The following is a 230,686-nucleotide window of genomic DNA, read 5'->3' on the forward strand; positions in this document are numbered from 1 at the left end:
GTATCATCTTTTAAATCTACAACCAGCATGCCCTCTTTATTGATTTCAGCATAAAAAACATCTTGTATAGTTTGTATCCCTTTTGCCATCAATTGATGGTGTACCCATTCTTCAGTAAGATTCAGTTTTTCAAGGTTTGAATGTACCATTTTCCCATCACTGATGATCTCAGTTCCTATAGGAGGGACTGTGTGACTCTCTGGTGTAAGATTAAGATCTGATTTAACGACCTCCTTTTGAGCGTCCTTTTTTAATACAGACAATTCACCATTTGTTTCAAAGATGGCATAATTCACGTCCTGTAATGAAAAAACGTTCTTTTGCCTCAGTAAGGCCATCAAGGAATCTATATCAAGCCGCACAGCTTTTAGTTGATGTTCCATGATATTGCCATTTTTAATTAGAATTCTTGGTTCTCCATCAAGGAGGGTCCTCGCTTTTTTTGAATGAATATCAATGTATCCAAGAGTTACGGTTATAATGCTCCATCCAAGTAAAGCAAGCAGACCGTTCCGGATGGTCAGTGAAGGATTAAACACTAAATTGGCTCCGATGCTTCCGATTGTAATTCCAGAGATAAAGTCAAAAAATGTCATGTGACTGAGTAATTTTCTGCTCATCCACCTGGTCAGTAATAATAGAGTCGTGAAGGACATTAAAAGCCTAATGGCCAACTCCGATACACTCATCCTACATGCGCCTCTTTCCATCAATTTTGTATACCTTTTCCTAAAAAGGCGGTTTTTATAACATTCTTAAGAGCTTTGACTGAAGTGTTATGTATAGTTAAGGAATTCAGATCTTATATGTTTGGATATGTAATTAGTGTTAATATTTTTCTATACTTAATAGAAGAAAAAGGGAATCCCGTCATGCCGATTCAGGGGAAAAGATACTTGATCATCTTGCTTGCTGTTATGCCAATTGTTTTTTTACGACGTCTATTTCGGCCACTTCCTGGGCTTACCCATTCGTCGTTTGGAATGGATATAAATATGAAGTATTAGATGAACTTGTGGAAGGAGTCGATAGTGAAATCGGCGAAGTAACAAGTTATTCCGATATGAAGACTCTTTCGGGGAATTTCTCTAATGAATATATTGAAGGGACCAAATATTACTCGATAAAATGTGTTTCCACGAATGAAGCGATTGCTGTGAAGATAGGATCGCAATACAAAAAAGCAGTCAGAATAGGGGAATATAAGGCAGGAATTCGAGTAATGAAACATAACAATGTACTCAACCTCGTGGTTTTATCCGGAGTTATTGGGATAGCGATACTGGTGTTTGTTCTGAGGAAAATAAGGACTGAAGGGGAGAAACGGTAAAGTAAAAATGATATACCGCTCTTTTCATGCAGATAGTAAGTGATTGGATGATGTATTTAAAAATAAATAGAGCACCTATATTCAACTTATTATTCAAACAATTAAGATGAAAAATATGGTAAAGTTATTGCATGCTTAATGTTTCCGAAAATTTCAATATCAAGGGGGAGCAGATGAAAAGAAAATATGGTAATCACGCCTCCTGGAAAAGAATCATAAGAAGAGAGTATGCCCAGACTTACATAGATTCACCTATTTTCACAGGACATGTTACCTTGCTTAAAATAATAGAGGTGGAAGAGCCCTTGGTTGTAAGGTACCTTGGGAAGGAAATTTGTATAGCAGATAAAGATTATTTATGGCTTCAGCATTTTCCGGCTAATGAAAATTTCTCCGTTACAACAGTATTTCATCCAAATGGAGATATTGTTCAATGGTATATTGATATCTGTTTTCAAATCGGAGTGGACGATGAACTGTCTTGGATGGACGATTTGTATCTTGATATCGTCATCCTGCCAGGGGGAGATGTCATTCATCTGGACGAAGATGAGTTAGAGGAAGCAAGATCAATAGAAGCAATTACAAACGAACAATATCAATTAGCTTGGAACGTGTTTACCAGGATTAATCGTTTAATTGAAGATGATAACTTCCCTCTGTTTCGTGCAGCTTACGAGCATAAACGTTCATTAATACAGAATTTGAATAAACTCTAGAGTAATAGCAACCAATTCAGGAAAGAAAATCAAAGATCACACCTAAAGATTGGAGGGAATCGTAAATGAGGAGGAGAATATCATTCATACTGACTGGAGGAATAATTGTTTTTCTGGTTTTCATCAACTGGTCAAATCTTACAGGTGAAATGTACCGTTTTGACAATGCGGATTTGTCTGCCAAACTTGAGGTTCTCTCATTTGAATCAAAGGTGCTAGTTCTTGTCCCGTTTGAAGAAATGAAAATATTCGATACCGAATTGACGAGGGACGGTACCAAACAACATTACGAAATCACCTTGATGAATAAGGATAAGGACACCCTGGTATACAGTGTCTCAAATTATGAAGAAGAGATCCTCAGTGAAACGGATAGCGAGAAAGTGGAATTTAGAAGTGGTGTAGCAGGCAAGTATATACCAGATGATAACGGGAAACGCAGGCTCTATTGGAGACAGGGTGAAGTGAATTATGGTATTACTTATCACCCTAAAGTGACACCCAATGATTTGAGTAAGGGACGATTAATTGAGATGGCAGAATCGGTGGAGTAGTTTATTAAATTAGATAGTGCAGATTTCAAGTATCAGGAATAGACAGTAGTGAAAATGGGAGTGAATTTGCATTCGCTCATATATTATTACTCACACCGATAAATGGCATTTAATCATTGGTTTGCAAATACAAAACAGAAATTTTATTAAACAAATGGAAGTGACCAAAAGGATGAACAGAATCTTTCAGCAGCTGACCAGGAGAGAGCAAGAAGGAATGCAGCCGCTATATAACTATGTTAAGAGGGTTAAAAACCAAATTTCTGCATCTGCAAGTTCGGTTTACATCATTCAGGGAGATGAAGTAATCGGGGAATGGTATGAAGGAATAGACCCGGCATCTCATAGAATTATAGATGAAGAGACACGCTATAATGTCTTTTCCGTGCGAAAAAGTTACATAGGACTTGCTGCAGCAATTCTGATTCAAGAAGGAAAAATCGGAGGTTTAGATGATCTTGTTTCGACCTATTTGGGTGAAAATATGCTTTACAATGGGATCACGATCCGCCATCTTGTGACCCATACTCATGGTTTGAATGATGACCAGGTGGAATTTGTGAAGTCAGCTCCCGCAGGGACGGTTTGGGATTACAATGGAGCAGGTCTATCTTTATTGTATAAAATCATCTTGAAGGTATCAGGGTCAACGGTAAATGAAATCGTTACAGAGCGTGTGTTCAATCCGCTTAAATTTACTGAAACCGGATGGGAAACAGTACCGGGCAAATATCTCACTGCGGATGTAAATGAACGAAATGAGCCGAATATCAGGCTCGAGGATCATACCGGATTTGAAAGGAATTTATTCGTCAGTGCAAGAGAACTTGCTCATTGGGGATATGTTCATTTAAAAAAGGGGCGTGTCGGCAATGAACAATTTCTCCCGGAAGTTCTATTTGAAAGGACAACAGCGATTCAAACACCTGAACAATTAAAGAATACCCCGCAAAATGGATTCTTTTGGTTCCGAAACGAAAATCGATTTGAGGATAGTGAATTGGGTGAAGACCTGCCAGCTGGATCGTATCAAATTCTAGGTGCATCAGGCTGTACCTGCCTGGTTATACCCAAATATGATGCAGTCGCTGTGCGCATGTACAACAAAAGGGGAAATCCTCAGGGGTATGACTATCTAAGAGATATCAAAAATTTTGGTAATATGGTGAATTCAATTTTAGCGGATAGACTCCAGAAGCATTTTTAATAGACCTTTTTAAAAATAGTGGAAATAGTGAGGGGGAAACCATGAAAATTCCTGAACATCTGCTCTCTACAGAGCGACTGAGATTACGTGAAATGATTTATAGTGATTGGAAAGCGGTTCACGAATATGCTTCTTTGAAATCTGTGTGTCAATATCAGCCCTGGGGCCCCAATAAGATTGAGGATACGAAGTCATTCATAAAGGAAGTAGTGGCAGATACAGCAAAAGTCCCGAGAACGCGCTTTATGTTTGCAATTGTCATGAAAGATAAGAACCGACTGATTGGTGCAGTAGAATTGAATATTCGTGATTATCACCATAGAAGTGGTGAAATCGGGTATATCGTGCATCCGGATTTATGGGGTAAAGGCGTTGCGACGGAAGCCGCTAAATTACTGATTGAAGTGGGATTTAAGCACTTTCACTTACATCGGATTCAAGCAACATGTGATCCCAATAACATTGCTTCTTTCAAAGTGCTGGAGAAAATAGGGATGAAAAAAGAGGGAGTTCTGCGTGAAAACCTCTTGATTAATAGCGGCTGGCGGGATTCTGCCATTTATAGTGTACTTGAGAATGAAAGATAAGGGGGAAAAATCATGCCTGATGCGGTACTGCCAAAAGTAAGATTAAGAGAATTAATAATGGAAGATGTGGAAGACCGGTATCAGTGGTGTCTGGATCGTGAAGTTACAAAACATTTAAATATGCCGGACGTTTATCCGCCTTTTACAAGGGAAGAAACATCCAAATGGATTGAGTTGTGTATCAACCGGACCAATGGGTATGAGCAGAAAGCCATTCTTACCGAAGAAGGCGTCCATATCGGTTGGATAGACTTAAAAAATATCGACAGAGTCAATAAGCATGCGGAGCTGGGAATAGCGTTAGGCAATAAAGCTTATTGGGGAAAGGGATATGGACAAGCTGCCATGAAAGAAATGTTAAGGGTCGGTTTTACAGATTTCGGAATGAATAAAATATGGCTGCGTGTTGAAACGGATAACGAAAAGGCAATCAAGTCATACAAACAAATTGGATTCGTAGATGAAGGTATTATGCGGCAGGATAGACTTAGAAATGGCAAATACGTTGACCGTATCAGAATGAGCATACTAAAAAATGAGTTTTTCATTTATTGATTATTATTTTCTTTTAAAAAAGGAATAGAGCTTCTTTCCTATAATGACCCAAGCTATATGTTCATAAGCTGTTTTAAAGGGGGAGCATGCTTGTGAAACCCGAGAGGAATAGGAAGAATCGCTTTAAGATTCAGCATGAATACAGACAGAAATTAAGGAATAAGGAAAGAAACAAATCGTCATCTTTGGAAGTCATCATTGTTGCGATCATTTTATTTGCATTTATCATGTTTAAATAGATATTTTCATTACACTGAAGCAGTTCAATTTGGAGTTTTCAAATTGGGCTGGTTTTTTATTTGAAAATAATACAATAAATGAAACTTTTTGGAAATAAAATTGTAATTAATAAAAGATTACTCTGGTAAGGGGAAGTTTATCATTAGACGAATATTTGAGCGATGCCATCTAAAGGGCTGCCTCATTGGTCGATCTACAGAATAGGATTCAGTATCCTGCAAAGTTACTTGGAGGCGCATCCTGATGATGCCATAGAGGAATGGACTAAGCTTGATGCTGAGCAAAACCTTAAAAGAAGTGAGTATAAGCATTTAGTAGAATAAAAGACACGAACAAAAGAGCATTGAATGATGAAGATTCAACGCTCTCTTCCTTGTTCCTGCCACTCCCTGAAAATCAAATCAGAAGATACAGGTTTCTGATCAATTTCCCTCGCCCATACTGATAATTGTCCAACGTGATGTACTTCGTGGGTGATGATATGGAAGAGGACCTTTTGAAAAGGGAGTTCATACGTGCTGCCTCTTTTGGAGGTAATCGTCAATATTTTATCCTTCTGAAAAGGCTCAATGGAGTTTAAAAAACACCTGGTAATCGCTTTCGTTTCCTCTGAAAAGATCATTACCTCTTCAAGAGTTGTCGACTCATTAAATTCCTTTGTTGATACAGGCGATCCCTCCATCTGACTAATCCAGATCCGTTCGCAATTGATCACATGCAGCAAATTATGCAAGATACTGCCCATGCCACCGACCCGTTCTTTCATTATTTCTTGATCTGGTACTGTCTTGCACCATTCAAACCACTCATCCCTGACTTTCCAATTATATAAAAAAAGATTGATCATTGAGCTGCCCCCTTTCTTTACCTTTGGTAGTAAAACCTTTATTTTCCATATTTTATATACTATACTAATCTTACAATAAATCAATATCTCAAAGAATGAATAAGGAGGACACCAAGTATGATATATGTTGTCAGACATGGAGAAACCGATTTCAATAAAGAAGGAAGGCTGCAGGGAAGAAATGGACTGCCTTTAAATGAAGATGGACAGAAGCAAGCGGAGCGCTTAAGAGATCTATTCAAAGAAATCACTTTCGACTATGTGTTTTCTTCTCCCCAGAAAAGGGCCATGCAGACCGCTGAAATAATAACGGGCATGCAACCAATCATAGAGCCAAGGCTGGATGTTTTCGATTTAGGGGAGGCAGACGGATTGAAGAAGCATGAGATTCAATTGGACGGCATCCTCCCCGACAGAAACGTGTATAAGCGAATGGAAGACATTCAAGTCTTCATGAAGAGAGTATTCAGCTTTATGGGTGACCTGGAGCAGAAGAGCGGCGCTGAAGATGTGAATATCCTCTTATCGGGGCACAGATGTACGACTGGCAGCATAGGGGCTTATTTTGAAGGTGTCCCTGAAGATCGAAATATATTGAGATTTTCCTCGAACAACGGTGATTACAAAAAATATAAGTTTACCAGAAAACGTACAGAGGATGAAATCATTTCACAGTAAAAAGGAGGAAATAAAATGAATGATAAATTAATTAGAGTAGGAACTACCTATATCCCGGTAAGTGATGTGGACCGTGCTGCAGACTGGTATACAATAAACCTTGAGGCTGGTGTGAACTATCAAGACGATGAGAAAGCCATCCTTGATATAGCCACTCATAGTTTGTTTCTTGTGAAGGCAAAAGAGGGCCAAACGGCGAACTTTTATGACTATAAGGGTGAAGAACGATTTTCAATGACGTTCGAAGTGGATGGGTTGGAAGCATTAAACTCTCTTCACGACCGTTTTGTTGAGAAAGGAATCCAGGTCGGTGAAATAGAGAACAGAGGACATGCGGGTAGGAACTTCGTGTTTACCGATCCCGATGGAAATAAATTTGATGTCTGGAGTGAATTAAGTCCGGTTTTTAAAGAATTCCTAAAGTAGATGATTAGGGGGATACCAAATGCAAATGCCTACACATATCGTGGCAGTTGGCGGGATTGTTGAAGACAAAAAGGGAAATATTCTTCTGGTAAGAACCGTTCATAGAGGGTGGGAGACTCCAGGTGGACAAGTAGAAGCAGGAGAGAATTTGATGGATGCATTAATGAGAGAGATAAAAGAAGAGAGCGGAATCGATGTAGAAGTATCCCAAATGATTGGTGTATATTCAAACACCGGAACGTATATATGGCATGATGGTGAAACTGAAGTTCCTACCAAGGTGATGTTTGACTTTCTTTGTTATGAGAGAGGTGGAGAACTTGGTGTCTCTGAAGAAACCACCGATAGTCGGTGGGTGGAAAAAGATAAGGTGCTGGAATTTATTGAATCTCCTGCACTCCGCACCCGTTATCAAGCTTATTTGGACTTTAAAGGAAATATACATTATATGGAGTATGTGACTAAGCCTGAATTTGAGTTGAAAGTAAAAAGATCCGTGTAGGGTCAGATCGAAGTACCTGAGTAGTTTACTATCAGACTTATATTTTATGAAACACAGCAGGAAAGAAAATTGTAATAATTCAGACTGAATTTAGTGACTGAAAATGGAGTGGGCACATGATTATTAAAGAAATACATACTGAAGATGCTGATAAATTGTTAATGTTAATCAAGGAGGTTGAATCACATTCAGAATTCATGCTCATGGCACCCGGAGAACGCCAGACTTCCATTGAGCAGCAAAGAAAGATGATTGAACGAATTCAGAAGCAGAAAAACGCTGTGATCTTGACTGCAGAGGATGATGGCAGATTAATAGGATACCTGATGGCGATTGGCGGGACAGTAAAACGTACGAGGCATTCAGCTTATCTTGTCATTGGAATCTTGAAGGATTACAGAGGTCAGGGAGCAGGCACTGCGCTATTTAAAAAGGTGGAAGAATGGGCAAGAAGGTGTGGAATCTCACGGTTGGAACTCACTGCCGTCACAAGAAATATTCCTGGAATAGTACTTTATCAAAAGAGCGGATTTGAAATAGAAGGTACAAAGCGAAATTCGCTATCCATCAATGGTGAATTATATAACGAATACTATATGTCCAAATTACTTTAATCAGATAAAGGACAGGTCCTCGCCGATTCAACCTGGAAGGCAACGTAAAAGGAGCATGATTTATGAACGAATTCAGATGGATAGGGAATCAGAAGAGCTATGTTGACGAAATTCATGTAAAATCTCTTAAGAATGAAATGGTGATCGGTCTATTTGGGGGGAATTCATCAGAGGGACAGTATAAAAACGAAGATGGTTGTCTTGTATGGTACTCACCAGGTGAATGGGAGTTTGCCGTCATCATGGATGGTCATGACACAGCAGAAAGTGTCGAGCTGGTGCTCGAAGTGATCGGAAATAATAAAGAATTCATCCACGAAACCTTTAAAAAGCAAATCCATGAATCATTTCATTCTTTACAAGATTTTATAGTTGGAACGTTCAAGAGTGACAGTTTTAGAAAGAAAGCAAAAAAAGTCCAAGGGGAAACTGCCTGCTTATTTGTCCTTAGAAAAGAAAATTTTCTATGGTGGTTTTCTATTGGTGACTGCATTCTTCATATATTTCACCCAGAATTGTCTTCTTTGGGAGAATTTCAGCAGAATCACAGAAGTTTTTATGAATGGGTTGGAAATAACAGTAATTTCAATAAGCCCGTACCTAGTTACAGTTCTGGAATAAAAGAATTGAGAACAGGGGAGAATCATATATTTTTGACTACGGACGGACTGACAGAATGCCCTAATACCCATTATGTCAATCCTCGTGTCATCATGGATGAGTTTGGTGAAGGATCAGTTGAAGAAGGAGTACATAAACTTATCAACCAGATTAAATGCAATGGGGTTAAGGACAGCACTACAATCATTACCTGGAAGGTCATGAATAAACGGGAGGCAACGGTGCCCAGTGATATAAAATAGCTAGTTTCTATTATCATGATTACACAACTTCCATTAGTCCTATTGAAACAACTTCCACCTAAAGCAGTAAATTGTGTCAGAGGCTAAGGTATCGCATACATAATCTGAATATAAATATTTTGGAGAAGGCCTGTATATGTTTATCTGATATCCTGTAAGAGCTGGTAAAGACACATACTCTTCACGTTCTAAAGGAACCAATTTGTCACCCTTCCTGATTTCCGGTATCATCCAAAATATAAAATCGATTAGACTAGTGAGGAATATTCATGATGGACAATTTAAAACAAAAATCACTCGAAATGGCACAGCTCTACAAAAATAATCCTAAGGTGGAATCCATTCTTCTTGCTGGATCCGTATCCAGGAACTGGCAAGATGAACATTCGGATATTGAATTGCATATCTTTTGGGGCGAGCCGCCAACCGATGAAGACCGACTTGAACCTATAAAGAAAGTGAGTGGATCGATTCTTTCTTTTCATTCTTACGAAGAGGAAGAATGGTCAGAAGCCTATCTGACGAATGATGGTGTTAAGCTTGAAATCAGCAGCTTCCTAACCACCACTGTAGAACGGTTTATTGACGATGTGGTAAGGAGTTTTGAAACGAGTTACGATAAGCAATGCATCGCTTCCTCGATTCATTATGGAGAGTCACTGTACGGTGAAGTAAAAATTAAAGAATTGAAAAATAGCCTTCATAAATATCCGGTGGAACTATCAAAGGCAATGATCCTGGAAAACCTTCAATTTGGGAGCAGGTGGGACAACCGTCAGGCTTTATTAAATAGGAAGGACTGGCTCATGCTGTACAGTGTCATATGTGAGGTGCAGAGAAAACTGTTTGGTATATTATTCGGCCTAAACAATATGTTTGTTCATCATCCTTCTTTTAAATGGATGCATCATAGCATTGCGCTTATGAATGTGAAGCCAAATAAACTAGATGAAAGAATAACTGATATCTTATCAGGGAAGCCAGAGAACAATGTTAAAGAACTAACTCAATTAATTGAAGAAACGGTTTTTCTTGTAGAGGAGCGGTTTCCTGAATTGATCAGCAGTGAGCTGAGAAGAAAATTATCATATATGAAGTGAGAGAGGACTTTGATATAGAAAAAGGAGCCCGTCATGAAAAGAAAACTTATTGCAGCAGCCATCATCACATGCAGTTTGTTAACAACAGCAACAATTGCCAACTCAATTGCGTTCCATAACACAAAGAAGGCGTGTATCGAGAATCATAAAACTCCTATTGCTAAGAAGGACTTTTTAGCATTTAATTGGTCGGTAATCTGCCACTGAATGGTTTCTGAGCTCAAAAAAGGTACAAAAGCGATATTGCTTCTGATTCCACATTTTTTATGCAAATTCCTCAAACAGGATAATTGTCAGCTTGGAAGTTACTATGCTGTAATGAAACTAACTTGATTGATTCACCAACTATAAAAAAGGAGCTGTCAATATGGGTACATATCGCCAACACTTGAAACGAAGTGTAAAAGATTCCTGGTATGTAAAATATGAAGAAACCCAGTTTCCATCTATACAAAAAGGATGGGTCCTCCCAGTGGAAAGGTGGGCGGAATTCGATCCATTCATCTTAATGTCAGAGGATTGGTTCAAACGGGGAACCTTTTCGGATCATCCGCATAGAGGTTTCCAAACAATCACATATGTCATCGATGGAAGACTTGAACACATTGACAACGGAGGAAGCAGGGAGGTACTGGAACCAGGAGATATTCAATATATGAATGCAGGATGGGCGGCCCGTCATGCTGAGGAAGGTGTGGATGATGATATCGCCCATACCCTGCAATTGTGGTTGAATCTGCCGAAGCATCTGAAGAAGTCAGAGCCGTTTTATCAAAATGTTTACTCCGAAAAAGCTCCCCGAATGAAAATTGGAGGGGGTTCAGTGAAAGTGTTCGCAGGAGAAGTCGGCTCCTTAAAAGGACCTCTGGAATCACTCGTTCCGATCACATTGAGTGAAATTTCCCTCGTAGATGGAGCCATTTACTCTCATCTGCTTCCTGAAAATCACAATTCTTTTGTTTATATTGTTGCTGGAGAAGTTGAAATCGGTGAAAACCGTGTGAACCTTAAAAAGCATGGCGTCGCGACACTCACGTTTGACGAGGATGGAAGCGGAGAGAGGAAAAGTGAAATTCTTATAAAATCAAAACACCGCCGTTCAAAGCTTCTAATCTATTCAGGTGCTCCAATCAATGAAGAAATCGTCCCATATGGACCATTCGTCATGAACTCAATGGAAGAAATACGGGAAGCATTTAAAGATTTTCAAAATGGTAAATTCGGACCTGAAGCAAAATAAATAAAGATACTTTTTATAATAAAATCATATAAGTTAGAAAGAACATAAATTGAGGTGAAACAATGGATATATTCGAAGCTATACAATCACGAAGAAGCATGGGACTCGTGAAGGATGATCCGGTTCCTAAAGACGTCATTGAAAAAATTCTGGAAGCAGGGAATTGGGCTCCCAGTCATCATCGTACAGAGCCATGGCGCTTTTTTGTACTGACAGGCGAAGGGAGGAAACCGCTAGGGGAAGCACTAGTAAAAGCTGCACTGGAAAATATGGATGATCCCGAAGGAGAAGAAAGTAAGAAGAAGCTTGAAAAAACTGCTGCGAAGCCACTCAGGGCCCCGCTGATCATCGCAGTCGCCGTCGAACCAAGCGACAACCCGAAAGTCATTGAAATAGAAGAATACGGAGCCGCATATGCAGCCACTCAAAACATGCTGCTGGCAGCACATGCACTTGGGTTAGCGGGGATCTGGAGAACAGGGAAACCGTGCTATCACGTCTCGATGAATGAACTTTTCGGCTTGTCGGATAGAGGGAAAATGCTTGGATTCCTATACTTCGGTTATCCTAAGAGAGAATCGCCAGCAGGGAAACGAAAAGAAGTCAGCGGTTGTGTGAAATGGCTTGGTGATGAGATTGATTTTGATCAATTTAAGAAGAAGGAAGAGTTAAAGGAGTCTAATAGTTAGAATTGGTTCCGACATCGTATTTGCTCTGAACATAATCATTATGAAAAGAGTGGCAAGATGTGCATTGACACCTCCACACAATAAGTAGGAAAACTGGTGTTTTGATGACTCGGCAGAAGCAGAAGGTACAGAGAAAAGGAATGGGCATTCGTCCATAGAGTACGTGCAAAAAAAGAGAAAGGTTCAAGCGCTTTACTGAAACTGGGGAGTAATGCTATCAACAGATAGTTAATTGATAATTATTTGTAAACAGCCAATAGAAATGGTTGTTTTTTTTTGATCTTAAAATTACCAATCGTATCTTTTCATACCTATAGGCAGCAGAAAATAGATTTAATAGAGAGGAAGGATTTTCTCTCGCTTTAAGCGAATATGAAAAATATATCAATCATTTAAAGGGGAGTTTTTCTATGAATACCACTTTTGAAAACAAAGAAGATATATCACAATTTATAGTGGAAAACCGGAAAAATTTTCAGGAAAAATTACTTTCTGAAGCAATCAATGTGGGCAGTAAGATTAATGATATTTTGGAGAAAGGTAATATCGATCTTCTCAAGAACGCTGAGAGACTCGCGTTATATGTTGCTGAAAGTAAAGAAGAAGAACTAGTAGAGTTTGCTAAGGTGGAAGGTGTGGCTTGGGCAGAACATTCTCTTACACTTTCATTCAAATTGGAGTGGGTTCAGGCAATAAGGCGTACGTTATGGCATTTTCTTTATAAGTATGAACAGATTCGGGAAGCTGAACTAAACCGTGAAAGATTTTTTGAATTGGAAAAAAGAATTAACGATCACGTGGATCATTTTCTGAATAGTTTTTTCATCAGCTATTCAGACTATAAAGACGAGCAGTTGTCATCCCAAAGAAAGCTGGTTGAGCATTTGTCTGTGCCGATCATTCCAATCAGTTCCTCCATTGCCGTACTTCCGCTAATCGGAAAGATTGATTCGTATCGAATCCAGGCCATTGAAGAGAAAATATTAATGAACATCGCTTCCTTGAAGATTCAAACCTTGATCATCGATATGTCCGGTGTAGCAGATATGGAGATTGACGTCATTGTCCACCTGCAAAGGTTGCTGGGAGGCATTAATATGATGGGATGTGAAGCGGTCCTAACCGGTTTACGAGTAGATTTGGTCAGGAAAATGATTCATTCAGGGGTCAGCTTTGAACAGAACGCATTAACAAAAGGCACTCTTCAGCAGACGTTGAAGGAGTATTTGGTGCTGGAGCCGGGGGAGTAAGCTGATAGAAAATCACTGGAGTAAATATAAATAATATCATAATGTAAATCAACAATAGATAGTTTATTGACGTTATCTATTCTTATACAACGAGGTTAATACAAGGGGAAATCACGATGAAAGAAATAACATTTGATGATATATACACTGTTGGAGAAGTGATAGTTGAAAATGACCTATACAGTCACGTGCACTATCCGAAAATGCTCAAGAGATATGACAGCAATTTCTTAGAATTTAAAAGGATGCCTTCCACGGAAGAATTTAAATCAGCTGCAAAGTACCTAAAGTCATTCCATCATGAGAGAGGACAAAATCACGTGAAATTTTCCTTTCCGGCAATAATGGAAATTTCCGGGAATCTTATGGGCTACTTGAAACATGAGGGTTTTGACATTGGATTTATGGAGCTTTATTCTATTAAACCTTGCGAATTTCCAAAGAAAGGTTTAATGAAAGGGGTTGAAGTAAAGGAAGTCAAGGAAGATGATTTTGACAAATTCATTTCACTCCAATATGTTCAAGACCTTGAATATGGAAAAGAGTTCGCTGATCAAAAAGTCGAGCTTCACCAAAGACAATTCAAAGACCCGGCTATTATTCAGCTTCTTGCTTATTACAATGGGGAGCCCGCAGGTGCAGCCGATGTAATTATTAATGCAGGTACAGCTGAAATTGATGGATTCTTCGTTTTGGAAAGATGGCGCAGAAAAGGAATCGGCAGCTGTGTGCAACAATATGTGATGGACCGGTTCCATGACAAAATCATTATTCTGGTTGCAGACGGAGAAGATACACCAAGGGAAATGTATCAGAAACAACATTATCGTTACTTAGGCTTCCAATATCAGGTTCTAAAAGTGTTTGAAGAGAACTAGGGTTTTTTAGACATTTTCTATTTTTGTGCTGAGACCTTCTAATTTCAATTTCACAACCAAATAAATAAAAGTAACACCCCCCGTACATACTAAACATATGTTCGGGAGGTGTATTCATTGGAAAGTAAAGATTTTGAGCAGATCTATGCACAGTACAAGCAGGAAGGAGCCCATCATCTTCAACAGGAATTTTCCTCTTCCGTTGATACAGGTGCGGAGAAAATCGTCGCCATACGTAAAAACGGCGATGATGATATTATCGCATTTAAAACAGAAAGCGGACGTGAACTTGATTACCTGACTGCACTCGATGAAGCGAAGGCCGGGAAGCTCGCCCATGTCGATGTCTTTCACCGTTATGGAAGAGACATCATCCGCAGTGAACCAGATGGAATTGAAGAGAACAACCTAAATAATCTGCCACATTTTTAGGAAGTGAAAAGGAGCATGAAACTTCAATCGTTTCAGGCTCCTTTTTTTAAAATTACCAGGAAAATTAATTTCTTAAAACAGTAATAAAGCCCTCAAGGATATCATGGCTGACTGAAAACCCTTTTCGCTTGTAAAATTCGAGGGCATTGCTGTTTCCGTTTGAAACAAAGATGAAAATATCTTCAATATCATTATATTGCTTCAGCCAATCCATCGACATCATGAAGAGTTTTGAACCGATTCCGTACTTTCTATAACCTTCTTTGATGTAGAACTGAGAGAGGCACCCTACATTTGGTTTACTCACAGATGATAAATCAAAAAATGCAGCAAAATCATTAGAGTATGTTTCCTTCGGTGAAATATTGGAATATACGTAACCGATGATTTGATCTGCATCTTTAACCACTACCGTATAATTATGTATGGCTTTTTCAATGGATGGAACTAAACGTGTTTCAAAACTCATATCATCAAATAGTTCAGGACGGATCGAGGCAACTGACTGTTGGAATTCCATCAATTCATTACAGCTTTCACGGAGGCAATCTATTTCTTCTTCAGGCAGGATTTCAAAGGTAAAGTTCACGTATCTCCCTCCTAACTTATAAATGAAACGATTTATATAAATTAATTTTAAACTAGATTTTCACTAAGTGGAAGCATTAAAAAGCCTCATTCTCGCGTTAACTAAGACCTAGTATGATCAGGTAGTGACTTGAGTTATCCATCTACTATCCCTCTATAGGGTAAAGGCTGTTTCAAAGTCGTATGTAATGGGGGAGACAGTCTATTTTACATAGTTATAGATTAGTGAGTTGATCGATGAAACTATCTTATATTCTCTAATGCTTGTTTGACGTTAGTAAAGGAAGTGACGTCATCAAGTAAAGCCCCAATGTTTACTGCCGTCTGTGCAAGTCTAGGGGATATTCCGGTGAGAATAGTACGGATGCCCAGTAAACGCAGAACACTGCCTATTTGTTGAAAGTAGCTGGCGGTGGTTTCGTCAAAGGTTTGAACGCCTGAAAAATCCACGATTAGGTAACTGAGATTAAGCTGCGAAATTTCAGGTATCACTTTATCCATCAGATGGTCCATTCTGTAAGAATCAATGGTACCAACCAATGGAAGGACTGCGATCCCCTTTTTTAAAGGAACAACCGGGTTTGCGAGGCTGTCCAGCTCTTCTCGATAGTCTTCCTCCATTCGCTTGGTCAATTTTTCATATGCAAAAACCGTTTCGACTTCACTGACATCGAGCAAGGCATTCATTTTTTGTAAGACCTTGATGCTTTCAATATTAGTGAGAGAGAATTCCTGGGCCCATTGAGTGGTAAGGCTTGCAAATATCTCCCTCGTAACGGGATAACGAATGATGATCTCTGAGATATTTCGCCCGGATACGATCTGTCCTTCCGCATTTTTCTTGCTCCATTCAATCAATTGTGAAGGTAACTCTTGTTTCTCATGCAGCATAGAATCGCCGAGAAATTGAAAAAACGTTTCATACACACAGACAGCATGTTCCTTTTCCTTTTGAGGAAGGGCGATGTTCATTTTTTTAATTGCATGTTCGACAAGATTTGCTGCAATTGTTGAATAGTTATGTAATAAGTAATAAGCAAGTTTGGATTGTGATGACATGGTGGATTCATACCTCCTTATTACATTATTATACCAAGTTAGGAAAAAGCTTTGTAGACTGAATTTTCAGGTAATGTCGATTTTAATGAGGAATAGGAACTAACTTTAGATAAATTGAAATGTTAACTATGATTTTTCGAAATTTTATTATTGTTATCCAGAAGATGAGGCCGTATCGCAAATCGTTTCATCCGAATAAACGAAGCTTCTTTATATTCACGTAAGGTAAATGAGGTTATAAAGTTTCAATTGTTCAGAAATGTATTGAAAGTGGGAGGAATTTTCTTTATATTTAGTAAATCAAGTTTTACCAATGGTTGGGGGGCTTCTATGAACGAAATTAAACAGCTTTGTGAAACCTTTAGGAAAAGTCTATTAATGGAAGAAACGGGGATCCACCCTGGCAGAATCATCACATTACTTAGAATGAAATCCAGGATCACTCAAGAGAAGTTGGCATCCAAAGCAGGTGTTTGCACACAAACTATCAAGAGACTGGAAAGTGGAAGGGGTAGTGTTTCAGAAATTACGTGTTATAAGATTTTTGAAGCCTTAGGGGTGGACGTGCCGGTGTTGACAAAAGCACTGGAAAACAAATGACAATCCTAGGGATATATTTAATCCCTGCTCTATCTGGGTTCCTTTTTGGAGATTCGGCTGGAAACAGGCAGTCATTAACGTAATATTGAGGTGGTTCAATGTTAGACTTGCTACTAAGAAGACCCGAAACAGCTGATAAAGATGAAATACATCGTTTATTCAGGACCGTGATTACCGATACTTTCTGGAAAGAAGGGATTATTGATCAGGATAACGATCTGGAGGAAGAAATCAAAACGAAGCAATATTATTTAGAAGATGATTTTCAAAGCAGTGGTAAAGAGCGATTTTTCTTGATAGCTTTAGAAGCAGGTAAAATCATCGGAACCATCGAATATGGACCTGCAAGCCCCCTCATCATCAAATGTACGGACAATAACTTTCAACATTTACATGAGGTAGGTACCGTATTCATTCACCCTGACTACCAGCGAAAAGGGATAGGAAATATACTGCTGCAGGAAATCTACCATATTCTTCAAAGTAATGATATAAATGAATTTTGTCTCGATAGCGGGTATCGCCGTTCCCAAAAAATCTGGAAAAGGAAGTTTGGAGAACCTGATTATTTACTTAAGGACTATTGGGGAAAAGAATATCATCATATGATTTGGTATCTGAACGTCCATGAAATAATTAAGAATTCAAAGTCCCAGTCCAAATAAAAAGTCCATTTTTAAAGGCCCGTCCCTCACTAAAGTAAAGCGTTAATGGACCGAGGGACGGGCCTTTAAATAAGTGCAGTAAAAACTGGATAGATGTGGTATGATTAATGTGAATCTTTTCACATACAACTGCAATGAAGGAGTGATATGAATGGGAAAGAAAATCGTCATAGCAGGGGGAACCGGTTTCGTCGGTCAGTATTTAGAAAAACAATTCATCGAATCAGGTTTTGAAGTTATTCTTATTTCTCGGAACGGACCTCATATTACATGGGACGACAAAAAAGAAATCACTCAGGCACTTGAACATTCTGACCTTCTAATTAATCTTGCTGGCAAATCAGTAAACTGTAGATACAACAATAAAAACAAGAAAGAAATCCTTAAATCCAGGACAGACACAACGATCCTATTGGGTAAGGCTCTTCAAAAATGTATAAACCCTCCAAAGTTATGGATAAATGCAAGTACTGCTACAATTTATAGACACTCTGAAGACAGACCGATGACCGAAGAAGACGGGCAAATAGGTACAGGTTTCTCTGTGGAAGTAGCGAGAGAATGGGAGCGTTCGTTTTTCTCATTCCAATTTCCACATATAAGACAGGCAGCCCTTCGGATCGCAATCGTGCTGGGAAGGGATGGCGGGGTTATGATTCCTTACAAAAACCTGGTGCAGGCAGGTCTTGGCGGAGTGCAAGGCCCTGGAACACAAATGTTCAGCTGGATCCATTTAGAAGATTTATATAGAATCATTCTCTTCATTCAAGAACGTGAACAACTGTCAGGCATATTCAATTGCTCTTCCCCGGAGCCGATAACCAACCGTGAATTAATGGGTTCGCTTAGAGAAAAAATGAATAAAAAAATTGGTCTCCCTGCTCCAAAATGGATGCTTGAAATGGGTGCAATATTTATCCGGACAGAAACCGAACTGATCTTGAAAAGCAGATGGGTGATTCCTGAGAGATTAATAAATGAAGGTTTCAATTTTAAATACCCAACAATTCGAGAAACCCTGGAAGACATTCTATAAAGCGTTTTTCTCTAAATAACAGGAAGGTGGAGGATAGAGTACGCCGGGAGTGTATTTTAGTATATAACTATAGTGGGTAAATGAATTGTAAGAGAAGGAGGGTACGCCGGATGTTTACATCGGGAATTGTTCCCCCATGGTTCTACATCATGGTATTGATTGTATTTATTTTATTTGTTGGAATAGGGTACTGGGTGACAAGAAGTGAGAAAGGCTTGCAGACCGGCGGTGACGGAAAGCTGGCAACGAAAGCGATCTACTATGAAAATCGGTTTAGGGCATCCTCCAAACCTGCGGAAATCATCGATGTCAAAACCAACTATGTAGGTTATGTGAAACGGACCTTTCATAGCATCATCCATCAGTTGCTGACGTTTTTCCTGCCTCGCAGAAATATACAATTATCGGGTGAAAACCGGGATGAAAGTTTTCAAATCAAATTACATAATAGGAACGATCACAAAAAATTCCTCCATAGCAGCTGGGAGATGGAGATAACTTCAAATGGAAAGGTTGAAATGGTTACTATTGAAAGTAAGTCGGAGAAAAGGTCAAACATAATTCTGTCATTTCCTTATCTAAGGGAAATGGTCCATGTTTATATTAACCTTAAAGATAGTGAAATAAGGTTCCGAAAGAATGACTTAGACATTGCCGTCATAACATATCAGAGAAAACTCCCGCCCCGCAAGGTATTCATCGACTCAAAAGAAGGGGAACTCCCACTATTATTATTGGCTTGTATATTTGAGGTTGTAAAATACTATGATTAAGTAAAAAGGGAGCCCCGGAAAACCGGGACTCCCTTTCAATGTTCCAACTAATCCTGCAGAGCTTTCATTGCAATATGAAGACTTGAATAGATAGGGATATTGGAAATATCTATCCCCAGGTTAATCATTGTTTGAGCAATCTCTGGCCTGATTCCGGTTAAGGTGGCACTGATGCCTGAAAGACCAAGGGCATCGATCACTTTAAAGATGCGGTCAGCCACCATCGTATCGATGATTGGAACCCCTGATAAGTCTAAAATGATATGATCCAGCCCCAGCTGAGATCCTTTTATCAAAGCTTTATCCATTAATTCCTGGGCACGCTTTGTATCAATATCACCGACCAGCGGAAGAATCCCAATGGTATCCGTGACTTTGATGACAGGTACAGACAGTTCCAATGCGACTGATTCAGCTGCATGGATCCTTGAATAATATTTTTTACTGTATGAAATGCTAAGCCAGTGAACGGCACGATCGACAACAGAGTTGAATTGAGAAAGCACATTATAGAACTCTGTATACGAAAGCTTCTGCTTTTCAGCTTCGTCCCTGATAATTTCACCAATTTTATCTCTGTAATTCCTTATTTCTTCAATTGCTATATCCAGGGGCAGCTCTAAGTCTATTAGTAAATTCACTGCTTGCTCACCCCATACTCTTAAATTTTCATATGAGGTTTCAAGATTGTCCGTGATAGATTGAGCATATATCTCTATAAGGTTGTGCCGCCATATTTTTATATCTTTACTGATTGTGTTTGAGTAGTTATCTTGATTATCTACAACCCGTTGTTCTACCATTTTCTCTTTCAAGCTGAGAATGGCATCAGCGATGTCCTTCGTTTTTGTATTTTCCATATTTAACAAAAAGCATTCCTCCCGCCGGCTTTTTAAAAATATGGTAACACAAAAAGAAGAGTTCGTCTTTTATCGGCACTTTGAAAATAAAAACGTGCTGGCCTTCTGTGCCGGCTTTTCACTGATAGCCTTCATTCCATTTCTCCAATAATTTTTCAGAAACCCCATAATAAACCGTTTCTGTTCTATCCCTTACCGCATAACGGACAATACACGTATCGTCCATCCAATTCACTTCGATGGAATCCACTGCTGCCTTTCGTTTCAAACCGGCAATTTCGATCATCACTGTATCCTTCAGTTGATATGCAGTTTCAAATGAGAGTGTCTCCCTATAAATGGCAGAAGAAGATAAACAGTCTTCGACATTTACGTACTTCTTAAAACCTCCGTTAATATCATATGTGACAGACGAAGAATCTTTATAAATGCGATAACAAATTTTTTTTACTATTCCAGGCTTCAACCGGCTCGGCCAAATCTGATTTCCATATATATCATCATGGCCGATTAACTTTTCTAAAGGAATGACTTCAACGGTACCGAACATTAAGAGCACCTCCAGATATAAAGTGTCTACTATATACCTATTAGAAGGATTCTATCGATAGACCATGGTCCAATAGTTAAAAATTCATAAATGTGAAAAATAATCCAAACATCATATTGCGAACATCTGTTCCATTCGTTATGATAATAATGTAGTGGGTGATGGTATAAACTTGAATCGTTTTACGAGGTTATCTATGTGGAGGTTCAATAAGAACAATCATTCTTTTTAGGAGCTGATTTAAGATGACAGTACAAGTTTTTTCTTATTTAGTGATGGATGGAAACGCGCAGGAAGCAATGAATTTTTACAAGGAAGCTCTGGATGCAGAGATCCTTTACTCACAAACATTTGGTGAAAGCCCGGAAGATCCCGAATTTCAACTGCCGGAAGAAGCTAAGGACCGTATCATGCATGCAACGGTTAAAATAGGTGAAACTGAAATAATGTTCAGTGACACCTTCCCAGGGCAGCCCCACTCGACAGGAAGTCAAGTAACACTATGTATCACAACCAGTGATCCAGAAAAGTCTCAGAAACTATTTGATGGATTAAAGCAAGACGGGGAAGTAACGATGCCCTTACAGAAAACATTCTTCAGCCCGCTTTACGGCTGCGTAATAGATAAATTTGGAGTGACATTCCAGATCTATACTGGTGAAGGAAAGTAAATTTCTTTAAATCTATATCGTATTCGTCACCCATACAATCTTCAATTCTCCCAGAACTTTACATAATTGCTATAAGAGCCATTCCCCTCATTTCAATGAAGGCTGGCTCTTTTTTTACTTCGATGATTGTTTCTTGCTCCAATTAAAATGAACAGGACTTCGTACTCAAATATGATACAATCAACCTATCCATAACCTTTAGTAATAGCTAGAAGGAGAGAAACATGAAATTTAAGCTAACTCCTGCAATCATTCAAGATATGTGCGGGACTGTCTCCTTCAAGAGGGGAGAAACTTACGTCCGCACCAATAAAGTCACCATCACTGAGCATAGGCGAAAGCATTGTAGAGCTGTGGTAAACGGTGCCGAAAAGTTTGAGGTCACAGTCAAACTAGACGCTTCTGGCGATTTGCATACGGACTGCAGCTGCCCGAAACTTGCTTCATTTGATCTTTCTTGTCAGCATGTCGCTGCAGTATTGATTACCATTCAGCGTAAACAACAGACATCCGGACAAGATTTGACTGAAGACTTTTTCACTTTGTTCAATAATAAAGAAAGCCTTTCAAGTGGAGAACAGCGTCATTTTGAAAGAAGGGAAGCTGTCAACGCAGCTTTTATATGTCTGCCTGTCTCAATTGCCGATGGTCAGAACCTAATAGGTATTCGAATCTTCTTGAACAACCATCCGATAAGAGATATACGTGCCTTTTTAAAAACGTTGAACGAAGGAAGACCTTTCGAGGTAATTGAAGGCTTTACTTATACTCCAAGGAAATATTTTTTGGCAAGAGAAGTAGATGCTTTAGTGAGAGAATTGATGAAAGTACTTATCGATGAACGAATCTACATAGACGAACTGAACGGTGGAGTCCAAACAGCCAGAGATACATTGATTCTTTCACCGTCCTCATGGGAAGTCATTCTCCCTTTATTGGTAAAAGTTTCAGACGTTAAGGTGAAGTTAAAAGATAAACAATTCTACGATATCCAGCAATCAAAGAAAACGTTACCTTTAAAATTTGATTTTAACGTATCGGAAGGAAGCAAATATACCTTACGTATTCTAGGGCTATCCGGAATGGTCCTTTTAAAGCCATACAATTCCATCCTTTACGGCGGTAAACTGTTTGAACTTAATGAGACGGACTGCAGCCGGCTAGCCGAACTAAAAGCAATGCTTGATGAATCCAAAACAGATGAAATAGCCATTCCTAAAGATAAAATCAGCTTTTTTTTAGAAAAAGTGGCTCCTCATCTTAAGAAACTGGGTGAGGTGAGTATTTCAAAAACGTTATCTGATCAGTATATGAATACACCCTTGGTTGCAAAGCTTTACCTGGATCGAGTGAATAATAAGCTGCTTGCCGGACTGGAGTTTCAATATGACCATATTGTCATAAACCCATTGGAAGACCATGAAATGCCAACTGGCTCTTTGGTGATCAGGGATATCGAAAAGGAAGAACTCATCTTATCCCACATGGAGGGCAGTTCCTTTGCCCGGACTGAGGGTGGCTATTTTCTTCACAATGAAGAGTTGGAATTCGATTTTCTTTATTATCAATTGCCAAAGCTTGAAAAGATCGCTCGAATCTATGCCACTACGGCTGTAAGGAATCGAATATTCCGTGGGAACGCGAAGCCGCAAATCAGAGTCAAGGTAAAAAGAGAGAGGACCAACTGGCTCGAATTCAAGTTCGAGATGGACGGTATCGCGGAAAGAGACGTATATGAATTACTTTCAGCCCTAGAAGAAAAAAGGAAATATTACCGATTACCGAATGGTTCCCTGATGTCTTTAGAGACTAGGGAAGCCCATGAAATCGAGCGCTTTCTTCAGAGAGCGGAGGTTAATCCGACATCTCTGGCAAATGGACTGGAACTCCCTATGAATCAATGTCTCGAACTTCTTGATCATGTCGACGGAAGCCAAGGATTTAAGATTGAAAAATCATTCAGGGAGTTCCTCGCCACGCTCCGTAACCCAGACAGCCTGGAATTCAAGGTGCCAGTTAATCTTGCCGATACTCTAAGAGATTACCAAAAGAGAGGCTATCAATGGCTGAAGACGCTTGCTCATTACGGTTTCGGAGGCATTCTTGCAGATGACATGGGCCTGGGAAAAACTCTGCAGAGCATCGCATTCATTCAGTCGATTATGAATGAAATCAGAGGAGAGCAAGCACCGGCACTCATTGTTTGTCCTTCTTCATTAACATATAACTGGTTAAGTGAATTTACTAAATTCACACCGGGTATTGAAGCAATGGTCCTGGACGGAAACAAAACGAATAGGAAAAGACTGCAAGCAGATATTTCGAAGGTCGATGTCGTCATCACGTCTTATCCGATTGTCCGGCGGGATATTCATTGGATTGAAAACCAGAACTTTTCTGCAGTGTTTTACGATGAAGCGCAGGCTTTTAAGAATCCTGTAACTCAAACGGCTCGAGCAGTAAAAAAAATACAGGCCAGTCATCGATTCGCTCTGACTGGGACGCCGGTCGAAAATTCAATTGAGGAATTGTGGTCGATCTATCATGTTGTTTTCCCACAGCTATTCCTTGGCCTGAAGGAATACAGCCAGCTCACCCGTAAAACGATTAACCGCAGGATCCAGCCCTTCATGCTTCGAAGGGTGAAAGAAGACGTGCTTGATGAACTTCCGGAAAAAATTGAAACACGGGAAACAGTCGAATTGCTTCCGGATCAAAAGAAACTTTATGCTGCATACCTTGCTAAACTGCGTCACGACACACTGAAGCATCTGGACAAAGATACACTGCGAAAAAACAAAATCAAAATCCTGGCAGGTATCACAAGGTTGAGGCAATTATGCTGCCACCCGGCACTATTTGTAGACGGTTATAAAGGAGGCTCCGCCAAGATGGAGCATCTATTGGAGATCCTTCAAGAAGCCAATCACTCAGGCAGGAGAGTCTTGATTTTCTCACAATTCACCAGCATGCTTCAATTAATTGGAAGAGAGCTGGCACAGAAAAACGCCTCCTTTTTTTACCTGGACGGAGAAACACCTTCGGAAGAACGGCTGAACCTGTGTAATCGATACAATAAAGGGGAACGGGATATCTTCCTTATCTCGCTAAAAGCTGGTGGAACTGGTCTAAATCTTCATAGTGCAGACACGGTCATCCTGTATGATACTTGGTGGAATCCTGCAGTTGAAGAGCAGGCTGCTGACCGCGCTCATCGTATGGGACAGGAGAATGTAGTGCAGGTTATCAAACTTGTAGCCAAAGGAACGATAGAGGAAAAAATCAATGAACTTCAGGAGAAAAAGAGAAGTATGATCGAAGAGATCATTGATCCGGCTGAGGGAAAGGGAAATTACCTCAGCGAAAGAGATATCAAGGAGATATTAATGATTGAAGATGATGGATAATGTTAATATCATAGTATCTTAATTAAAAGTCTGGACTACTCAGGGTAATGAAAGCAGCGTTAAACAGTCAAAGTCCAGATATTATATAAATATGCAAAAAAGTTTTCAGGCAAATGTTTATAATAATGGTAAAATAATTAAAGGTTGAAAATGTTTAAATTATCCTGAAAAGGAAGGTACCCGATGTCTATAGAAATGGAAGAACAGAACATAACAAGATTGAGCCTGGATGGTAAAGAATACATACTGATCGGCACTGCCCACGTCTCAAAGAAGAGCGCAGAACAAGTTAAGGAAGTCATTGAAAGAGAACAGCCTGATTCCGTGTGTGTAGAGCTGGATGAACAAAGATACCAGTCCATCATGCAAGGGGACAAATGGAAGGAAACGGATATTTTCAAAGTGATAAAAGATCGTAAAGCGACATTCTTATTGATGAACTTAGCGATTTCTTCTTTTCAAAAAAGAATGGCGAAACAACTGGGCATTCAAGCTGGTCAGGAAATGATCCAAGGTATTGAGTCTGCAAAGGAAACAGGAGCGGAACTTGTCCTCGCTGATCGGAATATACAGGTGACGTTTTCCCGGATCTGGAGTAATGTAGGGTTTACTGGAAAAGCAAAATTACTTATGCAAATCATATACAGCATCTTTAGTAACGACAATATTTCAGAAGAAGAGCTTGAGAAGCTGAAATCGAAGGATATGCTTGAAGGGATGTTAAATGAATTTACAGAAACATTTCCTCGCTTGAAGAAACCATTGATTGATGAACGAGATCAATATCTTTCTCAAAAGATAAAAGAAGCTCCAGGAAAGAAAATTGTTGCTGTGCTGGGTGCGGCGCACGTTCCTGGAATTAAAGAGGAGATCAAGAAGGAACATAATCTTGATCAATTAAATGAACGCCCGCCAAAATCCCAACTTCCTAAAATCATAGGATGGGGGATCCCGGTTTTCATACTGGCACTCATTGCGTACACATTCATTTCCAACCCTGATGCAGGTATGCAGCAGTCAATCAGCTGGATTTTATGGAATGGAGGATTTTCTGCTCTGGGTGTGGCAATTGCATTCGGGCATCCATTGGCCATATTAACCGCGTTTATTGCAGCGCCTATCACTTCGCTCAATCCATTGCTGGCTGCGGGGTGGTTTGCCGGGGCCGTCCAGGCTTACTTTAAGCGTCCGAATGTTGCAGACTTCGACCGATTATCTGAAGATGTATTAAGTGTGAAGGGATTTTGGTCTAATAAGGTGACTCGTGTATTATTAATCGTAGTATTAGCCAACCTGGGCAGTTCATTGGGAACCTTTATCGGAGGAGCAGATGTCGTAAGATTATTCTTCGAAAACCTTTAATATTATTTAGGGGTGTAATAAAATGTTCAAATCATTAACCACCAATAGACTCCAATTGAGACCCTTCACGAAGAGCGACGCCCCGGATATACAAAAGCTCGCAAGCAATAAGGAGGTAGCGGGGATTATCGGCTTGCCTCAGCCGTATTTATTACAGCACGCCATTGATTGGATCGATATCCAGCCGGCTTTATTCGAAAATGGCACTGAATATCCATTGGCGATCACCCTGAAAGAAACCGATGAACTTATTGGAACCATTACGTTACGTGTCGATAAAAAAAACCAGAAGGGTGAGCTTGGGTATTGGATAGGGCAACCTTATTGGGGCAGGGGACTTGCCACTGAAGCAGTGAAGAAAATGATGAATTTCGGAATTGAAGATCTTGGTCTTAACAAGATCTTTGCCTCTGCCTTGTCGAAAAACACTGGTTCGATAGCCGTTCTTCAAAAAGCTGGATTAAAAAGAGAAGGCGTACTGAAAGAGGATCGTTTGTTTTCTGGTCATTTTGAAGATATTGATATCTATGGAATTGTGAAGAAAGACTATGAAAGTAATCATTAAAAGAACGAAGGGAGAAAGACGTAACCTCTTTCCCTTTTTAAATCAACGAAAAGAACCGGCCGAGGAGATTATCTCAACTGGTTCTTTTTTATTTCCATACTGGAAGTTGGTTGTAAGGTATATTTTTCTGATAGGTAACTAATGAGTTTGTAGAGGAAACGTACTCCAATAAATGATCCAAAGATTGAACCAAGACTGAAGAGCCAGTTCCAATTTCGTTTATAGTCGATCAGTTTCGTATTTCTTTCAAGAAAATGCTCTACAAGTGCCATAGGGAGGCTGAATGCTGTGCAAATTAAAAATATTGCTGGAAATCTTGAGTGTTTTGTCAATTGATTAAAATATACACAAGTTACCGGGAATAGCAGATAACTGAAAATGACGCTGATATCAAATGACTTAAAGAGAGTGACTGGATATTTAATATAGCCGTTTCGCACAACGATTGTATCAAGAAAAGTTGCAACATAGCTTTTCAGCAGGAAGACAATATTCCAGTCTTTCATAGGGGGCTTCCGAATCAATTGAAAGAAAGCCAAAAACCCAAATATCATCAAGCCGCGCAATACTTTGGTTTCTAATTTGCGTTTCATCTCTTCTTTCCTTTCTTGAAGTATTCTTATTAACTTTTCCTTATCGAGTGTATTTATTCAATCATGAACCTGTATCCAAGTAGTTCTTAAAGAGTAAACTTTCCCACTAATAAAGGTTTAACACTCAAGAGATAATAAGAGGGTAGCTGTCATTAAAAGGGGGATTTCAAATGAATAATTTTCAGTGGTTAACATCACTCATTAATACTAGGAATTTGATGCAGTTGACGGGATTCATGAGGAAAAGACGTAAAAACAGAGGGACATTACTATGGTCTCTAATTGGGGCAGCAGTGATGGGTGCTGTATTTGCCATTACAAGAGGAAGAATGTCTGCGAGCACGTTTGGACCGTTAAAAAGCTTTGCAAATAATATGCAACACAAGTTTCAACAGCCAAATCGGCCTTATGCTGCCGGAATGACAGAATTTGCAGATGAATTATTACCACAAGTTACTTCTAAGATGCATCCAACTAACGCAACAAGGGAACACGATCAAACGTCACCTCCCTTTAAAAGTGATCAGACGCTTGGTGAGTAATCACTTATACGTCCAAGAAGTGGCTGGGACAAATAAGTTTTAGCCTAAGTAATACCCGAACTTATTCGCCATCCAGCTGGCAAGTCAGTTCGGGTTTTTAGTTTACATGTTATTTTAGAAATTCAATAAAAAAGAGAGAGTCCTTTGAGCAATACGCTCATTCAAAGACTTCTCCCGTCATAACTGACATAAATCGGTTAAAAAACTTCCTGTAATCAAATCCGAATGCAATGCGGTGCTTTTTAGCATCTTCCTCAAACTTGATATACGGCCTGATATCTGTGATGCTTTGCCCTTGATTGATACGCCCTTCCGTTGTCTCAATATAAACGGGCAGTTCCCTGAAGGTGAACATATCTTCATAAAGAGGGGCCATAAGGGTAATCGCATCATGTACAGGGCTACCCTGAATATCTGGATTTCGTTCCTTATAGAAAGCATAATAGTAATCGAGCAGGGGTTTTAACAGCTCCGTACGTCCTTTGGAGTCTATATAGTCCACCATTTCAGGCGTTACGATTGCATAATCAGTGACATTCAGTGGAATGATTGTTAAGTTATCCGCATAGTTCATCACCAGTCTTGCCGCAACCGGATCTGAATAAAAGTTTGCTTCTGAGACCGCTGTTACATTTCCCGGAACCCAAAATGCGCCTCCCATCACATAAATTTCCTTCACTGTACCCATTAAGGCAGGGTACAGAATATACATGGTTGCGAGCGACGTTAACCTTCCTACACTCACTATGGTTAATTCTCCATCATATTGTTCAATGATTTTCACGATTTCGAAAAAGTTTTCAGTTGTGTTCCCTAATTTATCGGGAATGATTGGCCCCAAGCCGTACTCCCCATGGATTTCCGGGTAAAATATTGGTTCTTTGGCTGTCATGGGAATTTCTGCGCCCCCGATAATAGGAAACTTCTTTTCTTCCGGAACATATGTCATTAAGAAATTCGCTGTCTGGATTGCACGAACCCTTGGTACATTTCCATAATCCGCTACAACTCCGACAAGTTCTATCTCATCACTTAAGTATGCATAAATTAGCGCAATGGTGTCATCGATTCCGACATCAGCGAAAAGCAGAACCTTCTTTTTCACAAGGAAACACTCCTGCCCTGTTTTTTTCACATTATATGGGAACCGGATATTGTCCCGTGTCAAAATGGCCGGAATACTAGGATCATGCTCCATTCATAATAAATTTTATAAATTTCTACCCAAACTATTGAACTTAACGGTACCGTAAATGGTAAAATGAAAGTATCGGAATATTCTTAAAATAAAATGAGCAACGATATAGTTCAAGAGAAATTGAATCTATAGGTGAGAAATAAATGAATGTACCCGTTCAGGACTGCCGCCATGCTGCAGGAAAATAAGTAAAAGGAGAGAAGGTACATAATGAAGAAAATAGAAAACTTTTATCTTGAGGATCCTCACCTTCAGCAGCTTATGCGCCGCTATCTTAAAGGCGATTTTTATCAATGGGCGAATAAGGAACTGGCCGATTTCGGTGAAATGTGTGCTGTCAGTATCGATGAGCGGGCGGTTCACACCGACCGTGAAGGGCAGCCCCGGCTGATCAAATATAATCGCTTCGGTGAAGAAATTTCAGAGATCTGGGTGAATGAAGGTTATAAGAAAACAGTCGAGGAGACTTATGAAAAAGGAATTGTGGGTTATATACACAAAGAAATACCCGAACTGGGGTGCAAGGGAAATTATCTTTATTCCTATGCCCAAGGATATCTCTTGTCACAAACCGAGCCAGGGTTTTACTGTCCAGTCACATTAACAATGGCAACGGCACTGCTGCTGGAAAAATATGCACCATCGGAAGTGAAAGAAAAGTTCTTGAAGCATGTGTTGGCGACGGGAGAAGTCGAATTGTATGAAGGAGCTACTTTCCTGACCGAGAGACAGGGGGGCTCGGATGTAGGGGCGAATTCAGTGCGTGCGGTTGAGAAGGGCAATGGCTATGAACTCTTTGGAGAAAAGTATTTCGCCTCCAATTCCGGTATGTGCGGTGTCGCAATGGTCCTGGCACGGATCGACGGTGCTCGAGGAGGTACAAAAGGACTCAGTTTGTTCGCAGTGCCATGGAGAAAGGAGGACGGCAGATTGAATGGCATTCATATCCGCAGATTGAAGGATAAGCTTGGCGTTCGTGCTGTACCTTCTGCTGAAATCGAGTTTGATGGAGCGAAAGCATACCTTGTGGGTGAACCGAATAAAGGCATTTATTATATGATGGAAGCCTTGAACCTGTCGCGGATCTGCAATGCCGTTGCGTCGATCGGTATCATGCGCCGAGCCTATTTGGAAGCGAGAAATTATGCGTGTTTCCGTGAGGCGTTTGGTGAGAAGCTGACGCACTACCCCATGATCAGAGAAAGTCTCGTTCAGTTGGCTGCTAAACAAGAGGTCGAGACGAGTGCAGTCTTCAGTTTGGTGGAAAAGTTTGACCGCGCAGCAAATGATGATATCCCCACAACTGAAGATGAAGAGGCGCTCACCAGGCTGCTCATCGCCATTTTGAAGAAAGAGAGTGCAGAACAGGCCATTCATTTTTCACATGAAGCAATTGAAATTCATGGAGGCAACGGGTATATCGAGGACTTCGTTCTGCCCCGCCTGCTAAGGGATGCACAAGTACTTACCGTCTGGGAGGGGACCGCGAATATACTAGGTCTTGAAGTGCTCCGCTTGATGAAGAAACATGAGGTACATGAGTTGTTTATCAAGGAAATGAAGAAGGTGATTGCTGGACTTCCTGAGGATCTTAGTATGTTAACTACAACGGTTCGAGAAGGATTGACTATCCTGGAAACCGTATTGGATAAAGTAGCAAGTGCTCATGAAGACACCCAGACGTATCACAGTAAGCGTATAGCGGAGTTAATGGTAAGGGTTTATGAAAGTGTCGTCGCATTGAGTGATGCAGCATTATTTGGGGGCGAGCGCAAGCGAATGATCGCAGAAGTGTTCATTGAGAATGCTTGGAAAAAGAATGAGTGGCTGGATTCAGAAATGAAATCACTTAAATATTTTGATGAAATCGTAGCAGTGAACGTTAAAGTTTAGTAGTGGTGGATTCCCCAGGCATACAGGTGCCCGGGGATTTTTTATTTTTCACAGCAGCATGGACAATCACATTCTTTTTTTGTTTGGCATTTACATCGCTTACACGTGCAGTTTTTCTTGATCATGGGGTCACCTCCACCGCTGGGTTTATTAGTAACAAGGGTAACCAACTTTGATGTTTTCATACTACTTCAAAAATTTTCTTGTGTTCTAAGCAACACAGTATAGAAAAGAGCTTTATTAAAACAAATTATCACTAGTCATGGCATGTTTTCCTTCTCTACTGCACATATTATTCCCAACTCAAATGAAAGGAGATGCGTATATTGAAAGAAGAAAAACATAATAAAGATGTACCACTGAAGGAAAAGGGCGACATGCAAACCATAGAGAATATTTCAAACAGTGAGAACGTACAGTCCCAACCACAACCCCAGCCAAAAGATTATGATGAAATCGAATATTGAATCGGTTATCATTAACATAATGACAATGGCCCGTCCCTTATATGAAGCGTTAAGGGACGGGTCTTCACATAGGGGGATGCAGGATGGTTGAAGTGGTGGTCAGACAGGAAATAATGGATGATTTTGCATTAATAAAAGATGTAAACGATCTCGCTTTTAAGAAGGAAGATGAATCGATTCTTATTGAGAAAATCAGGGAGAGTGAGGCATATATTCCGGAGCTTTCTCTTGTCGCGGTGACAGATCGAAAATTCTTGGCTGGACATATTCTATTCAGTAAAATACATATAGAGAATCATACGGGAAAAATGATTCCCTCCGTCGCATTGGGCCCTATTGCGGTACACCCGGATTATCAAGGGACGGGTATCGGGACTTCCCTGATACAGGAAGGAATTGCACGTGCAAGGAAGCTGGGATATACTTCAATGATCGTGCTGGGTCATCCGGCATACTATCCCCGCTTTGGATTTAAACGGGCAAGTGAGTTTGAAATAAAAGCCCCAATTGACATAGGGGACGAATACTTTATGGCGATGGAATTAGAAAGAGGCGGACTTAAGGGAATCACCGGCACAGTTCGTTATTCTGATCCTTTTGGAATCTAATGAATATGATTGCTCTCTTGCAAGAAAAAAAAGATAAATTTAAAGATTGATTAATAAATATATGAAAAGATTTAAGAGGCTGGACAAAGTGTTGTGTCCCAGCCTTCTTCATTATCAATTTAATTCATTTCTGCAACAGTGGCAGCCTATGCTGATTGTCGAATTTCTGTCAGTTTTTTTGCCTAATGGGTTTTATAAACATGCTATGATAGTCTTATGCTTATTTTTATAAAATGGGGGAGAACGCATTGAGTACAAAGAAAGCATCACCAATGAAATACTTAGTTATCATTACTCTATTGGTTGCCGTACTATTAGCAGCGATAGTCATGCTGAATAATAAAGCGCAGCCTAAGGATGAAACTCTCGAGTCTCATCCATCGACGGATGGTCAGCCGATCCTCGGCGAAGAGGGTGCACCTGTCTCGATCGTTGAGTTCGGGGATTTCAAGTGTCCCGCATGCAAAGCATGGGGAGAACAGATTTATCCTAGAGTCAAGAGTGACTTTATTGATACGGGCAAAGCGAATTTAACGTATGTAAATGTTTTATTCCATGGAGAAGAATCGATCCTTGCAGCACAGGCTGCAGAATCAGTTTTTAAACATGATCCCGATTCTTATTGGGAGTTCCAGAAGGAATTATATAAAGAGCAGCCTCAAGGCGGAAATCATGATGCTGCCTGGGTGACAGTGGACAAGCTGGTTGAAGTGGCTGAAAAGACCACAGATATGGATGCTGAACAATTGAAAAAGGATATTGAAGGTGAAGCAGCCAAAGACCAGCTTAACATCGATACAAATCTGGTAGAAGAATTTAACATAGAGCAAACACCGACAATTATTATCAACGGAACAAAATTAGAAGATCCATATGATTATGAAAGAATTAAATCACTTATTGAAGAAGGTCAGGAGTAATGAACGGGGAAAAGATTGATAAAACCCAACTTTTCATGTATGGAGCCTGGCTGATTTCAATCACTGCCACTTTGGGAAGCTTATATTTCAGTGAAGTGAAAGGGTTTATTCCATGTGAACTATGCTGGTATCAGCGGATATTCATGTATCCGTTGACCCTGATACTCGGTGTAGCCACTTTCCAAAATGATTCAGGCTTAAAGAAAATCGTCCTTCCAATGTCCATATTTGGAGGCATCATTTCAGTTTTTCATTATCTGGAGCAGAAGGTGCCAGGATTTGGAGGCATCAAGCCATGTGCAAGCGGAGTTCCATGCAATGCAGAATATATCAATTGGTTAGGCTTCATCACGATTCCATTTTTGGCATTGACCGCATTTAGTCTGATCACTATCTTTACTTTCTTCTGGACGAAATCCAAATAATAAAGAAAAGCTGAAGTTGTCATGACTTCAGCTTTTCTCTATCTTGGTGCCCATAAAATAACGGACACACCAATCATACATATAGCAGCACCAATGAAATCATACATATCAGGTGTGTTTTTATCGACCCACCACCCCCACAGAATGGCAAGGATGATGAACACTCCACCGTAAGCAGCATACACCCTTCCGAAGGTCGGGAAGTTTTGCAGCGTTGGAATGATTCCGTACAACACCAGGATCAAGCTGCCGAATACCCCATACCATGGTGAAGCATTTTCTCTCAGCCAGAGCCAGATTAGGTAACCTCCGCCAATTTCCGCCAGCCCTGCAATGATAAATAAACCAATGGCTGTCAACATGTTAAACACTACCTTTCATAAAATAGAAGAGATTGGTACAAGTATATCAAAGGCGGCTGCCAGAACATATCCTCTACATATTATATTTGACAGCTCCACGAACTTTTTTTATCATAAAAATACAATACATGAACACATTGTCATATATTGAAGTAGAATAGGAGTGACACCATGGGAAAAAATAATAAAGAAGATAAATTAGTCGAGTTTAAAAATGCAGAGTCAGCCAGCAATCAGGAAAACTGTGTTGAAATCGATGAAGAAACACTTTTCATCGTTACGCAAACGTTCAAAGCATTATCTGAACCGACAAGGGTGAAAATATTGCATTTATTAGCTCAAAAGGAGCATTCAGTAAATGAAATTGCGGAAAGATTGTCACTCCTCCAAACGACAGTTTCACATCAATTACGGTTCTTGAAGAATCTTCGATTGGTCAAATACAGACGTGAAGGGACAACGCTTTATTATTCTGCTGATGATGATCATGTGATGAACATGCTTCAGCAGACGATGCATCATGCAAGACATCACTAACTATCACGGGGGAATATCCATGAATGAATATAAACTTCAGGGCCTTACATGCGGCAACTGTGCGAGGGAAATGGAGGAGAGAATTAATCAATTAGAAAACGGAGAGGGATCAAGAATCCTTTATAACAGCAGTAAGCTGGTGTTAAGTGATGGAGTCGACATGCATAAGGTTGAAAAAATTCTTTCATCGGACGGAGCGGCAATTATGAAAGAAAATCCTGATGCTCATTCTGACCAGGGTCACGCACATGACCATTCCCATACCAGCAGTGATAAAATGAAAATCCTGATCGGCTTGTCGGCGATCATTTTCTTTTCAGCTATATATGTAGACACTCAATTGAATAATATCGTGCCTGTAATCATGTACCTTACAGCCGCAGCCACAAGTGGTTATCCTACTTTTATCAAAGGTGCGAAAAATCTGCTCAATTTGAAATTCAATATAGATACATTGATGACTATTGCTTTAATAGGCGCTTTTTCCATTGGTGAATGGAAAGAAGGAACACTTGTTGCGATCCTATTTGGCATCAACGAACTGCTTGAAGGCTTAGGAATGGAAAAAGCAAGGAAGTCCATGGAAGAACTTCTCAAAGTGGCTCCGAAAGAAGCGATCCTGATTGAAAACGGACAAGAAAGCGTAGTACCGATCAGTTCCTTGAGTGTTGGGGATTTGGTGCTGGTGAAATCCGGTCAGAAGATTCCATCCGACGGGATTGTGGCTACCGGTAAAAGTTCTGTAAACGAAGCTGCCATTACAGGTGAGGCGATGCCTGTGGAAAAAGAAAAGGATGAAAAAGTATTCGGTGGAAGTATTACCAACGAAGGGGTCCTAAAAGTAACAATTACGAAAGAATATCAAGATTCATCTCTTGCAAAAATTCTTCATTTGGTAGAAGAAGCACAGGAAACCAAAACCCCGACCGAGCAATTTATTAATCGCTTTGCCAAATACTATACACCCATCATTATGGTGATATCTGCTCTTGTAATGATCATCCCTCCACTCCTATTAAGTGGAGAATGGGGATTCTGGTTTTACCAAGGACTGGCTGTTCTCATCGTGGGCTGTCCATGTGCACTGATCCTGTCCTCTCCGATTGCGATTGTTTCGGGGATTGCCCGGAATGCTAAAAATGGAATCCTTATCAAAGGCGGGGTATTCCTTGAACAGCTTGGAAAGATTGATACCGTAGCATTTGATAAAACTGGTACACTGACTAAGGGGCATCCTTATGTAGAGAAAATGGTTGTTTTTGATGAAGAAAACTTTCTCCATGTGGCGGGTTCAGTTGAAAAATCTTCATCACACCCAGTTGCAAAAGCAGTGATGGAAAAAGTGAACGGTCAAAAAATTTCTCTTGCAGAGCCTGAAGAAATCAGCACGATATCTGGTCAAGGAGTATCTGCAGTCATTGAAGGTAAATCATACAAGGTAGGAAATGAAAAAAGTATTGCCTTCACATTACCTTCTGATATTTCAGAACACATCAATGCTTTAAAAAGTGAAGGATATACACTGGTGATTGTTTCGAGTGAAGAAAAAGTGTTGGGCATCTTTGGCATCACTGATGAAATCAGGGATGAAAGTAAAGAAATTATAGATGAGCTTTATTCAGCCGGAATCAAACATACCGTGATGCTTACAGGTGATCACAATAAAACGGCTGAAAAAGTTGCAAAGCAAGTCGGGTTGACGAATTACTATGCAGGTCTGCTTCCAGATGAAAAGGTGGCAAAAGTGAAAGAACTGACTGCAAGCGGAAAGGTTGCCATGGTTGGTGACGGGATAAACGATGCACCAGCATTGGCAACTGCAGACCTGGGCATTGCCATGGGTAAAGGGACTGACAGTGCAATCGAAACGGCTGATATTGTCTTGATGCAGGATCATCTGGGAAAGCTGCCTTCAGCCATTAAAATATCAAAGAGAGTGAATAAAATCATCAAATTGAATATCTCACTTGCGCTCGGTCTGAAATTGATTGCCTTATTTCTGACAATCCCTGGCCTGCTGACACTCTGGATCGCCATATTGTCTGATATGGGAGCAACGATTTTAGTCACCTTGATCAGCTTAACTGTCATGGTGGGGGAGAAGAAGGAATCTCTCTAACGAGATAGCATGAGCTTCGCATAATGTTCACACGTTTCCATACAAAATACAAGTTGAAAGAGTTACAATAATGATAAACGTTCCAAGGAGGTTGAAGGCTATTTTAAATCTACTATTGGGATACATCATTTTATCCATACCTGCACTACTCGTTGTTTTATTTTTCAAGCGTAAATCGAAAAAAGAACTAGAGGACTTAGAGGAAAATGAGTATACCTCAAGACATTGAGTAGAAAAAATGTTCAATGCCAAAAAATGAACCCATCCAATATTGGATGGGTTTTTCCATTATCTGCCACAATTACATTTTTTTCCGTGATGTTCGCGGTGTTTATGACAATGACATTTATGATGTTTCATGCAGTCACAGCCACCATGATGATGTTCTTTCTTGCATCCGCACTTGCTGTGATCTTTTTTGCACCCGCATGTATCCCCATCATGATGATGATGATCTTTTCTGTGGCAATTGCAGGAATGAGAATCCTTGATTTTGAAACATTTTTGTTCAACGGCTTCACGTCTTCTGGAGTGCCTGCAGTGATCATGGTCGTAGTCGTCATCATAGTGCGAGCAGTGGATAAACATCAAGTTATCCCAGAAATTGCAGCGGTTGTGTCTTCTTCTTTTTCTGTTGCAGTCATGAAAATATGGAAACCACATATTATTTCCCCCTAACTCCGCGTATTTGCCAGAGGTAATACCTCGACTTAGTACATTCTATGTACCTTTGTCCATTTGGTATGGACGAGCGCCCGGATTACGGGAGATTTTTACACTTGATGGGGGTTTATGTCTTATATCAGAGCATTAAGTTGGAGCTCCTTTCGACTATTGTTTATATAGATTGAGATGATATAATTCTATACTTGGATAAGGTATAAGAGATTTATATATATATAAGTTTGAAAGAACACATTAAAACTATTGGAAGGGTATGATTGAAATGAATAGAAGAGTACTAGGCATTAGTATTATTCTGTTTCTGTTAATTGCATCTTTTTCCCTTTTTGCAAAAGGGAAATGGGTTGAAAATGATTCTAAGGCAGTTGTAAAAGTAGAGGAAAAAGAACTAAGTGATTTCCCAGGATTAAATCTGGAGACAAAGACCAAAGAGGGGGAGCTTTTTACATCTTCAATTGCTACACCATACACGAAAAGTGATGCACTTAATAGCCAAATCAATGCTTGGATCCAGAAAAAACAGAATGAGTTTATGAAAGATGTAAAAATGAATGAAGCATATCTCAGTAAAGATAAACGTGCACATTTGAACATACATATTGATACATCTAAGGTTAACGACAACATTTATAGTTTCAACTTGGAATCTTACCAATATACAGGGGGAGCAAATGGCAAGACAGAGATTCAGCCATTTACTATCAACTTAGAAACTGAAAAGGTTCTTACATTGCGGCATGTAGTTAAAGACAACACTGAGAGGAAGATTGCTTCTCTTGTTAAAAAAGAAATAATGGCAGATAGCAACATAGCCATGTATGTATTTGAGGATATTTTGAATGAAACTTTAAAAGACACCGGCAAATGGAAATGGTCGATAAATAAAGACGGATTCACTCTCTATTTTGATGAGTATGAAATTGCTGCGGGAGCCGCTGGTCCAGTCAACATCGAAATACCTATTGAAAAAATGGCACCCTATCTTAATGAAGAAATCCTGGAAGGGTTAAAAGAGAAGGCGGAAGATGAACTTCCTGAAGAATTCACTCCTGATATCGTTGATCTTGATGCGGATAAAAAAGTTGTAGCCTTAACTTTCGACGACGGGCCCCACCCAAAGGTAACACCTGCAATACTCTCCACTTTGGATAAATTTGATGCAAAAGCAACATTTTTTATGCTGGGTAACCAAGCAGGGTATTATCCTTCAGTTGCACAGGAAGTAGCGCAGCAAGGACATGAAATCGGTAATCATACGACGAGCCATATGGATCTCACCAATCTCAATAAAGAAGAAATAATTAAAGAAATCGAAGCCTCAAATGAACTGATCAAAATGGCCAGCGGTCAAACCCCGTCTGTTTTTCGACCTCCATATGGAGCATATAATCAGGACGTAAAAGACTATATAAAGGAAAATAAAACACCTTTAGTTTTATGGTCTGTTGATTCACTTGATTGGCAGTCACGTAATGCAAATGAGGTGAATAAAAAGGTGAAAGAAGAAGTTGTATCAGGGTCCATTATCTTATTGCATGACATTCACCCATCAACAGCCAAAGCACTGCCTGAGCTGCTCGAAAGCTTGGAAAGTGAAGGATACCAATTCATTACCGTCTCCCAGCTTTTGACACTTCAGGGGCAATCGGGAGCAGGCCCTCATTACGGTAAAATTAAATAGATTGAAGAAGGCGCATTTATCTATGAATGCGTCTTTTTTACGTAAGGGGGAAATTATTCCCTGACTTTGATTAAATATTCTTAATACTTGATAGATTAATATGATAGAATGACAACTGGTTATAGCTTCCAATACATACTCATCCTGATGGAAACTAATAGTAGCTCCAGGGAAAAAAGAAAGGGGGAGAACGGCCAGTGACAGAATGGACTCTCACCTCAGCATTTATGCTGTTAATATTTCTCATCGGTGATAGGATCGAAAAGAGGATTAAAAAAAATCAGCCTTCAACAGAAAAAAAGTCATTGCATCCTATACAAAAAGTGTGCGAAGGGATGCTGCTGGCTCTAATAGGGGGAGGTGCGTTCTACTTTGGTTTTACAAATGAAGACATTATAAGTTCTGAGCTTTACTTTCTTAGCGCAGCTGTTATATTTTTCAGCCTTAGTGCGTGGATGGAATGGAAGCTTGACCAGAAAAAGAAGATTCCGCTTCTCACACTTCTTCAGTTAGGCACCTCATTGTCCATACTGATTGTCGTATGCGTAATTGAGATTGCTGTTTGATGATTGTCCATAACGACTTAAAGTCGCCAATATATGAGGCGTAACGAATGGAGAGACATTCAAAGTAATAGGAATTCAGTAAATAGTTTTTATAGAAGCCCTTTTTCCAGGGCTTCTATAAAAATTTGATATTTTCTATCTTTTTCGTTTCCACTCGTCATGAAGCATTCCGTACACTACATGATCAACATAATGATCATAAAGCCATTCTGCCTGCCTGATAATGCCTTCTTCCACAAAACCAAGCCGCTCAGGTATGCTTCTGCTTTTCTTGTTCTCTTTAGCTGCCCTGATATCGACTTTATTTAGGTTATGATACTCAAAAGCGTAATCCGTCAATGCTTTTGCAACTCTCGTCATGATGCCGTTTCCTTGGTAGTCCTGATGGAGCCAATAACCGATATAGGCTGTTTTATTTGACCAATCAATTGAATTATATCCAGCTGTCCCGACCATTTTCCCTTTATATAGAATGACGGTATTCATGCTTTTGTTTTCAGCATAGCTCCTCATGCAGCTTTGAATGAATTGCTTAGTATCATCTTCTTTCTTTGTGTAATCCAACCAGCCCAGCCACTCTTTTAAATGGTTTCTGGCAGCATCCACCAGTTGAAACATCTCGTGTGTATCATTCAAGTCCACCAGTTTTAAAGATAATTCTTCATCAATCTTATGTAGAAACATGATCTACACCCCCATATAGTAATATTGTATAATTTTACTATATGAATAGAAAAAATTCTCGGATAATTTTAAAAATATGATCCAAGCCTTCACATAGGCATTAAAGAGTATTAAAACCACATTAAAAACGAGGGATGAAAATGGACATCTATGAATTAAGTGAGCGGAAGGATTTATTTGAAGAAGCAGTCAATGCTTTTTGGAAACAATGGGGAAGCGAAGAAAGCTACCATTTTTATAAGGATTGTATGCTGCGTTCGTGTGAAACGGATGAGGAGATACCCAGGTTTTATATAGCTGTAGAAAATGGGGGAGTCATTGGTACTTTTGCTATCTTACGCAATGATATTAACAGCCGTCAGGACCTGACTCCCTGGCTTGCTTGTTTATACGTAGACCCTGAATTCCGCGGCAAGGGGTTGGGTTCACAGTTTCTGCAGTATGCTTTAGATGAGACGGCTCGAAAAGGGTTTAAAAAACTTTATCTGGCAACAGATATTGACGGTTACTATGAAAAATATCAATGGAAACATACAACTGAAGCTTTCGGATTAGGAGGAAGTTCAATAAAGGTATATGAGAAATCAACAATGAATTGATACCTAAGGTTATTCCTTTATTATGTGGAGGTTATTCTATGAAGAATATACATTGGGGAGAACAAAAAGATTTAAATGAATTAGTACATATTGATAATGAAACAATCGGTAGTGATCATAGACGTGCAGAAATTGAAATAGCGATCAAACATCAGCAATGTTTAGTCTGCAAAATGGATGGAGAGGCTGCTGCCTTTCTTCTATTTAACAGGCATTTCTTTGATCAGGTTTTTATATCTTTGGTCGTTGTCCATCCCTTACATCGAAATAAAGGGCTGGCAAGAGCACTGATTTCAGCGTTTGAAGAAGAGTTCTCCGGAGAAAAGATTTTTTCTTCTACAAATCAATCAAACGACATCATGCATCACCTTTTCTATACTATGGGCTATAAGAAAAGCGGTTTTGTTGACAATCTTGATGAAGGAGATCCGGAAATCATCTATGTTAAAAAAGGATTAGGCAGGCACGGCTTATGATAAAACGGATCGACATCAACAAGGAATCGAGCGCAAAGGAAGTATTACATCTTCAATATTTATCTTATGCAATTGAAGCTAAGTTAATTGGATACGATGATTTGCCGCCATTAAAGGACACGCTGGCTTCAATACAGCAATCGGGAGAAACGTTCTTCGGCTATCATGATAATGAGGAATTATGGGGAGTCATTTCCTTTAAAATAGTCAACCATGTTATAGACATACACAGATTGATGGTCCATCCCAATCATTTCAGAAAAAAAGTTGCAGAAAAACTAATGTCATACCTCGAAGTGCAGGGTAAAGAGAATGACTCTATGGTTGTTTCTACTGGAACAGATAACACGCCTGCTCTTAATTTTTATATAAAATATGGGTTTGAAATCATGGGTGAAAAGGAAATGGAAGAAGGATTATGGATTACTACGTTCAGAAAAATACTTATGTAAACAAGGAGGAAAAGAGATGGACAGTATCATTTTTGATTTGGACGGGACGATATGGGATCCAAGAAAAACGGTAGTGTTTGCATGGAATAAGGTAATTGAAAAACACGACAAAATAAATAAGGAATTGACCTCTCAGCAGTTAAAAGAAACAATGGGGCTGAAGATGCACGAAATCGGAAGAAAACTGTTTCCTGAACTAGATGCAAAAGAGCGTGAGAAATTCCTGAACACTTGCTCGGAAGTGGAGAAGGAGCATCTCAGAGAAGAAGGCGGAAGCCTTTATGATAATGTGGAAAAAGTACTGGGAAATTTGGCGAAAAAGTACAAGCTCTTTATCGTGAGCAACTGCCAGCATGGATACATCGAAGCTTTTTATGAGTATCATAGATTGGAAAAGCACTTCATTGATTATGAAAACCCGGGGAGAACCGGTTTATCTAAAGGGGAAAATATTAAACTGATCATCGAACGTAATCATCTTAAGCAGCTGGTTTACGTGGGGGATACAGCAGGGGATCAAAAAGCGGCTCAGTCTGCCGGTATTCCCTTTGTTTATGCAAGTTATGGATTCGGTGAAGCAAAGAATTATGATTACATAATCAATTCTTTCGATGAACTGCTAGAATTGTTTTAGGAAAGGAGAGCCGGAAGATGGAGTATTTGCTGTGATTCAAGATGATTCTCCGCAGAACTACAATTCGCGGGCATTTACACATTCTCTTGCCTATTTATTTAAGTTTTCTTATTTTGGGTAAATACTAAGAATCAGACCAAAACGAGGAGGAAACGGATTGGAGAAATTATCAAATGAGTTTATGGAAGAAGTGGTGAAGGCATGCAGACCCTATACAGCACAAGGAGAAGTTATAGATCATATTCCGGGTTTGGATCAGTCACATGCAACCGATCTCGGTGTCACCATCATCACTCAAGAAGGTGAAGTTTATTCAGCAGGAGAAGATGACTACAGCTTTTCCCTTCAAAGTATTTCAAAAGTCATCATCTTATTGATTGCATTGGAAGACTTCGGAAAAGAAGTAGTCTTTCAAAAGGTCGGCATGGAGCCAACAGATGATTTCTTCAATTCAATATCCAATCTGGAAGACTATGAAGGACACCGGCCGTACAATCCACTCATTAATTCGGGAGCGATAGCGACTGCGAGCCTGGTCAACGGATCATCTGTAAATGAACGATTTAAACGGATCTTAACCTTTCTCCAAACCATTACAGGTGACGAGAGAGTAAAGTTTAACGAAGAAGTGTATCAATCCGAAATCAAAAATGGTGCCCGTAATCGCTCACTTGCTTATTTTATGGAAAGTACCGGTGTCCTTTCGAATAAAGAAGCTGAAGAAGCACTGGATCTATATTACCGGGTGAATTCCATCGACGTCACGTCCCTTGCACTGGCAAAACTTGGCTGTTTCCTGACCAACCACGGCAGGAGTGTCGAAACAGGTGAACAGCTGATCCAGGCCCGACACGTCCGTACTGTGAAAGCAATCATGCTTACATCAGGAATGTATAATGAATCCGGCACTTATGCCGTTGAAGTAGGTTTTCCGCTAAAGAGCGGTGTCTCGGGAAGCATAGTAGGAGCTGTGCCGGGAAGAATGGGAATCGGCATCATCGGTCCATCCATCAACAAAAAGGGAAACAGCGTGGCAGGCGGACAAGTATTGCGCATGCTGTCTGCGAAACTGAAATTGAATATATTTCATGATTGAATGATGAAGCAGCTTTCGGGCTGCTTATTTTTATAAGTAAGGATAGAAAGATCATTCAGTTAAAATATTCCAAATAAAAGGATATTCCCATGAATATGTTGAAAATAATACAAGGGCTCATCACGTCGATGTAGATAGTGAATTCCCCCTGAAATCAAATTAACATATTTATTTTAAGAAATATCAATATGAATGAGGTGTATAAATGAGTTGGGAGAGTGCATTACAAATTGTATGCAATACCTATGAAAATAGCGGCAAAACTTTCGATTGGATGATAGTCGGTTCAGTGGGTTCGGTGCTGCAAGGATGTGACATGAAGCCGGGAGACCTGGATATATATACAAAAAGTCGGGAAGGAGTGGAAGAATTCGCTCGCTTGATGTCTGAGTATGCCCAGCCAGCAAACGATGGTGCCGAGTCAGATTCTGAATGGCTCTCAACAAAGGAAGAACCGGTTCTTCATCAAACCTTTCCTTCAGGGTTTTCCTGGTCGAAAGCCCGATACAGGATCAATCATTATGAAGTGGAGATTGTACATATCGCTGATTCTGCAGGAATTCCTGACTCACTGACGGGAAGCGGGATTTGGGAAGGAGGCCAGTATATCTGGAACCTTGCAAGAACGACCAGATTTCGTGGAAACTCAATCAGGATGGTTCCTTTGGAAATTCAGCTGGAATCGAATCTCAGAAGAAAACGGGAAGATAGAGTCCAATCGATTCTGCAGACAATGCGGAAAAAGGGTTATGATGAAAACCTTATTAAGAAAGCGCTATCGAAGGATCACTATTCCATTATCAAAGACCAATTTTTATATGTAAAGGGGGAATGAATATGATCATCATGATAAACGGTGCATTCGGTTCAGGTAAAACAACCATTGCAACCGAGCTTTTACATAATATCAGTGACAGTATGATATTTGATCCAGAGATAGTCGGGTATATGATAAGAGAAATTCTGCCTGAAGATATCAAAAAGAAAGAATCAAAGAGCGGTGATTTCCAAAACTATGAGCTTTGGAGAGTTCTTACGATCGAAACTGCCAGAAAGCTTAAAGAAAAATATGGAAATCACCTTATCGTCCCCATGACGCTAAGGGTTCCTGAATACTTTACTTATATATTGAATGGATTCAAAGAAATAGATGAGGACACTCACCACTTTTGTCTGCAAGCCAGCAGGGAAACGATTTTTGACAGGCTCCTAAACAGAGGGGAAGAAGAGGGGAACTGGTGTTTCCAGCAGACGGATAAATGCCTCTATGCTTTTGAAAAGTATGATTTTGGTGAGTATATAGATACAGAGAATGTGGATGTGCACGCTGTAGTTACGGCCATTATGAATAAGTTGACGTCTTCAGAGTTGAATGAAAGTAAGTCTTAAATTCAAGAAAACGCCCACTTAGGGCGTTTTCTTTCATCTAAACTAGGAAACAACCGTTATCCAATCCTCATCCAAGCTTTCTACTCCCTTGTCAAATGTCAATTTTGTTTTAAAAAGATAACGTATACCCTTTTCATCTGATTGAAGTGTTTTCGGTATTCGATATACAAAATTAAGCTTATTTGTTTCATCAGGCTGGAGTTCTTCCGATTTTAATATTGTCGTAGAATCGATTGTTTTCTCTGTTGAATACTTGTCTACCATGACTAGATCACAGTCGATTCTCCTCAACTTCTGCTTCACAATACCTCCTTCCAAAAAGAAGTACCCATTAAGCAGCTCTCCAGGGTGAAAGGTCGTTTTGGGCAATACCAAATCAATCTTTGCAGATCCTACACCAAACATGGAAACGTACTTTCTTAATAACATTCAGGCATTCTCCTTCTCGAGTTTTGTATGCTTCCTATCTAATTTCTCTTCGATTCTTTCTAATTCTTCTTTGTCACGCAGAATTTGCTCTTTATTATTCTGAATTAATTGTTGTAAATTTTTTTTAATCAAGACCTTCTCATCCTTTCAAACCTAAGGCTGTATATACAAAAAGACCTTTACCGGTTTGGTAAAGGTCTATTTTACTGCATATATCAACCTTCACCAGCTGGTAAAGGTCTCGCTAACAACATGGTTGTCAATAAAGCCGAGAGTCGTTGACTCCGTAATGACGACTTTATTGTAAAAGCTACTCCCCTTTAGGAGAATATTAATTTATGAATTCATCTTATTCGATTCATCATACTATGTCAATTAAAATCACCTATGTACAGGATTAATTTTATAATATAGGCGGCAGCATAGATATGAACCCCTGGTGCCTGATAAAACTTTGTTGTATTCCAATTTTTTCAAGCATTAAACAGAGGGAGTCGGCCTGCAAAGGTCAATTGTATTTTACCTCGTGAAGGAAATATCATGTGGAAGGTCGAAGGTATAGACATAGCTGAATATTAAAGGGGTGGGGTTTTGTACGAGTTAAAAACCAAACAAAACGAAAACAGCGTGATAGAATTTATTGAGAGTACAAATAGTGAGAAAAAAAGGGAGGATGCCTACAGACTTTTGGATATCTTCACAGAAGAAACCGGCTTCCCAGCTAAAATGTGGGGGCCGAGCATAATCGGATTTGGCTCTTACCACTACAAATATAAAACTGGGCACGAAGGAGATTCATTCCTTGCTGGATTCTCTCCTCGTAAAGCAAAAATAAGCCTTTATTTTGCACCGGGGGATGAGACTAGGGAAGAAATCCTGAAGAAATTCGGGAAACATACTACTGGAAAGGCATGTGTATATATAAATAAAGTGGACGATATAGAGGTAGACGTATTAAGGGAATTGATTCAGGCTTCGATTACATTTTTAAAGAAAATGTATCCGGATGATACTGAAGAAACAAAAGAATAAGTGGTAATACTCGGGGTATGAGATCGTTGATTTTGTACTCTTTTTTTAAGTCTTTCAACGTGGTAAGATAGGGTATCATTGAAGCGCGAAGGTCATTTTCAGAGGTTGTGATGAACGTGAACAATACATGGAATAGAGGGATCTACAAATTATGGGCACCGGTGTATGATTCGATTTTCAACTCGGGGGCTTTTTTAGAAGCAAGGAAACATGTTTTTAAAGACTTGGAATTGACGGATAAGAATGTTCTGTTTGCTGGAGTCGGCACTGGGGCGGACCTTGAACTTGTGGAGCTATCGAATGTCGCCGTTACAGCCATCGACTTCTCACCTGTCATGCTTCAGAAGGCTAAAAAGAAATTCAAGCACACCAACATTGAGTTTATTGAAATGGATGCACAGCGAATGGACTTTGAAAAGGAACGCTTCGACATTGTATTCGCCAGCCTTATTCTTTCAGTAGTGCCTGATCCAATTCAAAGCCTGAATGAGATGGAAAGAGTGTTAAAGCCGTATGGGCAGCTTGTCATCTTTGATAAGTTTGCTAGTGAAGAAAAAAAACTTTCACAGAAAGTACTGCGCCCTCTTGTAAAAGTGTTGGGTACAGATATTGGGCTAGTCTTTGAGGATATTCATAAATCATACTCTACAACATTGAAAATAGAAGAAGATGTGGATTTGATGATGAATGGATTGTACAGAAAGATAGTGTTAAGAAAGATGGGATAATGTATAGAAATAATGAATTAAAGAGACTGCTGTGAGAAATATTAACCAACAAACAAACAGAAGAAACTAATTATTTTTTTGAACAGTTATTATCCTTTCACCGAAAAAACTGCTGAATTGTCAGCAGTTTTTTTGGGCTATCGTGATACCTCTTTAAATGATACCTGCTTCAATTCATCTGTTTTGGGATCAAACCTGATGTTGATCAGCACCCCGAATTCCTTATCTTTACCTTTTAACCATAGTTTAAATTTTTCTGTGCTGTAGTCAGCACCATCTTCCCGCCCGATATGAAGATAATCGATGATTTGAGCTTCAGGGTAGCGTTCTTTCGTTTTTTGCATGGCAATCCTCCCCCATTTTGCATAAGAAGGCACCGTCACTCCGATACTATCAAGATTTTGGGCTAGGGTGACCGGTTGCTGTATTCCGTTTATCAACAAAGGTGAGAGAAACAAACACAGGATTATTTTTTTCATTTGTATGGATCCTTCCCGGTTTTTTGTATTATCTTTTGTTAAATTTCAATTCCTATTCAGGATGAAGATTTCTGAATTCTTTGCAACTCCACATTCTGTTCTGTGCTAGTATTAAAGAAAAGATGGACATTGCAATATGAATACAGGTGTCGACTATGCTTAGAATGGTATGATTGCAAGTGGAATCCATTGTTCGAACAAATTTTACATACTGCATGAAAGCTTCATGCCCTGAATGGAAAGAAGGGAAAATCGTTGAATGATACACAGGATAAAAAGGTTGCTGTCTGCTGGAGCAGCGGAAAAGACAGCTGTCTGGCACTATACAGGCTTTTACAAGAAAACAAAGATGTCGTTTGCCTGGTATCGATGATATCAGCTAAGGATGCGCGCAGCCATGCGCATGGAATCAATCTGAAAATCCTTGAATGTCAAGCAGAAGCACTAGGCATCCGCATACAACTGGTCGACTCTGCCGGAGATTATGAACAATCATTGGTCGATGCACTTAAACAAATAAAAGAGGAGCTTGGCGTCGAGCAGGTGGCTTTTGGAAGTTTATATGCAGATGAAGACAGGAAATGGAATGAAAAAGTCTCAAATAAAGCAGGGATAGAACCATTATTTCCGACTTGGATCTCTCCTGAACAATCAAACGACCTCTTGGAAGATTTTTTGTCACTTGGCTTTACTGCAGTTATATGCCGTGCTTCTGAGAAACACTTTGAGCATACATGGCCGGGACGGATTCTGGATTCGCAATTTTACAAAGAAGTCCAGAAGAAAGGTATCTGTGTCATGGGTGAATATGGTGAGTACCATACCTTTGTTGTGGACGGTCCTATTTTCAAAAAGAAAGTGGAACTGACACAATCAGGAGTGGTATTGAATTCAGGACTAGGGGTAGAACCAGCGAAGCTGTCACCAACCGCAATAAGGAAAAAGTCAAAATTACATATACAATAAGTTTTTTAAGGTTAATATTTACAACACGCATACCCACCGACCAATTTTGGATTAGTACTGTGTGTTTGACTACATAGTAAGGTTTAAGAGGCTTCCGAATTGCAAAATCGTGTTGGATATATACTTGAATTATAAATGACTATATATGGGGAACGTCAGGAAAATGCGGATTTACAACGCTAAGCCCATATTTAACAATGTTAAGAGAGTATAAATGGGCTTAAAGAATTTAACGAGACCATTTTCTATGGTATTCTCCCAGCAAATTAATATGTTCCCAATCTAGAGGCGACATATGGTGCAATAATTCTTCTTGAAAACTACCAGACTCTCGGTAATTCTAATAATTATTTTAAAAATTAAAAAAATAGTATATTTGGAAGGATTTTAAATTAATTGGAAGAATTATAAGTATATAGAAAATTTTAGGAGGTATAAAAATGAAGATTTTAAACAAAAAATTTATTGTATCAGCGCTAATCGGGATAACCTTATTAGGAACTACTTCAGTAAATGCAGCTGAAAGAGTCACTTTCCCTCACTTAACTTGCTATGGGAGTTCACAAATTTTGTATAGTTCGTCTGTTGGCGTGTACGGTCAATCTACAACAAGTTGCGATACAGACATAATAAACCCTGCAAAGAAAATAACAGTAGATGGATTATTAAAAAGGAATGGTGCAGCATATGCATACGACAGTGAAACACAATATAATTCGTTATATGTCCGCGTTCAACAGATTAGCCCTTCTGAATATAAAACCGGCTATTTTGAATTGGATTCATACCATTTTGTACAAAGTTCTTATAATACAAGTGATATGACTTCATGGGAATCAAGATGGACAAAAACATATTAATCAAATATAACAAAAAAATTTTTATCATAGCTATTTTTATGGTTAGCATGCTGCTGATTTCATGCAATAGTCAAACGAACTCCACCATAAGTTCGTTTGACCCCCCATTTGAAAAAGGGGGAACCAGGTTCTTTTATGAAGGTGAAGGAAAAGTATCACCTACCTCAACAATAGAAAAAATTAATGGTTCTCAACCATACAAAGCAAAAGTAACGGTTGCAAATTATTACCCGTTTGAAAATGAATACAATTTGTTTGTATTTATTGATTATAATTTAGTCGATATATTTCATAGGAATAAATTGACCCCTTCTTTAGATATTGGCAAATTAAGTTCAGGAGAAACATCTGTAAATCAATTTTCAATTAAAAATATTGAGGAAGGAAAACATGAGTTATTAGTTTTACTCGTCAGAAAAAAAAATACACCTTAAAAAAACAAAGAATTTGTTACCTCAGTACATTACGCACAAAGGTACCAATTGATAGTGGGTGATTCTGATTCTCAAAAAATTGAAATCCCAGAAAAACTGACTACGTTTAAAGATGAACAACTTGAATTCGGGTTACCCTATATTACCTCATCACCTAATCAAAATCAGGAGAAGGCATTAACATTTCTAGAAAGCCCTGCTAACTCGCTAAATACATTTCTTTTATTTAATAATAAGAAGGAAAATCTGGACTATAAAGTCATTGCTCTAGAGAATGACACTCAATTAAAACTTGGATTAGATTATTTTTCAGTTGATAAAACTGGTACAGTAAAAATTGATTTACCATTAAAATTGAATAAGCAAAATAAAACCAATAATTTAATTATCGTCCTTATACCTGAACCTTATTCAAAACAAGAAAATCCAGCTCATAACGTAGAGCCTTTAAATAAAATTACTGTTGTTAAATAAAAGTCAGATTTGGCTTTTATTTTTTTTTATTTGAGGGATGCTAACATAAAGGAGTGATATATTTGAAGCCGAAAAATAAATCGCATTTACTTGTTAGCTTGTTGATAATTTCTATTTTAGCTTTTGTTCCCAAATATGCTTTTGCCTCCAATGCAGATCTTAAACTCATGTATAAAGACAATAGCGATAAAAAAATTGAAGCCCCAGATGCTAACCAATATTACCTTAAAAATAAAATTGGGAAATACCATGAACTGAAAAATGCTGATATTAACATTCGAGAAAAAACTCTCTATGCAAAGACTTTTAAAATTATAGAAAAAAAGTTAAAAAATCATGAATTCTTGGTTAGAAAATATAATCAAAATAAACTGTCACATGTGAGTCCGGATAGGCAAGTATATTTTTTCTATACTCTCAAAGTAGGGGGCGACTATAAAATCCAGTCTAAACTGGCCATTGTAGACGTAGAAACACAAGATATCCTTTTAGAAAAAGAAACCATTGCATATTAATGATACATTTTTTGGGGGAGTGGATTTAGATGCTTTAGAATGAGACCTCAGAAAAATTCTGAGGTTTTTTTGTGCAATTTAAAGAGATTACATCCCTTGCTTCTTTTTGTATCCTGATTTGCTGAACTACAAGGATAGTATCAGAGATCTTTTCATTTATACACTTTTAGAATAGAATGAAGCAAACTATTCAACATCTTAAAGTTTAACTTTAAACTTTCCCCCCACTCCAGCCATGAATATCATTGACTTTAGCTCTTTGACTCTAGGATAATACGATAATTTTCATGAGAAAGGGGTCAAGGTTGTAAAACGCGGAAAAAACATACGCTAAGCAAAATGCGACATAAAAAAGCCGAATTTCCTACTCTAAGGAATTCGGCTTTTTTAGATGGTTAGGTCGCAATGCTTTGATGTTTGTCGTTACATTGGCTGTAATCTTCGTTTATCAGCTTCTTATTAGAAACTATAAATATAAGTAACATAAATTTCTCCTATATATACTCCCGATGGTGATATTGTCGCACCAACGATAGCCACTAACTTATTATTAATAACTTTATATTTAATTACGGTTCCAAAAGCAATATTAGAAAAATAGATGGCTTGGTTCCTTGCCATACTTGTCGATAAATTTCAGTTTTTTATATTGCACGTCAATTATCGCTTCAGATTTAGAAAGAATGGTGGTTACATGCTACTGTTAACACTCCCTCCTTTTCTGATGCATTTAATTTGATATTTGCATCGGGTATACTATTTATAAGCTGTTTAGATGACTGATTTACTTGCATACTTCCTTCAAATGCGTATGAAGCCAAAGGAAAAAATATAAACATGGCAACTTGATTTCAAACTCCAAGTAGACAAAGATTATTTAATTTCCCTGATTGGGTCAACGTATCAAATCCATCTTATAGTCCCCATCTCTACTTCACAGACCTTTATCAGGATCAAAATAAGGAAATCATTGTTGTTTTAACTACAGATTACTGCAGTGAGGTAATAATTGTAGACGTCAAGTTGAATTTTACACTTTTTGCTCGTTTCCTTTTTACACTTCTGCTGAAAAAATGCTCTTTCGGTTTTTCATCCGATGGCTCTCCTCATTCTCTCCACCATGTATGACTTCCACTCGATGAAGTAAACGATCCAAAATAGCTGTCGTAATCCCTTGATCTCCAATTAGATTACCCCATTCATCTGGACTTTTATTTGAAGTAAGGATGATTGAACTTCGTTCATATAAGTGATTAATTAAATGAAAAAATAAGTTTGCTTCTCTCTGATCCATCGCCATGTACATTAAATCATCGATAATCACAAGATCGGCATTTCTAATTCGCTTGAGTTGAACTTTAGATTTATTCAGGTATTCTTCTGTCTTTAAAAGTTGTACTAGTTCACCCATTGTAGCGAAGTAAACATTGAATCCTTTATAAACGGCTTCAAGTCCCAGCCCAATTGCGATATATGTTTTTCCAATCCCAGGGGGACCTAAGAGAATCAAATTATACTGTTGCTCTAACCAGCTTAATTCTCTAAGTTGAGAAAGCTGGCGGGCTGTTAGAACGTTTTGACCTTTAAGTTCAAACTCATCTAATGACTTCACGAAAGGGAAGCGTGCCCATTTCATTCTTTTTTCAAGGCTCTTTGCTTCACGTTTTACTAATTCATATCGTGTGATAGATTCTAAGAACTCCAAGTAAGTCCAGGATGCTTTTTCAGCTTCGCGAAGAAGCTGTGGTAGCTCCTCCGCCGTCTCTGATAAACGTAACTGTCGAAATTGATCTTGTAATTCATGCACCGTCTTGTTCATCATCCTCGACCTCCCAAAATGCTAGTATACGCGTTTAAAGAACGGGTAGAAGCCTTAATAGGAGGATGTTTTGCTAGATTGGCATAAAAGGATTGTACCTCTTTAACTGGTTCATCACGCAAACTATCAAGGTGATGAGCGATATCCCGAAAGTCATTCGCATTGTATAGTTTTTCTGTAGTGCACTTGGCCAACACAGTATTAATTAATGATGGATACTGTTGAATCACCTTGTATATGATCGCAAATTGGTCTCGACGATACCTTGGGTATCTTTGACTGATCTCATCAAAATACACAGCTGCCTGAGTCTGATCTTCAAAGTAAGAGATAAGACGTTGTTTAAGCTCTTCAATCCCCTTTGAACGATCGCGAGTATGGTGACGGTTTTGAATGAGTTTTCCTTTTTCTGAACTAATAATATGTTCGGTGATGATTTCACCACTTGCTTCTTTGCGTACCACAAGAGTCTGTTGTTCTTTGTTTGTCACTTCAATCCATACTATATTTTCAGTCATTGTTTGATAAGTCCCTAGTGGAACAGAATAACGGTTAGACTTATAACGGATCGTGTTGTCCTTGCTTACAGTTCTTGTTATACTTTGTTTATTGGTACTTTCATATGAAAGTAACGAAGAGACTGGCTGTAAGTGTTGCTTTTCGAGGAGAAACACTTCTGCTGGTCTTTTTTTCGTTGTCTGGTGAACCTGATGGTTCCCTGTACGTTGAAGCCACTGTAATGCTCGATCATTCCAATCTTCTATGTCTCTAAAAACTCGACTGTCTGCGAAATTCCCTTTTATGTATTTCACTACATTTTCAATCATGCCTTTAGATTCCGGATCTGCTCTTCTGCACAAGTGAACTTTGAATTGACGCTCATTCACATAGTTTTGAAATTCTTCTGTTAAAAGTAGCTGACCTGCGTTTTCACTCACAGCGATTAAGTGGTCCTGATCGTAGACAATTTCATTTGTACGTCCACCGTAGAATTGGAATGCATTTTCATGACATCTGATCGCATCTCTTGTAGTAAACGGACGTGCCTGCCATTCCATATATTTATGTCTAGAATGAGCGAGTACAAAGGCTATAAAGTACAATTTGATTTCTTTGTTGTCTGTCGACTTCTGTTTTGTTTCACCCCAGTCTACCTGAAGTTGTTTGCCCATTGGTTGTTCAGGAACTGCTTCGTATTGACGGACAATAACCTTTTTCTCAATCTGATAGACTTCACGGATATTTCGAACATAAGTCCTCACAGTACTTCCCCCAACCGAAAGGTCGGGATACCTCTCCAAAAGCCAATCATGAATTTGAGCACTACTCAGGTGAGGATATTCTTCTAGCCAAGCAAGTATCCAGTCTTTATAGTGGTCTAACTTTTTCTTCTTCCCCAAGGGCTGTTCAGTGTATGCTCTTGCCTCATTAAATGTCATTTCTAAATACTTGTAGACAGTTGGCCTTGAAATCTTAAGCTCCTTAGCGATTTGTGCTACTTTAAATTTTCTTTTGCGTAGTTCATGAATCTTTACATATAACACTAACTTTTCCTCCAAAAATCCTAACCTCCAGTAAAATAACGTCACTATTTATTTTACTAAAGTAATAGGTTGATTGAGCAAAAGTGTAAAATCTTATCGAGCAAAAACTGTCAACTTTATTCTAGCGTTCACAATAATTCATAAGGTTCATATTTCTACAAAGATATCAATAAAAATAAGTTTACGGAAAAGCTTGTAGAAACCCATAAAAGTGATGTTCTCTACCTTACATATTTTTTATAATTGATCAATACGTGTCTTGCTTTTTATGCATTAATACTTCATTGAAAATAATTCATGAAATAAGGCATTTTTGGAAATGCTAAGGAATTAATCGTAAAAATCATTTCGTAACAATAATGAACATTTTTGTTACATGGTGAGAAAATAATATTTAGTTTGCCAATCTAGCATAAATAACGCAACAAAAATATGTAACAAAATATTTTGTAACAATATTAATTATCCCTTATTTTTGGTACAATTATACTGAAAGGAGAGGATAAAAATGGAATTTGGTTACATACGTGTTTCAACTATTGATCAAAATTTGGATCGCCAAAAAAGACAGCTTGAAGAATTTGGATGTGAACGCATCTTTTTTGAAAAAGTAACGGGAATGAAACGGGACCGTCCGGAACTAAACCGTATGCTGGAGTTTCTTCGTCCAGAAGACACCGTTGTTGTATCGGATTTAACTCGTTTATCCCGTTCCACGAAAGATCTGATTGAGATTACGGAACTCATCGCTCAAAAAGGAGCGCATTTAAAAAGTTTAAAGGAATCTTGGCTGGATACAACCACGGCACATGGGAAAATGTTGTTTACTATTTTTGCAGGCATTGCCCAATTTGAGCGAGATCTCACTTCTGAACGGACAAAGGAAGGCATTTTAGCTGCAAAAAAACGGGGAAAATATCCTGGAAGACCAAAAGCTGATGAAGAAAAGATAAACTATGCCCTATATCTTATAGACCAAGGGATGAGCCGGACAGATGCTGCCGAAAAGGCCGGTATTTCACGTATGACTCTATATCGTAAGCTACAAAGGGGCGAAAAACATTGAAAAGGAATTGGGAATTAGATGAGTTAATTGATCACTTTATACTTATGCCTGATGAACAAGAGCAGATTCAACTAAAAAGAGGAAATACGAAACTTGGGTTTGCTGTCATGTTTAAGTTTTTTCAATACGAAGCTAGGTTCCCTCATACCAAGAGTGAGATACCAAAGACAGTTATAGAGTACATTGCTAAACAGCTAAAGATAAGTCCCGATGTTTTTTCTGAATATGATTGGACCGGACGTACCATTACTTATCATCGTTCGGAAATCCGTACCTATTTTGGATTTCGCGAAACTACTCTGCAAGATGTAGATTTATTAACAGAATGGCTTTGTAAGCACGTGTTATTTCATAGTCATGAATTTAACTATGTTGAGGATAAGTTGTACCTACAATATAGAGAATTAAAGATTGTGCCTCCCACCCCGGATCGTGTAGAGCGTCTTATTCGCTCTGCTACCTACTCCTATGAAGATCAATTTTTCACTTCTATTTATCAAAGACTTTCTAACCAGACATGTGAAGGGTTGGATAGATTAATTTACCTTTTAGAAAAAGTTGAAGACACCTCAGAAGCAAAAGAATCATTATCATTTCATGAATTAAAGTCCGATCCTGGACGCATTGGTTTAGAAACAGTCTTCAAAGAACTTCAGAAACTTCAAACCATAAAAAAACTGCAATTACCCTATGATTTGTTTAACGATATTTCACCAAAAATTTTAAAGAAATACAGAAAGCGTACAGCAACAGAGGATATTCGTGAATTGCGCAGGCATCCACCTCAGATTCGCTACACACTTTTATCTTCATTCTTTTGGCTTCGAAGAGCAGAAATTACAGATGGTCTAATTGAACTACTTATACAAATTATTCATCGTATTAATGTTAGAGCCGAACGTAAAGTGGATAAAGAATTAATACATAATTTAAGGAAGGTAAATGGGAAAAACAATCTATTGTTCCAAATGGCTGAACAAGCGTTAGATAATCCCGATGGAATTATTCGGGATGTTCTTTATCCTGTTATCAGCGAAGAAACACTTAAAGATTTAGTAAAAGAATTTAAACATACAGGACCTGCCTACAAACAGAAGGTATATACGATTATTCGTTCATCGTACAGTTCTCATTACCGCAGGATGGTTCCCCGTATTTTGGATATGTTAGAGTTTTGTTCAAATAATGAGACTCATCATCCAATAATCGAAGCGTTAGAACTTATAAAAAAATATATAAATTCAAATGCTCACTTTTTTCCAAAGTCTGACCAGGTTCCATTAGATGGTGTAATCCGTCCCAGCTGGAGATACCTAGTCGTGGAACAGGAGACTTCAGGCGAAGAGAGAATCAATCGTATTAATTATGAGATTAGCACCTTGCAAGTCTTACGAGATAGGCTGCGATGCAAAGAAATATGGGTACCTGGTTCGGAACGATATCGTAATCCAGATGAAGATCTGCCGCAGGACTTTGAACAGCGTCGCGAAGAAAACTATAGAGCACTGAAAAAACCTATTAATCCCGATGATTTTATCACCAATTTAAAGGAAGAAATGAAAAAGGTATTAAATAAATTGGATCAAGGAATTCCTAAAAATAATAAGGTTCGTATTTTAACAAAAGGGAACGGTAATGGACGAATATCTATATCTCCTTTTGATCCGGTTCCTGAGCCGGTCAATCTATCACGCCTAAAAGCTGAAATTATGAAACGATGGCCAATGACGAGTTTACTAGATATCCTCAAGGAAGCTGATTTGCGTGTAAACTTTACGGACCTTTTTAAAACAGCTGCATCCAGAGAGGTCATTAGTAAAGATTTGCTACAGAAGAGGCTTATCTTATGTTTATACGGTTTGGGAACAAATGCAGGGCTAAAGCGAGTTTCAAATGGGGAACATGGCGAAAAGTATAAAGATTTATTATACATACGGCGAAAATACATTGATAAAGACAATCTACGTAACGTTATTGCTGAGATTGTAAATGCCATTTTGCGAAATAAAATGACAGATATATGGGGAGAAGGAACAACTTCCTGTGCTTCCGATTCCAAGAAATTTGGTGCGTGGGACCAAAATCTAATGACTGAATGGCATATTCGGTATCGGGGCAGAGGTGTAATGATTTACTGGCATGTAGCTAAACATTCAACCTGTATCTATTCTCAATTGAAATCATGTTCTTCTTCTGAGGTAGCGTCTATGATTGAAGGGGTTTTGAAACATTGTACAAGCATGGAGGTTGAAAAGAATTATGTAGACAGTCACGGTCAAAGCGAAGTAGCTTTTGCCTTTTGCCATCTCTTAGGTTTTAAGCTTATGCCACGATTAAAAGCTATTAATTCTCAAAAGTTGTATCGGCCAGATAGTGGCATGAGTGATGCTTTCCCTAATCTGCAACCGATTCTTACAAGACCTATTAACTGGGAATTGATTCGGCAGCAATATGATCAGATGATTAAGTATGCTACTGCCCTGCGTCTTGGAACTGCCGAAACAGAGGCTATCTTAAAACGTTTTACAAGAAGTAACCTAAAACATCCGACTTATCAGGCTCTATCTGAGCTGGGAAAAGTCATTAAAACCATATTTTTATGTGATTATTTAGGATCTGAAGACATTCGAAGAGAAATAAATGAAGGGCTCAATGTGGTAGAGAACTGGAATTCCGCCAATGGCTTTATTTTTTACGGAAAAGGTGGAGAAATTTCAACAAATAGACTAGAGGATCAGGAGATTGCAGTTCTTTCTCTGCACCTTTTACAAAACTGTCTCGTGTATATTAACACACTCATGATTCAATCCGTTTTATCAGAAAAGGAGTGGCAAGATATGATGACACCTGAAGACTTGAGAGCGTTAAGTCCACTTATATATAGTCATGTAAATCCTTATGGTATCTTTAAATTGGATATGATGGAGAGAATTCCAATCGAAGAAAGGGAATCAGAAATAGAAAACACTTTGCATATTTAACATTGTTCCTTATTGCGGGTAGTGACAGCTTCGCTGGTACTACCCCGACTATGGTCTTTGGATATTCAGAGCTGTCAATTAATAAGTAAATAACGCTTTGACTGAAACTGATAATGAATCATATTTTTTGCTAACTAATCATAATGAGGTTGGAATTGAAGTAAAGCGCTCAAATTTGAGCGCTTTTTGTATTTGTACATAGTTAGTTTTATAAAAAGGTTCTTTCGTGACTTACTCTAAAACCGATTCAGTGAGTTCATCTGTTGACACATGACACCGTGTCATCTATAGTAGGTAAGGTCTAGATCATGACACGGTGTCACATCGAAAGGGTGAAAGTCAGCATGCCAAAGCCGACGTTCTTCAATTTAAATGAAGAGAAAAGGCAGATATTAATAGAAGCTGCCAAAAAAGAATTTTCTCGTGTCTCCCTTTATGAAGCCTCGATTTCAAATATATTGAAAACTGCCGGAATTCCAAGAGGAAGTTTTTATCAATATTTTGAAGATAAAGAGGATGCATTTTTTTATTTACTGAATGAACATACTCAGGAAAGACATGAAAAATTCTTATATAACTTAAAGAAGTTCCAGGGAGATATATTTGAGGCGGTTACAGAAATTTTTTACCACACCTTAAAACGTTCCCATTCAGAAGGTCAGAACAATTTCATTAAAAATGTCCTCCTTAATATGAACTATAAAATTGAAAAAGCATTCACAAAATTTCTCAGTAAAGAAGAATTAAGCCAAAGATATGATGAAGTATTTCATTTAGTGGATTGGGAAAGCTTGAACGTCTCTAATGAACATGACCTTTATCATATTTTGCAAATATTATCAGCCGTTACATTTCATAATCTTGTACACAGCATTTCAAACGAATTGAGTATTGAGGAGGCCGTTTCTAAGTATAAGCTTGAAATCAAGCTGCTTAAGACCGGACTCTTAAAAAAATAACTTAATAATAGATGTTAAGGATAAAGAAAGAAGGGAGAATATGAAGGAACCATCACATGATGTATCCAAGTCAGCTGATACCTTCAAAAAATTTCCGTTATTATTCGTTTTAATTTCAGGGGCTTTCGCGGCCATTCTAAATCAGACGCTGCTTGCGACAGCACTCCCACATATTATGGAGGATCTGAATCTTGAAGCCAGCACAGCACAGTGGTTAACATCCATTTTCATGCTGGTGAACGGAGTGATGATCCCGATTACCGCATTCCTTATCGGACGTTTCACGACCCGCTCATTATTCCTGACAGCTCTGGGGCTTTTTGCAACAGGTACATTGATTTGTGCGGTTGCCCCAAATTTCGGCGTCTTAATGGCAGGTCGCATTGTACAAGCTTCAGGGGCAGGAATTATCATGCCCTTGATGCAGACGATTTTGTTTTTGATTTATCCAGTAGAAAAACGGGGGAGTGCAATGGGGATGTTCGGACTGGTTATTTCCTTTGCGCCAGCTATCGGACCCACTCTTTCAGGATGGCTTGTCGATCAGTTCCCGTGGAGAAGCTTATTCTATGTCATTTTGCCGATTGTCATCATCGATTTGATCGTGGCATACTTCATCCTGGTAAATGTTACGAAGCAGACATTCCCGAAAGTCGATATCTTATCAATCATCTTATCCTCACTTGGTTTCGGAGGATTGCTTTACGGGTTCAGTACCGCAGGAACTACGGGATGGGGGAGTACACAGGTGATCGTTGCGATGATCATTGGTTCAATTACGTTGACCTTCTTCATTTTAAGACAGTTTAAATTAGATCAGCCAATTCTTGAATTCCGTGTATTCAAGATAAAATTGTTTACGATCACAACCGCACTCGGCATGCTCGTCTTCATTGCCATGATTGGAGGGGCGACTGTTTTACCTATCCTGATGCAGAATATGCTTGGATTTTCTGCTTTTGAGTCAGGACTTATGCTGCTGCCTGGAGCACTTATAATGGGCTTTATGAATCCGATCACAGGAAGGATCTTTGACAAGTTCGGTGCCAAGTGGCTTGCTGTCACCGGGTTGATGCTGATCTCGGTGACAACGATTATGTTCACGAACCTCACCCCAGAGACAACGTTCATGTATCTGACTGTCGTCAACGCGTTTCGAATGCTGGGTGTCGCAATGGTGATGATGCCGGTCACCACCGCCGGTCTCAACCAGCTTCCTAATTCTCTGATTCCGCACGGAACCGCAATGAACAATACAATGCGGCAGGTATCAGGTGCTGTTGGAACCGCCTTGCTCGTAACGGTCATGACCACCGCTGCACAACCGGGCAGGGGAGTGGAGGGCCTCGTTCATGGGGTCAACGTTTCCTTTTTAGTCGCAGCTATTTCGGCGTTAATCGGACTGATCCTTGCCTTTTTCGTGAAAGATAAGAAACCTAAGACAGTGAAGACTACAGCCTGATTTTGTAAGCCAGTTTCTTACACATTGAAACTGGCTTTATTACTTTCATTGCAACTATCCATAGAATAAAGTCCACAAAAAAACCTCGTCATGACGGACGAGGTTTTTCCTGTTCTTACTCACCCGAAGATTCATCTACATCAGCGGCTACAGCTTTCTTAATGAAAAGTGAAATGATGACCGCTGTCAGTGCAAGGGCTAACGCGAACCAATAAGCGCGGTGAACACCAAATGTCATGGCATCATTCATTACATCCTGAGTAACAGTTCCGGTCCGGTCATCAAGATAGCTCTCACGACTTTGTGTCATGATGCTCACGAACACCGATACCCCTAAAGCCCCTGAAACGGGCTGAAGGGTATTCGAGATGGCTGTTCCATGAGGATAAAGGTTTTTAGGCAGCTCATTCAGTGCATTTGTTTGGGCAGGCATCATGATAGCAGATATTGACAGCATCAACAGTATGTAAACAATGATGAAAAACCAAATTGGGGTTGCCTGGCTGATATTGCTAAAAAATATAATGACTCCTGATAGCACGATCGTACCAGGAATGATCAACTTTCTCGGACCGTATTTATCAAATAAAGAGCCCATCACAGGAGACATTAATCCGTTTAACAGCGCCCCGGGTAATAGTAACAGTCCTGCAACCTTTGCCGAATATCCGAGCGGGCCCTGTAAATACATGGGCATAACGATTTCAGATGCGAACATTGCCATGATCACGATGATGAATAGAACGACCCCGCGGGCATAGCTTTTATATTTGAAAACCCGCACATCAAGCAGAGGTTCCTTCAATTTTAACTGCCTTAAAACAAACCACACAAGGCTGACTGCACTCACTATAATAATGGTGACGATTCTTAAAGATGTGAACCCTTCACCTGCTTCTCCTGCAGCACTGAAGCCATATACAATTCCAGCAATACCGACTGAAGATAGGACGATTGACCATACATCTACGCCCGGCCGTGTCACTTCCCCAACATTTTGCAAGTACTTCCATGCAAATAAAATAGAAAACATTGAAAAAGGTATGACCGTGATGAATAACCATCTCCAACCGAGAGTATCTACAATAACTCCGGATAAAGTCGGTCCGATCGCAGGTGCAAACATAATGACCAATCCAAATGTCCCCATGATTTTACCGCGGACTTCCGGTTTATAGATAAGCAGTATTGCATTCATAATGACCGGTATCAACAACCCTGTTCCGACAGCTTGAATCATTCGTCCAGTTAATAGCATCGGAAAATTCATTGCACTTGCTGCGATGGTCGTACCGATCAAGAATACCGTCATTACACCGATAAACATTTGTCTTGTTGTGAACCATTGGATCAATAATGCTGATATCGGCATCAATACCCCCATTACCAGCATGAAGCCGGTGGCAAGCCATTGAACCGTGGGTGCATTAACCCCAAACACTTCCATTAATTCAGTTAGTGCTATATTCAACAATGTTTCATTCAGAATAGCAAAAAAAGCGCCTATCATAAAGGTGATCAGTATCGCTTTTGAATTGATTTTTGATTCCATTTTACTCCTCCGGCTTTTAATATATTTTGACCTTAACTATAATCTACTATTTAATAGAAAGTGTCCAGAAATGAACCTTAAATTCCATAAATTTCATCATCTCCATATGATACAATAAAACAAAGGCAATAGGAATGGGGGATTCATAAGATGTGTACTGAGCAAGGTCTATCTCATCTTTATTCCAAACTCACTATCATTTCGGGTGAAAATTATCTTATCATTGAAAATACAAGCATTCTGACAGCTCGAGAAATCCGGCAGTTCATCCTGTATGTCATCAATCATCCGGCATATGAACATATCAATTCGATTGAATTTTTGATAGACAAAAGTCTTGAAAATGAACTGAATTCTTTTTTACATACATACGATTTTCATATGACCGATCAACTGGTAAGAGTTGAAAAAAGATTAGACGGTCAAGGTCGGTCCGTCAAGGATTCACCATATCAATATAAAAATCTTAAAGATCTCTCAGTACAGGGTTTTAAATATCTATGGAGTCTTTCGATGGAAGGATCCCCCAATCCACAGTCAAGCTTAAATATTGATGAACATTTCCAGAGTGTCAAAACAGAACTGGGAGAAAATTACGAACGTTCCTGCATGGCTGTATATGAGAATGAAAAACCAATCGGTGTTATCATACCGCATATCGAACCAGGTACTGCAGAAGAAGGCAGACTCTTTTATTTCGGACTCAGTCAAAGGGAACGAGGGAAAGGTAAAAGCGGGATCATTCACCAAGATGCTCTTGATATCCTCTATAAAGACTTCAGGGCTGCCTATTATATAGGAAGTACCAGTTACAATAACCAGCCTATGCTCAACACGTTCATCAAAAACGGCTGCAGAATAAAAGAAGAACTATTATGTTATTCTCTTACAAGATAAAAGCATCCTATTTTGACTCCAATCAGCGATGGTCAGCTTATCTATATAATAGTTATGAGGGAACAATGGTAAACTACAATCATGAAAAAAACTCTCGCTGTGAAAGGGTTGGATTGTTAAATGTCTGATTCCATTAAACATACATATGATCAATTGGCCGAAACCTATCAACGTGATATTGATAAAGCAAGTCCTTATAATGCTTACTACGAAAGACCCGCTATGCTAGCCGAGCTCCCTGAGGATTTGAAAGGAAAATCCATTTTGGATGCAGGTTGTGCAGCAGGCTGGTACACCGATTATTTTGCACGTCAAGAAGCGATTGTCACAGGGGTAGATCTGAGTCCGGGAATGATTAATGCCGCGAAAGAAAGAGTAGGGAACCGTGCGACAGTCATATGCCATGACCTTCAAAAGCCTTTGCCTTTTGAAGACGATTCGTTTGAATATATCGTCAGTTCTCTCACTCTTCACTACTTTGAAAATTGGGAGGATACCTTTAGGGAATTTCACCGTGTATTAAAACCGGGAGGTACTTTTCTCTTTTCCATCCATCATCCGTTCATGGACTTTTCACGAAACGATTGTGACGATTATTTTCGAACAGAGACCATCACTGAAACTTGGAAAAAACCTCATATTACAATCGATGTCACCTTTTACAGAAAACCTCTCGAACGAATTATGAACGACACAACCCGGCATTTCATTCTTGAAAGACTTGTAGAACCTAAACCAGTCGAAATGATGAAGTCAATAAAAGAAAAATCGTATCATTACCTCATGACCAACCCACATTTTTTAATCATAAAAGCTCAGTCAAAAAAGCCCATAGAATAGTAACGGGAGTGTTTTAAGGTACAAACCATAAAAAACATTGGAAAAGGGAAGCAAATCGTCATGATTTTGCAACCCTTTTTTTATTGGATATAACAAGCTTTTTAAGGAATTCGGATTCTAATCTGTATATTAACTTGTTACCAAAACTGCACTAAAATTGAAGCGTTACAGAACTTTTTATAACTCTTCTATTAGAATGTTATTTTATAATCTGGCTAACGTGTTAGTTTAGTCTCCAAAGTTGAAAGATGTGAAAAAACCAAAGAACAGATTGGTAATTTCTAAACCTTACCCTTTATAGAGTAACTAAAAATATAAATAGGGGGAAATTTTCCCGTTAATCAGTTGGAGCTCGCTTTGATAGGGGTAAATAAGCGGAAAATTTTCCTCTAATCTTGCCCAGATCCCCGATTTTAATGTTTTTCAAGTAAATAGAAGTAAAACTTCCCTTTATTTTAATTGTTTTCAAATCCATTTCTTCATTAACGGAAATATCTCCCCTTATTTAATAACCCAATATTACTGATGCTTTCATCTGACTCGGGGGGCCGCTTTTGTTCACTTTGTCGGGTAAGATTAGCTGTAAATGCATCTGCAATTACTACCACATTTTGCTGTGTAGATTGCAATTTTGTATTCCAAACTAGAACCCGTTAATAGAAAAGGGCATTTTTTTAAAAACCATTCCCACTATATTAACCCGAGCATATATCTTGAACAATACTTTTGAATGTCTTACAATAATCTCGAATTAAGAATATGTCTATTTGAGATAAAGGTTTTCTAACCCACTGGATATATTTCTTAAACAAATAGAGAGAGGCAGGTCATTCAAATGACTAAGGTATTGTACATCACAGCTCATCCTCATGATGACACCCAATCTTTCAGCATGGCAGCTGGAAGAGCATTCATTGATAAATATAAGGAAGTAAATCCAACACATGAGGTTGTGGCGGTAGATTTATATAGGGAACATATTCCACAAATTGATGCGGATGTATTCAGTGGATGGGGAAAGCTGCAGACCGGTAAAGGGTTTGAGGAACTATCCGACAGTGAAAAAGCCAAAGTAGGCCGTTTAACGGAACTCGTCGATCAATTTGTTGACGCGGATAAATATGTTTTTGTTACTCCATTCTGGAATTTCTCTTTCCCTCCTGTTATGAAAGCCTATATCGATTCCGTTTCAGTGGCAGGAAAAACATTTAAGTATACAGAGCACGGCCCAATTGGTTTGCTTACAGATAAGAAAGCTCTTCATATCCAGGCACGGGGAGGCATTTATTCTGAAGGCCCAGCGGCTCAAATGGAAATGGGACATCGATATCTGGACATCATGATGCAATTTTATGGAGTGCCTTCATTCGAAGGGTTATTCATCGAAGGACATGCAGCCATGCCGGATAAAGCACAAGAAATCAAAGAGGACGGCATTGCCCGTGCGAAGGATCTTGCACATACATTCTAAGCAAAAGAGCCAGCGATTTGCTGGCTCTTTTTTTAATCGATACATAAACTGTCATTTCATGGTAAGATAATTTTGAAAAGTACGAATTTAATTAATCACAAAGGAGCATGTACATGACTGAAAAGATGTGGCAAGAAGTTGATCACTATTTCATTACCAAATTGCATAAACAGGATGAAGTGATGGAGGCAGCAATAAAGGCAAATGATGAAGCGAACTTGCCTGCAATCGATGTAGCACCCAACCAAGGGAAGCTGCTTCATCTGTTAGCAAAGATGAAAGGTGCAAAAAATATTTTGGAAATCGGTACTCTCGGTGGGTATAGCAGTATATGGATGGCAAAAGCCTTGCCTGACGAGGGAACGCTTATTACTTTGGAATATAGTGAGAAACATGCCGAGGTTGCCCGTGAAAATATTAAACGTGCAGGTCTTGATAATAAAGTCAAGGTTCTTGTCGGTGCTGCTTTAGATACACTGCCTTCCTTAAAAGACCGTACATTTGATTTTATTTTTATCGATGCAGATAAAAAGAATAACCCTCATTATATCAAGTGGGCCATCGAGCTTTCCAACCCTGGCGCAGTCATTATTACAGATAATGTGGTCCGCGGGGGCAAAGTAACGGATACCGCCAGTGAAGACGAGAATATAAAAGGGATACGAGAATTTGTAGATATTCTGTCAGAAAATGAACGCATCGATTCTACAGCCATTCAAACGGTCGGAACGAAAGGTTATGATGGATTCGTCTTTAGTATTGTAAAGGAATGACCATAGAAAAAGCCTTGCAAAATCAGAATGTTTGTAAATTCTAAACAAACATGTCATCATTAAATCATACCATTTTAATCGGATAAGGAGATGAGGAACATGAAAGTAGCAGTGGTCGGTGCTAATGGACAAATCGGAAAGCATTTAATCAATCTATTACATAATAGCAAGGACTTCACTCCAAGAGCGATTGTCAGAAAAGAAGAACAGGCCAGCTCTTTCCAAAAAGAAGGCATCCAGTCGTCGTTAGTCGATTTAGAAGGGACGGTTGAGCAAATCGAAAAAGGATTGAATGGTACTGATGCGGTTGTATTCACCGCCGGATCAGGAGGCCATACAGGGTCTGATAAAACGTTGCTTATCGATTTAGACGGCGCTGTAAAAACAATGCAAGCTGCAAAGAAAGCCGGTATTGATCGATTCATCATTGTAAGTGCACTACAAGCACACAACCGGGAAAATTGGAACGAATCTTTAAAGCCTTATTATGCTGCAAAACATTTTGCAGATAAGGAACTGGAACGAAGCGGGCTGACTTATACCATTATCCGTCCAGGGGGCTTATTAAATGAAACTGGAAGCGGGAAAGTTTCTGCTGCCGTAAATTTATCAAGGGGCTCCATCCCTCGCGAAGATGTCGCCAAGACCATCTTCGCTTCTATAACAGAAGAGCACACGTATAATCGAGGGTTTGATCTCATTTCAGGAAATGATACAATTGATGCAGCTGTTAAAGGAATTTAATGGAAGAAAAGGCGTGATGATTCTATCATTACGCCTTTTTGTCATGATGAAGGTTTAATTGAAAGAATCGTACTATGTAACTCTTTCCTTGCTTACCCAAAGGGATACACTAGGAAAATAGGAATCATTATCAAGTTGTCTACCGAATTGTGTTACTATGAAAAGTATGAGGCAATATCATTGCTCTTCTGTTCAGAATCCCTATACTTAGTCCGGGCTTCCTGCAAGATAATTTTCTTACCGCGACACCCGATAGAGTTAGAGGTGCTCTTGAGAAGTACTTGTCAAAGATTAACAGGAGATTTAAAGGATATCATTGTACTCTTTTAAAAGGAATTCTTTTCCGATCTATAGAGAAAAAGAACATTATTTAATTAGGAGGGCTCTCGTGCAAACTCAAACGAATATTAAAGTAGAGGGAATTAATTTTGAATGGAATATGGAGAATGGACAATTTTTATACGAAGGAGAGGATGCAGTTTTATTCTGGATTTCCAGTGCGATGAAAATGTTCTTCGATACGATTGAAGAAGTGTCTGGAGAAGAGTCGGCTACATTAGTACTTGAAACCACGGGGTTCCGTCAGGGACTTTTAGTGGGAGAGTATTTTGAGAACTTGAAGCATGTCGGGGCAGAGGAAGCTGCGAAGTTGATTGGGCATACATATGCTTCTGCAGGATGGGGACAAATAAGTACGGATATTTTGAATACAGATACAAAGACTGCAACCATTCTATTAAAAGACAGCTGGGAACATAAAATTAACGTCGCTCAGGAAAAACGTGAGGGAGGAAAGTTTCTTCCTGCTCACTTTGCCGGCATTTTTACCGGTCTTTTTAAAACGAATATTTGGTACAATGTCATTGAGTATCAGTTAAATGGACATGAATACACTAAAGTTGAATATTTTCCCTCTGATATTACCGTCAATAACAATATCCATGAGCTAGCACGCAAAAGAGAAAACGAGCATATAAGACAACTGGAAGCTTTGGTGGAAGATAAAACGAGGGAACTCCAAGATCTGGTGAAAGCTTTATCCTCACCCATGATTCCAGTTTTAGAAGGTGTCGTCGTCGTGCCGCTTCTGGGGAAATATGACGGAGAACGCGCTGAGGATCTTGTCTTCAAAACTTTAAGCAATCTTCCATCACATAAGGCAAATTATTTAATCCTGGATTTAACGGCTCTGGATGAAGACATAGATACACATACTACCAGCCTGATTGACAAAATAGGAGCAGCTGCGTCATTGATAGGGACAAACACTATTCTGGTGGGTATTTCCGCTGAACTTGGTGTTCATATCGCACGTACAGAAATTGACTTTTCACGGTTCGAATGTTTTAAAACGCTACAACATGGAATTCATTATGCCCTTGCACAGGCAGGCCGCAGAATAATATAGATTTTTATCAAATATGTTAGAAAGGGACAAATCACTAATTCCGTGATTTGTCCCTTTTGAATACCTCCCTATTTTTATTGCGTGTTACCTTTTAATGAACATCTGAGTCCAATAATGACCGTACGATCCACCTTTAACATATCCCACACCGATCTCCGTATATGCCGGAGAGAGGATGTTTTTTCTGTGACCTTCGCTGTTCATCCATGCTTCGACTACTTCGGATGGCGTTCTTTGTCCGGCTGCAATGTTTTCGCCTGCAGCTTGATATGAAATTCCGAAGTCTTTCATCATCTGAAATGGAGATCCGTAAGTAGGGGATGTATGACTGAAATAGTTCCTGTCGATCATATCCTGTGATTTATAACGGGCGACTCTTGATAATTCCCAGTTTTCCTTAAGTGGTGCCAACCCAGCTTTTGCACGTTCTGCATTCACTAATTTAACCACTTCGTATGTATAATTCTGAGCTGTTTGATCTCCCCCGGGAATGGAGATGCTTTGTCCAGGATAAATGAGATCCGGGTTACTCAATTGCGGATTCGCACTAATAAGTTCAGAAACACCTACTTGATGTTTCACAGCAATCTTCCACATTGTGTCTCCATATTTCACAGTGTATGAACCTGCAGCAGAGACTTCCGAATCTTTCCCAAAACCAGTGACTAAAGTGACAGACAACAATAGAATAAATAATAATTTAATAGTTTTCATAATTTTATTTAAATATATTGATGTAAACGTTTAAACAGGTAGTTGTTACCATGACTAGAGAACCGTTTATTTATCAACATCTAGTAATATTTACTAGAATATAGATTGTCATCACAATGGAAAAACCAACCAATCCTTTGGGTATTGGTATACTAGAAGTAAATGTAATTCAAAAAGGGGGAAGTATGTTATGAAAGAAATATCATTTGAAAATTTTATCAAGGATATAGAAAAACACTTCTCAGGATGGGATTTTTCATACATTACAGACTCGGGCCGTTTGAATAAGGGTATGCTGAGCTGGTCATATGGCAGTATTGTCCTACCTTACATTCGTAAGTCAAAGGCGATGCTGGATATGGGAACCGGGGGAGGGGAGCTTCTCTCAAAGTTTCAGCCGCTTCCGACGTTCACCTGTGCAACTGAGGGCTATGCACCTAACTTTCCTGTCGCTAAAAACAGGCTTGATCCTTTGGGAGTCATGGTTAGAAAAGTCAAGAATGACAACCTTCTCCCATTTGAAGACGAAACCTTTGACCTCATAATCAATAAGCATGAGGAATATCTTCCAAGCGAAGTAAAAAGGGTCATGGCTTTAAAGGGATCATTCATCACTCAGCAGGTAGGGGGAAATGACTGTATTGAAATTAATCATGCCTTGGGTGCCCCTGTAAACGGTGAGTTTCTTCACTGGAATCTGGAATATGCACGCAACGAATTGGTTCAGGAAGGATTCGACGTCGTCGAATGGATGGAAGAAGAGCCTTATCAACGCTTTTATGATATCGGAGCGCTTGTTTATTACCTGAAAGCGATCCCTTGGCAAGTACCGGATTTTACAATTGAACGATATAAAGACTCTCTTTTTTCCATTCATGAGATGATCCAATCAAAGGGATTTTTTGAAGTGAAAACGAATCGATTTCTCTTAAAGGCCAACGTAAAGATGAAGTAATGAGGACAGCTGAATATTTACTGGAAAGATGGCTGCAAGAGAGTAAGAAAGATATTGAAGAGAGGAGGAACTTATCCTGTTCTCTCCACCTAAATTAATGCCTTTCATAAACCGAAATAGCTTCGACATTTTCAACCCATTCCCTTGCTTGTGTACCGTCAGGACTAGAAATCCAGACATCACGATGTTGAGCGGTAATAGATCTGCCTCTGTACCATATAAGTTTTTGATACGATGACAGATATTTTGGATTGTAGTCTCCAAAACCAACTGGTGGATCGGTAATGACCCTTCCCTTATCAGATTTCAATCCTATAAGATAAAGAACGGGAAGTGGGTGCTCTTTAAAGTCATTTGACCATTCCTTTTCTTTGACTCTCGAAGAAACGATGGCTTCATCATTTACCCAGGTAAAATCAAGCTCTGCATATGAATCAGGGGTCAATGATGCTGCAACGGGAAATTCTTTCGCTTTGAGTTCTTTATTGGTGAATCCATACACGATTCGTCCGCTTCCTGCGATGTAGGCAAGGATGTCTTTTTTCGGTGCCCACTTTGGTTCCCCGACACCAAAGATGATTTCGTCAAGGGCCACGAATGTTTCACCGTCAGCAGAGATGACACTAAGCATGTTGCTGTCCATCGCAAGGGAAGCAGTGGGTGATACCACAAATGATATCCATTTCTGACTCGGTGAGTAACGGAAATGTGAAGCACCAACCGCCATTACTTTGTTTTCTCCTTTCCCAACTTCCTTAGGAATGATAAACAGCGATTTGATATTTTTTGTTTCGGAAAGGTTATCCAAGGGATAAGATAATTTCTTGACGTAGATGATCGGGTTTGTCCAGCCATCAGGAAGAAAATAAGCTTGTGAAGATAGGATAAATCCGCTGCCGTCCGGAATCCAGGAGTACCCGTCTACACCCCCCGAGATATTATAAAAGCGATGCAGGTCGGAAATGTTCAAAATACCACGATGAAGAAAGGATATTTCGTTTTTATTTGGAGCCCATGCAGGTGCGTAGCCATCATAAAATATTTTCTTTCTTTCGTCTGACGTAAGGTTATACACCCAAAGTTCATTCTGTAAGCCTTGTTCAAACTCTGAAGGGGCTTCTTCTTGATAAAGCACCCAATTTCCATCATGGGACCATTGGGGGGATTCGGTCACTTTTCCGGATGTCGTGATTTGCTTTTCTTCTCCCTCAGCTAAAATCCAAAGATTATGTCCTCTGAGAAATGCCGCCTTCATTTGTGAATCAGCTTTACCTGTATTTTGAGGGAAAGAGATGCAAGCCAAAAGTAATATTAGAATGAATCGAATCAACTTGATCACCGCCTTACCCTTAGCTTGCACAAATATCTTGAATTTAGGAATTGAGTTGCTTTGAGATATAAGTTATAAATACAATCCACTACGACTTTGGAGGTGAGCTGCTTAGACAGCTAATACTGGAGGAAGGACTTTAACCCATTTTAAAAATAAAATAAACTGCAGAAAGGGATATTCATTTCCTTGCTGCGGTTTTCTTTATTTACTGATCTTTAATTTTTTCATGGAATTCATTTAATTTATTCTTCGTTTCTTCAGTCAGGGTCTTTAGATTATCGGCATCAGGTGAATCTTTTTTGGCTTCTTCTATCAATGGATACAGGCTTTTCTCGATGTTCTCATAATCTTCGGGGTAGTTTTCTTCTACCTGTTTCTCGATTTCGTCCCATTTTTCTTCAATCGTCTTTCCTTGATCATTTAATTTCTTTGAGTCGTCAGGAGCATTCGTCAGTGTCATTGCTAACTCTTCTACAGAATTTGTTGTTTCCTCGACTCCAGTTGCGAGATCTTGCTCTGTCTCATTATTTGATGAATCATTTTCCGTTTTTCCATCTCCTGTTGCAGGCTCCGATTCTTCAGCAGGGGTAACTTCTTTCACTTCTTCGGCATTATCGCTTCCGCCGCATCCTCCCAATAACATCCCGCCAATTAGTACACAGCTGAAAAGTTTTATATTTTTCATCTTGGGACCTCCTTTGTTGTTTACTTCCATTTTTCCCAATGAAGAAAAAAACAAACGAGGAATATTGGCTCAAAATGTAAAATAGAGAAAATATAACTATTCCGTAAGTCAATAAGCTATGATAGTCATATCTGGAATAATATGAGAGGAGTGGATATAGATGAATAATAGAATCGAACCATTAAAAGCAGCAAAAATGTTCACTGAGGAAAACTTTCCGGGTAGCTCAATCGTCTTATTAGGGGGAAGTGTTGTAAGAGGGGAAGCCACGTCCACTTCCGATTTGGATATTGTAGTGATTGATGAAAAAGAGAAAACGGCATACCGGGAATCACTAATTGCTTATGAATGGCCGATTGAGGTATTCGTCCACAATGAGGACAGTCTGATTGAATACTTTAAGAGCGATTGTGAGAGAGCCAGACCATCCCTCCCAAGAATGGTCGCTGAAGGAATCATCATTAAAGATAATGGTTTATGCAGCAAGTTGAAGCAAACAGCTGAGGCACTTTTAAAAGAGGGCCCCCCGGAATGGAATTCATCGGCTATACGCATGAAAAGATATTTCCTAACCGATTTGCTTGAGGATTTTTCCGGAAGCACCCAGCACGGAGAAACAATCTTCATTGCGGGGAGCCTTGCTGAATCACTGCATGAATTTGTATTAAGGACCAACAAAAAATGGATAGGTTCTTCCAAATGGATAGTGCGTGCTCTGAAAGAATATGATAGTGACTTTGCAAAGGAATTTGTAAACAGCTTTGAATACTTTTATAAAACAGGAGATAAACAGCTTGTCATATCCCTCGTGGATTCAGTGTTACGTCCTCATGGCGGGCGGCTGTTCGATGGGTTTTCACTAGGGAAGCATTACATCACAAGTGAGAAAAAGTAAATGGGATGTGAGGTGAATAAAGTGACCACTCTATTTGTCCTTTTGGGATGCATATTCAGTGTGCTTGCAGTAGGTTATTTAGAATAGGCAGCAATAGACGCTTATGTGAACTTTATGATGAAAAACGTTTTCACGGATTACATATTAAGAACCCGCTCATTTTTATGGTGAACAGGTTCTTTAGTAATAGATCAATATTTTTGTAATATTAATGAAATATTTGTAATGTAACTGCAGGCATTCAGTGGATTCACTCAAACTGAATGCCCTCAAAATGCATCATAAGGGGTTTAAGGGTGTTTATGCAGGAGAGTATGTAACCCTGGGTTCGACTGCCCATACAGGGAGAGGGACGTCTTCTCGCTTGTGATTTAGCACTGATTGAAATGGAAAACATTTCCCTAATTAACATATTTGTAAGATGGTGGTAACCCAATTTCTTGGCAGAAGAGATAAAATTGAGTTATACCAGGAAGGGGGAAGTGTATGAAAGAAACGATTAATAATGAAGAGGAATTATTTGAAATGCTCGACTCTTTTCTAAGAGAACCCGGCGATTTCTGGACAGATTTTTATCGAGATCGAGAAAAGAAAATTCCGTTTTTCAAAAATGTACCTGATGAAAATTTAGTTTCTTATCTAAGCAAAGGATCATTAACTTCGGGGAAGGCTTTGGAATTAGGCTGCGGTCCTGGAAGAAATGCCATTCATCTCGCCAGAAATGGATGGGAAGTGGATGCTGTGGATATTTCGGAAACGTCTCTTCAATGGGCAAAAGAACGTGCAGAAGGAAGCGGTGTTTCAATTAATTTCATACATAATAATATTTTCAGCTTAGACCTTGATGAAGGCGGGTATGATCTTGTCTACGATTCAGGATGTTTCCACCATATTGCTCCTCACCGCAGATTGAGCTATGTTCAATTGGTTAACAAGGCCTTGAAGCCGGGCGGTCATTTTGCCCTCACTACTTTTATAAAAGGGGGTAAACTGGGAGGATCTATCATTTCTGATTGGGAAGTGTACAGGACAGGATCCCTTCAAGGCGGATTAGGGTACGACAAGACTCGATTAGAAAATATTTTTTCGGACTTTGAATCTCTTGAAATAAGGAATATGAAAGATCAGGATGACTCCGGGGAGATGTTTGGAACATCCGAATTACTTGCAGCATTATTCAGAAAAAAATAGACACAAGAAAAACGTTCAGGACTGAACGTTTTTCTATGAACCTTGTATTTTAAACTGCTAAGCTATTATACGGAAATCATCATGGTCAACCCTGTTAATGCCATCATCAAAAACGAGTCGGGTGACGAGCTTATAAGAGATTGATTCACTGCTTGGAGGATATGAATCCGCTAATCTGCATGAAAAACTGATTTTTTTAAGTTCATTTGCCTTCATCGTCGAGGAACTTAAGATGGTATTGTGATGAAGGACAGATGACCGGTCTTTGTTGTAATCATATTGAAGAAGCTCCGTTTCAATACGCTTTAACTTCTGCTCGATTCGTCCCCCAATAATTTCGTATTCGCCTTGTATCACTTCACCAGGGCGGTAATCTTTTTTGTTTAAAACCAAATCAATTTTAGTAGATCCAATACCGAATCTGCACATCAGTTTACTAAACATAAAAGCAAATCAACCTCTCAATCATCTAGTTACCAATTCTGCTTGGAGAGTTTTGGTTTCATTTTTTAAAAGTTTCCACTCAAATTCAAATCTTATTGTAAGAGAAAGAACGTGTACTGTCCAGCCTCCATTGTCGACAAATTTTGCGGAAAGTGATGAATCGTATTAAACCCCTATTTAATAATTTACTTATCCTTACAACTATTTATAATCACAACCAATAATGGTAAAACAAGGTAGAAAAATGGCTCGATATTAGGTACAATGATGGCAGGGATTTATACAATTAACAGACTAGGGGAGTTTTATTATTGAAGGGGAAAAAACAGAATAAAAAAAAGAAAAATACACTTCCATTCAGAATGAATATCATGTTTTTTGCTGTATTCATGTTATTCACTCTGCTGATTTTGCGACTCGGAATCGTCCAAATCGTACACGGCAATGACTATTTGAAAGAGGTTCAGCGCACGGAGAATGTCAAAGCAAATAACGGCAGTCCTCCAAGGGGCAAAATTTATGACCGTTACCGTAATGTCATTGTTGATAATGTACCGTTGAATGCCATTACCTATACGAGGACACAATCCACAAAGCCAGACGAGATGCTGAAGGTTGCCCGAAAACTGGCTCAGCTGATAAAGATGGATCCTGATAAAATCACTGATCGTGACAGGAAGGATTTCTGGCTGCTCACTCATCCGGATGAAGCAGAAAAACTGGTCTCAAATGATGAGATTAAGAGACTGCAAGATAACAAAGACTTAACTAAGGATGATGTCAATAAAAAGGTCTATCAAATGCAGCTGGACCGCATCACTGAAGAAAACATCCACTCCTTCAACAAAGATGAGCTTGAAGTACTGGCTATATTCAGGGAATTCAATACCGGCTATGCATTATCCCCCCAAATCGTAAAAAATGAGGGTGTCACCACTGAAGAGATGGCAAGGGTTAATGAAAATCTGGCCAAAATGCCTGGAGTGAATGTCACAACCGACTGGAAGAGAAGATATGTCGGGGATGATACACTTCGTTCGATTCTTGGAAAAGTCTCATCTTCCAAAGAGGGCCTTCCAAGTGAACTAGTAAACTCTTATACAGCTAAAGGATACGCTTTGAACGACAGGGTGGGTACGAGCTATGTGGAAGCGCAGTATGAAGATGTTTTAAAGGGGCAGAAAGAAGAGATTGAATACGTCACGAAAAAAGGAAGTGTCTTGGAAGAACAGCTACTGAAAGAGGGTCAGAGCGGGAAAGATGTCGTACTGACCATTGATATGAAATTGCAGAAGGAAGTTGAGAAGATTGTTGAAGAGGAGTTAGGTAAGCAGGCCGCGAAATATTGGGAATCACCGTACTTAGACCGGGCATATGTAATTATGATGAACCCGCACACAGGCGAGATCCTTTCGATGGTAGGTAAGAAATACTCTAAGGATTCCGAGGGTAGAACAGTATTGCAAGATGATGCTTTAGGAACTTTCACTTCAGAATATGCAGTAGGCTCAGCGGTAAAAGGTGCTACTGTACTAACAGGATATATGACTGAGAAAATACGTGTGGGAGAAGTTATCCTAGATGAAGAAATCAAAATCAAGGACACTCCTCCTAAAAGGTCTTGGTTCAACTTATCAAGGGGTCCAATCTATTTAAATGATATTCAAGCTCTTGAAATATCATCAAACGCCTATATGTTTAAAATTGCTTTAAAGATCGCCAATGCACATTATGTTCGAAATCAACCATTAGACTATGATGTTAAAGCATTTGACACTTTAAGAAATCATTTTAATCAATTTGGGTTAGGGGTGAAGACTGGACTTGATCTTCCAGGTGAAGCAGATGGTTTTGAAGGTTCAGAAAAGATACCTGGAAAATTAATGGACTTTGCCATTGGTCAGTACGATTTATATACACCAATGCAATTAGTGCAATATGCCTCAGTTGTAGCTAATAAGGGTTACCGAATACAACCTCATATTATGAAAGAAATTCGTGAACCAAATCATAATAAAGGGACGATAGGGCCCATTGTGTATGAAAGGGAGCCAAAGATTTTAAATAGGATTGATGTATCTAGAGAAGAAATCAATCAAGTAAGAACAGGTTTTTACCGAGTTGCTCACGGTCATAACGGTACGGCAAGAGAATTTATTAATGCCCCGTATGATGCTGCAGCAAAATCAGGAACTGCAGAGGCGTTTTATTTCAATCCTGAAATAGGGAAAAGTGTTGAAACCTATAATACTACACTTATTGGATATGCACCTTATGATAATCCTGAGGTTGCTTTTTCTGTAGTTTTACCTTACTCACACCAAGACAAGGATCCATATGTAAACAAAATTATTGCCAAACGCGTAATGGACAAATATTTCGAACTTAAAATAGAGGCAGAAAAACAAGGATTATTAGATACATCTGTTGAAGGTGAAGTTCGAACTCTGGAAGACGCTGAAAGTGAACCAGAAGAAGAAACTCAAGAAACATCTGACGAATAAAAATATGAAGTTTCGGGCTGCTTTTTTTTATTCCCAAAAGTTTTTGCTGTATAAAAGGGCAAGATTATTTAATGAAATTTTTCTGCCACTAACACGTATATACTATAGAGAATACAATTCAGAAAACTTACTCGTTCAGAGGAGGGGATAACATGCTGTGGTTCATCATTGGAATAGCCATTTTTTTCGGTATAGTAAGCGCGATGTTGAAACGAAGAAGCTCAACCTTCCAGGATCCTGATGCAAATGAGCGACAAATACAAGAAGAAGAAAGAATCAAAGCCAGCAGCTGGTTTGGCGGCGGTCAGTAATATCCGGGGTGCATGAAAATTTATCATGCATCTTTTTTTGTACGCTGAATTCACAAAATTACTGTAAAAATGGAGCACTCTTAAGAATCTGACTTACATATATCCATCTTGAAAATAATGTTAAGTATTAGTAAATATGGGTAGAGTAATGTAACTGATTTATCAGTGTTATTTACGAATTATTACAATTCACTTAAGAAAGGATTGATTACATGAAGCCGCCTATTTTTATAATAATTTTTATGAGTATACTGCTTACCGCGTGCGGGGATGAAATTCCTGATGAACACGAGGAGTTTATAGAAGAGAACGGATGGAATATACAGTCTCAAGATGCAAAGGATACTTTAGTAGTTGATGATATAGAACCAATGAACGCCATGAATATGAGAAAGGCTGGCTTTGATATCAGTCTGTATGAAGGGAAGGAAATTACGGTCACTCACTATGATTTAAAGGAAAAATTCAATGGAGAGCATGATTTACAGGCAGCAATTTATGAACTCAATGGTGAAATCATAGGTGGAGTCGGGGTGGTGGAAGGTGCCACTCCAGGGATTGTTTCTCTTGATCAAGAGAAAGAGCAGTAAAGTGAAGGAGGAGACGCTTTTTGTTTAGGATGCTGCTTTCTTGAAAATATCAGGATACTATACGCTTTTCTAAAAAAAGTGTATAGTTACTGAGAGGATTTTTTCTCAGCCAAATGCCCACATCGGTTTTGGCATTTTTCAATTGCTGCGGTTTTTTCTGTTTGAATCTTCAAACAGTCTATATAGATAAACATCTTTAGGAGAGTGACGTTTTTTTGGACGATATACCACTGTATTCATTGATTTCATTGGGAGTGTTAATTCTGCTTTCTGCCTTTTTCTCATCGGCAGAGACTGCTTATTCAAGTGTGAATAAGATCAGGTTGAAGAACTTTGAAGGTGACGGGGTAAGAGGAAGTAAAAAAGCTGTCTATATAGCCGAAAACTTTGATAACGCCCTTTCAACCATACTAATCGGAAATAACATCGTTAATATTGCGGCAGCAAGCATTTCTGCCAGCATAGCCGCTAAACTGGTCGGAGGTAATACCGGCTTGGTCATCAGTACATTTGTTATGACCATCGTCATCCTGATCTTCGGGGAAATCCTTCCTAAATCATTGGCAAAAGAAAATGCAGAAGGCTGGGCTTTAACGATTTCCGGAATTCTTTATCTTTTGATCAAAATTCTTACACCGATTAATTTCCTGTTCCTTAAGCTGAAGGAACTGGTTTCCAAGCTGTTTTCTAAAGATGATGGGATGCCTTCTGTGACAGAGGAAGAATTAAAGGCAATGCTTGATATCAGCCAAGAAGAAGGCGTAATTGACAAAGAAGAAAGAGAATTAATTCATCGCTCGATGGATTTTGATGATATTATCGCATCTGAAGTTTTAACACCGCGAATTGATGTGATGGCAGTAGAAGTGAATCAATCAATAGAAGAAATTAAAGAAATGTTCTTTGAAGAAAGATTTTCCCGTATACCTGTTTACGAGGATCATATCGATAATATTATCGGAATCCTTTCAGAAAAAGAATTCTTCACTCATTTATTAAAATTCGGTGAAGTCAATATTCGGGAATTGATCCGGGAACCGATGTTTGTTTTCGAATCTGCGAAGATTTCATCATTGCTTTCAAAATTACAAAAAGACAAGGTCCATATGGCGATTGTAGTTGATGAATTCGGCGGAACCACAGGACTTATTACGCTTGAGGATATCCTGGAAGAAATAGTAGGGGAAATCTGGGATGAACAGGATGAAAAGATTCATTCAATGACAAAGGTCAATGAAAACCAGTATAAATTCGATTCGCAATTCCAACTTGATGATTTTACGGAATTATTGAATGTACCCGAACCCGAAAGTTCATATCACACTCTTGGCGGATGGGTAGTGGAAAGCTTTGAGGATATCCCTACTGAAGGTGAAAGCTTTGAATACGAACATTTGAAGATCACCGTGGACGAAGTAGATAACCGGAGGGTCCGGACGATCAAAGTTGATATCTTGGAACATGCTTCAGAAGACGCATTGCAATCATAGAATTGCTGACTAACTTTTATTATTTGCGAGAAAATAAACAGATAAAAAATAACAGGCATTCGACTGCCTGTTATTTTTTTGAATAGAAGAAGTAGGGAGAATATACATATGAATCTACAGGAAACGAAATCGTATCTGCTTCAAGAGCTTGAAGTCGTTACAAAGTGGGAGAAAGACCAGAAGGGACTGTGGTTTTGGGAGAAAATCGGAAGGGTGCCTTTCATGATTCTAGATCGCATCACCCCAAAAATGGTCCATAAAAAAGTGGGGCAGGCTCTCGATGAAATCGGAACCTTCATACAAAAAGGCGGGAGCTATCTTACAAGCGAAAAAGAAGTGTTGAGAAGAATAAAGAATCATACGGGTAATGAAGAAATGGTAATCGAGTCAGTAAAAGAGCTGCCATTGCCCGTAATGGATGACATCAGTGAAGCGATTGTCAACTCCAGGAAGAAATTGGCGATGACACAAGGTGCCACTACCGGCATCGGCGGCTTTCTCACGTTAAGTATCGATATTCCATTTATTTTAGGGATATCTCTTAAAACCCTGCAGGAAATTGCTTTAAGTTATGGGTATGATCCGAATGAGCAGAGTGAAAGGGTCTTCATTATTAAATGTCTTCAATTCGTTTCTTCAGATATCGTCGGCAAACAGGCCATCCTGCAGGAGCTCGCGGATTTTAATCAAGCATCTACTGACAAAAGAGACCAAACGATTTCTCAGCTCCAGGGATGGAGAGAGGTGATGGTCAGTTTCCGTGATAACTTTGGGTGGAAAAAATTATTTCAAATGATACCGATTGCAGAAATCCTTTTCGGCTCATATATCAACAAATCCATGATGCATGACATAGGAGAGGCCGGGCGGATGCTTTATAGAAAACGGCGAATTCTTGAAAAGCTGGGGGAGAAGGAATAACAAAACAAGGGACGGGCCTTTAGCATGCTAAAGGCCCGTCCCTCGACGCGTTAATGTGTTAAATTATTTAATCTTCTGCCTGGTCGTCTTTGTTAAACCAAAGAGGATCATCGTTATCGACTTCGCCGTTGTAATTGATGAGGAGTTCTTCTCCCGCTTTGATGTCCTTATAAGCGTAAAAATCAAACGTATGATTATCAAAGTTAATCTCATAAATCGTATTAGGGGTATATGAATGGTTGAACAGCATACCATAGCCCAATAAAAGGGCCGTGTGATTAATTCCATACTCAAAAACATAGTCTGCCAAAAATGTCTTTTCGATATGTTCGTGTTCTTCATTCGGGTAAGGGATTACAGGAGCTTCATGTACCAGTTCCCCCTTGGAGATATCCCTCTTGGCAAATACACCTCTATTTAAGTCACCGTCACTCAGTGAGGATAGCTTTACTTCAATCATCTTTTCACCTTCTTCATAAAATACTGACCTAGTAAGCTTGTCACTAATCGGTAAAGAAATCAACTGTTTTCATCTGAAAATGTAAAATCACCAATAGATACTGCAGCTTCATTACGTTGCTCGTAAACAGATGACAACAGTTAGACCATTCCGCCCAGCCATTAAAATAACTTTCCAAAAAACTCCCCGATATTTCGAGCACTTCTGACAAACCAGTTTGCTTTCTCTACTGAGGAGTCAGCGTATACATCAACCTTCGTTTCTTTTTCCAGTTCGTCTAAAATGTACTCATCCTTTTTTTTATTTACAAGAACGAGTTCACCGATCTTTTCGCCTTTTTCAATTGGAGCCTGAAGTTCTCCGTTTTTATTTAGTTTTCCCTTATCTACATTGAATCTCACGTTTACATTACTGATCTCATCTTTAGGGATACGAACTTTTAAAGGCTTATCAACAGCCATCTCTACTTCAAACTCTTTCCCGTCTTTTACGGGGAGTGTTTTTTTCTTTACAGCATCATCCAAGCTGAACTGAGCTGTTTGGACTTGTGTGAATCCATAATCCAGAAGCGCCCCTGTTTGAATGAAGCGTTCAGCACTGCTAGGCTGACCGTACTGATCTTTTGCATCAAGAATGACACTGATATACCTTACACCATCACGTTCAGCCGTCCCGGTAAATGTGGACCCTGCAAAGGGGGTCGTCCCTGTTTTAAGTCCATCTGCTCCTTCATAAAAGTGTGCACGGTCTTTCAGCATCGCATTCGTGTTTTTCATTAAATACTCTTCATCTGTGCCTTTTCTAAAGTATTTGTAGTTCGCACCAGATGTTTTCAAGACTTCAGGATAATCTTTTATTAAATAATAGGCCAACGTCGCCATGTCTTCTGCCGACACCATGTTTTCATCATTCACATCTGTTCCTTCCGGATGCATGCCGAGCATATCGTAGTTACTCAAACCACTGGAATTGACGAATTGGAAACGTTCCATTCCAAGATCCTTTGCCTTGGCATTCATCTGCTTAACAAATTCCCCTTCACTTCCCGCAACCACTTCCGATAGAGCGATAGCCGCACCGTTCCCTGACTTGATGACCATCGCCTCGTATAACTCTTTTATTGAATACTTTTCGTCTGCACGGAGCGGCACGTTGCTTAGGCCCGGTGCATTTGCCAATTGATATACTTTATCACTGACGGTGTAAGTATCACTCCATTTGATTTTCCCTTTATCAATTGCTTCAAGTACAAGGTATTCCGTCATCATTTTTGTCATGGAAGCAATGCCGAGCAATTCATCTTCATTATACTTGTCTACTATCTTGCCAGTATCTGCATTCACTAAGATAGCAGCATCAGCATTGATCTTTGCTTTTGACTCTCCGTGGACTACAGATCCAAAGGAGGATAACGCCATGAATGAAATAATCGTTATTGATAATTTCTGATGTAATCTTACTCTTTTCAAACCAGTACCTCCAAATGCATTTTTCACAACTAAACTATTTTAACATAGAAAATCACTATCACAGGAATGAATCTTCAAGTCACACAATTGTAAAAAACTATTGCTAATTAAAAGTAAAATGTTACCATTATTTAGTAGAGATAGCCGTTTGTAGAGAAAGGGGAGGGGACATGACAAAGAAATTACTCCTAATGGCTGGTGAAATCCTATTGATCATGACGGGAATCATTTTTGTAAGTTCCACTTCAGCACTATTAGAGAATCAGTCTCTTTCAATAGTGACTTATATAAGACAAGTAGGGGAAGTGTTCTCAGATCTGCTTTCGCCTTTAGACCTTGTATATATCAATCCCATATCAGATATAGAGAGAAATTTGTTTCCTATTTTGCTGCTGGCTTTTTGGAGCAGTGCGCGCATCTTTTTTATTTCATTAATTTTTGCATTGGCTGCTTCTATTATCCTGTTAATTTTTTATTTTTCTTTTAATAAAGTTTTTAAGAATGCAATAAAGATCATTTCGTTTTTAATTGGCTCCTTACCCGATATCTTTATTATTGTCCTTATTCAATTGTTGATCGTCTGGTTCTTTAAGAAAACCGGAATTCTCCTTATCGACCTTGCTTCAGTCGGGGAGAACCAGGTCATTCTATTGCCTGCCGTTACCTTGAGTGTTCTGCCTGCCTTTTTCTTTTTCAGTAATATGGTCCAATTTCTTAAGGAAGAGGAAGGGAAACCGTATGTGGAGCTGGCGAGAAGCAAGGGACTTCCCGGCTATATCATCTTGTTTATCCATATGATGAGGAATGTCCTCATCAGCCTCACCCATCACGGAAAGCAGATTGCTTGGATGATGATATCGAATCTATTGATTTTGGAATACCTTTTTAATGTATTTGGTGTCACTTCTTTCTTATTTACCTATAATACTCCATCAATCTTTGCAATAACCTCCATTCTTTTGTTTCTTCCTTTGTACATACTGCTGAAAATCTTGCAGCTTATCATATACAGGAAGACAGGAAAGGAGATGGGACTGTGACAATCCGTACATTTTATTGGGCAGGGACCATACTATTTTCAAGTTTGATCCTTCTCTTGATTATGTCGAGCCTGCTTTATAATACCGGAGCTGAAAAAGAAATTCCCCAAACCGTGCTGGATTATGATGAGAATGGAAAAATCAGCGGCAGTGCACCATTCCCCCCATCACTGCAAATCCCTTTTGGAACGGACCGGGACGGGTTTCATATGGGGTATAAACTTCTTGAAGGTGCCGGGGTCACACTGGGGGCAGCCATCCTGATTTCTCTTATAAGTTTTGGTCTTTCGTTTGGGATAGGGGTGTTCGGGGGATTTACCAAACTGAAAATAAAAGCTGTTTCCCATAAATTCTTTACATCGTTTTACTTTATTCCACAATCCATCATCGCTTACAACATCCTGTATCCCGTCATATGGGAACCAGTCGAAGGGTTTACTACAACGCTTCCTGAAAGAATGATCATTGAGATACTGGTGCTGGCTGTTATCGTTACCCCCACTACAGCCATTCTCATATCAAACGAAACGGAACAAATTCTTTCCGAAGAGTTCGTCACTTCAGCAAGAGTCCTGGGCGGTGGTTCTTTTTTTATTTTTTACAAGCATTTGATGCCACACTTAAAAATGCGGCTGTTTGTGATTTATCCTAAGATTGTCATCCAAATATTGCTCGTCATCGCCCATTTGGGATTCTTCACCCTTTATTTCGGAGGTACCGATGTTTGCTATGAACCATTCTGCGATCCCCCTAAACCGATCATTCAGGAATGGTCAGGTTTGATGGGAACAAGCTATAAGGAGCTGGGCCTCTCTTGGTGGATCTTCATGGGACCGATGCTGTGCTTTGCCGTTACGATTCTATTACTCAATGGTATCACCAAGTGTATTGAGGGATTAATGAATACTGAAGTTCATAGAATACGAAAAACCTCAAAAGAAGAGAATCAAGTTGAGTGCGCTGAGAATTCTTTTATTCCTGAGCAATTTGATTTCATTTCTAAGGACGAGCATAGCTAAGAAAGATGAAGCAGACTTGAATGGAAAAAAATTCTTTTTTCTAACCCATCAATCTGTTAAAATACTAAAAACAACCTGGGGGGTATGAATAAATGATCCATTATCCTTTCTTAAACAAGCATGCAAAAATAGGCGTTACGGCTCCGTCTTCAGGGGTGCCTTCGGGCCTTCATCACTTACTTAATCAATCTGCGGACCGCCTTAAAGACAAAGGTTTTGCTGTATCATTGGGTGATACTGCCTGGACTCAAGAGAAAGTACGGTCCGCGGGTGCGGAAATCAGAGCGGCCGAGTTCATGAAAATGATGACTGATGATTCCATAGAAATCATCATACCTCCGTGGGGAGGCGAGTTATTACTGGAAATTCTTCAGTTCCTTGATTTTGAAAAAATGAAGTGTAAATGGGTATTAGGTTATTCAGACATCAGTGCCCTATTATTCTCAATTACTCTGAATACAGGCATCGCCACTGCCCATGGCACGAACTTCGTCGATCTCAGGGGTGAATATTGGGATGACACGACTTCGATGTGGGAAAGAGTATTGGCTGTAAAACCTGGAGAGGCGGTAGTTCAAAGATCTTCAGAAAAGTACCAGGAAAAATGGAATCATGAGTACGCATCTCCCTGTGTATTTCATTTAACGGAGGAAACAGAATGGAAAACATTATTGAATAAGAGCGTAAAGCTTCAAGGCCGGTTGCTCGGTGGCTGCATCGATATCATCCACCATCTGGCAGGCACCCCGTATGGAGATGTAGCTGCCTTCCAAAAAAGATATTTAGGCAGCGAACCGATTTTATGGTATTTTGAAAACTGCGAATTAACTGCCACTGGACTCCGCCGCTCCCTCCTTCATATGAAACTGGCAGGATGGTTCGATCTCTGTTCGGGGATCATGTTCGGCAGAAGTGCTGCAAATACACCTATCAATGGGTACACTCCGGAAGATGTCTATAAAGAAATATCTGAAGAACTGGGTGTGCCGGTTATCTTTGATATTGATTGCGGGCATCAGCCGCCCCAGTTGACACTCATTAACGGTGCGTATGCGGAAGTAGAAGTTGCAGAAGGCAAGGGTGTTATAAAACAAATCTTTAAGTAGGACACTCCATTGGTTGACAAAGTGAACCATTGGCCATGCCGCAATGGACTGTCCTGCACTGCATTTTACTCCTTTTAACAACTTTTTTTAAAACAAAAAACGCTCAGTTGCATAACGGGTTCTGTTTTGGAGTACAAAATTGCAATCTTCAGCGCAAAATGTGGTAGTCATTGCAGATGCATTTACAGCTAATCTTACCCGAGGGACCCAATCGAGCCAAATGGAAGAACAGTAACATTTGTTGATTCCATAAGGGGAGAAACTTCCCTTAATAAAGAAATGGAACGGAAAGCAGTTAAAATAAAGGTAGAATGTACTTCTATTTATTTGAATAACATTAAAATTGGGGATCTGTGCAAGATTAGAAGGAAATTTTACCCTTAATTACCCCTATCCAAGCGAGCTTCAGCAAATTAACGGTAAAATTTCCCTTTATTTATATCTTTAGTCACTCTATAAAGGGTAACGCACCCTATGCATTCAAAAATTACAAACCTGTTTTAGTTTAATATAATTAATTTTCACATCTTTCACTTTAGAGATTAAACTAACACGTTAGACAGATTGAAAAAAACACTAAAATGAAGCGTAACAGAAAGTTCTGTAACGCTTCATTTTAGTGCAGTTTCGGTTAGAACCCGAATCTCTTAAAAAGCTTGTCATATCCAATAAAAAGGGTTTGCTTCCCTTTTTCCAATGTTTTTTATAGGAATGCCCCGTTATCAAAATCAGTTGCAGCGTTTTTCTTTTTGCCAAGGATTCAGAATCAATCACTAAACATAGATTTATATCCTTTTTCGTTGATCATCCACATCATTAGCCCCCAGATCAAGCCTCCTATCAATGAAGCAAGTATGATCCACACATAATTATTGCTGATTATGATAGACAGTATGATACTGAATAATACCCCCACGAGCAGCATCCCATACCCTGCTGAATAATACCATTTCCCTCTTACCCTGATTTTCCTCCAGCGTTTCCAATAATGGCTCTCAGCTTTTCTGCTGTAAATAAAATAAAGACATGCATTCATAAAGAAAATGATACTGATAAACAAATACCTGATCGACTTTGGATCAAGAATAAACACAAAGAAATTGATAATGGCTGTAAAGGAAAACAAGTAAAAAATGAACCTGTTTTGTTTGATTTTTTTCATTAACTAACCTCCAGACTCTCGTATTATATCAAAAATCTCTAATCTCCTGCCAGTGAGTTCCAATTTCATGAAGGATTCTTTATGTATTATCTAGAATGGTAGGAGAGGGATATTTTGACTGGATGTGGTTAGGTGCAAACTGACTTGAAGAAGATATGCGGGAAAGATAAGAAGATTAGTGCCAGGAAAATTCATATCATCGGCTCTGTCGGAAGCGGTAAATCCACCTTTGCAAGACAGATATCCCAAAATATGAAGATTCCATATTATGAACTTGATAATATCATGTGGGAGCGGAGAGAAAAAGGGGACCGGCGGAGGCCGGAAGAAGAGAGAATGGCCATGGTCCATGCTATTGTGAGAACCGATTCCTGGATTGTAGAAGGAGTCCACCATCAGGGATGGATGTTGGAAAGCCTTGTCCAATCGGACCTTATCATCTTTCTTGATACCCCTAAACCGAAACGCATATTCCGCATTATCAAGCGGTTCATCGAAGAAAAGACGGGTCTTAAAAAAGGGAACTACAAACAAACGCTTCCAATGTTGATGAAGATGTTTAAATGGAACCATCAATTTGAAATAAACGATAAAGAAAACATTTGCCGTCTTCTGAAACCCTATTACCAGAAAGTGAAGGTTATGAGGAACTGACGGTGAAATACAGACAAAGGGAGAAGGAAAAAATGAAAAGAGAAGGAAAGAACATCTATATAAGACCTTATACGCTTGCTGATGCGGAAGCGATGCTGGCATTCGAGCTTGAAAACAGAGAATTTTTCAAAGATTTCTCACCATTGATGAAGGATGATTTTTACACACTTCAATCTCAAAAAGACCGGGTGGAGCGTACAAAAAAGAGGATGGAAAACGATGAGTACTATGCTTTTGGGATATTTCATAACGATACAGACGAATTAATCGGTAACATTTCTCTTTCTGACGTGATAAGGGGACCCCTTCAGTGCTGCTATATAGGCTATTCTGTTTCAAAAAAGCAAAATGGGAAGGGGTATACAACAGAGGCTGTGCAGCTGGTTGTTGATTATGCTTTTAAAGAATTGAATCTTCACCGAGTGGAAGCGGGAGTCATGCTTCATAATATCGCTTCGATGAGGGTATTAGAGAAAGCCCGCTTTCATAAAGAAGGAATCTTCATCAAAAATGTAAAAATCAACGGAAAATGGGAAGATCATCAGCATTATGCCATAGTCAATCCTGAAGATTAATCTGATGTTATTAAAAGAACGAAGAACCCTGTTCATTCTTCGTTCTTTTTTTAACCTATAAAAATAGAACCATATATTCTTCGTCAATATATTCTCCCTTGTATTTAAGTGCTCTTTTTTCCAAACCGAAAGAAGTAAAACCCATTGATTGATATAGTCCTTTAGCTGAATCGTTTGCCGTTACGACGGTCAGATTTATCTGTTCAAGTTCTTCGAGCTCTCTGGCTTTACATATCGCTTTTTCCATCAGTCCCCTTGCAACCCCATTCCCCCTTTGTTCTGGAGTTACATACATCCCGAAAATAGAAGCCTTATGTTTCATTTTTTTTGCGGTTTCAGGTACTAAGACCAACATTCCGATCAGCTTATCATGAACAAACGCACCATATGTATAATTCTCCCGCTGATCGAGTCTCGCTGCTGTATGTTCTACTGGCTTCTTTCTGGAAATGGTCTCTTCGTAACTTGCCCCGAATGCCTCCGGGTTTGTTTGAAGTGCTTCCAGTCTCAATTGAAGATAGGCCTTTGCATGCGACCTGTCCAAGCGCAATACTTCCATTATTTACTACCCTTCTTTCCTTAAAATGTTATGATAGTAGAAACAATAGGTTTCTGAATACTATATATTCGATTAAAACTAAGAATATCCTTTAAGCACTGAGGAGGTAGAAAAATGAGCAATCACAGCTGCCTTGGCTGCCGGCTTGCCAATAAAGAGGAAAAGGTTTATCTGGTTCATGAAAATTCTCTTTTGAGCTGCATACTGGATCATGAACCATACAATACGGGGCACGTCATGATCCTGCCAAAACAACATGTTGAAGAAGGGGTGGAGTTCAATGAAGAGCTGAACTTGTCTGTCATGAAAGCCATCCAGATTATATCTAAGACCATACAGGCACTTTATAATCCTGATGGTATTACGATTTGCCAAAACGGAGGGATCTTTAGCGATCTGACTCATTATCATATGCATGTAATACCGAGATACAAAGGTCAGGATTTTGCTGAATTTTATCAAGAAGACGAGTCAATCTGGGAACCCGATGAACCATTCGAGGTGACAACCGAGAAGATGAAAGAGTATATTGAGAGATTAATGGAAAAGGAGTAATAAAATGAGTGTACATAAAGAATTTCAACATAAGCTTGATCAATATGCGGAGCTCGCCGTCAAAGTCGGTGTAAATGTTCAAGAGGGACAGGATTTATGGGTGGCTGCACCGCTTGGTACGGAAGAGCTCGTAAGAAAGATTGTAAGACAGCATATCTGGCTGGGGCTAAAAGCGTCCACGTCCAGTGGGAAGATGAAGAAATCATCCGGACCCATTATGAGCTGGCGCCGGATGAAACATTTCAGGAATTTCCTATATGGCTGTCTGATGCTCATGAATGGGTAGTCGACCGGAAAGGGGCATTTCTTCAAGTTGAGTCACATGATCCCGACTTATTGAAAGGAATAAATCCGGGTCGAATCCAAGACTTTGAAAAAGCGAAAGGATTGGCCCTTGATCGGTTCTTTGAAGCAATTGATACAGATTCAATCAGCTGGTCGATTATCGCGATGCCGTCACAAAAGTGGGCAGCCAAAGTTTTTCCACAGCTCGAGAAGGAAAAACAGATGGAAGCATTATGGGAGCGTATTTTTACAGCTGTCCGAATTGGCTGTGAAGATCCGGTAACAGAATGGCGAAATCATATCGTTACGTTGAAAAAGAAAGCCAGCGAACTTAATAAAATGAAATTAAAAGAGCTCCACTACAAAGCAGATGGGACAGACCTGACCATTGAGCTGCATGAAGATCACCTGTGGCTGACAGGGGCAAGTAAAACTCCGGGTGGAACCGATTTTATCGCCAATATGCCGACAGAAGAGGTTTATACCGTTCCTGTGAGAAAAGGCGTTAACGGCACTGTAAGGAGCACTAAGCCCCTTGCGTATAACGGCAATGTGATAGAGGATTTCTCCCTGACCTTTAAAGAAGGGAAAATTGTTGAACTGGATGCCGGAAAAGGGTTGGATGTACTAGAAAAAATGATCGAGACGGACGAAGGAGCCTCATACTTAGGTGAAGTCGCACTGGTACCTGATAAGTCACCAATTTCTGATACAGGCATTCTCTTCTTCAATACTTTATTTGATGAAAATGCCTCCAATCATTTAGCAATCGGTTCTGCCTACCCTACATGTATCAAAGATGGGAATATTCTATCGGATGAAGAAAAGGAAGAGAAGGGCTTGAATGAAAGTATTGTTCATGAAGACTTTATGATCGGTTCTTCTCATATGAATATAGATGGAATCCTTCGGGACGGCAGTAAAATAGCGATCTTCAGGAATGGCAACTGGGCGTTTTAATCCGTTGTCGATACATTATCAAATAAGAGAGAACGATGTGTGGCCACTTGGTTCTCTCATTTTCACATGATGGAAAGGAGCTTATAAATGATTTATGAAATGACTATTCAAGTACGTGTTCCAAATATGAAAGAAGGACAATCATGGTATGAAACGCTATTGAGCAGAGGACCTGACTTTGTGCCCCATGATGGATTTGCCGAGTGGGAACTGCTTCCGGGATGCTGGCTTCAGGTAGCAGAGGGCAGCCCTGCCCCGGGCAGCGGCCCCATCCGGTTAGGTGTAGCTGACCTGGAAGCAGAAAAAGAACGATTGATGGGATTGTTGGAGGTTGAGGACTTCTGTATTCACTCAAGAGAGGAGGTTCCCGTCAAGTGGGCGACTTTCAAGGATCCTTGGGGGAACGGTATCGGACTTTTCCAATACTTGGATCAACAAGAGATCCAGAACAGAATCGTGACGATTTTAGGGAGGCATATCCAATGAATAAACAATTATTATCACAACGATTTAAAACCTTTGCAGAACTGGAATGCCATCAATCGAGCCCTCTCTATGAGTACCTTTCCTGCCAGATAGCAAATGATGATGAGCTTCTCGAAATATGCACATTCTGCAGGGAAGGCCAGCCTGTTCCAAATCTGTTATTCGGCGGGGTGCATTTCATATTAATGAACGATCCATCCCATCCGTTACGAAACTACTATCCCAGCTTGGTGCAAGGACCCTTACCCATCACAGAATCCTTCTCACACTTCAAAGACTTCTGCCTGCAGTATAAAACTCAATTGACACACATATTGAAAACCAAACTTGTCCAAACCAACGAAGTAAGAAGATGCTCTTATCTGTATCCTGCATTCTGCTATATATATGAAAGAACAATGAAACCCCTGGCACTGATTGAAATAGGGACGAGTGCAGGATTGCAGCTGGCCTGGGACAGGTATCGCTACAAATATGGATCGGACGAAAAGCTGTACGGGTCATCAACATCGGATGTATTGATTGCTTCTGAAATAAAAGGAGACAACTTACCAAAACTTCAGTCTGCCCCGCCGCCTGTAGCCTCCAGAACAGGATTTGATTTGCATATAAATACCGAACAAGACCATCCATGGCTATTAGCCCTGATCTGGCCGGAACACTCTGAAAGAAGAGAATTGTTTACCTCTGCAGCTAAAATGACTAAAGAAGTCGAGATTGATTTTATCCAAGGAGACGGAGTCGAAAGTTTCCCTGATAAAATAAAAGAAATCCCTGATGACCATGCAGTATGTATTTTCCATACCCATGTCGCCAATCAAATCCCCGAGTCTTCCAAAAAAGAGCTACAAGCTAAAATTAAAGAAATAGGAAGTAACCGGGATGTATTTCATCTTTATAATAATATATGGGACAGGCAGCTCCACCTGGACTGTTACTTAAACGGAAGAGAAGAGCGCCATGTTGTCGGAGACACAGATGGACACGGCAATTGGTTTCAATGGAATTTGTCATAAGAAAATTCTTCCACTTACTCTTTTGATATGGTAAACTATTTCAAATTTCCATAAAAGGAGAGTACAGGATGGGTGAGAATGTGAGACTGGTAAAACCTACTGCTGAATTTAAAGAAGAGTACATGGATTTTTACCATGAATGGAAAACATCTGGTGAAGACATGGTTCCATGGGTCATCAAAAAAGACCCTTCAGACTTTAATGGAATGATTCAATCACTGCATCTTGCAGAAAAAGGTGAAAACCTGCCCGAAGGCTGGGTCCCTGATTCCACCTATTGGTTAGTCGGGAAAAATAATCGAGTGTTGGGTGTGGTCAACATTCGTCACGGTTTGACTGAAAACCTCTTAAATGCGGGAGGGCATATTGGATATGGCATAAGACCTTCTGAAAGAAGGAAAGGGTATGCTACGAAGCTGCTTTCTCTTTCTTTGGAAAAGACAATGGAACTTGGTATCAAAGAAACATTGGTCGTCTGTGATAAATGGAATGAGGCCTCTAAAAAGACCATCCTTAACAATGGCGGGATACCAGACCGTGATTTTATTGAAGAAGACGGAAACGTGATTCTTCGTTTCTGGATCAAGCCGGAGGGAGCCGATGAAAGAAAATAATGTTGGCAGACAGTTTGTAGAATTCATACCGTCGATAGAAGAGGACGTCACACGTTACCACCCGATAGCAGGTTCATATGCCATTGTCCAGAAGGGCAGCGACTACTTATTATGCTATAACATTTATAGAGATCAATGGGAACTGCCTGCAGGCAAAAGGGAGCATGGTGAAACACCTGAACAATGCGCATTGAGAGAATTGTATGAAGAAACAGGGCAGAGATTGGACTCCATGGTGTTCAAGGGATTGATGAAAGTGAGAACCGCTGAAGGAATGGTCCAATACAATCCCGTTTTTCACCAAACAGTGGAAGACATTCAGCCCTTCATAAATAATAATGAAACCAATGACATTATGCTATGGAATGAAGGAATCGTATTAAAGGAATATGATGAGATAGACCTTCATTTATTAAAGACATACTCATTTTCATAAATAGAAAAGGCTGCCTGATTTTATTTTGGCAGTTTTTTTGTAAAAACAAATAATAGGGAATAAAATCAAGTATTCGTTGACAGCCTCCTTTAACGGGAAATAATATGAATATAAAAGTCAAGCATACATGAATAAACGTGAACAAAGGAGGACTCTCATGTTTTCTGAAGAAAGAAGAGAAAAGATTTTAGAAAAAGTTGAAAAAATCGGCAGGGTATTAGCTAAAGATCTTGCAGAAGAATATAACGTATCAATTGACTCCATTCGCAGGGACTTATCGATAATGGAAGAAGATGGATTGCTAAAGCGGACACATGGCGGGGCGATCCCCAATCCAAAAGCCCGCAATAAACCACAAGCCCCTTCTATCCGGTACGGAGAGGGTAACCCCGCCCAGAATGCGATTGCAAAAGCAGCGGCAGAGTATATCAAAGAGGACGAAACCGTTTTTATAGGTGGATCCTCTATCCATTACTTAATGCTAAAATATATCCCCAGAACTATTGTATTCACCGTTGTTACCAACTCAGTGGAAATAGCCTATCATCTTAGGGACTTTTCTAATGTAGAAACCTATCTGATTGGTGGAAAGATGAAAGAGTCCGGCAATATTACGGATGGGTTGGCCAATGAGTTTGCAAAACAATTTACGATTGACGTGAATTTTGTAACTGCAGGAGGATTATCCACTCGGGGGCTAAGCACTTCAACGCCTGAAGTGGCAATCTTCCACAACACGATTCTTACCAATTCAAGAAAGAACATCGTATTGATGGAGAATCACAAATTAGGTATGGACATGTTCGCCGTAATGAAATCCCCCATGTCGAAATTGGCTCTCGTCATTACGGATGATGAAACAGGCGAAGAAAAGATAGGCATGATCCATTCTCACGGAGTGAATACACGTATAGTGGAAACAGAATAACAATAAGGAAGGTGAAATCATGAGCTTCGAAGGACAAAAAATACTCCCTGCGATCAGGTCAATGAAGGACTTTGATAAAATGCTGGAAACGTCTTTTAAATATGGCGTGTTCCTGGATCTTCACGTGGGCATGCTGAAAAGTGTGTTTCAATATGCAAAGCAGCAAAACCGGAACATGTTCCTGCATATCGACCTTATTCACGGACTTTCCAATGATGAATATGGAGCGGAATATATATGTCAGGAAGTCAAACCATACGGCATCATATCAACGAAGGGAAATGTGATAAAAAAAGCGCGGCAAAAAGGCGTCTACGCTACACAGAGAATGTTCGTGATCGACTCAAGTGCAATGAAACGGAGTATTGAATTGATACATAAAACCGAGCCTGATTACATTGAAGTGCTGCCGGGGGTTGTACCGAAAATCATAACTGAAATTCGAGAAAAGACAGGCAAGCCCATATTTGCTGGAGGTCTCATTGATACCATCGAGGAAGTGGAGGCGGCAATTGATGCCGGTGCCACTGCCATTACGACATCCGACCGAGCGTTATGGAAGCACTTTGATCAAAAATGAATCTGCCATGTTTCTGGTCCACCGAGGACATATTTCCTGTTGACAACGTTTTCATTGCATATTAGTATAGTAACCAAGTTAATACACTGTGTACAGAGACAAAGAGACACACGAATTTCATGCCTTGAAGGGGCCTGGTTTCGTGTGTCTCTTTTTATTTTTGAATTTTTGAGCTATACCTGTTTTCCATTGAAGTAAACAGGATATATACAGTTATAGCAAAAGGTTAATACCTACTTTTGAAAACGGTCTCTTCACAGAAATCCAAATTGAAATGAGGGGAAAGACATGACAGCATTTTTAGGAGAAGTGATTGGAACAGCCTTGCTCATTATCTTTGGTGCAGGAGTGTGTGCAAACGTTAATTTAAAGGAATCATTCGCCTATAACTCCGGCTGGATCGTCATCACTTTCGGCTGGGGGCTGGGAGTGGCGATGAGTGTGTATGCTGTCGGCCAATTCAGCGGGGCCCATATCAATCCCGCTGTGACTCTTGGGCTGGCTTTCAATGGCGACTTCCCATGGAGCCAGGTACCGCAGTATATTCTCGCACAAATGCTTGGAGCAATCATCGGAGCCATTATTACGTACTTGCATTTCTTGCCTCACTGGCACGCGACGAAAGATCCAGGAGTGAAATTGGGCGTATTCGCAACCGGTCCGGCCATTCCGCATGTATTCTCTAATTTGTTAAGTGAAATCATCGGAACTTTTGTATTAGTGGTAGGATTATTGTCAATTGGAGCGAATACATTTACAGATGGATTAAATCCATTCATTGTAGGATTTTTAATTATCGCCATTGGGATCTCGCTCGGAGGCACGACAGGGTATGCAATCAATCCAGCACGTGATCTTGGTCCGCGTATCGCACATTTCTTGCTGCCGATACCGGGAAAAGGACCTTCTAATTGGGGGTATTCGTGGATTCCGGTGTTAGGTCCGGTATTGGGCGGATCATTCGGAGGCCTATTCTATAAAGCTGTATTCACAGGACAAGTCACAACAAGCTTCTGGGTTGTCCTATTCATAACATTGTCTGTTCTGGGAGCAGCTTACTTAAGCGACAGAAAATTGACACTTTCACAAAAGGTAGAAAAATTATCAGCTGAAAACTAAGTTCACGGGAGGAATCATCATGGAAAAATTTATTTTATCATTAGACCAGGGTACGACAAGTTCAAGAGCCATCTTATTTAATAAAAAAGGAGAAATTGTTCATACCAGCCAAAAAGAATTCACACAGCATTTCCCTAAACCGGGCTGGGTAGAACACAATGCTAATGAAATTTGGGGTTCTATATTGTCCGTCATTGCAACCGTTTTATCAGAGTCCAACGTGAAGCCGGAGCAAGTCGAAGGGATCGGGATCACGAATCAGCGTGAAACGACGGTCGTCTGGGATAAAGAGACCGGTACTCCTATTTATCATGCAATTGTATGGCAGTCACGACAGACAGCAGGCATTTGCGAAGAATTGAAGGCACAGGGACACAATGACACCTTTCGGAACAAGACGGGTTTATTAATCGATGCTTACTTCTCAGGAACAAAAGTGAAGTGGATTCTTGACAATGTGGAAGGAGCAAGGGAAAAAGCGGAGAACGGTCAGCTTCTGTTTGGAACGATTGATACATGGCTGATTTGGAAAATGTCCGGAGGGAAGGCACATGTAACCGATTATTCAAATGCTTCAAGAACATTAATGTATAATATTCATGAACTAGAGTGGGACAGCGAACTCCTGGACATACTTGGCGTACCGGAGTCTATGCTTCCTGAAGTACGGCCTTCTTCAGATGTGTATGCGAAAACGATCCCCCATCATTTCTTTGGACAGGAGATTCCGATAGCAGGTGCAGCCGGCGATCAGCAGGCAGCTTTATTCGGACAGGCCTGCTTTGAGAAAGGTATGGGGAAAAACACGTATGGTACAGGCTGTTTCATGCTCATGAATACCGGGGATAATGCAGTGAAATCCGATAATGGATTACTGACCACCCTTGCTTGGGGAATCGACGGAAAAGTGGAATATGCATTGGAAGGAAGCATCTTCGTGGCGGGTTCTGCCATTCAATGGCTGCGTGATGGTCTTCGAATGTTGAAAGATGCCAAAGACAGTCAGGGATATGCTGAAAAGGTTGAATCCACCGAGGGCGTATATGTAGTCCCTGCATTTGTTGGACTTGGAACCCCATATTGGGACAGCGATGTCCGGGGGGCGGTATTCGGCCTGACCCGGGGGACATCGAAAGAGCATTTCGTACGTGCCACGTTGGAATCCCTGGCCTATCAAACCAAAGATGTATTGACAGCCATGGAAGCTGATTCAGGCATTGCACTGAAAAAGCTCCGTGTGGATGGCGGAGCGGTGAAAAATGACTTCCTGATGCAATTTCAGAGTGATATCCTAGATGTTCCAGTCGAAAGGTCTGTCATCAGTGAGACCACTGCACTGGGCGCCGCTTATCTCGCAGGGCTTGCAGTAGGGTATTGGAAAGACCGCGAAGAGATTTCTAAACAATGGAACAAGGAAAAGGAATTCGAACCGAAAATGGCTGAAGAAGATCGAAAAGAATTATATGGCGGCTGGAAAAAAGCTGTGAATGCCGCTATGGCTTTTAAATGATATTTATTTATGATATAATGATAACAAGTTAATAAATCGGTAAGAGATCCAGAGAGACCAAACTGCATTATGGACCTGCAAATCCATAATGTTAGTTTTGGTCTCTTTTTTTATGGATATACACTTACTAGAACATCAATATATAAACTGAAGTTGAATTTATTAATACGATTTACAATGTGTATACAGGAGGATGTATATTATGACCTTTTCAAGTACTGCAAGACAAGAAATCAAAAATCAATTAGCCTCCCAGGACTATGACCTAATCGTCATTGGAGGCGGTATTACCGGTGCAGGTATCGCCCTTGATGCTGCCAAGCGTGGAATAAAAGTGGCCTTGGTAGAGATGCAGGACTTTGCAGCGGGGACATCCAGCCGGTCAACGAAACTTGTTCATGGCGGCTTGCGATATTTGAAACAATTTGAAGTGAAGATGGTGGCTGAGGTAGGGAAAGAGCGTGAAATTGTGTATGAAAACGGTCCGCATGTGACGACCCCTGAATGGATGCTGCTTCCCCTCCACAAGGGCGGTACGTTCGGTAAATTCAGCACATCGATCGGTTTGAAAGTATATGATTTTCTTGCAGGGGTAAAGAAAAGTGAAAGGAGATCGATGCTTTCTGCTGCAGAGACCCTTTCAAAAGAGCCGCTTGTGAAAAAGGATGGCTTAAGAGGCGGAGGCTACTACGTGGAATACCGCACAGACGATGCCCGTCTAACGATTGAAGTGATGAAAGAAGCGATTGCACATGGAGCAACAGCCATTAATTATACAAAATCGCAGCGTTTTTTTTATGAAAATAAAAAAGCCGTCGGTATCGAAGCGGAAGATCTTTTAGATGGAGGAACTTTGCAAATCCGCGGTTCTAAAATCGTCAATGCCGCCGGCCCATGGGTTGATGAAGTACGCGGAAAGGATTACAGCACGAATAACAAGCAGCTCCGCCTGACAAAAGGAGTCCATATTGTCATCGATCAAAGTAAATTCCCTTTACGACAAGCTGTATATTTCGACACACCAGATGGCCGCATGGTCTTTGCGATTCCGAGGGACGGAAAAGCGTACGTCGGAACGACAGATACTTTTTATGATAAAAATAAAGCGACACCCCAAATGACTACAGAAGATAGAGATTACATTCTTGACGCCATTCACTATATGTTTCCTGAAGTAAAGGTAACGGAAGAGGATGTGGAATCAAGCTGGGCCGGTATCCGCCCACTCATTTTTGAAAAAGGGAAGGATCCTTCTGAAATTTCCCGTAAAGACGAAATCTGGGAAGGGGAGAGCGGGCTGATTACCATAGCAGGAGGAAAATTGACCGGCTATCGTAAAATGGCTGCGACGGTGGTGGATCTTGTATCTGCAAGATTGAAAGAGGAAACGAAAAAGAAATTTCCATCTTCTGAAACAAAGAACATGCCTATATCCGGCGGTCATGTAGGAGGATCCAAAAACTTACAGGCATTTATCGACCAAAAATCCAAAGAAGCCGTTCAATACGGTTTGACGGAAGAAGAAGGACAAAAGCTTGCACGTATGTACGGTTCCAACGTCGACCAATTGTTCAAGCTCGCTCATGCATACAGCGGCTCATCAGAAGAGCGCACGGTGCCCGTCACTCTCTATGCCCAGCTCATCTATGCTGTACAGGAAGAAATGGCTGCGACGCCGATTGACTTCTTTACCCGCAGAACTGGTGCCATGTTCTTTGACCGTGAATGGGTTGAGAAGTGGCACGAACCAGCAATAGATATCATGGCAAAGCTATTGAACTGGAAAGCAGAACAAAAAATAGAATACACGCTGGATTTAAAAAAAGAATTGAAAAATGCAGTGGTGCCGGTAGATCAACAGTAGAAATGGCGAATCAGCAGGGTAAGCCCCTGCTGATTTTTTTGTGTTTTTCCAAGTTGTCTTAAAAATCACTACAGGATTCATTACATTTGATATAATTGGAAAACAAGGAAAAAATGGGGGTAAGTACATGAATATTTATCAGACCAATGATTATGAGAAAATCGCCGTATTAAATGAAGCCGTTCAAAAAGTGCATGCGGAAGCTTATCCCGGCTATTTTAAAGACTATAGATACGAGGAAATCAAGGGATTCTTTAAAGAAATAATCTCTAAGCCTAACCACATCTTCCTTATACTTGAAGATGAAGTTGAGACCGTTGGATATGCATGGCTCGAAATTAAGCATTACCCCGAGAATCCATTTAAGAAAGCGTACAAGTCACTGCTGGTTCATCAAATTAGTATTGAAGAACATGTTCGGGGGAAAGGCTATGGCACGGTTTTCATGAATGAAATTTTCCGTCTCGCAGCTGATCATCATTTACCTAAAGTCGAACTGGACTATTGGCGTGACAATAAAATGGCAAGGGACTTTTATGAAAAGCTGGGATTTACAATCTTCAGGGAATACGTATATAAAGACATCGATTCAGGAGGAAAGCAGTGAAGAAGTTAAAGATGCCAAAGGTTTTGTTGATTATAATCGTTAGCACCGCCATTAGCACTCTTCTGATGAATATTATAGAAAAAAGAGACCTCCTTTCAACAAAAGACAACCTGGAGTCACATTTAGAAGAATTCAAGACAGTTAATAAAAATAAGGTCAGCGTTGTTCTAAAAAGAAAAATCGGAGATCAGTATGTTCTCTTGTATACTACAAAAAGCTTGGACGAAAAAATCGGGATTGCTTATTATATCAAAACAGATTCGTTTCCACTCTACGAATTGGTTAGAGACGAGGAAGCGAACCATGGTTTACTTGGCTCGAGCTACTTGAATAACCAACGATTTATCGTATACGGTAACGTTAGGGACAGCGGGGCAGATCACTTTCAGTATCGTAATCAGATAGACTTTAAGAAAGTTAAACTGGGGAAGGGTCCATATTTTATTCAAGTGGAAAATTACCAAAGACAACTCGCCGTTCCATTAGTAACATTTTATAACAATAAAGGAGAGGAACTCGCCACTGCCCCTGCAAAATAGGAGTTTCTACATTATGCCTGAAATTATATAAATATATGAATTCGTGCGGAAACCACCACACACTTTTGTCCATATAAGCAGAGAAGCAATGAAAGCTTTATAGCGCAGTTGAAAAATAGGTGATAGTTATCGTACACTTACAAGTGAAATTGACACCATATCCTCGACTTTGACGGCTTCAATGGGATGAAGCCGTCTTTTTTTATGTATATTTTCCATATTGCTATACTATTATTAGATAACTTGAACTAGGGGGAAGAACGGTGGATAGAAAAATTGCAATCGTGACAGGTGCTAATAGCGGTTTTGGATTACTTTCTTCAATTGAACTTGCAAGTCGGGAGTTTTATGTACTTGCAACGATGCGAGATATAAAAAAAGCAGATGAATTAAAAAAAATGGCCAAAACACGTGGTGTGGAATCTTACATAACAATCCTGCCTCTGGATGTTACCTCTGAAGAATCCATCGAAGGTTTTAAAGAAACACTGAACGAAAAGTATACTTCAGTGGATATTCTTTTGAATAATGCAGGATATGCACTTGGAGGATTTGCAGAAGAGGTGGGCATCAATGAATACAGGGAACAATTTGAAACAAATGTATTTGGGGTGATGGCAGTTACTCAAATCGTCTTGCCTTTTATGAGGGATCAAGGGAATGGAAAAATCATCAATATGAGCAGCATCAGCGGCCGTTTCGGCTTTCCGGGTTTAAGTCCATATGTATCTTCTAAACATGCACTTGAAGGATATAGCGAGAGTCTCCGGCTGGAGCTAAAACCGTTTGGCATTGATGTATTTTTAATTGAACCCGGTTCCTATCAAACAAACATTTGGACTTCAGGCAAAAAGGTGGCCTCCAGATCTCTTGAAAAAGAGTCACCCTATTATACCTACATGGAAAAAATTGAAACAGAATTGGAAAACGGCCAGGAAAAGTTAGGGAACCCTGAAGAGATCGCCGCTATCGTAGGTGATATTGCAGCCGGTAAAGTAACTGCATTTAGAATCCCTGCCGGCAGGGGAACCAAATTGACAATTCTGTTAAAAGCCATTCTGCCTTGGAATAGAGTGGAAAAAATGATACTGAAAAAACTCAGCATGTAGCCTTACTTGCGGATTAACGGGGATATTTCTTGAGGTTATCATCAATAATCTGAATAATAAGACTTCATTGCAGAAGAAGGAGAAATTTGTAAAAATATAGAATATCCTAATGTGAAGTGAATCTATTTTCATGAAAAGAAAGCAGAAATGACGATGACACCATGATTGCATGATCGAAAGGAGGACATCAATTGAATTGGAAAGGGGCTGCGGCTCTCTGCATTCAAAATGAGCGTTTACTCATGGTGTACCAAGGGAAAAAGGATGAAGAGAAACTCTGGTCCATACCTTCGGGAGGATTGGAACCGAATGAATCCATCGGAGAATGCTGTAAGAGGGAAGTTTGGGAAGAAACCGGATACGAAGTAGAAGTCGGTAAACAAGTATATACTAAATGGGGATCTGGTGGAGAAATTTCTATAGAAGTTCTTTATTTTGAGACGTCTGTCATCAGCGGGGCAGCAACTATCCAAGATCCTGATGGATTAATCCATGGAATTGAGTGGGTATCACTTGAAGAGTTGAGAAGCCTTCCGTTGGCATTTCCAGAGGATATCGGTATGTTGGAATCTTATATGAAAAAGAAAGTGACGAAACATACAACAGAGTGATATGTTTAGACGTTCAAGAAAATGTAAAGTTTGACTTAGCGAAGGAGAGGAAACGTATGGTTAAAAGAACTGGAGAAGTAGTAATGGGAATCATCGGAATCGTGTTATCCGCTTTGTTCTCCATCATCGGAATCGCAACGAATATGAGCATGGGTGATCCTGCAGTAATGAATGAAATGGAGAATATGATGGAGGGTGATCCCGCGATGACACCTGAGGATACTTCATTTATTTTGGGAATAGCAGAAACCATGGGATGGTATTTAATCGCTATCGGTATCATTGCCTCCATTCTTGGATTGATTGCTGTTCTCACAATTGTGAAAAACAAAAAACCAATCCTTTCAGGAATCATGTTCATTCTAGCTGCCCTTGTGATCGGGGTCGGTACCATAGGATTTGGATTCATTCCTGGTCTCTTATTCTTAATTGCCGGGATCATGGCATTCGTTCGAAAGCCTAAACCGAGTGAAACTGCATATTAATCAAACGTATGTCATAACGTAATATAGATATTAATCTGGAAAGGTTAATACCTTGATTTAATTAAAAATCTATACTATCTTAAAAGTAGAGCATAACTAATAACAAAGAGACACCGGTTGCAGCCGATGTCTCTCGCCACACAGCAACTGCAAGGAAAGCAGTGGCCCAATAGAGAAAGGAAATAACTCTGCCCTTCTAAGTTTAGGCGCTTAACGAGGGTGGGGTTATTTCTTATTGTCATTCGAAATAACAATGGCAATGATGGAGACGATCAAAGAGCTGAATGTAATCATTAGCGTCAATGCCTCATACGTTGTCACTATAGGCACCACCTCCTTTAGCCAGGAAGTGGCCACTCCCACCCTACATCTGCTGTGTATCCAAATTATATCATATTAGGTTCCAACTCTTTATAGGCAAGAGGTAGGAAAAGCATCACCCTGTCAAATAAACAACAGGGTGTTTTTTATGCCTGTTTTATTTTCTTGCTTCGTATTTCACGTAAAGACAAAAATATGTTAGCATAAATATGCTTATTTATACGATTCCATATATATAAGAGAATCAAGGAGGAACCAAGAATGAAACAGCGATTAGAAACCTTAAAACAATGGTTGAATGATGAGAACATTGGAGCGGCATTTATCAATTCAACCGAAAACGTATTTTATTTGACGAATTTTCACACAGATCCTCATGAACGGCTGATGGGTCTATTCGTATTCCCTGATGCAGATCCCTTTGTGGTAGTTCCGGGAATGGAAGCGCGGCAAGTCAAGGATGCAGGATGGCAATATGAAGTGATCGGTTATTCCGACCATGAAAATCCATGGAATTTTATACAGCAAGCAATAAAAGAGCGTGGAGTGAAAGGGAATAAACTGGCATTTGAAAAAGAAGTCTTAACATATGGGCGCAGTGAAGCGTTTCTATCCATTTTCAGCAATGCCGAGGTGGTAAATGCAGAAGACAAATTAAACGAAATGCGTGTAGTCAAAGATGAAAAAGAAATTGAAATCATGCGCCGGGCGGCTAAGATGGCAGATTTCGGAGTCGAAGTAGGGGTTAGTGCACTTCGGGAAGGCATCACTGAAATGGAAGTACTTGCGAAGATTGAATACGAGCTGAAGAAAAAAGGAATACGTGAAATGTCCTTCTCGACAATGGTATTGTTTGGTGAAAAGGCTGGAGACCCCCACGGAAATCCTGGAGACAGAAAGCTGCAGCCAGGAGACTTTGTGCTGTTTGATCTCGGAGTCGTCCTTGAAGGATACACATCAGATATCACACGGACATTTGCTTATAAATCAGTTTCTGATAAGCAAAGGGAAATCTACGATACTGTTCTTCATGCAGAGCTTGCATCACTTGAAGCAAGCAAGCCAGGCAACCGTATAGGAGACCTGGATCAAATCGCCCGTGATATCATCACTGAAGCAGGGTATGGAGATCACTTCCCTCACAGGATTGGTCACGGACTCGGAATCAATGTCCATGAATTCCCATCGATGAGTCATTTAAATGACGGCATTCTAAAAAAAGGGATGACCTATACGATCGAGCCGGGCATTTATGTTCCTGAAATCGGAGGAGTCAGAATAGAGGATGATGTACTCATTACGGAAAATGGGTATGAAACTTTGACAAAATTCCCAAAAGAACTTCAGATTATCGAGTAACATGTGGAGAGCTGATGCATAATCGGCTCTTCTTTTATTGGATTCGTTAAGTAAACATACTTAAGTGAACATCCCTTATGTCAAAGTTAAAATGAAACCTTTATGTTACTCCCATCGTATATAGTAGTATCAAGTGATGAAAAGGAGAGAAAACATGAAAAAATTCATCCTGTTACTGTTATCAGTATTCCTTCTTACCGGCTGCGGGTTGTTACAAGAAGCCAATAACAGCTTAACCTATGTAGAAGAAATGACGGATTACTTAAACGAAGCGGAACAATTTGCACATGATTTTCCAGCGTTAGTGGAGGAGGCGTCGGCAGATCAGGCTGCCATTCCCAGACTTCAAGAACGCCTGAATGAGATGAAAACAGAAATAGAGGAAATAAATGATCTGACCCCGCCATCTCTTGCAGAGGATATTCATACAAAAGTGGAGGGGTATAACAATAAAGCACTCAAGGGAATAGAAGAAGCGCAGGCTCAAATCGATAAAGGAGAAGTTCAATTGAGCGAGCTGCAAAATCTTGAAATTGTACAAACCTTTAATCAATTGCAGGAAATCAAAGGGAACCTGGAAAACTTGGGTCAATGATCATTTTCAAAGTGTTACAGTTAAGGAAAAACCTTCTTAGCTGTAACATTTTTTATTGAAAGTTAAGCAATAACTCATAATCGTTTTGGGGTAAAGGCAGTTGTTTAGCAGGGCGTAAGCTGAAGAACTCTGCGGGAAGTGAAAGATCCTCGAGATATTAGAATAGAATTTTATTTTTTTATTAGAACAAGGGTTCGGAAAATCGTGGTATAATGAAGAAATAATAACATGGACAGGAGACATTCGATGAAAGTTGTGATTGCCGAAAAACCTGATCAAGGTGCAACTTTAGCCAAACCGTTTCCTCATCGGAAAAAACAAGGTTACATAGAAGTACAGCCTAACGAACTTTTTCCAAAAGGGGCTTATATTACTTGGGCGGTCGGCCATCTCTTCGGGCTGCAAGCTCCAGAAAAGTATGATAGCAAATGGAAGAAGTGGAAGATTGATGACCTGCCGATCATTCCACTGCGATTTCAGTATGAGCTGTCAAGAGCGAAAGCTAAGCAGTTCACAGTCATAAAACAACTGCTGCACAACAATGAAGTAACTGAAATCATTCATGCCGGGGATGCAGGGCGGGAAGGGGAATTGATTATCCGGAACATCGTTTCAATGGCCCGTGTCCAAAAACCGATGAAAAGGCTGTGGATTTCATCGCTGACGGAAAAAGCGATCGTTAATGGCTTTCAAAGCTTGAAGGAAGAAGGAGAACTGCGAAATCTATACTATGAAGCATATTCCCGTGCATGCGCCGATTGGCTGGTGGGAATGAATGCTTCCCGGGCATATAGTATTCTACTGAAACAGCAGGGTATGTCGGATGTTTTTTCGGCCGGAAGGGTACAAACCCCAACGCTTGCACTGATTGTCAAGCGGGAGGATGAGATTGATAGATTCAAGAGTGAACCCTTTTGGGAAGTGAAGGCCGATTTTCAATTTCTTGATCACACGTATGAGGGTACATGGCAAAAAGACGGCGAGAGCCGTGTTCAAAATGAAGAACTTGCCAGGAAAATTGCTGCTTTCTGTGAGGATAAGCCTGCAGTCATAAAAGAGGTGAAAACAGAAAGAAAAGAGTTCTCCCCTCCGATGCTATTTAATCTTTCATCCTTGCAGGCGACAATCAATAAGATGTTTAAATTCTCACCAAAGAAAACACTGGATGTCCTCCAGAAGCTTTATCAAAAAGGAATCGTTTCTTATCCGCGATCGGATTCCCAATACGTAACCCGAGGTGAAGCAGAAACATTTCCCGAGATTCTTAACAAATTGAAGGAATACGGGCCTTACAGTCAATGGATACCCACTCCGCATGAGAGCTTGATGAATAATAAACGCTATGTAAACGACGCTAAAGTATCAGATCACTATGCAATCATTCCAACCGAACAGGTTACCGATCCGTCATCCCTTTCTCCGGATGAGAAAAAAATATATGATGTGATCATCAAGCGTTTCATTGCGGCACACCACGATAAATCCATCATAAATTATACGACCATTACGACTCTTGTGGATGACCGTGCAGAATTTATTTCAAAAGGAAAACAGGTTCTTCAAGAGGGCTGGAGAAAGATCATTGTTGAAAACGAGAAAGAAAAGGAACCGCTGCTTCCTCCTGTAAATGAGAAAGACCAAGGCAGTGTGAACAAAGTGAGCATCAAGGAAGGAAAAACCCAGCCTCCTAAAAGGTACACAGAAGGACAGTTGATCACTTTGATGAAGACCGCCGGAAAATATATTGATAATGATGAACTTGAAAAAGTGCTCAAACAGACGGAAGGATTGGGTACTGAAGCAACACGGGCAGGAATCATTACCATGCTTAAAGACCGTCAGTACATAAGCATTCAGAAAAATATTGTCCATCCGACCGATAAAGCTAAAGTGCTTATACGTGCAATTGGTGACAATGTACTGGCTTCAGCCGAAATGACAGCAAAATGGGAGCAGCGCCTTCAGCAGATTGGAAAAGGAAATGCATCCGCACCAGAATTTATGGAACAAGTAAAAAAATTGAGCCGTACACTCGTACAGAACGCCTTGAGTGAAGCGGAATCATGGAGTTTTGGTGACCTTGATACAGCCTCCATTCAGCGGACACCTGGAAAAAAGGGAAAGAGGGGCAGTAAAGTCAGCCTAGGCACCTGCTTAAAATGCGGCGGAAAAATCATAGACAAAGGAAAATTTTACGGCTGCGCCAATTACCAAAAGGCAAAATGCAGCTTTACCATCTCTAAAACAATCCTTTCAAAAAAAATAACAGCAACCGTTGTCAAGAAAGTGTTGAAAGAAGGAAAATCAGATCGCATCGATGGATTTAAAAAAGGGGACAAACAATTTTCAGCTTATCTGGGATGGGATCCCCAACAGAAGAAAGTCCAGTTTTTATTTGATGTAAAATAAGCAGCAAAAGAAGAAGGCGGTGAAATCATGCTGGCAGCCAGTCTTTTTAAAGAGGTGTTCTATCAATCAAGGATCCCCCAGCTAGTGATGACGGTGGATGAGTCGAAGGTAATGGTCAATCCTGCCTTCAAGGAGTTTATCGGTTATAAAGATGAAACCTGGAAGTGGAACTCTCTTGAAGAATTTTCACACCCGGAAGATTACGAGATTGATATGGGGTACTTACAGGAAGTGATAGAAGGGAAGCGCCGGGAATATCAAATGGAGAAGCGCTTTTTTACCCGGACGGGGGAGCTGAGAACAGGAGACTTACATGTATCTCTCATACAAGATCAGGGAGTTTCGTATGTGTTGGGTCAAGTAATCGATATTACCGAAAAGAAGGAAATAGAGGTCAAAAAACAAAAGAGCGATGAGAAATATCGTCTGCTTGCTGAAAATTCATCAGATATTATTAATCTTCACGAACCGGATGGTACCTATATCTATTTATCACCTTCTATTCATTCCATTGGGTTCTCGCCCAATGAGTTAGTGGGGACGCACCCATATGATATTATTCATCCAGAAGATCAGACTAAAATTGAAGAATTATTATCCTCACTAAATAAAGAGAACAATGTTATACAAGTAACGTATAGAGTAAAGAGTAATTCGGGAGAATACAGCTGGTTTGAAAGTGTCCTGAAAGCAATCTTCGATCCTGAGTCAGAGGAAATCATGCACGTTGTTTCTGTATCACGTAATATTGAAGAACGACTGATGGTGGAGGAACACATAAAAAAATCGGAAAAGCTAGCTGTAATCGGACAAATGGCAGCAGCAGTCGCTCACGAAATAAGAAACCCTCTCACTCCCATTAAAGGGTTTCTTCAGTTGTGTGACGATAAAAAACAGTATAATGAAGAATATCTGCAAATCGTAGTGAAAGAAATCAGCAGAATGGAAGAAATCATTACAGACTTTTTATACCTGGCAAAACCTCAGGTCATCTTAAAAAAATCACTGAATATGGAAGACATTCTGCATGAAGTCATAACGATTGCAGACACGGGAATCAAAAGCAAAAACGGGACAATAACCTTGCATGCAGGTGAACAGACCGGGAATGTCCTTGGCTGCTCCAACGGCTTGAAACAGGTATTTTTCAACATCATCCAAAATGCCATTGACGCCATTAACCTAAATGGAAGGATTGAAATTGAAACATCTTCAGAAGATGGGAAGTATATCATCATTGTTAAAGACAATGGAGAAGGCATCCCGAAAGAAGTGTTTCAACATCTGGGGGAACCCTTTTATTCAACAAAAGAAAAGGGAACTGGATTAGGACTTCTGATTTCACACAAAATCATTGAAAACAACAGTGGTAAGATCACGTATGAGTCCACCGAAGGGGTAGGAACAAAAGTAAAGATCAGTCTGCCAATCCAAAACAGCGATGCCCATTAGGGCACGCTGTTTTCTTTATACGATAAATTTGTCTTCAGAGGAACTAAACATCCACTTACACGTTTAATTCTCATCAGAAAGGATAAAACAACTATGTACACAAAAGATATTTGAAGATACTGGAGGGTATACATTGAAAAAAGTATTAATGGTCTTAACAAATGCAAGTAAAATTGATGATGAACATGAAACAGGGCTGTGGTTATCAGAGTTTGCAGAGCCATACTCCGAGTTTAAAAACCAAGGATTCGAAGTCGACGTAGCAAGCCTTCAAGGAGGAAGAATACCCCTTGACCCCAACAGTCTGGATGATGAAAATGTGGAAACCTGGAAAGGGATAACGAAAGAACTCGACCAAACATTGGTGCTTTCCCAACTAAATGTGAATGAGTACAGCGGCATCTTCCTTCCGGGCGGGCACGGCACGATGTTTGACCTGCCGGAAAGCCCTGACCTGCAGCAAGCACTAGCCCATTTTGCAGAGAATAATAAAGCCATTGGAGCCGTATGTCACGGCCCTGCAGGCTTCGTAGGTACAAAATTATCAAACGGAAAATGGCTGGTGGATGGCATCAGCTTGACAGGCTTCACTAATGAAGAAGAACAGCAGACAGGCCTTGATTCATTAATGCCGTTTTTGTTGGAAACTAAACTGCGTGAACAGGGTGCCCAATTCGAGAAGTCTGAAGCGTGGAGCGACCATGTCATAACGGACGGGAAATTTGTGACCGGCCAAAACCCTCAATCCAGTCAGTCGACAGCAGAAGCATTTGTGAAAGTACTTTAATCCACTTTTAAACCAAGGTAATGGAGAACAGATAAGTTTACCTTTTTTAATTAAAAGTGACCAAGAAGATATAAAAGATGATCTCTGTCATTAGTTCAGGGATCATCTTTTTTAAATTTCATAGTTAAATGGTTAAAAAATGAAAGGCTTTACAAAATTTTTGGTACCCATACCTTTTTTCATTTCCCTAATTACTCTGATATAATAAATTTCTATCTTCAACAGCTGCATTTAACATTATTCCAATGAAAATACATGACATCAACTATTTCAGCACCCCTATATTAAAATCATTTCAAAACATATTTGAAGGGAGCAAGCCACATGCTTCAAGTAATTATTCAGATATTCATACTGTGTATATTCTATGAAGCCGGCAAATGGATTGCTGGATTCTTTCATTTACCGATCCCAGGCAGCATCATTGGAATGCTTTTGCTGTTTCTTCTATTGGTCACGGGAACTATAAAAGAAAAATTATTGATGGAAGGAGCAAACTTCTTTTTAAAATATTTTTCATTTTATTTCTTACCTTTATCCGTGAGTGCGGTTGCTCTTGGACCTTATCTGCATCAATACGGGTGGAGGCTCGCCTTGATTCTGGTCATCAGCGTGGTGGGCGGATTTGCTGCAACCTCCCTGTCGGTTCAGGGATTCATTCAGATGAAGGAGAAAAAGTCTTATGATCGATCTAATTAACGGAATGGCAGCGATAGGAATAACAGTTCTTTACTTTATTCTTTCAATAAAGATCCATCGGCTCTGGTCCAGTCCGTTGACGATTCCCATTTTTCTCAGCTCGGCGGCTCTTATTCTTACATTATTCATTCTTGATATACCGTACGACAAGTATGCTGAAGGGACTGCAGTCATTACCTATTTACTCGGTCCGGCCACCGTTGCGCTGGCGTATCCCTTATATCAGTTCAGGAAACTTCTTGCTAAGCATTGGCAGCCAATCATATCTGGTATCATAACAGGAAGCGGAGTATCCATGGTTATCTCTTATTGTCTCATGGTCATCTTGGATATACCTGCAGAATTCAATAGATCGTTCCTTGTAAAAACAATTACGACCCCGGTAGCAGTGGAAATAGGGAAACTTATAGATGGAAAGATTGAAGTGATTCCGGCTGTAGTGATTCTTACAGGGATATTCGGAGCTATGTTCCTGCCGTATCTTCTCAAAGCGCTGAACATCTCTCACCCGATTGCAAAGGGACTTCCTTTCGGCGTCATCTCGCATGGAATTGGCACCGCCCAGGCGCTTAAAGAGGGAGAAGAGGAAGGAGCGATAAGCGGAGCCGCAATGGCGTTAACAGCAGTAATTCTGTCTTTTTTTATCCCGCTCATATTCCTGATCGTGTGATCTTGGAATTTTTACGGAGCCTTGCACAAAAATAGAGCTTTTTCTTTAAAAAAAGAGTGGGTTTAGGTATAGTAAGGGAAGACGAAATTCACAAAGAGAAGGAAGATAGTATGATAGTCAAAACAGATGAAGAATTGCAAGCTTTAAAAGTAATCGGCCGAATCGTCGCGCAAATACGGGATGAATTAAAGTCTCAAACCAAACCTGGTATAACGACGAAAGAGCTCGATGAGATAGCAGGAAGAATGTTTGAAGAAAACGGAGCTATTTCAGGGCCCAAAGGGGAATATGACTTTCCGGGCTTTACGTGCATCAGCGTGAACGAAGAAGTTGCCCACGGGATTCCTGGTGAAAGAGTCATTCAAGAGGGCGACCTTGTGAATATTGATGTGTCAGGATCAAAAGACGGTTACTATGCAGATACCGGTATTTCGTTCGTGGTTGGTGAGGGAGACCTGAAACTTACCGATTTGTGTGAGGCAGCTATGAAATCATTCGAAGCCGGCCTGCGTAAAGCCAAAGCTGGTTCAAAGCTGAACGGGATCGGGAAAGCCGTTCATAATGAAGCAAAGAAAAATGGGTACACCGTTATTAAAAACCTTACCGGACATGGTGTGGGTAAATCACTCCACGAAAAACCGGACCATATCCTGAATTATTTCGATCCCTGGGATAACGGGCTTTTGAAAGAGGGAATGGTCATCGCCTTTGAACCATTTATTTCAAGAAGGGCACAAAACGTAATTGAAAAAGGCGATGGCTGGACATACATCACGCCTGACAAAAGTCTCGTTGCCCAGATTGAACACACCATCATCATCACTAAAAACGAACCAATCATTTTAACAAAATAAAACAAAGAGGGACGGCCTACATAAGGTCCGTCCCTCTTTGTTAGTTAAACGATTTTTGTTTTACCGCATTCCTGGCACTTGCGATAGAATTTGCCGTCCAACACACGTGAATGAAAGACATTATTTCCGCATTCACATCTGCCGGCATGTTCATCGGGTTCATCTTTATAAAGTACGATCAACTCTTTTTGATTTTCCACCTGTTAAACCTCCCACGCTAGTTCACGTATCTATCTAAGTATAAATTGTAACCATTCAGTTGTTAAGAGAAAAAAGATTTCTACCGTCCTTCAATTAGAGTCACATTTATCTATATATAACCACTAAAACCAATATTATCTATATTTATTGGTTTTTTATTCCTCTACATGATAGTTTATACAGGAAAGCGCTTAATATTACAGGTGTGAAATATTTCTGACGCATGTTTATAATTTCCTTGTTATTGTATTGAGATTTTACTATGTTAGTATTTTCCCTGTTAGCAAAAATAAATAGGGCTAGCTACATAAGGAGGAATTTTTCTATGAAACTGAAAAAATCGATTATTTCTGTTGCTGCTTTCACTACTCTAGCAGTTGCCGGTGGTGCTAGCGCTTCAGCACAAGAAATCGAAGTCAAAAAGGGAGATACGCTTTGGGGATTGGCGAAGGAATATGGCACAACTGTAGATCAGCTTAAAACATGGAACAACTTAGGTACAGACCTTATTTTCCCTGACCAGGAACTGAAAGTATCATCAAAAGAATATTATACAGTAAAAAAAGGTGACACTCTTTGGGGTATTTCATCAAATTATGGCATTTCAGTAGACAGTCTGCAAGGATGGAACGCACTGGAAAGTGACCTTATCGTGCCTGGACAGGAATTGTTAATTAACCTGGATGATAAAGCAACTTCAACTCCTGTAAATACTTCTGAGCAAGAAGAGGCTGCCCCGGCACCTCAAGCCGAAGAAACACCAGAAGTAGCTCCAGAAGCTGAAGAACCGGCAGCAGAGACTGCAGAAGCTGCACCTCAAGAAGAACAAGATGCCGTAGCTAAGGAGCTTACTGTTGAAGCTACTGCTTATACAGCTGAATGTGAAGGCTGCTCAGGAATCACGGCTACAGGAGTAAACTTGAATGAAAACCCAGATGCAAAAGTAATTGCAGTAGATCCTAATGTCATTCCACTTGGATCTAAAGTTTATGTAGAAGGTTATGGATATGCAACTGCTGAAGATACTGGCGGTGCAATTAAAGGAAACCGTATCGACGTATTCATCCCTTCAAAAGATCAAGCGACTGATTGGGGAAGAAAAACTGTAAACGTAAAAGTTCTTGAAACAAAATAATTCATATAGATCGCCTCATTGGGATTTGATTCTCAATGAGGTTTTTTGTATGGGTAAAAATAATGGCTGCTTGATGTCCATAAAATTTCACCTTATCATCTGGTTTATTCTCCATGCGCAAACAAATGTTGGAACTGTTGGAATTCAAGAAGAATAAAAAGTCCCAACATTCCTAACTGTTACAGGGATGTCATCTAATTGTTATTCTTTTATAAACAGTTTGATATGTGGCTGATGCATGTCTATGTTACTATTTCTTTTGTTGGTTTTTACCACGAACCACAAAAGGAGGAATTTTACAATATGAAAAAAGTATTATTTTCCATTTTTTCCTTCACAGTCATTCTTTCAATCGGACTGCCTTCTGCAGCAGCAGAATCGGACGATAACACAGAAAAAGCACTAAACGATTATCATAATATAGAAAAAGGCGACATCCTCTGGGAGATTGCCAATCGTTATCATATTTCTATTGAAGAGGCAGTTACCCGTCAGGAACTGCTCGAAAAAGGTATAACTGTGAATGGACAAGAACCGCAAGAATCAGCTGTAAAGACTGCAGCTACAGAACAAAGTGATGCTGACAAAAACGACGATAATGTTGTAAAAGAAATAGATATGACGGCTACAGCATATACAGCTTACTGTGAAGGCTGTATCGGTATCACAAAGACCGGTGTTGATTTAATTGCCAATCCCGATGCAAGAGTCATTGCTGTTGACCCGGATGTCATTCCGTTGGGGTCAAAAGTGTATATTGAGGGCTACGGATATGCGAGGGCAGAAGATACAGGCGGAGCGATTAAAGGAAATCGTATTGATATTTACATGGAGCATGAAGAAGATGCGCTTCAATACGGTGTCCGGGATGTAAAAGTAAAAATTATTGAAGAGTAAATATCAAAAACGTTCTCTCAAGTTGGAGAACGTTTTTTTTTGTATTTTCACACCTGCCATAATGGTTAGCAGTAAGTAAAAACTCCTTTCATTTTAATTGAAATTAATTGGAATGAAAACGCTCCATTGGCAAACACTAGTCAAAATTAAAGGTTTTCGCTTGCATTTTCATCATTAGTTTTGCTAGGGTTATGAATGTTGGTTTCAAGGGCGTAAAAGAGGGAATATGGAAATGGGCCTATTTCTATGTTTTCTTCCCGCAAAGATATTGTACAAAGAAAGAAAAAAATGAAAGGAGATCTATTATGAAACGTATTTCAAATGTTTTCTGGATTACAGTTGCACTCGTAGCAGCAGCTGTAGCATATGGAGTGATTGCTCCAAAATCTTTTGAAACAGTAACTGCCAATATGCAGACATTCATTACATCTACATTCGGCTGGTATTATCTAATATTAGTAACCGTAATAGTGATATTCTGTGTCTTCCTGATCTTCAGCCCTATGGGGACGATTAGATTAGGTAAACCGGATGAAAAGCCTGAATACACTAAAGGGACTTGGTTCGCTATGTTATTCAGTGCTGGTATGGGGATTGGACTTGTATTCTGGGGGGCTGCAGAGCCGCTTTCGCACTTCATGGCACCGCCTCTCGCAGAAGGAGGCACCAATCAGGCAAACAAAGAAGCAATGCGCTATACATTCTTTCATTGGGGAATTCATGCTTGGGCAATTTATGCAATTGTTGCATTAGCTCTTGCATACTATAAGTTCCGAAAAGATGAACCAGGCTTGATTTCTGCAGCGCTCAGACCTATCTTCGGTGATAAAGTAAACGGTCCATTAGGAACTGTCATAGACGTACTTGCAGTCTTTGCTACGGTAGTGGGTGTCGCGACGACACTTGGATTTGGAGCTGCTCAAATCAATGGGGGGCTGTCTTATCTATTCGGAATTCCTAACAATTTCACCGTACAGTTCATCATTATCGCTATCGTTACAGTGCTGTTCATGATTTCTGCTTGGTCGGGATTGAGTAAAGGCATCAAGTATCTATCCAATACTAATATGGTATTGGCAATAGGATTATTCGTATTAGTATTCTTTATCGGTCCGACACTATTGATCCTGAATATGTTCACAGATACAATCGGGGCATATATCCAGAATATCGCAGCCATGAGCTTTAGGATCGCACCATTGAATGCAGAGCACCGTTCATGGATCAATGGATGGACCATCTTCTACTGGGCATGGTGGATTTCCTGGTCTCCATTCGTCGGTATCTTTATCGCCCGTGTTTCGCGAGGCAGAACGATTCGTGAATTCCTGATTGGAGTATTGCTGCTTCCGGCACTTGTCAGCTTCCTTTGGTTTGCTGCATTCGGTACTTCTGCAATCGAAGTCCAACAAGCCGGTACAGATTTAACTCAATTTGCTACAGAAGAAGTTCTATTTGCTGTATTCAACAACTTTGAATGGTCTACTATTTTATCCGTTGTAGCCATCACTCTGATCGGCACATTCTTTATTACTTCAGCCGATTCAGCAACATTCGTTCTTGGGATGCAAACGACATACGGCTCATTGACCCCTCCAAACTATGTAAAGTTAACTTGGGGAATTGCACAATCCACTGTTGCATTGATCCTATTATACAGTGGGGGATTACAGGCACTGCAAAATGCGCTCATTGTCGCCGCACTGCCATTCTCAGTCATCATGGCACTCATGATGGTTTCATTATACAAATCACTTAATCATGAGAAGAAGGAACTTGGTTTATACATCAAACCTAAACCAAGAAAGAAGACTGAACCTCATGAAAAAATATAATGAAGAATCCGCGTCCAGACATTGTCTGGGCGCTTTTATTTTATTATGAGCTATCTAATATCTATAGTTTCTTTTAAGAAAACTGGTCATTTTCATCATTTATTCTTTGGAGGGGGTCCTGTAAAACCTGTTACGACACGCTTTTTATTATCAGTTCCAAAGTCTTTTTATCATTTTGATTAACCTACAATTTGTCCCATACATACATTAATATCGTAGTTAGATAACTGGAGGTGACTGATTATGTATGGATACGGATACCCTGGATACGGATGCGGATACGGCGGAGTTGGCGGAGTTGGATACGCGGGAGGCTTCGCATTAATCGTAGTTCTATTCATTTTGTTAATTATCGTTGGAGCAGCGTTTTGCCACTAATAAAAAAATAAAAGTCGATGATCCGAAGAGTCCAAACGTGACTCAATCGGGTCATTTTTTTATTAATGGCTTTCCCCTGGAGTCTGGACAATCTACATTCCCGCCGAAGGTATTTCTTATTAAGACCATTCTAGGATTGTGTTAATCGGGTTCTCATATTAAAATACTAAAGGGAATCATTACTGAGGAAGGAGGCGTGACGGTATGGCCAAAAGACCAATAAAGAAAAAGACAACCTATAAAAAGAAGCACGCCTCTCCATTTAAGATACTTTTGATCCCATTTTTCATTCTGCTCATTTACTTTGCAGTTAACGACCTTCCCAATACCAATAAACTTTCTTTATTAGGTAGAGAAGAGGTACCGCCTGAATATATTCCGATATATAAAGCAGCCGAAAAAGAATATGGGGTCCCTTGGAACCTATTGGCCGCCCACCATCGGGTTGAAACGAAATTCTCCACTATGAAAACCCTCATCTCTCCTGTTGGTGCCGAGGGACATATGCAGTTTATGCCCTGCACATTTGTTGGATGGTCACACCCGACATGCGGTGACCTTGGAAAAGGGGACATTCCCGAGACTCAGAAAACCGATCCCGAAATCATTGAAAAATATGGGGGATACGGAGTTGATGGAAACGGAGATGGTGTTGCCGATCCGTTTCAAATTGAAGATGCCGTATTCAGTGCAGCGAATTATCTGGCACGTAATGGGGCAGCAAATGGTGAAATTGAACAAGCTGTATTTGCTTATAATCACAGTACGGAGTATGTAGAGGATGTACTGTATTTTGCTGAGAGGTATATTGAGAAGCCAAAAGAGAGTGAAAGACAAAAGTAATCCAAAAGTCCTTGATTGTTCAATATATTTTCAAAAAACACCCTGTCTTTCAGGGTGTTTTTTGATATAGTAAGAGATAGGTTTTTCCTATAGAGGATATATTATACAGACAAAAGAGGGGTTCTCGTGTTAATAAAGAGGAGAAAGAGTGTTCAAGTAAACAGACTTAATGAGTCAGAGTGGATCAGCGAGGTAAGTATCACAGTCCCATTGGAAATGGCAAAACAGCTGGAAATGATTCAGCTGACAGAAGATGATTTGGCTGTTCTTAAAGCATCCGGTAATATTGTAGAGGGCAACATCGAAGAAATCGTCGACGGCTTCTATTTCCCGATCGAACATAATCCAACACTTTCAGCGATCGTGAGTCAATATAGTTCCATCAATCGCTTAAAAGGGACACTCGCCATACATATAAAAGAAATGTTTAACGGAAATATCGATCATACATTTATCGACAAAAGAAGAAAAATCGCTAAGATGCATATTCAAATAGGATTGCCGACTAAGTGGTATATTGCTTCCTTCCAGAATCTGCAGATGACATTATTTCAAGTATTGTTCCGTACTTTTACACATGCAGATGATTATCATAAAGTAATCAAATCCGTTACAAAGATCTTGAACCTTGAACAGCAGCTGGTGCTGGAAGCATATGAAGATCAAAATGATCAAATGAGGGAGGAAGCACGCCTGCTTAAAGAAAATGTCACGATTCGAGTTCAAGAAGCTGCAAATGGCCTTGCAGCGATTTCTGAAGAATCAATGGCCTCCCTTGAAACGATCACTTCCCGCATGGATGAAGTAAGTACTCTAAGTTCAGAAGGAACAGCAGCGATTGAAAAGATCGGTGAGTTTTCAGTAGAAGGTAAAGATAAAATGGGGATGCAGAAAGACCATATGAGTAAAATCCTTTCCGATTTAGGTGAAATGCTTAAAGAAATCCAACAGCTGCAGCAGATATCCAATCAAATCTTTGACATTGTTTCCATCGTTCAAACCATTGCCGAACAAACAAATCTATTGTCCCTTAATGCGAGCATCGAGGCTGCCCGCGCAGGCGAGCACGGAAAGGGATTTGCTGTCGTTGCTGAAGAAGTTCGAAAACTGTCAGACCAAACGAAAAGTTCAGTAACGAATGTATCCGGTTTAATTTCAGGAACAAAAGAGCAGGTAGATAAAATATCAAGTTATATAACATCTGTAGAGGGACTTGCCAAAACTGGAATGAATTCTACTAATGAAGCCCATCTATTTTTTGATGAAATCGTTGACTCAATTGATCATAGTAAAGTAAAGAGTGAAAAAGTTGAAGGCGAAATGAAAGAAATTTCTCTGGCAGTAGAGGATATTTCACAGGCTATAGCACAATTAGCAGGATCTGCCGAAAAATTGAGCGATATGTCAACCGAATTATAAGAAAGTCACAAGAGAACCGTGGTATGTTTCGGTTCTCTTTTTCTATGAATGCAATGATGTGTATGCATCCATGTTTATTTGCCTTCACATTGAAATCAAATATTGTTATGATTATTCTTTGTTTGATTTTTGGGATCCTGCAGGTGATTTAAAATGAATATAACTAGTTTAATAGAAGAGTGGCAGAGAGCTCTTGAGATTGAAATTGGACATTTGAAAAGGCGAGAAACTACTGGGATTCATATAGAAGCGGGTAGATGCTTAAGGAAGGATGATACTGATACTGCTTACATTTATTGGTTTACTTTGGCATATTCCGCCTCCTTTCCCGAAGGAAGCACTGTCATCTTTAAAACGGGTGGAAGATTGCTGTCCGGAGCCGTTATCAGTTCAGAAGAGCGGGAATGCATTGTAGAGTTTGATCGGTATATTGGTGACCCCGTCACAGTCGGACAGCTCATTCACGAACCGTGGGAGCTGCTCGAGAAACTGATTGAAAGGCTGGAAGAAGCCAAAGAAAGACATGGTAAAGCACTTAGGATCAAAGATCTGATGCTTCCTCCGCAAAAAACGTTCCATAACGCAGCCGTTGTGAAAGATACTCTGCACGAAGCATATCTAAGAAGTAAACATAATCCTGTCACCTATCTCTGGGGACCGCCGGGAACCGGTAAAACATACACATTGGCCCGTGTAGCAGCCTATCATTATTCAGAAGGAAAGCGAGTGCTCCTCCTGTCTCATAGCAATGCAGCGGTCGATGTGTTAATAGAAGAAATGCACCATTTCCTTACGAAGCATAAACGCTGGAAATCAGGAGAGGTCATTCGTTATGGAATCAACCGAAAATCATATGGGGACGGGATTACTGATTTGAGCGTGATCCAGCTATTGGAGCAGCAGGACCCCAAGCTTGCTCAGGAAAAGAATAGAACGGAGACGTATCGAAGGAAACTGAAGAAAAAACTTTCTAAGTCTTTTTCAACCTACGATTACGAACGACTTTCACAGTTAGAGGTGCATTATCAAAAATTGAAGGAGCAGCTTAAAAGACGGGAAGGCGGACTCGTAGCTGATGCCAAGGTGATCGGGACTACATTAAGTAAATCTGCAATCGACCCCCTCATTTACGATGAGGAATTTGACCTTGTTATTGTGGATGAGGCGAGCATGGCGTATGCGCCGCAAGTGGCTTTTGCCGCATCGATAGGAAAAAAAATCATCATATGCGGAGATTTCAAGCAGCTTCCCCCTATCGCAGGAAGCTTTCATCCTTCAGTCTCGAAGTGGTTAAAAGAAGATATCTTCCACTTATCCAACGTGGCTGGCTCCGTAGAAAAAGGGAATGGGCATCCACAATTGCTGCTGCTCCCCGAACAAAGACGTATGCATCCGAGCATATCCGCTTTTACAAACCATTTTATCTATCACTCTAAAGTGGGCGATCATCCTGATGCGGCAAAGATGAGAGAAGAAATTTTGCTAAAGGAACCCTTTTCCAGGCAAGGGAGCATTCTATTATCCCTGCAGGAAGGATCAGAGTGGGGAGAAACCGATCGCGGCTCAAGATGGAATATCCTTTCAAGCTTCATCACAATGATGTTGGTTATAAAAGCACTGGAAGATGGAACCCGTTCAATCGGAATCGTTACACCATACCGGGCGCAAGCAAGATGGTACAACCTCCTGCTGCAAGAACTTATTGGGCCACTCTACCAGGGAGAAAAGCTAAGCCTTTACGCTGCTACGGTTCATGGATTTCAAGGTTCAGAAAATGATATGATCATTTTCGATGTCGTCGATGGGAACGCTCATGAAAAAGCTGGTGCCTTACTTACCCGCAAAGGAAGCGATAGGCTGATCAATGTGGCGGTTACACGGGCAAGAGGGAAATTCATTCTGGTTGCGGACGATCACTTTGTTAAAAGGAAGACTCATCCATTACAGCCAATTCATCAATTGATCGATTTTCTATATACAAAAGGTTTTGTTAAAACTGGGTCGGATTTTTCCAAAACGGTAATAAGCACTGCAAAAAAGTTGAAATGGTATTCTATTGATAATCATAAACGGATACTGAAAGATCTTCATGCATGCCAAGAAGAGATCATCGTGAATGTCAACTCAATGAACGACATACCTCCTGAAATAATGAAAGCATTAAAGAGGATTAACCCTATTGTAACCATAAAATTATTATGTAAACAGACTTATCAAAATACCTCTTCTTTTGAAGTAGGGGATTCGAAGACAAACATCCCTTTTATCAGCTTGGACAAGAAAGTATTATGGTTTAATTGTTTCTCAATAGAAGAAAACAATAGGTTCCCTTACCAAATACGAATCTTTTCAAAAAAGGTTCATCAGCATTTCTTTAAATTGATACAACAAAACGCCAGAAAAATGTAATCACACACTTTTCTGGCGTTTTTATTATTCGAGCCGTTCTGTATATCATAGGACTATTTTGACACATGGACCGTTTTGTCAGTTCTGTCAGTTACTTCTCCGATCAGCCATGCATCTATGGAATGTCCATGTAAATCATCGATATATTTCATGGCCTGATCTCTCGGCAGACTCACCAATAAACCACCGGAGGTAATCGCATCACAAAGAATCAGCTCATCCACTGTTGTAAGAGCTGAGTCATAAAAGACCTCATTCCTCAGCCATTGGTGGTTCGCTTTAGAGCCCCCGGGAATAATACCTGCACCAGCAAGTTCTTGTGTACCGGGCAGCTGCGGAATCGATGAGTAGCTTAGAGTAAGAGTTACATGACTTCCCTTCGCCATTTCAAAAGCATGGCCTAAAAGTCCAAACCCCGTAATGTCGGTGACGGCATTTACTTGGTAAGATTGCAAAGCTTCTGCGGCTTTCTTGTTCAATATACTCATTGAGGCAACCACTTCAGCTTCTTGCTCCGCTGTCACAGCTTGACGTTTGATACCCGTCGTTAAGATTCCTGTACCGATCGGTTTCGTCAACACCAGAACATCTCCCGTTTTGGCGCCTGTATTCGTCCAAAATTTTTCCGGGTGAACCACTCCTGTTACGCTCAATCCAAACTTCGGCTCACTATCATCAATTGAATGGCCACCCACAGTGATTGCACCAGCTTCCAATACTTTCTTCTGTGCACCTGCGAGTATCTGAGTAAGCATCTCACTGCCAAGCTTTTTAATCGGAAATCCGACTATATTCAATACTGTCTTCGGAGTGCCGCCCATGGCATATACATCACTCAATGCGTTGGCTGCTGCGATTTGTCCGAACAGAAAGGGATCATCGACGACAGGAGTAAAGTAATCGACTGTTTGAACAAGAGCAATATCATCTGTTAATTGATATATCCCCGCATCATCAGAGGATTCATTCCCAACTAACAATTCTTTATTTTCTGGTTGAGGAGGCAGCTGACGCAAAACTTGCGCCAAGTCACTTGGACTTAGTTTGCATCCTCAGCCGGCTTTAGAGGAAAGAGCCGTCAAACGGATGATCTCTTCTTTACTCATGGCTATCACTCCTTTACGTATAGATAGTTATATTGTACAGGAAATATAAGAGAACGGGCAAAATATTAAAGTGGGTACCAGATCTGATTTGCAACAGAAATAGCCCTGAACTAAAATGAAATAGAGGACTTTGAATAGAAAGGAGATTTCCACATGAACAATCGTAAAATCAAAATTGAATTCTGTTTAAGGTGAAACTACTCACCAAAAGCCGCGAGTTTCGCGGAACAGTTATTTACCCATTTCCGTTACGATATTGAAGAAGTTTTACTCATCCCATCATCAGGAGGAGCTTTTGAAATCACGGCAGGGGAGACCAGGATCTATTCCAAATTGGAAACAGGTGTATTTCCAGATGTAAATGATATCATCAACAAGATCGAAAAAATGTAAACACAAAAAAAGCCTGGGAATCCCAGGCTTTTTACCTTATCAGAGAGAATGGTGATCATCATCGCAAATTCCTTGGACACGAATGCTCAGCGACGTCTTCTCTGAGCATTCCTGTTTTGGCACTTTGATTTCGATCGTATGATGCTCTAAAGAATAGGTCAATTGCCGCTGACGCAGGCAAAAAGGAAATTCTATATTCCTGCTCCTTGTCTTCAATTCATTTTTTAATCTGATTGTGATAACCAGCCGGTGATCATTCTTTGTCAGAATCAATTCATCCGGACAAATATTTTCAGTTTCGACTTCCACGATAAATGCCTCTGTCGTATCAAGGAAGTCGATTCGGAATTCTTTTTCATCTAGCCGAACTGTATCAGGGTCCAATAACCAATCCTTCATTCTCTCTTCCCAGTTCTCTAAATAAAAATCCTCCTTGTCCTTACCCATTTACATCTGACCCCTAACTTTCTCTTTTACACATTCTATTCTTTCTCCTTTAAATGGTGAGAGTGTTATAATTGGAGAAAAGTAATTAAAGGAGGTAATCATGAAAGATCTGCTGAGACAAATACCCTCGATATATGAACTGCAGCATACAGAGGCCTTTGAACGCTTCATCTCCGGACAGAACCTTTCATTTGAAAAAGGGACGGAGCTTGTGAAAGAAAGTGTAGCGTTCATAAGAAAGTGCATCCTTGAAAACAATTGGGATGGCCCCCATCCTGACACCGCCCTTTTCATTGAGGAGATCTACAAACAGGCCGCACATATTAAAAAGAAAAGATTCTCTCTGTCTTTACATAAAATCATCAATGCAAGCGGAACGGTTTTACATACAAATCTAGGCAGAGCACGGCTTGGAGTGGAAACGATTGAACACGTGACCAAAGTGGCGGCTTCTTACACGAATCTTGAATACGATGTGGAAAATGGAATAAGAGGTTCGCGGCACACACATGCAGAGAAGTTCATATGTGAATTGACTGGTGCCGAGGCTGCGATGGTCGTCAATAACAATGCTGCCGCTGTGTTCATCATTCTTTCTGCACTTGCTAAAAACAAGGAAGTCATTGTGTCGAGAGGGGAGCTTGTTGAAATAGGGGGTTCCTTCAGGGTCTCATCCATCATGGAAGAGAGTGGAGCCAGGTTAGTGGAAGTCGGCACAACGAATAAAACTCATTTACACGATTATGAGGGACATATCGGAGAAGAAACAGCGATGATCATGAAAGTGCACCAAAGCAACTTTGTCATGAAAGGATTCACTTCTTCAGTTGGAACTGAAGACCTTGTAAACTTGTCCGGAAAGTATGATCACGTCATTTATTATGAAGATTTAGGCAGCGGTGCCCTTTTTGATTTTTCATTACATGGAATCGGGAAAGAGCCGCTGGTAAGACAAGTGATCGAAAAAGGCGCTGACCTTGTTTCATTCAGCGGGGACAAGTTATTGGGGGGACCCCAGGCCGGCATCATCGCGGGCAGGAAGGAAGTAGTGAACGTATTAAAAAAACATCCACTCGCCCGTGTTTTGCGGGTTGATAAAATGACACTTGCAGCACTTGAAATGACCTTGCTTCATTTTCTGAAAGAAGAGGAACTCAAGATTCCTGCCATTTACGGGATAACGCGGCCGAAGGAAGATATAAAGGATCAATCAATGAAGCTGATAGCCCAACTTAAGAAGCGAAATGTTTCATTTATTCTTGAGGTGGTTGAAGGTACCAGCAGAGTAGGCGGCGGGACCATGCCGGAAGTAGAACTTGAAACCTATCTTATTGCAATTGGGCACAACCATGTTACTTCCCATGAGCTCCACGAACGATTAAGATTCAATGAACCTGTCATCATTGGAAGGATTCAACAGGATCGCCTCCTGCTAGATTTAAGGACCGTTACAATCGAAGAACAGGAGGACATACTTGAAGCACTCGATAAAATGAGCAAGGCAATAGAGAGCGGTGATCCAATCTGAAAGAAAAACTCCGCCAATAATGAAGAGGCACCTCCCGTTTAACGGGATGTGCCTCTTTTGAGTTATTGCTGGCCATTGACTTCATTTACAATTGACTCAAGGTCTGTTTTGAATTTCTGCAGCTGTTCTTTTTGAGTATCTGAAGCTACTTCAAGTGCATTTTCAATTTGCTGATAGGCTTCGTTCACTTCATTTCTTAGATGTGAAAGTTGGGAACCGTAGCTGCCGCCATCCAGAACCAATTCATTCATACTGTTTTGTACGTCTGTGAATCCTTGCTGTGCAGCTTGAAATGCTTGCTGTTTATTTTTATGATAAGGCATGTTCATTCTCTCCTTCAAAAGTAAAATAGCCTTTATATTATAGGCATTCCATCACAATTCTATACGTATGCATAAACTCTATCCAACGAATCCATTCTAAAAAAGAGGAGGGATGGATGATGAACAAAAATGATGGCAAAGACATGAGAAAAAATGCACCTAAACAATCCGGGCAGCCTGAACCTTTAAGCGGCTCCCACAAAGTGAAAAACCAAAACCATACGCGTCAAAAGCATAACAGCAACCACGATATGTAAACTCAAAAAAACTCTGCAAGGGAATTTGCAGAGTTTTTTGTTTATTATTATTTGATTAGGGTATGTGAGAAAGGAGTCAATTACTGATTTGTCTTTCGCTTTTTATTGTTCTGTCTCTGAGCTTCCGTCAATGGCTCATTGGAGTACTCTTCGTTATAACCTGCGCCCATGCCCTGTGCTTTTGCAGCGTTCATACCGTTGATGACATGATTTGCTTTGCGTTTAGCCAATAGAAACACCTCCATGTGAATAGAATGCCACCGTGCCTGCCCCACTATTAGAGGAAAAGCCTAACAAAGAGGTAATTATTTTTCCGAAATAATATTTTTATGGTGCCGACACCATTTGACATGGACTTAAATGCCGTTATGTCAATATTTTGCTAGAAAATGAAAGGTGTTTACTTATTCAGATAAGTAAAACTTATCAAAAACAATAACTTTATTGTTATTTACTTATGTAATCGCTTGTATTAAGATTGTTAATGTGAGAAAAGTTCGTTAGTTTAGAACGAAGACTTTTCGACTTAATGTGTATATGTAGTTAGAGGGGGAATTGAAATGGCAAAGAACGATGTATTTAATGCACGATCTTCTTTCGAACTTGAAGGAAAACGTTATCATTACTATCGTTTAAAAGCACTTGAAGAAGCAGGCGTTTCAAACATCAACCGTTTACCATACAGTGTAAAGGTATTGCTTGAATCTGTACTGCGCCAATTTGACGGACGTGTAATCAATAAAGAGCATGTTGAAAACTTAGCAAACTGGGGAGCAGCAAGCAAGGATGCGGAGGTTCCATTCAAACCTTCCCGTGTTATCCTTCAAGACTTTACAGGAGTTCCTGCTGTCGTAGACTTAGCTTCATTGCGTAAAGCAATGGCTGACATCGGGGGAGATCCTCAGAAAATCAACCCTGAAATTCCGGTTGACCTTGTAATCGACCACTCTGTTCAAGTCGACAAATACGGAACAGCTGATGCATTAAAAGCAAACATGGATCTTGAATTCGAACGTAATGCCGAGCGTTACCAATTCCTAAGCTGGGCTCAAAAAGCATTTGAAAACTACCGTGCCGTTCCACCGGCTACAGGTATCGTTCACCAGGTCAACTTAGAATTTCTTGCAAACGTAGTCCACGCTGTTGAAACAACAGAAGGCGACTTTGAAGCGTTCCCGGACACACTTGTCGGAACTGACTCTCATACAACGATGATCAATGGTATCGGTGTACTTGGCTGGGGTGTAGGCGGAATCGAAGCAGAAGCGGGTATGCTTGGCCAGCCTTCATACTTCCCGATCCCTGAGGTAATCGGTGTTAAATTCACTGGCGAGCTTCCAAATGGAGCTACGGCTACTGACTTGGCACTTAAAGTAACTCAAGTACTTCGCCAAAAAGGTGTTGTAGGTAAATTCGTTGAATACTTTGGCCCAGGGGTTGCCACTCTGCCACTGGCAGACCGTGCAACCATTGCCAACATGGCTCCTGAATATGGTGCAACTTGCGGATTCTTCCCTGTTGACGCAGAATCACTTGACTACTTGCGTCTAACAGGCCGTGATGAGACACATATCAAAATGGTAGAAGAATATCTGAAGAAAAACGAAATGTTCTTCACACCTGAAAAAGAAGAACCAACTTACACTGACGTAGTGGAAATCGATCTTTCTGCTGTGGAAGCAAACCTGTCCGGACCAAAACGTCCACAAGATTTAATTCCACTTTCAGAAATGAAAGAAACGTTCCACAAGTCGATCACTGCAAAAGAAGGCGTTCAAGGCTTTGGTCTGGATGCATCTGAAATCAATAAGACAGCTAAGTATACAACTGAAGACGGCAAGGATGTAACGATGCCTACCGGTGCAATTGGAATAGCTGCGATCACATCTTGTACGAATACCTCCAACCCTTATGTAATGCTTGGAGCAGGTCTTGTAGCTAAAAAGGCTGTGGAACTTGGCATGAACGTCCCTGATTTCGTAAAGACATCATTGGCGCCTGGTTCAAAGGTTGTTACAGGCTACTTAAGAGATTCCGGATTGTTATCTTATATGGAAGAAATCGGATTCAACCTTGTTGGCTACGGTTGTACAACATGTATCGGTAACTCAGGTCCATTACGTCCTGAAATCGAAAAAGCTGTATCAGAAGCAGATCTTCTTTTAACATCTGTTCTTTCTGGTAACCGTAACTTCGAAGGGCGTATCCATCCATTAGTTAAAGCAAACTACCTTGCTTCACCACCGCTTGTAGTTGCTTATGCACTCGCAGGCACAGTCGATATCGACCTTCAAAATGATCCGATCGGTAAAGACAAAAACGGCAGCGATGTGTTCTTCAAGGATATCTGGCCATCTCAGGATGAAGTGAAGGATGTCGTGAAAGCTACTGTGACACCTGAACTATTCCGCAGAGAATATGAGCATGTATTCACAGAAAACGAACGCTGGAATGAAATTAAAACAAGCAATGAACCATTATACAGCTTTGATGAAAAGTCAACATACATCCAAAATCCTTCATTCTTCACAGGCCTGGCTCCAACACCTGAAGATATCCAAGGATTAAACGGCCTTCGAGTTGTTGGGAAATTTGGAGACTCAGTGACAACTGACCACATTTCTCCTGCAGGTGCGATTGGTAAAGATACACCAGCTGGTAAATACCTGCGTGCGAATGGGGTAGAACCACGCGACTTCAACTCATACGGTTCCCGCCGCGGTAACCACGAAGTTATGATGCGCGGAACGTTTGCGAATATCCGTATCCGCAATCAAATCGCTCCTGGTACAGAAGGCGGATTCACGACTTACTGGCCTGAAGATGAAGTGATGCCGATTTATGATGCATGCATGAAGTATCAAGAAGACAATACTGGCTTGGTTGTTCTGGCAGGAAAAGATTATGGTATGGGATCTTCCCGCGACTGGGCAGCTAAAGGTACAAATCTTCTTGGTATCAAAACAGTTATCGCAGAAAGCTACGAGCGTATTCACCGCTCAAATCTTGTGATGATGGGTGTTCTTCCACTTCAATTCAAGCAAGGCGAAAGCGCTGAGACTCTTGGCTTGACTGGAAGGGAAACGATCTCTGTTAACATCACAAACGATGTTAAACCTCGTGATATCCTGACTGTCACTGCAGTGGCTGAAGATGGAACGAAGACAGAATTTGATGTACTTGCACGCTTTGATTCAGAAGTTGAAGTAGACTACTACCGTCACGGCGGTATTCTGCAAATGGTTCTTCGCGGCAAGTTCCAATCATAATGAATAGTTAAAAAAAGCCCCTGAGATTTTTCCATTAATCTCGGGGGCTTTTTGGTGTATATTAAGTAAATGATAGGGGCTATTATCAGGATTGAAGGGAATAGATGGACTATTAATCCCAAAACAAGGTACTTAAAAAGACTAATCTAAGACAAGCTGACATAAGATGTTATTACCGACTAATCAGAAGAGGAGAGACGGACTGTTGAAATCTTTTTTTGGAGTATTGCTCACAGCACTGTTGGTATATACGTTTTATGTTGAAAATAAGTCCAGCCCTGATACTTTTACAAGGGATCAGTTTGAACAAGCTTCAGCTAATCAATCCTATGATCAGCTGATTGATATTGAAGAAGGTGAAGTGGCACAAGGTACGGAACCTGCAGAACATTTTCCAGGACCTAATGTAGGGGATAAGGCCATTGATTTCAAGCTTCCTGCATTGTCAGGGGATGACGTGACACTGTCCCAATTCAAAGGAAAAAAGGTAATCATTAATTTCTGGGCGACATGGTGTCCACCATGTAAGGAAGAAATGCCTGTCATGGAGGAATTTTATAAAAAGAATGGGGAGCAAATAGAAGTCCTAGCCATCAATATTGACCCTCAATACAACGTTAAGGAATATCAAGAATCAATAGGGCTTAGCTTTCCCATCCTCCTGGACAAAGATGATAAAATCAATAAAGCTTATGATATCCTTACCGTGCCTACAACCTATGTCATCAATGAACAAGGTATCATCACACATAAACAAATTGGTGCCATCACAAGCCTCGAAGCCTTCAATGCTTTAGTTAAGTGAGTGAAAGGCTGCTCTTTATGACCATTGTTTAAAATATCTGAAATTTGGATATACTATTTGTACAAGTCATTTAAGAGAGTGAGGTTTCCTATGCGCAGACCAAGAAAGAAATCATTCGCTGATCTGGTGAAAGAAAACAAAAAACAGTTACTTCTCGATGAGGATGCAATGAATGCAATTGAAGAAAGAATCGACGCACGATTTGAAGTCAAGCGTCCCCTTAATAAAGCCGAGTAACCATTTACGAGGCTTTATTTTTATTTTGAGTTACTCTGTTTTCTTACGTACTTTTATCGATTTAATCAAAAACAATTTGACATTATTGTTGCTGCGGAATCCCTCTTAAAGCTGCTCCTTATAAAACAAAAATACTTCCTGCCAATTATTACGCCTAAACTTCCTCATCAAAATGGAAATGATATGACTAAGGGGGGAAGTACAATGAGCAATCCTAAACGAAACAATAAACATTTCAATCCAAACCATATCGGTACACAATCCAGAGAAGCTGGCGGGAATAAAGGGAAGCAAATGCAGGATACATCAGGGAAACATGCACAGGTAATCCAGACAAAAGGTGAATAACATCTTTTCGTTTGATGAAAAATAATCGAGAGACCGACTAAGTTGGTCTTCAACACATCTTTAGGAGGAATGCAGGATGGCATGGAACAGTAAACCAAATCCGGATGATCGCAGTGATAACGTCGAGAAGCTTCAAGGTATGGTACAGCATACGATTGAAAATATGGAAAAAGCGGAAGAGTCCATGGCTTTCACTGATAGTGAAGAGCAGCTTCAGTCCATTAAGGCTAAAAATGAACGCCGCCGCGAGAGTCTCGAAGCATTCCGAAGTGAAATCAAAGATGAAGCCGGTCAAAATAATAACCGCTAATCCATATATTTGACTGGAAATCAAAGTATAAAAGCCGCGAATATGCATGAGTGATCGTGCATATTCGGGCTTTTTTCTTCCAACATATCCTAAGCGTATTGATTCAATGGAGATTATTTCTGTGATACTATTATTGATGTGCATTAAATAAAATCTAGAGGTGAATGAAGTGCATATCTCGGAAAATACAGTTCAAGTAAGGTACGCTGAGACTGATCAAATGGGAGTCGTCTATCACGCGAACTATCTCGTTTGGATGGAGCTCGGAAGAACAAAACTGATTGAAGATTTAGGGTTCAACTACGCAGAAATAGAGAAGGACGGTATTCTGTCTCCAGTTGTAGATTTGAATATCAGCTACAAAACACCTGTACGTTATGGCGAAAAAGCGCTTGTGAAAACATGGGTTGAAGATTATGACGGCATCCGCATTACATACGCGTATGAAATTTATAATGGAGAAGGTCTGTTAGCGATCAGCGGACAATCAAAGCACGTATGCGTCAAAAAAGAAAGCTTTCGCCCCATTTCGATCCGCAGGATGTTCCCGGATTGGCATGAGGCCTATGAGAAGGCAAAAAGAGAAAAGAATTAATACATAAACGTGACTGCAATTTGTCGACTGGAAAAGAGGAAGTCAAAATGGCATTCGGGGTGAGCAGAAAAGAATTGAAAGAGTGGAAAGAACGGGTCGGAAGAGGAGAAGTGGCTATTATCACACACTTCTGGGTAGATGATCGATTTCCAAACATACGGTCTGTTACAAAAGCAGGCTGCGCGGATATTCAGAAACTTTCTGAATGGGGAAAGAAATACGGATTAAAGAAGGAATGGATCCACATTCGGCACGACGGTTATCCTCATTATGACCTAATGGGGGAGCCGCAGCTGCGAGTTCTTAAAGAGGAAGGCCTTCAGGAGCATATCAAACGGTTCCTAGAGTAAATAGAAGCATGCTGAAGCCTCAAACCAGGCTTCAGCTCACACTTACTTTTTGTATTCATAAGTCGGTTCTTCAAGTTCATGATCAAATTCCACATATAAATCGTGACCGTCAAAGTACCACAGGTCTCTTTCTTCAACAAAAAATGTGCGGTTATCCATTTCGATTATCTTCCCTGCATCTATCGGTTCTTCCTTATTTACACCTAAAGAAAAACTGTCATGCAGAGGGCTGGAACCTCCATATCGTACATAAAAACGAACATATTCTCCTTCCTCCACGAGCATTTCGTTTTTAAACCAATTGAGGGCGTCTTTTGAAATATGTATGTTCACGCTTACAGCCTCCTTTCTCCACACTAATACTTACTGCCGGCCGTTTTTGGTCAAACGGAAGGCCGTTTTTATATTATAAACATAAAGAAACTGGAACATCTACTAATTCGCACAGGAGCTGATAAAGATGAAAACACAAGCACTATTATATTATATCGGAGCCTTTATATTTGGAGGACTTGGATTATTGACTATTCTTCAGCTGGAAAAAGCAAGCTACAAGATGGAAGCAGGAACTTTTATCATCGCAGCTGCCCTCATTTATTACGGGATGGTGACCCTCTATTATAAAAGCAGGAAATCAACGTTTTTAATGGTTAACTTGGTCCTGGCCGTCCTTGCCCTTGGAGGGATATTCTTTAATGGCGCATTGTTTGGGAGTCATTAATAATACTAAAAGAGCTGACGCCTTTATTAAAGGCATCAGCTCTTTTGTGATTGGGCTCTGTGAAAACAGGTCCTTGGCATACAGGCTGCTTCATCAGCAGGTTAAGACTATTGTGGAACTCCATCCATCATATGCGAAACCATTTCATCTTCCGTATATGTGATAAACCCATTTTTTTGAGCAAAATCAAGCGGGTATATTCGATAATTCTTATAATTATTTTCCGCTACAAATGTAGGGTGGAATTCGATTGATGGATAAGTAATGACAGCCCCGGCAGGATTTCGCTGTTTTTCAACCTGGACCTCCGCCACACCGCCAATGTCTTTGAAATCATCTTTTTGGCCAGATAGGAAATTCCCCAGTGAATAGATAACGACGGCGTCACGACCGTCACTTGTTTTATACGTCTGGATCGGCTGAAGTACGTGAGGATGATGGCCAAAAATGATATCAGCCCCGTTTTCAGTAAGTACTTTCGCTAATCTTTGCTGTTCTTCCGTTGGAAAACGTTGATACTCATTACCCCAATGCAGGCTCATGACCACCAGATCAATATCCATTGTCCTGGCTTTCTTGATCTCTGCTACCATTTTCTGTTCATCCAGAAGATTGACCAAGTAATCCTTTCCCTCAGGTACCGGAATTCCATTGGTGCCATACGTATAGGAAAGAAGTGCGAACTTGATTCCATTAACATTGAAGGTGCGGATTTTTTCTTTGTCTTCTGGACTTTTAAAAGCACCTACATACGGCATTGAAATCTCTTCATAATAATCGATTGCACTCAGCAGTCCTTCTTCTCCCTGATCCAGTGAATGATTATTTGCTGTAGTGACTGCATCAACCCCTACTTCCTGAAGAGACTTTACAATTTCTTTTGGGCTGTTGAAGAGAGGGTAGCTTGATAAACCGATTTCACTTCCTCCCGGGGTGGATTCCTGATTGGCAATCAAAAAGTCAGGTTCGGACAATATATCCCTCACCGGTGCAAACATGGGCAAGAAATCATATTGAGAGCCTGATTTTGCATCATTATAAACAGTATTATGAAGAAGTATGTCACCGATGGCTGCAATGCTGGCAGTAGACTTCATCGTTTTACCTTCTGCCTGGACTTCTCTTGTTGCATGAAGAAGGGACGTACCCTTTTCAGGCTGTTTATCTGAATTCCAGCTTTTATACTGATCCATCATTAGATATCCTGTAATAAGCATTAATGGAATCACTAGTATCAAACTCGTTACGTATAGCTTTCTGTTCATGTTCAAACCCCTTTGTCCTCTTTTCATATGTTTTTCTTACTATTTTACAGTAAAAAAATGAAAAGCGGGAGATGCAATTTTTTTACCATTATTGACGATACTTTATAGAATTAACCGCACTTTCAATTTACTCAGCACTGTTCGATATACGCAGTTTCTTTTCTTGGTCTGCAAACAAGTGGAGACGAGCTTTATACGTGTGAATCGGCGAATGCAAAAGCGGCTTAAAACCGTTCAATTCGCTGCCGTTTCTGGCGTGAAATGACTGGTTTTAAGCCGCTTTAAGTTAAAGCCATTTAATTTTAGGTTCGGTTCTGTTTTTGATTCGTACAATATTTGCTCGGTGTCTATAGATAACGAAGAAGGCTAGAACACCGACTACGGTCATCAAGGGAATATCCCCCGTGAATAAAGTATAAGTAAAAGCAATAATGGCAGCAAGCATAGATGATAATGATACGTATTTAGACACATACAGACCTAAAAAGAAAACGGCAAGTAATATCAGAAATAATAGCGGATCATATCCCAATAGGACACCGCCTGAGGTTGCAACGGCTTTGCCGCCCCTGAAGTTTGCAAAAAGAGGATACATGTGACCGATAACGGCAAAAATACCTGCCACCAGCATAAACATCTTTGGTTCAACACTGAAAAACAGAGGTAATAACGTAGCGGCCGTTCCTTTTAGGATGTCCATGATGGTTACGACCATGCCGGCCTTCACCCCAAGTGTTCTGAACGTGTTCGTACCGCCAAGGTTTCCGCTCCCATGCTCACGGATATCGATCCCATAGAATTTTTTTCCGATGATCAACCCTGAGGGGATGGAGCCCAGGATATAAGCTATAACAAGAATAAGGGCATAAATCATGATCACTGCTCCTTTAAATATGTAGTGATAAAGTATAAATTTACTCGTATGATTGTCCAGCTCCGGCGGCTAGAAGCTCGAGACATAAGTCATGCCATCCAAAAAGGCAAATTGCGCCTTTATGGATGCCCTGTCCTATGCTTGTCGCTTCTGAACGAGCCGCCTCCGCTTTTCGATTTGTCCAGCTCCGGCGGCTAGCCCCTCGAGGTCATAAGCTAAATGGTCCAAGAAGGCAAAAAGCGCCTTCCCGGCCCATTCATCTTATGCTTGTCGGGGCTGAGCAAGCCGCCTCCGCTTTTCGGGAGTGCGTTCTCTATTTTAACATGTTTTCCATTAAAACGGGAGAAAATCAGGATTTTTTTAGTACCTGTTCATAAAACTAGATGATATTTTATATAATAAGACGTTTTCACATGTTTCAACTCTTCTATATGATAAAATGAATACACTTAATTATTTGGCTATGTTAATCACCATACATTTGTATTGTAGCAGAGCCTATTTTATTGAATTGAAGGTGAATATATTTATGCATTTATTTTTATCAGCTTTTCAATGGGTGGCGTTCATGGTTGCTGGATCAATTGCCGCTCCCATTGCAATTGCTGATTTATTTCAGTTATCTCCAGCAGAGACCGCCGGATTCATACAGCGGACCATTTTCGTATTGGGAGCAGCCAGTCTCATCCAGGCACTGATCGGACATAAACTGCCAATCAACGAGGGACCTGCAGGCCTTTGGTGGGGTGTTTTTGCCATCTATGCAGGATTTTCAGGCACTCTATACAGCAGCCATGAAAAAGTATTAACTGTTTTACAAGGAGGCATGATTGTCAGCGGAATCATCTTTTTCCTTCTTAGTGCGACTGGGCTTTTAAGAAAATTGACTTCCTTATTTACTCCAACCATCACCTTTGTTTATCTGATGCTGTTGATATTGCAGCTGAGCGGTTCTTTTGTTAAAGGCATGTTCGGGCTGAGTGGGGAAGAGGGCACACTGCAGCCTGTCGTGCTGCTCGGAAGTGTGTTGACGATCCTTCTAGCCCTTTACTTCTCCAGTCATAAAGTAAAGTGGGTACAACAGTATTCCATCATCCTCGCCCTGATTGCAGGTTGGTTAATTTTTGCGGGGATGGGACTCGGAGGGCTGGTAACCGTTTCAAGTTCCTGGTTCGCTTTACCTGAAATATTCGTATTTGGTGCACCGGCATTTGATACCGGGGTAGTCATTACGTCAGTGTTCATCACCTTTCTGCTAACGACCAATATGATCGCGTCGATCAGAGTCATGGAGGAAGTGATGAAGTCACAAGGTGAGCCTGTGTATGAACGGTATAATTCAAGCGGCTTTGCTTCAGGTATTAACCAGCTGCTGGGAGGAGTATTTTCTGCCATCGGTTCTGTCCCGATATCCGGCTCTGCCGGCTTTGTGACTGCTACGAAAATGTATCGAATCCTTCCATTCATAGCGGGAAGCGCGATGATCATCGTTATCAGCCTGGTTCCCAAGGTGATGAATGTATTCGCAAGTTTACCCGCCCCGGTCGGGTACGCCGTCACAACAGTCATTTTTATAAAGATGGTCGGTCTTGCTTTGGGTGAATATCAAAAAGAAACGAACTTGGAGCGCACCCATTTTGTCGCTGGCATCTCCCTTATTGTCGGGGTGGGTGCCATGTTTGTACCCCCATCTGCGTTTAAAGATGTGCCTGTGGCAGCAGCCTCCATACTTAATAATGGGCTCATACTTGGTACCGTTACGGGAATAGTGGTGGAGCAGACAATCAAGTCAAGAACAGATAAATCCATGAAAAGCGAGTAAACTATTTGTTTACTTGCTTTTTTTCGTATAGCATTAGGATGGTGGAAGATTTTTCATCAAAGACTACCTATATGTTTACCTATTTGGTTCTGCGGGTATTCTTAATATGTTTAGATTAGATTTCAGGCAGGTGATTATATGATTGAATTCAAGAATGTCAAAAAAGTGTACGAAGACGGGACAGAAGCAATTAAAGGAATCGACTTGACGATTCCCGAGGGGAAACTTGTCGCGTTGATCGGTCCAAGCGGATGCGGTAAAACGACTACGATGAAAATGATCAATAAACTGATTGGGCTTACCAGCGGCACAATCACAATCAATGGCAGGGACATATCGGAAGAAGATGAAGTTGAACTGAGAAGGAATATCGGTTATGTCATTCAACGGATCGGACTCCTGCCTCATATGAGAATAGAAGAGAATATCAGTCTGATACCGAAACTAAAGGGATGGAAAAAGGAAAAATACGAAAGCAGGGTCGTTGAATTGATGAACCTGGTCGGACTCGAACCCGGCATTTACCGAAAAAAATATCCCCTTGAATTGAGCGGAGGACAGCAGCAGCGGGTCGGTGTCATACGTGCTCTTGCTGCGGAACCGCCAATTATTTTGATGGATGAACCCTTCAGTGCCCTCGACCCCATCAGCAGGGAGCAGCTGCAGGATGAACTGAAACATATCCAAAACTCCATACATAAAACAATCGTCTTTGTCACGCATGATATCGACGAAGCGTTGAAAATCGCCGATGAAATTGCCGTCATGCGGGACGGAAGAATCGAGCAAATCGCAACACCGGGCGAATTGATTACTTCACCCGCCAATGATTTTGTGCGTTCATTTATCGGGGAGCATCGGATTGATGAAGGCAAAAAGGAAATCGTAATGGCGGATATCATCGATGAAAATCCAATCTTCCTCCATTATGAAGAATCTGAATATGAGACGATTTCCCACGATGCCACACTCACTGAAGCCGCTGGTATTTTTGTTTCCAAAGAGCCTCATACATTGGTTGTGACGAAAGACGGGAAGCATATAGGAAGTGTATCCAGAAGTGATATCCTGAAGGCTGTCGCTTCAGAAAATAGAAGGGAGGCCCCATCACAATGATCCAAACCCTCTCATTTATCAATACGCTCACAACCCGCTCGGATGATATCATGACCGGACTGGTTGAACATCTTTATCTATCGTTCATCTCGATATTTATTGCGATTGTGATTTCACTGCCTCTTGGAATCTACATATCGAGGAAGAAGCAGATCGCAGAGTTCTATATAGGGATAACAGCTGTCTTCCAAACGATACCAAGTCTGGCCCTGTTTGGATTTTTGATTCCTTTGCTCGGTACGGGAAATACAACGGCGATCATCGCGCTTACTGTCTATGCACTGCTTCCAATCCTCAGAAATACGTTTACCGGGATCGCAGGAGTGGATGAAGGTGTCATAGAAGCGGGAAAAGGAATGGGAATGACCAATTCACAGCTATTATTCAAGATTGAACTCCCGCTTGCCCTGCCTTTCATCATGGCCGGAATACGCACGGCTACTGTGTTGACGGTAGGTGTTGCAACACTTGCGACATTCGTTGGAGCCGGAGGGCTTGGAGACCTGATATACCGCGGGCTTTCGACGTGGAATAATTCACTCGTTCTTGCCGGGGCAATTCCGGCCGCACTGTTGGCATTATTTTTTGATTTTCTGTTAAGACTTCTGGAAAAGGCAACAACCCCAAAAGGGTTGAAAGCCCGAAAATAAATCACACAAAAAAGGAGCATACATATGAAAAAGATACTTACCCCATTCATTATCCTGCTGGCAGCTTCGATCATCATTGCGGGCTGCGGCAATAACGGAGGGAAGGAAACGATTACAGTATCAGGTAAAATGTGGACAGAACAATTCATCCTGACACATATCATGGCTGAGCTATTGAAGGAAAAGACAGACCTTGATGTGAAAGTTGAAGAAGGCCTGGGTGAGGTATCGATCCTGACTCCCGCTCTTGAAAAAGGAGATATCGATGTGTATGTAGAGTATACCGGAACCGGACTGGAAGCGGTTCTTAAAGAACAGGCAGAGGAAGGGGCTTCAGGTGACGAGATACTGGATCAGGTCCGAAAAGGATATGAAGAAAAATTCAATGTGACCTGGCTTAAGCCTCTTGGATTCGAAAATACGTATACACTTGCCTACACAGAGGATCAGGATTTTAATGCAAAAACATTTTCTGACTTAGTGCCCCTTTCAAAGGACCTTAGCTTCGGAGCCCCTCACCAGTTCTATGAACGCGAGGGAGACGGCTACGATGCTTTCTCAAAAGAATACGGCTTCGAGTTTAAGAAAAAAGAAAGCTATGATCCTAATATTATGTATGAGGCTGTGAAAAACGGAGATGTGGATATCATCCCTGCCTTTACTACCGATGGAAGAATCGAACGATACAATCTAAAGTCAACAAAAGATGATAAAGGCTTCTTCCCTCCATACGATGCAGCACCGATCATCCGCCAGGAAGTATTGAAAGAACATCCTGAGGTGGAAAAAGCATTAAATGAATTAGCGGGTCAGATATCTGAAAAAGAAATGAGTGAAATGAACGCAAAAGTGGATATCGATAAAAAAGAACCAAAAGATGTGGCACGTGAATTCCTCATTTCAAAAGGTTTTATAAAAGAATAATCAAAAATAAAGTGAATCCTTTTAATCGGATTCACTTTATCTTTAAAGGAACATATTCATAAAATTTTGAAAAATAAAGGAAATTATGCTATAAAAATAGAATAGGACTTTAGAACGCATGAAATAGATATTCAAAAGGACGGTGCATTCTCATGATAGAAAATCCAACACGTGAAGAAATGGGACAAATATTGAAGAACTCGAAGCGGATTGCAGTCGTTGGATTAAGCGACAATCCGGATCGTACCTCCCATTCTGTGTCAAAGGCAATGCAGGACCAAGGCTACGAAATCATCCCGGTTAACCCTACAATCGATTCCGCTCTTGGGATAAAAGCGGTCTCTTCATTAGAGGAAATCGAAGGATCCGTTGATATTGTCAATGTGTTCAGGCGTTCGGAATTCCTTCCCGAAATTGCAAGAGAATTTGATAAAATAGATGCTAAGGTTTTCTGGGCTCAACTGGGTGTCATGAATGATGAGGCTTACTCTTTCCTCAAAGAACGCGGATATACAGTGATCATGGATCGATGCATTAAGGTTGAACATGCTTTAACCAAATAGTTCCCACTAGGTGCAAGCGGCGTCTACCGCTTGCTTTTTTTTCGGATAATTGAATCAATCGCTTTCACAACGGAATTCAAGCATCAAGGCCGGGGGTCATCCTCCAGGAGCACAGTATTAATCAGAAAATTAATTTGCGAAAATCAAATAAAACGCTACAATATAGCATAGTGGTTTACCTAAAATGACGAAAAACAGGTAAACGAACAAATGTTCTTATGTTATAGTAATAATAGAACATAGAAATCCGTATAGAAGTTTAGATACGGGCAGTGAAGTTTGAAAGGGGAATGTTCGTGGCCGACAAGACACAGTCCATGGCTTATAATGATGATGCAATACAGGTTTTAGAGGGCTTGGAAGCCGTTCGCAAAAGACCTGGTATGTACATTGGCTCTACTGACTCCAGAGGGCTGCATCATTTAGTATACGAAATCGTAGATAATGCAGTAGATGAAGCACTAGCAGGTTTCGGTAATGAAATCACCGTCACCATACATAAAGATAACAGCATCTCCGTTCAGGATAGAGGACGCGGGATGCCGACAGGGATGCATAAAATGGGTAAGCCTACCCCTGAAATCATCCTGACCGTCCTTCATGCCGGCGGTAAATTCGGGCAGGGCGGGTATAAGACAAGCGGCGGCCTGCATGGGGTCGGTGCCTCCGTCGTCAACGCTTTGTCAGAATGGCTCGTGGTTACGATCGAGAGAGACGGCATCAAGTATGAACAGCGTTTTGAAAAAGGCGGTAAACCCGAAACTACTCTTGAAAAGATCGGAAAGACCAAAAAATCGGGAACACTCATACATTTTAAACCGGATCCGGAAATATTCAGTTCGCTAACATATAATTATGACACACTTTGTGAACGTTTAAGAGAATCCGCCTTCCTTCTCAAAGGCTTGAAAATTGAAATCATAGATGAACGGCATGATCAAAAGGAAGTATTTTACTATGAAAGCGGGATACAGGCATTTGTTCAATACTTAAACGAAGAGAAGGACAGTCTCCACAATGTTGCCTTTTTCGAAGGCGTGAATCACAGCATTGAAGTGGAATTCGCATTTCAGTTCAATGACGGGTTTTCTGAAAACATCCTGTCTTTCGTCAACAACGTCCGTACGAAAGACGGCGGCACCCATGAAGCAGGCGCAAAGACAGCTATGACAAGGGTGTTCAATGAATATGCCCGTAAAGCAGGGATCCTTAAAGATCGTGATAAGAATCTGGAAGGGACGGATATCAGGGAAGGCCTTGCAGCGATTGTATCGGTCCGGATCCCTGAAGAGCTCCTGCAATTCGAAGGACAGACAAAAGGTAAGCTCGGTACAAGTGAAGCCCGCTCAGCGGTGGATTCCGTCGTTTCAGAGCACCTGCTTTATTTCCTGGAAGAAAATCCGGATACAAGCTCACTGCTGATCAAAAAATCGATCAAAGCGGCTCAAGCGCGCGAGGCTGCACGAAAAGCCCGGGAAGATGCACGCAACGGCAAAAAACGAAAACGTTCTGAAACCGTTCTCTCTGGAAAGCTGACTCCCGCCCAATCGAGAAATCCTCAGCGGAATGAACTATATCTGGTGGAGGGTGATTCTGCCGGAGGTTCTGCAAAACAGGGGCGTGACCGTAAGTTCCAGGCCATCCTGCCGCTGCGTGGTAAAGTCATCAACACAGAAAAGGCAAAGTTACAGGATATCTTCAAAAATGAAGAAATCAATACCATCATTCACGCCATTGGAGGCGGAGTCGGACCTGAGTTCAACGTCGACGACATCAATTACGATAAAATTGTGATCATGACCGATGCAGATACGGATGGAGCACATATTCAAGTCTTGCTGCTTACCTTCTTCTACCGCTATATGAAGCCGCTCGTTGAAGCCGGAAAAATATACATCGCCCTGCCTCCGCTTTATAAAGTGAGCAAGGGGACGGGAAAGAAAGAAAAAATAGAATATGCGTGGACAGATGAAGAGCTTCAAGGAGCCATGAAAAAAATCGGTAAAGGGTATATGATCCAACGATATAAAGGTCTGGGTGAAATGAATGCAGATCAATTATGGGAAACGACCATGGACCCTGAGACCAGAGCGCTGATCAGAGTAAGAATCGACGATGCTGCACGTGCGGAACGCCGTGTCACGACCCTGATGGGCGACAAAGTCGAACCACGCCGGAAATGGATCGAAAGTAATGTAGCATTCGGCTTGGAAGAAGACGGCAGCATCCTGGAAAATGAAAACATCACGGTCGCAGAGGAGGGGTAATACATGACAACAGTAGAAAGATATCAAGATCTGCCTTTAGAAGAGGTGCTTGGCGACCGGTTTGGACGATATAGTAAATACATTATTCAAGAACGTGCATTACCCGATGCCAGGGACGGACTCAAACCCGTTCAGCGACGGATTCTTTATGCCATGTATGTTGACGGTAATACCCAGGAAAAAGGGTTCCGTAAATCAGCTAAGACCGTCGGTAACGTAATCGGTAATTACCATCCTCATGGTGATACTTCCGTATACGATGCCATGGTCCGGATGAGTCAGACTTGGAAAGTACGGAACTACCTTGTAGAAATGCATGGTAATAACGGAAGCATCGATGGCGATCCCCCTGCTGCCATGCGTTATACAGAAGCAAGACTGTCAGCGATCTCAATGGAATTACTGCGTGATATCGACAAAAGTACGGTAGAGTTCATTCCAAACTTCGATGATACGTCAAGTGAACCTACTGTACTTCCTTCCCGATTTCCAAACCTGTTAGTGAATGGATCGACGGGTATATCTGCAGGTTATGCAACGGATATCCCGCCTCACCATTTAGGTGAAGTGATTGATGCTACAATCATGCGCATGGAAAAACCAGAAAGTACAGTCGATGATTTAATGACTGTCATGAAAGGGCCGGATTTCCCTACCGGAGGGATCATACAAGGGGTTGACGGCATCAAAAAAGCCTATGAAACCGGGAAAGGAAAAGTCGTTGTCCGCGGAAAAGCTGAAGTTGAAAATATCCGCGGAAGCAAGCAGCAAATCGTCATCACAGAGATCCCTTACGAAGTAAACAAGGCGAATCTCGTGAAAAAGATGGACGAATTCAAAGTGGACCGCAAAGTGGAGGGAATCGCAGAGGTTCGCGATGAGACAGACCGCGAAGGACTCCGCATTGTGATCGAACTGAAGAAAGATGCAGATGCGAACGGTGTGCTGAACTATCTTTACAAAAACAGCGACCTTCAGATTTCGTATAACTTCAATATGGTGGCCATACATAATAGACGTCCTAAGCTTATGGGGCTGCAAGGCTTGCTGGACGCCTATATTGAACACCAAAAAGAAGTGGTTACGAATCGTACCAAGCATGATTTGAAGAAAGCAAGCGACCGTCAGCATATCGTTGAAGGTTTAATGAAAGCATTATCGATCCTTGACGAAGTGATTGCTACCATCCGTGCATCAAAAGACAAAAAAGATGCAAAGCACAACCTGATTGATCAGTATCAATTCACTGAAGCTCAATCGGAAGCAATCGTCAGCCTTCAGTTATACCGTCTGACGAACACAGACATCACGGCACTTCGTAATGAAGCGGAAGAACTTCAGAAATTGATTGCAGAATTAACAGCGATCCTCGAAAGTGAGAGTAAGTTATATAGTGTCATCAAGAAAGAATTAAAAGCAATCAAGAAGCAATTTGCGGATGCAAGAAGAACACAAATTGAAGATAAAATTGAAGAAATCAAGATCAACCTCGAAGTATTGATAGCAAGTGAGGACGTTATGGTGACAGTCACCCGTGACGGATACATCAAACGCACGAGTCTTCGATCATATGCAGCATCAAACGGCCAGGATCTTGCTATGAAAGAAACGGACAGGCTGCTGGGCCAGTATGAAATGAATACCACGGATGTCCTTCTCGTGTTCACCAATAAGGGTAATTACATTTACTGCCCGGTACATGAGCTGCCCGACATCCGCTGGAAGGACCTCGGACAGCACGTAGGTAACATCGTTCCGATCGATCGAGATGAACAGGTATTGAAGGCGATCCCTATTAAAGAATTCAGTGAGGATCAGTACCTTCTGTTCATAACCAGGAACGGTATGACCAAGAAGTCTGAGCTTTCTCAATATAAGGCACAGCGATATTCACGTCCATTAGTCGCAGTCAACTTAAAAGGTGATGATACGCTGGTGGATGTACATTTAACAGATGGAAAACAGGAAGTATTCCTGGCAACTCACCTTAGCTATGGTTTGTGGTTTACGGAAGAAGAAATAAGCATCGTCGGCCCGAGAGCGGCTGGTGTAAAAGGTATCAATTTGAAGGACGATGACTTTGTTGTTTCAGGCAAGGTCATAACTGATCCTTCAAATGAATTTGTTTTCCTCGTAAGCCAACGCGGTGCAGTGAAGAAGATGAAACTGTCCGAATTCGAAAGAACCAGCCGTGCAAAGCGCGGGGTCATCATGCTCCGGGAATTGAAATCGAACCCGCATCGAGTAGTTCGAATTGAAGTGGTGAATGATACCAATAGGGTTGAACTGATAACCAAAAAAGGCAAGACTGAAGAGGTAAAAATAAAGGATCTCCGGGCTAATGATCGTTATTCCAATGGATCATTCGTGATCGATGAGGCTGAAAGCGGTCCAGTTATAGAAACTTGGTTAAAACCAACCGAAAATGATCAATAAATTCAAAACCGGCTAAGGATGCTTAGTCGGTTTTTTTGATCCTCTAATATATTTCAGCTTTCAGGAAAAAATATCAAGTTTTATAATTATATAATTGTATTTGATTGGAAACGGTTAATTTGATAGATTAAAAAGGTGTCGTCGGGGGTAAACATACATAGGTCGTACATTTTACATTTTATTACAACCAGGAGGGGATACATGTATGGAATTATTCAATACCATACTCGGTACGTTAAATGATTATATGTGGTCTTATATTCTTATTGCAGGTCTTGTAGGGCTTGGACTCTATTTTTCACTGCGTACCAAGTTTGTCCAGTTTCGCTATATTGTTGAAATGGGACGATTACTGACAGATAAAACGACGATTTCAGCAAAAGGAAGAAGGGGGATTTCCTCTTTCCAGGCATTCACCATCAGTACTGCATCCCGCGTCGGGACAGGAAATCTCGCTGGTGTTGCGACAGCGATTGCCGGCGGCGGTCCGGGTGCCGTTTTCTGGATGTGGCTGATTGCATTGCTGGGAGGAGCAACAAGCTTCATTGAAAGTACTCTGGCACAGATCTACAAAGTAAATGATGGTAAAGATGGATTTCGCGGCGGTCCCGCGTATTACATGGAAAAAGGATTGAACGCACGCTGGATGGGAATTCTTTTTGCCGTCATCATCACATTCTGTTTCGGTTTGGTCTTTAATTCTGTGCAATCGAATACCATTTCATTAGCGATGGAAGGCGCATACTCTTTTGACCGATTAACGACTGGTATTATATTAGCGGCACTCACGGCGGTCGTCATCTTCGGAGGAATCAAGCGAATTGCTCACGTGACACAAATCCTTGTACCCGTCATGGCCATTCTTTATATTTTACTTGCCCTTTATATTCTCATCACCAATATCACCATGCTCCCTGATATGTTCGTGTTGATTTATGAAAGTGCATTCGGGATCAGGGAAGTTGTAAGCGGTGGAGTCGGTGCAGCTATCATGATGGGGATCAAACGGGGCCTATTCTCGAATGAAGCCGGTATGGGTAGTGCGCCGAATGCTGCTGCGACTGCCGGGGTCACACACCCCGTTAAGCAAGGATTGATCCAGACTCTTGGGGTGTTTACCGACACATTGATCATTTGTACGGCGACTGCCTTCATGATCATCCTGTCAGATCAATACACGGCTGGCATTGACGGCATTCAGCTGACACAAGCAGCACTGAGTTTCCATGTCGGTGAATGGGCGAATACATTCGTAGCGGTAGCCATCTTCTTATTTGCCTTCAGTTCGGTTATCGGCAACTATTATTATGGTGAAACAAATATTGAGTTCATCAAGTACAGTCCTGCTGCACTGTTCATCTACAGGCTTGCAGTGATCGGGATGGTGATCTTTGGTGCAGTCGTGAAGCTGGATGTCGTTTGGGGGCTTGCAGATCTATTTATGGGTCTCATGGCCATCATCAACTTAATCGCGATTACATTGCTTACCAAGATTGCCCTGGCAGCATTAAAGGACTATCGTGCACAGAAGAAACAAGGGAAAGATCCAATTTTCTACTCTAACTCCATCGAAGGGTTGAAAGGAATTGAATGCTGGGATGAGAAACCGGCTGCTAAATCCCAGGATCTTTGATCACTAAAACCAACTCATGCGCTGAGTTGGTTTTTTTACATACTTTTTCCTTATTTGGTGAAGATAATAGAGAATTATCTTACCGAGGAGAGGACATTATGCGTAAAGAGTTATTGTTTGCTTTTGGTGCATTTTTCATTTTGTCTCTGCATGCAATCGCAGGAAACTATTCGGAAGTCACGAAAGAACAACCCAAGAACGATCAACTGACAATCAAGTCTTACTCTAAAGATGTCACAGGAGATGGGAAAAAGGATAAAATTAATTTGAACGCGATACCGTTTTCTCCTGATGCATTATTTTTAAAAGAGGTATGGGCGGACATCACAACTTCTAAAGGCAGTGAGATTCGTATTGATTATGAAGGAGGGTATGAGCCCGAAATCGAGTTTGTTGATTTGAACCATGACAAGGTAAAGGATATGCTGTATTCGGCTGCAACAGGAGGGAGCGGCGTACTATATAATATGGCTCTGCACACACTTGCAGAAAATAAATTACTTGACTTGGGACTGCCTGAAGGGCTGACGATCCAGGCTCAATTTCAGGACGACTATAAAGCGGTTATTTCTTTCACTGATACAAATCAATCCTATACGGTTGATTTAAGCGACCGGAAAGATGATTACGAGCGACTTGGTATCTATACGGACGGGAAGTTGAATGAACCCATGGAATTGATGATTCTTCCGACTGCCTTTTATGAACCTGCAAAGATAAAAGGAAAGCCAGGGAAAGGGTTAAAAGGATACCAGCAGATCAGCGGTGCATACAAAGCTGATGGCATCGGCACCGCTGTTTCTTACTGGTACTATGAAAAGGGAAAGTGGAACTTGATCGAAATAAATTGGCAGGAGGACTCCAGACAGAAGCACAGATAATAGGCGATTGACATACACTATTATAAGCCCAATTCCGAAGGAGGCTTATCGATGAGTGATTTCAATCCTGAGAAGTTATCTGTTACGTATTTGCCGCCTGCATCAATCTTTAATCCCATTGATAACAGAAAGTACACACTGACTCACTCTGATGCAACCGGGGATTTATTCTTAAGTGTCGGCTGTCACTACGATTTGAAGAAAATAAATGCACAAATGAGAGATGAAGTTCTCGGGGAGTGGCGCCGTGAACAAGGACAATACACATTGTGCGGGAAGGTATATGTGAGCGGAGGAGAATTTGATGCTAAGCTGTCGGAAGTCCGGTTCATGATTTTCAAAAAGGAACTTCCACTTGCACTGGCAGCAATCGTAAATGGGGACCAAGGGTTTTTCACGTACTTTCCATGGCTTCTTGATGCTCCAATTTATATGTTTTTCGAATCGGTATTTGATGAGTTTAATCAGGTTATTTATTTCGGTACACCCAGACAGTATTTAATAAAGTGAATCCTGCATAAAGAGCGGTGGCTCTTTATGCTTTTTTTGAGTGAATGAACCCTTTTTTTGCACGAATACGTATTAATAGTGGATAGGAGGGACTACTATGCGGTTTTATTCTAAAAAAGGAAAAGTGTTGTTCCCTGTACTTATAATGGTATTGATACTAATGGCGGGTTCATCGCTGACATCATACCTGGATTGGGACTTCGTTAAGCATATTCCGGGTATAGATGAATCCGATCGGGTCTCATTGTTCGTTACTGTACCTGTAATGGTTTTGATCCTGTGGTTGATTGCAGGAACATATTACGAAATTAATGGGGAAGTGCTTAAAGTCGCAGCAGGGCCGATAAGATACACCATTCATATTCACACGATCAGTGCCATTAAGGCTTCAAATAATCCGTTATCAAGCCCGGCATTATCATTGGACCGTCTTAAAATCACATACAACCATGGCAATACTGTGCTGATTTCACCGAAAGATAAGCAGGAATTTATCAATGAGATCTTGAAGGTAAATCCGAATATCAAGGTCAATTTAAAGAAAAAGTAAGTGAACTGCAATTATGTAAACTAGAAACAATATGGATGAGGAAGCTGGAACTAAGAAACTCAGCGGTATTCATCCATATTGTTTTTTATTGAAATAAAAATCAGACAGTGAAAATGATCAGTAAACCACTGCAAATCCGGTTAGTGATAAAATATTGAACAGAGCATTTAAATTTAGTTAAAATTACGCGATTAAATACCACATGATAAATAAAACGAAATTTTCATTACATCTCAATATTAATAGTATACTTATGATATGAGATGGAATTGATTATTTTTATTCAACTTCCTAGAATTTGTGTTATGTTAATTAGAAAAATAATATAGAAGGACATCTCCTTTATATTACCTTATTTAAAAACAGGCTTTCATAATCTCATGAAGGCCTGTTTCTCTAAAAATCTTTTATATTTTTCAACCAGATAAAGATCTTTATCTTTATAAATCCAATTAGCAAACAGTGAAATATTATCATGACCCGTGATATATATTCGGTAATACGTTTCAAATTCTTTTAACCTAGGTTTTAATTTATGTGACTCAAATATTTTATGCAAAGATCTACTAAAATCTATAGATCCACTCACTATACAAACACAGTTCCTGCTTTTGGATATGCTCCCATCTCCATCGAAATATCCTCTTACGAAGTGGTTCAAGTAAGGTTCTGGTATTGTTGGGAGTTGAATACTCAATGATTTATTTGGTTGAATTCCATGGAGTGTCATAAGATCATCTTTAAGGATTTTGCTATGTATTCCCAAAGCGTATACTCCTGTATTAGGATTTTGAACTAAAGGATGATTTGACTGCAATTCTATCTTGATTCTTTCCAGTATCTCTATGTTTTTTTGATAAAAACTAATTGATGAAAAATCCTTATTTACACTTCCATCAGCAGCAAAAAAAACCAGAATATAAGCCATATTATTCGTCCAAGTCTTAAAATAATGCTCATTCACGGTGTATTTCCGTTTCCAGCTGCCTTTTGCTCTCCTTTTTACATTATTCTTACGCAGTACATTGTTTACATAACGCGGTGAAACATTGCTCATCTCTGCTATTTCCACTGTCCTCATGCCTTCTTCGTATAACTTTACCATCTCTTGAGCTTCTAAGGTGCATTTCTTCTTTGCCATAACCAGTACCACCTTATTTATCACTAATTCCATTATACGAACATTTGTTCCTATATGCAATTTTTAGCACTTTCAGTGAAAATTTAAACGATTTAACATAAATTGCTATCAGTATTTTAGCTGCTTGTAGTTTATTTAACATCATATCTGGCTATTGAATAAATGAAATTATATTATTATAGAAATGAGGTTGTAAAAATGCGAGAAAATAAAGATCAAATAAAGGGAAAGCGTAAGCAAACTAAGGGAGATTTAAAGAAAACCTGGGGAAAACTTACGATGGATGATCAAAAAATTGCAGAAGGCGAACGCAGCAAGGATAAAGGTAAGATTCAAGAAAAGGTTGGCGATGTAAAAGAATCTTTAAAGAAAAGTTGGTAGCTTCAATATGGTGTTTGACCCGATGGCGTTAAACACCACTGTACATCAATAAAGGACGATTTCCTACTTCTAACAGCAGGAAATCGTCCTTTATTTTTTTGTAATCGAGTTTTAAAGATATGTTTTCAGTTGGAATTGTCGGGATGTATGCTTCCCCTATTAAGTCCTCCATCCTCCGATGTTGATGATCCTCTCGCTCCCTGCTCCTTTTTTTCTTCTTTCATTCAATCAGAACCGCTGCAAAAACGGTATGTTCCTTATACCGTAAAACTGCGCAGTCATGCTCAAAGTATGGCAGCTCACCCGTTTTAATTGCTACATAGATATGATCCAGATGATGGTGTCAAACATTTCATCTACTTCTGGCTAGACTTTTCTGCTTACTGCTTGAGGAGGTTCTTCAAACCATTTCTCCTTTATTGCTAACAGCAAACCCAGTCCGTAAAACTTCTTCATATCATCGGATATTTTGCCTAGTTTTAAAATAATATCTGTCCTTAAACTGGAGGTCATAGCTTGGTTCACCATGTTGAAACAGAATATCCCCAAACAAGTATTCACAAAAAACAGCATTAACTTATCAGAGAATGGAGAAATACCTATATTGGACATTTTATAGTCTCCTGATGCTGATACGGGAATATTTTCTTTATCCAGTATTTCTTGAAGCTGATGTAATACTTTATCGATCTGATCTCTGCCTTTACCAAAGTGTTTCTTTACCTCTTTTGCTTTGGCAAACTGACTAAAAGTGACAAATACCATTTTTGAAAACTGTGCTCTATGGATAATTCTTGACAAGTTGGCAATTTCAGCAGTGTTCAAAGATCTTGAGGCACCCAGAAAACCATTGAGATAAATCATGGAATCAGCAAATTCCACTTCACTGTCTATTTCTATTTGTGGAGGTCTTAAATATACTCCTTGTGATAGCATGATTTGTACAATTTCATTCTGGACTTCCACAGTGAACTCAATGTTTTTTTGGAAATGATCTCGTATCTTCTTTTTAGTGCAGTCTGATAAGGCAGATGGATATGTACTCATGGAAAGATGTGTTGTATCAAAACAGATATACAATATAAATGTGTCTGAAAACACTTTAGGTGCATTCACATTTACATCTTTATCGGTAAATCCAAGAGGAATGGTAAGATTCTCTTGGATAAAAACCTCCTCTAGTTCTTTTATATTAACTTGGGATTGATTTAACAGCTTTCCTATCACTTGTTTTATTTCGTCATTTTCCGTGCTTACATGCAAATACTCAAAGAGCCTTCGATCCATACTGTTCTTCAAATATGAAGACCAAAGGTTAGAAACCTCATTCACGGTCAAATCTCCAAAAGGCATGTTATTTATTGCATCACTCATGTTCACACACTCCTTTATATGTAGTTTTCCGTATATACAATTATTTATTTATAGAAAGTTTAAAGTAATTGGTATATCTTTCTGATTGGTTTTTCGTTTATTCTCTTTGACTCAAGGATATAGATTAATAAAACAAAAATACTAAAAGTGAGGTTGATAATATGAAGGAAAATAAAGATCAAATGAAAGGTAAGCGTAAGCAAACAGAGGGAGATTTAAAGAAAACCTGGGGAAAACTTACGATGGATGATCAAAAAGTCGGAGAAGGCGAGCGCGACAAGGATAAAGGTAAAATTCAAGAAAATTTCGGCGATGTGAAGGAATCCATCAAGAAAAGTTGGTAGCTGTACTTGACCTTATAAGCGTGGAAGCAACATCTCACATGCTCTTAAAAAGGAGGATTCACCTGTTTACGAAAAAACAGGTGAATCCTCCTTTTAGGAATGTTAATATTCTTAGACTTACCCAGTAAATCCCTCCATCATATATTCATTCAAATATTCCCCTATCCTCGCCAGCACTTCACTTCCTGTTCCATTATCCTTCAGTCCATCAATCAAAACCGCAGCATAGACTGTATGTTCCTTATGCCGTAAAATCGCGCAGTCATGCTCAACGCCCGGCAGCTCACCTGTTTTATTTGCTACATAGATATGTTCACGGTTTATCTTTGCCGGTAACTTTTGATTAAATTGCTGGTTATGAAGCATCTTCAGCATCGACTCACGGCTGTTTGCATGAAACATTCCATCCTTATCAATGGCCTTTAAGCAGGTAAGAGCATCCCTGGCAGACATCTGATTATCGACCCCTGATTGCAATGCATCTAAATCCATCAGTTTACGATTTAATTCTGTTTCTTTCAGTCCGAGTCGTTTGCACATTTCATTGACTGCAGTCATCCCTATTCGGTCGATCAGAAGGTTGGTTGCCGTGTTATCGGATACAATGATCATCAATGTGAGCAAATCATGGATTGTCACTTTTGAATGCTGTGACAAGTGGCTGAGGACCCCTGCCCCGCCCACTTTTTCAGGTTGGGGAACAGGAATGATCTCATCAGGATGAAGTTTACCATCTTGAATCTGAAAGAAGCCTTGGAGTAAGATCGGAAGTTTGATTAAGCTGGCTGCTGATAATTGCACTTCGCTATTATGCTTTATGGAGCATGTGGAAAGCTCGATGGCTAAACTGACACGGCCTTGACCTTCATCTATCACTCTTTGAATCTTTTCCTCCAACACTTTAGCTTTGAACACATCCATTATTTCGTCGCTGCCACTTCATCATGATCTTTTCGTATCGTCTTATCATACAGATGACAAGCTACATAGTGATTTTCCTCCACCTCATGCCATTTCGGCACAACCGACGCACAGGCCTCCATCGCGGCAGGGCACCTGGTGCGGAACACACAGCCGCTCGGGGGATTTATGGCACTCGGGATCTCCCCCTTCAGGATCATCCTTTCCCGCTCATCCTCTATATCCGGGTCCGGAATCGGAATCGCTGATAGCAAGGCTTGCGAATAAGGGTGCAGAGGCTTCTTATACAATTCATTGCTGTCAGTCAACTCGACGATGTGACCGAGATACATAACGCCGATCCTGTCGCTGATATGCTTCACCATGGAGAGGTCATGAGCGATGAAAAGGAAGGTCAATCCCTTTTCATCCTGAAGCTTTTTCAACAAATTGACGATTTGCGCCTGTACGGATACATCGAGTGCCGAAATGGGTTCATCTGCAATGATGAATTCGGGGTCCAGGGCCAGAGCACGGGCTATCCCTATCCGCTGTCTCTGTCCGCCGCTGAACTCATGAGGATACCGGTTCGCATGATCACGATTCAGTCCCACATCTTCAAGAAGCTGATAGATCCGCTCCAACCGTTCTTTTTTATCCTTGTATAACCCATGGGCATCCATTGGCTCCGAGATGATTTCACGTACGGTCGACCTGGGATTCAGCGAGGCGTACGGATCTTGGAAAATCATCTGCATCTTCCCGTAAAACGACCGCTTTTCCTTTTCCGTCAGGGTATGGACATTCTTCCCACTATACGATACTTCTCCATCTGTTGCGTCGTAGAGTCCGATGATGGTCCGACCGGTAGTGGACTTTCCACACCCGGATTCCCCGACGAGTCCAAAGGTTTCACCTTTATAAATGTCAAAAGAGACGTTGTCCACTGCCTTCAGCACTTTCCCTTTATCAAGGGTGAAATATTTCTTCAGATTATTGACTTCCAGTAGCTTTTGACTTTTCACGATGCATCCCCCGTCTCCTGCCAGTAGCGTCTTGCTGCACAAAGTTCCTTTTCATAATAGGTCCCTTTGAGTGTGATGATTTCAATCGTCTTACCAGTATTAGGCGAATGGATCATCTGGCCATCACCGTAATAAATGCCAACATGGTGAATGCTCCCCTTCCCTTCTTCATAAGCAAAGAAAAGAAGGTCACCCGGTTTTAAATCATCAAGCGGAATATCTTCCCCTTTCTTTGCCTGGTCGCCAGCGTCCCGGGGGATCAGATACCCATTTGCTTTGCACATTGAATAACTAAACCCTGAACAATCGAATCCGTAACTGCTCATGCCTCCCCACAAGTAAGGGAGATCAAGGAAGGCTTCTCCTGATTTTACGATATCCATTCCTTTGCCTTTTCCGTCCTTAACAGCTCCGCTGGAGACACTTACATTTTCACCCTCTAGATAATGTATCCCCAATGGTGTGCGCACCATAATCCGGTTTCCGTCTTCCCGCTCAATAGGAAGGGAGGTTAAGAAACTCAGTTCAAGTTCTTTTACCCCATCTACTGTGAACAAATCGGCGAATTTGCTTGTTACAATGGCAAACGGACCCGTTTCCGTCTGGGTATCCTGTTTGCTGAGCTGGACGGTGGGAACCCAGCCTGGATATCCCCTCTCGTCTTTTGAGGATGCCTGGTCCAGGACGATTACATGGGACCAGCCTTCTTTTTCTTCGAGCACCAATACCTCCTGACCGAATAATGCTTGCGACTGGATGCGGTTCTCATCACATAGGGCAAGTCTTGTTTCGTGTGTTAAGGAGTCGAGCCATCTTTCAATGTTTACAGGGTTGGATACAGCGTCTGCATCGACTCCGCGAGCTGAATCAGGTGATGTCCAAACCGTTGCTACCGGTACATTGACTGCGGTTTTATTTTTCATATGTATTCCTCCATTTACTTTAATGAATTTGTACTGATTTAACACCTAGACCAGGAGAGTCGGGAATGGTGATCGTTCTGCCTTTATATTGAATACCTCCTGCTACGATGTCTTCTGAAAGCATCAACGGGGCATCAAAGTCAAATCTTGTGATATTCTTTTTACTTGCTGCGAAATGAGCAGCCGCCGTTATACCAAGGCGGGTTTCGATCATACTTCCCACCATGCATTCCACCCCGCAGATTTCAGCCAGATTGTTGATTTTTTGTGCTTGATAGATTCCGCCTGCCTTCATCAATTTGATATTCATGAGATCTGCACTTCGTGTTTTCAAGACCTGAAATGCCTGCTGCGGGGAAAACACGCTTTCATCCGCCATGATGAGCGTATCGACATTGTCCGTTACTTTTTTCAATCCTTCTATGTCATGTGCCGGGACGGGCTGCTCCACCAACTCGATATTCAGGTGCAGGTCTTCCATTTTTCGAATGGCGCGCACAGCTGCTTTGGCTTCCCAACCCTGATTTGCATCGAGGCGGATCTTGATCGAGTCCCCGATAACCTGCCGGATCGCCTGAATGCGTTTGATGTCTGTCCCGATTTCATCTTTTCCCACCTTTATCTTCAGAACATTAAAGCCCCTCATGCTGTAAAGCAAGGCATCTTCAGCCATTTCCGAAGGACTGTTCACACTGACGGTATAGTCGGTTTCCAACGTATTGCGGTACCCGCCTAAATATTGATAGAGCGGGAGTCTGCTATGCTGGGCCAGGCAGTCATAGACGGCCATATCGACAGCAGCCTTTGCACTTTGATTTCCTACCAGGAGCTTATGCATATCCTGGAAAATAGATTCATGGTTTAATAGGCATCTTCCCACAAGGGCAGGCTTCAGGACGTCAAGGATGGCCGATTCGATACTTTTTAGGCTTTCACCTGTAATGACCAGGGTGGGAGGGGCTTCTCCCCAGCCTGTGATCCCGTTGTCACACACCATCCTGACACCGATTGCTTCAGCAGTATGCACGGTTCGCAGAGCCGTCTTGAATGGTGTATGCAATGGGACTGATACGCGGAACGTTTCAACCTGTACGATATTCATGACTCGTCAACCTCCCCTTTTATGCCGCTTTCGACTATGAGTGTTTTCTCTTTTGTATTCATTCTGCCAACCGAGCCGACCGGAATGGCGAGACAAGGAGAAGAGTGGCCGATGAGGAACCCTTTCATTGCCGGCTTATCCGCTGGCTTTATATGCTCTTCAAACAATTGATCCAAGGTAAGGGACTCTTTTCTCTTATCAGGTCCGCAGTTTTTGAAATCACCTATGATGATCCCTTCTGCATCCTGGAATTTACCCGCCATCTTTATCTGGTTCAGCATGCGGTCAACTTTATACGGCTCCTCATCAATATCTTCTATGAAGAAGATTTTCCCTTTCGTATCCACTTCATATTCAGTCCCCAGTGTACTGACTAATAGTGTCAGGTTGCCTCCGATGACCGGACCGCTTGCGTTACCCTCCACTACAGTGTGAAGAGGAGAGGATTTATGAGTAAACTCAACATTCTTTGTTTCAAAAAGCTGCCCGAAAGACTGCTTGGTTAACTCATGAACATCCGGTAAACCAACATCCGAGCTCAGCATTGGTCCATGGAATGTCACGAGGCCCGTTTTTTGGTGAATGGCTGTATGTAGAAACGTAATATCACTATATCCCCAAAAAATCTTTGGGTTTCTTGCAATCAGCTCATAGTCAAGCTTTGACACGAGCCGCCCTGTTCCATATCCGCCGCACGCACAAATAATCGCATTGATCGCTGAATCCGAAAACATAGTATGTATATCTTCTGCCCGCTCTTCATCCGTCCCTGCTAAATAGCCATATTCATTAAGAACAGACGAGCCCATCTTCACGACTAGACCCAATCCTTCAAGAAACGTTATCGCTTTTTCCAATGCTTCTTTTTTAGGCGGACTTGCAGGAGCAACGATTCCGACTGTATCACCATGTTTCAGCTTTGAAGCTTTTATGGCCACCTTTCTTCACCCCTTTAGTAGAAAAAGAGGGAGGAGACTCTTAAAAAGAGCCCTCTCCACTCCGTTTTTACTCACCTTATTTTTTATCTGCCCATTTTAATTCCATGTATCCGACTGGATGGCGAACGATCCCCGAAACATCTTCGTTTTGTAAGTATACGTAGTTATAGAAGTGAATAGGAATAATCGGCATATCTTCCATCAAAATCTTTTCTGCTTTATACATTAATTCAAAGCGTTTCTCTTCGTCTGCTTCATTTTTCGCCTGCTTGATCAAATTATCATACTCTGTATTGCTCCAGGCTGTACGGTTCATGGAATGACCCGTCTGGAAGTTTTCAAGGAAGTTGATCGGATCCCCGTAGTCAGCAAGGAAAGAGCTTCGTGATAGTTGGAACTTGCCAGCTTTTTGCTCATCCTGGAATACATTCCATTCCATATTCGCTAATTTCACATCCACATCCAGGTTCTCTTTGAACATTTGTTGAAGTGCTTCGGCTATTTTTTGGTGAGTATCACTTGTACTGTAGGTCAAGGTGACTTCAGGAAGCTTGTCATAACCCTCTTCTTCCAATCCTTTTTCGAGTAATGACTTTGCTTCTTCGATATTTGTTTTGACAAGGTCACCGCTTGTTTCGCGGAAGTCATTACCGGACGGATCATTGAATCCGCTTGATACGAAACCATATGCCGGCTTTTCCTTATTCTTCGTTACGAAGTCGACCATTTGCTGCTGATCGACAGCCATTGCAAATGCTTTACGGATGTTTTTGTTCTGGAAAGGTTCTTTATCTAGGTTGAAGCGGTAGAAATAGGTGCCTGCCTGATCTTCAACGTTCACTTTACCTTCCTCGAACAGTTGTTTACTCAAGTCAGCGGGTACATCTGACGTATCAAGTTCCCCTGTTTTATACAATTGATAATCGGTATTTGAATCATTGACCATTGCCCAGTTCACTTTGTCCAATTTAACGGAGTCTGCATCCCAATACTGCTCATTCTTTTCCATCACGAAGTGGCTGTCATGCTCCCACTCTGTTAATTTGAATGGTCCATTCGCTACAAACGTATCCGCTTCTGCAAACCATTCAGGGTTTTCCTTTGCCACTTTTTCATTGATCGGGAAGAAAGCGGGATTGGAAATGACACTCAAGAAGTATGCTTGCGGGCTTGTCAGCGTCACTTCAAACGTTTTCTCATCCACAGCTTTGACCTTCACTTCATCTGCTGAGCCTTCACCATTATTGAAGGCTTCTCCACCTTCGATGAAATAACCAAGGAATGCAGCCGGCGACCCTGTTTCCGGATCTAACAATCGTTTCCACGCGAATACAAAATCACCCGCGGTTACATCATCGCCATTTGACCATTTAGCATTGTCGCGGATATGGAATGTGTATACTTTCCCATCTTCAGAGACATCCCATTTCTCGGCCATGGCGCCTTCAGGCTCATGATCTGCGTTCAAGCGTGTCAATCCTTCCATCAAATTGTTTAACGCTGTCCATGAATAGGAATCAAATCCGATAGGCGGGTCAAATGATGTCGGTTCAGCACCATTGTTCAAGTACAGTACCTTTTCCCTGTTTTCCTTACTGTCCTTGCTGCCTTCTTCTTTCCCGGCATCCTGTGTCGCAGTACATGCAGCCAATACAAATAGAAGTAAACCCATTAAACATAACGATACTACCTTTTTCATCTTTCTCCCCCTCTTTGTTTTTTTCTATCACTCTATCAGCGTATATTTAAACTGATAGTTGAAAGCATCACTTTTGCCCGCGGATCCTGAAGCCAGCAATCTACGTGATGGTCACTGGAAAGCGTTGTCTTAACCGGATACACACGGTCGCAGACTTCCATGGCCATATCGCAGCGGGCGGAGAACGGGCACCCTGCCGGATGCGAAAATAAATCCGGCGGTGATCCCGATATCGGTGTAAGAGCCGCTCCATCAAGATCGAGCCGCGGCACCGATTTTAACAGCCCTTGTGTATAAGGGTGCTGAGGCTTATAAAAGATCTCTCTTCTAGTACCTTCTTCAACGATTTTCCCGGCATACATGACCGCAATACGATCTGCAACCTGGGCCACCACACCTAAGTCATGTGTGATCAGTATGATAGAAACGCCCGTTTTACGCTGGACTTCTTTGAAGAGCTCCAGAATTTGGGCTTGAATCGTAACATCCAGCGCAGTGGTCGGTTCATCGGCTATCAGAACATCCGGCTGACAGACAAGGGCCATCGCAATCACGATACGCTGTCTCATCCCGCCGCTGAACTGGTGAGGATACTGTTTCAAACGTTCCTCGGGATGAGGAATCCCTACCAGATTGAGCATCTCAACGGCTTTCTTGGATGCTTCTTTCTTTGAAATATTCTCATGCTGCAAAATGCCCTCCATGATTTGTTCCCCAATCGTAAGAGTAGGGTTCAGGGCCGTCATGGGATCCTGAAAGATCATGGAGATATCTTTTCCCCGCACATTTCGCATCTCTTTTTCTGATAACTTCAGTAAGTCCTGTCCTTTAAATAGAATGGATCCCTCTGTTATCCTTCCTGGAGGATTCGGAATGAGCCTCATGATGCTCTGTGAGGTCACGCTTTTTCCACAGCCGGATTCCCCGACGATGGCAAGAGTTTCCCCCTTGTTCAATTGAACATTCACTCCCCGGACTGCTTTTACTTCCCCTCCATATGTAGCAAAGGATACATGTAGATCATGAACGGATAGTACAGTGTTTTTCATAGATGGTTACCTCCTCAGCTTAGGATCGAGAGCATCCTGAAGCCCGTCACCTAACACGTTAAATGAAAACATCGTCAACGAAATAAATAATGCCGGGAAGAAAAGACGCCACCAGTAGCCTGAGAGAATCGTAGATAATCCATCATTGGCCATTACGCCCCAGCTTGCATAAGGTGCCTGGATCCCGAGACCGAGAAAGCTTAAGAATGCTTCTGCAAAAATGGCACTGGGCACCGTCAGCGTCATCTGGACGATGATCGGTCCCATCGTATTCGGCAGCAGGTTCTTCCGGATGATCCTGGCCGTTTTCGTTCCAAACGTTTTTGATGCCAGGATGAATTCATAATTCTTGATTTGAAGCACCTGCCCGCGTACAATCCTCGCCATTCCGATCCAGCCTGTGACGGTCAATGCTACAATGATGGTAGACAAGCCGGGGCCCATCACGACCATCAATAAAATGACAACCAGTAAGTAAGGAAGTCCGTATAGAATTTCGACGATACGCATCATCACGCTATCCGTTTTTCCGCCTTTGTATCCGGCAACTCCCCCATAGATGATACCAATCACAAAATCAATCAATGCGGCCATGAAACCGACAAACAGGGAAATGCGTGCGCCGTACCAAGTCCTCGTAAACACATCCCGTCCTAAATCATCCGTCCCGAACCAGTGCTGGCTCGAAGGCGGCAGGTTCTGGCTCGCCAGTGTCTGTTTCGTCACATCGTGCGGGGAGATGATGGGACCCATGACAGCCATGAAGATCAACAGAATCAAGAAGACGAATCCCAGCATCGCCAATTTATTCTTTAAAAGGCGTATCCATGCATCCTGCCAGTAGGAAAGGCTTGGCCTTACAACAGCTTCAGCTTCCTCCTTATTTTTCTTTTTTGGAATGAACCATTCGTCCAATGCTTCGTCAGGCATCTTAGAATGTTGATGTTGTGGTGCCCCCATTATTTCGCCTCCTTCTTATGCAGTTTGATGCGCGGGTCCAGGAAGCCGTATGCTAAATCAACCAGGAACAGCATGACAATCAAGAATGCACTATAGAAGACGGTCGTTCCCATGATGACCGGATAGTCACGCTGGTTGATGCTCTCTACAAAATATTTTCCCATCCCCGGGATGGCAAAGATTTGTTCAATGACGAACGTCCCCGTCAGAATGCCGGCCGCCAGTGTGCCCAGGACGGTCACGACCGGAAGCAGTGCATTACGCAGTGCATGCTTGATGACAATCTTGAAGGGGGATAAACCTTTAGCCCTGGCAGTACGTATATAGTCCTGTGTAAGAACCTCCAGCATGCTTGAACGTGTCAAACGGGCAATGATCGCCATTGGCCCGGTGGCTAATGCAAGCGTAGGAAGAATCATATGTTTCCAGCTTGTCCATGTGGCCACCGGCAGGATTTGCCAGTTTACAGCTACCTGTTGAATTAACATCGTTGCCATGACAAAGTTAGGGATTGAAATTCCCAGTACCGCAAAGGTCATTGCCATGTAATCGATCATCCGGTTATGCCGGAGGGCAGCCAATATACCAAGTATGATTCCTGACAATACAGCAATCATCAGGGTGATCATCCCTAATTCGAAGGAAATCGGGAAGCCTCTCCCTAATAAATCATTAACGGTTTGAGAAGGCTGTGTGATCGAAGGACCGAAATCCAATGTTACGAGTGATTTTAAATAAAGAGCGTATTGAACCAATAATGGTTCATCAAGATGATAGTGCGCTTCCAGATTTTTTTGAACCATTTCACTTGTGTTTCTCTCCTCGTTGAATGGCGAACCCGGAATGGCATGCATCAGGAAAAAGGTAAGAGTGACAATCAGCCACAATGTGATGACCATGGCCAAAAGCCTTTTTAACAAATATGTACCCATCAGTTTTCACACTTTCTAACAGAATGTAGTTTTCATCGCCAGTTCGGTCATCACGACCATTGCCCGGTAAGCTTCTAATATATCTTTTGCCTGAAAGCGGACAGTCGTTGTGCCTGGCTCAAGGACAGTGCCGGGCATGATGCTCGCCCATTCAGCCTGTCCATAGTTGGCAAACTCGATCCGGAGAACCGGGTTATCAGGCGGTACGAGCGGCTTTACATTCTTGCGGTTCAAAAGAGCTTGTTCCGTTTTCTCTTTTAATAATGTTTGTGCTTTAGCAGGGGTTAAGCTTTTGGCAACAGAGCGGGAGATTGTTTCCTTTACAACAGCTGTCGTCACATTTGGGATGAGGCTCTCCGCTTCGAGTGCCGCCTGATCGTCTCCAGCCACCAGCAGGACAGGGACACCATAATGCCCTGCAACATATGCATTGAATCCCATTTCACCTATGGGCGTATCATCTATATACATATGCCTGACACCGAAAATCATCGAATGAGACATCACACCCTTCATCGAGGCCCTTGCATGATAGCCAACAAAAAAAGCACCTTGGAACGTCTCATCCAGTCCCTGCACCATCGAAAATGGTTTTACTCCACCGGATATCAACTTTGTTTCAGGGTGCAGCTTTTCAATTAACAGATTGTTCATTTGAGAATGGCTGTCATTGACCAACACATTGCTGCAGCCGCTGTCAAAAGCAGCATGGATGACAGCATTGGCTTCTTCTGTCATGATGAGCCTTCCTCGTTCGTAATTGTGCTTCGTCGAATCCACATGAGTATGATCGACCAGACCCGTGATTCCCTCCATATCCACTGACATGTAGATATTCATATTTATCTCACCTCCTTTATAGGAAAAATTATTTAAATTTTCTTAATATTATAGATATTATTTCAGAATATTTCAATAACATTTCAGTCAAAAAGGAATATATTCCTATTTTTAAATATTACAGGAAATTAGACTTATTTTACTTCGAGATCTCTTTTTGAAGGACGTCTATTTGAACTATGTTTGGGCAGGGTTTCCTTGAATAGTGAACGAGGATCCCGAATATGTTATACAACTGATACCTTATCCTTATTTACCATAGGTTAATTCCATATGTAAATTGCCCTTCTTTTTTCCTACAAAAAAAAGCCAAAGCACTTACACATGCTTTGGCTGATTCAATAACTTCATTTATGAAGCTTTCTGTTCGTTGAAAACAATTTGTGACTCTCTTTTTCTTGCAGCATTAAAAAATACATTCAGCACAATCGCTGTCAGGCTCCCTGCCACGATTCCATTATCCGTCAGGATCCTGATGCCCGATGGCATTTGGGAAAAGAGTTCTGGTACCGCTGTGACGCCAAGCCCCATACCGACGGAACATGCGATGATCAGCAGGTTTTCCTGTGAAGAGAAGTCAACTTGACTCAGCATCTTGATGCCATACGCGATGACCATCCCGAACATGGCAACCATCGCCCCGCCAAGAACAGGTGCAGGGATAATGGTGGTCATAGCCCCGATTTTCGGTACAAGCCCGAGGATCACAAGGAAGAATCCGGTTAAATAGATGATGTGATTTTTCTTGACTCCCGAAAGCTGGATGAGGCCGACATTCTGTGAATAGGTGGTATAAGGGAAGGCATTGAATATACCGCCGAGGACGATGGCCAATCCTTCCGCCCGGTAGCCTCTTGCCAAATCCTTTTCAGCTACCTCTTTTTTACATATATCTGCTAATGCAAAGTACACACCTGTTGATTCGACAAGGCTTACCATCGCCACCAAAATCATCGTCAATATGGCCGAAAGTTCAAATGTCGGCATCCCGAAGTAAAAAGGCTGCGCCAGATGGAACCATGCAGCGTTTCCTACTTCACTGACATCGACCATCCCCATAAAGGATGCAGCGACAGTACCGATCACCAAACCTGCCAAAATCGAAATCGAACGGATGAATCCTGTGAAGAACTTGTAAAGAACTAAAATGATCAACAGTGTACCGAATGCCAATGACAGATTCGTCAAGGAACCGAAATCTGCGCTGCCCTGACCGCCAGCCATATTGTTCATGGCCACGGGAATCAGGGTGATCCCGATGATGGTCACAACCGAGCCCGTTACGACAGGGGGAAAAAATCGCACCATCTTGCCAAAGTACTTGCTGATAAGAACCACGAACACCCCAGAGACAAGGATGGAGCCGTAAATGGCTGATATGCCGTACTGACCTCCGATGGCAATCATCGGACCTACGGCTGTGAAGGTACAGCCCAACACGACAGGAAGTCCGATACCGAAGAAGCGGTTTTTCCATACTTGGAGAATCGTTGCAATCCCGCACATCAAGATATCAATCGACACAAGATACGTGAGCTCTTCTCCTGACAGACCCAATGCCCCTCCTACGATTAACGGAACAATGACAGCTCCTGCATACATGGCCAATACATGTTGAATACCCAAGGATACATTTTTCATGAACGTTTCGCCTCCGCTGCCTTATCTTCTTTAAATCTAATGTACTCATCTTCCAGTGAATCGATTTCTGCCAATGAATCAACCCGGAAGCCTTTCTCTCGCAGAATCTTTCCTCCATCCTGAAAGGATTTTTCGATGACGATTCCAACCCCCGCAACCTCAGCCCCGGCTTTATCTGCAAGTTCGATAAGACCCCAGGCAGCCTGTCCATTTGCTAAAAAGTCATCAATGATAAGAACTCTATCACCTTTATGTATGTATTTGCCGGATACGGAAATTGTATTCTCTTCCTTCTTCGTGAAGGAATACACCTTTGAAGTGATCAATCCTTCCGACTGTGTAAGGGATTGACGTTTGCGTGCAAAAACCATCGGGACCCCAAGCTTAAGTGCAGCCATCAATCCCGGAGCAATACCCGAAGATTCAATGGTCAATACCTTTGTAATCGATTCTTCCCCGTACCTTCCAGCGAATTCTTCGCCAATTGCATCCATCAATTGAGGATCTACTCCGTGGTTTAAAAACGAATCCACTTTCAAGACAGAATCGGAAAGTACGACTCCCTCTTCACGAATTTTCTTTTTTAATAAATCCATTTATTCATGCTCCCTTCAGACGATTCCTAATATAACCCCAATAAAAAAACCTAAAGACCATCGCACTCAAAGACTGAGTGAACAATGATCTTTAGGTATATGAAAAAGGCAAAGAAAGCCGCACAAATATCCCTGTCATCCATTGCTCACCCATAGTCGAACGATTTACGGTCATTCGGTAGAAACTTGCAGGCCCTATCCCCGCGATTATATGAGTGAATGTTTGTTTGATTACCGTTAGTATAAAGGGTATGTACGTGGTTGTAAAGATAAATCACATACATTTTAATAAAAAATATGATTTTTGTTCGTGTTTAGCCGTGATTATTTGATCGCGCACCTATTCGGACCGATTTCCATTTCACGCTGCTTGTCATCATCAGGTGTTATCTTACCCATATTGGTTTCCCTGATTTCCTGATATGCATTCGGCTGAGGGGGAAGGTCCTCACTGACTGCTTTCCTGAATTCACTTTCATCCTCGATGTTCAATCCATGATTTTCTTTGTACAAAACCCCCAGCTTCTCAGCGACGCTGCCATCTTCATTCATTTCCTTAATCGTCATGAAATGAGCCGGAAGGACGATTAATTCATCGTCTAAAGCCTTGTATCTCTCATACAATGAGTGACGAAGATCATTAGCCCAGTCACCGGCTTTACCTGCAAGATCCGGACGTCCGATCGAGTCGATAAACAAGATGTCACCCGTCAATAAATAAGATTCATCAATGATTAGGGAGGTACTGCCGATGGTGTGGCCAGGTGAATATAAAGGATGGATGGAAATCACTGAATCGCCAATTTTGATGTCATTCCCTTCTTCCAACGGAGTGAATCCGAATATCACTTCCTCTGCATCTTTAGGAGGAAGAAAATACTCTGCACCGGAAGAGTCGGCCAGTTTTCTTCCTCCAGAAATATGATCAGCATGCAGATGGGTATCAATCAACGCTTTGATTTTCACGCCTTTTTCCTTGGCAAAGTTTTCAAAGACTTCGGTCATTCTGGTTGTATCCACCACAGCCCCTTCTCCATTAGATTCTATAAAGTAGGACAGACAGCCTTTCCCTATTCGTACAAATTGATAAATCGTGCCGCCACTCTTTAAATCACCGACTTTGATCGGCTCTAAATGTTCACTCCAGGCTTGCATGCCGCCCTCAATGGAATATACATTATCATAGCCGTGTCCGGCAATTTGTTCCGCTGCTTTTTTTGAAGAGTTTCCTTTTGAACAAATCACATAGATCGGTTCATCTTTTGGTAAATGATCGACAATAGGGTCAATACCGTCCACCAAATCAGAATAGGGGGTATTTAGAACTTCAATTGATTTCCCTTCCACTTTCCAGTCATTAAAATCCCCCTTTTTTCGGACATCAAGAATGAACGCTTTTTCATTTTTTATGACTTTTTGTGCTATTTCTTTTACTGATATTGATTTTACAGACAATGGAATACCTCCTCAATAATAAAGATACTTGGTTATTTAGTTTGGTGTTGGCACCGGTAACTTACTAGGTCGATAAAAATTTGGGGTTAAAAAAGGGAATGCATACAATTAGTAGCATTCCCTTGATTCACACCATTATTTAATTTATTCAAACTCTACTATTCTTCAGCAATAAAATCAAAAAAAGAGAGATTTTCATCTATAACTCGTCCGCCATATCCTTTAGTAACTTGAACTTTTCTTCCCTGCTAAGTGCAGTTTGGTTGATTTCCTTTCTTCTCTTAGCCAAGTACGATAGTGATTCAATAAATAAGTCATCAGATTGTTCCATGAACTGGCTGCATAATTTTTTTGCTAAATAAGGGCTGGCACCGTTCGTTGACACAGAGATCGTTAAATATCCCTTTTGCATAAATGAAGTCATTTGAAAATCACTATTTTCTCCTTGATCTACCAAGGATACAAGTTGATAAGGGGATGCCTGCCTTTTTATCCATTCATTTATCTTTTTCTGATCAGTTGCTGCAATGATGAACCAGGCATCCTCCAAATCAGCTTTTTCGACTGTTTTTTGTTTCCACTGAATTTCTTTTCTGACAGCAAGCTCCCTGATTCCTTCAACTGCCTGCGGGCTCACCACTGTCACTTCTGCTCCATGTTCCAAAAATACAAGAAGCTTCCTTAACGCGATTCTCCCTCCGCCTGCCACGGTTACTCTTCTTTCTTTCATCTCAACCATAAGAGGAAGCAATGTGTTCTCCCCCTTTCATCGTTTCTTTAACCCGGTCTATAAACGCTTCTGCAACCATAGAATCTTTACCTAAGTAGCCACCGAGCAATAGACGGGTGTTTTCATCATTCATGTCTTTTTCTATTCCTTTCATCAATAACCCGGTAAACAGTAAGTAAGGAATGAAGACAACCTTCTTCCCTGTGTGCTTTGCTTTTTTAAGTGTGTCTTGAAAGCTCGGCGGAGCGGCGGTCAGAAAACAGATCCAGACATATTTTAAACCCGTTTTTTTCTGAACAATTTCAGCAATCATTGCCAAATCCCTTTTCACTTCAGGGTCCGAGCTTCCTCTTCCGATCAAAACAGCAATGGTCGAAGGATCCATTTCCCTGCATTCATCGATTCTGTTAATCACGGAGTCAACCATTTTTTCATGTACCCCTATCGGTTTTCCGTAATTGATCGAGATGGATGGATGTTTAGCTTTACATGCTTTCAGCACGTCAGGTATATCCTTTTTCGAATGGGCAGCAGTCAGTAATAAAAGAGGAACAACGGAAATTCGTTCTGCCCCTTTCTTCACACATTCATCAAATCCCTCTTCAATGGAAGGGGATGCAAGCTCAAGGAAACAGATTTCCTGAATGTCTGCGTCTATATGAGGCTTGCATTCATTAATAAAACTGACTGCTTCTTCCCGTGCCTCCCTAAGTCTGCTCCCATGACATACATATAAAACGGCATGTGCCATCTATAATGCCTCACTTATCTGACGCTTTTCAACCATTTCTTCAAACCACTGGATTTTCTCCCGATAACGGACAACTTCCCCGACAATGATCATACTCGGATTTGAAATCTTTGCTTCCTTCACGATATCCACGATGGTCTCAAGCGTACCTGTGACGGTTCTTTGCACTTCGGTTGTACCCCAGTGCACGAGGGCGACCGGCGTATCTTTGCTCTTTCCATATTTCATAAGTTTCCCTTTAATATATGGGAGATTACTGACCCCCATATAAATGGCCAAGGTATCGATTCCTTTCGAAAGACCTTCCCATTTTTCTTCCTCAAATTGGTTATTCTGGCGATGACCCGTCACGAAAGCGACCGACGAACTGGCGTCCCTGTGCGTGACCGGTATCCCTGCATAGGAAGCTGCGGCAATTCCAGACGTGATTCCCGGAATGATTTCAAACGGGATGTTTTTGTCTGCGAGGGCTTCAGCTTCCTCCCCGCCCCTTCCGAATACGAAAGGATCGCCTCCTTTCAACCTGACGACTTCTTTTCCACCGGAAGCGTATCTCACAAGAAAATGATTGATGGTTTCCTGTTTCATTGTGTGATAGTTTGGCAGTTTTCCACAGTAGATCAAATCCGCCCCTTTCCTGGCATATGTCAGAAGTTCTTTATTCACGAGACGGTCATAAAGAATCACATCCGCTTTCTCTATCGCCTTCAGTGCCTTAAGCGTAATCAAATCTGGATCTCCCGGACCCGCTCCAACCAAGTAAACCTTTCCCATCATCGAATTCCCCCTACAGAGTTTGTACTTGTTTCCTGTTCGTGAAGTACATATCCTGCACCGTTTCCTCGTATTCTTCGTTTCTCATAAAGAGAAATGTCCTGGATTACTGGTTTTTTCAAGAAATACTTTTCCAGCTCTATTTCTACAAGATCGAAGGCTTTTTCATCTTGTTCTGCAGCAACGATGACACTTGTCACAGATGCAGGCGTCGTTACTTCAAACCGGTACAGATTCATGCAGATCCCTCCCATTATGCTTCCTGAAGCATCTCATCCAGTGATTGCTGCAGAGAAGAACTCCCTTTACGATTGATATAATCAAAGAATGATTCGCCGGGCTTTTTTGTATCCCTAAAGTGCACCAATAACTCTTTCACCACAGAGGTCAAATTCTCTGCGTTCACTTTTCCCTTCAATTTTTCGTTCAGCTTTCCTCCGCCTTCCAGGGTTCCGCCAACATATATCTCAAATGCTTCAATCATTTTCTTGTCTTTGGTCCTCATTTTGATTCCCTGCAATCCTATATCGGCGATCTGCCGCTGACCGCATGAATTCGGACATCCGACCATATGGATGCGGACAGGCACGTCGAGCGACAAGTTCCTGTCGAGTTCGTTTGCAATCACTCTCATCCGCTCCTTGGTTTCAACCAGTGCCAGATTGCAGTATTCAATCCCTGTGCAGGAAACCGAGTAGCCGATAAAAGAGAGGGGACTGGTGGATATACGGTCGAAGATCTTCTCTTCGAGTAAAGCATCGACATGTTCATCCGGTATATTGGGAATGATGAGATTTTGAGAATTGCAGTTTCTAAGTTCACCGTTCCCATATTTTTTTGATATTCTGGCAAGCTCAAGTACTTCATCTGAATTCAGCCGCCCAACCGGAACATTCAGCCCCACATAATTCAGTCCTTGCTGTTTTTGATGGTGCACTCCGTAAAAGTAGCCGGCATTCCATCCTGATACCGCATCCTCACCTGCCGGTAAAAGGTCAACATACTCTGCCAGTTTCTCACGGAATTTTTCCGGTCCCCAATCTGCCATCAGAAACTTCAGACGTGCCAAATGACGCTTTTCACGGTACCCGAAGTCCCGGAAGATCGTCGTCACAGCTGCAGCTGTATCTTTCACCTGGTGAGGGAGGACGAAAACATCGATCTCCTCCGCAAGAAACGGCCGGGCAGACAAGCCGCCGCCGATTTTTAAATGGAAGCCGACTTCCTCTTTACCATCAATCACTTTTTTTGCAGGGATGAAAGAAACGCAATTGATCTCTGCATTGGCAGCATTGTTGACATTTGAGCTGATTGACATTTTGTATTTTCTTGGAAGGTTTGAAAAATCATCATTATGCTGGAAAAAGTCATATACTTCTTTGACGATACTTCTTGTGTCAAATAATTCATCAGGGTCAATACCTGCCAGGGGGTTCCCGACGATATTCCGCGTAATATCCCCGCATGCCCCTGCAGAAGAAAGTCCCACTTTCTCCAACCGATTAAAGATATCAGGAATTTGTTCAATCTTTAACCAGTGGAATTGAATCGCCTGTCTAGTGGTGATGTCATAAACATCCCGGCCGTACTCTTTGGCAATCGAAGCCTGCTCCCTTGCTTGTTCATAAGTAAGCACTCCGGAAGGGACATTGACCCTCATCATGAAATATCCATCTTCTTTAGGTCGCTGCAAATAGAGACCCGCCCACTTGAATTTATCCCATTCCTCTTTCGGAATAGATGAAAATCCGTGCTCCGCATAATAAGGGATATCCTCGAAAATGGCCAACCCGTCTCTCTCCAGCTTCCATTTCTCCGTTTTATTCAGTTTTTCATTTTCAGACCATGATTTTACATAAGCCATATCATTCACTCCTTAAATAAGACGATTTCGCTTTAATTCATTCAGGATTTTCTCCACGCATACATCAATCGAGTCCTTTTCGGTATCCAACACGATTTCAGGATTCAACGGTTCTTCATATGGCGCGCTGATTCCAGTGAAATGTTGGATTTCGTTTCTTCTGGCTTTTTGATAAAGCCCCTTTGGATCTCGTTTCTCACATTCTTCCAGGGAGCATTTCACATGCACTTCGATGAATTCACCCCTATCCACTAATCCCCTGACCAGATCCCGGTCATCCCTGTAAGGTGAAATGAAGGCGGTAAGTACGATTTGTCCGCTCTCGACAAATAATTTGGATACTTCTCCGATCCTTCTGATGTTTTCTTTCCGATCCGCTTCTTTAAAACCCAAATCATTGTTTAAACCATGGCGAATATTGTCGCCGTCCAACACCACTGCCTGTTTCCCTCTTTCGAAAAGGGAATGAGCCAGCTTGTTGGCGACTGAAGATTTTCCGGATGCGGACAAACCTGTGAACCATAATATGAAGCTTTCATGACCATTCTTCATCCGTCTCTCGTCCTTTTTTACAGCCGCCTCATGCCAGACTAGGTTCTCTGTCCCTTTACTCATCTTTACTCCTCCTTACCATTTAGCGAATCTCCTGTGCCAATCCGTTGATTAATACATCAATCACTTCCCGCCTGCTGAAAGTGGGAGGGGGCACTTCGCCGTTTCGCAGCATTCCTCTCACTTTCGTACCTGATAGGATGAGGTGATGTTCTGAATCATGCGGGCACGTTTTTGAAGTCGCCATCCCTTCACACCTTTCACAATAGAAACTATGTTCGAACCGTAATGGAATAATGCCGACTTCATCCGGGCTGAACAAATCAAAGATTTTTTGGGCATCATACGTTCCGTAATAATCCCCTACACCTGCATGATCACGGCCAACAATGAAATGGGTGCATCCGTAATTCTTCCGTACAAGCGCATGAAAGACCGCTTCCCTCGGACCTGCATACCTCATGGCAGCCGGGAAGACGCCAAGCGTCACTTGGTCCTCTGGATAATAGTTCTTCAACAGCACTTCATAGCTCTCCATTCTGATATTGGCCGGAATGTCATCCTTCTTGGTTTCTCCCACCAAAGGGTTAAGGAACAATCCATCAACTGTTTCCAAGGCTGTCTTCTGAATGTATTCATGTGCCCGGTGAACAGGATTTCGCGTTTGAAAACCGACGATCGTCTTCCAGCCTTTTTGTTGGAATTTCCTGCGGCTCTCCAAAGGATCGAACGAATAGGAAGAGAAAGGTTTCGTTAACCTTCTGTGCAGCGTGATACTTCCTCCAGCATAGACATCACCGCGATCGAACAACTTCTTCACACCAGGATGATTCGAATCCGTCGTGCCATAAACATAAAGTGCTTCCTTTTCTTTATCAGGCTGATAAATGTCAGTCACATCAATTGTTCCGTACGTAACACCCTTATGGATCAGCTTACTCTTCTCCCCCTGTTTCAATTGGTCCCGCTTATTAACCGGAAGGGTGATAGGGATGCTCCATACGGTTCCATCATTCAGGCGCATTTTTTCCACTACACTGGTATAATCCTCTTCTGTTAAAAACCCCCGGATCGGACTATAAGCACCAATTGCAATCAGTTCCAGGTCGCTTAATGCTATTTCGTCCAATTCAATTTCCTTTGTTATCCCATCCAAGTTTGCTCTTGGATCAAAAGCCTGTATCAATGTTCCTCCATGCGGTTGTAAACTCATTTTCATCCTCCTTAAATTTATCGTTTTAGTTGGTTTTGAACTCAGATGCCTCCACCTTCTTCATGAACAGATCTTTTTTCTTCATTTATGATCTTCATTAAGGAAAGAGCACCTATGGTGGCAATGATCACGCTGAAAGGGACAACAATTGAATACAAATCTAGTTGGATCAGCAGTTTGATCATAAAATAGGACATACTGAGCGAAATAAGAGGTGATACTACCCAGATCTTGATGATTTTCGATACAATTTTCTTCTTCAGCATCACCCTGCCCCTTTTCGCAGCCCCGAGACCGATGATGGAGGATGATGTTACCTGAGTAAGCGGCATCGGCAACCCATATAGTGAGCTGATCATCAGAAGAATAGCTCCTGTACTCGATATTACGATGCCTTCCATTTTTGTTAGCTGAACAATTTTCTTTCCGTTGGTTTCAACTACCCTGCTCCCTAATAAAACGACACCGAGAGCTACGAATAATCCGCCCAGCCAAATGCCTTTCCCTGCAGACAACATCCCTGCCCCAACGAGTGGTCCAACAGCATTGGCTACATTATTCATGCCAGCAGAAAAAGCTTCAAAGAATCCTGTTATTACAAGCACCGCACCCATCCACCTTCTCTTGAACTGATACCCCTTCATCTCCAGCAGGTACAATATTTTTCCGGTCAACCAAGTGATTAGGAAGGCTGCCAGTGGCACAAGAATCCAAAACATGATGATAACCAGTAGAGATTCTATAATTAGGACCTGATATGCAACCCCCGCTCCTACGACTGCCCCCACTGTAACCTCACTGGTCGAGAGCGGAATGCCCAACATGTTGGCAAGAAACAGCGATAGAGTAGAAGAAAGCAGGATAATAACCACGATCTTAGTAGTAAGGATGTCTTGCGGGATAATTCCTGAACTGATCGTTTTCACCACTTCCCCGCCTCCGAGCACAGCGCCAAGAAGCACCCCGGCAGAGCATATCAGCAAGGCTGTTCTCATGCTTTTCACCGCTCCAGCCCCATATGCCACACCCATCGATGCAGCCGCTCCACTCGCACCGATATTCATCGCAAAAAATAGACATATAAAAAGTGCGGTCACTTCAAGCAACGATCTTCACCCTCCTTAATGAAGACCGCATTCTGTCTTTCCTGAGCCTTTCCATCTGCCGGAGCGTAAATCGTCCATGTTATAGGCAGGTGCTGTACAATGGGAACACCCTATGCTGGGATAGCCTTTATCATGGAGAGTATTGTAAGGAAGTTGGTGTTTGTGTACATACCTCCACACTTCTTTCCACGTCCAATGGATGAGGGGGCAAATTTTTATCGATTTAAACTTTTCATCCTTATTAATGAAATTTACATACTTCCTGCTTTCTGACTGTTCCCTCCGCAATCCTGAAATCCAGGCATGTCCTTTTGATAATGCTTCTTCCAGGGGAATGAGTTTTCTTAAACGACAGCATTGATTAGGATCTGTCTCCCATAATTTTTCACCATATTTCAAAGTCTGCTCATCTAATGTCAGCGCTGATTTTTTAGACGTTATGTTTAAATCGGGATACTTGGTTCTTACTTTTTCGATCGTTTCGTACGTTTCTTTGAAGTGCACATCTGTATCTAAAAAGATAATCTTTGCCGAGGGTTTGACCTTAGCAATCAAATCAACCAGTACAATTCCCTCAATCCCGAAGCTGCAGGCATACACGATATCATTTCTGTAATGTTCATAAGACCATTCAAGGACATTCAAGGCACCTTTATAGGTTTCATCAATTTGGAAAGAACAGGATGGGTGTTTCCAATTCTGATAAGTTAACAATATACAACCCCCTTTATTGAGCTGAAAAAAAGAAAAAGAGACGTTAGACACAGAGAGGGATATCCCTCAAAGTGTTTAACGCCTCTAGTTTGTCTAGTCAGCATTTCAGTTTATTTAAGTCTGACCTTTTCATTTTTCTCAATCTGTACAACTTTTCCATCTTGGACCACGACTGTAATAGACCCAAATTTCATCGTCTTTAACATTGACTTCACATTTTTTACAACTTCATCAAATGCTTTTTGATTGTCTTGATCTGCCACATGATTCCCCCAAACTTCATCTTATCCAGTCATAGCCTGAAAGAAAAAACAACCTTCCAGAATGGAAGGTTGTTCAGGCATAGATACCTTATCTTCCAAAATGAATCCACATTTTGCTGGAATTGGCACCTTACTGACTAATAGTAGGTTGCCGGGCTTCAAAGGGCCAGGTCCCTCCACCGCTCTGGATAAGAAATATTTAATTTAATATTCTAAATAATATCACGTTTTTCAAAGATGTCAACCCGAGTTTTTCGATAAGATTTATAAACTTTAAAAAAGTTCAATAAATCTTTTTATCTTGGTTTCACTGAACATATTATTCATGGGGGTTATTTTATGGTATACAAAAAGTGAGTAATGGTTATTCTTCTGCCGTTTGCACCCCTTGATAAACTTCGGGATCCAATTCGCCAGTCACTTTGCTTGTAATAATCCCCGAAGTCATGGCCCCGCTGACATTCACAGCAGTCCGCCCCATGTCAATCAGCGGTTCTACAGATATCAGAAGACCTGCAAGCGCGATTGGAAGGTCCATTGCAGATAATACGAGAATGGCGGCAAAAGTCGCTCCTCCACCGACACCCGCAACTCCGAATGAGGATATGGCTACTATCAGGATAAGCGTCAAAATGAAAGAAGGTGTCAATGGATTGATTCCCACAGTAGGGGCGATCATGACAGCAAGCATGGCAGGGTATACTCCTGCACACCCGTTTTGGCCAATCGAAAGCCCGAATGATCCAGAGAAGTTGGCGATCCCTTCTGAAACGCCAAGCTTTTTTGTCTGAGTATGAATGTTCAACGGCAGGGTACCTGCACTGGATCTCGAAGTGAAAGCAAACGTTAAAACGGGGAATACTTTTTTCACATACGTTACAGGGTTCAACCCTGACATTGTCAACATAATCAGATGAATGACAAACATAATGAGCAATGCAATATAGGAAGCTACTACAAATTCACCAAGCTTGGTGATGGCATCAAAATCACTTAAAGCAACCGTCTTTGCCATAATCGCCAGCACCCCATATGGAGTAAGCCTCAATACCAATGTGACGATTCTCATGACGACGGTATAGACGGAATCGACCATTCTTTTAAAAAACGAAGCTGCTTCCGGATCTTTTCTTTGGGCTCCGAGATAAGCGACCCCAATAAAAGCAGCGAAGATGACGACAGCAATCGTCGATGTAGCACGCTGACCCGTAAAGTCATAGAACGGATTGGCCGGGAGCAGCTCGAGTATTTTTTGCGGATAGCTCTGCCCTTCCATTGCCGCTGCCCGTTCTTCCAGCTGTGCCCCTCTAGCCGATTCTGCGTCACCTTGTTCGATTTGAATCGCTTCGAGATCAAATGCTGCTGTCGTCGCAATTCCAACAGCCGCCGCAACGGCCGTCGTTCCAACGAGCAGGCCGAGTATCAATACAGAAATTCTGCCCAGATTGTGGGATTGTTTCAACTTGGTAAAAGCAGAAATGATCGATACAAAAACCAGCGGCATGACAATCATTTGCAGAAGTTTGATATAGCCGCTGCCAACGATATTGTACCACTCGATCGACTGCAGCAGGTTTTCATTACCGGGATCATATAACCACTGCAGGAGAAAGCCGAATACGATGCCGAGACCTAGAGCAGTGAACACCCTCTTTGAAAACGAAACCTTCCTTTTTTGCAAGTAAATTAAAACACCAATAAGAACGATAAACATCAGAAGATTCAACAGCACGACCCAAACATTCATCATAAAACCTCCTTTTTCCGGGATGTAATGACTTGCTGGCCAAAGGCTTAATGTATTGTATGATGCGTATGAACAAGATATGATGAAAAAGCCCGCCACTCTAACGCGTTAATGCATCGAGGGACGGGCTTTGTTTTTTATTCAGCTGAAATATCGATGATAGAGTGATTTTGCTTCCATTATATCTTTTGTTCCATGGATGAGCGCACGGCCATCCCGAAATAGGACAATCCGGTGTTTGCCTGTTTTGCAGGCAATAAGATAAGGATTTCTCTCGACACGTTCCATAAGATGTCCCATCTGGACTGCCAAACGATCAAGGTCCACCTCTCCCGGTCGTGCAGGACGGATCTGGACCGCATCCCTTCCGCACAGCACGGCCGATTTAAGCTGGTTTTCATATTGAAGGTACGGGTAGCGGGGTTTCTCTCCGCAAGAAGGGCAGTCCGGTTTCTTCAATGTGCGGACATTCACAGAGCTGTGTTCATTTTTCCAGACATCGAATGATGTAAGGGTTTGACGAACTGCATTGAAGTTCCCTGTCAATACTTTCAATGCTTCAGAGACTTGATAGGAGACCACCATAGATACTGCAGGTGAAATAATCCCTGTTGTATCACATGTCATACTTTGGGAAGGGATGGTTTCCATCATGCAATTCAGGCATGGTGTCACCCCGGGAATGAATGTATGGGTGATACCATAGCTGCCTGCACATCCCCCATATATCCAGGGGATCTCATTTTGAAAAGATACATCATTGATCATCAGTCTGGTATCAAAGTTATCTGTTGCATCAATGATGAGATCCACGTCTTTTACAAGGCTTAGTATGTCATTAGGTCCGACATCCATGATAAGTGCATCGATTTCAACTTCTGAATTGATTTTTCTCAAATGTCTCTTTGCAGCTGCAGCCTTAGGGAGCCTCTCTGATGCATCTCTCTCGGTGTAAAGCTGCTGCCTTTGAAGGTTGCTCCATTCCACGTAGTCGCGGTCTGCAATCGTAAGTTTACCGACTCCTGCCCTGACAAGTGCTTCTGCGCTTCCTGCACCAAGTGCTCCCGCCCCGACCATAAGCACATGCTTGGAAGAAATGCTTATCTGGCCGCTTTCCCCAATCGGAGCAAATAATTGTTGTCTGGAATAGCGTTCATTCATCAGCTGACGATACCCTCCATCGGGCTGCTTGCAGAAGCATAAGCCTTCTTGGGGATCCTGCCTGCTTCAAATCCCATTCTTCCCGCTTCAGCAGCAAGCTTCATCGCCCCTGCCATTTTCACTGGGTCTCCCGCAGCGGAAACAGCCGTATTTAATAGGATTCCATCCGCACCGAGTTCCATTGCATAGGCAGCATCCGCAGGAGAACCGATGCCTGCATCGATGATCACCGGCACAGTCGACTGTTCGATAATGAATCGTAAATTGACAGGGTTCAGGATACCCTGCCCTGAGCCGATCGGAGAAGCACCCGGCATGATTGCGTGTGCACCCGCTTCTTCCAATCTTCTTGCAAGCACGACATCATCAGACGTGTATGGAAGAACCGTAAACCCTTCTTTTACAAGCTCTTCCGTCGCCTTTAATGTTTCGATGGGATCGGGAAGGAGTGTCTTCCCGCATCCGATGACCTCCACTTTGATCATGTCACACAATCCTGAAGCCCTTGCAAGTTTTGCATGCCTTACCGCTTCCTGCGCGGTTTTGGCCCCAGCTGTATTGGGAAGGAGTGAATATTTATCCAGATCCAGCTGTTCCAGCAGGTTTGGCTGACTTTCTTCAAAAATATCCATCCTCCTTACAGTAAACGTAAGAATTTCCGTCTCCGATTCCTCCACCGCATTTTTCTGTATATCGAAATCAGGATATTTTCCTGTCCCCAGTAATAATCGTGATTGAAACTCATATTTCCCTATCTTTAACATTTCATCCGCCTCCTACGAAATGAACGAATTCAATAGAATCCAATTCTTTGATAGTCGTTGTGTCATATTTTTCTTTCTCTGTAATATCACCATTCACTTCTACAATGAGGATACGTTCATTTATTGAAAAGTGATTCACCAAGTCTGTGATTGTCGACAGTGTATCGGGGATTTGCACAAACTGACCGTTAATTTTCACTTTCACTTTTTCAACATCCTTTCATCCTTTTCTCCCAGCCTGAAGAGGGGGAATATTTCTTTTCCTTCCATTAATTCTGCCATCATGATCCCTGTCAGGGGTGCCAGCAGAATCCCATTCCGGTAATGTCCCGAAGCGACCGACAGACCTTTCCAACCTGGGACTCTCCCTATTTGAGGATGAGTGCAAGCTGTTTTCGGCCTGACTCCGGCCCAGGCTTTTTCCCAACGGCCATAAGCGAGATCCGGAAGAAGTTCAATCGCTTTATTCATTAATTTATTGATTCCCCCCACGGTAATCGATTCATCAAATGAATAAGGGTGTTCAGTGGCTCCAACCAAAAGGTGATTCCCCTGTTTTGGAACAAGATAGCATCCTTCTGTGAAAATCGTCCTTTTTATTTTCTGACTTTCCAGCACGACAGAGAAACACTCTCCTTTGACAGGGTACCCGCTGATATCGACCCCTGCAGTATTCAAAATCTCGCGGCTCCAGGCTCCGCCCGCGACAATGACCTCACTCGAGTAATAGGAATCATGCTGCGTCCTGACCCCGTTGCAGCTGCCGTGGGCCTGAAGGAAACCGATCACCGGGGAGAACTCCTTTATTTCTGCACCCAGCCGTACTGCAGAGCTTGCCAGTGAAAGAGTGAGCTTCCGTGCAGACACATGACCGTCTTTGTCCGCATAGAGGCCTCCCTTATTCCTCTTTGATAATCCCGGTTCAAGCTTTGACACTTCTTCTTCCGGAAGCCACACTGCATCTTTACTTACATCTTCCAGTCTCTGTAAAGCGCTTTGTTCCGAATCAGTGAACGCGAGCTTGATCATTCCATTTTGAGTGAATTCAATGTCAATTCCGCTTATTTCCCGTAATTCCTGCGAAAGCGCGGGAAACATATCCCGGCTTTTAATGGCAGCCCTCAATAGTTCTTCATTTCCATCGAACTCAGTATGGACACCGAGCATACCGGCTGCAGCCGAGGAAGCTTTCTGGCCGATTTTGCCCTTTTCGAGGACCAGCACCTTTTTCTTTCTTTTAGTTAATTGATAAGCGATCGAGCATCCGATCACCCCGGCTCCTACAATGATGACGTCATAAGCTTTTTTCAAATTTCTCACCCCTGTCAAGCTGTTTTCGATATTCTTTTGCGGAGCTTACCGGATCCTTAGCAAGAAAAATTCCGGATAAGACGGCTATCCCGGAAGCACCCGAAGCAATGATATCCTGCACATTTCCTGGTTTGATGCCGCCGATCGCTATGACGGGGACCCGGACTGCATCGACAAGCTCCTTGACTTTCATCGTCCCCGATCCTGGCTTGCCTGCTTTGGAAGGTGTCATGAATATGTTTCCGAAAAAGACATAATCCGCTCCTTTCTCCTGAAAGGAGATCCCTTCATCTATTGAGTGAATGGACACACCGGTCTTCATTGAAGGAAACATTCGTTTAACCTCTGACACTCCTAAACTATGGTGGGCAAGATGCACCCCTCCAGCACCCTCTGCTGCAGCAACATCCACCCTGTCATTGACGATGATCCTATTTGGAGAAAAACCCCCTCTGACCAGTTTCCTGAAAGCCGTCTTCATTTCCCGTGCTGTCCAGCTCTTTTCCCTGATATGGAGAAAATCGATGAATGGCATGATGGCCAGTGAAATGCGGACCATTTCCTCTATTCCCTGTTGACCGGTTGTAACTGCATGAAGCTGCCTCTTCATTAAATCCCTCCTATCCCTGATAACGTACATCCCCAACAGGAAAAATCGGATATGTACCCGAAGCATAGTAACTGATCATCACCATAGCGATGATCACGCCTAAAAACAATCCATCTACTTTCGAAAAACCGATGTAGTAGAAATATGTCCTCTTCCCGCTGCCCGAGAAGCGTTTAGCCTCCATGGCCACAGCAATCCGATGCGCACGCCTGATGCTTTGTGCAAGAAGCGGAAGAGCATAGGACCGGAATGTAAAAAAAATTCCGCCAACCCCTTTTTTACGATTCACCCCACGCACTTTCATGGCATTGCGGATGGTTACAAATTCTTCTGCAATGATCGGCAGCAGCCTGAACCCCGCCATGAAGCTGTAAGCGTATGCAGGTTTCAGTTTCAATTGCTGCATCAATGAATAGAACAGCATGACTGGACGGGTAGACAACGTGAACAATAATCCCAGCAAAGCAAAAACTAAGGCCCTGAAACCTATGTGGATTCCCCGGTAAAAGCTTTCTTCTGAAATCTGGATGAGCCCCCATTTCAACCAGATGACGTCTCCTTTACCAAACAAAATCATCGAAGACGCCGTAGAAGCGAATACAAGGATGAAAGGCAGCAAAAGAATGGATTTGACTTTCACATTATGACCGGAGAACAACCAGAATAATAAGAAGGAAAAAGCCGTTAAATAAACAAGCATATTCAATTGATGGATCAGCAAAATCATGATAAACAAGATGACCATGATGATGAGTTTGAAGCTTGGATTGATTCGATACAGCCAAGTCTTCTTCGAGACGAAATCGACCTTCATAGGATCCCCTCCTTGGCTTCATACGGCCTATAACACGGTTCATCCTTCACCAATTCACCTTCTTCGATCGTCCATATCCTGTTCGAAACGAACCTTGCAATATTCTCATCATGCGTCACCATCAGTATGGTAGAACCACGAAGCTGCAACTCCTTCATCATCCCAAGCAGCTGAAAGGTATTTGCCGCATCCTGTCCGAACGTTGGCTCATCCAATAGAATGAGATCCTGACTGATTGAAATCGAAGCAGCAACACTCAGCCGCCGCTTTTGGCCCATGGATAATTGATATGGATGCTGGTGGCGATGTTCTTCCAAATTGAACCGGTGCAGAATGTCTTTTACTTTTTCCTCCATCCATTCACCGCTGCTATTTTCCTGTTTCAGGCTGAATGCAATTTCATCAAAAACGGAGTTTGCAACGAATTGAAACTCAGGATTCTGAAAAACGAATGTACAACGTTCAGGAGTTTTTTGTTGTTGAACCTCATGACCAAAAAGTTCGTATCTACCTGTCGTTTTAATAAATTGCATCAAACCGTGGAGAAAGGTGGACTTACCTGCCCCATTCCTTCCCAGGATCGAAATCCATTCCCCTTTTCTGACAGACGCACGGCCGATTGTTATTTTAGGCTGCTTATTAAGATATCCCTTGAAATGTTCAAGCTCCATCGCCGATTCGCCCGGCAGCTCATCTTTATTCGGAAGGGGAAATGACTCTATGTACTCATCCCATGCTCCCGGATACCATACTCCATCTTCCTTGATAACCTCTTTGTTTTCTTTTAAGACTTCTTCAGCTCTTCCATCCGCAAGTATCTCTCCATGCTTATTGAAAAGGATGATCCGGTCGACTAAGTCGACTACGTGCTCCAGCTTATGTTCAACGATCACCACCGTTTTATCCTTGCTGATATGTTTGATCGTTTCCCAGATTTCCACTGTACCTGCCTCATCCACCAATGCAGTTGGTTCATCTAAAAATAACGTGTCCGGCTCCATCGCGAGTACTGCTGCAATGGCAAGCCGCTGTTTCATTCCCCCTGACAGTTCGGAAATCCGGGTATGCGGATGCGGCAGGCATAATCCCACTTTCTGCAGGAGGTCCCGTATTTTATCCTCCATTTGTTCTCTGGGTACATTCAGGTTTTCAAGGACAAATGCGATTTCCTCATCCGCATACGGCATGCAGAACTGTGCATCGGGATCTTGAAATACATACCCCCAGGAGGAAGGATAAGTAATAGCGGATGCTTTCATGGGTACCTCATATGAATGCGGGATCAAGCCGGCACATACATTGAGCAATGTTGATTTGCCGCAGCCGGAAGGACCAAGCAGCAGGACCTTTTCCCCTTTTCCGATAGAGAGTGAGAGATCTTTAAATAAGAAATTTTTCTCACCCGGAAACTTCAACCTCAGTTTTTCAATTTTCAATTCCATCCACACCTATCTGTCAAGAGCTTCGTAATCTTCCTTGTCTGCTGGTCTGACAAGGCTTGTTACCCCCGTTTGCTCTAAAGCTTTCACAAGGTAGAAAGCCCCCACACCTGCAATCAGTACAGAACCCAGTAATCTTGCCCCCAAAAATAAAACTAGATTCCAAACAACAAGATCTCCGATATAGCCTTTGTACATATCCATCAAGATTGAACCGATTGCAGACATCACGGCGGCCAAGCTTATGATCATGAGGCTGTTTCGCTTGTATCCTGTAACGAAGAAAACGGCTTCAGCAAACAGCCCTTGAATGATCCCGAAGAGCAGCACCTCAAGCCCCCACTCCGATCCCATGAGGAATTCCCCTGATGAAGCGGCGATTTCAGCGAGCAGTGCGACTCCCGGCTTCCGGATGATCAGGAAAGCGACTGTTGCAGCCATGAACCACATCCCGTAAATGAGCTGATCAGCATGCAGACCGAACGGCTTTATCATGTTGTACAGCGGTCCCCAAATTTTATAAATGACACCGAATCCGATTGAGATGACAACCGTAACAAGAATATCTGTCAATCGTAACTTAGTCATTTAATTCACCTGCTTTCCCGCGTGTAAATGATCTTCAAACGGCCATTTTTCCATGGAATAGGCCATCTCCCAAAATTGAAGTTCATATATGCTGCTTATCATAAACAGCTCTTTCATATGGGCTTTTTCTTCATCGGATGCTTTTTCTGCTAACTGGTCCAAACGGTTGATTTGCTCTTTTACCAGTTCCCCGAACCACTCTCCTCCGTAAGCGGCAATCCACTCGCGGTAAATAGTCTCGTTTGGAGAACAACATTTCAAACGCTCACCGACTTCATGGTACAGCCAATAACATGGAAGAATGGCCGCGAGGATTTCACGAAGCCCTCCAAATTGTGCTGCCCTGTACATATGTGAGGTATAAGCATATGCGGTCGGAGCAGGCTTGAACCGTTTCTTTTCTTCCTCAGTGATACCCAATTGGACAGAAAACGTTTCATGCAGGGATAATTCTGCTTCATTTGTCCCCTGCGCGTGGGCTGCCATTCTTGAAGTCGTATGTAAATCTGTTGCTTTAGCGGCTCCGAGCGCCTGAACCCTGGAAAAATGGGAGAGATAATAGGCATCCTGCAGCACATAATAGCGGAATTTCTCAAGTGGAAGTGTGCCGTCACCTATCCCTCTTACAAAAGGATGATTGAAGCTTGCTTCCCAAATCTCATTCACTTCTTCCCTTAATTCTGTTGAAAATGTCATCTTTGACTCTCCTTTTCCACGACGACCCAATACAGGAGAAACAAAAAGCCACTTTCCATTACGCAAAAAGCGAACAGAAAGTGGCTTGAAAAGGCAGTACATCAGAGAAAATATGTAACCTTCAAACACCACTTCCCTACGCTGGTCTCAACCAGATCAGGTTCAAAGGGTCTTAAAGTTACACTTTAATCTCAGCCTTCATAAAAGGCACCCCTAGTGGATCGTCATATGTAATTTTGAATTCGATGTAATCGTAACACGTCATTTTTTCTTGTCAATCTTTTTTTACAGCAACTTATACCCCATACGGTTAAAAAACCCATTAAAGACGAGAATCCGAAGCTCGTATTTTTTCTTCTGTTTTTATACGAAGGTAAAATTTTGATACCCCACGTTCTGATTTATTTAAACCAGCCTTTTTCTTTTGAGTGAGTAATGGCTTCAATTCGATTTTTGACTTCAAGTTTGTCGAGAATCGTTGAAATATAGTTTCGTACTGTACCTGTTTTCAACTTAAGTTCATCTGCGATTTCTTTTGTGTTTTTTCCGTCTGCTACAAGTTCAAGGACTTCTTTTTCCCGATCTGTCAAAGGGTTTTCTTCACTGTACATATCATCCATCAGTTCAGGTGCATAGATCCTTTTTCCATCCATGACGAGGCGGATCGAACTTGCCAGTTCTTCACTCGGGCTGTCTTTCAACAAGTATCCTTTGACACCGGCTTTTATTGCGCGCTGAAAATAGCCTGAGCGTGCAAAAGTGGTCAGGATGATGACTTTGCAGCCTTCCCCTTTTAATTCTTCAGCTGCCTCCAGACCGGTCTTCTCTGGCATTTCGATATCCATCATGCAAATATCAGGCTGAAGGCTGCGGACCAGGGATACGGCTTCATCCCCATTGCTTGCCTTCCCCACAACCTCTAAATCATCCTCTAAACTAAGCAAAGAACCCAGTGCACCCAGCATCATCCGCTGGTCTTCCGCAATGACAATGCGAATCATGTCATTCCCTCCCTATCTGTTTGATTACTTTTGGAACTCTCATAATTAATGTGGTTCCTTTATCAGAAATGATTTCGAGCGTGCCGTTTACAAAATCCAACCGTTCTTCCATCCCTCTTAATCCGCTTCCTTTTGATAAGTCCTGGTCTTTTTGCAAACCAATGCCATTATCCCTTACCTTTATGGTTAATTCATTATCGTGTTCTTCGATGGTAATTTCACATGTATCAGCCTGACTATGCTTTACGACATTTGTGACCGATTCTTTTAAACACATGCTTAAAATATTTTCAAGAAAGAGTGATGTTTGGGGTAAGTTGGATGCATCGTCTATGATCAATTCGATATCTGCCGCTTTCAGAATTTGCTTAATCCTTACGATTTCGTCTTCCAACCGGATTCCCCGCATTTGGGATACCATCGTTCTTACCTCTGTCAACGCGGTTCTCGCTGTTTGTTGTACGTCTTTCAATTCCTCTTGTGCCTGCTCAGGATCTTTATAAACCAATTTTCTGGCTAAGTCACTTTTTAAGCCTATCAGGGAGAGCTTCTGTCCCAATGTATCATGCAAGTCACGTGCAATACGCTGTCTTTCCTCTTGTTTGACAAGTTCAGAAATCCGTTTATTCGCATCCTCAAGTTTTTCTTCGAGCCACCCTTGCTTATTACGATTGTAAATATTGAAAGGGAGCAGGATCACACTGATCCAGATGATCAGGATAAACGGTATTTGAGAAAGAAATAAATCTTCCTGCTCCACAAATTTATAATTAATGGAGGCCGTTGTAAGGACAAGATGTATGATGTACAGTGTCAAAAAAGCAATCCGGTTTTTTATATTCCCGTTATAGTAAGCAATGTAAAATGCAAAGTAAATAAAATTAAACTGTATCGTCATCGTAATCGATATCGCAATTAAGAAGGATGTCCATAAATAAACCGGCCACTCCCTGGAAAGGAAGGCAAGCCTCAAAAAGATAAAAAATAATATCGTCAGCGTAATGCCTACAATGATTTCAATCGTTGATGATGATTGGAATATAAAGTAAAAAGGTAAAATGCTGATGATACTCCATATGTAAGGCGAAATTCCTGAACTTTTTTGAATTCTAATTATTTTATCGGGGAGCTGCACGATCCATACCTCATTTGTGAATGTTTGTAGTTATCTTACCATAATCGTCATCAAATATATGAACAAAAAGCGTATACAGATCCTTATTGGATTTGTATACGCTTTTTATATGTATTCCTGCCGTCAGTATTTCCGGTTTTGAATCGCAATCTGTTTCAGCATGAGCTCGTGAGATTTTTTGATGATATCTGTCAAAACATCACCTTTGTATATTCTGCCAATCTTCGTTTTTCCCTGATAATATTCCACAATTTCATCTAATTGCTGAGCGGTTTCTTTCTCGATTCTAACATTCAACTGGATTCTATTACTGGTACTCATTTGCTGTATAACCCTCCAAAATCCTCGTGCTGCTGACTGCTAGCACATTTCTATCATCATTATAGCATACGCTCACAAGATGATACATCTCTTTATTTCCAATGGTTCCAGCCATACCAAGATAAATTTGGCAGATTTTGTCCCACCCCGTGATTTCACCCTTACAGATACAAGAAATCTATTGGTGTTTGTTATCTTGCATAAATAAACCAAAGAATATTAATAGTGTTCAATCATAAATTTAAAAAACTCTTTATTATTTATACTAAATAAATTATTATTATTGTAGTTTTAAACTTCCATGAGATGCATTCATTTGAACTTGAAAGGAACTTGAGTTTATGAAAAAGAAAATTTCATTAGTAATGTATCTTTGTTTATATTTCATATTTATTTTCGCTTTAGTATATAAACCTCCCAATAAAAGCCTGTTTTTATTTTTTTTCATTTTCCTCTCCCTTCTTATCGTTTTACTCTTGGTTTTAATGCATCTAGTATCCTCCACAAATAAACCACGCCTCTTTCATGAAGAAGACAGTCCCTATAAAAGATTAATAGACAACCATCCTGATGGCATCCTTATTCATGAAAAAGGAACAATTATATATGTCAATCCTGTTGCTTTAAGCTACGTAGGGTATGAAGAGAAAGAGGTGCTGGGTAAAACTCTTCTGGATTTCACACCTGCTTCCTCACACCACAAAATACTTAGAAGAGAAAAAGAGATTTACTCATCCAGTCAAGAAATCATGTATGAATTAACAGAATATGAACTTACTACAAAAAAAGGAGAGCCTTTTTTTGTAGAATCCAAAGCAATATCATGTAAATTTGACGGAAAACGCTGTGTTCAGCTTGTACTAAGGGATATAAATAGGAGGAAAAAACAAGAAGAATATATGAGAGCTTCTGATAGACTGGCTGCAGCAGGTCAAATGGCTGCGGGTATAGCCCATGAAATAAGAAACCCGCTGACAAGTATTAGGGGGTTTGTCCAGATGCTTCGGGAGTCTCCTAAAAGCAGCCACTTTTATGAAGTGATCTTAAATGAAATCGACCGGATCAATCAGGTAACAAATGACTTTTTAGTTCTAGCAAAACCTCATGGGAAGAATTTAATCACCCACAACATCAATGAACTGATAAAGGAGGTAATTCATCTGATGCAGCCCGAGGCTGCAGCTAACAATGTGAAATGTGACCTTTCAGTTAGTGAACAAGACGGTTTTATATTATGTGATAAGAATGAATTAAAGCAGGTATTCATAAACCTTATCAAAAACGCTATCGAGGCTATGCCGGCAGGTGGCCTTATAACCATAAATGTTTCGAAATATCAACATACACTTACAGTGATGGTTAAAGATACCGGCATCGGAATTCCTAAAGACATATTAGCGTACATTGGCCAGCCGTTCTATACATTAAAAGAAAAAGGGACCGGCCTTGGCATCATGACCACGATGAAAATAATAGATGATCATAAAGGAAATTTCAAAATCGATAGTATTGAGAATAGCGGAACCACGATCACCGTTACTTTCCCTTCGGCCCATCATCCCGGGTTCGGCCGTCTCTCTGGCAGCGGGTAAATCGAGCCTAGAGAAAAAACCCGCCAACACTCGGTCTAAGGGGCTCCGTTTAGGGAGGGAAAACCTTAGATCACAGGCAAATTAGCAGCAGAAATAGTATGTAAATAACACCAGTAAGAAACCCCGGAGCTAATGACTCCGGGTTTTTATGTCTATATTAACTTCTTGTTCCGTTGTACTCCTTTCAGAAACCTCAATATCTCTCAAGTGGTCTGCCTTAATATTTATTTAAATAAATCTCTGTAAATATTGGCCCAATATTTTGTTCATCACTCTGGGGGTGTTTTCTAAGTAAACATTAATTTGTTCACTGTTTGATTCGAATTTATCAGAGTTTCTTTCATCTGTTGGAAAATCAGATATTCCTTTTATAATGATACATTCAATATCATTCTTCTTACATATATAAGCAATGGCACCCGCTTCTGTATCGGCTATTGTTATTTCGTTTTCTTTAAGTTCTAAATAGTCCTTCCACATAACGACTGCTTTATCGGCAGTGGCAATGGTTCCGGTATTAAAATCATTTCCATATATTGATAGATCAATATCGACTATGAAGGATTGCTTAATAAGAGGCTCGATTTCTTTTACTGTGCAATAATATTGTACAGCTTTATCGGGTACAAAAATATCCAAATTACTAAACTTATCATCTATTCCTGCACAGGTTCCAGCAACGATTACTTTCGTTAAATTAAATGTAGAAATCATATACTGATTACCACCAACACCATTTACTTTTCTTACACCGGTACTATAAAAAATAAGTTCGGTATCATTCATAGTTCTTATGAAATACTCGCCATAAGGATAACCGAAACGATCATTATCACTTATGCCAAAATATTCCAATGCCGCTTCATATTCCCACTTCGTTGCTATACTTATTCCTATCATCGACTTATCACCCTGCAAAAATAATTTGTCACAATTGAAATTGAATGTCTATACGGACTGAATTTCATTTTTATCACTAACCTTCTTTACTCTCTCCTTCAACAATTCGTTAATGTTATGTATACATCTTTCTTACTAACCTGAAATGCAATGTAATTCCATTATTTACAATTTTATCACACAATTCCTTACAAAAGACTCATCTCTTCAAGAACAGGTTTTGAATTGATAAGTCATTTAGCACCCAGTTGTACATTAATGATTGTAATCCAGATTATAAAGCTGCTATTACAGGTGCTAATTCACCAGAAGACCGTATGACAACATGGTTATAACAACAAATAAAGCAGGTCTAATTCATATGCGAATTAGCCTGCTATTTATAATGCTATATGTCATTTTCTCTACCGAAACGAAACCCCTTGCACTCGGTCGATGGGGATATATTCATTAATCTTGAGCAATATGTTCTTTGCAATACTTCAGGAGCAAAGCTTCTTCATCCTCTTCCAATTCAAAGTCAAGAATCGATTCTGTATTTCTTTCAATGATTTGGTGCTGTGCAATTCGAGGCACATCATCGTCATGAACAAAAATTGCTTTAATGTATAAGCCGTTCTCTGAATATAGTTCATCATCTTCTGGTACTTCGATCGAAAGCATCACCTCGTAACGCTTTCCGCTTAAAATACCAGTAGGATCTTTAAGTTCTTCCATTGTATGATCAGTAATAATCATTTAAAAGATAACTTCCTTTCACTTTACATATCTCTCCATTATACACAGGTTCTTTAAAAATGAAAACCTGTATACTCAATGCATGCGTTAAGATGGGATTCTGGCCTATCCTTCGTTATAATGATAACGATAGAGTATTGAAGGAGAGACTATGAATATGAATAATAAAGAGATTGAAGAAAAAATCATTTCTAATTATCAAAAAGATGAAAACATGATGATTCTCGTTTTTGCACAATGGTGTGTAAATAATGACCTAGACCCCGTTGAAATCTATAAAAAAGCTTATCCGCATCAGTCTGCAAATCCCGCTCTGCAGCAAGGAGTCGAGTTGACTGTGCCCAAGGAAGAATCAGAAGAGATCCCCGACTCCACCTTGCTCGGGGTACTTTCTTTATTCGGTAATACAGACCTTGCCATTGTGGTATCGGAAGAAATAAACAACAGAAAATGATGACTCGTTCAAAAGAACCTCGGGTATATACCCGAGGTTCTTTCCATTTATTTTCCTTCTTTTATTTCTTCTATCATCTCAAAGAGAAAGCCGCAAATGATTTCAATAGCGCCAATAAGAGACATACCTTCGTTATATAAAGGAAGGTCATTGATGGATATATTCACATCCCACAAACCATCATCGCCATTGAAAAGCAGCTCATACCTTTTTTCTCCTTGGAGTGTACGCTCCAAATACATCTCTATTTCACCGCGATATTTCTTTTGCAGTTTCAAGCCGAACATTGCCTCAAAATTACCGAACACATCATCCAGCTCTATCGACAAACCGTCAATATTCATTTTATCAAACCAATCTGCCTCAAGGAAAATGTATTGATTTCTATTAAGTTTCAAATAGTCCAAAGAATCCTCTAGAAAGGAGGGAGATTCTTGCTTAATCAGTTCATCCGTTTCTTTATTGCAACGCTCGATTGTTAGTTCCTCAACATTCAGGTTTTCTTTAAACATACAAGGGCCTCCTGTTCGTTAGCTGTTTTTTTTATCCAATTCCAAGTATACCGGACAATGATCGCTTCCCAAAATACTGCAATGAATATCCGCTTCTTTAATGCGTGCAGCGATCCGCTTCGAGATGATGAAATAATCAATTCTCCAACCGATGTTCCTTTCCCGGACTTTACTCATATAAGACCACCATGTATAGGATTCATCTTTATCAGGATATAAATACCTGAATGAGTCAACAAAACCAGCTTCCAAGAAAAGAGTCATTTTCTCTCTCTCCACATCCGTGAATCCGGAATTACCGCGATTTGAGCGATCATTCTTAAGGTCTATTTCTTTGTGGGCAACATTCAAGTCCCCGCAGTGGATCACCGGCTTCCTGCGATCAAGGTCAATGAGGTATCCCCTCAGCTTATCCTCCCATTCCAGCCTTTCATCGAGCCTTGATAAATCTCTTTTTGAATTTGGCGTATATACATTTACAAGGAAGAAGTCATCATATTCCAGTGTGATGATCCTGCCTTCAGGCTCCGATTCACCATCTTGAAAGCCATAGGAAACAGTGAGGGGCTTTATCTTAGTGAAAACAGCTGTACCAGAGTACCCTTTTCGTTCTGCGTAATTCCAATACTGTTCATATTCAGGCAGCTCCAGTTCGATCTGGCCTTCTTGCAGCTTCGTTTCCTGAATACAAAATATGTCTGCATTTACCTCATGAAAATAATCCAGAAACCCCTTTTTTACACATGCTCTTATTCCATTTACATTCCATGAAACCAATTTCATTGTCTTCAAGAATCTCCTTTAGCTATTAAAATCTCTTTTAATATAGTAACATAACTGAATTAAATTCTATTGTTATATTGATATAGCATTATATATTCAAGCTATTATTTTAGTATAATTTGTACATTTTCATAAAAAAAAGAGACATGCAGAGTACTCTCCAATGCATGTCTTCACTATTATTTATTGGTTTTTTTTGAACGGTATGCCGTCTTTTTATTTGATTTCGCAGGTTGGGTATCGCCTTTTTTCATTTCTTTTGGTGTTTGCGCTGCGGACCCATCAGATGACGTTGGTTTGCTTTTCTTTCCTGGCCGTTTACTGTAAAATCCATCGTCTTTCATTTTTTGCTGGTCATCGCGTTTACTTTTTGATTTTTTTTGTGCTGAAGAAGTTCCTTTTCTCTTATTTCTTTTCTTTTTAGAAGATGAGCTGTCTTTATCTTTTAAAGAAATGGTGTTGCCTAAATTCTGTTTTTGAATTCTCGTTTTTAAATCACTTTCGATTTTGTCGAGTAACGGCCTGTCTTCCGATGTGTATAGAGTATAGGACAAACCTTCTGCCCCTGCTCTTCCCGTCCTCCCTATCCGGTGGGTATATGTTTCCGTGTTTTCCGGAATATCATAATTGAAGACATGCGAAACTCCTTCAATATCCAATCCCCTTGAAGCTACATCAGTCGCAATCAGGAGAGGTAATTCTCCTTTTCTGAAAGCTTCCATTACTTCCTCTCTTTTTTCTTGAGGAATATCGCCATGAAGCTCACCGACTTTGATGCCTTTGGATTTAAAAACTTGAAAGAGCTTCGTCACTCTTCTCTTGGTACGGCAGAATATGACCGCTTTTTCCGGTTTGAAGGCTTCAACTAATTGAAGAATGGTTTCCTGCTTTGCTTTATCTACTGTGAAAATGGCAAATTGATTGATCGACGAAGGGGCTGCATTCTCCTCGATTTCTATTGTCTTTGCATTTTTCATGTATTTATTCGCGAGTTTCTTAACAGGTTCAGGAAGTGTAGCGGAAAACAGCATCATTTGTCTTGAAGAAGGGGTTGCCCTGATGATTTCCTCTACCTTGTTCAGGAAACCGATTTGCAGCATCTGATCCGCTTCATCCAAAACAAAAAATTTAACATGCGACAGGTCAAGATTCCCTCGTTTGATTTGATCCAATATCCTGCCGGGTGTCCCGACAATATACCCCGGGTTTTTTTTGAGTTCAACAATCTCTTGATCATGACTCTGTCCGCCATACATGGCTAAAACTCCGCCATTCTTATGTTTCTTTGTCAGCTGTTTCAATACACCCGCAATTTGGATGCTCAATTCTCTTGTAGGAGTGACAATGATTCCCTGTATGTGGCCCGTAGTCTTTTGGCTTTTTTCAAGTATCGGTAACACAAAAGCATACGTTTTTCCTGAACCGGTTTGGGCTTTTGCCATAATATCGCTGCCTTTTAACAAAACAGGTATCACTTTTTCCTGTATGGGGGTCGGGGACGATATTCCCATCTGTGACAAAATATGTCCCATCTCTTCTGAAATCCCTAGGGATATAAATTTACTCAATTGCAGTTCCTACTTTCTTTTTCTATTAATCGTTCGATTATTAATATTGAGGGTTTCACCGCTAAAAAGCAATAGGGCGAAAAAAAGAAGGAGCCTCTTTGACTCCTTCTAGAAAATTTTTTGCAATAGTAAAATGACTCCTGCCAGGAGCCACAGCCACATTCCCGGTCATATAGGCGGTATATGACGCTTGCGGCTTTTTCTGGACGAAATGTTTCAAGTTCCGTTTCCACAATTCGATTTCTTCCAATTCATAATTTACCTCCTTACTATAAAAAGATTAAAAGTGTACAAATAAATCTGCAGAGCTACTTTCATTTAGTACCCATTTAATAGGAACCTGCTCTGCCGGGTACATCAAATCCAATTTTTCATGATGATCTGCATCGACTATATAAAATTGCACTCCTGATTCTGCCGCTATCCCCAGTAATTCATTAATTGTAGGGGCATGAAAAGATTTTAATGCCTTTGGCAAATGTTCAAGCCCTTTAGAAGGCTTGGGAAGATAATGTCTATCCAAAATATTGACACCATCCCTGGAAAAGGCAAGTATGACTTCTGCTCCAGACGACGCAGCGCCAACTGCTATATTCAGCGGCGGATAAACAGACTCCAACTCATCATGCAATGCGAGTACTACAACTTTTCTATCAGCCATACCATCCGACTCCCTTCAATAGCTCAATACCGCATCCGCTTCATAGGCAGATTCAAGGAAGGTGACCACTCCCGCAAGTTCTACACCGTCTACTAACTCTAAACCGTCAGCCACAAGAACATTCATTTGGCACCCGTAGAGATGGATCCCAGAAGAAATTGCTTTCTTGATAAGCAAGTCCATCTCGACTCCATGAGATCTTTCTATTTTCTTTGAGTAACGTTTATCGAGTACATACGCACCGTCCAAATCAAAGAATATCGATACCTCATCGCCTTCTTTCTTTCGTTTGATGCCTTCTTTGATAACATAGGGGGCATTGGAACTTAAAGTGACAAAGTAGACCCATCTTTTCATAAGGATCCCTTCTTCCATTGAGTAATTGTCAAACCAGTCTTTTAAAAAAAGAGCTATCGGAAAATCCAATAGCTCTCTTCTTCTGTCATTATTTCATTAGAATGTTAATGTAACATCTGCATCTTTAGCAAATTCAAGGAATGTTACTGCGCCGCCTACTTCGATTCCATCTACGAATGCTTCCTTATCTAATCCCATAACATCCATTGTCATTTGACAGCCGATAAATCGCACACCCATTTCTTTCGCCATTTCCACCAACTCTGGAATGGCTGGAACGTTTGCTTTAGAGAAACCTTCTTGGAAATGTTCTTTTCCTTCTGGCATTGGAAGCTGTTGATGAGCTTCTTTATGGATTAAATTTAATCCTTCGAAAGTGAAGAAAATCGCTACCTCTTGATCAGTTGCTGCCGCAGCAGTTGCAATATTATAAACTTTATACGCATCAAATAATCCACCATTACTTGCGATAATTGCTACTTTTTTACTCATATCTAATTCCTCCAATTGTTTGATATTCATTATTATTTTTCAGGATAAAAACGCGCCTGCCGTATACCTGTATAGGTATAGAATTCATCAAAAAAATTATTCCACATCGCCTTCCCAAGCTAACATTCCGCCTGCCATATTGATAACATTAAAGCCTTGGCTTTCAAGGAATTGAGCAGCTCGTCCGCTTCGTCCTCCTGAGCGGCAAACCATGATATATTCCTTGGACTTATCCAATTCATTCATTCTGGTTTCAATGGATCCAAGTGGAATATGCTTTGCTGCTGGAATTTTACCCGCAGCCACTTCATCATCTTCACGAACATCAATAATGTTTGGTTTTTCACTTTTTAATAATTCTTGTACTTCTTTTGTTGATAGTTCTTTCATCGGTAAATTCCTCCTGTTGTTTTTTTATTTATAATTGATCTTGATTAAATAATATACCTATACGGGTATATTGTCGATGATTTGTATGTAAAAAAATCACGCGGATGGAGCACGCGTGATTCTCCTATATCAATTCGATTCAACAATGGAATTTAACTTATTGAATATCTCCTCTTTTACCTGATTGACCTTGTTAAAATCCATTGCGTCTATATAAATGGCCTCTAGAGTTTCACGGAGAGCCTTTGCTTCACTCAAATAGGAAATCGCCTCTTTCATTTTATCCTTATAACCTTTAGTGGTCCTTGCGATTTCGCCTTCAAATTTCTCATCCGTTCCTGGAGTGATGCACCTTTCATACATATCGATGATTTCATCACTATCGCGGTCCGGAAAGTATTCATGCGGGGCTGTACTGTCAAATATGGCAATACCCTGTTCACGGATGATGACCATATCTAAACTATTTGGATCGAACCCGCAATGGTATACCTCCACATCGAACCCTTTTTCCTCACCCGCTGCAGCAATCTTCTTCAGCATAGTCGACTTACCTGAACCTGCACGACCCTTGATGAAATACCTTTTCTCTACATCCCGGGTTAAATTTTGTATATAGTCAACAGCCCCGTTCGGCGTTGCGGCACCCAAGAAGCGATGAACCACTTTTGCTTTCTTATCAAGAGATGCATTCTGATAAAATAATGAAATCAACTCTTCTGTTAATTCGTTCGCTTCAGCAAAGTCCATATTGCTAATGTAGATTTCTTCGATGTCATCATGTGCATCAAGTGCTTCAGCAAAGGTTTCGTAGGCTTCCTGAAATTTTCGGGAAATTTCTTCGTTCAACTCGAGGATCTCTTTTTTGTGCTTCGCCAATTCATCCGAATTCCAAGCAGCGCCTAAATTTACATACTCTTCAATCACACCCGGTGCATTCGGTTCGATGATATGCGGTGCAGTGCCATCTACAATTCCAAGTCCCCATTGAGGCAGTATCACCCCATCGATCGACTTGTTATCTGAAGCACAGTGTAAGTACTCTACGTCGATTTCCTTTTCCTCAAACCTCTTTCCAATATCCTTCATTAAGGACGATTTGCCTGTCCCCGGTCCACCCTTTAAAATAAACAATCGGTTCAAACCATCCAGTACCGAATCATATAAGCTGTAAAAGCCTTTCGCCGTATTGCCGCCTGCATAATAATGTCGTACGATCCCTGACATAAAACCACCCTTTCCATTCCATCTAATAAAACTTATGACAAAAAGAACAAATGGGTGAATGACCAAGAAATGCGGAAGGGCTTCGCTCAGAGGCGGGTGGCATAAGACGAGCCGGATATGAAGGAGGATAAGGTATCCTATGAATCTAAAAATTACCAACTGTTAAAGGAAAATTTTTCCGTTAATTTGCCGAAGCTCGCTTGAATAGGGGTAAATAAGGGGTAAATTTTCTTCTAATCTTGCACAGATCCCCCATTTCACTGTTTTTTAAGTAAATAGAAGTAAAACTTCCCTTTATTTTAACTGTTTTCCGTTCGATTTCTTCAATAAGGGAAATTTCTCCCCTTATTAAAATCCAATGTTACTGCTTCTTTTATCTGGCTCGAGGGGTTCCGCTTTTGTTCACTTTGTCGGGTAAGATTTCCTGTTAATGCATCTGCATGTGTTAAAAACACTGTAATATCAATAAAAAAAGAGACTCCAATTCGTATTTCGAATTGCGTCTCTAGTTAGTAATTTAATTTTTGTTTTTGTACTCAAAAACCGAACCTGTTAGAAAAAGTATGCTGTCTTAAATTTAATCATCTCCGTTTAAGAAATCCCCGATTCCGCCTAATATACTTCCTTCCCCTGTGGATTTCCCTCCGCCAGGTGCATTTGCATAAATTCTTTCAGCAAGTCGGCTGAAAGGAAGCGATTGGATCCATACAGTGCCGGGACCGCGCACCGTTGCGAAGAACAGACCTTCTCCCCCCAGGAAAGCTGACTTGATTTTGCCTACATACTCAATGTTATAGTCCACGTCTTTTGTCATGGCAACAAGACAGCCTGTATCGACTCTCAGCAATTCTCCAGGCTGCAATTGCTTTTTATGTATGGTCCCTCCCGCATGCAGAAATGCCAGACCGTCTCCTTCGAGTTTTTGCATGATAAAGCCTTCACCGCCGAAGAATCCGGTTCCTAATTTCTTTTGAAAATCAATGCCCACAGCAACGCCTTTCGCTGCGCATAAGAATGCATCCTTCTGGCAGATGACTTTTCCGCCTAATTCGCTTAAATCCACCGGGATGATCTTACCGGGATATGGAGCTGCAAAAGAAACATGTTTTTTACCGCTTCCCTCATTCGTAAATACGGTCATAAATAAACTCTCACCTGTTAACAACCGTTTACCGGCACCCACAAGTTTTCCAAGAAATCCGCTTCCTTTTCCCTCTTGTGCCCCGTCTCCAAAGATCGTTTCCATGCTAATGCCATCATCCATCATCATCATGCCTCCCGCTTCAGCGACGGCACTCTCTCCCGGATCAAGTTCTATTTCAACAAATTGCATGTCATCCCCATGCAATTTAAAATCAATTTCATGTGAGTTCATGATAATCCTCCCTTTGATTGGCTTCTAACATCATTATACAGATTGTATTCGTTAAATGGGGGGGAATATCTTTCTCAATAAAGAAAAATGTAGCTTGGACAAAAGTGTTTTAGCCTAAGTAAAACCCGAACTAATTCGCCATCTAGCTGGCAAGTTAGTTCGGGTGTTTAGTTTAAATGTTTATTAAGAAATTAGCTCTTTCCAGCGATTGATTGGAGTGCAAGACGAAGACTCCTGCGGGAAGAGTAGCTAATAAGAAAAGCGGAAGGGCTTTGCTCAGAGGCGTGTGGCATAAGACGAATCGGTCACGAAGGCGTTCTTTGCCTTCTTGGACGGTTTGACTTATGACATGTGCCTCTAAGCCCTGCAGCTAGACAAGTGAGACCCCGCAGGAACGCAGTGACGAGGAGACTCACGGGCTAGCCGCGGAAAGCGAAGTCTTGCACGGAAATCATTAGCGGCAATAGAGTCTATACTGAATTTGTTCACTTTATGTGGTCTTTTTTAGTTTTGTCCCAGCCTCATCACCCTAGTATGGATTGTGAATGTTTTTTCCGTAAAAGATTTCATCCATTTCCATTTTTAATTTTTCGGTTATTTCTTTCGCTTCTTCCTTATCAAGTTTTTCCTTCGAATATCCGAACAGATAATTATTTAAGTCAAAATCTTTTAATTTACATTTTGTATGAAAGATATTCTGAGGATAAACATTCACATCGATCATATCGTACTCATCTTTAATCTCTTCAGGTATATAGTTTTGTATGGAATTGATATCATGGTCAATGAATAATTTACGTCCGTTGATATCACGTGTAAAACCCCGGACCCTGTAATCCATCGTCATGATATCGGTATCAAATGAATGAATCAGATAATTCAATGCTTTCAATGGTGAGATCTCACCGCATGTCGATACATCGATATCTGCACGGAATGTACTGATCCCTTCATGGGGATGGTATTCCGGATAAGTGTGTACGGTAATATGACTTTTGTCCAAATGCATGGTGACGGATGACGGAAGAGGTCCCGGTGACTCATCGAAATGTTCAGTCGGAACTTCTACGATCGGCCCTTCTGACACCAGGATCGTCACGCTGGCACCTTGAGGGACATAATCCTGTTTTGCCACATTTAAAACATGGGCCCCAATGATATCAGAAACATGTGTCAGGATCTTTGTCAGTCGTTCGGCGTTATATTGTTCATCAATATATTCTATGTATGCTTCACGCTCTTCTCTCGTTTTCGTATAGCAAATATCATACATATTGAAGCTGAGAGATTTAGTCAGGTTATTGAATTCATGCAGCTGGATTCTTTCCTCGTGTGTTAGTTTCATACTATAATTCCCCTTTATGTTTATTTCTCGGACTGGAATAGATCTATTTTTTATGTTACCCATACAAAACTATACTAAAACTGGTAATTTGGATTGAAAAGATGTCAAATGGGGTAAATACAAACGAAAAGTTTCCCTTTCGTTTTTTATCCTGAATATTTTTGGGTAAAATGGAGGATAGAATGGAGTGTTAATCATGAAGCGATTACTTATGCTTATCGTTGTCATACTACTAGCATACGGCACTAAGCCGGTTTGGGAAGAAAAAGTACATGCAGCCGGTATAGACTCTATGCTGTCTAAAATAGAAGAAATGAAAAACAACCCCAAAGTACAGGACGCCTTTGATCAGTTTTATAATGAAGTGAACCTGCTATTGATCAAATTGGATGAGTCATTCCGGGATTTAGAAAATGCAGAACACGACCTGAAGGGAAAAAACATCGATAAACCTTCCTTATCTGCTCCTGATCATCAGGTATTTTCCATACATAACCTAGAACTGGGTGATACCCGGACTGCCGTCGAAAAAGAGCTTGGAGCACCTGATCGAACATCACTCAATGAATATGGCTCAAAATGGCATACCTATCATGAAGAGTATCAAAATTTCTTCATGGTTTCTTATGATGAAGAGCAAAAGGTAAATGGTTTATATACGAATCAGGACTTACTGACCTCATCAACCGGAATAAAATTGGATAGTCCAAAAAAAGACGTACATGACCAACTGGGTGAACCGTTGGAGAAAATCCGAAAAGGACTGACGGTGTACCAGCTGCAAAACAATGGGGAACATGAAGTTTTTCAAGTCGATGGCAGCTTTGTGACCGTTTTTTATGATAAGCATGAAAAAGATACAGTGACCGCAGTACAAATCATTGATGATAACCTTGAGCAAAACAAGAAGGGGTTTTATACGGAGCCGGATCCAAAGCTCAAAGAAGGATTTGAGCTTCAGTTATTCGACCTTACCAACGCAGCCAGGGTGAATCACGGCTTGTCTCCACTTATTTGGGATGATCAGGTCAGAGAGACTGCCCGAAAACACAGCCTGGACATGGCAGAACACAATTATTTCAGTCATACCAACCTAGAAGGGGATTCTCCTTTCGACCGTATGGAAGAAGATCAGGTTGCATTCAGGACAGCCGGGGAAAACCTTGCATATGGACAGATGAGTTCCATCTTTGCTCATGAAGGATTAATGAATTCAAAGGGTCACAGGGAAAATATCCTACAGTCACATTATGAATATCTAGGAGTGGGGGTTGCCTTTAATGGGGATGCACAACCTTACTACACCGAAAATTTCTTTAGCCGATAAAGAGAAAAAGCAAGTGGGAAGATCGAATCCCACTTGCTTTTTTATCGTATCTCATTCTTTATCATTCGGAACTTGGCATCCATTGTCATCACACTGCATGCCGGGCTCTCCTGTCACCGTTTGCAGTGGCGAATGACTGTTTTCTTCTTCCCAGACCTTTTGCAATGTGCTTTCAAATACCTCTGCAGGCTGAGCACCGGAAATTGCATATTTACGATTAATGACAAAGAATGGGACTCCCTGTACGCCTAACTGGCGGGCCTCACTTTCATCAAACCGTACATCCTCTGAAAAATGTGATCCACTCAATATTTCCTTCACTTCTACAAGGTCCAGTCCGATACTTTCAGAGATGGATAAAAGAGTTTCTTTATCCCCAATATGCCTGCCTTCAATGAAATGGGCTTTAAACAGGCTCTCAGCCATCGACGCTTCCAATCCTTTAGATGCTGCAAACTTGGCTATTCGGTGGGCATCGAACGTGTTAGTCGGGATACTGTCGTCAAAATTAAATTGAATCCCTGCCTGCGCACCCTGCTCCATGACACCTTTGGACATGTTTTTGGCTTGTTCGATGGATGTTCCATATTTTTTTGAAAGAAGCTCATACACATTCATATTCATTTCAACTTCAGCCTCTGGATCAAGCTCAAAGCTCTTGTATTCAACCTCTACATCATGTTTGAATGTATCCAGTGATTCTTCGAGCCTGCGCTTTCCAACATAACAAAAAGGACATACAAAGTCAGACCATACCTCTATTTTCATATTCGTCACCTCAAATGAACTATTTATAACCTATATTAACAAACATACAATAAGTAAGCTTTTATTTTGCCCATCTTACTTACTCCCCCGCCTTTCCCTTCTCTTGCGATTCAACGCATGGCAGCGGTCGCAGATAGGGAAACCAAAGTTAGGCGGAAGTTTTTTTCCGCAATGCTTGCATGTTTTTGAAATACTCCTCACTTCCGTCCTTAAACTCTCATGCACCCCATCGGCGATCTCTTCTCTCGTTCGCTCCCAATAATAGGCTTCGGTCTGCCTTCCTAACCGATAAAGCAGCAATAAGTGAAGTCCCACCGCTTTGTATGAAATTTCTTTCTGTTCAAGGTTCTTATTGTTAATATCGGGCTCCGGAAGCTCTTCATCATGGACGATTGCATACATGGAATCGAGCCATTGCTGAGTGAGTCTGTTTTCTTTCTTTGAAAAAGGAAGATGTAAAAATCCGTATAAATCAGTAAGAGAAAGTCTGGCTTCTATCTGGGTACCCCGGATGAGATCATACAGCTCTTTTTCTTCTGTTAAAGAAGCTTTTTCTGTGCCATACGGACTTTCAAACCGATCCCATAATTCGAAAAAGGTATCCATATCATGATAATAGCGCTGGAATCGTTCAAATACCTTGCTTGTAGGCGCTATTGCAAATGTTTGCAGGGATGGATCTTCCTGGTTCAGAAGCTGCGACATTCTTTTTATATCCTTGGTAAAGGCTACTTTTCCAATTTCATACATGCCTTTTCGACCGGCTCTTCCTGCGATCTGCTTTACTTCCTGAGAAGTAAGCAGCCTTCTTCTCGTCCCGTCGAATTTATCGTTTTCAAGAAATACGATCCTTCTGATGGGAAGATTCAACCCCATCCCGATAGCGTCTGTGGCGACGATCACCTTCGTTTTTCCTTTAATGAATTGCATCATTTGTTTCTTTCTGGTCTCGGGAGGCATGCTTCCGTATATCATACTGACTTTGTGGCCGTTATTCTGCAGTCTTGAAGCTGTATCCAGTACTTTTTTCCTTGAAAAACAAACCAGGGCATCCCCCTGCCGTGCGTGTTTTAATTTGAATTCCTTCTTTTCAACTTGTAAAGGTATCTCTCTTTCATAATTGTGGATTTCTACTTGATCTTCTCCCACTAATTCCAAAAGCAGACTGCGTACGTTCTCACTTCCGATGATATGGACTTCCTTTGCTCTCGCTTTCGTGATCGCCTTATACCAGGAGAAGCCTCTATCCTGATCTGCAAGCATCTGGGCCTCATCGATCACGACCACTTCATATTCATCTTTTTCATGGAACATTTCAACTGTGCATGCAACATGGCGTGCCTGCTCGACCTCTTTTTCTTCCTCTCCTGTCTTGAGATTGCATGGCACACCCTCACTGTTTAACTTATCAAAAACTTCGAGTGCCAATAAACGTAAAGGGGCAAGGTAGATCCCGCTTTCTGCACCTTTCATTCGATTTAATGCCTTATGTGTTTTCCCCGTATTGGTTTCTCCGATATGCAAAACGTATTTAATGCCTTTACTGTAGGACGGACTGTATTCCTGACCGAATATGTCTTCGAGAATACGTGCCTCTTCTTCTTGTTTACGCTTTAACAATGCCTTCTCTTCTGCTTCACGTTGTTCTCTTTTAGCAATCGATTCCTTATAAACTGAAAGGTGGGCCTCTGCATCAAAAGGCATATCTGCAAGCTGCACCAAATCAATGACATATTCATCCTGAATCCACTTGAAAAAGAGAGATTTTTCCTTAAGGAGGACAGGCTGGGACCAATTAATCAACCGCTCTTGAGAGAGTTCCTCCCCGAATATCCCCTGATAAGAAACAAGGATATCAGCAGGAAGGTTTTCACATACAAAAGAGGTAATAATATGTTCTGTATAATATGAGATAAAACGTTCATAAGGAAAATAATACGTTTCATATTCCCAAAGGTTACGTTCCCATTGTTCACTTTTCTTATGAATGGAACCTGTGAATTCCGTTAGGATATCCGAAACGGTTTTGAATACATGGCTGCTGAGAAACCCTTCTTCTTCTAACTTTTCCTCGAGTGCATAAGGTTCCATTTGCTTATATTTCGGCTTAGTATTCATATCACTTATTAGCTTTTTGGCGAATAAGTACCTTAATTCGATATACCAATTAAGTTCCTGTGCCTCCACTTGTTGTTCGAGAAAATAGAGAATGTCTTTTTGGACACCTTTTCTTTTAGAAGCCGTCACCTTTTCTTCCATCTCTGTGACATAACGTGCCCTCGCCTGTTGATGCCGCAATTTCCACTGCTGTTCATCAGGAGCATGATCAATCACCCATTCCTTAACTTGAAAAGGGTGTTCATTTCTTATTTCATTTCGGAACATTTTATTCAAGAGCTTTTTATCGACGCCTTCAACGTCGTATCCCTTACTTCTCAGAAATGCTTTTTTATGGCTTCTGAGAACATTATTCGTTACTTTGTTCAGCCAGGTATTCAACCAAATCTGATGGAAAAACTCACTTCTTTCAGAAAGATAGTCCTGGAAAGAAGGACACTCCTCATGTGAAGCCAGATAAAGTGAAATATCCTCTTCAATTTTAACTTTCGTTTCCTCAATCGCTTTCTCCCGGATAGAGTCAAGGTTTTGCATGATATAACCCCTTTTTTAAATCTTACTGCTGCTAGTTTATGTATTTTTAAAGTTATTTTTCATGTGGCGGTGGCATATTTTACGTAAGCCAAATTATACCTTAGCATAACCTATGTTTTTTCTGAGAACAACATCTCATGTTTATATGACTGTTTATTGAACACTGTATAACATTTTTTTAAAGAAAGAACCAACGGATTTATACCCGCTGGTTCATAATGGTCTGCTTTAACGGCGAGCAGAATATCTTTTTTGTATTTCACTGACGACATTATTTGTTAACTCTTTTGTCATGTCAGGTACCGTTTTTTCAATGATTGGGCTAACCAATTTTGTCATCGAGCTGTATGGACGTATGGACAGCCGCCCTTTTACATTTGTCTGGGACCCCGACAGACTGCTTGCTTCAAAAGAGCCGTCACCTGAAAACTTTTCGTTTATCCCCGTCAGAGTAAAAGTTACTCTGTTGGGCTTACTCCATTCCTGGATTTCCACCTTGGCATGGACCTTTTTCTTAAATAGACCAGTATCGACCTTAAACTTCCATTCCGATATTTCATCACTGATGATTTTATGGTTTATATATCCGGGTGCCAGTGGGGCCCAATGATCAAGAACGCTTACAAAGTCCCACACATCCTCGATCGCTGCGTCCACCACCATCTCATGAACTCCTTCTCCCATCCGTGCGCCTCCTTCAATGTGGCCATAAGCCATTATGCAGTGCTCATTTTATGAGATATGGACATCAAATATGTAAGTCTTCTAAAATTGCTTAATTAAATCAAGAAGTTCAGTCAGTTCCTTGATTTCATAATCAGGGATGACCTCTGAAGGCTTGCGGTCATAACGGTTGATCCATACATTTTTTATACCTGCCCGCTGCGCCCCCTGGATGTCTGTCATCAGGTTATCCCCGACCATCATCACATCTTCTTTTCTAAGTGAAAGTCTATCAAGAGCGTGAAGAAACATAGCGGTATCCGGTTTGCCTTTACCGATTGCTCCCGAAATCACGATTTCTTCAAAATAAGGAATCAGTTCTTCTGTCATTTGTAATTTCAGGTGCTGCAGTTGAGGAGAGCCATTGGTTAAGAGAACTAAAATGTATTCGTCTTTTAACGTATTCAATACATGGAAGGTATCTGGATAGACAAAAGGATGATTCTTTCTTTCAACCCTGAAACGTTCAGCTAATTCCTTCCCCAACGCTTTGTCGTTTACCCCAAGACTTTCAAGGCCGCCAGTCCATGCTTGTTCGCGATATACAGGCACGATTTCCTTCATTTTCAGAAACTGCTCATGATGTTCATCGTGAAATTCTCCCCACAATCCTTCAAAAGGATTGATCCCGATCATTTGTGTGAATTCATATGTATCATATGAGGAATATAATTCCCTTGCCGTTTTCCTTACTTCTTCTTCTAACTTGAATGGATTAACATCCACCTTTGTACTGGCGTATTTACATGTTTCATCGAAAGCACTTTGGATGCTTTTGGAATCCCATAATAATGTATCGTCCAAATCAAAGAATACAGCTTTTACCATTCTCTTTCCCTCCGCTCTCTTTAAACTTATCAATAGATTACTAGCTCCATTCTGTTTAGTAAAGGGATACACAAAGAATATGCTAATAAGAATACAAAAATCAGTTATTTTTAATGAAAATAGGGAAAATAAAAGAACATCAACTGAAATCATACAGAGGTGAAGAAAACATGTGGATCGTTTACATCAGTATCGCGATTGTGATTGCAGCTCTAATCATGCTCGTCACAAGCATATTAAAAACGCTCAAAACCACCCGTCCGATCATCAATTCAATTAATCAGACAGTCGACAACATGCAGACAAATGTAAATCGAGTCACTGCAGAAACCGACCAGCTTCAAACCATTCAAGGAGAAATCCAGGAAGACATCCAAATGAAAAAAAGCTCCATCATGTATACCGTGGAAGAAGCAAAGAGAACCCCTGAAGTTGCGAAGAATTTTGCAAAAAGCATGAGAAAGTAAGAGAGAATATCATCCTGAAAACTCAGGATGATGTTTTATTCCACTAATGTTTACATAATATTATTATGATAATTCAACGTATTATTGTATTCCTCTCACTCTCTTGGACAATACTTGTTTGAATTTTTTCTAAGTAAAACCAGAACTAATTTGCGCTATATGAGGCAAATTAGTTCTGGTTTGTGGATTTGCTTATAGTACAATGAGTTTTTAGTCCTTTCCAGCGGTTGATTGGAGTGCAAGACGAAGACTCCTGCGGGAAGAGTAGCTTATAAGAAAAGCGGAAGGGCTTTGCTCAGAGGCGTGTGGCATAAGACGAATCGGCCACGAAGGCGTTCTTTGCCTTCTTGGACGGTTTGACTTATGACATGTGCCTCTAAGCCCTGCAGCTAGACAAGTGAGACCCCACAGGAGCGCAGCTCCGAGGAGGCTCACGGGCTACCCGCGGAAAGCGAAGTCTTGCACGGAAATCATTAGCGGTATTAAGAGTCTAAACAGAAATTGTTCTTCTTTGTGAGAAGAATCCTCTTTTTCATGAAACCACTGCCAGCATAATCGGAATCGTTATGATGCTCATCAAGGTGGTCACCAGCGTACTGGCGGATACTAAATCAGGTTCCGTATTAAACTGTAAGGAAAACATCGTGGTATTCGCAGCAGTCGGCATGCTTGCCAAAATAATAAGAATCGATCCAAGCATCGGGGAAATAGGCAGAAAAGAAACCACGACGAGAGCAATGAGCGGTGAAGCCACCATCCTCATAATAACGATGAATGATAATGCACCTCTTTCCACCTTTTTACCACCCAGGGTAGCCAGCTGCATCCCCAGCACCACCATGATGACAGGAATAGTCGCCTGTGAAATCAGATCGATCGTCTGCTTCATAAACACTGGGACATCCAGTTGCAGCAATTGAAAACCCAATCCCATCATAGCACCGTGAAGAATCGGCATTTTGACAATCTTCATCCAGATCTCACTGGTGTCCCTTGTTTTCTCACTGCCGCTCACCGCATAATACAGACCGATCGTATTCATGAGAAATGACTGGATCACCATCATGATGACCGCGTAGCGAAAACCAAGTTCCCCAAACGCAAACAGGATAATCGGTACACCATAGTTACCGCTGTTCATAAATACACCTGAAAGAATCATGGCCGACACTTTCGGTTTAGGATAATGTCTGATTTTAGCCACGATTTTAATAGAAATAATGAGTATTAGACAAAGAGCTATACAAAAGAGGAAAATATAAAGATAATCCATATTCAGTTCATTCTCGTAAAATGTCTTGAATGCTAGAAATGGATACATTAAATAAATGGCCATTTTTGAAATCGAATTGATTTCGAATCCGAGTTTCTTTTGGCCGATATACCCAACCGCAAAAACCAATAATGCAGGCAGTACTATCAATATGACGTTCATTTTTTGTCACCACAATCCAATGAAATGAGTCAGGCTTGACTACTGGAGTCAAGCCTTAGTGTATCATATTTACAATAAAGGTATGATCAGCCCGGCTAATAGCAGGATCAGTGCGCCGCCAAGGCGTGATGAAATCTGCGCAAACGGCATGAGCTCCATTCGTTTTGAGGCGGATAATACGGCAACATCTCCCGTACCTCCCATATTGGCCATACATAAGCCTGCCGTGATCGCTGCTTCGATCGGGTAAAAGCCAACCAGCTTACCTAGGATCCCCGCCCCGATGATCGCACCCAGCACCACCCCGAATACGGTTAAAATATATTGAAGAGTCAGAGCTTCAAGAACCGTGTTCAGGTCCGTATAAGCAACTCCGATTCCAAACAATAAGGCAAAAGTCCAGTTACTGGCTACAAATTGGTACCACTGACTTGCCCCCTCTACAACATTTTGAGGGATGATATTTGAAATCTTTGCTGCCGCTACAAGAATGATCATGATGGCATATGGATGAAGCGGAAGAACAGTGCCAAGCAAAGTCCCGACTGCAAAAAACGTCAATGCTGCAAGTAATCCGACTCCCATTTTCTCTACATTATACTTCTGCTTTGTTTTTTCATAGGTGAAGCCTTTCATCAATTGTCCGTTTCCGCTCAGTGAAGGAACTTTCTTTCCGATCATATCCAGTACCGAGGCTAAAATGATGGCGAATACATTTCCTAATGCAAGAGCAGGCACAAGCATTGAAATATAGTAGCTTGGATCATTTCCCATCATCTCAGAATAGATTTGACTCATGGGGACAGCTCCCGCTCCCATTCCGCCGCCCATGATTGGCATCGTGATTACAAGAATGGCTTCTTGCAGCGTAAACCCGACAATGGATCCGAGTAATCCGGCGATGATGACAGCTCCTGCTACAGCCCCGAATATCGGCAGGAAATATCTAAGCCCCACTTTTACAAGCACTTTTGAATTCATCCCTAAAATACTTCCAGTAATCAATGCAGCGATATAAAAATTTAAAAATCCGCCAGATTTCATGAAGTCAGTCATCGAAGTGACCGTTGCTTCCGGAAGTAAACCGGCGTATACCATAAAAGCAGAACCAAAAATCGCAATGATTGCCCCTCCACCTAGAAACGTTTTCACGATAGGTGTCCGGTCTCCTGCCCAGCCCAGCAATTCACCGAGCACCATCATGACAAGCAGTGTTCCAATCATTCCCCCTGGAAGATTTCCAGTATACAGACTTACGAGAGTGATCGCTGTAAAGACCAGAAACCAAAGAATCGGCATATTGAAAATTTGCAGCGTTTGATCTTTCGTAAATGTCACTCTTTCTTCCACTTTCTCATCCTTGTATGAGAGTGTTGATGTTGCTTGTCCCATCTCATTCATCCCCTTTGCCGTATTTAATCCTTTCCTGACTGAACATTTCCCCTTAAATGACTTACCTCTTCTCGACAATCCTCGTAACCGCTTACAATGTATTTCAATCTTATGAAAATACTTTTAAGTTTCATAGATTTTGAAACTATTGTTTGCTTTTTGAAATTAAAAAAAGCAGCCGAATGGACTGCTTAAAGGTAGTTTTGTAGTCGTGAACTGTTTAATTTGTTAAACGTGTATTGATAGACCGGCCTTCCGATTCCATAAATCAAGGTTTCATCCACCACCCCGATATCCTTCAGGAACTTAAGGTATTTCCTGATCGATACCCGCGAAATGGATGTCACCCCTGCAATATCATCTGTTGAAAACGACTTTTCCCCAAAGCTGAGGATCTCCTCGCAAATTGCTGACAGCGTACTATTTGTCAAACCTTTAGGAAGTGGAGTCCTCTCCTCGGATTCTTGAACCTCTTTCAACAAAAGCAAATCAAGTTCTCTTTGATCGATGTTCGTTTGATTTTGAAGCACTTTTTTACTGTGACGATAAGATGTTAAAGCTTTTTTGAATCGTTCAAACTCGAAAGGCTTAATCAAGTAGTCGACAACCCCCATCCGAAGAGCGGTTTGAATGTTTTCCACTTCGGATGCCGCCGTAATGAGAATAACATCTGTTTCTTACTGTTCCTTCCGGATTTGCTCCAATAAGTCCATACCGGTTTGGTCCCCGGGCATGTAGACATCCAGCAGAATCAGATCAACCGTATACTCTTTCAACTTTTCCTTGGCATCTTCAATGGAGTTTGAAGTTCCTACTAAATCAAAGCCCTCAACACCCTCTAAATACGTTTGATTGAACCTGGCCACCATTGGGTCATCTTCAACTATCAATACCTTAATCATTCCCTTTCCCCTCCGTATAAAAAGCTCGTGCAATCATGGTTGTACCCGATCCTTCCTTCGATTCCACATACAGGTTCCCATCCAGCTTATCCAGGCTTTCTTTCACTAGGAAAAGTCCGTAACCTCTTCCTTCTCCTTTTGAAGAATATCCTTTGATGAATATATCTTCCATCATTTCCTCAGGAATTCCTATCCCGGTGTCCGTAACAATCAGTTCAAACTGTCCATTCCAAAAAGATAGTTCCATAAGTACCTCTTTTACAACACAATCCCCCGCAGCTTCAATGCTATTATCCAACAGGTTCCCGATCACCGTGATCAATTCATGCGTAACAGCCGGGTCACTGGGTTCGGGGATAATATCATGACAGTCGATGGTCAATACTACGTTCTGTTCTCTGGCATAGCTCAGTTTCCCCATGATAAATCCCGCGAGAGCAGGCTCTTTGACCTTTGAAGAGACGGTAGTCACTTCATCTGCGCGAAAAGAAACAAGCTCCGTTATGTAACGGTCCAACCGCTTATACTCTTCCATCTTCACCAAGCCCAGAATCACATGCAACTTATTCATGAATTCATGGGATTGGGCCCGAAGTGCTTCTGCATAAGACTTCACCCCGGTCAACTGTTCAGCCAATTGATTCACTTCCGTCTTGTCCCGGAAGGTAGAAATCGCTCCGACGACTTCATCATTGACAATTAAGGGAACACGGTTCACCAGGATTGATACCCCATTGATCGTTTGCTCCTCATCCAATTCAGGTGTTCCTGTTTCCATGACTTTTTCCAGCCTGGTTTGAGGCATATATTCTTTAATAGGTAATCCAACTGGATCGCTGCTTAGCCCTGCTTTATTGAATATCCTCAAAGCAGATTTATTCACTAATGATATCGTTGTATCTTTATTTACGGCCACTACCCCTTCATGGACCGATTGAAGCATTGTGTTGCGTTCTTCTAATAGTTTCGCAATCATAATGGGCTCCAGCCCAAACAATATTTTCTTTATATACCTGGCAATAATAATGGCCCCAATGATGCCGACAATGATCCCGATGATGGATCCCACTAAAATATTCCGGTGGCTTTGATTTAGTGCTTCTTCCACCCTATTCAGAGAAATCCCTACCGCTACAGCTCCGATCTGTTGATTATCTTCATTATATACGGGAGAGAAAGCCCTTACTGATTTCCCCAATGTCCCCTCTGAAATGGACAGACTTTCCTTACCTTGCAGTACTTCCTTCTCGTCTCCGCCGACGAAGTGTTTACCGATCCGTTCAGGATTAGGATGAGATTTTCGTATTCCCTCCATATCCATCACCACTACGAAAAGAACTTCTGCTGACTTTTGAATATCAAGTGTGTATTCTTGTATACTATCTTCACTTTTTTCATTCTCTAAACCATCCTTTACAATCGTCGAATGGGCGACCGTCCTGGATACGATCTTTGCTTTTTCTTCAATGGAAGACTCGATGTTCTCATTAATTGTTCTGGAAATGAGTAAGTCGGTCAGTACAAGCGATACCAGGACAACGATGCAAACGAATAGGATGATGATTGTACTTAATTTAAGCTGCTTCTTTTTCACAGGAGTCACTCCAGAATTTATTAGTATGATTATTTATTTTACATGATTTAAGTGTGATGGACAGAGCATTATTCAAAAGGCGGATTCTTGCACTTTCCCATAAGGTGATTTAGTATAATCAGTCATAAGGCATTGGTGAGAAATGCATATGATGCTGGAGGTTTCAAAATGAAAAAGTGGGCATTTGTTTCTGATTTTGACGGTACGATCACAAAAAAAGATTTTTATCACATCGTTATTGAGAAGTATTTTGAAGATGGGAAAAAGCTTTATAAGCAGTGGAAATCCGAAGAAATCAAAGATATTGATTTTCTGGCGGCTGTTTTCAGTTCCATTGATCAGGAGGAAGATATCATTATTGATGATATCAAATCAATCGAGATCGATGAAGAGGTCCCCTCGTTCATAAGAAAAGTGCAGAAAAGCAATGGTGATTTTTTCATCTTAAGTGCGGGAACCGATTATTATATCCATCATCTGTTAAACCATCATGGTGTAGAAGGAGTAAAAGTGTTTTCAAATGAAGGGTATTATAAAGATAAAAATGTGCACTTGAATATTGACAGCGGCCACCCTCATTATTCCGAAAGATATGGAATAGATAAAGAAAAAGTGATTACTGAACTGAAAAAAGAATATGAGAAAGTTTACTTCGCTGGAGACAGTGAACCGGATTCGCATCCGGCAAAGGCAGCAGATCTGACTTTTGCTTTTTCACAGCTGCAAGAACTCCTGAAAAATAAAGGATTATCCTATGTAAATGTAAACAGTTTTAAAGAGATTGAAGATCACTTGCAGAAAAAGGGCATTCTTGACTGATTTTCATTAAAAATGCCCTGAGCTTTACGATTCCCGTTAAAAAGTAGTATACTAAGAATGCCTCTCCCGAACATTCGCTTGTTGCGGGACACTTAACCACTGTACGGACGGGAGAGGCCTCGAATATGACAACCCATGCTTCAATGATTCCGACACGGGAAATCATTGAAGTTTTTTATTTATATATCAATAACGCAAAAAGCACCTGCCTCAGGCCACGATAACATCGTACGTGTGTATGGGCAGGCACCTGTTCACTCTTGAGGGTCAGCCCCTCAAAAACAATTTTTAATGTTGATGGTCATTTTCATTGTGATCATGGCTTGTTTCTTCTTCAAGCAATTTCAATTCTTCCTCGGAGACAGTCCCTGCTAGTATGTGCTTGATTGGCATGACGTGCATATCGCGTGCTGTGACGTGAGTCTGCACGTAGTAGATTCCGTCTTCTTTAAACATAGTTTCCACTTGGTAGATACCGTCTTTCATATATTCGGCTTCAATCATTTCACTATCGTCCTTGTTGCTGCCTTTCCATATTTCAAATTTGACTTCATCAGCATCCTCTACGTTTTCGTCTCCTTGGCTCACCTTAACTTTCAGGTTTGTTTCCTGATTAAGGGAAACTTCTTCAGGTGCCATGATTTCAGCTTTGACTTGTTCAGGCATCGTTTCATTACTGTCAGGTTTATCCTGATCACTGCCTTCCGTGCAGGCCGACATGATCATGATACCAGTCAGCATAGTAAGTAACATCATAAATTTCTTCATTTTCTTTTCCTCCGATCAACCTATTTTCTATCATCCAGGTTCAAATACTTGCGATAATAAATGATCTAACAATGTACTAATGTACAGCTTCAATTCTATCCCCAAGTCTCACCTTCAGAATTATCATAATAAAAAATTGTGAAGAAAGAATGAAGTATCAATACCATTATCAAAGTCCTGACCATCTGCCTTTGATTATTTGGCCTACTCACAAATACTTCACATTTTTACGGTATAATAAGCTACGATAAAAGTAAAAGGGTTACTAGGAGGCCAGTAAGAGATGAGCACGACCGTGATGATCATAGATGATGAAGAGCAAATGAGAAGCTTAGTTCAAACCTTTCTGCAAAATGAAGGATACCAAGCAGCAGAAGCTGCAAACGGTATGGATGCCCTGCAAAAAATCCGCCGGACTCCACCAGACCTTTTATTGGTGGATGTCATGATGCCATATATGGATGGCTTTTCTTTTGCCGAAGAATTGAAGAAAACGCATGATATCCCCCTCATATTTCTAACTGCGAAAGGAGAGGAATGGGATAAAGTGCACGGGCTGCGCTTAGGAGGGGATGATTATATCGTGAAACCCTTCCACCCGGGTGAATTGATCGCAAGAATTGAATCGGTTTTACGAAGAGCAAAATCTGCTGCAGTACAACCTGACTCCTTTAGGGCAGGTCCCCTAACGATCGGCGTGGAAACACATTCCGCTTTCCTTCATGGAAAACCGCTTTCTCTGACCTTGAAGGAATTTGAATTACTGCTGCTATTGATAAAAAATCAAGGAAAGCTCTTCACCAGAGAACAGCTTCTTCATTTGGTATGGGGTGATCACTATACAGGAAGCGAACGTACAGTGGATACACATATCAAAACAATACGTCTTAAGTTAAAAAATGATGGACAGCTCATTCAGACTGTGTGGGGTAAAGGATATAAACTAGAGGTGCCGCTTTGAAAAAACAAAAGAATTCATTAAGTCAAAAGGTTTTTCTCCTGATCCTTGGGAGTATCGGGACGACCATCCTTTTTTCTTTCTTCTTCCTTCATTTTCTATATAAAGACTTGTACTTGAAAAGCATTCGGGAATCTGTCCTCCATCAGGGTGAGAGTACGGCTGCCCATTATCATTATGGCACGTTGAACGAAGAAATCATCGAAAAGATTCACTGGTTCAATATTGTTTCTGAGTATGAGGTCATCGTTGTGAAGAGCTTTGAGGAGCTTGACGAGCACTTTCCCTATCATATCGACAACAAACCTCTCCTCAGCCAGTCAGATCGATCAAGGCTTTCAGAAGGAAAATCCGTTTTGAAAGAAGGATATGTAGAAAGTTTCGACCGGGATATTGTCAGTGCCGTGTTCCCTATACAAAGTGAAACCGAATTAATCGGACTCGTATTCATCTATGTTCCGCTTGAGGCAATGCAGGAAGTCTTTCAAGCAAGCATGCCGATTTTGATCCTTGCCGGTGCAGTTTATTTTATCCTCCTTTTCCTGGTGGTCAACCGGATCCGGCAATCATTGTTCAAACCTCTGCACGACATGCAGAAGCTTTCTCAGGAAGTGGCAAAAGGAAACTATACCCACAGACTCCATCCTGCCGAATATGATGAAGTCGGACAGCTTGCGGAAGCTTTCAATATCATGAGTTCGTCACTGGAAGAACAAGAAACACGAAAAAAGGAATTCATTTCTAATGTAGTCCATGAACTCAGGACGCCTCTCACTTATATTAACGGGTACACAGAAGCCCTGAAACAAAATATGTATTCAACAAAAGAAGAAGCCGATAGTTACTTGACTACGATCCAGCGGGAAACAGACCGTCTAAACCAAATTGTCCATGATTTGATCGACTTAAATTACCTGGAAGAAAGCCTGTATGTCATCAATAAAGAGCCGATCGCCGTCGCTCAACTCCTCTATGATACCCTGGATCTCTTTACGATCCGCCTATCACAGAAGCAACTCCAAACAATCGTAAACATTGATGAGGATATGATCATTCTCGGGGATCAGAAACGGATGGAACAAGTCTTCTATAATCTTGTGGATAACGCGGTAAAATACTCACCGGAAAATGAAACCATCATGATTGAGCTGACCAGGAAAGAACACCAAATGGTTTTCAGGATTAACAATAATGGATTGACGATCGACCAAAAAGACCTGCCGCGGCTCGGTGAACGTTTCTTCCGGACCGACAAGGCACGAACACGGTCGACAGGCGGGACAGGTCTGGGTCTGTCGATTGTGAAACAGATCATCGCTCTTCACGGTGGAACGATCACCTATAACAGTGATGCAGAATCAGGTACGGAGGTTCTGGTCGTGATGAACTTAATGGAGGATACTCTTGATTAGACAAACAATGGATAAAGAAAAGAGGTTTATCATGAAAATCGTATACATCCCTCTTCTCCTGCTCATCGTATTGCTGACGACGGGCTGCGGAATCGACAAAAACAAAGAATATCAAATGAAGCCGTTCACTTTTACCGACCAGAACGGAGAGCCTTTCGGAACTCAATACCTGAAGGGGAAAGTATGGATAGCAGACTTCATCTTCACAAGCTGTGAAACCGTATGCCCCCCGATGACTGCCAGCATGTCGGCATTGCAGGAGGAAATGAAGAAAAAAGGGATAGAAGTGGAGTTTGTATCATTCAGTACCGATCCCGAAATTGATACACCGGCAAAACTGAAAGAATTCAGTGAGAAATTCGGTGACAATGGCGGCAACTGGCATTTATTGACGGGATATAAACAGTCAGAGATTGAAACATTCGCCAGAGAGGAATTCCAGACACTCATCCAAAAACCTGAGTCATCTGACCAGGTCATCCACTCCACCAGCTTTTATGTCATCGATCAGTATGGCCGAATAACGAACAGCTTTGGCTTTCAGAAAAGTCACTTCGACGAAATCGTGCGGGAAGTTGAGAAGCTGCAATGATCACTGGTTCGGTGAATCGTTGCTTGTCCAAGTCGAGGCAAGTCTTGCCTGCCCACTGGGTGTATGTCTATTCCCCTCTGTTGGCAGGCATTTCTTTATATCTTCCCGATGTTTTTCGGATCTCTGGTGATTCCAGGTTGACCCGGTACCCAATTGGCAGGTACTCCCTTACCGGTCCTGCGATTGTACTGCAAACCCTCGATTATCCTTAGGATTTCGTAAACATTTCGTCCGACTTCCAAAGGATTCACCAATTTAGTAACAATCTTCCCTTCTGGATTGATGATGATGGTTGCTCTCAAGGCAGCCCCTGTTTTTTCGTTAAGAACCCGATAAGCCTTACTGATTTGATGTGTCCGATCACTTAAAAGTGGAAATGTCACTTGTGAAGCTGAAGGAGATACCTCGGTAAACACTTTATGGGCGTATACACTGTCGGTACTAATGGCAAGCACTTCGGTGTTAAGTAATTTCAGTTGCTCATGAATAGCAGCGACCGCTGCCAGCTCTGTCGGTCAGACGAAAGTAAAATCACTTCCATAAAAAAACAGGATCACCCATTTTCCCCGGTAGTTTTCCAGACTGACCTCTTTTAACTTTTTTTCGGCATTATCATAGGCTTCGGCCGTAAATAAAGGAGCTTCATCCGTTGTTTGGGCACAAAACGGCAGGGTACATCCTGCTGGATCATCCTCTCTTCCATTAAATTCCACGTTCTCACCTCCAGTCCCTGTACACGATATTCAAATTTTATTGATTAAACAGAAGGCACTTTCATTCGCATCTTCCATTTATTACTTACGTTGATAAGTATATGCGTGATTTTTTGTCCAGTTGAGAACATAAAAAAAAGGCGTCAGCCCCCGGCTGTGTTATGGTAACAACACAGTGAGGGACAGGCACCTTTCACATTCCATATTCTTTCCTGAAATCATCATGATTAGGTTTAAATACATCTTCATTTGAATGCCTCACGACCGAGAAATGTTCAACGTTATAGTGTCCATGAAGGGCTTTATTGTGATGCTTGATGATCTGTTCACCGCTCAAGACGGATGAATCCTTTGTGGAATGACCATCCTCCACCAGGGTCACGTCCATTCCGCTGACTGTTGCGTACCTGACGGCTGTATCAATGCAATGCTCGGTTTGACATCCCATTATCACCACATGCTCAACTGCATTTTCTTTTAAATAGCTCAGCAGCGGTGTGTCATAAAACGAATTGGTCGCAGACTTGTCAAAGGTGACAGCACCCTCCGGAACCTGAATTTCGCTGTGCACCTGAAAACCGGCTCCATTCCCTTCGGCGACATCCCTGTCCCGGATTAAGACCAGGCTTGCACCCGCCTCTGCTGCCTTCCCGATGACGAGATTGATTGCCTCAATCAGTTTCTCTTTCTGAACCACGGGTTGTTCCTTTTCGTTTCCATCAATTAATTCCTGTTGAGCATCGATGATGAGCAGTGCCTGCTTCAATAATAATCCCCCCTGCAGTGTAATTCCTTTACTCAATGATTTTTCTAAAAATTTTCGCTATGAGGGGTAGCGTCAGGAAAATGCGGATTTACAACGTTAAGCAAATTTTCCTGACGATTACCCCGTTTTTAACAACGTTAAGAAAGTTTTAATGGTCTTAAAGAATCTAATGAAACCATTTTCTCCGGACTGAAATGGTATTCCCCTAGTAAATTAATATGCTCCCAGCCTAAAGGAGACATATGATGCAATAAGTCCTCTTTAAAATCCCCTACACCCTTTTGGTATTCCACTGCTTTTGTCAGATGTAGCGTATTCCAAACACTAATGGCATTGATAATTATGTTTAAAGCACTGGCCCTTTGTAGTTGATGCTGTATCGTTCGTTCCCGAAGTTCCCCTTGTTTCCCAAAGAAAATAGCTCTTGCGAGACCATTCATCGCCTCTCCTTTGTTTAAGCCTTTTTGAATTTTTCTTCTTAAAGATTCACTAGTAAGGTAATTAAGAATAAATATAGTTTTTTCAATTCTTCCCATTTCACGCAATGCTGTAGCTAAACTGTTTTGTCTAGAGTAGGAGCCAAGCTTCCCCATAAGAAGTGATGCCGAGACAGTTCCTTCTCTTATTGAATGAGCTAATCGTAAGACATCATCATAATTATCTTTAATAATTTTTGTATTTATTTGACCACGTAAAATAGACTCTAATTTTGGATACTCGCTTGCCTTTTCTAATGTAAACAGCTTTGAATCTGACAAATCTCTTATTCTTGGCGCAAACTTAAAGCCTAAAAGGTGAGTTAATCCAAAAATTTGATCTGTATAGCCAGCCGTGTCTGTGAAATGCTCTTCTATATTTAAGTCGGTCTCGTGATGCAATAATCCATCTAGAACATGAATAGCATCTCTTGAATTAGTATGAATAATTTTTGTATAATACGATGAGAACTGGTCGCTGGTAAATCGGTAGATTGTTGTACCTTTTCCGGTTCCGTAATGCGGATTTGCGTCTGAGTGTAAAGATGAAACGCCTACCTGCATTCTCATTCCATCTGACGAAGAAGTTGTACCGTCACCCCAATAGGAAGATAAGTCTAACTTGTGGTGAAAATTTACTAATACAGCTTGCGCTTTGTTCATGGCATCTTCATGCATTCTCCATTGAGATACATTGGCAAGTTGTTTATATGTAAGATCAGGCGTTGCTTCAGCCATCTTACTTAGCCCAATATTCAATCCCATTCCTAATAGGGCTGCCATGATGATTACCGTTTCTTCTTTATCTGGTTTACGGTTATTTGATGCGTGAGTAAATTGTTCATGAAATCCAGTTATATGAGCAACATCCATTAGTAAATCGGTTAATTTTATCCTAGGAAGCATTTGATAAAGGCTAGCACTAAATTTTTTGGCTTCCTCTGGAATCTCCTTCTCCAACCGTGCAATTGAAAGCTTTCCTTTCTCGAGCGAAACTCCCTCTAGTTTATTCCAATTGTTAGATAACCATTTTAATCTCTTATTAAGACCATTGGTCCTTTCTTGAATGTAGTCTTCGAACGACAAGCTAACTGATAATCGTGTATGATCTTTGTCTTGGTTCCACGTATCTTGTGAAAACAAATATTCCTCAAAATCTCTATATTGCCTACTGCCTGAGATAGACACATCACCGGCTCGAACATGCTCTCTTAATTCCGTTAATACAGCCATTTCATAATAGTGACGATTGATTGTACCGTCTTCTTCATATAAATGCTTTTTCCAACGATTTGAAACAAAATCTACAGGAGCTTCTATAGGGACTTTTCGCTTTCCGGAATCGTTCATTCCACGTATAATATCAACCGCCTGCAAAAGTGGTTCGTTTGACTTTGTCGAATGAAAATCGAGAACTCTCAATAGGGTCGGTGTATACTTTCTAAGGGAATAAAAACGCTTCTGGAGTAAATCCAGGTAATCATAATCAACAGGTCTGGCTAGTTCTTGGGCTTCTTCTACTGATGTGACAAAGGAATTCCATTCAATAATGGACTCTAAAACCTCAAAGACATCTAACCCTTCCGTTTTCGCTTTTATTAATGCTTGTCCTATGTTAGAAAAGTGAATTACTTTTTCATTGACTTTCTTACCATTTCTTTTCTGAATTTCTTCTTGTGCTTTTCGTCCTTTTGACAGCAGGCTAAGTATTTGTCTATCATGAATTTCAAACGCCTTATCTGTTAACTCCTCAGTAAGTTGCAATAAATATACGGTTAGAATTGTATAACGTTTGTTTTCTTGGAAGTCACGAAAAGCATAAGGTTCATATCTTGAACCTAGTCGAGAAAATTGTAAAAAGCGATTCCGGTGTAAATGATTAACTTTAACGCTTCCTAGTTCCATTCCCCGAATATATTCAAGTCTTTCTATTACTTTTAAAAATGTCTCAGGAGAAGGATGACCTGGTGACTCCTTTAACCAACCCAATATTGTCTTATTAGTTTCAGATCTATGCTGAGAGGTAATGATTTCTTCAAGCTTTTCCTTTTGGTCATTAGTTAAAGATTGACTGACGGTATTAAATATCTTCTTTTCTGCCATTGCCCTAGCTTCCCATACCATCCTTTCAAGTGTTGTAATAGCAGGCAGTATAACTCTATTCTTTCTCAAAAAATCTATGCTCTCGTGTAGTAAATGAATAGCATCTCCATTTTCCAATGCTAATTGATAAAGGTGTTTAAATGTCATTCGATATTCTTTTAGAGTGAATGTTATAAAACCATATTCGTTCCGAATCTCTTTCAAGTGATCCCACAGCGTATTTTCTCTTTGAGGATAAAGACTAAGTGAAGAAGGATCCACATTGATTTGATTTGCTATGTATCGCATAACCGAATCAGGCAGGTTTTTAATATGTGTATATGACCAGCCTGGATATCGAAGAACAGCCAATTGCACTGCGAACCCTAATCTATTTTCTTCCCTGCGTCTCTTATTAATAACTGCCAAGTCTTGATTAGAAAATGTATAGTAGGTTCCTTCAATTAAGTCATCTTCCGGAATCTCCATAAGAAGATTCCTTTGATCCGTTGTAAGTAATTCTCTTCCTCTTGCAATTTTCAAATTGTATCATCTCATTTCTTTAACTATTCAGTTTATTAGTATTATTATATATCAATAGAGTGTACACTATTGATACAAGTGTTGTAGACTGATCAAATCATAGTTAAGAGCGTCTCATAAGACTTGTCTCAAAAATGAGGTGACATTTTGCGAAAAATCGGTTATATACGTGTTAGTTCGACTAGCCAAAATCCTTCAAGGCAATTTCAGCAATTGAACGAAATTGGAATGGATATTATTTTTGAAGAAAAAATTTCTGGAGCAACAAAAGATCGGAAGCAACTTCAACAAATGTTAGAGGATTTACGAGCAGGCGACATTGTTTATGTTACAGACTTAACTCGTATCACTCGAAGTACACAGGATTTATTTGAATTGATTGATTTAATACGATTTAAAAAAGCAAGCTTAAAATCACTCAAGGATTCATGGTTAGATATATCAGAAGATAATCCATACAGCCAATTCTTAATTACGGTAATGGCTGGTGTTAATCAATTAGAGCGAGATCTTATCCGTATGCGTCAACGTGAAGGAATTGAACTGGCTAAGAAAGAAGGGAAGTTTAAAGGTCGGTTAAAGAAATATCATAATAATCACGCAGGAATGAATTATGCAGTAAAGCTATATAAAGAAGGTGGTTTGACTGTAAATCAAATTTGTGAAATTACAAATGTGTCTAGGGCTTCATTATATAGAAAGCTGTCGGAAGGGAAACAATAATCGTTCCTTATTCCATTAAATAGATTGTTTAAGAACATAGAGTTGTTTTTACGATTGAAGAAGGAGAGGGTTTCTTGAAAGCTAAATGTCTTAAATTCACTGAATTTGGTAACCCCCAAGAAGTACTTAAAGTTGAATATAAAGACATTCAACCCCCAAAAGAAAATGAGGTACTTGTACGGATGGTAGCCAGACCAATTAACCCATCTGATTTAATACCGATAAGAGGTGCTTACTCTCACAGAATTTCTTTACCAAATATTCCGGGTTATGAGGGAGTTGGAATTGTTGAAGATGTAGGTTGCTTAGCGTCTCAAAGTCTTATCGGTAAGCGTGTTTTGCCTTTGAGGGGAGAAGGTACTTGGCAAGATTTTGTTAAAACATCTGCAGAATTGGCAGTAGTAATTCCAGATTCAATTGATGATTTTACAGCTGCGCAAATGTACATAAATCCGATTACAGCATGGGTCATCTGTACGGAAGAGTTAGGATTAAGCCCAGGTGACGTACTCTTAGTCAATGCCTGTGGCTCAGCTATCGGGCATATTTTTGCCCAATTATCTAAAATTCTAGGCTTCCGACTAATTGCGATAACCCGGAATGATAAATATTCAAAGGAGTTACTAAGGCTTGGTGCTTCTTGCGTGATTAACACCTCTAAAGATCCATTACGTGAAACAGTTATGGAGTTGACTGGAGGGTTTGGAGCCAATGCAGCTATTGATTCAATTGGAGGCTCGTCTGGTAATGACCTAGCTTTTTGTGTTCGTCCCGAAGGTACTTTATTGACATTAGGTCTTTTATCGGGAATCCAAGTAGACTGGGCGAGAATTATAAATAAAGCAAAAGTAACCATAAAATTATTTCATCTGCGGCATTGGAATAAAAGAGTTTCAATAGATGCTTGGCAGAAGACATTTAACCACATAATAACATTGGTCAAAGATAAAAAGTTAGGGATTATGAGACCTGAATCATTTTATAGATTAACAGAAATACGCGAAGCCGTTCGGATTGTTGAAACTTCGGAAGGAAATCAAGGCAAGGTGATTTTAACGAATTGATAGAGACGTTTATTCCGTTAAAGGGCCATTTAACGGAATTAAGATTGTTTAAGTAATTTAATTTAAAACAATTGGTATGAGTATTTGTTTGCATAATAAATTAGAGGAAAGGTAACAATTTGTTACCTTTCCTCTAAAACAAAAACAATTACAAAAATAAAGTTAATTATATTTATTATTCACTTCATCTTCTATATGTTCATATAATTCGATTTCATCTGTATGATCAGAAATGAAATTATAAGGTTCAGCTTCTTTTAATAGACTGAAACTACTCAACTTACCATTAAACTTTTTCTCATTTTTTGAATACTTACCGTATGCTAAAGACACAACACCATATTCGTTTTCATCATCTCCTTTTTGTAAGAAGAGGGTATAGTCTTTTCCATCGTCCATTTTCAAATATGATTCAACCGAGTAGTATTCGTTATCTTTAACGAATGCCGGCTCAACGATAACTATTTTATCTCCTTTCTTTAAAGAATTTTTGTAGCCCTTTAGAACCTCTACTTCTTTCCTCGATCCTAACGATTCTCCATTGACAACATCATCGCCTAAATCCTGAATGGCTCTTACATTTACAATAAATTCTGCTCTTTCTTCGAGATTAGTAAGATCAGTTGGTACATGGTAGTCTGCAATACTTACAGTATTACTTATTTTAGTCTCTTCATTGATATAATTAACCATTTCCCCCTCATTTTCACCTTGCTTTTTAACTGCAAACTTATCACTGGCCACATTGTTACAACCGGCCAGTATAATAGAAAATGCTATAGGTACAGTGAGTATTTTTTTCATTTTAAGCCCCCGATAATTAATATTTATATGCGAAATTTGATTTATCTAAAGTAGTGTAATCAGTATAAGAGTATTTACCTTGCTTCATTACACTGGATACACTGGAATGTTGATGGACTGCATAATATGCATGACCTAATTCATGAAGTGCGACTTTATTATAGTTTGATTGTGAAAAACCATCATTCTTACATACATACTCATTAATTCTTAGAGTTGCATATCCTGTATCGTAGTTCGCATAACCATACCAATCATATGAAGACGAATTAACGGAATACATGTTTATTTCAATTGGATCACTTTTTGAACCGGATGTAGTGTGTAAGCTAATACTCGTGTTGGCAACTGCGTTCATTTTGCTAGCTGCATTTGAGAAAGCTGAACGATGTGAGGAATACGAAGCGTTATTATAATATCCAGTGCTACTGTAGTAATAATTCTTACCTGAGAATGCATCGGCGTTACGCAACTCAACCCCAATATCTGCACTAGCTGGGGTACCGAAAGACAAAGAAGAAATTAATCCTAATAATAAAACGAACAACAATGGAATTTTTTTCAACATTTACCATCTCCTCCTATATTATATGAAATTATACAATATTCTGAAATTTTTGTATACTAACATTTTTCAATTTCTTACAAAAAAACCACTCTTTAATAGAGTGGAGAAAGGCTTATTTTATAGTATATACCTTGTTTTGTATATAAATCATGTCTACATTTTCGTCATTATTTATTTTATAGATTTTTGTTCCCTTCCCAATAAAAGTAGCTTCAGTATTTTTTAATTCATAATTTGGGTTTTTTTCTTCTTCACTTCCCACCACTGTGAAAGTGATTTCTCCAATTTCCTTCCCAATGTCATCTTTTGTAATAGTATTAGTTTGTTTTTCATTATAATAGTATTTTTTGTCTTGCCATTTTACAACATCAACCCACTCAACAGAACTTTGTTGATTCTTTTGATTATCTGTTTTACTTGAACACCCAATCAAAATTATTAGCAAAACCAAAGCTAACCCCATGATTTTTTTCATGCATTTTTCCCCTTCATATTTAATATTACATATTATTCTAATCTTAAAACTATACTACACAAATTACAATAAAATTTATCTGAGACAGAATATGGGTTACTCATAAGTTTAACAGGAGTGGGTTCTATTTTAGGGGCAACCATTGTTTCGATGGTGGCAAAAAGGTTCTCAGTAAGAGTCCTAATATCCGTTGGTTATTTTATGGTTTCAGTTGGCTATCTGGTCTATACTTTTTCATTTTCGTCAGTAGCTATTGGATTTATGGTTTTAGGTTTTTTAATTCATTTTCTAGTACTGGGTTTATGACTTTTTACCAGAGTAAAGTCCCAATTAAGATGATGGGTAGGATTTCGAGTATATATGGTATTTTTCAGAGTTTTCTCCAGGTGATCTTCATATTATTGATTGGTTTTACAGGTGATATTATTCCAGTTAGGTACAGTATTATTGCGGCCTCTCCATCAATACTTGTCATAAGTATTTGGCAAATAAAATTGGTTTTTATACCAAGTGAATCTGAGTATTTTTCAGAAGAGACCGAACTCAAAAGCACCTCTCTTTTTTTCTATGTTGTAATTTGCTTAACGTTGTAAATCCGCATTTTCCTGACGATACCCCTATGAGCCTTATATTATTGTTCGACATGAGAGAAGAAGAATCCTTTCGGAATGATTCAACAGACAAATACCCTGGGCACTCCCAAGACCCGCCAAACTGTCCGCCTCTGTTTTCTAGGCTTTCATGAACGAAATCGTTTCCTCAATTCCCTTTTCATAAGGAGTCCCCTTCAGTTGCCCCATGAACATTTCTATTTTTTCTCCTGAAAGAATGGTAGGTTCAGAGTTTATATATTGCATCTCAATGGCTTCGCGCATCCCTTTTCCAGCGAAGAGAGCGAATATCGCGAACATCGGTTTTGTGATGAAATAGAGCTGCTTCTCTTCGCCGAGTTGTTGTTTCAGAAGCTTCTCCAGATCCTGTCCGGTTATGGGTGCAACGGCTGGAACATTCCAGCTATGTCCATATGCTTCCGGGCTGCATGCCAGTTCCACCATCACCTTTGCCCCGTCCTTTGTATAAATGAATTCTCGTGATACATTCCGCGGGCCTACGAATCCTGCCTTCTTCTTTTTTATGATTTGCTCCAATGTATAGTGAATATATGTGTTGGCGGCGTTAGGGCCATAGAAGTCCGGAAAATGACAAATGAACGCCGGAACAGATGAGGTCTTGATCATATTTTCCATTTCCAATCGCAGCTTCCCTTTTCGCGTATGAGGAATCTTCACTGTATTCTCCGTCAGTTTATGGCCTCCACTTTTTCCATAACCATATATATTGTCCACCACTGCAAGTTTGGCGTAATTTTTTTCAGCTGCCATGATCACGTTTTCCGTGATGACCGCCAACTTATCTTTCCAATCCTGATATGGAATGTTCATTGCATGGAAAATGACATCACAGTCCTTCCCTGCCTCGATAATCTGCTCTTTCACTTCCGCATCCCCAGTGTGGATTTCAATGAGGTCTATTGCGCCGAACAATCTGTGTAACTTTTCTTTCCCCCGTGCAAATGCAACCACTTGGATTCCCCGGTCGACCAACTCATTGACGAGCGCATACCCCATTCCTCCAGATGCACCGACTACCATTGCCTTTTTCATCTTATATCCCCCTTTAATTAACCGCTGGTCAAATAATCTCAAAAAATTTCATCCTATGGATTTCAGGATGAAATTCACATGGAAATGTGCCAGATTCTCCACTTCTTCATATGTTTCCTCACAACGGCAGTAATGACTGACAAACCCGTGCAGCGACAGGAAAACCGACCATGTCTGCTGGATGGTGATCTTTCTTCCGCTTAGCTCGATAAGCGACCGTGCGAATTTTTCATAGGATTCATTCGGTCCTTTATTCACATAGCTTTTGACTTCTTCATCAGCAAGCAGGAACATCATTTCATACTGGCTTTTGTGGCTCAAACCGAAGCGGATGAATGCCAGCAGGACCTCCCTCAATTTACTTTCTGCTTCCAATTCCTGCTTCATCACGTCATCCAGCCACTGATTGAGAAGTTTAAAATCCGTTTCGATCATGGCATAAAATAGTTCTGCTTTATTTTTAAAATGGTAATAAATCGAGCCGTGGCTGTATCCCAGGACCGCTGCAATCTGCCTCATCGATACCTGCTGATATCCTTTTGTCCGGAAAAGCTCTCTCGCCGCTGTCATGACCATTTCTTTTGTGAGTTCTTGTTTTACTGCTTTTCTGGGTGCCATTTTCTACCTCTTCCTTTTTATTGACCAGTGTTTAATTAAACTATATTCCTTTGACAACTCTTTAGTCAAGAATATTTTTCCAAAACTTTTCAAGATCTTATTGAGTCACATTAAAAAAAGGCCCGTCCCAGACTGCTTTAAAGCGTTAGCGCAGTCTGGGACGGGCCTTATGATTATTTATTCAATGTCAATGTAGCGACACATTCCACATGAACGGTATGCGGGAAAAGATCCACTGGCTGAACAGCATCGAGTGTGTAACCGAATGGCTCCAGTTCCTTGATATCCGTTGCGAATGTATCGGGGTTGCATGATACATAAACGATTCGTTCCGGCTGGGAGCGTCCAATTCTTCTCATGACTTTCCCGCCTGCGCCTGAACGCGGCGGATCGAGCATCAATAATTCCGGATGTCCGAAGCTTTCGAGCACCTGATCGATCCCTTTACGTGCATCCTTTGCCAGGAAGTACGTGTTTGTGATCCCATTATCCTCGGCGTTCCGCTTTGCGGACTCGATCGAGCTTTCGACGATCTCAATGCCGGCAAGCTTCCCTACTCTGCTGGCGAACGGAAGGGAGAATGTACCGACTCCGCAGAAGAGGTCGATCATTTTTTCCGTTTTCTTCGGCTTGCTCATTTCTACCGCCAAGTCAACGAGTTTCTGGGCCTGTTCCGGGTTTGTCTGGAAGAACGTATCGAACCACAGGCGGAAACGGTATCCATCCATTTCGTCATTGATGTAATCGCGGCCGGCAAGCAGATGAATCTTCTCAGCCTGTGTGCGGTCCGCCCAGTCCGTGTTTTCCATCCACAGCAGACTTTTCACATGCGGGAGCTTCTTCTCCACACGGGCTTTCAGGTCGTCCACCGCAGATTGAAGTTCACCTTCAGGACCTTTCGTAGAAAATACGGCAAGCATCAACTCACCTGTTGCAAACGACTGGCGCACCATCAAATGGCGAAGCAGTCCTTCGTGGGTATCTTTGTTGTACCCTTCCAACTCATGATCCTTCACCCAGTCTGCCACTTCCATTGCGGCTTCCACCATTTGTTCGCTGGCGATCAGGCAGGTTTCGAGTGAAATGACTTTGCGGAAATTCCCCTGCTCATGAAGACCCATGGAGCCGTCAGGAGCAAACGTGAATTCCATCTTATTACGGTACTGCCAAGGCTCGTCCATTCCAATCGTGTCGCGGACAAGCGCCGGGTCAAAGCCCTCGGCTTCGATGGATTTTCTCACATGTTTCGTCTTTTCCTCCAGCTGGCCTTCGTACGTCCAATGCTGCCACACACAGCCGCCGCAGCGTTCAAAGTGCGGGCACGGCGCATCCGTACGTTCAGGATGAGCCTCCACGATTTCATCAGGCATCGCTTTCCGTCTTTTCTTTTCGGGATGATCGACCGTCACGCGCACCTTCTCTCCCGGCAGCGTCTGCGGGATCATAAGTTTTAATTTCTTCGGATTACCGAGTTCATTCTTACGCCAAACTTCGGCTTGTCCTGAACCCTTCTTATCCAATCCATGTATAGTAACAACCATTTCTTCATTGGTAGTAGGCAATTCCTGGTCCTCCTTGATACTTACTGTCTAACTTAATACTTTATTAAAATCGGCAGGTGAATGCAACCTTTTTTATAACAGTGGATGTTTAATTCCAAGGCCCGTCCCAGACTATGGTAACGCGTCAGCGAATAGCAGGGATATCCATCTCGGATAGTATATATTGAATAGTGATGAAGATAATGGAATAATATGGTTAGACGAAGTATTTAAAGGGGGAATGTCCTATTAAAATGCCATTACCTGAAGTAGAACAATATTTCCACAGTGTGGAAATCAGTACATTCAGTGTGGATGAAGAGGGAGAAAAAGTAGTATTCAGCACAAATTTAGACGGACAATACAATTTATGGGCGATGGATCTTCCTCATTTGTACCCTTACCAGCTGACTGCGATCAACCAGATCTCCAACCAGATCCATGTCGACAGCGAAAACCAATTTATTGCCGCAACTTTTGAACATGACGGGGATGAGAACTTCCAACTGCACTACCTGCCCCTATCAGGCGGCACACCGGTCCCTTTTAATAAAGCAGAATCAAAGTCAAGATGTTATCAAGCATGTTTTTCACAGAATCACGAGATGTACTACTCTTCGAATCACGAAAATGCCTTATTGAATATTTATAAAATCGATTTAAAATCAAATGAAACGACCCTTATTCAAAAGGGCGAAAAAGCCCCAACCGTCGTGGCTTCCGTGTCACCCGATGGAGCAGGCTACATATTCACCGAAACCTATTCCAATACCCACGCATCAGGCTTTTATCAATGTGGAGGGAATAAAGTTTCTCTTGTGCCTGATCCGTCTATTCCCCACATTATCAGAGATATCTTGTTTGCCGGGGACGGTTTCATATATGCATGAATCGCTGGCTCCACCCTGTGACATCATTAAAAAATTGGAAGTGACCAAAGATGGAACGCTTTTCCTATTAGGGATGTCTGCCGGCCGCATCGATAATCTTTTCAAAAAGGAAAGAAAAGGCGGCTGGTCTCAGCTGACTAATAATAAGGTGCTCGGCATAAGCGATGACAGCATGATAGCACCTGAAGTCATCCACTACCCATCTGTTGACGGCTTGGAGATTGAAGCTTTGCTATTCATGCCTGCAAAAGAAAATAAGCAGGACATCACAATCTTCTGGCCGCACGGCGGTCCCCAGAATGCTGAGCGCCTCACGTACAGGCCTTTATTTCAATACCTGGTTCAGAGCGGCTATACCATATTCGCTCCGAATTTCAGAGGCAGCACTGGATACGGTGCACCCTTCCAGAAGATGGTGGAACAGGATTGGGGCGGCGGTCCACGGCTTGATTGCGTGAAAGGCATGGATTGGCTGATCGAAAAAGGCTATGCTGAGAAAGGAAAAATCGCTGCGATGGGAGGAAGCTATGGCGGATATATGAGCCTGCTTCTCGCAGGAAGGCATTCTGACTATTTATGTGGAATCATTGATATATTCGGTATTTCCAATCTGCACACCTTTATAGCTAATATTCCTCCAACATGGAGACCGCTCATTCATCAGCTGGTCGGAGATCCCGAAAAAGATGATGAAAAATTAGTAAAGGACTCACCGATTACCTATATCGATCATATGAATAAGCCCATGTTCATCATCCATGGGGAAAACGATCCACGGGTGAAAAAGGAAGAGTCTGAGAGAATAGTGGATAGCTTGAAAGAGAAGGGTATTGATGTTGAGTACCTCCTCTTTGATGATGAGGGGCATGGTTTTTCAAAAAAGAAGAATGAAATGGAAGCCTATCGGCGGATCCGGACATTTTTAGCCAATAGTATACATTAATAAAATGAGGGACACCTTTAGCGCGTAAACAAACTAAAGGTGTCCCTCTTTTCTCACATTATTGCTCTCTTCAATTCTTCAGAAGCCTTTTTTACATCTTCCGCCGCTGCAATCGCTGAAATCAGGGAGACGCCATTTGCTCCTGCCTGGATGACGTTCCTTGCGTTTGCGGCGTTGATGCCGCCGATCCCTACGATAGGGATCGTGATACCGTTCTTACGGAAGTTTTCAATGATGGAAAGTCCGCTGACAGCGCGTGCATCGTCCTTGGAAATGGTCGGGTAGATCGGTCCGAGCCCGAGGTAATCGGCTCCGTCCTCGATCGCTTTCTCTGCCTCTTCAAGGCTATGTGCCGACACGCCCAAGATCTTATCGCCGGCCCTTTCACGTACAAAGTTTGCGGCGAGATCCTCCTGTCCGACATGAATGCCGTCCGCATCCATCTCCACTGCAAGGTCTACATCGTCATTCACGATAAAAGGTATGCCTGCCTCACTGCATACCTTCTGCAATCTTTCCGCAAGCCTCACCTTTTCAATGCCCTCTAAGGCACCTTTGCCTTTTTCACGGAACTGGAAGAGGGTGATCCCTCCTTGGATCGCCTGCTCAAGGACGTAAACTGGATCCTTCTTGCAGTTCGTACTTCCCATAATAAAATAAAGCTGAAGGAACTCCTCGATTTCATGCTGCCTAAATGTTGTCATCTATGTCCACCCCGTTTGTTAAAAGCCCAGTGATTCGTCGGTCCATGTCCCCCGTCAATCCCAAGTCCATCCTCAATGGCAGCGCGGATATATTCTTTTGCTGTCACGACTGAATCTCTCATACCCAAGCCGTTTGCCAGCTGGGCAGTGATGGCTGCCGAGAAGGTACATCCTGTCCCGTGGGTATGGGGTGTGTCGATTCTAGGGGAAACAAGCTCTTCAAAGCTTGTCCCATCATAGAATAAATCAACCACTTCCCCGCCGTCGGCATGCCCGCCTTTGATGACGACGGATTCCGCCCCCATTCCAACAAGAATTTTGGATGCTTCCCTTCGGTCATCCAACGATTCGATCTTCAAATCCGTCAGCACTTCTGCTTCCGGTATATTCGGTGTGATCACAGATGTCAGCGGAATCAGTTTTTCTTTCATCGCCCGGACTGCTTCCTCTTGTAAAAGCTTCGCCCCGCCCTTTGCGATCATGACGGGGTCGACGACGACATTCTTCCATCCATAATGATGGATTCGCTCGCTGACCGCTTCAATCACTTCACTGGAAAAAAGCATCCCGGTCTTCAGAGCGTCTGTGCCTAAATCTTCTCCGATTGCATCGATCTGCTTTACAATACCTTCGATGCTTACAGGATATACGCCATGTACACCTAATGTATTTTGTGCGGTAACAGCCGTGATTGCCGACATCCCGTACACACCTAATTCCTGGAACGTCTTGAGATCCGCCTGGATGCCGGCACCGCCCCCGCTGTCCGACCCTGCAATCGTCAGTGCTTTATTTACAGTCATGTTCAAACCCGCCTTTATTCTTTGATGGTTTTTATTTTAGCAAATGTTTCATCTTGTTCGCCAATCTTGGAAAGATGATCAATCAGTTCGATTTGAAAGCTTCCCGGCCCTTTTTCCGCTGCTGATCTTGCTGCTTTTTCAGCGGCGATCCCATAGGCAGAAACTGCTGTGGTCGCAGCCTTCACTAAATCCTTTTCGATTGCAGCAAAAGCGCCGATGACCGATGATAACAGACAGCCTGTACCGGTGACCTTCGTTAATAACGGATGGCCATTCGACACTTCATTGGTTGCCGTCCCATTAGAGATGACGTCCTTTTCACCCGTGATCACAATGGTGGAACCGAACTGTTTTGCCACTTTCTCGGCAAGTTCTGTGGTACTGCCACCCCCCGCACCAGCATCTACACCTTTGATTGCCCACTTTTCTCCAGCAACATTGGCCACTTCGGCAGCATTTCCTCTTATAATTGAGACCTTTACTTCCTTCAGTATTTTCTTAGACATTTCCGTACGGAACGCCGTCGCCCCTGCGCCCACCGGATCGAGGACCACAGGTACACCTTGTTCATTTGCAGCTTTCCCTGCCATGATCATTGCCTCGACCTCTTCACGTGACAAGGTGCCGATATTCAAAACGAGCGCCCCCGAAATCCTTGCCATGTCCTCCACTTCTTCCTTAGCATATGCCATCACTGGCGATGCCCCGAGCGATAGCAGACCATTCGCGGTGAAATTCGTCACCACGACATTTGTAATATTATGTACGAGCGGATTTTTTTCTCTTAACTTAGTCACCAATTCAAACATAAACGTACCCCTCCCGAAAATGTTATCCTTTTCATCACCATTCTACCACTTCATCCCTCAAGATGCCCGTCCCAGCCTGCATTAACGCGTTAATGCGGAGCGGGACGGGCCTTTATTAACTGGCTGGTCATCATTCTAACCCCAAATCCATGATCAGACTGAAATGGCCGTGTTACAGCAATTCAGACGATTAACAACAAGTCATGGGATAGTGTACGACAGCCGTTTTTACTCTTTCACTTTCAAACCCAGCAGGGAAGCAAAGGAAACAGCCTGCTGAGGAGAGACGATACATCCTCTCAGGTTATCAGCTTCTACATTGATCTTCTCAAAGAAGCTTGAGCTGATATCGATTCCCTTCAGGTTGGTCACCGTAAAATCAATGTCGTTCAGGTCGCACTGATCAAATGTTGTTTTTTCCAGCCGGCTTTGATAGAAATTCGAGCTGTGTAAAGTAGATTTCTCAAACAGGACCTGTTTTAGCCTCGCCTCTATGAAACTACTGATATTCAGGATGCAATTTTCAAATGAGACATTTTTTAAGTGGGCTTGTGAAAGGTCGAGCCCTAGCAGTTTGCAATCTTTGAACGTTACCCTGTGAAAGATCCCTTCTTCAAAACGGGTGTTGGATAAATCGCAGTTATCAAAGACCACATCCGTCAAATCCGCTTTCCGAAAGGAGGAATTCAAAAGTCTTACACTCTTGAAATATACGCTTGAGACATGCAGCTTTTCCAACTCTTCCCCTTCTACAAATGCATTCCGGATTTCACATTCTGCCAATAGGGGATCTTCTTCATAGTAAACATCTTCAAACTGTGCTTTTTTCAAATTTGGTTGGATTTTTGGTTTATCTATTTTCAATCGATTCGTCATACTTCCCCTCATCCTTTCAGCTTTTCGAGCACCATATAACGTATTGTAGAAAAAGAAAAAAACGAATATAAGACTTTAATTTCGATGAAGACTCTGCTACTCATTGCTGTCACGCAGCTTAAGGAAACAAATTCAAGGCCCGTCCCAGCGTGCGTTAACGCGTTAACGCACGCTGGGACGGGCCTTGAAAAAAGCCTGCCAACTGAAAACCACCAGCCCATTCATCACAGGTCTGGTGGTTTTGAATAGATAGTATTCTTTTTTATACGCTTGTCACTATACTATCCCTGCTTCACTTTAGGACCGCTGATATCTTTCGTAAGCAGTAAGCTGCTGCGCTTATTGTTTGTTGCAATGATATACATGGCCCCAATGGCAATGGCGGCCACGATGAAGGATCCGAGATTAAATAATCCTTTTTCAGAGTACCAAACGATCGAATAGCCCAATGATCCTGCAAACAGGGCATAGTAGGCAAACGGAAGCAGCGTTTTTCGAATGACGGCCCCTTCTTTCCCTACCAACCCTACAACCGCGGATGCTGCAACGACGTTGTGAACGCAGATCATGTTTCCAGCTGCCCCGCCGACTGCCTGCAAGGCAACGATCCAAGTGGCGTCTACACCGATTTGGGAACCAACATCAAATTGGAAAAGGGAAAACATCATATTACTGACGGTGTTACTGCCAGCGATGAAGGCCCCCATACCACCAATGAAGGTGGAAAAGAGCGGCCAATACTCACCGGCTAACGCTGCCACTCCGTTGGCTAATTCAATCGGCATTTTTTCAAAACCGGCTGCCCCTCCTCCTGTGTTCAAAAACACTTGAACCATCGGAACGGTGAAAACAAGAGCTGTCGATGCGGCAATCATCGTTTTCCCGGATTGTGCCCATGCCCGCTTGTATGCGCCTCCGTTCATCCCATGAAGGAAGAATGTAATCAATGATACAACGATGAAGATGGTGCCCGGTAAATACAACGGCTGGAAGCTTGAACTGATGTCCGTACCAAAGATGTTCGGGATCGTAATTTTCCACGCTTGCATCCACTCCAGAAATGGAAGCGATTTCAATCTGGTCAATACCAAAAACAGCCCTACGAGAATATACGGGGTCCATGCACGAACCATGCTCATGCTTCCGCTTTTATGAGCGATGTCCTTGATTTCAAGCTTCCCGCTCCATTCAGGATCCCATTTTGACTTTTCTTCAAAATCCCAAGCTTCTTCTTTAGGAGGCATAAGAAATCCTTTTTTTGCTGCCGTAATCACGATGGCAAGACCGACTAATCCACCAATCATGGATGG

246 protein-coding genes, 4 pseudogenes and 3 riboswitches (2 of these 253 running past the window's edge) are annotated in these 230,686 nt (G+C 41.0%); of the genes and pseudogenes, 142 read left to right on the forward strand and 108 right to left on the reverse strand.

Features of this window, described 5'->3' with window-relative positions; translation table 11 throughout:
• Window positions 1–710: the 5' portion of a DUF421 domain-containing protein gene (locus tag HWX64_RS09545; protein WP_368495582.1), read on the reverse strand. It extends 10 nt beyond the left edge of the window; the window shows 710 of its 720 coding nt (coding positions 1–710); its start codon is at window positions 708–710; its stop codon lies off the left edge, out of view.
• A 305-nt stretch (window positions 711–1,015) separates the two neighbouring features.
• Between HWX64_RS09545 and HWX64_RS09550 the strand changes: the two genes are divergently transcribed.
• From HWX64_RS09550 to HWX64_RS09585, 8 genes are all read left to right on the forward strand, one after another.
• Window positions 1,016–1,330, forward strand: coding sequence for a hypothetical protein (locus HWX64_RS09550; protein ID WP_175989224.1), 315 nt, complete (start codon window positions 1,016–1,018; stop codon window positions 1,328–1,330).
• A gap of 173 nt (window positions 1,331–1,503) precedes the next feature.
• Window positions 1,504–2,049 (forward strand): DUF402 domain-containing protein, encoded by a 546-nt coding sequence (locus tag HWX64_RS09555; RefSeq protein WP_254871082.1) that lies wholly within the window; start codon window positions 1,504–1,506, stop codon window positions 2,047–2,049.
• A gap of 65 nt (window positions 2,050–2,114) precedes the next feature.
• Window positions 2,115–2,603, forward strand: a complete 489-nt coding sequence (locus HWX64_RS09560) for a hypothetical protein (RefSeq protein WP_175989226.1) — start codon at window positions 2,115–2,117, stop codon at window positions 2,601–2,603.
• A gap of 172 nt (window positions 2,604–2,775) precedes the next feature.
• Window positions 2,776–3,810 carry a serine hydrolase gene (locus tag HWX64_RS09565; RefSeq protein WP_175989227.1) on the forward strand — a complete coding sequence of 345 codons (1,035 nt, stop codon included), beginning with the start codon at window positions 2,776–2,778 and terminating at the stop codon, window positions 3,808–3,810.
• Between the two features lie 41 nt (window positions 3,811–3,851).
• Window positions 3,852–4,397 carry a GNAT family N-acetyltransferase gene (locus HWX64_RS09570; protein ID WP_175989228.1) on the forward strand — a complete coding sequence of 182 codons (546 nt, stop codon included), beginning with the start codon at window positions 3,852–3,854 and terminating at the stop codon, window positions 4,395–4,397.
• Window positions 4,398–4,409: 12 nt separating this feature from the next.
• Entirely contained in the window at window positions 4,410–4,952 is a 543-nt protein-coding gene (locus tag HWX64_RS09575) for a GNAT family N-acetyltransferase (RefSeq protein ID WP_175989229.1), read from the forward strand.
• A 92-nt stretch (window positions 4,953–5,044) separates the two neighbouring features.
• Window positions 5,045–5,191, forward strand: a complete 147-nt coding sequence (locus HWX64_RS09580) for a hypothetical protein (RefSeq protein ID WP_175989230.1) — start codon at window positions 5,045–5,047, stop codon at window positions 5,189–5,191.
• Between the two features lie 162 nt (window positions 5,192–5,353).
• Window positions 5,354–5,515: a hypothetical protein gene (locus HWX64_RS09585; protein WP_175989231.1), complete on the forward strand. Its 162-nt coding sequence runs from the start codon at window positions 5,354–5,356 to the stop codon at window positions 5,513–5,515.
• Window positions 5,516–5,550: 35 nt separating this feature from the next.
• On the opposite strand, the gene HWX64_RS09590 is transcribed toward HWX64_RS09585, so the two are convergent.
• On the reverse strand, window positions 5,551–6,039 hold the full coding sequence (locus tag HWX64_RS09590; protein ID WP_175989232.1) for a DinB family protein: 489 nt from the start codon (window positions 6,037–6,039) through the stop codon (window positions 5,551–5,553).
• 117 nt (window positions 6,040–6,156) lie between these two features.
• On the opposite strand from HWX64_RS09590, the gene HWX64_RS09595 reads away from it, so the two are divergent.
• The 11 genes from HWX64_RS09595 (at window position 6,157) to HWX64_RS09645 (ending at window position 14,711) form a co-directional block, all read left to right on the forward strand.
• Entirely contained in the window at window positions 6,157–6,717 is a 561-nt protein-coding gene (locus HWX64_RS09595) for a histidine phosphatase family protein (protein WP_175989233.1), read from the forward strand.
• A 15-nt stretch (window positions 6,718–6,732) separates the two neighbouring features.
• Entirely contained in the window at window positions 6,733–7,143 is a 411-nt protein-coding gene (locus HWX64_RS09600) for a VOC family protein (RefSeq protein WP_175989234.1), read from the forward strand.
• A gap of 19 nt (window positions 7,144–7,162) precedes the next feature.
• Window positions 7,163–7,645: an NUDIX hydrolase gene (locus HWX64_RS09605; protein ID WP_175989235.1), complete on the forward strand. Its 483-nt coding sequence runs from the start codon at window positions 7,163–7,165 to the stop codon at window positions 7,643–7,645.
• Between the two features lie 116 nt (window positions 7,646–7,761).
• Complete coding sequence (locus HWX64_RS09610; RefSeq protein ID WP_175989236.1) at window positions 7,762–8,259, forward strand: GNAT family N-acetyltransferase; 498 nt, start codon at window positions 7,762–7,764, stop codon at window positions 8,257–8,259.
• 62 nt (window positions 8,260–8,321) lie between these two features.
• Window positions 8,322–9,122 carry a protein phosphatase 2C domain-containing protein gene (locus HWX64_RS09615; protein WP_175989237.1) on the forward strand — a complete coding sequence of 267 codons (801 nt, stop codon included), beginning with the start codon at window positions 8,322–8,324 and terminating at the stop codon, window positions 9,120–9,122.
• A 269-nt stretch (window positions 9,123–9,391) separates the two neighbouring features.
• Complete coding sequence (locus tag HWX64_RS09620) at window positions 9,392–10,222, forward strand: DUF4037 domain-containing protein (protein ID WP_254871083.1); 831 nt, start codon at window positions 9,392–9,394, stop codon at window positions 10,220–10,222.
• Between the two features lie 367 nt (window positions 10,223–10,589).
• A complete protein-coding gene (locus tag HWX64_RS09625; protein WP_175989238.1) occupies window positions 10,590–11,462 on the forward strand; it encodes a pirin family protein in 873 nt (290 codons plus the stop codon).
• Between the two features lie 62 nt (window positions 11,463–11,524).
• A complete protein-coding gene (locus tag HWX64_RS09630) occupies window positions 11,525–12,151 on the forward strand; it encodes a nitroreductase (protein ID WP_175989239.1) in 627 nt (208 codons plus the stop codon).
• A gap of 410 nt (window positions 12,152–12,561) precedes the next feature.
• The gene (locus tag HWX64_RS09635) at window positions 12,562–13,401 is read left to right on the forward strand and encodes an STAS domain-containing protein (protein WP_175989240.1); all 840 of its coding nucleotides are present in this window, start codon (window positions 12,562–12,564) and stop codon (window positions 13,399–13,401) included.
• Window positions 13,402–13,517: 116 nt separating this feature from the next.
• Window positions 13,518–14,279 (forward strand): GNAT family N-acetyltransferase, encoded by a 762-nt coding sequence (locus tag HWX64_RS09640; protein ID WP_175989241.1) that lies wholly within the window; start codon window positions 13,518–13,520, stop codon window positions 14,277–14,279.
• A 117-nt stretch (window positions 14,280–14,396) separates the two neighbouring features.
• Window positions 14,397–14,711: a DUF3892 domain-containing protein gene (locus tag HWX64_RS09645; RefSeq protein WP_175989242.1), complete on the forward strand. Its 315-nt coding sequence runs from the start codon at window positions 14,397–14,399 to the stop codon at window positions 14,709–14,711.
• 64 nt (window positions 14,712–14,775) lie between these two features.
• Here the strand turns inward: HWX64_RS09645 and HWX64_RS09650 are convergent, their stop codons facing one another.
• Both HWX64_RS09650 and HWX64_RS09655 read right to left on the reverse strand, forming a co-directional pair.
• Complete coding sequence (locus HWX64_RS09650) at window positions 14,776–15,300, reverse strand: GNAT family N-acetyltransferase (RefSeq protein ID WP_175989243.1); 525 nt, start codon at window positions 15,298–15,300, stop codon at window positions 14,776–14,778.
• A 242-nt stretch (window positions 15,301–15,542) separates the two neighbouring features.
• Window positions 15,543–16,358 (reverse strand): STAS domain-containing protein, encoded by an 816-nt coding sequence (locus HWX64_RS09655; RefSeq protein ID WP_175989244.1) that lies wholly within the window; start codon window positions 16,356–16,358, stop codon window positions 15,543–15,545.
• Window positions 16,359–16,688: 330 nt separating this feature from the next.
• On the opposite strand from HWX64_RS09655, the gene HWX64_RS09660 reads away from it, so the two are divergent.
• The 4 genes from HWX64_RS09660 (at window position 16,689) to HWX64_RS09675 (ending at window position 19,432) form a co-directional block, all read left to right on the forward strand.
• Complete coding sequence (locus HWX64_RS09660; RefSeq protein ID WP_175989245.1) at window positions 16,689–16,958, forward strand: helix-turn-helix domain-containing protein; 270 nt, start codon at window positions 16,689–16,691, stop codon at window positions 16,956–16,958.
• 98 nt (window positions 16,959–17,056) lie between these two features.
• Window positions 17,057–17,623 (forward strand): GNAT family N-acetyltransferase, encoded by a 567-nt coding sequence (locus HWX64_RS09665; protein WP_175989246.1) that lies wholly within the window; start codon window positions 17,057–17,059, stop codon window positions 17,621–17,623.
• 151 nt (window positions 17,624–17,774) lie between these two features.
• Window positions 17,775–18,659 (forward strand): TIGR01777 family oxidoreductase, encoded by an 885-nt coding sequence (locus HWX64_RS09670; protein ID WP_175989247.1) that lies wholly within the window; start codon window positions 17,775–17,777, stop codon window positions 18,657–18,659.
• 110 nt (window positions 18,660–18,769) lie between these two features.
• The gene (locus HWX64_RS09675; protein ID WP_175989248.1) at window positions 18,770–19,432 is read left to right on the forward strand and encodes a hypothetical protein; all 663 of its coding nucleotides are present in this window, start codon (window positions 18,770–18,772) and stop codon (window positions 19,430–19,432) included.
• Between the two features lie 47 nt (window positions 19,433–19,479).
• Here the strand turns inward: HWX64_RS09675 and HWX64_RS09680 are convergent, their stop codons facing one another.
• Both HWX64_RS09680 and HWX64_RS09685 read right to left on the reverse strand, forming a co-directional pair.
• Window positions 19,480–20,292, reverse strand: a complete 813-nt coding sequence (locus HWX64_RS09680) for an STAS domain-containing protein (protein ID WP_175989709.1) — start codon at window positions 20,290–20,292, stop codon at window positions 19,480–19,482.
• A gap of 118 nt (window positions 20,293–20,410) precedes the next feature.
• Window positions 20,411–20,842 carry a hypothetical protein gene (locus tag HWX64_RS09685; protein ID WP_175989249.1) on the reverse strand — a complete coding sequence of 144 codons (432 nt, stop codon included), beginning with the start codon at window positions 20,840–20,842 and terminating at the stop codon, window positions 20,411–20,413.
• A 245-nt stretch (window positions 20,843–21,087) separates the two neighbouring features.
• Here HWX64_RS09685 and HWX64_RS09690 point away from each other — a divergent pair, with 245 nt between their 5' ends.
• The 4 genes from HWX64_RS09690 to HWX64_RS09705 all read left to right on the forward strand — a co-directional run bounded on the left by HWX64_RS09690 (window position 21,088) and on the right by HWX64_RS09705 (window position 26,847).
• Window positions 21,088–21,513 carry a VOC family protein gene (locus HWX64_RS09690; RefSeq protein ID WP_175989250.1) on the forward strand — a complete coding sequence of 142 codons (426 nt, stop codon included), beginning with the start codon at window positions 21,088–21,090 and terminating at the stop codon, window positions 21,511–21,513.
• Between the two features lie 224 nt (window positions 21,514–21,737).
• On the forward strand, window positions 21,738–24,920 hold the full coding sequence (locus tag HWX64_RS09695; RefSeq protein ID WP_175989251.1) for a DEAD/DEAH box helicase: 3,183 nt from the start codon (window positions 21,738–21,740) through the stop codon (window positions 24,918–24,920).
• 195 nt (window positions 24,921–25,115) lie between these two features.
• Window positions 25,116–26,282, forward strand: a complete 1,167-nt coding sequence (locus HWX64_RS09700) for a TraB/GumN family protein (protein ID WP_217703496.1) — start codon at window positions 25,116–25,118, stop codon at window positions 26,280–26,282.
• 22 nt (window positions 26,283–26,304) lie between these two features.
• A complete protein-coding gene (locus HWX64_RS09705) occupies window positions 26,305–26,847 on the forward strand; it encodes a GNAT family N-acetyltransferase (RefSeq protein WP_175989252.1) in 543 nt (180 codons plus the stop codon).
• Window positions 26,848–26,915: 68 nt separating this feature from the next.
• Here HWX64_RS09705 and HWX64_RS09710 read toward each other — a convergent pair whose 3' ends face one another.
• Window positions 26,916–27,440 (reverse strand): CBO0543 family protein, encoded by a 525-nt coding sequence (locus HWX64_RS09710; RefSeq protein WP_175989253.1) that lies wholly within the window; start codon window positions 27,438–27,440, stop codon window positions 26,916–26,918.
• Between the two features lie 170 nt (window positions 27,441–27,610).
• On the opposite strand from HWX64_RS09710, the gene HWX64_RS09715 reads away from it, so the two are divergent.
• Window positions 27,611–27,982 carry a hypothetical protein gene (locus tag HWX64_RS09715; protein WP_175989254.1) on the forward strand — a complete coding sequence of 124 codons (372 nt, stop codon included), beginning with the start codon at window positions 27,611–27,613 and terminating at the stop codon, window positions 27,980–27,982.
• A 157-nt stretch (window positions 27,983–28,139) separates the two neighbouring features.
• Here HWX64_RS09715 and HWX64_RS09720 read toward each other — a convergent pair whose 3' ends face one another.
• Window positions 28,140–29,087: a nucleoside hydrolase gene (locus HWX64_RS09720; RefSeq protein ID WP_175989255.1), complete on the reverse strand. Its 948-nt coding sequence runs from the start codon at window positions 29,085–29,087 to the stop codon at window positions 28,140–28,142.
• Window positions 29,088–29,390: 303 nt separating this feature from the next.
• Here HWX64_RS09720 and HWX64_RS09725 point away from each other — a divergent pair, with 303 nt between their 5' ends.
• From HWX64_RS09725 to HWX64_RS09745, 5 genes are all read left to right on the forward strand, one after another.
• A complete protein-coding gene (locus HWX64_RS09725) occupies window positions 29,391–31,073 on the forward strand; it encodes an acyl-CoA dehydrogenase family protein (RefSeq protein ID WP_175989256.1) in 1,683 nt (560 codons plus the stop codon).
• Between the two features lie 326 nt (window positions 31,074–31,399).
• Entirely contained in the window at window positions 31,400–31,540 is a 141-nt protein-coding gene (locus HWX64_RS09730) for a hypothetical protein (RefSeq protein WP_175986309.1), read from the forward strand.
• A gap of 83 nt (window positions 31,541–31,623) precedes the next feature.
• Complete coding sequence (locus HWX64_RS09735; RefSeq protein ID WP_175989257.1) at window positions 31,624–32,148, forward strand: GNAT family N-acetyltransferase; 525 nt, start codon at window positions 31,624–31,626, stop codon at window positions 32,146–32,148.
• Window positions 32,149–32,420: 272 nt separating this feature from the next.
• Window positions 32,421–33,068 (forward strand): thioredoxin domain-containing protein, encoded by a 648-nt coding sequence (locus HWX64_RS09740; protein WP_175989711.1) that lies wholly within the window; start codon window positions 32,421–32,423, stop codon window positions 33,066–33,068.
• A complete protein-coding gene (locus HWX64_RS09745) occupies window positions 33,068–33,493 on the forward strand; it encodes a disulfide oxidoreductase (RefSeq protein ID WP_175989258.1) in 426 nt (141 codons plus the stop codon). Before HWX64_RS09740 ends, HWX64_RS09745 begins: the two co-directional genes overlap by 1 nt.
• 38 nt (window positions 33,494–33,531) lie before the next feature.
• On the opposite strand, the gene HWX64_RS09750 is transcribed toward HWX64_RS09745, so the two are convergent.
• Window positions 33,532–33,855 (reverse strand): YnfA family protein, encoded by a 324-nt coding sequence (locus HWX64_RS09750; RefSeq protein WP_175989259.1) that lies wholly within the window; start codon window positions 33,853–33,855, stop codon window positions 33,532–33,534.
• Window positions 33,856–34,026: 171 nt separating this feature from the next.
• Between HWX64_RS09750 and HWX64_RS09755 the strand changes: the two genes are divergently transcribed.
• From HWX64_RS09755 to HWX64_RS09775, 5 genes are all read left to right on the forward strand, one after another.
• Window positions 34,027–34,392 carry a metalloregulator ArsR/SmtB family transcription factor gene (locus tag HWX64_RS09755; protein ID WP_175989260.1) on the forward strand — a complete coding sequence of 122 codons (366 nt, stop codon included), beginning with the start codon at window positions 34,027–34,029 and terminating at the stop codon, window positions 34,390–34,392.
• 19 nt (window positions 34,393–34,411) lie between these two features.
• Window positions 34,412–36,511, forward strand: a complete 2,100-nt coding sequence (locus HWX64_RS09760; RefSeq protein ID WP_175989261.1) for a cation-translocating P-type ATPase — start codon at window positions 34,412–34,414, stop codon at window positions 36,509–36,511.
• 339 nt (window positions 36,512–36,850) lie between these two features.
• Entirely contained in the window at window positions 36,851–37,189 is a 339-nt protein-coding gene (locus tag HWX64_RS09765) for a hypothetical protein (RefSeq protein WP_175989262.1), read from the forward strand.
• A gap of 268 nt (window positions 37,190–37,457) precedes the next feature.
• Window positions 37,458–38,876: a polysaccharide deacetylase family protein gene (locus tag HWX64_RS09770; RefSeq protein WP_175989263.1), complete on the forward strand. Its 1,419-nt coding sequence runs from the start codon at window positions 37,458–37,460 to the stop codon at window positions 38,874–38,876.
• Window positions 38,877–39,073: 197 nt separating this feature from the next.
• Window positions 39,074–39,442 (forward strand): DUF4181 domain-containing protein, encoded by a 369-nt coding sequence (locus HWX64_RS09775; protein WP_175989264.1) that lies wholly within the window; start codon window positions 39,074–39,076, stop codon window positions 39,440–39,442.
• A gap of 135 nt (window positions 39,443–39,577) precedes the next feature.
• Here the strand turns inward: HWX64_RS09775 and HWX64_RS09780 are convergent, their stop codons facing one another.
• Window positions 39,578–40,126 (reverse strand): GNAT family N-acetyltransferase, encoded by a 549-nt coding sequence (locus tag HWX64_RS09780; protein WP_175989265.1) that lies wholly within the window; start codon window positions 40,124–40,126, stop codon window positions 39,578–39,580.
• 140 nt (window positions 40,127–40,266) lie between these two features.
• Between HWX64_RS09780 and HWX64_RS09785 the strand changes: the two genes are divergently transcribed.
• The 7 genes from HWX64_RS09785 to HWX64_RS09815 all read left to right on the forward strand — a co-directional run bounded on the left by HWX64_RS09785 (window position 40,267) and on the right by HWX64_RS09815 (window position 44,772).
• The gene (locus HWX64_RS09785) at window positions 40,267–40,725 is read left to right on the forward strand and encodes a GNAT family N-acetyltransferase (RefSeq protein ID WP_175989266.1); all 459 of its coding nucleotides are present in this window, start codon (window positions 40,267–40,269) and stop codon (window positions 40,723–40,725) included.
• A gap of 38 nt (window positions 40,726–40,763) precedes the next feature.
• Window positions 40,764–41,201 (forward strand): GNAT family N-acetyltransferase, encoded by a 438-nt coding sequence (locus HWX64_RS09790; RefSeq protein WP_175989267.1) that lies wholly within the window; start codon window positions 40,764–40,766, stop codon window positions 41,199–41,201.
• Window positions 41,198–41,653, forward strand: coding sequence for an N-acetyltransferase (locus tag HWX64_RS09795; protein ID WP_175989268.1), 456 nt, complete (start codon window positions 41,198–41,200; stop codon window positions 41,651–41,653). The genes HWX64_RS09790 and HWX64_RS09795 overlap by 4 nt, the downstream gene beginning before the upstream one ends.
• A gap of 16 nt (window positions 41,654–41,669) precedes the next feature.
• A complete protein-coding gene (locus HWX64_RS09800) occupies window positions 41,670–42,287 on the forward strand; it encodes an HAD family hydrolase (RefSeq protein WP_175989269.1) in 618 nt (205 codons plus the stop codon).
• A 157-nt stretch (window positions 42,288–42,444) separates the two neighbouring features.
• Complete coding sequence (gene glsA, locus HWX64_RS09805; RefSeq protein WP_175989270.1) at window positions 42,445–43,383, forward strand: glutaminase A; 939 nt, start codon at window positions 42,445–42,447, stop codon at window positions 43,381–43,383.
• 205 nt (window positions 43,384–43,588) lie between these two features.
• Entirely contained in the window at window positions 43,589–44,218 is a 630-nt protein-coding gene (locus HWX64_RS09810; protein WP_175989271.1) for a hypothetical protein, read from the forward strand.
• Window positions 44,219–44,220: 2 nt separating this feature from the next.
• Window positions 44,221–44,772: an AAA family ATPase gene (locus HWX64_RS09815; RefSeq protein WP_175989272.1), complete on the forward strand. Its 552-nt coding sequence runs from the start codon at window positions 44,221–44,223 to the stop codon at window positions 44,770–44,772.
• A 42-nt stretch (window positions 44,773–44,814) separates the two neighbouring features.
• Here the strand turns inward: HWX64_RS09815 and HWX64_RS09820 are convergent, their stop codons facing one another.
• Window positions 44,815–45,201: a sporulation protein gene (locus HWX64_RS09820; RefSeq protein WP_175989273.1), complete on the reverse strand. Its 387-nt coding sequence runs from the start codon at window positions 45,199–45,201 to the stop codon at window positions 44,815–44,817.
• Window positions 45,202–45,333: an FbpB family small basic protein gene (locus tag HWX64_RS09825; protein ID WP_175989274.1), complete on the reverse strand. Its 132-nt coding sequence runs from the start codon at window positions 45,331–45,333 to the stop codon at window positions 45,202–45,204. It lies immediately after the preceding gene.
• 459 nt (window positions 45,334–45,792) lie between these two features.
• Here HWX64_RS09825 and HWX64_RS09830 point away from each other — a divergent pair, with 459 nt between their 5' ends.
• On the forward strand, window positions 45,793–46,233 hold the full coding sequence (locus tag HWX64_RS09830) for a DUF1801 domain-containing protein (protein ID WP_175989275.1): 441 nt from the start codon (window positions 45,793–45,795) through the stop codon (window positions 46,231–46,233).
• A 116-nt stretch (window positions 46,234–46,349) separates the two neighbouring features.
• A complete protein-coding gene (locus HWX64_RS09835) occupies window positions 46,350–46,961 on the forward strand; it encodes a class I SAM-dependent methyltransferase (protein ID WP_175989276.1) in 612 nt (203 codons plus the stop codon).
• Window positions 46,962–47,098: 137 nt separating this feature from the next.
• Here the strand turns inward: HWX64_RS09835 and HWX64_RS22090 are convergent, their stop codons facing one another.
• The gene (locus HWX64_RS22090) at window positions 47,099–47,440 is read right to left on the reverse strand and encodes a YqzG/YhdC family protein (protein WP_175989277.1); all 342 of its coding nucleotides are present in this window, start codon (window positions 47,438–47,440) and stop codon (window positions 47,099–47,101) included.
• 255 nt (window positions 47,441–47,695) lie between these two features.
• Between HWX64_RS22090 and HWX64_RS09845 the strand changes: the two genes are divergently transcribed.
• Entirely contained in the window at window positions 47,696–48,406 is a 711-nt protein-coding gene (locus tag HWX64_RS09845; RefSeq protein ID WP_175989278.1) for a diphthine--ammonia ligase, read from the forward strand.
• A 229-nt stretch (window positions 48,407–48,635) separates the two neighbouring features.
• On the opposite strand, the pseudogene HWX64_RS22195 reads toward HWX64_RS09845, so the two are convergent.
• Window positions 48,636–48,722: pseudogene (locus HWX64_RS22195) on the reverse strand (hypothetical protein); the annotation flags it as partial.
• Between the two features lie 124 nt (window positions 48,723–48,846).
• Between HWX64_RS22195 and HWX64_RS09855 the strand changes: the two are divergent.
• The 4 genes from HWX64_RS09855 to HWX64_RS09870 all read left to right on the forward strand — a co-directional run bounded on the left by HWX64_RS09855 (window position 48,847) and on the right by HWX64_RS09870 (window position 50,689).
• Window positions 48,847–49,266 carry a hypothetical protein gene (locus HWX64_RS09855; protein ID WP_175989279.1) on the forward strand — a complete coding sequence of 140 codons (420 nt, stop codon included), beginning with the start codon at window positions 48,847–48,849 and terminating at the stop codon, window positions 49,264–49,266.
• Window positions 49,236–49,700, forward strand: coding sequence for a hypothetical protein (locus tag HWX64_RS09860; protein WP_175989280.1), 465 nt, complete (start codon window positions 49,236–49,238; stop codon window positions 49,698–49,700). Before HWX64_RS09855 ends, HWX64_RS09860 begins: the two co-directional genes overlap by 31 nt.
• 54 nt (window positions 49,701–49,754) lie before the next feature.
• On the forward strand, window positions 49,755–50,174 hold the full coding sequence (locus HWX64_RS09865; protein WP_175989281.1) for a hypothetical protein: 420 nt from the start codon (window positions 49,755–49,757) through the stop codon (window positions 50,172–50,174).
• Window positions 50,175–50,236: 62 nt separating this feature from the next.
• On the forward strand, window positions 50,237–50,689 hold the full coding sequence (locus HWX64_RS09870; RefSeq protein WP_175989282.1) for a hypothetical protein: 453 nt from the start codon (window positions 50,237–50,239) through the stop codon (window positions 50,687–50,689).
• A gap of 1,054 nt (window positions 50,690–51,743) precedes the next feature.
• Here HWX64_RS09870 and istB read toward each other — a convergent pair.
• Together istB and istA are read right to left on the reverse strand one after the other, a co-directional pair.
• Complete coding sequence (gene istB / locus HWX64_RS09875) at window positions 51,744–52,508, reverse strand: IS21-like element IS643 family helper ATPase IstB (RefSeq protein WP_175989604.1); 765 nt, start codon at window positions 52,506–52,508, stop codon at window positions 51,744–51,746.
• Window positions 52,508–54,052, reverse strand: coding sequence for an IS21 family transposase (gene istA, locus HWX64_RS09880; RefSeq protein WP_175989603.1), 1,545 nt, complete (start codon window positions 54,050–54,052; stop codon window positions 52,508–52,510). Before istA ends, istB begins: the two co-directional genes overlap by 1 nt.
• A gap of 508 nt (window positions 54,053–54,560) precedes the next feature.
• On the opposite strand from istA, the gene HWX64_RS09885 reads away from it, so the two are divergent.
• The 4 genes from HWX64_RS09885 (at window position 54,561) to HWX64_RS09900 (ending at window position 60,520) form a co-directional block, all read left to right on the forward strand.
• A complete protein-coding gene (locus HWX64_RS09885; RefSeq protein WP_175989283.1) occupies window positions 54,561–55,118 on the forward strand; it encodes a recombinase family protein in 558 nt (185 codons plus the stop codon).
• Window positions 55,115–58,099 (forward strand): Tn3 family transposase, encoded by a 2,985-nt coding sequence (locus HWX64_RS09890; RefSeq protein WP_175989284.1) that lies wholly within the window; start codon window positions 55,115–55,117, stop codon window positions 58,097–58,099. The genes HWX64_RS09885 and HWX64_RS09890 overlap by 4 nt, the downstream gene beginning before the upstream one ends.
• Window positions 58,100–58,443: 344 nt before the next feature.
• Entirely contained in the window at window positions 58,444–59,058 is a 615-nt protein-coding gene (locus HWX64_RS09895) for a TetR/AcrR family transcriptional regulator (protein ID WP_175989285.1), read from the forward strand.
• 40 nt (window positions 59,059–59,098) lie between these two features.
• Window positions 59,099–60,520 carry an MDR family MFS transporter gene (locus tag HWX64_RS09900; RefSeq protein WP_175989286.1) on the forward strand — a complete coding sequence of 474 codons (1,422 nt, stop codon included), beginning with the start codon at window positions 59,099–59,101 and terminating at the stop codon, window positions 60,518–60,520.
• 115 nt (window positions 60,521–60,635) lie between these two features.
• On the opposite strand, the gene HWX64_RS09905 is transcribed toward HWX64_RS09900, so the two are convergent.
• Entirely contained in the window at window positions 60,636–62,072 is a 1,437-nt protein-coding gene (locus tag HWX64_RS09905; RefSeq protein ID WP_175989287.1) for an MDR family MFS transporter, read from the reverse strand.
• Between the two features lie 150 nt (window positions 62,073–62,222).
• On the opposite strand from HWX64_RS09905, the gene HWX64_RS09910 reads away from it, so the two are divergent.
• From HWX64_RS09910 to HWX64_RS09935, 6 genes are all read left to right on the forward strand, one after another.
• Window positions 62,223–62,969, forward strand: coding sequence for a GNAT family N-acetyltransferase (locus HWX64_RS09910; RefSeq protein WP_175989288.1), 747 nt, complete (start codon window positions 62,223–62,225; stop codon window positions 62,967–62,969).
• 120 nt (window positions 62,970–63,089) lie between these two features.
• Window positions 63,090–63,809: a class I SAM-dependent methyltransferase gene (locus tag HWX64_RS09915; protein ID WP_175989289.1), complete on the forward strand. Its 720-nt coding sequence runs from the start codon at window positions 63,090–63,092 to the stop codon at window positions 63,807–63,809.
• A gap of 835 nt (window positions 63,810–64,644) precedes the next feature.
• On the forward strand, window positions 64,645–65,280 hold the full coding sequence (locus tag HWX64_RS09920; protein WP_175989290.1) for an FMN-dependent NADH-azoreductase: 636 nt from the start codon (window positions 64,645–64,647) through the stop codon (window positions 65,278–65,280).
• 113 nt (window positions 65,281–65,393) lie between these two features.
• The gene (locus tag HWX64_RS09925) at window positions 65,394–66,053 is read left to right on the forward strand and encodes an O-methyltransferase (protein ID WP_175989291.1); all 660 of its coding nucleotides are present in this window, start codon (window positions 65,394–65,396) and stop codon (window positions 66,051–66,053) included.
• Window positions 66,054–66,152: 99 nt separating this feature from the next.
• Window positions 66,153–66,797, forward strand: a complete 645-nt coding sequence (locus HWX64_RS09930) for an SDR family oxidoreductase (RefSeq protein ID WP_175989292.1) — start codon at window positions 66,153–66,155, stop codon at window positions 66,795–66,797.
• Between the two features lie 388 nt (window positions 66,798–67,185).
• On the forward strand, window positions 67,186–68,205 hold the full coding sequence (locus HWX64_RS09935) for an STAS domain-containing protein (RefSeq protein ID WP_175989293.1): 1,020 nt from the start codon (window positions 67,186–67,188) through the stop codon (window positions 68,203–68,205).
• Between the two features lie 84 nt (window positions 68,206–68,289).
• Here the strand turns inward: HWX64_RS09935 and safA are convergent, their stop codons facing one another.
• The gene (safA, locus tag HWX64_RS09940; RefSeq protein ID WP_175989294.1) at window positions 68,290–68,919 is read right to left on the reverse strand and encodes a SafA/ExsA family spore coat assembly protein; all 630 of its coding nucleotides are present in this window, start codon (window positions 68,917–68,919) and stop codon (window positions 68,290–68,292) included.
• 190 nt (window positions 68,920–69,109) lie between these two features.
• Between safA and HWX64_RS09945 the strand changes: the two genes are divergently transcribed.
• Window positions 69,110–69,874, forward strand: coding sequence for an SAM-dependent methyltransferase (locus HWX64_RS09945; protein ID WP_175989295.1), 765 nt, complete (start codon window positions 69,110–69,112; stop codon window positions 69,872–69,874).
• A gap of 94 nt (window positions 69,875–69,968) precedes the next feature.
• Here the strand turns inward: HWX64_RS09945 and HWX64_RS09950 are convergent, their stop codons facing one another.
• Both HWX64_RS09950 and HWX64_RS09955 read right to left on the reverse strand, forming a co-directional pair.
• A complete protein-coding gene (locus tag HWX64_RS09950) occupies window positions 69,969–71,204 on the reverse strand; it encodes a hypothetical protein (RefSeq protein WP_175989296.1) in 1,236 nt (411 codons plus the stop codon).
• Window positions 71,205–71,412: 208 nt separating this feature from the next.
• On the reverse strand, window positions 71,413–71,892 hold the full coding sequence (locus HWX64_RS09955) for a hypothetical protein (RefSeq protein ID WP_175989297.1): 480 nt from the start codon (window positions 71,890–71,892) through the stop codon (window positions 71,413–71,415).
• A gap of 160 nt (window positions 71,893–72,052) precedes the next feature.
• On the opposite strand from HWX64_RS09955, the gene HWX64_RS09960 reads away from it, so the two are divergent.
• Window positions 72,053–72,787, forward strand: a complete 735-nt coding sequence (locus HWX64_RS09960) for a nucleotidyltransferase domain-containing protein (protein WP_175989298.1) — start codon at window positions 72,053–72,055, stop codon at window positions 72,785–72,787.
• A gap of 486 nt (window positions 72,788–73,273) precedes the next feature.
• Window positions 73,274–73,978: a bifunctional 2-polyprenyl-6-hydroxyphenol methylase/3-demethylubiquinol 3-O-methyltransferase UbiG gene (locus tag HWX64_RS09965; protein WP_175989299.1), complete on the forward strand. Its 705-nt coding sequence runs from the start codon at window positions 73,274–73,276 to the stop codon at window positions 73,976–73,978.
• 57 nt (window positions 73,979–74,035) lie between these two features.
• Here the strand turns inward: HWX64_RS09965 and HWX64_RS09970 are convergent, their stop codons facing one another.
• Window positions 74,036–74,422: a sporulation protein gene (locus tag HWX64_RS09970; RefSeq protein ID WP_175989300.1), complete on the reverse strand. Its 387-nt coding sequence runs from the start codon at window positions 74,420–74,422 to the stop codon at window positions 74,036–74,038.
• A 452-nt stretch (window positions 74,423–74,874) separates the two neighbouring features.
• On the opposite strand from HWX64_RS09970, the gene HWX64_RS09975 reads away from it, so the two are divergent.
• The 5 genes from HWX64_RS09975 (at window position 74,875) to HWX64_RS09995 (ending at window position 80,238) form a co-directional block, all read left to right on the forward strand.
• Complete coding sequence (locus HWX64_RS09975; protein ID WP_254871085.1) at window positions 74,875–76,926, forward strand: penicillin-binding protein 2; 2,052 nt, start codon at window positions 74,875–74,877, stop codon at window positions 76,924–76,926.
• A gap of 152 nt (window positions 76,927–77,078) precedes the next feature.
• A complete protein-coding gene (locus HWX64_RS09980) occupies window positions 77,079–77,237 on the forward strand; it encodes a hypothetical protein (RefSeq protein ID WP_175989301.1) in 159 nt (52 codons plus the stop codon).
• Between the two features lie 242 nt (window positions 77,238–77,479).
• The gene (locus HWX64_RS09985) at window positions 77,480–77,827 is read left to right on the forward strand and encodes a DUF4830 domain-containing protein (protein WP_175989302.1); all 348 of its coding nucleotides are present in this window, start codon (window positions 77,480–77,482) and stop codon (window positions 77,825–77,827) included.
• A gap of 215 nt (window positions 77,828–78,042) precedes the next feature.
• The gene (locus HWX64_RS09990) at window positions 78,043–79,317 is read left to right on the forward strand and encodes a hemolysin family protein (protein ID WP_175989303.1); all 1,275 of its coding nucleotides are present in this window, start codon (window positions 78,043–78,045) and stop codon (window positions 79,315–79,317) included.
• A 108-nt stretch (window positions 79,318–79,425) separates the two neighbouring features.
• A complete protein-coding gene (locus tag HWX64_RS09995) occupies window positions 79,426–80,238 on the forward strand; it encodes an EcsC family protein (protein ID WP_175989304.1) in 813 nt (270 codons plus the stop codon).
• Between the two features lie 67 nt (window positions 80,239–80,305).
• Here the strand turns inward: HWX64_RS09995 and HWX64_RS10000 are convergent, their stop codons facing one another.
• Together HWX64_RS10000 and HWX64_RS10005 are read right to left on the reverse strand one after the other, a co-directional pair.
• Window positions 80,306–80,698, reverse strand: coding sequence for an SET domain-containing protein (locus HWX64_RS10000; protein ID WP_175989305.1), 393 nt, complete (start codon window positions 80,696–80,698; stop codon window positions 80,306–80,308).
• A 161-nt stretch (window positions 80,699–80,859) separates the two neighbouring features.
• The gene (locus HWX64_RS10005; RefSeq protein WP_175989306.1) at window positions 80,860–82,167 is read right to left on the reverse strand and encodes a D-alanyl-D-alanine carboxypeptidase family protein; all 1,308 of its coding nucleotides are present in this window, start codon (window positions 82,165–82,167) and stop codon (window positions 80,860–80,862) included.
• Window positions 82,168–82,337: 170 nt separating this feature from the next.
• Here HWX64_RS10005 and HWX64_RS10010 point away from each other — a divergent pair, with 170 nt between their 5' ends.
• The 3 genes from HWX64_RS10010 to HWX64_RS10020 all read left to right on the forward strand — a co-directional run bounded on the left by HWX64_RS10010 (window position 82,338) and on the right by HWX64_RS10020 (window position 85,332).
• Window positions 82,338–83,207, forward strand: coding sequence for a hypothetical protein (locus tag HWX64_RS10010; protein WP_175989307.1), 870 nt, complete (start codon window positions 82,338–82,340; stop codon window positions 83,205–83,207).
• Complete coding sequence (locus HWX64_RS10015) at window positions 83,204–84,226, forward strand: hypothetical protein (protein WP_175989308.1); 1,023 nt, start codon at window positions 83,204–83,206, stop codon at window positions 84,224–84,226. Before HWX64_RS10010 ends, HWX64_RS10015 begins: the two co-directional genes overlap by 4 nt.
• A 92-nt stretch (window positions 84,227–84,318) precedes the next feature.
• Window positions 84,319–85,332 carry a S66 peptidase family protein gene (locus HWX64_RS10020; RefSeq protein WP_175989309.1) on the forward strand — a complete coding sequence of 338 codons (1,014 nt, stop codon included), beginning with the start codon at window positions 84,319–84,321 and terminating at the stop codon, window positions 85,330–85,332.
• 766 nt (window positions 85,333–86,098) lie between these two features.
• Here the strand turns inward: HWX64_RS10020 and HWX64_RS10025 are convergent.
• Complete coding sequence (locus HWX64_RS10025) at window positions 86,099–86,494, reverse strand: hypothetical protein (protein ID WP_175989310.1); 396 nt, start codon at window positions 86,492–86,494, stop codon at window positions 86,099–86,101.
• A 144-nt stretch (window positions 86,495–86,638) separates the two neighbouring features.
• Between HWX64_RS10025 and HWX64_RS10030 the strand changes: the two genes are divergently transcribed.
• The gene (locus HWX64_RS10030; protein ID WP_254871086.1) at window positions 86,639–87,148 is read left to right on the forward strand and encodes a DNA topology modulation protein FlaR; all 510 of its coding nucleotides are present in this window, start codon (window positions 86,639–86,641) and stop codon (window positions 87,146–87,148) included.
• 32 nt (window positions 87,149–87,180) lie between these two features.
• Window positions 87,181–87,723, forward strand: coding sequence for a GNAT family N-acetyltransferase (locus HWX64_RS10035; protein WP_175989715.1), 543 nt, complete (start codon window positions 87,181–87,183; stop codon window positions 87,721–87,723).
• 55 nt (window positions 87,724–87,778) lie between these two features.
• Here HWX64_RS10035 and HWX64_RS10040 read toward each other — a convergent pair whose 3' ends face one another.
• Complete coding sequence (locus tag HWX64_RS10040) at window positions 87,779–88,282, reverse strand: GNAT family N-acetyltransferase (RefSeq protein ID WP_175989311.1); 504 nt, start codon at window positions 88,280–88,282, stop codon at window positions 87,779–87,781.
• A gap of 114 nt (window positions 88,283–88,396) precedes the next feature.
• On the opposite strand from HWX64_RS10040, the gene HWX64_RS10045 reads away from it, so the two are divergent.
• From HWX64_RS10045 to HWX64_RS10120, 16 genes and pseudogenes are all read left to right on the forward strand, one after another.
• Window positions 88,397–88,837, forward strand: a complete 441-nt coding sequence (locus HWX64_RS10045) for an HIT family protein (RefSeq protein ID WP_175989312.1) — start codon at window positions 88,397–88,399, stop codon at window positions 88,835–88,837.
• 4 nt (window positions 88,838–88,841) lie between these two features.
• Window positions 88,842–90,082 (forward strand): annotated as a pseudogene (locus HWX64_RS10050) (aminopeptidase).
• An 87-nt stretch (window positions 90,083–90,169) separates the two neighbouring features.
• Window positions 90,170–90,568, forward strand: a complete 399-nt coding sequence (locus tag HWX64_RS10055; protein ID WP_175989313.1) for a VOC family protein — start codon at window positions 90,170–90,172, stop codon at window positions 90,566–90,568.
• A complete protein-coding gene (locus HWX64_RS10060) occupies window positions 90,565–91,584 on the forward strand; it encodes a DUF2332 domain-containing protein (RefSeq protein ID WP_175989314.1) in 1,020 nt (339 codons plus the stop codon). The genes HWX64_RS10055 and HWX64_RS10060 overlap by 4 nt, the downstream gene beginning before the upstream one ends.
• Window positions 91,585–91,652: 68 nt before the next feature.
• A complete protein-coding gene (locus HWX64_RS10065) occupies window positions 91,653–92,198 on the forward strand; it encodes a GNAT family N-acetyltransferase (RefSeq protein WP_175989315.1) in 546 nt (181 codons plus the stop codon).
• The gene (locus HWX64_RS10070; RefSeq protein ID WP_175989316.1) at window positions 92,185–92,634 is read left to right on the forward strand and encodes an NUDIX hydrolase; all 450 of its coding nucleotides are present in this window, start codon (window positions 92,185–92,187) and stop codon (window positions 92,632–92,634) included. Before HWX64_RS10065 ends, HWX64_RS10070 begins: the two co-directional genes overlap by 14 nt.
• Before the next feature lie 157 nt (window positions 92,635–92,791).
• Window positions 92,792–93,562 carry a DeoR/GlpR family DNA-binding transcription regulator gene (locus HWX64_RS10075; RefSeq protein ID WP_175989317.1) on the forward strand — a complete coding sequence of 257 codons (771 nt, stop codon included), beginning with the start codon at window positions 92,792–92,794 and terminating at the stop codon, window positions 93,560–93,562.
• Between the two features lie 19 nt (window positions 93,563–93,581).
• Window positions 93,582–94,142: a glycerol-3-phosphate responsive antiterminator gene (locus HWX64_RS10080; RefSeq protein WP_175989318.1), complete on the forward strand. Its 561-nt coding sequence runs from the start codon at window positions 93,582–93,584 to the stop codon at window positions 94,140–94,142.
• A gap of 288 nt (window positions 94,143–94,430) precedes the next feature.
• A complete protein-coding gene (locus tag HWX64_RS10085) occupies window positions 94,431–95,261 on the forward strand; it encodes an MIP/aquaporin family protein (RefSeq protein ID WP_175989319.1) in 831 nt (276 codons plus the stop codon).
• Window positions 95,262–95,280: 19 nt separating this feature from the next.
• On the forward strand, window positions 95,281–96,771 hold the full coding sequence (glpK, locus tag HWX64_RS10090; protein ID WP_175989320.1) for a glycerol kinase GlpK: 1,491 nt from the start codon (window positions 95,281–95,283) through the stop codon (window positions 96,769–96,771).
• Window positions 96,772–96,973: 202 nt separating this feature from the next.
• Entirely contained in the window at window positions 96,974–98,635 is a 1,662-nt protein-coding gene (locus HWX64_RS10095) for a glycerol-3-phosphate dehydrogenase/oxidase (protein ID WP_175989321.1), read from the forward strand.
• 127 nt (window positions 98,636–98,762) lie between these two features.
• Window positions 98,763–99,242, forward strand: a complete 480-nt coding sequence (locus HWX64_RS10100; protein ID WP_175989322.1) for a GNAT family N-acetyltransferase — start codon at window positions 98,763–98,765, stop codon at window positions 99,240–99,242.
• Window positions 99,239–99,781 (forward strand): hypothetical protein, encoded by a 543-nt coding sequence (locus tag HWX64_RS10105; protein ID WP_175989323.1) that lies wholly within the window; start codon window positions 99,239–99,241, stop codon window positions 99,779–99,781. The genes HWX64_RS10100 and HWX64_RS10105 overlap by 4 nt, the downstream gene beginning before the upstream one ends.
• Window positions 99,782–100,044: 263 nt before the next feature.
• Window positions 100,045–100,890: an SDR family oxidoreductase gene (locus HWX64_RS10110; RefSeq protein ID WP_175989324.1), complete on the forward strand. Its 846-nt coding sequence runs from the start codon at window positions 100,045–100,047 to the stop codon at window positions 100,888–100,890.
• Between the two features lie 191 nt (window positions 100,891–101,081).
• The gene (locus tag HWX64_RS10115) at window positions 101,082–101,501 is read left to right on the forward strand and encodes an NUDIX domain-containing protein (RefSeq protein ID WP_303049471.1); all 420 of its coding nucleotides are present in this window, start codon (window positions 101,082–101,084) and stop codon (window positions 101,499–101,501) included.
• A 56-nt stretch (window positions 101,502–101,557) separates the two neighbouring features.
• Window positions 101,558–101,986, forward strand: coding sequence for a DUF4064 domain-containing protein (locus HWX64_RS10120; protein ID WP_175989325.1), 429 nt, complete (start codon window positions 101,558–101,560; stop codon window positions 101,984–101,986).
• Between the two features lie 225 nt (window positions 101,987–102,211).
• Here HWX64_RS10120 and HWX64_RS21925 read toward each other — a convergent pair whose 3' ends face one another.
• A complete protein-coding gene (locus tag HWX64_RS21925; protein WP_224874344.1) occupies window positions 102,212–102,307 on the reverse strand; it encodes a putative holin-like toxin in 96 nt (31 codons plus the stop codon).
• Between the two features lie 261 nt (window positions 102,308–102,568).
• Between HWX64_RS21925 and HWX64_RS10125 the strand changes: the two genes are divergently transcribed.
• From HWX64_RS10125 to map, 8 genes are all read left to right on the forward strand, one after another.
• Window positions 102,569–103,666 carry a Xaa-Pro peptidase family protein gene (locus tag HWX64_RS10125; protein ID WP_175989326.1) on the forward strand — a complete coding sequence of 366 codons (1,098 nt, stop codon included), beginning with the start codon at window positions 102,569–102,571 and terminating at the stop codon, window positions 103,664–103,666.
• Between the two features lie 154 nt (window positions 103,667–103,820).
• On the forward strand, window positions 103,821–104,261 hold the full coding sequence (locus tag HWX64_RS10130; RefSeq protein ID WP_175989327.1) for a DUF6376 family protein: 441 nt from the start codon (window positions 103,821–103,823) through the stop codon (window positions 104,259–104,261).
• A 246-nt stretch (window positions 104,262–104,507) separates the two neighbouring features.
• The gene (locus tag HWX64_RS10135) at window positions 104,508–106,670 is read left to right on the forward strand and encodes a DNA topoisomerase III (protein WP_175989328.1); all 2,163 of its coding nucleotides are present in this window, start codon (window positions 104,508–104,510) and stop codon (window positions 106,668–106,670) included.
• 27 nt (window positions 106,671–106,697) lie between these two features.
• On the forward strand, window positions 106,698–108,122 hold the full coding sequence (locus HWX64_RS10140; protein WP_175989329.1) for a PAS domain S-box protein: 1,425 nt from the start codon (window positions 106,698–106,700) through the stop codon (window positions 108,120–108,122).
• 133 nt (window positions 108,123–108,255) lie between these two features.
• The gene (locus HWX64_RS10145; RefSeq protein ID WP_368495578.1) at window positions 108,256–108,909 is read left to right on the forward strand and encodes a type 1 glutamine amidotransferase domain-containing protein; all 654 of its coding nucleotides are present in this window, start codon (window positions 108,256–108,258) and stop codon (window positions 108,907–108,909) included.
• Between the two features lie 324 nt (window positions 108,910–109,233).
• Window positions 109,234–109,608: a CidA/LrgA family protein gene (locus tag HWX64_RS10150; protein WP_175989330.1), complete on the forward strand. Its 375-nt coding sequence runs from the start codon at window positions 109,234–109,236 to the stop codon at window positions 109,606–109,608.
• Window positions 109,592–110,278 carry an LrgB family protein gene (locus HWX64_RS10155; protein ID WP_175989331.1) on the forward strand — a complete coding sequence of 229 codons (687 nt, stop codon included), beginning with the start codon at window positions 109,592–109,594 and terminating at the stop codon, window positions 110,276–110,278. Before HWX64_RS10150 ends, HWX64_RS10155 begins: the two co-directional genes overlap by 17 nt.
• Before the next feature lie 110 nt (window positions 110,279–110,388).
• Window positions 110,389–111,132 carry a type I methionyl aminopeptidase gene (gene map / locus HWX64_RS10160; RefSeq protein ID WP_175989332.1) on the forward strand — a complete coding sequence of 248 codons (744 nt, stop codon included), beginning with the start codon at window positions 110,389–110,391 and terminating at the stop codon, window positions 111,130–111,132.
• 44 nt (window positions 111,133–111,176) lie between these two features.
• On the opposite strand, the gene HWX64_RS10165 is transcribed toward map, so the two are convergent.
• Window positions 111,177–111,332: a hypothetical protein gene (locus HWX64_RS10165; RefSeq protein WP_175989333.1), complete on the reverse strand. Its 156-nt coding sequence runs from the start codon at window positions 111,330–111,332 to the stop codon at window positions 111,177–111,179.
• A 332-nt stretch (window positions 111,333–111,664) separates the two neighbouring features.
• On the opposite strand from HWX64_RS10165, the gene HWX64_RS10170 reads away from it, so the two are divergent.
• The 7 genes from HWX64_RS10170 to HWX64_RS10200 all read left to right on the forward strand — a co-directional run bounded on the left by HWX64_RS10170 (window position 111,665) and on the right by HWX64_RS10200 (window position 120,249).
• Window positions 111,665–112,468, forward strand: coding sequence for a LysM peptidoglycan-binding and 3D domain-containing protein (locus tag HWX64_RS10170; RefSeq protein ID WP_254871128.1), 804 nt, complete (start codon window positions 111,665–111,667; stop codon window positions 112,466–112,468).
• Between the two features lie 303 nt (window positions 112,469–112,771).
• The gene (locus tag HWX64_RS10175) at window positions 112,772–113,365 is read left to right on the forward strand and encodes a 3D domain-containing protein (RefSeq protein WP_254871087.1); all 594 of its coding nucleotides are present in this window, start codon (window positions 112,772–112,774) and stop codon (window positions 113,363–113,365) included.
• A gap of 305 nt (window positions 113,366–113,670) precedes the next feature.
• Window positions 113,671–115,200, forward strand: a complete 1,530-nt coding sequence (locus HWX64_RS10180) for a BCCT family transporter (RefSeq protein ID WP_175989335.1) — start codon at window positions 113,671–113,673, stop codon at window positions 115,198–115,200.
• A 243-nt stretch (window positions 115,201–115,443) separates the two neighbouring features.
• The gene (locus tag HWX64_RS10185) at window positions 115,444–115,578 is read left to right on the forward strand and encodes a YjcZ family sporulation protein (RefSeq protein WP_175989336.1); all 135 of its coding nucleotides are present in this window, start codon (window positions 115,444–115,446) and stop codon (window positions 115,576–115,578) included.
• Between the two features lie 204 nt (window positions 115,579–115,782).
• Window positions 115,783–116,421 carry a lytic transglycosylase domain-containing protein gene (locus HWX64_RS10190; protein ID WP_175989337.1) on the forward strand — a complete coding sequence of 213 codons (639 nt, stop codon included), beginning with the start codon at window positions 115,783–115,785 and terminating at the stop codon, window positions 116,419–116,421.
• A gap of 126 nt (window positions 116,422–116,547) precedes the next feature.
• The gene (locus tag HWX64_RS10195; RefSeq protein WP_175989338.1) at window positions 116,548–117,840 is read left to right on the forward strand and encodes a globin-coupled sensor protein; all 1,293 of its coding nucleotides are present in this window, start codon (window positions 116,548–116,550) and stop codon (window positions 117,838–117,840) included.
• A 153-nt stretch (window positions 117,841–117,993) separates the two neighbouring features.
• Window positions 117,994–120,249: an AAA domain-containing protein gene (locus tag HWX64_RS10200; protein WP_175989339.1), complete on the forward strand. Its 2,256-nt coding sequence runs from the start codon at window positions 117,994–117,996 to the stop codon at window positions 120,247–120,249.
• Window positions 120,250–120,302: 53 nt separating this feature from the next.
• On the opposite strand, the gene selD is transcribed toward HWX64_RS10200, so the two are convergent.
• Entirely contained in the window at window positions 120,303–121,364 is a 1,062-nt protein-coding gene (selD, locus tag HWX64_RS10205) for a selenide, water dikinase SelD (protein WP_254871088.1), read from the reverse strand.
• Window positions 121,365–121,562: 198 nt separating this feature from the next.
• On the opposite strand from selD, the pseudogene HWX64_RS22095 reads away from it, so the two are divergent.
• Window positions 121,563–121,748 (forward strand): annotated as a pseudogene (locus tag HWX64_RS22095) (Rdx family protein); the annotation flags it as partial.
• Between the two features lie 39 nt (window positions 121,749–121,787).
• On the opposite strand, the gene HWX64_RS10215 reads toward HWX64_RS22095, so the two are convergent.
• Window positions 121,788–122,195: an Hsp20/alpha crystallin family protein gene (locus HWX64_RS10215; protein ID WP_175989341.1), complete on the reverse strand. Its 408-nt coding sequence runs from the start codon at window positions 122,193–122,195 to the stop codon at window positions 121,788–121,790.
• Between the two features lie 100 nt (window positions 122,196–122,295).
• On the opposite strand from HWX64_RS10215, the gene selA reads away from it, so the two are divergent.
• Window positions 122,296–123,723 (forward strand): L-seryl-tRNA(Sec) selenium transferase, encoded by a 1,428-nt coding sequence (gene selA, locus HWX64_RS10220; RefSeq protein WP_175989342.1) that lies wholly within the window; start codon window positions 122,296–122,298, stop codon window positions 123,721–123,723.
• A 62-nt stretch (window positions 123,724–123,785) separates the two neighbouring features.
• Here the strand turns inward: selA and HWX64_RS10225 are convergent, their stop codons facing one another.
• Complete coding sequence (locus HWX64_RS10225) at window positions 123,786–124,046, reverse strand: hypothetical protein (protein ID WP_175989343.1); 261 nt, start codon at window positions 124,044–124,046, stop codon at window positions 123,786–123,788.
• A 116-nt stretch (window positions 124,047–124,162) separates the two neighbouring features.
• Here HWX64_RS10225 and HWX64_RS10230 point away from each other — a divergent pair, with 116 nt between their 5' ends.
• Window positions 124,163–124,303 (forward strand): small acid-soluble spore protein P, encoded by a 141-nt coding sequence (locus tag HWX64_RS10230; RefSeq protein ID WP_175989344.1) that lies wholly within the window; start codon window positions 124,163–124,165, stop codon window positions 124,301–124,303.
• Between the two features lie 80 nt (window positions 124,304–124,383).
• On the opposite strand, the gene sspO is transcribed toward HWX64_RS10230, so the two are convergent.
• Window positions 124,384–124,533: a small acid-soluble spore protein O gene (sspO, locus tag HWX64_RS10235; protein WP_175989345.1), complete on the reverse strand. Its 150-nt coding sequence runs from the start codon at window positions 124,531–124,533 to the stop codon at window positions 124,384–124,386.
• Between the two features lie 330 nt (window positions 124,534–124,863).
• Here sspO and acnA point away from each other — a divergent pair, with 330 nt between their 5' ends.
• The 7 genes from acnA to HWX64_RS10270 all read left to right on the forward strand — a co-directional run bounded on the left by acnA (window position 124,864) and on the right by HWX64_RS10270 (window position 130,217).
• Window positions 124,864–127,572, forward strand: a complete 2,709-nt coding sequence (acnA, locus tag HWX64_RS10240; RefSeq protein WP_175989346.1) for an aconitate hydratase AcnA — start codon at window positions 124,864–124,866, stop codon at window positions 127,570–127,572.
• 205 nt (window positions 127,573–127,777) lie between these two features.
• Window positions 127,778–128,377 (forward strand): peroxiredoxin, encoded by a 600-nt coding sequence (locus HWX64_RS10245; protein WP_175989347.1) that lies wholly within the window; start codon window positions 127,778–127,780, stop codon window positions 128,375–128,377.
• A gap of 90 nt (window positions 128,378–128,467) precedes the next feature.
• On the forward strand, window positions 128,468–128,614 hold the full coding sequence (locus HWX64_RS10250) for an FbpB family small basic protein (RefSeq protein ID WP_175989348.1): 147 nt from the start codon (window positions 128,468–128,470) through the stop codon (window positions 128,612–128,614).
• 204 nt (window positions 128,615–128,818) lie between these two features.
• Entirely contained in the window at window positions 128,819–128,962 is a 144-nt protein-coding gene (locus HWX64_RS10255) for an acid-soluble spore protein N (protein WP_175989349.1), read from the forward strand.
• Between the two features lie 76 nt (window positions 128,963–129,038).
• Window positions 129,039–129,272: a small acid-soluble spore protein Tlp gene (tlp, locus tag HWX64_RS10260; RefSeq protein ID WP_175989350.1), complete on the forward strand. Its 234-nt coding sequence runs from the start codon at window positions 129,039–129,041 to the stop codon at window positions 129,270–129,272.
• A 169-nt stretch (window positions 129,273–129,441) separates the two neighbouring features.
• Entirely contained in the window at window positions 129,442–129,867 is a 426-nt protein-coding gene (locus HWX64_RS10265; protein WP_175989351.1) for a thioesterase family protein, read from the forward strand.
• 47 nt (window positions 129,868–129,914) lie between these two features.
• Complete coding sequence (locus tag HWX64_RS10270) at window positions 129,915–130,217, forward strand: hypothetical protein (protein WP_175989352.1); 303 nt, start codon at window positions 129,915–129,917, stop codon at window positions 130,215–130,217.
• Window positions 130,218–130,259: 42 nt separating this feature from the next.
• On the opposite strand, the gene HWX64_RS10275 is transcribed toward HWX64_RS10270, so the two are convergent.
• Window positions 130,260–130,550, reverse strand: a complete 291-nt coding sequence (locus tag HWX64_RS10275; RefSeq protein ID WP_175989353.1) for a HesB/YadR/YfhF family protein — start codon at window positions 130,548–130,550, stop codon at window positions 130,260–130,262.
• 127 nt (window positions 130,551–130,677) lie between these two features.
• Between HWX64_RS10275 and HWX64_RS10280 the strand changes: the two genes are divergently transcribed.
• Window positions 130,678–130,938, forward strand: coding sequence for a hypothetical protein (locus HWX64_RS10280; RefSeq protein ID WP_175989354.1), 261 nt, complete (start codon window positions 130,678–130,680; stop codon window positions 130,936–130,938).
• Window positions 130,939–131,045: 107 nt separating this feature from the next.
• Here HWX64_RS10280 and HWX64_RS10285 read toward each other — a convergent pair whose 3' ends face one another.
• Together HWX64_RS10285 and plsY are read right to left on the reverse strand one after the other, a co-directional pair.
• The gene (locus tag HWX64_RS10285) at window positions 131,046–132,203 is read right to left on the reverse strand and encodes a CapA family protein (RefSeq protein WP_175989355.1); all 1,158 of its coding nucleotides are present in this window, start codon (window positions 132,201–132,203) and stop codon (window positions 131,046–131,048) included.
• A gap of 286 nt (window positions 132,204–132,489) precedes the next feature.
• A complete protein-coding gene (plsY, locus tag HWX64_RS10290) occupies window positions 132,490–133,077 on the reverse strand; it encodes a glycerol-3-phosphate 1-O-acyltransferase PlsY (RefSeq protein ID WP_175989356.1) in 588 nt (195 codons plus the stop codon).
• A gap of 529 nt (window positions 133,078–133,606) precedes the next feature.
• On the opposite strand from plsY, the gene HWX64_RS10295 reads away from it, so the two are divergent.
• The 11 genes from HWX64_RS10295 to HWX64_RS10345 all read left to right on the forward strand — a co-directional run bounded on the left by HWX64_RS10295 (window position 133,607) and on the right by HWX64_RS10345 (window position 146,429).
• Window positions 133,607–134,899 carry a purine/pyrimidine permease gene (locus HWX64_RS10295; RefSeq protein ID WP_175989357.1) on the forward strand — a complete coding sequence of 431 codons (1,293 nt, stop codon included), beginning with the start codon at window positions 133,607–133,609 and terminating at the stop codon, window positions 134,897–134,899.
• Between the two features lie 138 nt (window positions 134,900–135,037).
• The gene (locus tag HWX64_RS10300) at window positions 135,038–136,015 is read left to right on the forward strand and encodes an ABC transporter ATP-binding protein (RefSeq protein ID WP_175989358.1); all 978 of its coding nucleotides are present in this window, start codon (window positions 135,038–135,040) and stop codon (window positions 136,013–136,015) included.
• A complete protein-coding gene (locus tag HWX64_RS10305; protein ID WP_175989359.1) occupies window positions 136,012–136,665 on the forward strand; it encodes an ABC transporter permease in 654 nt (217 codons plus the stop codon). The genes HWX64_RS10300 and HWX64_RS10305 overlap by 4 nt, the downstream gene beginning before the upstream one ends.
• A gap of 24 nt (window positions 136,666–136,689) precedes the next feature.
• Window positions 136,690–137,589, forward strand: a complete 900-nt coding sequence (locus tag HWX64_RS10310) for a glycine betaine ABC transporter substrate-binding protein (RefSeq protein WP_175989360.1) — start codon at window positions 136,690–136,692, stop codon at window positions 137,587–137,589.
• Between the two features lie 152 nt (window positions 137,590–137,741).
• Complete coding sequence (locus HWX64_RS10315) at window positions 137,742–138,152, forward strand: CoA-binding protein (protein WP_175989361.1); 411 nt, start codon at window positions 137,742–137,744, stop codon at window positions 138,150–138,152.
• A 317-nt stretch (window positions 138,153–138,469) separates the two neighbouring features.
• Window positions 138,470–140,419: a DNA topoisomerase IV subunit B gene (parE, locus tag HWX64_RS10320; protein WP_175989719.1), complete on the forward strand. Its 1,950-nt coding sequence runs from the start codon at window positions 138,470–138,472 to the stop codon at window positions 140,417–140,419.
• Between the two features lie 3 nt (window positions 140,420–140,422).
• Window positions 140,423–142,855: a DNA topoisomerase IV subunit A gene (gene parC, locus HWX64_RS10325; protein ID WP_175989362.1), complete on the forward strand. Its 2,433-nt coding sequence runs from the start codon at window positions 140,423–140,425 to the stop codon at window positions 142,853–142,855.
• A gap of 205 nt (window positions 142,856–143,060) precedes the next feature.
• Window positions 143,061–144,488 carry a sodium:alanine symporter family protein gene (locus tag HWX64_RS10330; RefSeq protein WP_175989363.1) on the forward strand — a complete coding sequence of 476 codons (1,428 nt, stop codon included), beginning with the start codon at window positions 143,061–143,063 and terminating at the stop codon, window positions 144,486–144,488.
• A gap of 98 nt (window positions 144,489–144,586) precedes the next feature.
• The gene (locus HWX64_RS10335) at window positions 144,587–145,369 is read left to right on the forward strand and encodes a hypothetical protein (protein ID WP_175989364.1); all 783 of its coding nucleotides are present in this window, start codon (window positions 144,587–144,589) and stop codon (window positions 145,367–145,369) included.
• 51 nt (window positions 145,370–145,420) lie between these two features.
• Window positions 145,421–145,879: a staygreen family protein gene (locus HWX64_RS10340; protein WP_175989365.1), complete on the forward strand. Its 459-nt coding sequence runs from the start codon at window positions 145,421–145,423 to the stop codon at window positions 145,877–145,879.
• Between the two features lie 97 nt (window positions 145,880–145,976).
• Complete coding sequence (locus tag HWX64_RS10345; protein ID WP_175989366.1) at window positions 145,977–146,429, forward strand: PH domain-containing protein; 453 nt, start codon at window positions 145,977–145,979, stop codon at window positions 146,427–146,429.
• A 370-nt stretch (window positions 146,430–146,799) separates the two neighbouring features.
• Here HWX64_RS10345 and HWX64_RS10350 read toward each other — a convergent pair whose 3' ends face one another.
• Window positions 146,800–147,570, reverse strand: a complete 771-nt coding sequence (locus HWX64_RS10350) for an LAGLIDADG family homing endonuclease (RefSeq protein ID WP_175989367.1) — start codon at window positions 147,568–147,570, stop codon at window positions 146,800–146,802.
• Between the two features lie 198 nt (window positions 147,571–147,768).
• Between HWX64_RS10350 and HWX64_RS10355 the strand changes: the two genes are divergently transcribed.
• Window positions 147,769–147,951: a CsbD family protein gene (locus HWX64_RS10355; protein WP_175989368.1), complete on the forward strand. Its 183-nt coding sequence runs from the start codon at window positions 147,769–147,771 to the stop codon at window positions 147,949–147,951.
• A 366-nt stretch (window positions 147,952–148,317) separates the two neighbouring features.
• Here the strand turns inward: HWX64_RS10355 and HWX64_RS10360 are convergent, their stop codons facing one another.
• The gene (locus HWX64_RS10360; protein ID WP_254871089.1) at window positions 148,318–149,325 is read right to left on the reverse strand and encodes a DUF3231 family protein; all 1,008 of its coding nucleotides are present in this window, start codon (window positions 149,323–149,325) and stop codon (window positions 148,318–148,320) included.
• Window positions 149,326–149,486: 161 nt separating this feature from the next.
• Here HWX64_RS10360 and HWX64_RS10365 point away from each other — a divergent pair, with 161 nt between their 5' ends.
• The gene (locus HWX64_RS10365) at window positions 149,487–149,669 is read left to right on the forward strand and encodes a CsbD family protein (RefSeq protein WP_175989369.1); all 183 of its coding nucleotides are present in this window, start codon (window positions 149,487–149,489) and stop codon (window positions 149,667–149,669) included.
• 117 nt (window positions 149,670–149,786) lie between these two features.
• Here HWX64_RS10365 and HWX64_RS10370 read toward each other — a convergent pair whose 3' ends face one another.
• The 36 genes from HWX64_RS10370 to HWX64_RS10545 form a co-directional block, all read right to left on the reverse strand.
• Window positions 149,787–150,590 carry a serine hydrolase gene (locus HWX64_RS10370; protein ID WP_175989370.1) on the reverse strand — a complete coding sequence of 268 codons (804 nt, stop codon included), beginning with the start codon at window positions 150,588–150,590 and terminating at the stop codon, window positions 149,787–149,789.
• Window positions 150,590–151,594, reverse strand: coding sequence for an ABC transporter ATP-binding protein (locus HWX64_RS10375; protein WP_175989371.1), 1,005 nt, complete (start codon window positions 151,592–151,594; stop codon window positions 150,590–150,592). Before HWX64_RS10375 ends, HWX64_RS10370 begins: the two co-directional genes overlap by 1 nt.
• The gene (locus HWX64_RS10380; RefSeq protein WP_175989372.1) at window positions 151,591–152,517 is read right to left on the reverse strand and encodes a C40 family peptidase; all 927 of its coding nucleotides are present in this window, start codon (window positions 152,515–152,517) and stop codon (window positions 151,591–151,593) included. Before HWX64_RS10380 ends, HWX64_RS10375 begins: the two co-directional genes overlap by 4 nt.
• 19 nt (window positions 152,518–152,536) lie before the next feature.
• A complete protein-coding gene (locus tag HWX64_RS10385) occupies window positions 152,537–153,619 on the reverse strand; it encodes a dipeptide epimerase (protein WP_175989373.1) in 1,083 nt (360 codons plus the stop codon).
• Window positions 153,616–154,557, reverse strand: a complete 942-nt coding sequence (locus HWX64_RS10390) for an LD-carboxypeptidase (protein WP_175989374.1) — start codon at window positions 154,555–154,557, stop codon at window positions 153,616–153,618. Before HWX64_RS10390 ends, HWX64_RS10385 begins: the two co-directional genes overlap by 4 nt.
• Before the next feature lie 76 nt (window positions 154,558–154,633).
• Window positions 154,634–156,256, reverse strand: a complete 1,623-nt coding sequence (locus HWX64_RS10395) for a peptide ABC transporter substrate-binding protein (protein WP_175989375.1) — start codon at window positions 156,254–156,256, stop codon at window positions 154,634–154,636.
• Window positions 156,257–156,291: 35 nt separating this feature from the next.
• A complete protein-coding gene (locus tag HWX64_RS10400; protein ID WP_175989376.1) occupies window positions 156,292–157,305 on the reverse strand; it encodes an ABC transporter ATP-binding protein in 1,014 nt (337 codons plus the stop codon).
• Window positions 157,306–157,311: 6 nt separating this feature from the next.
• Window positions 157,312–158,265 (reverse strand): ABC transporter permease, encoded by a 954-nt coding sequence (locus HWX64_RS10405; RefSeq protein ID WP_175989377.1) that lies wholly within the window; start codon window positions 158,263–158,265, stop codon window positions 157,312–157,314.
• Window positions 158,265–159,197, reverse strand: a complete 933-nt coding sequence (locus tag HWX64_RS10410; protein ID WP_175989378.1) for an ABC transporter permease — start codon at window positions 159,195–159,197, stop codon at window positions 158,265–158,267. Before HWX64_RS10410 ends, HWX64_RS10405 begins: the two co-directional genes overlap by 1 nt.
• A 15-nt stretch (window positions 159,198–159,212) precedes the next feature.
• Entirely contained in the window at window positions 159,213–160,037 is an 825-nt protein-coding gene (locus tag HWX64_RS10415; protein WP_175989379.1) for a M55 family metallopeptidase, read from the reverse strand.
• Between the two features lie 351 nt (window positions 160,038–160,388).
• Window positions 160,389–161,678 (reverse strand): nucleobase:cation symporter-2 family protein, encoded by a 1,290-nt coding sequence (locus HWX64_RS10420; RefSeq protein ID WP_175989380.1) that lies wholly within the window; start codon window positions 161,676–161,678, stop codon window positions 160,389–160,391.
• A complete protein-coding gene (locus tag HWX64_RS10425; RefSeq protein ID WP_175989381.1) occupies window positions 161,675–162,274 on the reverse strand; it encodes a xanthine phosphoribosyltransferase in 600 nt (199 codons plus the stop codon). Before HWX64_RS10425 ends, HWX64_RS10420 begins: the two co-directional genes overlap by 4 nt.
• A gap of 133 nt (window positions 162,275–162,407) precedes the next feature.
• Window positions 162,408–162,509: riboswitch (purine riboswitch) on the reverse strand.
• Window positions 162,510–162,598: 89 nt separating this feature from the next.
• The gene (locus HWX64_RS10430; RefSeq protein ID WP_175989382.1) at window positions 162,599–163,729 is read right to left on the reverse strand and encodes an MBL fold metallo-hydrolase; all 1,131 of its coding nucleotides are present in this window, start codon (window positions 163,727–163,729) and stop codon (window positions 162,599–162,601) included.
• 199 nt (window positions 163,730–163,928) lie between these two features.
• Entirely contained in the window at window positions 163,929–164,480 is a 552-nt protein-coding gene (locus HWX64_RS10435; RefSeq protein ID WP_175989383.1) for a bifunctional precorrin-2 dehydrogenase/sirohydrochlorin ferrochelatase, read from the reverse strand.
• Window positions 164,461–165,210: a sirohydrochlorin chelatase gene (locus HWX64_RS10440; RefSeq protein ID WP_175989384.1), complete on the reverse strand. Its 750-nt coding sequence runs from the start codon at window positions 165,208–165,210 to the stop codon at window positions 164,461–164,463. Before HWX64_RS10440 ends, HWX64_RS10435 begins: the two co-directional genes overlap by 20 nt.
• Window positions 165,211–165,984 carry a uroporphyrinogen-III C-methyltransferase gene (gene cobA / locus HWX64_RS10445; RefSeq protein ID WP_175989721.1) on the reverse strand — a complete coding sequence of 258 codons (774 nt, stop codon included), beginning with the start codon at window positions 165,982–165,984 and terminating at the stop codon, window positions 165,211–165,213.
• Window positions 165,984–166,223, reverse strand: a complete 240-nt coding sequence (locus tag HWX64_RS10450) for a DUF3906 family protein (RefSeq protein ID WP_175989385.1) — start codon at window positions 166,221–166,223, stop codon at window positions 165,984–165,986. The genes cobA and HWX64_RS10450 overlap by 1 nt, the downstream gene beginning before the upstream one ends.
• 14 nt (window positions 166,224–166,237) lie before the next feature.
• Entirely contained in the window at window positions 166,238–167,848 is a 1,611-nt protein-coding gene (locus tag HWX64_RS10455) for a nitrite/sulfite reductase (protein WP_175989386.1), read from the reverse strand.
• Between the two features lie 12 nt (window positions 167,849–167,860).
• The gene (gene cysC, locus HWX64_RS10460) at window positions 167,861–168,463 is read right to left on the reverse strand and encodes an adenylyl-sulfate kinase (protein ID WP_175989387.1); all 603 of its coding nucleotides are present in this window, start codon (window positions 168,461–168,463) and stop codon (window positions 167,861–167,863) included.
• A 19-nt stretch (window positions 168,464–168,482) separates the two neighbouring features.
• Window positions 168,483–169,613, reverse strand: coding sequence for a sulfate adenylyltransferase (gene sat, locus HWX64_RS10465; RefSeq protein ID WP_175989388.1), 1,131 nt, complete (start codon window positions 169,611–169,613; stop codon window positions 168,483–168,485).
• A 41-nt stretch (window positions 169,614–169,654) separates the two neighbouring features.
• Window positions 169,655–170,677: an inorganic phosphate transporter gene (locus tag HWX64_RS10470; protein ID WP_175989722.1), complete on the reverse strand. Its 1,023-nt coding sequence runs from the start codon at window positions 170,675–170,677 to the stop codon at window positions 169,655–169,657.
• A 57-nt stretch (window positions 170,678–170,734) separates the two neighbouring features.
• Window positions 170,735–171,433, reverse strand: coding sequence for a phosphoadenylyl-sulfate reductase (locus tag HWX64_RS10475; RefSeq protein WP_175989389.1), 699 nt, complete (start codon window positions 171,431–171,433; stop codon window positions 170,735–170,737).
• 110 nt (window positions 171,434–171,543) lie between these two features.
• Window positions 171,544–171,696 carry a YezD family protein gene (locus tag HWX64_RS21930; RefSeq protein ID WP_254871090.1) on the reverse strand — a complete coding sequence of 51 codons (153 nt, stop codon included), beginning with the start codon at window positions 171,694–171,696 and terminating at the stop codon, window positions 171,544–171,546.
• Between the two features lie 85 nt (window positions 171,697–171,781).
• A riboswitch (SAM riboswitch) is annotated at window positions 171,782–171,891 on the reverse strand.
• A gap of 169 nt (window positions 171,892–172,060) precedes the next feature.
• Window positions 172,061–173,443, reverse strand: a complete 1,383-nt coding sequence (locus HWX64_RS10485) for an L-cystine transporter (RefSeq protein ID WP_175989724.1) — start codon at window positions 173,441–173,443, stop codon at window positions 172,061–172,063.
• A 141-nt stretch (window positions 173,444–173,584) separates the two neighbouring features.
• Complete coding sequence (locus tag HWX64_RS10490; protein WP_175989390.1) at window positions 173,585–174,604, reverse strand: MoeB/ThiF family adenylyltransferase; 1,020 nt, start codon at window positions 174,602–174,604, stop codon at window positions 173,585–173,587.
• Window positions 174,604–175,368 carry a thiazole synthase gene (locus tag HWX64_RS10495; RefSeq protein WP_175989391.1) on the reverse strand — a complete coding sequence of 255 codons (765 nt, stop codon included), beginning with the start codon at window positions 175,366–175,368 and terminating at the stop codon, window positions 174,604–174,606. The genes HWX64_RS10490 and HWX64_RS10495 overlap by 1 nt, the downstream gene beginning before the upstream one ends.
• Window position 175,369: 1 nt before the next feature.
• Window positions 175,370–175,573 carry a sulfur carrier protein ThiS gene (gene thiS, locus HWX64_RS10500; protein WP_175989392.1) on the reverse strand — a complete coding sequence of 68 codons (204 nt, stop codon included), beginning with the start codon at window positions 175,571–175,573 and terminating at the stop codon, window positions 175,370–175,372.
• Entirely contained in the window at window positions 175,570–176,679 is a 1,110-nt protein-coding gene (gene thiO / locus HWX64_RS10505) for a glycine oxidase ThiO (RefSeq protein ID WP_175989393.1), read from the reverse strand. The genes thiS and thiO overlap by 4 nt, the downstream gene beginning before the upstream one ends.
• Window positions 176,663–177,289 (reverse strand): thiamine phosphate synthase, encoded by a 627-nt coding sequence (locus HWX64_RS10510; protein WP_175989394.1) that lies wholly within the window; start codon window positions 177,287–177,289, stop codon window positions 176,663–176,665. The genes thiO and HWX64_RS10510 overlap by 17 nt, the downstream gene beginning before the upstream one ends.
• Window positions 177,290–177,299: 10 nt before the next feature.
• Entirely contained in the window at window positions 177,300–178,103 is an 804-nt protein-coding gene (locus tag HWX64_RS10515; RefSeq protein ID WP_175989395.1) for an energy-coupling factor transporter transmembrane protein EcfT, read from the reverse strand.
• The gene (locus HWX64_RS10520; protein ID WP_175989396.1) at window positions 178,100–179,545 is read right to left on the reverse strand and encodes an ABC transporter ATP-binding protein; all 1,446 of its coding nucleotides are present in this window, start codon (window positions 179,543–179,545) and stop codon (window positions 178,100–178,102) included. Before HWX64_RS10520 ends, HWX64_RS10515 begins: the two co-directional genes overlap by 4 nt.
• 6 nt (window positions 179,546–179,551) lie before the next feature.
• Complete coding sequence (locus tag HWX64_RS10525; RefSeq protein ID WP_175989397.1) at window positions 179,552–180,130, reverse strand: ECF transporter S component; 579 nt, start codon at window positions 180,128–180,130, stop codon at window positions 179,552–179,554.
• Window positions 180,131–180,826, reverse strand: a complete 696-nt coding sequence (gene tenA, locus HWX64_RS10530; RefSeq protein WP_175989398.1) for a thiaminase II — start codon at window positions 180,824–180,826, stop codon at window positions 180,131–180,133.
• A 116-nt stretch (window positions 180,827–180,942) separates the two neighbouring features.
• Window positions 180,943–181,051, reverse strand: a riboswitch (TPP riboswitch).
• Between the two features lie 176 nt (window positions 181,052–181,227).
• A complete protein-coding gene (locus tag HWX64_RS10535) occupies window positions 181,228–181,827 on the reverse strand; it encodes a response regulator transcription factor (protein ID WP_175989399.1) in 600 nt (199 codons plus the stop codon).
• Between the two features lies 1 nt (window position 181,828).
• On the reverse strand, window positions 181,829–182,962 hold the full coding sequence (locus HWX64_RS10540; protein WP_254871091.1) for a sensor histidine kinase: 1,134 nt from the start codon (window positions 182,960–182,962) through the stop codon (window positions 181,829–181,831).
• Between the two features lie 123 nt (window positions 182,963–183,085).
• Complete coding sequence (locus HWX64_RS10545; protein ID WP_175989400.1) at window positions 183,086–183,283, reverse strand: hypothetical protein; 198 nt, start codon at window positions 183,281–183,283, stop codon at window positions 183,086–183,088.
• A 485-nt stretch (window positions 183,284–183,768) separates the two neighbouring features.
• Here HWX64_RS10545 and HWX64_RS10550 point away from each other — a divergent pair, with 485 nt between their 5' ends.
• Window positions 183,769–184,875, forward strand: coding sequence for an ATP-binding protein (locus tag HWX64_RS10550; protein ID WP_175989401.1), 1,107 nt, complete (start codon window positions 183,769–183,771; stop codon window positions 184,873–184,875).
• Between the two features lie 228 nt (window positions 184,876–185,103).
• On the opposite strand, the gene HWX64_RS10555 is transcribed toward HWX64_RS10550, so the two are convergent.
• Window positions 185,104–185,775: a permease gene (locus HWX64_RS10555; RefSeq protein ID WP_175989402.1), complete on the reverse strand. Its 672-nt coding sequence runs from the start codon at window positions 185,773–185,775 to the stop codon at window positions 185,104–185,106.
• A gap of 450 nt (window positions 185,776–186,225) precedes the next feature.
• Window positions 186,226–186,513 carry a DUF6509 family protein gene (locus HWX64_RS10560; protein WP_175989403.1) on the reverse strand — a complete coding sequence of 96 codons (288 nt, stop codon included), beginning with the start codon at window positions 186,511–186,513 and terminating at the stop codon, window positions 186,226–186,228.
• A gap of 157 nt (window positions 186,514–186,670) precedes the next feature.
• On the opposite strand from HWX64_RS10560, the gene HWX64_RS10565 reads away from it, so the two are divergent.
• Window positions 186,671–186,967 (forward strand): hypothetical protein, encoded by a 297-nt coding sequence (locus HWX64_RS10565; RefSeq protein ID WP_175989404.1) that lies wholly within the window; start codon window positions 186,671–186,673, stop codon window positions 186,965–186,967.
• A 47-nt stretch (window positions 186,968–187,014) separates the two neighbouring features.
• Here HWX64_RS10565 and HWX64_RS10570 read toward each other — a convergent pair whose 3' ends face one another.
• From HWX64_RS10570 to speD, 11 genes are all read right to left on the reverse strand, one after another.
• A complete protein-coding gene (locus HWX64_RS10570) occupies window positions 187,015–187,479 on the reverse strand; it encodes a branched-chain amino acid aminotransferase (RefSeq protein WP_175989405.1) in 465 nt (154 codons plus the stop codon).
• Window positions 187,480–187,497: 18 nt separating this feature from the next.
• Window positions 187,498–188,262 carry an exodeoxyribonuclease III gene (locus HWX64_RS10575; RefSeq protein ID WP_175989406.1) on the reverse strand — a complete coding sequence of 255 codons (765 nt, stop codon included), beginning with the start codon at window positions 188,260–188,262 and terminating at the stop codon, window positions 187,498–187,500.
• A 179-nt stretch (window positions 188,263–188,441) separates the two neighbouring features.
• Complete coding sequence (locus HWX64_RS10580; protein WP_175989407.1) at window positions 188,442–189,830, reverse strand: DEAD/DEAH box helicase; 1,389 nt, start codon at window positions 189,828–189,830, stop codon at window positions 188,442–188,444.
• 61 nt (window positions 189,831–189,891) lie between these two features.
• Window positions 189,892–190,080: a hypothetical protein gene (locus HWX64_RS10585; protein ID WP_175989408.1), complete on the reverse strand. Its 189-nt coding sequence runs from the start codon at window positions 190,078–190,080 to the stop codon at window positions 189,892–189,894.
• Window positions 190,081–190,110: 30 nt separating this feature from the next.
• Window positions 190,111–190,491 carry a peroxiredoxin family protein gene (locus tag HWX64_RS10590; protein ID WP_175989409.1) on the reverse strand — a complete coding sequence of 127 codons (381 nt, stop codon included), beginning with the start codon at window positions 190,489–190,491 and terminating at the stop codon, window positions 190,111–190,113.
• 15 nt (window positions 190,492–190,506) lie between these two features.
• Window positions 190,507–190,848, reverse strand: coding sequence for a DsrE/DsrF/DrsH-like family protein (locus HWX64_RS10595; RefSeq protein WP_254871092.1), 342 nt, complete (start codon window positions 190,846–190,848; stop codon window positions 190,507–190,509).
• A 96-nt stretch (window positions 190,849–190,944) separates the two neighbouring features.
• Window positions 190,945–191,340, reverse strand: coding sequence for a DsrE/DsrF/DrsH-like family protein (locus HWX64_RS10600; protein ID WP_175989410.1), 396 nt, complete (start codon window positions 191,338–191,340; stop codon window positions 190,945–190,947).
• A gap of 96 nt (window positions 191,341–191,436) precedes the next feature.
• Window positions 191,437–191,730 carry a rhodanese-like domain-containing protein gene (locus HWX64_RS10605; RefSeq protein WP_175989411.1) on the reverse strand — a complete coding sequence of 98 codons (294 nt, stop codon included), beginning with the start codon at window positions 191,728–191,730 and terminating at the stop codon, window positions 191,437–191,439.
• 129 nt (window positions 191,731–191,859) lie between these two features.
• On the reverse strand, window positions 191,860–192,957 hold the full coding sequence (locus HWX64_RS10610; RefSeq protein ID WP_175989412.1) for a PRK06851 family protein: 1,098 nt from the start codon (window positions 192,955–192,957) through the stop codon (window positions 191,860–191,862).
• A gap of 577 nt (window positions 192,958–193,534) precedes the next feature.
• Window positions 193,535–194,332 (reverse strand): TIGR00266 family protein, encoded by a 798-nt coding sequence (locus HWX64_RS10615; RefSeq protein ID WP_175989413.1) that lies wholly within the window; start codon window positions 194,330–194,332, stop codon window positions 193,535–193,537.
• Between the two features lie 529 nt (window positions 194,333–194,861).
• On the reverse strand, window positions 194,862–195,677 hold the full coding sequence (gene speD / locus HWX64_RS10620) for an adenosylmethionine decarboxylase (RefSeq protein ID WP_175989414.1): 816 nt from the start codon (window positions 195,675–195,677) through the stop codon (window positions 194,862–194,864).
• Between the two features lie 196 nt (window positions 195,678–195,873).
• Between speD and HWX64_RS10625 the strand changes: the two genes are divergently transcribed.
• On the forward strand, window positions 195,874–197,004 hold the full coding sequence (locus HWX64_RS10625) for a CAP domain-containing protein (RefSeq protein ID WP_175989415.1): 1,131 nt from the start codon (window positions 195,874–195,876) through the stop codon (window positions 197,002–197,004).
• A gap of 51 nt (window positions 197,005–197,055) precedes the next feature.
• On the opposite strand, the gene HWX64_RS10630 is transcribed toward HWX64_RS10625, so the two are convergent.
• From HWX64_RS10630 to HWX64_RS10645, 4 genes are all read right to left on the reverse strand, one after another.
• Window positions 197,056–197,772, reverse strand: coding sequence for a DsbA family protein (locus HWX64_RS10630; protein WP_175989416.1), 717 nt, complete (start codon window positions 197,770–197,772; stop codon window positions 197,056–197,058).
• Window positions 197,773–197,847: 75 nt separating this feature from the next.
• The gene (locus tag HWX64_RS10635; RefSeq protein ID WP_175989417.1) at window positions 197,848–200,424 is read right to left on the reverse strand and encodes a helicase-related protein; all 2,577 of its coding nucleotides are present in this window, start codon (window positions 200,422–200,424) and stop codon (window positions 197,848–197,850) included.
• Between the two features lie 228 nt (window positions 200,425–200,652).
• Entirely contained in the window at window positions 200,653–201,108 is a 456-nt protein-coding gene (locus tag HWX64_RS10640; RefSeq protein ID WP_175989418.1) for a CoxG family protein, read from the reverse strand.
• A gap of 81 nt (window positions 201,109–201,189) precedes the next feature.
• On the reverse strand, window positions 201,190–201,975 hold the full coding sequence (locus tag HWX64_RS10645; protein ID WP_175989419.1) for an HAD family hydrolase: 786 nt from the start codon (window positions 201,973–201,975) through the stop codon (window positions 201,190–201,192).
• Between the two features lie 170 nt (window positions 201,976–202,145).
• Between HWX64_RS10645 and HWX64_RS10650 the strand changes: the two genes are divergently transcribed.
• Window positions 202,146–202,442, forward strand: a complete 297-nt coding sequence (locus HWX64_RS10650) for a DUF948 domain-containing protein (RefSeq protein WP_175989420.1) — start codon at window positions 202,146–202,148, stop codon at window positions 202,440–202,442.
• Between the two features lie 532 nt (window positions 202,443–202,974).
• On the opposite strand, the gene HWX64_RS10655 is transcribed toward HWX64_RS10650, so the two are convergent.
• From HWX64_RS10655 to dcuS, 4 genes and pseudogenes are all read right to left on the reverse strand, one after another.
• Window positions 202,975–203,877 (reverse strand): AEC family transporter, encoded by a 903-nt coding sequence (locus HWX64_RS10655; RefSeq protein ID WP_175989421.1) that lies wholly within the window; start codon window positions 203,875–203,877, stop codon window positions 202,975–202,977.
• A 69-nt stretch (window positions 203,878–203,946) separates the two neighbouring features.
• Window positions 203,947–205,269, reverse strand: a complete 1,323-nt coding sequence (locus HWX64_RS10660; protein ID WP_175989422.1) for a 2-hydroxycarboxylate transporter family protein — start codon at window positions 205,267–205,269, stop codon at window positions 203,947–203,949.
• A 191-nt stretch (window positions 205,270–205,460) separates the two neighbouring features.
• Window positions 205,461–206,171: pseudogene (locus HWX64_RS10665) on the reverse strand (response regulator).
• Window positions 206,164–207,765, reverse strand: a complete 1,602-nt coding sequence (gene dcuS / locus HWX64_RS10670; protein WP_175989423.1) for a DcuS/MalK family sensor histidine kinase — start codon at window positions 207,763–207,765, stop codon at window positions 206,164–206,166. Before dcuS ends, HWX64_RS10665 begins: the two are co-directional and overlap by 8 nt.
• Before the next feature lie 168 nt (window positions 207,766–207,933).
• Between dcuS and HWX64_RS10675 the strand changes: the two genes are divergently transcribed.
• Window positions 207,934–208,584, forward strand: coding sequence for an MtnX-like HAD-IB family phosphatase (locus HWX64_RS10675; protein WP_175989424.1), 651 nt, complete (start codon window positions 207,934–207,936; stop codon window positions 208,582–208,584).
• Window positions 208,585–208,872: 288 nt separating this feature from the next.
• Here HWX64_RS10675 and HWX64_RS10680 read toward each other — a convergent pair whose 3' ends face one another.
• Complete coding sequence (locus tag HWX64_RS10680; protein WP_175989425.1) at window positions 208,873–209,352, reverse strand: FixH family protein; 480 nt, start codon at window positions 209,350–209,352, stop codon at window positions 208,873–208,875.
• 295 nt (window positions 209,353–209,647) lie between these two features.
• On the opposite strand from HWX64_RS10680, the gene HWX64_RS10685 reads away from it, so the two are divergent.
• Genes HWX64_RS10685 through HWX64_RS10695 form a run of 3 tightly spaced genes read left to right on the forward strand, consistent with a single transcriptional unit; the run spans window position 209,648 to window position 212,314 of the window.
• Window positions 209,648–210,313, forward strand: coding sequence for a response regulator transcription factor (locus HWX64_RS10685; RefSeq protein WP_175989727.1), 666 nt, complete (start codon window positions 209,648–209,650; stop codon window positions 210,311–210,313).
• Entirely contained in the window at window positions 210,310–211,722 is a 1,413-nt protein-coding gene (locus HWX64_RS10690) for a cell wall metabolism sensor histidine kinase WalK (protein WP_175989426.1), read from the forward strand. The genes HWX64_RS10685 and HWX64_RS10690 overlap by 4 nt, the downstream gene beginning before the upstream one ends.
• Window positions 211,715–212,314 carry an SCO family protein gene (locus tag HWX64_RS10695; RefSeq protein WP_254871093.1) on the forward strand — a complete coding sequence of 200 codons (600 nt, stop codon included), beginning with the start codon at window positions 211,715–211,717 and terminating at the stop codon, window positions 212,312–212,314. Before HWX64_RS10690 ends, HWX64_RS10695 begins: the two co-directional genes overlap by 8 nt.
• Window positions 212,315–212,409: 95 nt before the next feature.
• Here the strand turns inward: HWX64_RS10695 and HWX64_RS10700 are convergent, their stop codons facing one another.
• The 3 genes from HWX64_RS10700 to HWX64_RS10715 form a co-directional block, all read right to left on the reverse strand.
• Window positions 212,410–213,027 (reverse strand): peroxiredoxin, encoded by a 618-nt coding sequence (locus HWX64_RS10700; protein ID WP_254871094.1) that lies wholly within the window; start codon window positions 213,025–213,027, stop codon window positions 212,410–212,412.
• A gap of 193 nt (window positions 213,028–213,220) precedes the next feature.
• Window positions 213,221–213,793 (reverse strand): cysteine hydrolase family protein, encoded by a 573-nt coding sequence (locus HWX64_RS10710; RefSeq protein WP_175989428.1) that lies wholly within the window; start codon window positions 213,791–213,793, stop codon window positions 213,221–213,223.
• Between the two features lie 137 nt (window positions 213,794–213,930).
• Entirely contained in the window at window positions 213,931–216,894 is a 2,964-nt protein-coding gene (locus tag HWX64_RS10715; RefSeq protein WP_175989429.1) for a Tn3 family transposase, read from the reverse strand.
• A gap of 147 nt (window positions 216,895–217,041) precedes the next feature.
• On the opposite strand from HWX64_RS10715, the gene HWX64_RS10720 reads away from it, so the two are divergent.
• Complete coding sequence (locus HWX64_RS10720) at window positions 217,042–217,617, forward strand: recombinase family protein (protein WP_175989430.1); 576 nt, start codon at window positions 217,042–217,044, stop codon at window positions 217,615–217,617.
• A gap of 74 nt (window positions 217,618–217,691) precedes the next feature.
• On the forward strand, window positions 217,692–218,681 hold the full coding sequence (locus tag HWX64_RS10725) for a zinc-dependent alcohol dehydrogenase family protein (protein ID WP_175989431.1): 990 nt from the start codon (window positions 217,692–217,694) through the stop codon (window positions 218,679–218,681).
• 162 nt (window positions 218,682–218,843) lie between these two features.
• Here the strand turns inward: HWX64_RS10725 and HWX64_RS10730 are convergent, their stop codons facing one another.
• From HWX64_RS10730 to rlmD, 6 genes are all read right to left on the reverse strand, one after another.
• Window positions 218,844–219,485, reverse strand: coding sequence for a hypothetical protein (locus HWX64_RS10730; RefSeq protein WP_175989432.1), 642 nt, complete (start codon window positions 219,483–219,485; stop codon window positions 218,844–218,846).
• Between the two features lie 16 nt (window positions 219,486–219,501).
• Entirely contained in the window at window positions 219,502–220,053 is a 552-nt protein-coding gene (locus HWX64_RS10735; RefSeq protein WP_032086607.1) for a hypothetical protein, read from the reverse strand.
• A gap of 112 nt (window positions 220,054–220,165) precedes the next feature.
• Entirely contained in the window at window positions 220,166–220,528 is a 363-nt protein-coding gene (locus HWX64_RS10740) for a hypothetical protein (protein WP_032086608.1), read from the reverse strand.
• A gap of 731 nt (window positions 220,529–221,259) precedes the next feature.
• Window positions 221,260–222,192: an NAD-dependent epimerase/dehydratase family protein gene (locus HWX64_RS10745; protein ID WP_175989433.1), complete on the reverse strand. Its 933-nt coding sequence runs from the start codon at window positions 222,190–222,192 to the stop codon at window positions 221,260–221,262.
• 48 nt (window positions 222,193–222,240) lie between these two features.
• Entirely contained in the window at window positions 222,241–222,810 is a 570-nt protein-coding gene (locus tag HWX64_RS10750; protein WP_175989434.1) for a TetR/AcrR family transcriptional regulator, read from the reverse strand.
• A 173-nt stretch (window positions 222,811–222,983) separates the two neighbouring features.
• A complete protein-coding gene (gene rlmD, locus HWX64_RS10755) occupies window positions 222,984–224,351 on the reverse strand; it encodes a 23S rRNA (uracil(1939)-C(5))-methyltransferase RlmD (protein ID WP_175989730.1) in 1,368 nt (455 codons plus the stop codon).
• Window positions 224,352–224,605: 254 nt separating this feature from the next.
• Between rlmD and HWX64_RS10760 the strand changes: the two genes are divergently transcribed.
• Window positions 224,606–225,241, forward strand: a complete 636-nt coding sequence (locus tag HWX64_RS10760) for a hypothetical protein (RefSeq protein WP_175989435.1) — start codon at window positions 224,606–224,608, stop codon at window positions 225,239–225,241.
• Window positions 225,234–226,184: a S9 family peptidase gene (locus HWX64_RS10765; RefSeq protein WP_175989436.1), complete on the forward strand. Its 951-nt coding sequence runs from the start codon at window positions 225,234–225,236 to the stop codon at window positions 226,182–226,184. Before HWX64_RS10760 ends, HWX64_RS10765 begins: the two co-directional genes overlap by 8 nt.
• A 53-nt stretch (window positions 226,185–226,237) precedes the next feature.
• Here the strand turns inward: HWX64_RS10765 and thiE are convergent, their stop codons facing one another.
• The 5 genes from thiE to HWX64_RS10790 all read right to left on the reverse strand — a co-directional run.
• A complete protein-coding gene (gene thiE / locus HWX64_RS10770) occupies window positions 226,238–226,888 on the reverse strand; it encodes a thiamine phosphate synthase (protein WP_175989437.1) in 651 nt (216 codons plus the stop codon).
• Window positions 226,885–227,691 (reverse strand): bifunctional hydroxymethylpyrimidine kinase/phosphomethylpyrimidine kinase, encoded by an 807-nt coding sequence (thiD, locus tag HWX64_RS10775; RefSeq protein WP_175989438.1) that lies wholly within the window; start codon window positions 227,689–227,691, stop codon window positions 226,885–226,887. The genes thiE and thiD overlap by 4 nt, the downstream gene beginning before the upstream one ends.
• 14 nt (window positions 227,692–227,705) lie before the next feature.
• The gene (gene thiM, locus HWX64_RS10780) at window positions 227,706–228,500 is read right to left on the reverse strand and encodes a hydroxyethylthiazole kinase (RefSeq protein WP_175989439.1); all 795 of its coding nucleotides are present in this window, start codon (window positions 228,498–228,500) and stop codon (window positions 227,706–227,708) included.
• A 228-nt stretch (window positions 228,501–228,728) separates the two neighbouring features.
• Complete coding sequence (locus HWX64_RS10785; RefSeq protein WP_175989440.1) at window positions 228,729–229,376, reverse strand: pentapeptide repeat-containing protein; 648 nt, start codon at window positions 229,374–229,376, stop codon at window positions 228,729–228,731.
• A 281-nt stretch (window positions 229,377–229,657) separates the two neighbouring features.
• A protein-coding gene (locus tag HWX64_RS10790; RefSeq protein ID WP_175989441.1) for an L-lactate permease crosses the window boundary here: on the reverse strand, window positions 229,658–230,686 show its 3' portion. Its footprint extends 765 nt past the window's final position; only the last 1,029 of its 1,794 coding nucleotides appear in the window; its start codon lies off the right edge, out of view — the gene reads right to left on this strand; the stop codon is at window positions 229,658–229,660.

The sequence above is a fragment of the Bacillus sp. Marseille-Q1617 genome, from assembly GCF_903645295.1.
GTDB lineage: Bacteria > Bacillota > Bacilli > Bacillales > Bacillaceae_B > Rossellomorea.

Coding starts and splice junctions, on each gene's coding strand:
- HWX64_RS09955 (WP_175989297.1), bottom strand. CDS start 71,892: ATGAAAAATATAAAACTTTTCAGCTGTGTACTAATTGGCGGGATGTTA.
- HWX64_RS09740 (WP_175989711.1), top strand. CDS start 32,421: ATGAAATACTTAGTTATCATTACTCTATTGGTTGCCGTACTATTAGCA.
- HWX64_RS09945 (WP_175989295.1), top strand. CDS start 69,110: ATGAAAGAAATATCATTTGAAAATTTTATCAAGGATATAGAAAAACAC.
- HWX64_RS10150 (WP_175989330.1), top strand. CDS start 109,234: ATGCTTCAAGTAATTATTCAGATATTCATACTGTGTATATTCTATGAA.
- HWX64_RS10575 (WP_175989406.1), bottom strand. CDS start 188,262: ATGAAATTGGTTTCATGGAATGTAAATGGAATAAGAGCATGTGTAAAA.
- HWX64_RS10640 (WP_175989418.1), bottom strand. CDS start 201,108: ATGGGAGAAGGAGTTCATGAGATGGTGGTGGACGCAGCGATCGAGGAT.
- HWX64_RS09885 (WP_175989283.1), top strand. CDS start 54,561: ATGGAATTTGGTTACATACGTGTTTCAACTATTGATCAAAATTTGGAT.
- HWX64_RS10605 (WP_175989411.1), bottom strand. CDS start 191,730: ATGAAAGAACTATCAACAAAAGAAGTACAAGAATTATTAAAAAGTGAA.
- HWX64_RS10400 (WP_175989376.1), bottom strand. CDS start 157,305: ATGAAAAACACTGTACTATCCGTTCATGATCTACATGTATCCTTTGCT.
- HWX64_RS09860 (WP_175989280.1), top strand. CDS start 49,236: ATGGGAATCAAGATGGACAAAAACATATTAATCAAATATAACAAAAAA.
- HWX64_RS10550 (WP_175989401.1), top strand. CDS start 183,769: ATGCATCTAGTATCCTCCACAAATAAACCACGCCTCTTTCATGAAGAA.
- HWX64_RS10595 (WP_254871092.1), bottom strand. CDS start 190,848: ATGAAAAGATGGGTCTACTTTGTCACTTTAAGTTCCAATGCCCCCTAT.
- map (WP_175989332.1), top strand. CDS start 110,389: ATGATAGTCAAAACAGATGAAGAATTGCAAGCTTTAAAAGTAATCGGC.
- HWX64_RS09755 (WP_175989260.1), top strand. CDS start 34,027: ATGGGAAAAAATAATAAAGAAGATAAATTAGTCGAGTTTAAAAATGCA.
- HWX64_RS10410 (WP_175989378.1), bottom strand. CDS start 159,197: ATGGGTACATATTTGTTAAAAAGGCTTTTGGCCATGGTCATCACATTG.
- HWX64_RS09615 (WP_175989237.1), top strand. CDS start 8,322: ATGAACGAATTCAGATGGATAGGGAATCAGAAGAGCTATGTTGACGAA.
- HWX64_RS09565 (WP_175989227.1), top strand. CDS start 2,776: ATGAACAGAATCTTTCAGCAGCTGACCAGGAGAGAGCAAGAAGGAATG.
- HWX64_RS10600 (WP_175989410.1), bottom strand. CDS start 191,340: ATGAGTAAAAAAGTAGCAATTATCGCAAGTAATGGTGGATTATTTGAT.
- HWX64_RS10270 (WP_175989352.1), top strand. CDS start 129,915: ATGGCATTCGGGGTGAGCAGAAAAGAATTGAAAGAGTGGAAAGAACGG.
- HWX64_RS10385 (WP_175989373.1), bottom strand. CDS start 153,619: ATGAATATCGTACAGGTTGAAACGTTCCGCGTATCAGTCCCATTGCAT.
- HWX64_RS10295 (WP_175989357.1), top strand. CDS start 133,607: ATGCATTTATTTTTATCAGCTTTTCAATGGGTGGCGTTCATGGTTGCT.
- HWX64_RS10625 (WP_175989415.1), top strand. CDS start 195,874: ATGAAGCGATTACTTATGCTTATCGTTGTCATACTACTAGCATACGGC.
- HWX64_RS10470 (WP_175989722.1), bottom strand. CDS start 170,677: ATGAATATCGGTGCGAGTGGAGCGGCTGCATCGATGGGTGTGGCATAT.
- HWX64_RS09980 (WP_175989301.1), top strand. CDS start 77,079: ATGCTGTGGTTCATCATTGGAATAGCCATTTTTTTCGGTATAGTAAGC.
- HWX64_RS10360 (WP_254871089.1), bottom strand. CDS start 149,325: ATGAGTGATGCAATAAATAACATGCCTTTTGGAGATTTGACCGTGAAT.
- HWX64_RS10405 (WP_175989377.1), bottom strand. CDS start 158,265: ATGGGGGCACCACAACATCAACATTCTAAGATGCCTGACGAAGCATTG.
- HWX64_RS09750 (WP_175989259.1), bottom strand. CDS start 33,855: ATGTTGACAGCCATTGGTTTATTTATCATTGCAGGGCTGGCGGAAATT.
- HWX64_RS10730 (WP_175989432.1), bottom strand. CDS start 219,485: ATGAAAAAAATACTCACTGTACCTATAGCATTTTCTATTATACTGGCC.
- HWX64_RS10515 (WP_175989395.1), bottom strand. CDS start 178,103: ATGAAGGTCGATTTCGTCTCGAAGAAGACTTGGCTGTATCGAATCAAT.
- HWX64_RS10185 (WP_175989336.1), top strand. CDS start 115,444: ATGTATGGATACGGATACCCTGGATACGGATGCGGATACGGCGGAGTT.
- HWX64_RS09790 (WP_175989267.1), top strand. CDS start 40,764: ATGAAGAATATACATTGGGGAGAACAAAAAGATTTAAATGAATTAGTA.
- HWX64_RS09915 (WP_175989289.1), top strand. CDS start 63,090: ATGTCTGATTCCATTAAACATACATATGATCAATTGGCCGAAACCTAT.
- HWX64_RS10140 (WP_175989329.1), top strand. CDS start 106,698: ATGCTGGCAGCCAGTCTTTTTAAAGAGGTGTTCTATCAATCAAGGATC.
- HWX64_RS10060 (WP_175989314.1), top strand. CDS start 90,565: ATGAATAAACAATTATTATCACAACGATTTAAAACCTTTGCAGAACTG.
- HWX64_RS09745 (WP_175989258.1), top strand. CDS start 33,068: ATGAACGGGGAAAAGATTGATAAAACCCAACTTTTCATGTATGGAGCC.
- HWX64_RS09930 (WP_175989292.1), top strand. CDS start 66,153: ATGAAAGTAGCAGTGGTCGGTGCTAATGGACAAATCGGAAAGCATTTA.
- HWX64_RS09595 (WP_175989233.1), top strand. CDS start 6,157: ATGATATATGTTGTCAGACATGGAGAAACCGATTTCAATAAAGAAGGA.
- HWX64_RS10680 (WP_175989425.1), bottom strand. CDS start 209,352: ATGAAGAAATTTATGATGTTACTTACTATGCTGACTGGTATCATGATC.
- HWX64_RS10765 (WP_175989436.1), top strand. CDS start 225,234: ATGCATGAATCGCTGGCTCCACCCTGTGACATCATTAAAAAATTGGAA.
- HWX64_RS09820 (WP_175989273.1), bottom strand. CDS start 45,201: ATGTTATTAAGAAAGTACGTTTCCATGTTTGGTGTAGGATCTGCAAAG.
- HWX64_RS09725 (WP_175989256.1), top strand. CDS start 29,391: ATGAAGAAAATAGAAAACTTTTATCTTGAGGATCCTCACCTTCAGCAG.
- HWX64_RS09895 (WP_175989285.1), top strand. CDS start 58,444: ATGCCAAAGCCGACGTTCTTCAATTTAAATGAAGAGAAAAGGCAGATA.
- HWX64_RS10230 (WP_175989344.1), top strand. CDS start 124,163: ATGATGAACAAAAATGATGGCAAAGACATGAGAAAAAATGCACCTAAA.
- HWX64_RS09735 (WP_175989257.1), top strand. CDS start 31,624: ATGGTTGAAGTGGTGGTCAGACAGGAAATAATGGATGATTTTGCATTA.
- HWX64_RS09985 (WP_175989302.1), top strand. CDS start 77,480: ATGAGTATACTGCTTACCGCGTGCGGGGATGAAATTCCTGATGAACAC.
- thiM (WP_175989439.1), bottom strand. CDS start 228,500: ATGTTTGAATTGGTGACTAAGTTAAGAGAAAAAAATCCGCTCGTACAT.
- HWX64_RS09815 (WP_175989272.1), top strand. CDS start 44,221: ATGATCATCATGATAAACGGTGCATTCGGTTCAGGTAAAACAACCATT.
- HWX64_RS10745 (WP_175989433.1), bottom strand. CDS start 222,192: ATGAAAAAGGCAATGGTAGTCGGTGCATCTGGAGGAATGGGGTATGCG.
- HWX64_RS09785 (WP_175989266.1), top strand. CDS start 40,267: ATGGACATCTATGAATTAAGTGAGCGGAAGGATTTATTTGAAGAAGCA.
- HWX64_RS10675 (WP_175989424.1), top strand. CDS start 207,934: ATGAAAAAGTGGGCATTTGTTTCTGATTTTGACGGTACGATCACAAAA.
- HWX64_RS10025 (WP_175989310.1), bottom strand. CDS start 86,494: ATGAAAAAAATCAAACAAAACAGGTTCATTTTTTACTTGTTTTCCTTT.
- HWX64_RS10440 (WP_175989384.1), bottom strand. CDS start 165,210: ATGGCACATGCCGTTTTATATGTATGTCATGGGAGCAGACTTAGGGAG.
- HWX64_RS10040 (WP_175989311.1), bottom strand. CDS start 88,282: ATGGAAGTATTGCGCTTGGACAGGTCGCATGCAAAGGCCTATCTTCAA.
- HWX64_RS09710 (WP_175989253.1), bottom strand. CDS start 27,440: ATGAAACGCAAATTAGAAACCAAAGTATTGCGCGGCTTGATGATATTT.
- HWX64_RS10760 (WP_175989435.1), top strand. CDS start 224,606: ATGCCATTACCTGAAGTAGAACAATATTTCCACAGTGTGGAAATCAGT.
- HWX64_RS10345 (WP_175989366.1), top strand. CDS start 145,977: ATGCGGTTTTATTCTAAAAAAGGAAAAGTGTTGTTCCCTGTACTTATA.
- HWX64_RS10045 (WP_175989312.1), top strand. CDS start 88,397: ATGAGCAATCACAGCTGCCTTGGCTGCCGGCTTGCCAATAAAGAGGAA.
- HWX64_RS10035 (WP_175989715.1), top strand. CDS start 87,181: ATGAAAAGAGAAGGAAAGAACATCTATATAAGACCTTATACGCTTGCT.
- HWX64_RS10650 (WP_175989420.1), top strand. CDS start 202,146: ATGTGGATCGTTTACATCAGTATCGCGATTGTGATTGCAGCTCTAATC.
- HWX64_RS09810 (WP_175989271.1), top strand. CDS start 43,589: ATGAGTTGGGAGAGTGCATTACAAATTGTATGCAATACCTATGAAAAT.
- HWX64_RS10655 (WP_175989421.1), bottom strand. CDS start 203,877: ATGAACGTCATATTGATAGTACTGCCTGCATTATTGGTTTTTGCGGTT.
- HWX64_RS10335 (WP_175989364.1), top strand. CDS start 144,587: ATGCGTAAAGAGTTATTGTTTGCTTTTGGTGCATTTTTCATTTTGTCT.
- acnA (WP_175989346.1), top strand. CDS start 124,864: ATGGCAAAGAACGATGTATTTAATGCACGATCTTCTTTCGAACTTGAA.
- HWX64_RS10125 (WP_175989326.1), top strand. CDS start 102,569: ATGAAACAGCGATTAGAAACCTTAAAACAATGGTTGAATGATGAGAAC.
- safA (WP_175989294.1), bottom strand. CDS start 68,919: ATGAAAACTATTAAATTATTATTTATTCTATTGTTGTCTGTCACTTTA.
- HWX64_RS10330 (WP_175989363.1), top strand. CDS start 143,061: ATGGAATTATTCAATACCATACTCGGTACGTTAAATGATTATATGTGG.
- HWX64_RS10560 (WP_175989403.1), bottom strand. CDS start 186,513: ATGATTATTACTGATCATACAATGGAAGAACTTAAAGATCCTACTGGT.
- HWX64_RS10590 (WP_175989409.1), bottom strand. CDS start 190,491: ATGGCTGATAGAAAAGTTGTAGTACTCGCATTGCATGATGAGTTGGAG.
- HWX64_RS09625 (WP_175989238.1), top strand. CDS start 10,590: ATGGGTACATATCGCCAACACTTGAAACGAAGTGTAAAAGATTCCTGG.
- HWX64_RS22090 (WP_175989277.1), bottom strand. CDS start 47,440: ATGAAAAAAATAATCCTGTGTTTGTTTCTCTCACCTTTGTTGATAAAC.
- HWX64_RS10525 (WP_175989397.1), bottom strand. CDS start 180,130: ATGACTAAGTTACGATTGACAGATATTCTTGTTACGGTTGTCATCTCA.
- HWX64_RS10735 (WP_032086607.1), bottom strand. CDS start 220,053: ATGTTGAAAAAAATTCCATTGTTGTTCGTTTTATTATTAGGATTAATT.
- HWX64_RS09795 (WP_175989268.1), top strand. CDS start 41,198: ATGATAAAACGGATCGACATCAACAAGGAATCGAGCGCAAAGGAAGTA.
- HWX64_RS09695 (WP_175989251.1), top strand. CDS start 21,738: ATGAAATTTAAGCTAACTCCTGCAATCATTCAAGATATGTGCGGGACT.
- HWX64_RS09670 (WP_175989247.1), top strand. CDS start 17,775: ATGGGAAAGAAAATCGTCATAGCAGGGGGAACCGGTTTCGTCGGTCAG.
- HWX64_RS10645 (WP_175989419.1), bottom strand. CDS start 201,975: ATGGTAAAAGCTGTATTCTTTGATTTGGACGATACATTATTATGGGAT.
- HWX64_RS10285 (WP_175989355.1), bottom strand. CDS start 132,203: ATGAACAGAAAGCTATACGTAACGAGTTTGATACTAGTGATTCCATTA.
- HWX64_RS09605 (WP_175989235.1), top strand. CDS start 7,163: ATGCAAATGCCTACACATATCGTGGCAGTTGGCGGGATTGTTGAAGAC.
- HWX64_RS10155 (WP_175989331.1), top strand. CDS start 109,592: ATGATCGATCTAATTAACGGAATGGCAGCGATAGGAATAACAGTTCTT.
- HWX64_RS09800 (WP_175989269.1), top strand. CDS start 41,670: ATGGACAGTATCATTTTTGATTTGGACGGGACGATATGGGATCCAAGA.
- tlp (WP_175989350.1), top strand. CDS start 129,039: ATGGCATGGAACAGTAAACCAAATCCGGATGATCGCAGTGATAACGTC.
- HWX64_RS09700 (WP_217703496.1), top strand. CDS start 25,116: ATGGAAGAACAGAACATAACAAGATTGAGCCTGGATGGTAAAGAATAC.
- HWX64_RS10250 (WP_175989348.1), top strand. CDS start 128,468: ATGCGCAGACCAAGAAAGAAATCATTCGCTGATCTGGTGAAAGAAAAC.
- HWX64_RS10065 (WP_175989315.1), top strand. CDS start 91,653: ATGGGTGAGAATGTGAGACTGGTAAAACCTACTGCTGAATTTAAAGAA.
- HWX64_RS10545 (WP_175989400.1), bottom strand. CDS start 183,283: ATGAGTACCAGTAATAGAATCCAGTTGAATGTTAGAATCGAGAAAGAA.
- HWX64_RS10190 (WP_175989337.1), top strand. CDS start 115,783: ATGGCCAAAAGACCAATAAAGAAAAAGACAACCTATAAAAAGAAGCAC.
- HWX64_RS09855 (WP_175989279.1), top strand. CDS start 48,847: ATGAAGATTTTAAACAAAAAATTTATTGTATCAGCGCTAATCGGGATA.
- HWX64_RS10120 (WP_175989325.1), top strand. CDS start 101,558: ATGGTTAAAAGAACTGGAGAAGTAGTAATGGGAATCATCGGAATCGTG.
- HWX64_RS09905 (WP_175989287.1), bottom strand. CDS start 62,072: ATGGAATCAAAAATCAATTCAAAAGCGATACTGATCACCTTTATGATA.
- HWX64_RS09640 (WP_175989241.1), top strand. CDS start 13,518: ATGAAAGAAATAACATTTGATGATATATACACTGTTGGAGAAGTGATA.
- HWX64_RS09765 (WP_175989262.1), top strand. CDS start 36,851: ATGACATTTATGATGTTTCATGCAGTCACAGCCACCATGATGATGTTC.
- HWX64_RS09965 (WP_175989299.1), top strand. CDS start 73,274: ATGAAAGAAACGATTAATAATGAAGAGGAATTATTTGAAATGCTCGAC.
- HWX64_RS10200 (WP_175989339.1), top strand. CDS start 117,994: ATGAATATAACTAGTTTAATAGAAGAGTGGCAGAGAGCTCTTGAGATT.
- HWX64_RS10100 (WP_175989322.1), top strand. CDS start 98,763: ATGAATATTTATCAGACCAATGATTATGAGAAAATCGCCGTATTAAAT.
- HWX64_RS09570 (WP_175989228.1), top strand. CDS start 3,852: ATGAAAATTCCTGAACATCTGCTCTCTACAGAGCGACTGAGATTACGT.
- HWX64_RS09610 (WP_175989236.1), top strand. CDS start 7,762: ATGATTATTAAAGAAATACATACTGAAGATGCTGATAAATTGTTAATG.
- HWX64_RS09660 (WP_175989245.1), top strand. CDS start 16,689: ATGAACGAAATTAAACAGCTTTGTGAAACCTTTAGGAAAAGTCTATTA.
- HWX64_RS10490 (WP_175989390.1), bottom strand. CDS start 174,604: ATGAATGAACGCTATTCCAGACAACAATTATTTGCTCCGATTGGGGAA.
- HWX64_RS09585 (WP_175989231.1), top strand. CDS start 5,354: ATGCCATCTAAAGGGCTGCCTCATTGGTCGATCTACAGAATAGGATTC.
- HWX64_RS10280 (WP_175989354.1), top strand. CDS start 130,678: ATGAAAACACAAGCACTATTATATTATATCGGAGCCTTTATATTTGGA.
- HWX64_RS10070 (WP_175989316.1), top strand. CDS start 92,185: ATGAAAGAAAATAATGTTGGCAGACAGTTTGTAGAATTCATACCGTCG.
- HWX64_RS10635 (WP_175989417.1), bottom strand. CDS start 200,424: ATGCAAAACCTTGACTCTATCCGGGAGAAAGCGATTGAGGAAACGAAA.
- HWX64_RS10315 (WP_175989361.1), top strand. CDS start 137,742: ATGATAGAAAATCCAACACGTGAAGAAATGGGACAAATATTGAAGAAC.
- tenA (WP_175989398.1), bottom strand. CDS start 180,826: ATGACATTTTCAACAGAATTAAGGGAAGAAGTGAATGAGATTTGGGAA.
- HWX64_RS10055 (WP_175989313.1), top strand. CDS start 90,170: ATGATTTATGAAATGACTATTCAAGTACGTGTTCCAAATATGAAAGAA.
- HWX64_RS09590 (WP_175989232.1), bottom strand. CDS start 6,039: ATGATCAATCTTTTTTTATATAATTGGAAAGTCAGGGATGAGTGGTTT.
- HWX64_RS09960 (WP_175989298.1), top strand. CDS start 72,053: ATGAATAATAGAATCGAACCATTAAAAGCAGCAAAAATGTTCACTGAG.
- HWX64_RS10175 (WP_254871087.1), top strand. CDS start 112,772: ATGAAAAAAGTATTATTTTCCATTTTTTCCTTCACAGTCATTCTTTCA.
- sat (WP_175989388.1), bottom strand. CDS start 169,613: ATGAGTTTACAACCGCATGGAGGAACATTGATACAGGCTTTTGATCCA.
- cysC (WP_175989387.1), bottom strand. CDS start 168,463: ATGAGTAAAGGGACAGAGAACCTAGTCTGGCATGAGGCGGCTGTAAAA.
- HWX64_RS09925 (WP_175989291.1), top strand. CDS start 65,394: ATGACTGAAAAGATGTGGCAAGAAGTTGATCACTATTTCATTACCAAA.
- HWX64_RS10630 (WP_175989416.1), bottom strand. CDS start 197,772: ATGAAAATAGAGGTATGGTCTGACTTTGTATGTCCTTTTTGTTATGTT.
- HWX64_RS09575 (WP_175989229.1), top strand. CDS start 4,410: ATGCCTGATGCGGTACTGCCAAAAGTAAGATTAAGAGAATTAATAATG.
- rlmD (WP_175989730.1), bottom strand. CDS start 224,351: ATGGTTGTTACTATACATGGATTGGATAAGAAGGGTTCAGGACAAGCC.
- HWX64_RS10080 (WP_175989318.1), top strand. CDS start 93,582: ATGAGCTTCGAAGGACAAAAAATACTCCCTGCGATCAGGTCAATGAAG.
- HWX64_RS09995 (WP_175989304.1), top strand. CDS start 79,426: ATGAATCTACAGGAAACGAAATCGTATCTGCTTCAAGAGCTTGAAGTC.
- HWX64_RS09705 (WP_175989252.1), top strand. CDS start 26,305: ATGTTCAAATCATTAACCACCAATAGACTCCAATTGAGACCCTTCACG.
- HWX64_RS09690 (WP_175989250.1), top strand. CDS start 21,088: ATGACAGTACAAGTTTTTTCTTATTTAGTGATGGATGGAAACGCGCAG.
- HWX64_RS10355 (WP_175989368.1), top strand. CDS start 147,769: ATGCGAGAAAATAAAGATCAAATAAAGGGAAAGCGTAAGCAAACTAAG.
- HWX64_RS10395 (WP_175989375.1), bottom strand. CDS start 156,256: ATGAAAAAGGTAGTATCGTTATGTTTAATGGGTTTACTTCTATTTGTA.
- HWX64_RS10420 (WP_175989380.1), bottom strand. CDS start 161,678: ATGAAAAATGTATCCTTGGGTATTCAACATGTATTGGCCATGTATGCA.
- HWX64_RS10370 (WP_175989370.1), bottom strand. CDS start 150,590: ATGGATGTGTTCAAAGCTAAAGTGTTGGAGGAAAAGATTCAAAGAGTG.
- HWX64_RS09635 (WP_175989240.1), top strand. CDS start 12,562: ATGAATACCACTTTTGAAAACAAAGAAGATATATCACAATTTATAGTG.
- HWX64_RS10130 (WP_175989327.1), top strand. CDS start 103,821: ATGAAAAAATTCATCCTGTTACTGTTATCAGTATTCCTTCTTACCGGC.
- cobA (WP_175989721.1), bottom strand. CDS start 165,984: ATGGGAAAGGTTTACTTGGTTGGAGCGGGTCCGGGAGATCCAGATTTG.
- HWX64_RS09685 (WP_175989249.1), bottom strand. CDS start 20,842: ATGTTCGGTACCGTTGAAGTCATTCCTTTAGAAAAGTTAATCGGCCAT.
- HWX64_RS10300 (WP_175989358.1), top strand. CDS start 135,038: ATGATTGAATTCAAGAATGTCAAAAAAGTGTACGAAGACGGGACAGAA.
- speD (WP_175989414.1), bottom strand. CDS start 195,677: ATGAAACTAACACACGAGGAAAGAATCCAGCTGCATGAATTCAATAAC.
- HWX64_RS10610 (WP_175989412.1), bottom strand. CDS start 192,957: ATGTCAGGGATCGTACGACATTATTATGCAGGCGGCAATACGGCGAAA.
- HWX64_RS10510 (WP_175989394.1), bottom strand. CDS start 177,289: ATGAAGAGGCAGCTTCATGCAGTTACAACCGGTCAACAGGGAATAGAG.
- HWX64_RS09920 (WP_175989290.1), top strand. CDS start 64,645: ATGACTAAGGTATTGTACATCACAGCTCATCCTCATGATGACACCCAA.
- thiE (WP_175989437.1), bottom strand. CDS start 226,888: ATGACAACATTTAGGCAGCATGAAATCGAGGAGTTCCTTCAGCTTTAT.
- thiD (WP_175989438.1), bottom strand. CDS start 227,691: ATGACTGTAAATAAAGCACTGACGATTGCAGGGTCGGACAGCGGGGGC.
- HWX64_RS09630 (WP_175989239.1), top strand. CDS start 11,525: ATGGATATATTCGAAGCTATACAATCACGAAGAAGCATGGGACTCGTG.
- HWX64_RS10305 (WP_175989359.1), top strand. CDS start 136,012: ATGATCCAAACCCTCTCATTTATCAATACGCTCACAACCCGCTCGGAT.
- HWX64_RS10010 (WP_175989307.1), top strand. CDS start 82,338: ATGACAAAGAAATTACTCCTAATGGCTGGTGAAATCCTATTGATCATG.
- HWX64_RS09780 (WP_175989265.1), bottom strand. CDS start 40,126: ATGTTTCTACATAAGATTGATGAAGAATTATCTTTAAAACTGGTGGAC.
- HWX64_RS09715 (WP_175989254.1), top strand. CDS start 27,611: ATGAATAATTTTCAGTGGTTAACATCACTCATTAATACTAGGAATTTG.
- HWX64_RS10365 (WP_175989369.1), top strand. CDS start 149,487: ATGAAGGAAAATAAAGATCAAATGAAAGGTAAGCGTAAGCAAACAGAG.
- HWX64_RS10535 (WP_175989399.1), bottom strand. CDS start 181,827: ATGATTCGCATTGTCATTGCGGAAGACCAGCGGATGATGCTGGGTGCA.
- HWX64_RS10495 (WP_175989391.1), bottom strand. CDS start 175,368: ATGTTAAAGATAGGGAAATATGAGTTTCAATCACGATTATTACTGGGG.
- HWX64_RS10180 (WP_175989335.1), top strand. CDS start 113,671: ATGAAACGTATTTCAAATGTTTTCTGGATTACAGTTGCACTCGTAGCA.
- HWX64_RS10485 (WP_175989724.1), bottom strand. CDS start 173,443: ATGAATGTTTGGGTCGTGCTGTTGAATCTTCTGATGTTTATCGTTCTT.
- HWX64_RS10450 (WP_175989385.1), bottom strand. CDS start 166,223: ATGAATCTGTACCGGTTTGAAGTAACGACGCCTGCATCTGTGACAAGT.
- HWX64_RS10340 (WP_175989365.1), top strand. CDS start 145,421: ATGAGTGATTTCAATCCTGAGAAGTTATCTGTTACGTATTTGCCGCCT.
- HWX64_RS10135 (WP_175989328.1), top strand. CDS start 104,508: ATGAAAGTTGTGATTGCCGAAAAACCTGATCAAGGTGCAACTTTAGCC.
- HWX64_RS09970 (WP_175989300.1), bottom strand. CDS start 74,422: ATGTTTAGTAAACTGATGTGCAGATTCGGTATTGGATCTACTAAAATT.
- HWX64_RS10570 (WP_175989405.1), bottom strand. CDS start 187,479: ATGTTTAAAGAAAACCTGAATGTTGAGGAACTAACAATCGAGCGTTGC.
- HWX64_RS10020 (WP_175989309.1), top strand. CDS start 84,319: ATGATCCATTATCCTTTCTTAAACAAGCATGCAAAAATAGGCGTTACG.
- HWX64_RS10255 (WP_175989349.1), top strand. CDS start 128,819: ATGAGCAATCCTAAACGAAACAATAAACATTTCAATCCAAACCATATC.
- HWX64_RS09675 (WP_175989248.1), top strand. CDS start 18,770: ATGTTTACATCGGGAATTGTTCCCCCATGGTTCTACATCATGGTATTG.
- HWX64_RS10425 (WP_175989381.1), bottom strand. CDS start 162,274: ATGGATTTATTAAAAAAGAAAATTCGTGAAGAGGGAGTCGTACTTTCC.
- HWX64_RS10085 (WP_175989319.1), top strand. CDS start 94,431: ATGACAGCATTTTTAGGAGAAGTGATTGGAACAGCCTTGCTCATTATC.
- HWX64_RS10555 (WP_175989402.1), bottom strand. CDS start 185,775: ATGATAGGAATAAGTATAGCAACGAAGTGGGAATATGAAGCGGCATTG.
- HWX64_RS09620 (WP_254871083.1), top strand. CDS start 9,392: ATGATGGACAATTTAAAACAAAAATCACTCGAAATGGCACAGCTCTAC.
- glpK (WP_175989320.1), top strand. CDS start 95,281: ATGGAAAAATTTATTTTATCATTAGACCAGGGTACGACAAGTTCAAGA.
- HWX64_RS10075 (WP_175989317.1), top strand. CDS start 92,792: ATGTTTTCTGAAGAAAGAAGAGAAAAGATTTTAGAAAAAGTTGAAAAA.
- HWX64_RS10455 (WP_175989386.1), bottom strand. CDS start 167,848: ATGGCTTATGTAAAATCATGGTCTGAAAATGAAAAACTGAATAAAACG.
- HWX64_RS09600 (WP_175989234.1), top strand. CDS start 6,733: ATGAATGATAAATTAATTAGAGTAGGAACTACCTATATCCCGGTAAGT.
- selA (WP_175989342.1), top strand. CDS start 122,296: ATGAAAGATCTGCTGAGACAAATACCCTCGATATATGAACTGCAGCAT.
- HWX64_RS10350 (WP_175989367.1), bottom strand. CDS start 147,570: ATGGCAAAGAAGAAATGCACCTTAGAAGCTCAAGAGATGGTAAAGTTA.
- HWX64_RS09655 (WP_175989244.1), bottom strand. CDS start 16,358: ATGTCATCACAATCCAAACTTGCTTATTACTTATTACATAACTATTCA.
- HWX64_RS10225 (WP_175989343.1), bottom strand. CDS start 124,046: ATGCCTTATCATAAAAATAAACAGCAAGCATTTCAAGCTGCACAGCAA.
- HWX64_RS09560 (WP_175989226.1), top strand. CDS start 2,115: ATGAGGAGGAGAATATCATTCATACTGACTGGAGGAATAATTGTTTTT.
- plsY (WP_175989356.1), bottom strand. CDS start 133,077: ATGATTTATGCCCTTATTCTTGTTATAGCTTATATCCTGGGCTCCATC.
- HWX64_RS09665 (WP_175989246.1), top strand. CDS start 17,057: ATGTTAGACTTGCTACTAAGAAGACCCGAAACAGCTGATAAAGATGAA.
- HWX64_RS10785 (WP_175989440.1), bottom strand. CDS start 229,376: ATGACGAATCGATTGAAAATAGATAAACCAAAAATCCAACCAAATTTG.
- HWX64_RS10660 (WP_175989422.1), bottom strand. CDS start 205,269: ATGGGACAAGCAACATCAACACTCTCATACAAGGATGAGAAAGTGGAA.
- HWX64_RS10310 (WP_175989360.1), top strand. CDS start 136,690: ATGAAAAAGATACTTACCCCATTCATTATCCTGCTGGCAGCTTCGATC.
- HWX64_RS10615 (WP_175989413.1), bottom strand. CDS start 194,332: ATGAACTCACATGAAATTGATTTTAAATTGCATGGGGATGACATGCAA.
- HWX64_RS10740 (WP_032086608.1), bottom strand. CDS start 220,528: ATGAAAAAAATCATGGGGTTAGCTTTGGTTTTGCTAATAATTTTGATT.
- HWX64_RS09770 (WP_175989263.1), top strand. CDS start 37,458: ATGAATAGAAGAGTACTAGGCATTAGTATTATTCTGTTTCTGTTAATT.
- HWX64_RS09555 (WP_254871082.1), top strand. CDS start 1,504: ATGAAAAGAAAATATGGTAATCACGCCTCCTGGAAAAGAATCATAAGA.
- HWX64_RS09680 (WP_175989709.1), bottom strand. CDS start 20,292: ATGGAAAATACAAAAACGAAGGACATCGCTGATGCCATTCTCAGCTTG.
- HWX64_RS10415 (WP_175989379.1), bottom strand. CDS start 160,037: ATGAATATCTACATGTCAGTGGATATGGAGGGAATCACGGGTCTGGTC.
- parC (WP_175989362.1), top strand. CDS start 140,423: ATGACAACAGTAGAAAGATATCAAGATCTGCCTTTAGAAGAGGTGCTT.
- HWX64_RS09900 (WP_175989286.1), top strand. CDS start 59,099: ATGAAGGAACCATCACATGATGTATCCAAGTCAGCTGATACCTTCAAA.
- HWX64_RS10750 (WP_175989434.1), bottom strand. CDS start 222,810: ATGGCACCCAGAAAAGCAGTAAAACAAGAACTCACAAAAGAAATGGTC.
- HWX64_RS10215 (WP_175989341.1), bottom strand. CDS start 122,195: ATGGGTAAGGACAAGGAGGATTTTTATTTAGAGAACTGGGAAGAGAGA.
- HWX64_RS09910 (WP_175989288.1), top strand. CDS start 62,223: ATGTGTACTGAGCAAGGTCTATCTCATCTTTATTCCAAACTCACTATC.
- HWX64_RS10095 (WP_175989321.1), top strand. CDS start 96,974: ATGACCTTTTCAAGTACTGCAAGACAAGAAATCAAAAATCAATTAGCC.
- istB (WP_175989604.1), bottom strand. CDS start 52,508: ATGAACAAGACGGTGCATGAATTACAAGATCAATTTCGACAGTTACGT.
- HWX64_RS10000 (WP_175989305.1), bottom strand. CDS start 80,698: ATGATTGAAGTAAAGCTATCCTCACTGAGTGACGGTGACTTAAATAGA.
- HWX64_RS10380 (WP_175989372.1), bottom strand. CDS start 152,517: ATGAAAAATAAAACCGCAGTCAATGTACCGGTAGCAACGGTTTGGACA.
- parE (WP_175989719.1), top strand. CDS start 138,470: ATGGCTTATAATGATGATGCAATACAGGTTTTAGAGGGCTTGGAAGCC.
- HWX64_RS10565 (WP_175989404.1), top strand. CDS start 186,671: ATGAATAATAAAGAGATTGAAGAAAAAATCATTTCTAATTATCAAAAA.
- HWX64_RS10520 (WP_175989396.1), bottom strand. CDS start 179,545: ATGGAATTGAAAATTGAAAAACTGAGGTTGAAGTTTCCGGGTGAGAAA.
- HWX64_RS09760 (WP_175989261.1), top strand. CDS start 34,412: ATGAATGAATATAAACTTCAGGGCCTTACATGCGGCAACTGTGCGAGG.